This is a genomic window from Variovorax sp. Soil_C_17 (genome assembly GCF_057657265.1).
Map to the genome: position 1 here is coordinate 223581 of NZ_JBDGIT010000005.1, position 193731 is coordinate 417311.

Here is a 193731-nt window from a genome sequence, read left to right on the forward strand (position 1 = left end):
GATGCGCCCGTGCAGGTCGATGGTCTGGCGGCTGCCGGCGGCGTCGTGCAGGCCGTCGACGTTCTGCGTGAGCAGCAGTCCCACGCGGCCCGAAGCCTCGAGCCGGGCCAGCGCGCGGTGCGAGGCCCCAGGCCGGGCCGTCGCCATGGTCGGCCAGCCGACGAGGCTGCGTGCCCAGTAGCGGCGTCGCGTGAGCTCGTCGCCGGTGAAGGCTTGGAGGGTGACCGGCGCCGGCCGCTTCCAGTCGCCGTTGACGTCGCGGTAGTCGGGGATGCCCGAGTCGGTGCTGCAGCCGGCGCCGGTCAGCACGAAGAGGCGGGGATGGCGCGCGGCGAAGTCGGCCAGCGGGATGGAGGCGTCCATGGCCACCGAGCATACGGCGGCCGGCGCCGCCCCGCAGGCGGCGGGGCTCTCCGCGACGTTCAGCGGAACTGCTTGCGCAGCAAGGCCTTGTGCCTGGCGACGTGCGCGAGCTGAGCCTCGGCAAGGAGGCCGCCCAGATCCACGCCGTCGCCGTTCAGCACCTCGTTGGCGTGCACCAGCGCACGGGCCACCACCTCGTCCTCGCTCACGCCGAGCTGCGCAGCGAGGTCGAGCGCCACGCGCTTCATCGCGCGCTGCGACAGCATCCACATGGCGCCGAAGGCATCCCACGCAGCGGCCGATTCCTTGAAGCATTCGCGGTCCGCCAGAATCTCGTTGAGCGGCTTGGCCAGCAACTCGTTGACCGCTTCGAGTTGCTCGGACAGCGCCGCGTGCTGCGCCTGCGCGTCGCGCAGCGCGTCGGCCGCGCTATCCGCCGGCGGCGGCACCGGCGCGGCAAAGCTGCCGTCCGCATTCGCCGTGGGGATCTGGAGCTTGTCGGTCAGGGACATGGCGTTGCCTTTCGTCGGTGGCGTGTTGGGGTTCAAGCGCCAGTGGCGCGCGGCGGGCGTTGTGTGCTTTGACGGCGCTGGGGAGCGGGTACCGACCAGAACCGTCATTCGGCGACCGTGCTCAATTTGCCCGACCTCTTCCGGCGCGGCAAGCACGACTCCAGCAGATCGACGAAAGCGTGCGCTGCGGGACCGAGCACGCGCGAGCTCTGCCACACGAGATGGATTGGCCGGTCCAGATCCGGTGTGACCACCGGCACGAGGGCCACTTTCGTCGCATCGAAGAACGGCACCGCGATGCTCGGCACCACGCTGACCCCGAGCCCTGCCGTGACCAGCCCGGCCACCGTCGGCAAGTGCTCCACCTCCATCGCTTCCTCGACAGCAATGCCGCGCATCAGGTACTCCAGGTGCTGGCCGATGCTGCCGGAGCGGGCGTAGCGGATCAAGTGCGCCCCTTCGAGGTCGCGCAGTTCGACCTTCTTGCGGGAGGCGAGCCGGTGGCCGGCGGGGCACGCGAGCACAAACGACTCCTGCAGCAGCGCGCGGTATTGCAGGCCGGCCAGCGGCCCCGGCGCACTGAGGATCGCGAAATCCGCCTGCCGCTCCCGGACCAGTTCCAGGCACCGTGGCGGCAGGTGGTCGAACAGTTCGACGCGGATGCCCGGGTACCTGGCGCGGAACTGCGCGATCAACGGCGGCAGCCAGTGCGCTGCGAAGGGAGGTGACGTTGCGACCGCGACGCGCCCCTTGCTCATGCTCGCGCGGTCGCGCAGGTCGGCCCCGATCTCGTCGAGCTCGGCAATCATCCGCCGCGCAGAGGCCACCAGGCGTTCGCCGTCGCCCGTCAGGCTGACCCGGCGCCGGTCCCGATCCACCAGGCGCAGGCCGACCTCGGCTTCCAGCTTCGCGATCATCTGGCTGAAGGCCGACTGCGTCACGTTGCAGCGTTCCGCCGCCAGCGAGAAGTGCCGAAGCTCGTCCAGCGCAATCAGCGCGCGAAGCACGCGGGTCGAAACATTGATCACGTTTGCTACTCACAGGGAGCAAAGAATTAATTTTACTGAAGTGCGTGCGCTCCCTAGGATTCGCTCCACAACAGCGGCAAGGAGCTGAAACATGAGACAACCGACACGACGCCATTTCTCGTCCGCGCTGGCCGCAGCCGCCGTCTGGGCCACTGCGGGATTGCTTTCTCCCGGCGCCCTCGCGCAGGCCTATCCCAACAAGCCGATCCGGCTGATCGTGCCCTGGCCCGCGGGCGGAAGCACCGACGTCCTGGGCCGGGCGCTGGGCGTGGAACTGGGCAAGCAGTTCGGGCAGCCCGTCGTCGTCGACAACCGGGCCGGGGCGGCCGGGAAGATCGGTACCACCGCTGCGGCGAAGGCGCCCGCGGACGGCTACACCATCTACCTCGGCACCATCGCCAACTTCAGCGTGGCGGCGGCGTGGGAACCTTCCCTCCAGTACGACCCCGTCAAGGACTTCGCACCCGTGGCCTACGTGGCCGACTCTCCGGCGATGCTCGCCGTCAGCAGTTCCCTGCCGATCCACAGCATCAAGGAGCTGCGCGAGTACGCCCGGACGGCGGGACGGCAGTTGTCCTATGCCAGCGCGGGCGAAGGCAGCGGCTACCACCTGATGGCCGAGCTCTTCAAGCTGCAGACACAGCTCGACCTGCTTCACGTGCCCTTCCAGGGAACACCCCCGGCAGCAACAGCGGTGGCCGCCGGTCAGGTCGACATGACCTTCGACGCAGCCGGGCTCAAGCCCTTTGTCGAATCCGGCAAGTTGCGGCCGATCGCGGTCACAGGCAACGAGCGATGGACCTTCGTGCCGGAAGCCGCCACCTTCGCGTCGCAAGGCGTGAACAACCTGGAGGGCAACAGCTGGTTCGCCATCTTCGCGCCGTCCGGCACGCCCCCGGACGCCATCGCGAAGTTGAATGCCGCCATCAACAAGTCGCTCTCGTCGCCGGAGCTGCTGGCCGTGCTGAAGGCCAACGGCTATATCCCGGTGGGCGGAACGCCGGCCGCGCTGGGCAGCATGGTCGCCAAGGACATGGCGAAGTGGAAGGACGTCGTGCAGAAGGGAAACCTGCGCGCCGCCAAGTAGTCCTTCGCGAGATCGAACGCACGTGAACCCGCAGCGCATCCTGTTCAAAGGCGCCACCATCCTCACGATGGACGGCAAGTCGGCCGACCTGCCGGTGGGCGATCTCCTCGTCGAAGGCGATCGCATCGCCGCGATCGCGCCGGCACTGGCGGTGGACGACGCCGAACTCGTCGACGCCCAGGGCACGGTGATGTGTCCGGGCTTCGTCGACACCCACCGGCACACGTGGCAGACGCCCCTGCACGGCGTGAGGACCGACTGGAACCTGCTCGACTACATGACGTACATCCGCGGCATGTACTGCGTCAGCTTCGCGCCCGAGGATGCCGAGCTGGCGAACTGGGTCGGCGCGCTGGAAGCGCTGGATTCCGGCATCACGACCCTGGTCGACCACTCGCACCTGCAGCTGTCGGAGGCGCACTCGGACGCCCTGGTCGCCGGCTTCGTGCGGTCCGGCATTCGCGGCATCCATTGCTACGGCACCTACCGCAACCTGGCGTACCGGCCGGGACAGCCGGCACAGGACCTCCCTGCGCTGCTTCGAGACGTGAATGGCCCGCTCGACGCCTGGCACAAGCGCAATGCCGCGCGCATCCGCGAGAAGTACTTCGCCGATGACTCGGCGCGGGTTCGCTTCGGCATCGCCTCGCGCGAGTTCGAAACGCTGCCCGAAGCGGCCTCCATGCTGGAGGAACTGCGCTGGGCCCGGACCTTGCGCCCGGCCCGCATCAGCATCCACGTCGGCATGAGCGCGCGCGAGCCGCTCAACGTCGTGCGGGCGCTGCACCAGGCCGCAGAGATCGGCCCGGACCTGCTGTTCATCCATGGCAATCATCTCGCGGACGAAGAGCTCCGGATGATCATCGACGGCGGCGCATCGATCAGCTCCGCGATCGAGATCGAGATGACCTACGGCGCCTATCCGGTCGTGGACCGCTTCACGGCGATGGGCGGCCAGTCGAGCCTCGGCATCGATGCGACCATCGACTTCGGCGGCGACATGTTCGGCCAGATGCGGGCCCTGCTGAACGTGTGGCGCCTGGAGCGGTCGTTGAAGAACCCGCTCAGGATGACCCGCAAGGTCCACCAGAAGAAGGTGCTGGAAATCGCCACCGTGCGAGCGGCCGAGGCGATCGGGCTCGGCGGCATCACGGGCAGCCTCGCAGTGGGCAAGAAGGCGGACCTGCTGCTGCTGCGCACCGACGCCCTGGGCCTCGCCCCCATGTGGGACCCTTACGCGGCCATCGTGAGCTACGGGCACGCCAGCCTCGTCGACACGGTGATGGTCGACGGCCGCGTCGTCAAGCGCCATGGACGGTTGGTCGGCGTCGACTGGCCCACCGTCCGCGCCGCGCTGGAGCGCTCGAGGGACGACATCCGACAGCGGTTCTCGCTTGTCCCGGAACAGCCCGTCCGCGCCCGTTGGGCACAGGGCTTCCGGATCGAGATCACGGACTAGCGGGGCCGGCGCAGCATGCTCAAGATGGTTCCCCCGGCGCTCACGCCCGAGCTGCTCTGGCTCCTCGCGGCGATGGGGCACGGTGATCGACTGGCGCTGGTCAATGCCAACTACCCCGCCTATGCGCGGCACGCGCGTGTGGCCGCGTTGCCCGGCGTGTCGCTGGTGGCGGCGGCCGAGGCCATCCTGCAGCTCATGCCGGTCGACGATCTGGATGACGCCCCCGCGTACCGCATGGTCCCGGACGGCAAGCCCGACGAAGTGCTGGCGGTGCATCGCGACCTCCAGCGGGTGCTGGATGCGTCCGAGCGCAGGCCGGTGGGCATGAAGGCCCTCGAACGCGCGGCGTTCTTCGACCTGGCTGCCACCTCATTCGCCGCGGTGCTGACCACCGACAACCGCCCCTACGGCTGCTTCGTCATCGCCAAGGGCGTGGTGCGTGCGGCCTGATCATTTTTCTTTGGAGTCAAGAATGTCCCAGGACGATATTGCGGCGCTCAAGGCCCGCGTGCAGGCACTGGAGGATCGCAACGCGATCCTCGACACGCTGATGCAGTATGGCCATGCCCTCGACTACGGCGACGTCGAGCGGCTGATGGACTGCTTCACGGAGGATGCGGTCCGCGAGACCCGCCGCCCGGATGGCACCGTCCACCGCTGGCAGGGCGTCGCCGGCACCCGCGAGTTCGCGACCACGCACAGCCATGCGCCCGACAAGTACCACAAGCACCTGGTGCTCAACAGCACCGTCCACGTGCACGGGGACCGGGCCGATGTCGTGAGCTACATGTTCCGCTTCGATGCAGGCGATCGCGACAAGTCGTTCGTCTGGGGAATGGGCCGGTACGTGGACACGATGCGCCGCGACCTCGACGGCCGCTGGCGCATTCTGCTTCGGGTGACCTTCATCGAGGACGACTGGCCGGGGCGCTCGCGGCCCGCGACGGGTCTGGTCGCGGCAGAGGCGGTCACATCGCAAGGTTGAAAGGGCCGCCGCACGCACACCGGCCGCGGCGCCATCTCGTTGCCACCACTGGAGACCCCATGAACATCCGATCCCGGGCGACTGCGAAGCTCGCTTCCTGCCTCCTTGCGTGGATGGCGCTGAGCTTCCCCTTGGCCCACGCGCAGCAAGCGCCGTTCCCCGACAAGCCGATCCGGCTGGTCATCCCGTTTCCGGCGGGTGGGCCGACGGACGTGCTGGGCCGCCGGATCGCGCAGTCGCTCAGCGAGTCGATCGGGCAGCCGGTCGTCGTCGACAACAAGCCCGGCGCCAGCGGCACCATCGGCAGCGCGGAAGTCGCTCGAGCGCCCGCGGACGGCCACACGCTGCTCTTCGCCAACTCGGACGTCTTCATCAACGTCACGGGCGTCGTCAAGAAAATGCCTTACGACCCGCTGCGTGACTTCGCGCCGGTGTCCCTGCTCGCGCGCTACGGGGTGGCGATGATGGTGCGGCCCGGCATCCGGTCCGCGGGCCTGCCGGACCTGCTGAAGACCATCGGAGACAACCCCGGCAAGATCAGCTACGGTTCGTGGGGGCCGGCCACCTATCCGCACCTGATCGGCGAAGCACTCGGCCTCCGCGCCGCCGCACCGCTGGTGCACGTGCCCTACCGCGGAGCCGCGCCTGCGCTGCAGGACCTGCTGGGCGGCAACATCGATATCGCCTTCCTCGGCACGGCCGTGGCCGCCAGCTATGCGCAGAATGGGCAGGTGAAGCTGGTCGCCGTGACGGGCGAACGGCGGGACCCGCTCGCGCCCGACGTGCCCACCTTCGCCGAGCAGGGCATGGCCGACCCGCTGGTCCGCATGTCGCCCTGGATCGGCATCGCCGCGCCGTCGCGGACGCCCGACGCGGTCGTGCGGAAGTTGCAGCAGGCCCTGGCCGGCGCCTTGTCGACCCCGGAAGTGCGCCGCACCCTCCGTGAACTGAGCATGGAAGCGGTCGGCTCCACGCCGCAGGAGTTCGCCGTGCAGCTGCGCAAGGACTACCCGCTGATGACCGCCCTGATCCGCGCCGCAGGCGTCGTTCCCGAATAGTGGCTCCCCTCGCAGCAGCGCCTGCCCCAAGCATGCAGAACGACTTCCTCATCGTGGGCGGGGGCACCGCCGGCGCCGTGATCGCGGCCCGGTTGTCGGAAGATCCCCGGTGCCGTGTCCTGCTGGTGGAGGCCGGCGACGACATCGTGCCGGGCGGCGAGCCGGGGGACATCCGCGATCCGTTTCCGGCGGCCACGCTCAACCCGGACTACTTCTGGAGCGGCCTGACGGCCACCGCGACGGACGGCGGCGCGCCGCTGCCGTATCCGCAGGCACGCGTGATGGGCGGGGGGTCGAGCATCAACGGCCTGTTCGCGCTGCGCGGCGTGCCCTCCGACTATGCGCAATGGGCCGACGCGGGCGCCGGCGACTTCTCCTGGGACACGGTCCTGACCCGCTTCCGGCGGATCGAGAACGACCGTGATCGCCAGGGGCCGGCCGGCGGATCGCATGCCATCTCGCGTACGCCGAAGACGCAATGGCCGGCGTTCGTGCGGGCGATGGAGCAGGCGGCCGCGCGTGACGGGCTGCCCTTCGTGCCGGACATCAACGAGCACCCCGGCGACGGCTTCTTTTCCATGCCGAATGCCATCGACGCGGAGGCCCGCGTGACCACCGCCGGCTGCTATCTGACGCCGGAGGCCCGGGCACGCGCGAACCTCGAAATCCTGCCGAACACCCGCGTGACCCGGCTGTGCGCGCGCGCCGGCGCTGTGATCGGCGTGGAGGCGGTGGGGAACGGCACGATCCGCCACCTGAGCGCCGGCCGGGTGGTCGTCTGCGCCGGCGCCATCCATACGCCGACGCTGTTGCTGCGCTCCGGCATGGGGCCGGCCGACGAGCTGTCGGCGCTGGGCATCCCGCCCGTCCTCGACCGTCCCGGCATCGGGCGCAACCTGCAGAACCACCCCTACATGTTCTTCGCGCTCACGCTGCCCCGTGGCAAGCGTGTCGCCCCGGATCTGCGGCGCTTTGCCCTGGCCGGCATCCGGTCGTCGTCGCGCATGCCCGGGTGCCCGCCCAGCGACCTGTTCAACTTCGTCATCGGACGGGTGAGCGGCGCGTCGTACGGGCCCGACTTCGCATTGGTGGGGAGCGCGCTGTACGCGCCCAGGTCCCGCGGGTCGGTCCGGCTCAAGAGCGCCCATTCGTCGGAGGGTCCCGACATCCGCTTCCGCTTCATGTCGGACCCTGCAGATGGTCCGCGCATGGTCGCGGCCGCCCGCCAGGCCGAGCGGCTGCTTCGTGATCCGGGTGTCGCCGCCCAGTACCACGAGGCGTTCCTGCTCCCCGGCGCACTTGCGGTCAAGCAGTTCAACCGGCCCGGGCTGGCCGGGAAAGTGCTGGCGATGGCGGCGGAGGCCGCTGCCAACTCGCCGGCCCTGCTGCGCCGCCAGATCTTCGGCCGCGCATTCAAGAGCGGCGCGCCTGCCGCACACCGCGGGGGTGGGCGCGAGATCTCGGATGCGCAGATCCTGTCCTCGATCAGTCCGATGGGGCATCCGGTCGGCACCTGTGCCATGGGCCGGGCGGACGATGCGATGTCCGTCGTCGACGAGGCGTTCCGGGTGCACGGGATCGAGAACCTGTTCATCGCCGATGCCTCGGTCATGCCTGTCATCCCCAGCGCGAACACCAACCTCCCCACGATCATGCTTGCCGAACTGGCGGCCGAGCGCATCAAGGCGTCGGAACTTCGGTGACGCCCAAGGCTGCGCGGACATGCACGAGCTCCTGACGCCATGGCTTCCACTTTTCATCGCGTGCTGATCGCCGGCGCAACGGTCGTCTCGATGGACGACGCCCTCGGCGTGATCGAGGATGCCCAATTGCTCATCGAAGGTGACCGCATCGTCTCGCTTGCGAGCGCACCGAGCGCCGGGCCTGCCCCTGCCACCGATGAAACCATCGATGCGCGGGGCTTCATCGTGATGCCGGGCTTCATCAACGCGCACATGCACACCTGGCAGACTGCCTTGCGCGGCATCGCCGGCAACTGGACGCTTCTCGAATACTTCCGCTGGATGCACGCCGGCCTGGCGACCCGGTTCACTCCGGACGATGTCTACATCGGCACTCTCGCGGGCGCCCTGAACCAGCTCAACTGCGGAACCACGACGCTCGTCGACTGGTGCCACAACAACCCGACGCCGGCGCACACGGACGCGGCCGTCGATGCGCTGGAGCGCAGCGGCATCCGTGCGGCGTTCTTCCACGGCAGCCCGAAGCCCGATCCCGGGCCCGGCCGGGCGCCCTTCTGGGAAGTCCGCCATCCGCGCAAGGAAGTCGAGCGGCTCCTGACGCAGCCACGGTTCGGAAGCGAGAAGCGGCTGAGCGTGGGGATGGCGGTGCTCGGCCCCCATTACTCGACGCTCGAGGTGGCGCTCGCCGATTTCAGGCTCGCGCGCGAGCTGAACCTCATTGCCTCGATGCATCAGGGAGGAGGCCCGGCCCGCGCGCCGGACGGCTGGGCGGTCCTCGAGCGCGAAGGGCTGCTGGGGCCCCACATCAACATCGTGCACGGCAACGATCTCACGGACGCGCAGATCGATCGATTCGTCGCCGCCGGCGTCAGCTTCTCGATCACGCCCGAAAACGAAATGACGCAGGGCCACGGCCATCCGATCGTCGGGCGCCTGCGCGACCGGGGAGTTGCAGCATCGATCGGAGTCGACCTCGAGTCCGGCCTCTCCGGGGAGATGTTCACGGCGGCGCGGATGGCGCTGGTCCATCAACGCTCGCTCGACAACGAAGCGTTCCGCCGAGCGGCAACCGCGCCCGATGCCGTCATTCCGCCCACTGCCACGATCAAGACGGTCGATGCCTTGCGCTGGGCAACCGTCGAAGGCGCGCGCATGCTGCGCCAGCTGGACCGCATCGGAACCCTTGCACCCGGCAAGCAAGCCGACCTTGTGCTCGTCGACGCAAGGCTGCCGAACATGCAGCCCCTGCACGACCCCGTCCATGCGGCGCTCATGCAGACGAGCCTTGCCAACATCGACTCGGTGATGGTGGCCGGAAGGTGGCGCAAGCGCGACGGTCGCCTGGTCGATGAGCGGCAGGCCGTGCTCGATCCCGAAACGTGGCTGGCGCCGCTGCGCGAGTCGGGGCGACGCCTGGCGGCAGCCGTGGGGTGGCGTCCGCCACACGCGAGCACCCTGCAGTCCCGCTGACCGCCCCCCATCGACCGGATTTCAGGAATCAATTGGAGATCGTGGGAGCCGTGTGCTCGGCGGCATGTGCGCGCTATGGTTGTGCAATCTTGGGCCCGCGCGGGCCAAGCAAGTCGCCTAGTGTTCGGATCGCGTCCCGAACGGCAGGCTCGCGACAATTGCCGGCGCGTTCGGCGCCCGCATACATCCGCGCGATGTCTGTCAGCAGGGCCGCGCCGTCCGCACTTTGTGCAGTGCCGAATCCAGGGTCCCAGGCCCACTCGGCCAGCGCCGCGAAGGCGGCGAACTCCGCACTGAGTTCCGCCGCCTTGATCTTGAGTCGTGTGTCTTCGACGGCAGCCGCGGGGAGGCCGTCAAAGCCCGTCTTCAGCGAGGCTCGAAGCGACCGCAGCGGGGCCGTGACCGTCGTACGCCATGCTCGCACTCGTGCTTCCGCGACCGCGAGCGCCTGAGAATCGAGCGCGATGCCCTTTTCGCTGAAGAGGTACATGGCATGCAGCATCACCACCACGTCCACACCTACTCGCTCCTGAAGCAGCAGACAGGCTTCGGCGACACGCGGCCTCGCGTACACGCGAAGCGCGTAGTCCCACTCGCGGGAGAGAGCATCCTTCGGGGAGTCGTTCATGTCGGTGAGTGTGGTCGATGAGCGCCTGCTTCGAGCATTGCGGGCATCCCCCTGGTCGAGACTGAGCCGGTCTGCAAGGGAATCCAGAAAGGCCCGATGTTGCTTGGCATCCCCTTGCGGCCCGACACAAGCGCCGTTGCGTGCATCGACGGACTGTCCCAGTTTTGTAGCGCACGCTGCTGCTGTCTGGTGCGCAGGTCGTTGGCGCACATGCGTTGCTGAGCCAAGCTAACCCCGCAGCATCGCGACCGTCAGCTTCGGCGACAACGCTTCCGGGCTCACCTGCAGCTCGATCAAGGCCGGCTTGCCGGCCGATCGGGCGCGCTCGAGCGCCGCGGGGAAGTCATCGGTGCGCGTCACGGTCTCGCCGTGCGCGCGGTACGAGCGCGCCAACGCGGCGAAATCGGGGTTGCCCAATGCGGTGCCCCACACGTGGCCCGGATAGTGGCGCTCCTGGTGCATGCGGATGCTGCCGTACATGCCGTTGTTGACGACGATGACGATCACGTTCAACGCGTACTGCACGGCCGTCGCGAGTTCCTGGCCATTCATCAGGAAACAACCGTCGCCCGCGAAGCAGAGGGCAGTGCGCTCAGGGTGCACCAGCTTTGCGGCGATGGCCGCGGGCAGGCCGTAGCCCATGGTGCCGCTGGTCGGCGCGAGCTGGGTGCGCATGCCGCGGTAGCGCCAGAAGCGTTGCACCCACAGGGTGTAGTTGCCTGCGCCGTTGCTGACGATGGTGTCGGCTGGCAGCGTCTCGCGAAGGTGGACCATGACGCGCCCCAGGTCGACGTCGCCCGGCATGCTCGCGGGAGGCTGGATGTGGTCGAGCTGATCGGCGCGCGCGTCGCGCGTCCAGTCTCTCCAGCGCGCGGGGCCCGCCGGCTTCAGCGCCCGCGCGGCGCGCGCGAAGGCCGGCATCGAGGCGTTCACCGGCAGGTCGGCGTGGTAGACGTGACCGAGTTCGCCGGGATCGGCGTGCACGTGCACGAGCCGCTGCTTCGGGTGGGGCACGTCGAGCAGCGCATAGCCCTGTGTCGTGGTCTCGCCCAGCCGCGCGCCGACGGCAATGATCAGGTCGGCATCGCGCACACGCTGCGCGATACGCGGGTCCATGCCCAGGCCGGCCTCGCCGATGTAGTGGTCGTCGAGGTTGTCGATCAGGTCCTGCCGGCGAAACGCACAGGCCACCGGCAGCTCGAAGTGGGCCGCGAAGGCGGTGATGTCGGCGCTGGCCTCGCGCGTCCAGCCCCCGCCGCCGAGCACCACCAGCGGCCGCTCGGCGCGCTGCAGTTCGGCCGCCAGGCCGTCCATGGCTTCCTGCGTCGGCGCTGCGCCGCTGCGGCGATAGCGCGGTGCATCCGGCACCTCGACGAGGTCGGTCAGCATGTCCTCGGGCAGCGCCAGCACCACCGGGCCGGGCCGGCCCGAGGTCGCAACGTGGAAGGCGCGGCTGATGTACTCGGGCAGCCGCCGTGCGTCGTCCACTTGGTCGACCCACTTGGCGATGTGGCCGAACATGTGGCGGTATTCGATCTCCTGCCAGGCTTCGCGCCCGATCGCGTCGCGACCGACCTGGCCGATGAAGACGATCAGCGGCGTCGAGTCCTGCCGTGCGGTGTGGATGGCGATGCTGGCGTTGGTGGAGCCTGGCCCGCGCGTCACGAAGCAGATGCCCGGCTCGCCGGTGAGCTTGCCGTGCGCCTCGGCCATGTGCGCAGCACCACCTTCCTGGCGGCAGACGATGAGCCGGATGGCATCGCGCGCGTGGTACAGCGCGTCGATCACGGCCAGGAAGCTCTCGCCGGGCACGCAGTAGGCGGTGTCGGTGCCGTGGATGCGCAAAGCGTCGACCAGGATCTGGCCGCCGGTGCGTGCGGGAAGTGCGGGAGTTGTCATGATGCCTTCAGCAATGGGGCAGGGTGGATGAAGGCCGCGCGCTCGCCATCCTGCAGCGGCAGCCGGTCGTCGCGCACCAGCCAGTCGGGGCCGAGCTGCCGCACGTCTGCGCAGCCGAGCAAGGCCTGGTCGGTGTCGATCTCGCGCCGCAGCAGCGCCAGCGCATGTGCCGCGCCGGCCTCGCCACCGGCCGCCAGACCGTACATCGCTGGGCGTCCGATGAAGACGGCATGCGCGCCCAGCGCGAGCGCCTTGAGCACGTCAGTGCCGCGGCGCACGCCGCCGTCGAGCAAGACCGTCAGCTGCGGCGCGGCGGTGACCATGGCCGGCAGCACGTCGAGCGGGGCAACCGCGCCGTCGAGCTGGCGGCCCCCGTGATTCGACACGAAGATGCCGTCGGCGCCGATTCGCTGCGCAGCGCTCGCGTCTTCGGGCCGAAGCAGGCCCTTGACCAGCAGCCGGCCCGGCCAGCGCTCGCGGATGCGCGAGAGCTCGTCCCAGGTCATGGCGGCCCGGCCCGCGCGGTGGTCGCCCTTGGCGGCGGTGATGATGCGGCCGCCCCGCGCCGCGGTGAAGTTCTCGAAGCGCGGGATGCCCTGCTTCCACAGCGTGCGCGCGAAAGTCTCGACCATCCAGCGCGGACGCATCAGCCCGCCGGTCATCAGCCTCGGCGTGAAGCGCAACGGAATGCTGAAACCGTTGCGCAGCTCGTTCTCGCGCACGGAGGCGATCTGCACGTCGACGGTGATGACGAGCGTTGCCACGCCGGCGGCCTTCAGCCGGGCGAGCAGCGGGTCGATCACCGCATGCTGCGCCGGCAGGTAGGCTTGGTACCAGGTGCCGGGCGCCTCGCGCATCACGCGCTCCAGCGGCACGGTCGACGCGGCGCTGAGCACCGAGGGCACGCCGGCCTTCGCCGCGGCGCGCGCGAGCGCCACGTCGCCGTCGAAGCAGCACAGCCCCGACACGCCCATCGGTGCGATACCGACCGGCGATGCATGCGTGGTGCCGAAGAGATCGACCGATTGCGAGCGCTTCGACACGTCGACCAGCGGCCGCGTGAGAAAGCGCCAGCGACGGAAGGCGGCGCGGTTCGCGTCGAGCGACGCATGGTCTTCCGATCCACCACTGACATAGCCATGGATGCTCGGCGGCAGCCGACGGCGCGCGGCGTCGGCGAGGTCGTCGATGGAAAGGGCGCGTTCAGCCCGCATTGGCCGCTCAGCTGCCTTTGAAGCTCGGCTTGCGCTTGCCGTGGAAGGCTTCCACACCCTCGCGGAAGTCGTCGGAGCTGCGCAGGCGGCTGTAGCTGTGGCCTTCGAGTTCGATCGACACGCTGAGCGTCGCATCCTCGGTGTCGTTCAGCAGTTTCTTCGCCGTGCGCTGCGCCAGCGGCGAGAAGGTGCGCAGTTCGTCGACCAGACGGTCGGTCGCGGCTTCCAGCTCCGCGTCGGGCACGCACTCGGTGGCCACGCCCCATTCGTAGGCCTGCTTGCCCGGGATGCGGCGCGAGCGCATCACGATGTCCTTGGTGCGGGTGATACCGACCATCTTCTGCAGGCGCGCGGAGCCGCCAGAGCCGGGGATCTGGCCGAGCTTCTGCTCGGGCAGGGCGTAGAGGGAGGTCTCGGTCACGATGCGGAAGTCGCAGGCGAGCGAGATCTCGAAGCCGACGCCGAAGCAGTAGCCGCGGTTGGCGGCGATCACCGGCTTGCTGCAGCGCGCCGGTGCGGCGATGTTCCAGGCCAGCTTCGACACGTGCTCGGGGGAAGCCTCGAGGAAGCCCTTGATGTCGCCACCACTGGAGAAGTGCTCGCCCTCGGCGCGCAGCACGATCACGCGCACCGCCGGGTTCTCGTCGAGCGACTCGATCACCAGGCGCAGCTGGTCGCGTTGCGGCATCGAGATGATGTTGTAGGGCGGGCGCTGCAGCACGATGTCGGCGCGTTCACGCGCGGCGTCGATCTCGACGCGGAAGCCGTCGAGCTTCTCGAGCAGGGTATGGGCAGGGTGGGCGAGCTGGGTCATGTCGGTTCCTCGGGGACGAAGGTGGATGAAAGAGGGGTGGCCTCAGGTGCCGAAGGTCGGGCGCTGCAGCCCTTCCCAGCGGCGCACGAGGTCGTGGTGCTCGATGTCGAACAGGTCGAGCACGCGGCCGACCGTGTGGTCGACCATGGCTTCGATGGAGTCAGGCCGCGCGTAGAAGGCGGGCACCGGGGGAAACACGATGCCGCCCATCTCGGTGACGGCCGTCATGTTGCGCAGGTGCGCAAGGTTGAAGGGCGTCTCGCGCGCCATCAGCACGAGGCGGCGGCGCTCCTTCAGGATCACGTCGGCGGCGCGGCTGATCAGGTTGTCGGCCAGCCCGTGCGCCACGCTGGCCAGCGTCTTCATGGAGCAGGGCGCGATCACCATGCCGGCGGTGCGGAAGGAGCCGCTGGAGACGGCCGCGCCGATGTCCTTCACGTTGTGCACCACGTCGGCCAAGGCCTCGATGTCGGCGCGCTTCATGTCGATTTCCTGCGAGGCGGTCAGCGCGCCCGACGAAGACATGATCAGGTGCGTCTCCCAATCGGGCATGGCGCGCAGCAGCTGCAGCAGGCGCACGCCGTAGATGGTGCCGCTCGCGCCGGTGATGGCGACGATGAGGCGCATTTTCTGGCTCATCGCACGGCTCCGGCGGCGAAGTCCACGTGCGCGGCCGTGTCGATCACCGCCGCGAGGTCAACCTCGTCCTCGCCCGGCACGCGCACCTTGGTGAAGACATGCTCGTGGTAGACCACCGGCCTGGTGGCGTCCAGGCCCATCTTGGCGCTCAGGCCCTGCAGGTGCGGCGGCGGTGCGACGCCGTCGCCGAAGTCCTGGCCGATGGTGGTCGAGGGGTCGAGCACCGAACCCTGCGCACCGTGGATCACGACCAGGTCGCGGTCGGCCTGGAAGCGCGTGGCGACGGCCCACTCGACCTGCTGCGGCTCGTGCACCTGCACGTCATCGTCGACCACGATCACCTGCTTGATGTCGTAGTGCGCGCCGAAGGCGGCGCAGATCACGTTCTTCGGCTGGCCCTCGTGCGTCTTGCGGATCTTCACGTAGAGGTGGTAGCGGCCGACGCCGCCGATGGCCAGGTGCACGTCGAGCACGTTCGGGAAGCTGCGCTGCAGGTGCGCCAGCAGCGTGGCCTCGCGCGGGATCGATCCGAGCAGCAGGTGCTCCATCTCGGCCGGCACGATGGTGTGGTAGATGGGGTCGCTCCGGTGCGTGATGGCATCGACCTGGATCACCTCGCGGTGTTCGCGCGCGCTGTAGTACTTGGGGAATTCGCCGAAGGGGCCTTCGGCCTCCTTCACGCCCGGCAGGATGCGGCCCTCGATCACGATCTCGCTGTCGGCCGGCACACGCACATCGTTCGTTAGGCACTTCGTCACGCGCAGCGGCGTGCCGTGCAGCGCACCCGCGATCTCCAGTTCGTCGCAATCGATCGGCGCGATGGCCTGCGAAGCCAGCAGCGTGAGCGGGTCGATGCCGATCACGACCGCGACTTCCAGCGCCTCATTGCGCGCCTCGGCCGCCTTGTAGAAGGTCCACAGGTGGCGCGGCAGCATCAGGATCGCCATGCGCTCCCTGGAGTGGACCTGAATACGGTTGATCGACACGTTCTGCACCCCGGTCGCCGGGTTGCGGGCGATCACCAGGCCGGCCGTGATGTAGGGGCCGTTGTCGTGCTCGCTGTGCGTGGGCACCGGCAGCACCTCGCGCACGTCGCGGTCGCGATGCACCACCTGCTGGCAGGGCGCCTCGCCCTTGGCCACTTCCTGCCAGCGCAGCGGACGCTCCGCCGCATCGCGGAAGCGCTGCAGCAGTTCGGACTCCGGCACGCCCATCGCCTCGGCGATCCAGGCCCGACGCGACATGAAGCCGGACACCACCGGTACCGGGTGGCCGCCCGGCTTGGGAAAGTAGGCGGCCTGCCGGCCGTCGAGGCGCTTGGCAATGGCGGCCAGCGTGTGCTGCAGCGGCGTGTCTTCGCGCATGACCGCGACGCGGCCGCTGTCGCTCAGGTGGGCGAGCCAGCGGCGCAGATCGGTGAAGGGCGCGCCCTGGGATGTGGACGTCGTGGAGTTGGTCATGGCGGTTCTCCGGCCTGGGGAAAGGTGTGGCGAGGCGGCGGCGCTCAGGCCGCCGGGGTATCGGGATGGCTGCCGAGCGCTTCGTATTCGCCGGCGACGAGCTTGCGCCGCAGGATCTTTCCGACCGGCGACTTGGGGATCTCCGCGACGAAAACGTATTCGCGCGGACGCTTGAAGTTGGGCAGGTCGGAACTGCGGCAGTGCGCGTCGAGCGTCTGGGCGTCGAGCCCGGCCTCTTCGCTGCTGCGTGTGACGAAGGCCACCACGCGCTGGCCCCAGCGCTCGTCCGAGAGGCCGGCCACCGCGACTTCGCCGACGCCGGGGCACAGCGAGATGACCGACTCGATGTCGACGGGCGAGATGTTCTCGCCACCGCTGATGATCATGTCGTCGACGCGGCCGGTGACATAGAGGTCGCCGTCGTCGTCGAAGTAGCCGATGTCGCCGGTGTGATACCAGCCGTTGCGCAGCGCGCGGGCGTTGGCGTCGGGCCGGTTCCAGTAGCCCTCGAAGGCCTCGTCGCCGCGCAGGTCCGCGATGATCTCGCCTTCCTCGTTGGGGCCGACGCGGTCGTCCGCGCCGGCCGCGTCGAGCCGCACGATGCGCAGCCGCGTGTTGAGCCCGGCGCGGCCCGCGCTGCCGGGTTTCTTCACCGCATCCTGGTCGATCGAGACGGTGTAGATCTCCGACGAGCCGTAGTGGTTCACGAAGAGCTCGGGCCGGAAGGCGCGCGTCAGGCGCTGCAGCAGCGCGTCGTGCATCGGCGCACCGGCGAAGCCCAGCTTGGTGACCGACGCGATGTCCTCGCCCGGGCCGTCGCCGCCGCCGGCGCGCTGCCGTTGCGTCAGCATGTCGTGATAGAGCGTCGGCACCAGGTAGAGGCAGGTGATGCGCTCGCGCGCGATCAGCGCCAGCGCGGCCCGCGTGTCGAAGCGCGGCAGGCAGACGAAGGTGCCGTCCACCAGCGCCATGGCGAGCAGCGAGCGCACGCCCATCGTGTGGTAGAGCGGCATCACGCCGAGCGTGCGTTCGCCGCGGCGATAGAGGTTCTGCGCCACGTGCGCCAGTGCGGCCGCGCGCTCCTGGCGATGGCGCCTCGGCACGCCCTTGGGCTTGCCGGTGGTGCCGGAGGTGTAGAGCATCAAGGACACGTCGTCCGCCTCGGCCGCCGATTCGAGCTGGGCGGCCTCGACCTCCAGCAGGTCGCTCCAGGTCAGCGTCGCGTCGTCGTTTTCCAACGCGCCCACGCCGATGCGCGGCACGGCGCGCGCGCCGGTGCTGTACTGCGTGGCCGCTTCGCTCGCGGCTTCGAAGACGAGGGCCTTGGCGCCCGCGTCGGCCAGGCAGTAGTCGATCTCCTCCGGCTTGGCGCGCCAGTTGAGCGGCACGATCACCACGCCGACGAACTGGCAGGCCCAGTGGAGCGTCGCCGCCTCGTGGCGGTTCTGCAGCACCGAAAGCAGCCGGTCGCCGCGCGCCAGGCCGAGCTTGCGCAGGCCGGCGGCGGCGCGCGCCACCTGGTTTCGCCACTGTGCATAGGTCAGGCGCACGCCGTCGTCCACCAGCGCAAGCGCGTGGGGACTGCGCTCCACGCTTTGAAGGAATGTGGTTGCGAGGTCGAGCATGTCAGTTCTTCAGAGGGAGAGGTTGGAAGCCGGCGGCGGTGCGGCGCAGGGCGGCCGTCTCGAGCACCGCCTGGACGATGGGCGTGTAGCCGGTGCAGCGGCAGAGGTGGCCGGAGAGCATGTCGCGCACCTCGGCCTCGCTGGGGTCGGGGCGGCGGCGCAGGTAGTCGTCGCAGGACATCAGGATGCCGGCGGTGCAGAAGCCGCACTGCAGCGCATGGTGGCGCTTGAAGGCCTCCTGCAGGTCCGAGAGCGGGCCGTCGGCATCGCACAAGCCTTCGACCGTGGCGACGTGGCGGCCTTCGGCCTGCACCGCGAGCGTCATGCACGATCGGCCGGCGATGCCGTCGATCTGCACCGTGCAGGCGCCGCACACGCCGTGCTCGCAGCCCACATGCGTGCCGGTGGCGCCCAGGCCCTCGCGCAGGAAGTCCGACAGCAGCATGCGCGGCGTGCAGGGCGCGCTGCGCGCGGTGCCGTTGAGTTGCAGCTGCACCGTGTGCAGGCTGTCGCGGCCGATCTGTTTCATGAGCGGTTCTCCATGACCCGGGCGAGCACCTGCGCGCCGAGCCTGCGCACCAGGTGACGACGGAAGGTGGCGCTGGCGTGCACGTCGTCCTGCGCCTCCAGTTCCCAGGCGAAGTCGTTGAGGGCGCCGTCGAGGTCGGCGCCGCGCAGGCCGGCGGGCCATTGCGCGAGGCGCGGCCGGTCGGCCACGCCGCCCACGGCCAGGCGCAGCCCGCGCGCATCGGCCGTGGCCGCGGCCGACACGATGGCGAAATCGCCGTGCCGCGCCGAGAACTCGGTGAATGCGCTGCGCTGGCCCGCGGCGGCCAGCGGGAAGCGCACCTCGGCCAGCAGCTCGTCCGGTGCGCGCGCCGTCATTAGCATGCCCTGGAAGAAATCTGCGGCCGGCAGCGTGCGGCGCTTCGAGGCGCTGCGCAGCACGACTTCGCCGCCGAGCGCCAGCAGCACCAGCGGAATTTCCGCGCTCGGGTCGGCATGCGCGACCGAGCCGCAGACCGTGCCGCGGTTGCGGATCTGGAAGTGCGAGATGAAGGGGAAGGCCTGCGCCAGCAGCGGGACCTCCTGCGCGAGCGACTTGCGCCACTCGACGCTGCCCTGCGTGGCCGCCGCGCCGACCGCGAGCATGCCGCCGTCGGCGCGCACGTAGTCGAGGTCGGCGGTGCGCGAGATGTCGATCAGCGCGCTGGGCTGGGCCAGGCGCATGTTGAGCACGGCCATCAGCGACTGGCCGCCGGCGAGGATGCGCGCATCGGCACCCAGCTCACGCAGCTGCTGCACGGCCTCGTCTGCCGATTCGGCGCGCACGTAGCCGAAGGCTGCGGGCTTCACTTTGCGCCTCCGAACATGCGCAGCAGGCGACGCCACCATGGATCGGCCACCGCCGCCGTCCCCTGGCCGCCGGCCTGCCTGCCGAGCTGCTCGAACAGCTGCTTGAGCACGATCTTGGCCGCGCCCTCGAGCATGCGCCCGCCGACCGCAGCGACCTTGCCCGAGACCTCGGCCTCGTAGTCGTAGCGCAGCAGCGTGCCGCCGTCCTTGGGTGCCAGCGACACCAGGCCGCTGCCCTTGGCCGCGCCCACGCTCGACAGGCCCGAGCCCGCGAGCCGCAGGCGCTGCGGCGCCTCGATTTCGCTGAGCGCGATCTCTGCCGCGTAGCGTGCCTTGATCATGCCCACACCTACCGTCACGTCGGCGCGATAGCGGTTCGGCCCGACCGACTCCAGCGCGTTGCAGCCGGGGATGACGCGGGCCAGCGCGACCGGGTCGAGCAGCACCGCGAACACCGCCTCGGGCGTGGCGGGCAGCAGGATCTCGCCCCGCGCCGAAAGCGCCTTGCCCTTGCCCCCTTTCAGGTTCGCAGGGGGTTCCGACGTCGGCATGGCTGCGGCCACGCTGCCTGCGGAGGGCGCTGGGTCGTCCATGCCCAGCAGATGCATCACGCGCGAGGGCGTGAGCGGCAGCACGATGTCGGCGCGCCCCAGCGCGTCGGCCACCGCGTTGGCGATGCAGGGCGGCGTGCTCATGTTGTTGCCTTCGCCGAGGCCCTTGGCGCCCAGCGGCGTGAAGGGGCTGGGCGTTTCCAGGTGCAGGATCACGGGGTCGGGCACCTCGCAGGTGGTCGGCACCAGGTAGTCGGCGAAGGTGCCCGACTGGAAGCTGCCGTCGGCGCCGTAGCGCAACTCCTCCATCAGCGCCGCGCCCAGCCCCTGCGCGAAGGCGCCGCGGATCTGGCCATCGGCCAGCGCCGGGTTGAGCAGGGTACCGGCGTCGTGGGTGGTGACGTAGCGGTCGATGTGCACGCGGCCGGTGTCGCGGTCGACTTCCACTGCACAGATGTCGAACGCGAAGCCGTAGGCGGCCGAGGTGTTGACGCGGTCCTCGTCGTCGGGCGCCGTGAGTTGCGGCGGCGTCCAGAACGCCGTCTCGCGCAAGCCGGGGTCAGTGCCCGCTGGCAGCAAGCCTGGCGCCCAGTGCGGACTGGCGGCGAAACGCGAGAAGGCCAAGCCGCGCTCCGGCGCGCCCCTCGGGAAGACCTTGCCGCCGGCGAACACCACATCGTCCGGCTCGCAGTCGAGCAGTGCGGCCGCGATGCTCGCCAGCTTGTCGCGCAGACGCGTGCACGCGAGGTGCAAGGTGCCGGCCACGGCGCCGGCGAAGCGGCTCGAGTAGTTGCCGGCTGCCACCGACCAGGCATCCTTCTGCGTGTCGAACTCGACGTTGACCGACACATCGGCCGGCTCGACGCCGAACACATCGGCCACCACCTGCGCGCACACCGTGCGATGGCCTTGGCCGGCGGGCGACGAGGCGATCACCGCGGTGAGGCCGCCCAGCGGATCGATGCCCACGGTGGCGGCAGCGATGGCGCCGTTCTTCGGGCCCGCCTTGGCGCGCTGCTCGCGCGGCATCACGGTCGTGATGTAGCCCATGTTCGACACCGACGGTTCGACGATGGCCGCGAAGCCGATGCCGTAGAGCCTGCCTTCTGCGCGTGCCGCTTCCTGCCGCCGGCGCAGCTCGGCCAGGCCGCCGTCGCGCACGGCCATATCGAGGGCAGTCTGGTAGTCGCCGGAGTCGATGAGCGCGCCGGCGGCTGCGCGGTAGGGGAAGGCATCGCGCGCGATGAAGTTGCGCCGGTACACGTCGAGCGGGTCGAGGCCCAGCTCGACCGCGATGCGCTGCACCAGGCGTTCGAGCGCGAAGTACACCTGCGGTCCGCCGAAGCCGCGCACCAGGCCGCTCGGCGTCTTGTTGGTCAGCACCACCCGGTTGCGCACGCGCAGGTGCTCGATGGCGTAGGCGCCGGTCAGGCAGCCGTGCATGCGATAGAAGGTCGCCGGCTCGGGCGCGCGCAGGTAGCCGCCGCAGTCGTCGAACTGGTCGAGCGACAGCGCGGTGATGCGCCCGTCCGCCTCCACCGCGGCCTCGGCATGGCACAGCCGGCCCGTGGCGGAGGTGGCCGCGGTCAGGTGCTCGAGCCGGTCCTCGACCCACTTCACCGGCGCGCCGGCCTTGCGTGCGGCCAGGCACATCAGCACGGCCGGTGCCATCACCGCCTGCTTGACGCCGAAGCTGCCGCCCGAGTCGGCGAAGGTGCGATGCCGCAACCGGTTGCCGGACACCTTGAGGGCCATCGCCATCACCGTGTGCAGCGAGAAGGGGCCCATGAAGTTGGACTGGATGTCGTAGCCGTCCTGCTCCGACACGAACTCGGCGATGACCACCGCGGTTTCGATCGGCGTGCAGGAGTTGCGCGGGTAGTGCACGCTGAGCGCCACGCGGTGAGGCGCGGCGGCGAAGGCCGCCTCCGGGTCGCCGTAGCAGAAAGAACGGTCGCTCACCACGTTGCTGCCCACGCGCTCGTGCAGCACGGGTGCGCCGTCGGCGGCGGCCGACTCGATGTCGACGACGGCGGGGAGCTGTTCGTAGTCGGCCTCCAGCAACTCCAGCGCGTCCTCGGCGAGGTAGCGGCTCTCGGCCACCACCACCGCGACCGGCTCTCCGGCATAGCGCACCTTGTCCACGGCCAGCGCCCACAGTTCCATCGGCTGCTTGACGCCGACGATGAAGGGCTTGGACCAGCGCTGCACGTCGGCGCCCGTGAGCACCGCGCGCACGCCGGGCATGGCTTCGGCCCGCGCGGTGCGCACCGCCAGCAGCCGGGCATGCGCATGCGGCGAGCGCAGCACCGCGGCATGCAGCGTGTCGCTGCGCACGGGCGCATCGTCGCCGTAGCGGCCCCGGCCGGTGAGCAGGGCGCGGTCTTCGACACGCTGGGCTGGTCGGCCGACATGGGGACGCGCGGGCACGTCGGTGACGGGAGGCACGCTCATCAGCATTGGATCACTCGGCCTTGATGCCGGCCTTCTGGATCACGGGCGCCCACTTGGCATCCTGCGCCGTGAAGAACTTGTTGAAGTCCGCCACCGAGCCGCCCAGCACCTCGACGCCCTGCGCCGCGAAGATGGCCTTCACGTCGTCCGACTCGAGGGCCTTCTGCAGCTCGGCATTGAGCTTGTCCAGGATCGGCTTGGGCGTGCCCTTGGGCGCAGCCAGGCCGTACCACACCGCGACCTCGAAACCGGGATAGCCCTGCTCGGCCACCGTGGGGACATCGGGCACCGCCGCCAGGCGCTTGGGAGTCGTCACGGCCAGCGCGCGCATCTTGCCGGCCTTCACGTGGGGCAGGGCATTGGGCAGGTTGTCGAACATGACGTCGACCTGGCCCCCGAGCAGGTCGGTCACCATCGGTGCGCTGCCCTTGTAGGGAATCTGGTTCATGTCGGTGCCGGTCACGCTCTTGAAGTACTCCATCGCGAGGTGCAGCGAGGTGCCGTTGCCGGCCGAGGCGTAGTTCAGCTTGCCGGGATTCGCCTTGGCGTTGGCAATCAGGTCGGCCATCGACTTGATGGGCGAGTCGGCGCGCACCAGCAACAAGTTGGGCGTTTGGCCTCCAAGGATGATCGGCGCGAAGTCCTTCTTGGTGTCGTAGGGGAGCTTGGGGTAGATGTATTGATTCACCACCAGCGGGAAGCCGACCACCACCAGGGTGTTGCCGTCGGGCGCGGCCTTGGCGCCGGCATCGGTGCCGAGCACGGTGCCGGCTCCCGGCCTGTTGTCGACCACGGTGGGTTGGCCCCATGCGTCCTGCAGCTTGCGCGCGAACACGCGCGCCATCGTGTCGTTGAAGCCGCCGGGGGTGTACGGCACGATGATGCGGATGGGCTTGTCGGGGTAGCTGCCGGGCTGGGCCTGCACCGCAGGCAGCGCGAGCGCCAGTGCGGCGGCGGCGAGGCAGTGGAGGAAGGTCTTCTTGTGCATGGTGTCTCCGTTCTTGATGTCGATGCGGGCGTGGGCGGCGTGGGTATCGCGGCGACTCAGACCGAGCCGACCTGTTGATAGATGTGCTTGATCTCCTGGAAGTCGATCAGCGCGTCGTAGCCGTGCAAGCGGCCCAGGCCGCTGCGGCGGTAGCCCCCGGTTTCGGCCTCGGCGAAGAGCTTGTTGTGGTCGTTGATCCAGACCGTACCGTTGCGTAGCGCGCGGGCCACGCGCAGGGCGCGCGCGCCGTCGCGCGTCCACACGCTGGCCGACAGGCCGAACTCCGAATGGTTGGCGCGCGCCACGGCCTCGGCTTCGTCCTCGAAGCGCTCGATGACCAGCAGCGGCCCGAAGATCTCCTCCTGCACGAAGAAGGCGCTGGTGTCGCGGTGCGCGACCAGTGTGGGCGTGAGGAAGGCGCCGCCCGCGAGCGTGCCGGTGCCTCGGCCGCCGCGCAGCAGCACCTCGTCGGCCGCAGCCACGGCCTCGTCGATGCGTTGGCCGACGCTGCGCGCGGAAGTCTCGTCGATCATCGGGCCGATGTGCGCGCCCTCGGCCATGCCAGGGGCGACCTTGAGCGACTGCAGCGCGGCCGCGAGCGCCAGCTTCATCGCGTCGTAGTGCTTCGCGTGCACCAGCACCCGGCGCGCGGCGGTGCACTGCTGGCCGCTGATGATGGTGGCCGCCGCCGCGAGCGCCGGCGCCACCGCCTGCACGTCGGTGTCATCGAAGACGAGGCAGGCGGACTTGCCGCCGAGCTCGAGCGACAGCTTCTTCATCGTCGGCGCCGCCGCGGCCATGATGCGTTGGCCCGTCGCGTTGGAGCCGGTGAAGCTGATGACGTCAACCTCGGCCGATTCGACCAGGCGCGCGGCGACCTCGTGGCCGTCTTCGCTCACGAGGTTCACCACCCCAGGCGGCAGGCCCGGGGCGGCGTGCAGCTCGGCGATGAGCGCGGCGGTGATGAGCGCTGTCTGCGGCGCCGGCTTGACGACCGTCGCGCAGCCGGCCGCGAGCGCGGGCGTGAGCGATCGGATCAGCAGCACCGCCGGCGCGTTCCACGGCACGATGATGCCGACCACCCCGGCGGGCTCTTTCAGCAGCGTGGAGAAGGCGCCCGGCTCCACCTCGAAAACATGACCCGGCATATAGCGCGCCAGGCCTGCGTAGTAGCGGATCTCGGAAACGGCTGCACCGATTTCGCCGCGCGACTGCGCAATGACCTTGCCGTTCTCCAGCGTGAGCAGGCGTGCCAATTCTTCCGCGCGGGCTTCAATCCGGTCGGCCCAGCGCAGCATGACCATCTGCCGCAGGCGCGGATTCTGTGCCCAGCCTGGCTGATCGAAGGCGCGGCGCGCGGCAGCGATGGCGGCGTCCGCATCCGCGCGGCCGGATGCCGCGTAGCGGCCCAGCGCGGCGCCGTCTGCCGGGTTGCGGCGAGTGCCCCAGCTGCCGGATTGCGCCGGCTGCCACTCGCCGTGGATGAGGTTGAGGGCTTGGAGGTCGTTCATGGGTGCGGGCAAGGTGGGCGCGTCATTCGGCGGTGATGCGGCCGTCTTGCACGACCTTCTTCCACAGCGTCATTTGCGAGTCGATGAAGCGTTGGAACTGCGCGGGCGTGCCGCCGTCAGGCACCACGCCCTGCTGCGCGAACACCTTCTTGACGTCATCCATTGCGAGGATCGTGTTCAGCTCGCGGTTGAGCTTGTCGATCACCGGCTGCGGCGTGCCGGCCGGCACCACGAAGCCGTGCCAGGAGGTCACTTCGTAGCCTGGCACGCCTGCTTCGGCTGCCGTTGGCAACTCTGGCATCAGTGGCGAGCGCTCGGTGCTCGCGATGGCCAGCGCACGCACCTTGCCGGATTGGATGAAGGGAAGGGCGTGCGGCAGGAGGTCGACAGCCAGGTCGACCTGCCCACCGGCCAGATCGGTCAGCAACGGCGTACTGCCCTTGTAGGGAACCTGCGTCATGCGTGTGCCGGAAACGCTCTCGAACAATGCCATCGCCAGATGGTTGGAAGAGCCGGCGCCGGACGAGCCGTAGTTGAGCGCGCCCGGTTTCGCCTTGGCCGCGGCAAGCACGTCGCCGAGCGTTCGCAGCGGGCCAGCTGCATGCGACACGATGAGCATCGGCGAGCGACCCGCCAGCACCACCGGCGCGAAAGCCTTGGCGCTGTCGTAGGGCAGCGACTTGTAGAGCCATGGGTTGGCCGCGAACGGGAACTGCACCACCAGCAGCGTGTAGCCGTCGGCCGGTGCGGTGGCGGCGGCCTGCGTTCCGATCACCGTGCCGCCGCCGGGCTTGTTGTCGACGATCACGGGCTGCTTCCATGCGACCGACAGCTTGGTCGCGACGAGCCGGCCGAGCGTGTCGTTGAAGCCGCCTGCGGGGTAAGGCACGACGATGCGGATCGGCTTGATGGGGTAGCTGTCCTGCGCCCGTGCCGCACCGGCAACGAAGGCGAGCGCGAGGGCGGTGCCGACGGCGGTCGCCAGGAGCGCTCGGCGGCGCTGGAATGTCTGCATGAGTCTTGTCTCCGGAAGTTGTTGTGTGGCGAAGCGAATGCGGGCGTCAGGCGTAGGCCGGGCCTTCGATGGCGGGGTGCGCGTCGAGGAAGGCTTCGTCGACCTCCACGCCGATGCCGGGCGCGTCGGAAGGACGCACGCAGCCGTCGGCGCCGATCGCGAAGGGCGTGGCGACCAGCTCGTCACGGAACAGGTTGCCGCGCGATACGTCGGCCTCGAAGTAGCCGTTGCCCTCGATGGCAGCGAGCACGTGCAGCGTCGCGGCCATGTTGATGCCCGTCATCGACGAGTGCGGATGGATCGGCAGCTTGTGCGCCGAGGCGAGCGCCGCGATGCGCATCGTCTCGCTGATGCCGCCGGTCTTCGACAGGTCGGGCTGCAGGATCGACACCACGCGGTCGTCGACCAGGCGGTTGAACTCGAAGCGCGTGTAGTGGTTCTCTCCGGCGGCGAAGGGCACGCGGCCAAATGCGCGCGCCAGCTCGTAGCTGCGGTAGTCGTGTGCGGGGAAGGGTTCTTCGAGCCAGCCCACGTTCAGCGCGTCCAGCTGCGGCATGGCGCGCCGCGCATCGGCCAGGGTGTAGGCGGCGTTCACGTCCGTCAGGATCTCGATGTCTTCGCCGAAGGCCTTGCGCACCGCGGCCACGCGCGCCACGTCGCGTTCCACCGTCTCGCCCAGCCGCAGCTTCACCGCCTTGTAGCCGGCCTGCACGTGGGCCGAAGCTTCGTCGACCAGTGCCGACGGGTCTTGCCAGCCCAGCGCCACGCCGCCCGCATAGGCGGGGATCGGCTTCGAAGCGCCGCCCAGCAGCTTGTAGAGCGGCCAGCCGGTGGCCTTGCCGCGGATGTCCCACAGCGCCATGTCGATGCCGCTCATGGCGATGGCGCAGCCGGCGCCGATGCCGTGGCTCGCCAGCTGGCGCGAATAGATGCGCTGCCAGACCCCGTGGACGTCGGTCGCGTCCATACCCCGCACCATCGGCCTGAGCGCATGGGTGACGAAGTGCGCGACGCTCGAATGCGCTCGGCCGTGGTGCGACTCGCCCCAGCCCACCAGCCCATCCTCGGTCGTTACCTTGACGACCACCGCGTCGCGCTTGAGCGTGCGGCCCACACCCAGGCGCACGCTGTGCCCGGCCGGAACTGGAAATGAAGTGGCCCAGGCCTGGATGTCGGCGATGGCGGAGCCGGTCGCGGCAGGCGTTGCGGTCGACACGGACGATGAGGGCATAGGACTGTCTCCGGGAAGCGGCGCAGTGGTGGCCGTCTTGGGGGAAGTCTAGAAATCGCCCGGCATCAGGTCAATTAATATTAAATGATGTACTCAATCAGTTATGCTGATGAAGCCGCCGCGGGGTATCCATGGAATTTCGCCAGATCCAGTATTTCGTCTGCCTCTACGAAGAAGGCTCGGTGACGCGCGCGGCGCGGCGGCTCAACATCGTCCAACCGGCGCTCAGCATGCAGATCGCCAAGCTCGAGGAAGAGATCGGGCAGCAGCTGTTCGTGCGAACGCCGCAGGGCATGCAGCCAACCAGTGACGGGCGGCGCATGTACCGCCTGTTCCTGCCCGTGCTGGGTGATTTTTCGCGCGCGCGCGAACAGGTCATGCAGACCAGCGCTGAGTTGAGCGGCCAAGTGCGCGTGGGCATGATCGTGACCATCGCGCAGGGTGTGCTGGTCGATGCCCTGCTCGAGTTCTCGGCACTGCATCCGAAAGTGGAGCTTTCACTGACCGACGGCTTCAGCGGCACGCTGACCGATGCGGTGTCGGTCGGTCAACTCGACGCGGCGATCATCAACAAGCCGCGGCGATCGCTGGCGCTCAACTCCGAGCTGATCGCCGAAGAAGATCTGCTGCTCGTCACCGGGCCGCTGCACGCGGCCTTGCCCGACACCGTCGTCTTCAGTCAACTGGCACATCTCAAACTCGTATTGCCTACCCGTCAGCATGGCCTGCGCGGCATCATCGAGAGCTTTGGTCAAGCCGAAAATGTGGTGTTGGCCCCAAGCGTCGAGATCGACTCGATCAGCGCCATCCTCAACCTGGTGCATCAGAGCGATTTCTGCACGGTGCTCCCGCGCGTGGCCGTTCGGAGGCCACTTGAGCATGCGTCATTGCGTGGCCATGCTTTGACTGCTCCGCAGCTCGCGCGCCAGATCGTCTGTGTGACGCATCCAAGGCGCCCGCTGGGTCCAGCGGCATCGGCTTTTGTTGCAGTCCTCGTCAAGCACGTCCGAGGGTTGGGACACGAGCGCGCCGATCAGTGAGCTACGAGACCGACTGCGGAATCGTGAACACCATGTTTGCCGCGCCGCGGAATTCGCCCTTCGTGACAAGGAACCACAGCGTCGCGTGGTCGCCGAACAGCTCGCCAACGTTGCCGCTCGCGGCGGCGCGGCGCGCGACCATCATGCCGTAGGAGCTGGCGCGCGTTTCGCCGGCGGTGAAGTGGTTGCCGGTGACGCTCATGAAGGTGCCGGCGCAAACCACCATGTCGGCCGTAAAGGTGTTGCCCGTCAGCACCACGGTCTGGAACAAGCCCCGTGCCTGTCTGACGGTCAGCAGCTTGACGGTTTCCGCGCCTAGCGCCAGTCGCGTAACCAGGTTGTGCGCGAAGACCAGTTGGCCGGTGCCGGGTTGGACCTCGAAATCGCCGGGCTGCAGCGCGCGCAGCAACGCTTCGCGCGGCACTTCGGGGTCGGGGATGCCGTAGAACGCCACGTCGCCCGCGAACTGGCAGTGCGTGATTTCGCAGACGCTGGTGATCTCCTGGAACACAGCCACTGCTCGTGTCGCCGCCGGCAGCGTGCAACCGCGCATGCGCAGCATGCGCGCGTTGCCCACGGCCAGCCAGGGCAGCTGGCTGTCGTTCCTGCCGGCCACGTGCACGCCGTCGAGTTCGACCTGGGCGTTGTTTTTCAGCGCGATGAGCGCTCGGCCGCTCAGCGTCAGCTGCAGGTCGCGCAGTTCCAGCGCGGCCAGGCCGGCCAGGGCGATCGGGCCGGCAGCCGCGATCACCGCCGTAGGCCCGCAGCCGTGCAGCGACAGGCGCCGCGCAGGTCGCGTGCTGGCCGCATCCAGCTGCAGGCCGGCCTCCAGGCGGTGCTGGCCCGGCAGGAAGCAGATGCACAGCGAGGGGCGCGCAGCCAGCAGCTTCTCCAGCAGTTCGCTATTCAATTCAGGAAAGTTGCCCCCCTCGCCGATCGTGATCTCGCAGCCGCCACCCCCATCGCCGGTGGTCGGTGTCGTGGCCGTGGCCGCGAACACCAGCACCTGCTCGGACACGGGGCTGCCGCCGCTGGTCAGCAGATGCGCGCGCACGCGCTGGTGCTGCGGCGTGCCCAGCTGCCATGGGCATTCGGCCAGCCCCTGGGCGCTGCAGCTCGCGTCGAAGGTGTTGGCCGGTGGGCTGCCCACGCTGCCGGCGCCGACCTCCACGGTGAAGCGCACGCGCGCGCCGGGCACCGGCAGTGCGCCGCGCATCACGCGCACGCGCAGCGGCTCGGGCAACGCGCCGCCGGGCGTGGTGTCCTGGCCGTCGCCACCCACATAGAGCAGTTGCGTCATGCTGGTGAGCGGCGGGAAGAGGTCGCGGCAGTCGGAGATGGCCGTGACCAGGCCGTTGGCATCCACCGTCACCAAACCCAGGCGGGCCCAGCCGTCGCGCACCCCGGCCGGAGGCTCGGCAACGGGTTCGCCGTCGCCGTCGCGCGGCCATTCCACGTCGGCCGTGACGGTGCGCGCCGGGATCTGCCAGTAGTCGCCCGGGCGGTAGCTGCCGCCGGGCGCAAAGCGGATCTGCACGCCGTCCTCCAGCGTGGTCCAGTCGCCTTCCTCCACCGCCAGCGCGTTCTCGCCGACCGCGGCCGGCGTGTGGTCCCAGCGCCGCAGCACCGGATGGCGCGCCGGGTCCTGGCCCAGCGTGCCGGCGGGCACGCCGGCCAGCACCAGTTCCAGCGCATCGTTGCCATCGTGCAGGTACTCGAAGAGCTGGCCGGCGCGGCCCTGCAGCTCGGCCTCGTCGTCGACCAGTTCCACGCGGTCGTGCAGGGCCAGGTCCAGGTTGGCGTCGCGGCCGCGCGCGGCCAGACGCACCGTGGTGCGGTTGGCGGCGGTGTCGATGCTGACTTCCTGCACCGCGTAGGCGACCGAACCGTTCTCGCGCGACCACTTGAACCTGGCTGCGCCGCTCGGGTCCACGGCGTGGATTTCCACGCGGTAGAGCTGATTCTCCAGCCGGCGGTAGCCTGCGCTGGCGGCGATCTCGCAGACGCCGGTCGCGGCGAGCTCGGGTTCGGCGCGGGCCGCCAGGCGGGCGGCCGGCGGCGCGGTCAGAGCGGTCCAGGCGGCCACGTCGGCGCCGCAGTGCCAGGCGGCATTGCCAGGCGCGGCCGGAAGCGCCAGCGTGCGCACCTGGGCCACCTGCTGTGCGCGCGTGGCCGTGTCGGGCCCGCCCAGCGCCACCTCGCGGATGCCGGGGGCCTCCAGCGCGCTCACATGGCGTTGCCAGGCGCGCAGGTAGATGAGGTGCGTGCCAGCCGCGAGCCGAAGAGGCACGCCGCCGTCGGGCTGGTTGGCCAGCGATGCGGCCTGCTCCCATTCGCACAGCTGGCCCTGCGCGTAATACCGGCCCGCGCCGATGCGCAGGCTGGCCGCCGGCAGCGCCGCGGGCGCGCCGGCGCCGGTGGCGGCCACGCGCCAGGCCTGGCCGCCACCGACCAGCCAGGGCGCCTCGGTGCCGGCCACCGACAGCCCGGCCAGCGCCGGGCTTCCGGCCACGGGCTGCGTGCTCCAGGTGTTGCCGCCGTTGGTCGTGGCCAGCAGCGTGCCGTCGTCACCGGCGATCCAGCCGTTGTTGGCGTCGCGAAAACGCACCGCGCGCAGCCTGGCGGTGCTGCCGCTGGTGGTGGCCGTCCAGGTGGCGCCGCCGTCGTTGCTGCGCAGCACGGTGCCGCCATCGCCTACCGCCCAGGCCTGGCCGCCGGTCAGCGACACCGCGCGCAGCGTGGCGGTGCTGCCGCTGTCCACGCGGCTCCAGGCCGCGCCGCCGTCGGTCGTACGCACGATGGCGCCGCCCGGCCCCACGGCCAGGCCGTCCTGCGCGCTGGCGAAGGCCACGGCGTACAGCCGGCCCACGCCGCCGGCGTGACGCGTCCAATTGGCGCCGCCGTCCACGGTGCGCAGCACCAGGCCGCCGTCGCCCACGGCCCAGGCGTGCTGTGCATCGAACACCGCCGCGCCGCGCAGCGCCTGCAGGCTGCCGGCGTTCTGCGCGGTCCAACTGCTGCCCGCGTTGTTGGTGCGCAGCACGGTGCCCCCGTCGCCCACGGCCCAGCCGGTGTTGGCGGCGCGTGCGATGGCGCGCAGGTGCCGCGTACTGCCGGTGCTGGCGAGGGTCCAGGCCGCACCGCCGTTGGTGCTGACCAGCAGCGCGCCATCCTCGCCGGCGATCCAGACGCTGTTGGCATCAGCCGCGTGCACCGCCAGCGCGCCCATGCCGGCCGACAGCGCGAAGCCGGCGTTCCCGGCCGGCGCGCCGCTGACACCGATCGCATCCTCGGCCAGCCGCTCGGCGCGGTGGCGCGTGATGTCGCCCTGCTCGTTGAAATCCGCATCCGTGATCACGCGGCCTTGCTGCATGCGCACGGCGGTGTAGTGCGCGTCGGGCTCGAAGGTCTCGCGCGAGAGATCGGCTTTCATGTTGTCCCCCTCAATTGGCGAAATGCACGCTGGCGGCCAGGCCCAGGCGCAGGTATTCGGCGAGCGCGTCGCGCAGGTTGGCCTCGCGCTGCGGTTGCTGCAGGTGTTCGTAGGCGCCCATCTCGGCGCCGCTGGCCGCACCGGCGCGGATCTGCATGGCGCAGCGCTGCTCCAGCTGGGCCAGTGCCGGGTCGCCATAGCGGCGCGAGACAAACAGCGGCCGCACCGTGGCCTCGACCTCGGCGCGCACGGCGTCCTTGTCGGCCGCCGTGGCGGTGGCGGGCAGGGCGGCGAGGCGGACTTCGGTCTCGAGTTGCGGCTGGCAGCGGTAGCGCCGCGGCACCTGCGAGGCCGGCGGCACATAGCAAAAGCGCACGCAGCCGATTTGGCGCCGCTCGGCCAGCACCGGCGCGTCGAAGATGCAGTCGCTGGCATCGAGCGACAGCGCGTTGACGGCGCCGAAGAAGCTGGCGCGTTGCAGGTCCAGCGCGGCCTCGGGCGCGTCCAGCGCGGCCGTTGCCGCGCCGTCGGCGAGGCCGAGGCCGACGATGCTGTCGGTCACCTCCACGCCGCGCACCGGGCCGGCCACGGCGACCGGCGCGCAAAGGCTTTGCAGCAGCCGCAATTGCAGGCGCGGGCTGTCGGCGCCGACCGTCAGGTGTTGCGCGCCCAGCACCGTCTCCGGCAGCAGCGTGCAATGCGCCAGTTCCATTTGCCCCAGGTGGCCGGAGGCCTGCAGCGGCCCCTGCAGCAGCAGGCCGTGGAGGAACAGCGAGCCGGGGTTCGCTGCGTCGGTATCGGCCGTGCCGCGCACCTGCAGCCGGCCTTCCCAATGCGCGCGCACCTGCCGGGCCTCGAAGCGGCCGGGCACGCGCTCCACGCTGCCGGGCGGTGCGCCGGGGATGGGCTGCAGCGGCCACCGGCCGGCCACCACCAGCAGTTGCGAGGCCTCGGGGATCTCGATCTCCAGCGCGGCCGCGGTGTCGATCTCCGACAGGCTGTCCATCACCACGATGACGCCGGTGCGCCCGGCCGGCTGCGTGTTCCAGGCGTCGACGGCCTCGCGCAGCGTGGGGAACAAGATGCCGCTTCCATCGTCGGGCAGCAGGTGCGACACGCCCACCTGCCAGACCTCGGAGTCGAAGAAGCCGCCAACGTCCTGGTCGGCCGTGCTGCCATCGGCCGCGCGGTTCGCCGCGCGCAGGGCCGCGCTGCGCTCGTAGGGGCCACCGCCGATGTCGGCGACGCTGCCGTGGGCCGCGTGCAGCCAGACGCGCTCCACCTCGAGCGCGGCCGGAAAGCCGATGCGGCCGCGCCGCAGGTCCAGTGCCAGCGCGCGGGGCGTGGGAATCGCCAGTTCAACGGTGTCGGGGATCTCGCAGATGCAGATGTCCTCTCGCGGCACCTCCACGGGCAGGGTCTCGCCGGCCAGTTGCACGAAGCAGCGCAGCACCGGATCGCGCTCGGTCATGAAGCGCGCCGCCGGTTCGGCCTGTCCTGCGCGCAACCGTTCCAGTTCGGCATGCAGTGCCAGTTCGCGCAGCGGCGCGCTGGCGTGTTCCTCGCGCGCGGCCTGGGTGATGGCACTGCCGCCGGTCTCGGTGCGCGGGCGGTTGAAGAGCGGCGCGTCCACGCCGGCCGGATGCATGTGCCAAAAGCCCTCGGCGTGCAGGCGCGCGCTGATGAAGTCGGCGCTGGTCATGTCGGCAGCGGCGCCGGGCGCGCCGAGGCCCAGGTGCTGCGAGCGCAGGCGCCACAGGTACAGGCCGACGTTGGGGATGTTGAAGCGCCCGCCGCGCGTGTCTGCGTTGCGCACCTCCAGCGTGTGGGCGAAGGGATCGAAGGCGCCGGCCGAGGCCTGGGCCAGCTCGGCGGTCTCGGCGTCGCGCACGCAGGCCGTGGCGGTGGGCCGCATGCGCACATGGTTCATGTGCTGGGTGGTGCCCAGGCGCTGGAAGAATTCCACGGCCGCAGCGGGCCAGCCGGTGACGTCGCGCGCCAGTTGCTCCAGCACCAGCGCCGTGCCCTTGCGCCGGCGGTAGGCGATGGTGTTGGCGACCCAGGCGCGGGTGCTGACGCCCGCCGAGGGCACCGGCCGGATCGGCCGCGCGCCCAGCAGGTCGCCGATGTAGGGCACGGTCCATTCGTCGCAGGTCTCGATGAACCAGTTGTCGTACAGGCGCGCGGTGTCGGCCTCCACCGCCTCGAGCTCGCTTTCGATCACGGCCAGCAGCGCGCGCAGCGGCGCGCCCTGCTCGCCATCGCGCAGGCGGTGGATGACCGGCAGCAGCTGGTAGAGCCGTTCGGGGGTGAGCAGACTCATGGCGTGGCCTCCACCAGTTCGAGTGCCGCGGGGTTCAGCAGCATGAGCTCGGCTGGTTTCATCGCCTTGGCCGCGCCATCCCAGCGCCCGCCAAACGCCGGCACGACCTGCATGTTGCCGGCGGCCGCGGGTTCGCCATACGGTTGCAGCACGTCAAGATCCACCGCCACCACGCCCGGCACCTGGTGCAGCAGTGCGAGCAGTTCGGCCGCCGTGACCGACTGCGCGAGGTCGCGCGCATCGAAGCCGAAGGCCCGTTGCAGCTTCGTCCTGCAAGCTGCGAGCACGGTGTCGGCTTCGTGGCGCGGATCGATCGCAACACGCGCCGTGCAACGGAAGTAGCGCAGCACCGAGGCGCCCAGCACGAAGGGCTGCGACGGATCGGACAGGTCGGCGATGGCCTGGCGCAGGTTGTCCATGACCTCGGCGCCGGCCGCGCCGCCGGTGGCGCCGGCCACCGACAGCAGCACGCGCGAGCTGCCGTCGACCCAGGCCAGGTCGGCGCGCGCCTTGCCGATGCCGGGAAAGGCGCGTGCGAAGTCCTGGTAGTCCGACAGCGAGACCACGCGCTCGAAGGCCAGCAAGGTCAGCGGCGCGTTGCGGCGCGCATCATGAAGTTGCTCGGGCCCCTGGGCGCCGCTGGCCGGCAGCGGGTTGCTCACGCCGCGCAGGCCCAGCGGCATGGCGCGCAGCATGGTCAGCGTACGCGCCGCGACTTCGCCGTCGGGGCCGATGCCGCTGCGGTAGCGCGCCTGCACGTTCATCTGGCCGCTGGGCAGGCGCGCGCCGCTGCGGCCGTCGCCGAACAGGACCTCCATGCGCGCCTCGTTGTCGATGCGCGTGGCGTAGACATGCTCGTCCGGCGCGGCGCCGTGGAGGGAAGGCCGCTCGGTCCACAGCAGGCCGTTGACGCGCAGCTCCAGCGTGCTCTTCACGCCGCTGGCCGAGGCCGCCGTCAAGTGCGTGGTCGGCGGCTTGCGAAGCATGAAGCGCTGGAACGGTTCTTTCGCGTCGCCGTTGCCCAGCACCTCCTGCACGCTCTCGCCATGCGTGGCACGAACCACGTTGGCGTGGATCTGCAGGTCCTCGCGCCGGTAGCTGTACGTCAGCGGCTGCTGCAGCACCAGCATGCTGCGGCCGCCGCCATGTTCCACCTCGTCGAGCAAGGCGATTTCGGCCGCTTCCACGCCGGGCAGGTCGTGCCGCGGGCCGACGAAGGCGAGCGGCTGGCCGTGCGCCAGCCCCAGCACCATGGTCGACAGCTCGATGCGCTTGCTGCCCGCTTCCACCGGCGACTCGATCGGCAGCTCGGCCATCGGTTGGCGCCGGCTGGCGACATGGGCCGTGGTGTCGCGGAACAGGAAGGCCTCCGAAGGCGCAGTGCTTCGGGGCTGGCCGCTGCCATCGGCCAGGCGAAGCGCCGTCGCGCGCGCCGACAGGCCATAGTCGGCGCGCGAGACTTCGCGGGCATCGAACAGGGCATAGGCGGTGGCCTTCTCGCTGGGCGCGTCGAAGACCATCCAGCTGCCGGGCGCGAGCTTGGGTACCGGGCGCTCCAGCAGCGCATGGCAGGGCGGTAGCACCGTGCTGGCCAGGTTGCTGTTGCCCTGCGAGTCGGTCCAGATGTTGCGGCTTGCGCCCAGCGAGCCGCCGCCGGAGAGCGGGTCGCCGTCATCCCAGCCGCTCGGGTAGACCGGCTCCTTGGTGTTGGTGGCGGGCAGCGAGCCCCACTTGGGCGCGTTGTGGCCGAAGAAGCCCAGCCGCTGCGAGAAGCTGAAGGTGCCGGCCTCGGGCGCCACCGGCCTGGACGGGGGCTTCACGCTGGCCGTGATGGCCTGCACCAGCTGCAGGCTGCTCCAGCCCTGGATCGCGATCATGGCCTGCAGCTCGTTCTCCTTCCAGCTCTGGCTGGCGATGGTGCTGCCGAGCGCGCTGCTGGTGAAAGGCACGCTCTCGATCTGTGCCTGCGCGTAGCCGCCGAAGGAGAATGACAGGATCGGCACCGCCCAGTGCAGCAGCGGCGGCGCTGCCGGCGTCACCGGGTCGGGCAAGGGCTCCAGTTCGATGCGCACGCGGCGCAGCGCGGGCTCGTCCTCCACCTCCAGCGCGCGCAGCACCAGGTGGCGCAACTGGCTGCCGTTCTTGCCGACGAAGAGCAGCAGCTCGCCGGACTGGATGCCGCTGGCCTGGTCGGAGAGGTAGATGCGCGCGACGTCGAGTGCATCGACCGTGGGCTCCACGGCCAGCCCCGGGTCCAGCCGGTACAGGCTGCCGCTGCTCAGGGCCGGGTGCAGGCCGACGGTCTCGCCGGCCAGGCTGCCTTCGGGATGGAGCATGACCAGTCGTCGCGTGCCGGCCACGTCGAGCAGGGCCAGGTCCGCCGGGCGCGTCTGGCGCGGACGCAGCGCATTCCATTCGGCGCGCGCGACGATGGGCTCGCCGGTCTCGAAGACCTGCGGCAGCTTGCCCTGCGGCGGCACGCTTTGCACCGGCGCGCCGGCGGCGATGGTGCACAGGCCCGGGGCGCCGGCGGCGTCCTCGACGGTGAAGACCAGGTGCACGCTGGCGGCCACGCCAGGCCGCAGTTCGTAGCCGACGGCGCGCGCCAGCTCCAGCACGGAGCGGCGTTCGGTGGCAGTGCGCAGGAAGCCCTCGTTGGCGATGCGTTCCTGGTAGAAGGTCAGCACATCGGCCACGCAGGCGGACGCGTCCACCAGCGCGACGGCCGCGTCATCGGGCTCGCGGGTGCGCAGGGCGGCGAGCGGCCGCGGCGCACTTCCAGGCACGCCGGGCACATGCCACAGCGGCAGCCGAGCCAGCATGCGCTGGTAGAAACCGGGATGGGTGTCGATGCGCCAAGACAGCGCGGACAGGCCGGACGCGTTGTGGATCACGCCGGGCTCGGCCTGGCCCTCGCAGCAGTGGCAGCCGTCCAGTGGGGTGTCGTCGCTGCTCATTTCATTTCCTCCGCCGCATGCACCTCGAACTGGATGCGACCGTGCTCCGGCGCGTTGGGGTCGTTGTCCAGCCGCGCGATCTCCAGCCGCGCCATCGCAATGCGGCCAGCGTCGATCTCGCCACCAGCTTGCCGGCCCAGGCGCTGGAAGCGCAGCGGATTCACATGCGAGACCCCTTGCACCGCCATCGCGGCGGCGACCACGGCGCTCAGGTAGACCGGCTCGCCGAAGCTGAAGCGGTCCGGGTGGAAGAAGCCGCCCGGAGTGGTGGCGAACACGCGCAGCAACCGGCGCTGCACGTCGGCCGCGAAATAGCCCGGCCGGGTGCACACGTGCAGCGCGATGTCCAGCGCCACGTAGGCCGGCGCGTCGATCTCCACGTCGTGCCCGGCCAGCCGGTAGCGGTCGATGAAGGCCGTCAGACTCTCCTCGAAGGCCGGGTCCATGCCCTCGGCGCCGCGCCGGTCCACCGTGATGAACATGGTGTGCCAGCTGCCGGTCCAGCGCCGCGTGGCCACCGCGCGCTGCACGCGACCGTCGCGCATCGCGATCTCGGCATAGTCCTGCACCGTCACCGCGCGCTCCTGGCGCCGGAAGGCCTGCGGCGCGTCCATGCGCGCGCGCGCCAGCGTGACCGGGTCCACGCCGCCGGCGGCCGGCAGCGGGTTGCGCACCCGCGTGATGCCGTCGAAGTTGCACAGCACATGGGAGATCGCGTCGGCACCCACGTTGCCGGCGCTGCCGTTGCCCACGCGCAGGCGCGCCGACAAGGCCTCGCCCGCGCCGGGGCGCAGCCCGTTCACGCCGTCGCCGAAGCGCAGCAGCACCTGGCCGTCGGCCTCGGTCTCGGCCACGAACTCGGCGGCAGCGGCGCCGCTTTGCAGCAGGTCGCGCCGGGCACTCCAGCGGCGGCGATCGCCATCGCTGGTCACCAGCACCGCTTCGCGCGTGTCGGCCAGGTCGCGCCGCAGCGCAGATGTGGCGCTGGCGGCCGGATCCACCAGCAGCGGCTGGCCGGCCGCATCGCGCACCAGGGCCTGGCGCGTCCACGGCAGCAGCGTGGGCTGGGCCAGGCGAAAGCGCGGCACGCGGCCGCCGGGCACCGGCACCAGGAACTCGAAGCGCGGCGCGCTGAAGCCGTGATCGGCCAGCGCGATGTTGGCGCAGGCGCCGGCCATGTCCTGCACCAGCACGCCGGCGATGACCTTGGACAGGCACAGGTCGAAGGGCAGCGCGTCCTCGGCCCGCCATTGCACTTCGACCAGCGGCTGCTCGGTGACCGGGTCGTGCCGCAGCACGGGCGAAGGCGTGCGTCCGAGGCTGGCCTCGGGGTCCACGTGCGTGAGGCGGACCACGTGGCGCTGCTGGGCGTCGGCATCCTGCGCGAGGCCGTTGGTGGTGCCGGCGCGCGCCTCCAGCAGCAGCAGGTCACCCACGCGCAAGCGCAGGCGGTTCGCCTCGTCGTCGCGCAGGAAGGCGCGCGTGGCGCCGCGCGGCAGGCAGCAGGCCTCGTCGCTCCAGGTGTAGAAGCGCAGGTCGTTGTGCGCGCTGTAGAGCTGCAGGGACGTCAGCAGTTCGAAGGGCTGGGCGCCGGCCGCGACCAGGGCCTGCGCGCTGTCGGGCGAGCCGAGCCGCGTGGGCGAGCCGTGTGCGCGCGTCAGCAGCAGCGTGCCGTCCAGCCCGGTCGCGCCGTCGCAGGCGGCGAGCATCTGGCCGTCGGCCGCGGCAGCGATCTCGAAGGCCACCCAGGTGCGCGCGTTGCAGCCCTCGTGCACCGCATAGTCCAAAAGACGCGCATGCCGGCGCACCGACACGCGCTGGCGCGCCGTGCCCAGGTAGGCCTCGGTCGCGACTGCGTCCTGGAAGTAGGCGATCTCGTCGGCGCGGAAGGCCAGTGCCTCGGACAGCGTGACCATCAGGTCGGCCGGGCTGCGTTCCTTCCAGTTCGGCATCAGCACCGACAGCCGGTCCAGCACCAATCGGCGGAAGCTCTGGTAGTCGCGCGCCAGGTAGTCGATGTCGGGTGCGCGTTGCGGCAGCGGCGCGCAGTCGTCCTCCACGCGGCAGTCGAAGTCGCTGGGGCAGTCGACCTTGAAGCCGAAGGCGATCTGCGCCAGCGCCGGGTCGATGCCGTCGGGCGGCGCGTCGGAGCCGGCCGAGGCCACCAGCCGCAGCTGGTAGCGCGAGAAGTCGCCGATGCCATCGAGCTCCACCGTCAGCACGTCGCCGCTGGCCGCCACGCCGATGGCCTGCGGGTCGCGCACGCGCACACCGCCGCGGATCTCGACGTTGGCAGCGGTCAGCGGCGCGGGCGGCGCGAGGGACAGCGCGTGCACGAAATGCAGCAGCAGCCGCGGCTGGCCATGCACCACCTCCAGGTATTCGATGCCGTTGAAAGCCCGCGGCGGATCGGCCTGCGCGGCTTGCCGCACGGCGCCGATGCGTCCCGGGTTGCTGCAGAGGTATTGGCTGTTCATGTGATCTCCCGCCTGAACTGCGCCTGGCCGGTCTGCTGCGTTTCCAGCACCGTGTAGCGCACCGTCACCGACAGGGCCGCGTCCTCGCTCTCGGCGCTCACCTCGTCGATGCGCATCAGGTGCCCCAGCCACTGCTGCAGCGAGCCATGCACCAGCGCCTGCACCGTGGCCGCCAGCTCGGGGCTGTTGGGCGCGAAGACGAGCTGCATCAGGCCGCAGCCGAAGTCGGGCCGGTTCACCCGTTCGCCCGGCACGGTGAACAGCAGCTGCTCGATCAGGTCGCGCAGGTGCGCCTCGCGCGACACCGTCGCGCTGCGGCCGCGCCCGTCGATGCGGAAGGGGAATCCGATGTCGGTGTCCATGGTGTTCACATCCCTATGACGCGGGTCTGCGCCGCCACCGCCACCAGCGGCGTGCCGGTGGGCGCGCAGATGGCCTGGCTGCTCATCAGCAGCACCGGCTGTCCGGCGGCGAACACGCGCGTGGCCGCCACGATCCATTGCGCCGTCACGCAGGGCCCGTTGCCCTGCGGCGGCGAGAAGGCGCAACCGGCCACCAGGTAGGGCGCCGCCTGCGTCGCGACCGGCTGGCCCGAGACCAGCACGCGCGGCACGGGCGCGCTGGGCGTCGCCTGGCCGCCGTGCGCGCACAAGACGGTGGCGCCGAGGTGGAGGAGGGGGCCCGACATGCTGCTGCGCCTAGACGATGGTGAGGGCGCCGGCGTTGATGGTGACCGTGGGACCGGTCATCACGATGGACGCGCCCTTGCCGTTCTGGATGTAGATGCCGGTGTCGTTGACGATCAAGGTGGCGCCGGTCGCGCTCTTGAGCATGATCCCGCCGCTGGGCCCGGGCAGGTCACTGATGGTCAGGCCGTTCTGCAGCGGTGTCTGCATGGTGATGGCCTGCACGGCCGGCGGCGTCAGCCGCGCCAGCGCCGGCACCTCGGCCGCGCTGCCCCAGAAGCAGCCGACCCAGATCGGGTGGTCGATGTCGCCCTGCTCGTACTCGATCCACACGCCCGAGCCGATCATCGGCAGGGCGAACATGCCGTTCTGGATGCCGGCCACCGGCACGCAGGGCAGGGCCCAGGTCGAGGGCATCACGCCGCCGACGTCGGGCACCTGCACCATCAGCCGGCCCATCTGCATCGGGTCGATGTTGTTGAGCACCATGCCGCGGTACTTGCCATAGAACTTCTCGGGCACTGGATGGGCTCCTTCAGACGGGGACCTTGGGCGTGATCGATACCAGCCCGTTGCGCGTGAGTTCGAAGCTCTGCTTGAACTCGCCGCGCCTGAGGTTGCTGGTCACGCTGCTGACGTAGTACAGCCCGTCGTAGGCAATGCCCACGCCGCGCACGCCGACCAGTCCGCGCGCCTTGAGCGGCCGGCCGTAGCGCAGCACGTCCAGCGTGCCGCTGCCGCTCACCGCGTCCTGCGATTTGGCCGCTTCCGCGAGGCCGGCCGAGATCGCCCGCATCGGGCTCATCTTGGCGGTGTCCTTCATGAACTTGATGTTGGCCAGCGGCGTGGGCAGCGCGCCCAGCGGCGGCTGCAGCGGGTTCAGGTTGGGGATCGGGATCGGGATCGGGACGCGCGTGAGCTGGTTCTGGATGAACACGACGGGCAGCACGCCCTTCTCGGGATCGAAAGTGAAGCTCAGCGACTCGACATTGGTCAGCGCGTCCATGTCCACGTTCAGTGCCGGCTGCGGCACGCCGATCTTGAGTTCGGGCCCGAAGTAGGCGATGTTGGTGCCCGGCGTCGGCCCCGGCTCGACGTAGAACACATAGCCCACCTGGCGCGCCAGCTCCCGGATGTAGGCCAGGTCGGTGCCCTGCTGCGCCGGGATCTTGTCGATCGGGATCTGCACATCGGGGAAGAGCACCGGGATGATCATGGGGATGAGGCCGAAGGGCGCGTACTTGGCACACAGCAGCGCCACGCGCCCCTCCACCGGCACGGCCGGGAAGGGCAGGCCGCTCCAGTCCTGCTTGTCCATGGCCTTGGTCACGTCCTCGCCGGTCACGACCAGGCTGCCCGGTTGACCCTGGCTGCCGGGCTGAACCTGCACGTTGGTCATCACGCCGTCGAACAGCGGCTGCGCCTGGCCGTTGAGCGTCACCACCAGCAGCACGCGCAGCGCCGGCGTGAACGGCGTCGAGTTGAGGCCGGCCAACAGGAAGATGGTGTTGAGTTCCGAGCGCGCGGTGATCGAGAACTTGAGCTGGAAGCCGCTCGCGCTGCCGGTGGCGGTGCGCACCTCGACGCTCTCGAGTGCGTCCGTTACCACCCGCGGCACCGGAATCGGCACGATGGGGCCGATCATCAGGCTGAGCTGGATGCCCTTAGCGAACATCTCCGGCTCCGGGTGCGGGCACGCCCTCTGGCAGCGTGATGGCCAGTTGGCGGCCGACTTCGGCCACCAGCGCCTCGGGCAGCATCGCGCCGTTGGGGTCGGCCAGGCGCCAGTTCTGCTCGGCTGCGCCCAGGTGCTGCGCGGAGAGGTTGTCGAGCCGGTCGCCGGCCACGACGGTGGCGGTGGCCATCCGCGCGAAGTTCTCCGGCGGCGGCAGGAAGCGCCGCGTGACGAACACCACCTGCCGGCCGTCCGGCAAGGTGGCCTGCGCGGTCGGCAGGCCGTGGTGGCGGCTGTCCGGGGCGAAGGCCGGCTGCACCAGGCCGTTGGCCTGCATGAAGGCCTGGATCGGATCGAGCATCACGAAATCCCCCCGATGCCGAGCGTGGAGAAGCTGACGGGCTGCACCTTGGCGGCCAGCCTCTCCTTGCCCTGCAGATAGGTCATGAACAAGGCCCCACCCTTGGACGAGAAGCCCAGGTCGTCCACCGACAGCACGCGCAGGCTGAACGAGACCTTGGCGCGGATCGGATTGAGCGCCGGGTCGAAGGCCTCCTCGGTGATCGAGAAGTCCGCCAGCTTCACCGGCACGATGCGGCTCTTGCCCCAGACGAAAAGGATCAGCGGCGCCAGCATGGGTGCGATTTCCAGGGTGCCGGAGCTGGCCTGGCTGTCCACCCGCTGCAGCTGCGTCGCGCTGGGATGCAGCAGCGACTCCAGCAGCGCGAGCTGCGGCGCGATGCCGTGCTCGATCGTGCTGGCGTTCTGGTCCGGAAACTCGAGCTGGTCGGTGGCGTCGATGTCGGCCTCGAAGCTGATGGTCTCCACCGCCGGCCCCTTGAAGCGCGTCGGCTCGGTGCGGTCGGTGCCTTCGCCGCCGACGGACTGGGCCTGCAGCTTGCGGGTGAGCGAGTCGGCGTTGTATTGCAGCGAGATCACGCGCCGCACCTGGGCCGACTCGGGATCGACCAGCACCAGGCCGCCTTTGACGAGCTTGGGGGAATTGGGAGTCGTGCTCATGGGGCGGGCTTCTCGGGGGGTGGCGCGAAGCTCGACTTCGCGTGGAAGGCCGGGTCGTTCTCGGGCCGCGTGAAGTGGTCGTGCGGCGACGCGTCCAGGCTGGCGTGGTGCAGGTAGGCGACCACGCGCCTGGCGGTGACCCGCAGCTTGGTGTTGCCGGCCGCGTCGTGCTGGCGGTCCTGTTTCCACTCGTACTTGTCCGGGTTGTTGAGCGTGGCGCGGGCCTTCGCGGCCAACTGGTCGAGGGTCAGCAGGACCCGCGTCGTGAAGTCGAAGCTCTGGGTGCCGCCGTCGGGCATGCTGCCTTTGACCTCGTACTTGCGGTGGGGCACACCCTTGATTTCGACGGCGGTCGAGGTGAGCTCGCCGGGAACGAAGCCTTGCGGCACGCCGCGCTGCGAGGCCATGAATTCGCTCGCATTGGCCGGCTCGAAGCCTTGCTCCGTGAAGTCGTGGCGGTACACGCGCTGGCCCTGCTGCTCGAAGGTGGTGTTGGCCCTGGCCACGGCCTCGGGCCGCGGGTCGTCCTTCACCAGCCGGTCGGCCAGCGACTGGCGCTGCGCATCGGACAGGTGGGGATACAGGGCCAGCAGCTTCGGCTTGAGCTCGTCGACGCCGAACTTCGCCTCGCCGGGACGCTGGAACAGCGGCCCCGAGAAGCCTTCGAAGTGCAGCCCCCTGGCTGTGGCGGCGCGGCGTTGCGCCTCGTGCTGCTTCTGCGCGCCCGCGATGTCGGCCTTGCGCTTGGCCAGGGCCAGGGCCCGGGCCTTCCGGGCCGCCGCCAGCGCTTTGCCCTTGAGGTTCTTGTCGACGGCGGGCGGCTCGGGAAACTGGGCGTCCAGCTTCTTCTTGAAGGCGGCATCGCCGCGCGCGAACTCGGCGGCGGCCTGGTCGCCGAGCTGCGGATCGGTGCCGTAGGTCTGCTCGTGCGTGGGCGCGATCACCGTGCCGTGGCCGCCGAAGGCCTCGTCCAGAAGCTCCAGCATGGCGCCGTTGCGCCCGAGGTCGCAGCCCTTGATGCGCACCACGGTGTACTGGTCGACCTGGGGCGGGCCGACCTGCGCCAGCGCGGAGCTGCCGTTCGTGGGGTGCAGGGCCGCGCGCAGTTCGGTGGCGTTCAGCTTGCTGTCCGGGTCGCGGGGCTTGAGCCCGAACATCAGCGTGCCGTCCTCGTTGGCATGCGAGACCAGGTACAGGTTGCCGATGGGCGCCTTGATCTTGTCGGCGACGTGAAGCAGCACGTCGGCCAGGCTGCGCTTGTCGATCACGATGATCGCCTTCGGCCGGTGGGCCTTGAAGAAGCCGAGCGCATTGCGGTAGAAGGTGTCGCCCTGCGTGTCGCCCATGATGAACACGTAGTCCTGGCGCGGCGGGCCGGGGGCCTGCTGTGGTTCGAACGCCGGCGGCGCCTTCACCTCCGGCTCGTCGGCCTTGGCCCGGCGAAGGCTGCGCTGGCCGGCCAGCGCCAACTTGCGACCGCCGACGAACTTCTGGTCGAAGAAGTCGCGCAGCGTGTCCTCTTCGTCGCCGTGGAAGTCGCCGTCGAGTTCGTTCGGGTTGATCGCCGCGAAGATCGCCGTGAGGTCGGCCGGCGGCGCGTCCAGCAGCAGCGCCAGGATGGCGCGCTCGTCGTCGTTGCCGGTGTAGCCGGACTGCATCTCCTGGATGAGCAGGATCCGCTGCTGCGCGCTGAGCTGCGTGAAGGGCGCCTGTTTGTTCTTCCACAGCCGCACGATGCGGCGGGCCTTGTCGTCGCTGTCGTTGTCGTCCTCGATCTTGCCCGGCCCGTGCGTCGCGAGGTAGCTCGCCAGCGCAGGCACGGCGAAGTCGTCGGTGTCGAAATCGTCGAGATCCTTCGCGCCGAGGAGCTCGCGCTGCATGAGTTCGTTGCCGTCGCCCTGCTGCACGACGTGGGCCAGCTCGTGCGCCAGCAGGTGGCGGCCGGAGGGCGTGGCCGGCTCGTACTGGCCGCGATTGAACACCAGGTCCTCGCCCACGGTGTAGGCGCGCGCCCCCACGGATTGCGCCGAGGCGGCGGCTTGCGCGCCGGCGTGGATGCGCACGCTGCCGAAGTCGTGGCCGAAGCGCGACTCCATGAATTGCCGCGTCGCCGGCTCCAGCGGCGCGCCGCCCTGGGCCAGCGTGGACTGCACCGCGGCGGTCGCGGCCGGGCCGCTCTCGCGCGCGCCGGGCGCCTGCGCCGGTTGCTGCGCTTGGCGCGCCACGGCATCGGGCGCTTCCTTCTTGCGCTCCTCGTCCTCGCGCTGCACCGTCGGCGCGCGCAGCGGCGTCAGCGCGGGCCGGCCGCCGCCCTGCATCACGAGGTCGGCGGCCTGGTCGGCCTCCTGCTCGTAGCGGTCGCCCGGTGCGCCGATGGAGAGCTTGGGTTGCAGCCAGGCAGAGGTCGGCGCGGTCGTCGACGCGACAGGTGCGGGAGCGCGTGATCGGCTCACTGGAGTACCTTCGCCTTCGGCTGCGGTGCTATGAGCCTTCGGAGCGGCCGTGCGGCTCATGGGCAGGCCCTGCTCAGCACGTCGAGCATCCAGAAGGCGGTGGTGATGTCCAGCAGGGCGCGGTCGGGGAAGTCGGCGATCAGCAGTGCCGCGTCGCCCGGGTTGCCCTCGGCCTGCAGCTCTTCCACCACGTAGGTCACGGTCACCGCGCCGAGCCGGCCATCCTGCGCCACACCGTGCGAGCCCTGCCAGCGCGCCACGCCCAGCGCGAGGTCGCGGTCCGACACCGCCGGGAAGCGCGACACGCCGATCACGTCGCGGATCACCGCCGGCGCGTACGGATCGCCGAACCGGCGCCGGTTGAAGCGGATCGCGTCCTCGATGTCGCGCTCGCTCCTGCGCTGCAGCCAGCGTTGCGCGCCGCCGCCTTGCGTTCGTTCGGCGCCGGATGTGCGTGCGGCGAGGGCGGCGGTCATGGCGCACCTGCCTTGCTGCCAGCCGGGCTCGCGGGGCCGTCCGCGATGCGCATGGCCACGCCGCGGCCCAGGGCCGCGGCGCCGGCGTCGTGAGGCAGCCGGACCTTCCCGGCCTGCAGCGCATGGGCGTTGCCTTGCGTGACCAGCGGGCTGCCGCCGAGGGCCAGCAGCGCGCGCAGCTCGGCCTGCAGCGCGTCGGAGACGGCCGCGGCATCGGCGCGCTCCACCCCGCGCAGCACCAGCCGGTCGATATGGAGGACGATGCGTGGCATGGCGTGCTCGCTGATTCCGTCAAGCGTTGCGGGTCCTCAGACCCACCCCCGCGTTTCTGCGTCCGAACAGGGCTTGTCGCGCTTGGCCGCGTCCAGCTGCGCAGCCTGCAGCAGCGTGGCCATGCCGATGGGCGTGCCGGCCTCGGCGGCCAGGAAAGCGGCGGCCAGCGCGATGTTGCGGATGGTGCCGCCGGCGACGTTCAGCCGCGCCAGCTTTGGATGGTCGATGTCTGCATGGAGCGGCGCGCCGGCCGGAAACACCGCGCGCCAGATGCCTTCGCGCTGCGCCTGGTCCGGGAACGGGAAGTGCATGACGAAGCGCAGGCGGCGCTGGAACGCGGCGTCCAGCGCGGCCTTGTGGTTGGTCGTCAGGATCGCCAGGCCGCCGTAGGCCTCCATGCGCTGCAACAGGTAGCTGACTTCGATGTTGGCATAGCGGTCGTGGCTGTCCTTGACCTCGCTGCGCTTGCCGAACAGCGCGTCGGCCTCGTCGAACAGCAGGATGGCGCCGGCTTCCTCGGCCGCGTCGAAGACCTTGCGCAGGTTCTTCTCGGTCTCGCCGATGTACTTGCTGACCACGGCCGACAGGTCGATGCGGTAGAGCGCGAGGCCGAGTTCCGAGGCGATGACTTCGGCGGCCAGGGTCTTGCCGGTGCCGCTGTCCCCCCAGAACAGCGTCGCGATGCCCAGCCCGCGCGCGCCCTGGGCGGCGAAGCCCCATTGGTGGTGCACCGTGAGCCGGTGGCGCGCGTGGGCCGCGATCTGGCGCAGCACGGCCTGCTGGGCCTCGGGCAGCACCAGGTCGGACCAGCGCGCGCGGGTGTCGATGCGCCGGGCAAGGCCGGGCATGCCATGGGCCGGGCCGCGGCTGGCCTCGTGCAGCGCTGCGGCGTTGGCGGCTGCGTCGTCGCCGCGTGCCTGGGCGGCGATCTGCGCGATGCGGCGCGCGCCCAGGCGGTACTGCGTGGCCAGCGTGTCGACCACCGGCCCCAGCGCCGCGGCCTTGTCGGCCAGCGCGGCCTGCCACAGCTGCAGCCGTTCGGGCGCCTCGGGTCGCGCGATGTTCTGGCGCAGTTGCGGCGTGTCGCCCAGCGCCAATTCGTGGCCGCTGACGAAGACGAGGCCGCTCAGGCGCTCCAGCAGGCGCGCCACGGTTGCTTGCGCCTCGCGCTCCTCGCAGTGGATCAACAGCCCGCAGCCCAGCAGCGCAGCCTCGCGCAACCACAGCGCTGCGAAAGCGGCCTGCTCGGCGGCGGCCGTCGGTACGTCGGTCGCACGCAATCGGTACAGGCCGGCGCCCAGTCCGCCCGCGACGGCCGCGGCCACGTCGTGCTGGCCGGGGGCATCGTCACCGTCGAGCACGATGGCGGGCAGGCGGCTGGTGGCGCCGCGCAGTCGGGCGAGCAATTGCGCGACCGCGGCTTGCTGGTCCCGGCCCATGGCGCCGGCCGGCGGCTGCGGCTGCAGCAGCGGCTGCAGGCGGTGGTCCAGCGCATTCAGCCCGGCGATGAAGTGCAGCACGCGCTCTTCCAGGCGCAGCCGGGCGCCGGCGATGCCGGTGCCCTCGTCGACCTCCAGCAGGCGCCAGCGGCGCAGCGGCTCATTCGGCGCGATGGCGCTCCAGTGTGGCTGCGGCAGTACCGCCAGCGCGAGGCCGAAACTGGCCCACGGCCGATGCGGCTGGCTGCCGCCCTGGGCGCACAGAGCGGCGATGCGCGCATCCATCTCGACGCCGGCCACCAAGAGCAGGAGGTCGCGCTCGAAGGCGCTGAGCGCGAACAGCGCCGCCAGCGTGTCGATGGCCGCCGGTGCCGGCATGGCGGCGCGCAGCGCGGCGGCCTCGGTTTGCGCCGCGGCTGCGTCGCGCACACCGTCTCCCAAAAGCGCCGCCAGCCGCGCGAACTCCGCCACCAGCAGGCGCTGGTTGGCGCCGCTCCAGGCGAGCAGGCGGTCGGGCGCGTTCACGTGATCTCCACCGTCAGTTCCAGGAAGCGCGGCAGTTCCGGCGGCTCGAAGTCCATGTCGATGATCGGGCTGTCGATGTCGTCGATGCGCAGGCGCGCCAGATGCACGCCGACCGGCGCGTCGGGGATCACGAAGACCAGCGAACTCGGCGTGGCGCCTGCCGTCTGCGGCAGCACCTGCGCCGCGCCCAGCACCAGCACCGCGCGCTGGCCTTCGTGCAGATCGGGCGTGAACTGGATCGAGACGCTCGCCGAGCCGTTGCCCGCGCGCGCCACCGTCTGCGGCAGGTTGGTGATGCGCGGCGCCAGCGTCAGCAGCAGCGCGTTGGTCTCGTGCAGCCGGTCCTCGCCCTGCGCATCGGGCCGCGTCAGGCGCAGGCTCACGCGGTACACGCCGGCCGGTAGCGCGGCCTGCTGGCCGGCCAGCGAGAAGGCGGCCACGGTGGCGGCAGGGCGGTCCGGCGCGGGGGCGAGCACCGGCAGCACCTGCGTGACGTCGAAGCGGTCGTTGCGCAGCCAGGCTTCGCGGTCATCGCCGTCGAGCAGGCTGCCCTGCAGGGCCACGGTGTCGCCGATGGCTGCCACCGGCTGGCGCAGCGGCGGCACGGCGCGCACCAGCACCGGCACGCCGGGCAGCAGGCTGGGCTGCACGGCGATGCCGGTCTCGCGCCCCGTGTCTTCATCGATGCGGCCGCGCGTGAGCACCGGCAGCGGCGTGCGGGCAGGGCGCCGGGCCTGGATCAGCACCACCGAGGCGCTGTAGGCCATGCTGGGGCGCAAGTGGCTTTGCGTGGCGGTCCAGAGCTTGGACATCTCCTCGTTGTTCAGGTGCTGTGGCGTGATCTTGATCAGCTCCACCTGCTCGCCCAGGCCCGCTTCGGACAGCGCGCGCAGTGCCGGCGGCAAGGTGGCGCCGGTGGCGGGCGAGGGGTCGAGCGCCGTGCGGATGGCCTCGCGCGTGAGCACCGGCGTCTCGTGCAGCAACTGCATGGCGTAGCCCAGCAGGATTTCGGCATGCAGGTCTCCGGCGCTGTAGGCCGACAGCAGGTAGTGCAGGTCGAGCGCCAGCGGCGGGTTCGTGAGCCGCGCGCGGCCGGCACCGTCGCGCGAGGGCAGGGCCTCGTTGCGCCAGCCGGCATTGGGCGTCACACCGTAGAGGAACAGGTTGAGCTGCGAGGCCTCGGTGCCGCCGGTGGGCACCACGCGGTCGGGCGCCAGCAGGCTGACCGTGACGCTCGAGCCCAGCACGCCGCTGACGTTGCCGTTGACCAGCCCGTCGTTGAGCAGGTCGCGCAGCACGGCGCTGACGCCGGCGATGGCCAGGGCCGTGCTCATGTCTTGCTCCTCGCGGCAAGGAAGGCGTCCAGCGACACGGGTTGCGCGCGCTCGCGCGGGCGGGCCTTGGGACGGGGCGCTTCGTGCAAGGCCGTCACATCGATGCGGCCGATGTGGATGTGGACCTCGGTTTCCTGGCTGGCAGCAGCCTGCGGTGCCGGCCGGAAGGCGAACGCTGCCGGGCCCCGCACCGTCTGCGCCAGTGGCGCGGCCCGGCCTGCGGTGCTGGGCTGCGGCGGGAGCAGCGGCGCAGGTTCCTCGCGGCGGGGCGCGGGCGTGGACTGCGGCCGGGCGAGTGTGTGCAGGGACGCCATGGTGGGCATGGCAGCGGCCGGAACAGCGGCCGTGCCGGGGGCGCCATGGGGCTGGGCGGGCGTCGTCGCGGCCACCGGCCCGCGCGTCGCCGCAGCCTCGGCCTCCACGGGGGACACGCGCCCGGCCCGAGCGGCGACGGCGGACGATTGCACGAAGGGTGGCATGGCTTGCTCTGGCGCGGTTGTGACGAGCGAAGCTGGCTCGGGCGGCCGGGGCCGCGCGGGCGCGTGGGGCTCGGGCACAGCCGCTTCCATCAGCGGCGGCGCCGTGTCGTTCGGCGGCCGTTCGAGGCTATCCGCACCGAACGGCAAGCGCACGTCCGAGCGCACTGTCCAAGCGTTGCCGGTGGCGCGCTGGGCCAGGCGGTGCAGCAGGCCCGTCATGCCGCCCCCACCATGGCCAGGTAGCTGGCCCGCCGCGCCGGTGTCAGCGCCAGGATCTGCGCCTCGTTCCAGCCGTAGGCGCTGGCCAGCTGGTGCACCTCGCGCAGCAGTGCCAGCGCGCGTGCCTCGATCTCTTCCCACAGCAGCTGGCCAGCGTCCAACTGCACCAGGTCGGCATGACCGCAGGCCACGCACTGCAGGGCCAGCGCCAGGTCGGCCTGCGGGTCCAGCGCGTCCAGCCGTTCTTCGACGGCCCGCAGCGCCGCATCATCCAATCGCGTGGCATCGCCGGTCAGGATGCAGCGTGCGAGTAGCTGGCGCGCGGCGTGTTCGGCATCGGCGTCGGCCGCCACGGCCGCCAGGTCGCGCAGGCTGGGCGCGCGCACGCGCAGGCCGGCGACCTCGGCCTCGCGCGGGGTCGGGTCGTCGTCATGGGCAGGGGCGAGCAAGTCCCGCGCGTCCAGCGCGAAGGCCAGGCGCTGGCCGCATCGCGGGCAGTCGGCATGGCCGCCGATGCGCGGGCCGAAGCAGGCCGCGCGCAGTTGCAGCAGGCTGGCGTTGACCGCACCCAGCGGCAGGTCGGCGATGGCCTCGGCCGGCCAGTCGGGGCGGGCCGCGGCGGCCAGCAGCGCGCTGCGGTCGAGCGCGTGGCGGCCGGCGCCACGCTCCCACAGCGACAGCAGTTCAGAGCCGGCCAGCGCGCGCATCGCCACCCTCCGCATCGGGTCGTCGTTCAGGCGGGTTCGTTGAAGGTAGGCTCGGCCGGTTCGACCACGTCGTAGTCGCGCTCCCAGCCCTCGTTCTCGAGCTTCAGGGTCTGGATCGCGACGGCGTTGGCGTTGGCGTCCAGGTCCGGCAGCGCCTGGTACTCCGACACCCAGCAGCGGAACACCTTGTAGGCGATGGCGAGCTGGCCGGCCTCGTTGTAGACCTCGATGATCAGGTCCTTGCGAAAGTTCGCCAGCGACACCTCGGCGCCCAGCCCGGAGCCGAAGTTCCAGACCTTGTTGGCCCAGCGCTCGAACTCCACGTCGTGCGTGACGCCGCGCTCCAGCGTGATGGCCTCGAACTTGGTGCGGCCCGGGGACTTGCGCGTGGACGACGGATCGCCCCCCTCGCGGTGCTCCACCGGTTCGGTGCTGCGCTTGAGCGCGCCGACCTTGGAGATGCCGGCCACGTAGCGGCCGTCCCATTTGACGCGGAATTTGAAGTTCTTGTAGGGGTCGAAGCGGGTGGCGTTGACGCTGAACTGTGCCATGTCGTTCTTTCCTCGATCAGGTTGGGATCTGGCCGGCCATCTGCTGGATCTTGATGACCACGAACTCGGCCGGTTTCAGCGGCGCAAAGCCAACGACCACATTCAGCACGCCCAGGTTGATGTCGGCCTGCGTGGTGGTCTGGCTATCGCACTTGACGAAGTAGGCGTCGCGCGCCGAGGCGCCCTGGAACGCACCCTGGCGGAACAGCCCCTGCATGAAGGCGCCGAGGTTCAGGCGCACCTGCGCCCACAGCGGCTCGTCGTTGGGCTCGAACACCACCCATTGCGTGCCGCGGTACAGGCTTTCTTCGAGGAACAGCGCGAGTCGGCGCACCGGCACGTACTTGTATTCGTCGGCGCTGGCATCGGCGCCGCGCAGGGTGCGCGCGCCCCAGATCACGCGGCCGTTCACACCCATCGAGCGCAAGCAGTTGATGCCCAGCGGATTGAGTTGGCCGTTCTGCAGATCGTTCAGGTTGATCTGCAGGTCCTGCACGCCGTTGAGCGCCGCGTCGAGCCCGGCCGGCGCCTTCCAGACGCCGCGCGCCACGTCGGTGCGCGCCATGATGCCGGCCACCGCGCCGCCGGGCATGAAGGTGTCGACACGGCTGTCGCGCAGCGGGTCGACCATGCGCAGGCACGGGAAGTACAGCGCGGCATTGCGCGCACCGGGGCCGCTGAGGTTGAGCCCGGTGCGACCGGTCTGCGCATTGGCGACGGCGCTGGCCGCCGGCACGGCCCAGCCGGGATCGGGGTCGACGACCAGCATGGCGCGGCGCTCCACGCACAGCGCCAGCGCGGCCTGCCAGACGTTGGCCGGCACCGGGGCGTAGGTAGACGGCAGGGTGGTGGTGTTGCGCGCCAGCGGCGGGATCACCAGCAGGTTGAACAGGTCGGCATGGGCCAGTGCATGGATGCCGGTGCGGCCGGCGGCATTGCCCAGCAGGTCCTCGGCGCGCAGCGGGGGGCCGTCGTCGCCGCCGGCGGCGTCGATCCATGTGATGGTGGTCGGCGTGACGGTGGAGGCGGGCCGCGCCGCCGGCACCGCGCCCAGCGCCCGCACCAGCGTGGATTCGCGCTCCAGCACCAGCGGCAGGTAGCGCGGGTCGCCGGCGGTGGTGGACACCGCGCCGATGGTCTCGAACACGAAGTCGTCTCGGCCCGGCCGCACGCGGTAGCGCAGGCGCAGGTTGAAGCGCGTGGTGTCGGCGGCCGGCAAGCCGCTGTCGGTGCCATGGTCCACTGCGGCCGACAGCCGGCCACCCCAGGCGCCCAGGCTGGCCGCCGTCAGCACGAGATTGTCGCCGCCGGCCGGCAGCGTGAGCGTGGCGGCCGAGGCCGCAGCCGGCGCGTCGGCCGCATCCGGATCGGCCGCCGTGCCGACCAGCCGCACGACCAGCGCCAGCGCGCCGCCGTTCAGGTAGAAGTCGCGCACTGCATAGGACATGGGGCAGTCCACGGCCAGGCCACCAAACCGGCGCTCGTAGTCTGCGAAGCTGGTCAGCATCAACGGGTCGTTGGTAGCACCGGAGGCAGCCCGGCCGACGAAGGCCGTGATCGAGGTGGCCACACCGGTCAACGTGCGCACGCCACTGGGCACTTCTTCCACGTAGACGCCTGGGTAACTCAGGGCACTGGGCATACATTCCCCTCCATCCATTGATGATCAAGAGCCTGGCGGCTCCGCCTGCGATCCCTCATGGCCTGCGGACTTGGCGGCGCGGTACACCGTCTGGCCGTCCGGACCGAATGCGCACTCCATTTCGCCGCTGGCCACGAGCGCGGCCAGCGCCTTGCCGACAACGTCTGGCGAACTCCTCGCCGTCCGCGGCAGCCACCAGGCGGCGATGCCCGCGAGCGTGTCGCAGGCCTGCGGATTCGCACGCACGTAGCGGCCCAGGGCCGCCACCACTTCCGTCACCGCCGTCAGGTCGTCGCGCCGGGCATTCAAGTCCACCCCACGAAGTCACGAACGCATCAGCCTGCAGCAAGCGTGCCACCTGCTTGTCAATGGCAAGTGATTGATTCGATTGAGGTTTTTTAAAGATCCCTGGGCTTGGTGTGCGGCCGGATACACAGGCCCCGCATGGTCGTCCGCAGCCGCTGCGTTGGCGGTTTCCGAAGAGCCGCTGTTGCGAATCGGGTGCGTGCCGAGGCGGACACGGGTGTGCTTGCGTCGACATGGGGCCGCGCGAGCGGCGCAAGCTCCCATCCACCAAACAGTGGAGAAGTGCGGGGGAGGGGAAACGGAGGCGGCGCTAAGCGCTACCGAGCGCGCGCGCCTTGACGCCGTATTTCTTGACAAGTCGACTCAGCGAGGCCCGTTCGATGCCGGTCAGCCGTGCGGCCTCGCTGATGTTGCCGGCCGTCCGCGACAGCCAGTCCTCGATGAAGCGGCGCTCGGCTTGGTCGGCGGCTGCGCGCTTGGCCGCGCGCAGCGAATGCGGAGGCGTGGCGGCTGGCACAGCGCAGACGCCAACCTGGGCCAGCTCGGGCGCGCATCGGCGCAGATCGTCGGCGCCGACCTCGGATCCCTGGCAGACCACATGGGCCTTGAGCAGCACGTGCTCCAGCTGGCGCACGTTGCCGGGCCAGTCGTAGGCACGAAGCAGCGCCAGGCCGGGCTCGCCGATGCGGCGCGCCGAGCCGTCGGTCTGTTGCGCCGCCTTGGCCAGCAGGTGCGGCACCAGCAGGGTCAGGTCGTCAAGACGCTCGCGCAGCGGCGGCAGGCTGACGCGGAAGGCATCCAGCCGGTACAGCAGGTCGTCACGGAACGTGCGCGCCGCCGCCTTCTCGTGCAGGTCGACGTTGGAGGCCGCGACGATGCGCACGTCCGCATGATGCAACTGGTTGCCGCCTAGCGCTCGGTAGCTGGAGTCCTGCAGAAAGCGCAGCAGCACGCCCTGGCCACGCGGCGACAGCGCTTCCACTTCATCGAGGAACAGCGTCCCGCCCTCGGCCAGGCGCACCAGGCCCTGGCGCGCCTGGCTGGCGTCGGTGAAGGCGCCGCGGGTGTGGCCGAACAACTCGCTCTCGACCAGTGTGTCGGGCAGCGTCGCACAGTTGACCGGGATGAAGGGGCAATGCCGGCGCTGGCTCTGGTAGTGCACCGCGCGCGCGACCAACTCCTTGCCGGTGCCGGTTTCACCGGCGATCAGCAGCGGCGCGGACCACGCGGCGTAGAGCTTCACGAGCTCCATGGCTTCGCGAAAGGGTGCGCTGCGGCCGACAAGATTCTGCGTCAGCGCCGTACCGGGATGGCCGTCACTATCGGCCTCTGGACAGCCTGCGTTCTGCGTGTATGAAGAGCTGTTTGTGCGCATTCTTCGTCCGTCCTCAACCCGCCGATCGCATGACCTTGGAGAGCACACGCCCTTGCTCTTTGCCATGGCGACATCCCACGTCGCGCGAGATTGCGCTCCCGCACGGCGACCCACCTCCCCGAGCGCTTCTAATCCAGTCGAGCCAGCTGCGAACGCGCCTGAGGCCCGGTGACCGAACCACAGCTTGGATCACCCGGCACTGAGTGGCATGCGCAGCAATGTGTTCGCTCCGATCGAAATGCGGCGCTGCTCCGGTGGACAAGAAAGTGCGCCGCATGCGGCTCAAGACTACCGACACGACTCCCCTCGAAACCAACGAAGGGCGCCCATCATCCGTCTACAGGGCAGAGCGCGCATCTGCCAAACGAACTAGAGACGTGAGTCAGAAGTTTGGCGTCTCCTGCCGAACCCGGGGTTTCAATACTCCAGGAGTGCCACCGAGCCGTGCAACCCGGACCACCGCCGTCCCGCCGAAAGCGTCGATGCCCCGTGAGGGGCATCACCACTCACGGGGCATCGATCTCCCTGACTTCTCAACCAACTTTTCGTCCGGCATCGGGCGATGTGCCCCCGGATTGCATGGTCAGTTGCTTCGCATCTGCCATGCTCAGGTGGGGAGCGCCATCCCGCGACAAGCTCGACCGGCCGCCCTCAGGAAATGGCCGCAGCAGGTGGCGGCCACTTCTCCGATCAATTGACCGGAGCGGCTAAAGTCGTTCAGCACGTAGGTTTCAGGCATGGTGCTCTCCTTCTCAATGGGTTGCAAAATCGCTCGGAGGGGTTGTCGTTTTGTCCCGGCGATGGGTGAATTTTGGACGAGCATTGCCTGGCTGACTACCCGATCAAGGGCCCGCCGAGGCAGGGTGCCATCACCCGTCCTGGATCCCCTTCATTCGTCGGCGGCGAACCCTACCTTCGTCGCGTTGGCCACCGCCCTTGGGAGGGCTGCAGTGGCGGACTGCGCCCGCTAGCATGGAGCCCAATCCTCCTCTCTATGCCCATGACCCGTTACAAGACAATTCTTCTGATCGATGACCATGGCATGGTTCGCGAGGGTGCCGCGCTGTACCTGCGCCTCGTCAATCCCGACCTCGAAATCCTTCACGCCAGATCGCCGACGGAGGGCCTGCAGCAGGTCCGTGACCATCACCCCGATCTCGTATTCCTCGATCTTCGCTTCGAGGACGACCCCGAAGCAGGCAAAGAGCTGCTCAAAACCCTGAAAGCAGGCGACGAGTTCGACGACATTCCTGTCGTGGTCATGACGGGGGAAAGGCTCGATCGCAAAGGGGTCGAGGAGCTCATCGGCATGGGTGCGGCTGGCTATCTGGCCAAGGGGACCGCCGACAGCGCGGAAATATTCAAGCTCGCCTTGATGAACATGGAGGCGGGTGGGGTTTTCATCCACGGCGCCAGAGCAGGTGCCGCAGGCGCGGGCGCAGCGCGCACGCCGACGGTCCGCAGCGGAGCGCAGCTGGGACTGCGGCCCTCCCACTACAGGGTGCTCGCCCGGCACGTTCGAGGCATGCCTTACAAGCGCATTGCTCACGAGCTGGACATCACCGAAGCCACTGTGAAGGAGTACGTGTCCGACATGTGCCGTGATTTCAAGGTCGAGAACGCCAAGGAGTTGATCTACGAGGTGGCGCGGGCCGGCATGGCATTCGAGGACGACGCGATCGTCAAGTCTTCCAAAGGCGACGGCCGAGGTCGATAGTGCGTCGCCAGGCGTGCGATCAGCACCGGTGCGTCAACCGGCTTTCTCAGCACCACCACGCCCGGCTTGTCCCGAAGGGCTTCCGCCGCCGCATCGCCATCCGCGGTAAGCACCAACGCGGGAATCTGCCTTCCGAAGCAGGCGGCCCGCACCATGTCGATGGCGTCGGCGCCGGTTTTCCCACCAGGTAGGCAATAGTCGGTCAGGAGAATGTCAGGCAACCTGTCGGCCTCGGACAGCCGGGTCGCCATGTCCTTTAGGCTGCCCTCGTCCACGACGTAGGCACCTGCGCTCCTGATCAGAGTCGTCAATCCCCGCCGCAGGGATGCGTCGTCCTCGACGACGGCCACCAGAGCGCCGTCCAGGCTCTTGGCTCCGAGGGCATCCGGATCCATGTCTCGGCCTTCGGAGAGCACCGGCGCTGGTGCCGCCAGGAACAACAGCGGAACGTCCACCATGAAGTGCGTCCCTCGGCCAACGATGGAGTGCACACGAACGGTGTGATCGGTCAGGGCGCGCGCGACGATGCTGCGGACGGTGGCCAAGCCCAGTCCGAATCCCTCGTTGCGCTCCCGCTGATGATTGTCCAGTTGCACTCCGGCGTCGAAGATTGCATCCAGCTTGTCGTCGGGGATGCCCGGACCTCTGTCAGCCACATACACCGTCGACATCAGGCCCTGCTGTCGGGATCGCACGAAGATGTCATGGCGCCCCTTGGCCGACCTGGTCGAAAGATGCGCCGGCGTGCACTTGATGGCGTTCGACAGCAGGTTCGACAGCACCCTCGTCAGCAGGCCTGGGTCGGTTTCCACCACGCAGCCCTCGGACGGATACACGAAGCTCAGATCCAGATTTCGCCTGTGCGCCAGTGGCGCGAAGCGCCTGTCCAATTCGCCGAAAATATCGCAAAGCCGGCAAGGCTGCGGGTGCGCAGTGACCCGCCCGGTCTCAAGGTAAGAGTAATCGAGGATTGCATCAAAGGCTCTCGCCAGCGCTCCGATCTCCGCGCGCAGAACATCCAGGTGACCGAGTGCTGCCCCATGTCCTGCATGCAGCGCTTTCATCTCCATGATTGCCAGATCCGCATAGATGACCGCGGATGTCAACGGATGCCGCAGATCGTGAGCCGCCGCGGCCAGGAAGTTGGCCCGCCCATCTTCGCGCAGCGTCAGGCGACGCTGCATGGCGCCCAGCGCCGCCACGGCAGCCTGGGACTGCTCTTCGTAGCGGCGGCGCTCCTCCCGCGCCGTGTCGAGTGCCGCTTCTGTCTTGCGGCGCATCTGCGATTCGTGTCGCAGCGACACGTACACCTGGTGGCCCAGATATAGAACTGTTAGCAGCGCTGCGCCGAAGATGACCAGCTCGTTGTCAGTGCGGCTGCCGCGATGTTCGACATGGGGCAAGTAGGCCGTCAGCACCGCAAGTCCCGCGAGCATCGTCACCACAAGTTTGAAGCGCAGTGGAATGCGGCCTGAAGCCAGCACGGGAATGGCCAGCAGCAGCACTACCGACCACACCTGGGTGATCGCATCGCGCCAAGCGCGCGAGTACTCCGCTTGCGTGAGCACAGTCCCGTTCGGCCGGAACTCCTTCACGTGCGGCAGCAGGAAAGGAAGATGCGCGGGTAGGCTCAGCATCACAAACGCGCCGGCGAGCACAACAAGGAAGCGCGCGCCCCGGGTGGTCTGTTCTTCTTTGCTGGACACCAGCAGCGCCGCTGCCGCGACCAGCAGCGCCGCTGCCAGTGTCGCGAGCTCGCCCGCCAGGAACACGAGCAGCCGATGTTCGTCGCGCACTGGCTGTCCCGCGGCGAGGGCCTGCAGCAGCTCCAGTGTTTGTGAGGTCGTGCGATTGCGCCCGCCCGAACTCAGCAACGCATGCCACTCGAGCGGAAGCGTGACGACCCCGTAGCAGATCAGCAGGAGCGCACCCGTCAGCAGCGCCCGCCGGAAGGGGCGTTTCTCCTCGAGTAAGGCCCGGATTCGCATGGCTAGTTGATCTGCAGCACGTTGCGATAGGCCGGATGTACTTCCCAGCTCATCCCGTCGTCCAGGTTGGTGGCGACCTCGAGCAGGTCCCGGCGCAGATCGTAGGTGATGAACTCGGGCGCCTCCAGGCGCGCCTTCGAGGAATTGTTGCCGTTGATGAAGCCGCACCGGTAGAGAAACTTCGCGATCTGCAGGGGCCGCACATACGGATTGCCGTCCACCGCCGGGACCTTGTCCGCGCCGTGCCTCGCCACGTAGTTCGACTCGATCTGCTTGAGCAGTTCATCCGTGGAGTAGCGCCTGGCGCCGCCGGCGAAGGACTCGATCAAAGCTTGCAGCTCATGCGCACTTCCAAACTGAAAATGATGTTCCTTGTACAGGTCGGACAGCCTGCGCCTGCCAAACTCTCCCATCGCCTGGGTGATGTGCTGAACGGCGATGCGATCCTTGCCCTCGCGCACCGCATTGAGACCCGCCATTCGGCACAACTGAGCAATCCAGCGTGGTCGGCCCCCGCCCAGTATCCTGACCACGTGATCGGGTGGCACCATGGACCTTCCCCACTTCATCTTGTCCGCGAAGGCCAGCCCGATCAGCTCGTCCGCATGGTTCCTCGCCGTCAGCGCACTGGCTGCGGGGTCCTCGGGGTACTTGCGGCAAACATAGGCCAGCACACGCTGCGCAAGCAGGATCTTCTGCTGGCTGCCGCTCCACACGATCTCGATGCGGTATTGTTCGGCCTTGTCCATCTCCTCGCAGTCGGCGAGGCTGGTCCACACGTCGCTGCGTACGGTCGCGCGCACCCTCACGCCTTGCGTCTCATTGGCCAGATATCGCGCAGCCGAAAAGAACGCGGAGATGAAAGCCCGTTGTGCCGGCGAATTGGTATACCTGGCGTCCAGGTCGTCCAGCAGAAACCAGACGGGTCGGCGAAGTCCCTGCTCCCGGTCCAGCCGGCGCAGCAGCTGCTGATGGTTGGGGCTGGGGCGCGGCGTGTTGGTGAGCTCGACGCCGCCTACGTTCACCTTCCCCACCAGTCGGGACACCAAGGAACTGAGCAGGTCCCGCCCCTTGAATCCGGCGATTTCCGCCGACTCCACCAGCGCCATCTGGTTGTCGGACCAAGCGAAGCCGATGTCATGCGCCAGTTCCATGTTGATGGCCCCGCACATGACCTGCTTCCAATAGTTCACGAGGATGTTGTGGTCATCCGAGGCGGGCGGGTCCTTGAGGGCCACGAGTTCGGAGGGAACCAGATGGAGCACCACTGGGCGCTCAGGCCCCGGCTTGCTGCGCAGCTCGTGTGCAAGACGCAGCAGGAGCGCGGATTTCCCAGTGCCCTTGCGCCCGTTGACGATCGACAGATCCCTGTCGCTCAGGAAGGGCCCGAAGGCAGGCTGCTCGACGAAGTACGAGAGCAGCACCGACTCCTCCTCGTCCTCGCCGGCATCGTTGCCAAACAATGACGGATCGCCAAGGTCGATTTTCATTGGTCACCCCGTGGTGCAAGGTGCATGAATTGTCTCGCGTCGGCCCCCGTTCAGAAACCCTCAGTTGGAGGATTCGCTCAATGCTGCACCTGCCTGGCGTACGCCTGCTGCTTGGCCAGATCGTCGTAGACCACCCGACCACCGACGATCGTCTGCGTCGCGACGATTTCCTTGATCTGCTCTTCGGGCACGCTCAGGTAGTCGGCCGACAGCACCACCATGTCCGCGAAGCGCCCGGGTGTGATCGCGCCCTTCGCACTCTCTTCGAAGGTCAAGTACGGTCCGGCATTGGTGTAGAGCCGCAGCGCCTCCTCGCGCGACACTTTCTGGTCGGCGCCGTACACCTTGCCGCGCGGGTCCTTGCGCGTCACCATCAGGTACATGCCGACGAAGGGGTTCAGCAGGTTGACCTCGTTGTCCGTGCCCGCGGCCGTGCCGCCGATGCCGAGCGCGTCGACCAGCTGGCGGGTCGGTACGGCGCGGTTGGCCAGCAGCGGCCCCATGTAGCGCTCCACGGTCGCCGCCTTGTCCCACAAGAAGGCGTTCTGTGCGTCGACCCGCACGTCCAGCTTCTTGGCCTGTGCGATCTGGTCCGGCGCGATGAGGCTGCCGTGCACCACGCTGAAGCGGCGGCCGCGGATTGAAAGGTCCTGATCGGCTGCCGCGTAGGCCTTGAGCGTCAGGTCGACGGCCGCATCGCCCACCGCGTGGGTGTGCACGCGCCAGCCGTGGCGATTCGCCAGCTGCACGTTGCGCAGGTAGGTGGAGGGGTCGACCGCGACCATGCCGTGGTTCTGGGGCTCGTTGGCATAGTTGCTGCGGATGAAGGCCGACTTGAGTGTCATCCCGCCGTCCGATACCAGCTTGATGCCGGCCAACCGCGCCCATGCGTTGCCCTGGTTCTCCTTGTACTTCGCTGCCTTCAAGGTCTTCTCGAACTCCTCTGCGCTGCCCGCGGGAATTCGCCAGAACATGCCGGCGCGGACTGTGGATTGACCGCGCTCGGCGACCGTGAAATAAGCGCGGATCTGCTCCTCGTTGAGTCCAGCGACCACTGTGCTGGTGATGCCCGAGCGGTTGTACACGCGCTGCGCCGCGATGTTCTGCGCCACGCCCTGCTCGAAGGTCGGCGGGGGAACGATTTTCTCGACGATCTGGATAGCGGTCGATTCGAGCACGCCCGTGGGCTCGCCCGTGGCATCGCGGTGAATCTTTCCTCCGACCGGGTCGGGCGTGTGGCGCGTGATGCCGGCGGCTGCCAGGGCTTTGCTGTTGGCCATGGCGAAGTGGCCGACGGTTTGCACGAAGACGGGATGATCGGGAGCGACCGCGTCGATCTCCTGGCGGTTCAGATAGCGCTGCTCCTTCAGCTGCGACGGCGGATGCCAGCGGCTGGTCTGCACCCACTGGCCCGCGGGCACCTTCTTGTCACGAATGAAGTTGCCGATGATGGCCTGGGCCTCGGCCACCGTAGTGGCCTTGATCACCTGGGCGCTGGTCTCCACGGTGCCGGCTCCGTCCATGTGGGTGTGACTGTCCATCAGACCCGGGACCACCGCGCGGCCCCCGAGGTCAACCACGCGCGTGGTCGGGGACGCGAGCTGGCGCATCGCCTCGCTGCTGCCGACGGCGACGAAGCGGCCATCCTTGATGGCGACGCCCTGAGCGATGGAGAAGTCCTGGTCCGCGGTGATGATCTTCCCGTTGACGTAGATCACGTCGGGGTTGGATGACCCTACGTGTGCGCAGCCCGCGAGGGCAAGGCCCGCGGCGAGTGCCGCAGCCGTCCACGCGCGGCGTGTGATTGCGGCGGCGACGGCCCGCATGCGAGATGGGTTCGAGATTCGAGTCACTTCAGCTCCTTCCAGTTGAGTTCAGGAAACCAGGTCCTGGATGCGACGCACAGAGGCGGCGGCCTCCTGCACCACTCTTCGTCCGGCGATGTCCATCGTTCTCATCCTTCTTGTCGTTGAATTGCGCGGAAACGAGGGGGGCTGAGAAAGACTCATCGCGGCAGGCCCTCCGCCCAGCGGGAATACAGGCGATGCAGGACGGACTTCATGCCGTTCGTTCTTGCAGGCAGATCGGCCAGGGTCTGCTCGCGCGACGTCACTGCGGGATGACCGGCGCGAAGCGCCCGGTCCAGCTGCGGTCCGTTGCGCTCCACGGAGAGCGCCACCAGCTGCGGCGTCATCTCCAGGTGACACTGCATGGCCAAGTGGCGCTCATCCATCACGAAGGCCTGGTTCTCGCAGTGCGTGCCGGTGGCGATGCGCTCGGCGCCGGGCGGCAGTTCGAAGGTGTCGGCATGCCACTGGAACACCCGCACGGGCGCACCGGAGGCTTGTCCGAACCATTCCTGCGCCGTCGGCGTGTCGTCCACGGTGATGCAGTTCCATCCGATCTCGGGCTGGGCATTGCGCCGCACGCTGCCGCCCAGCGCCGCTGCCACGATCTGGCTTCCCAGACAGTGGCCGCAGACCGGTAAGCCGGCGGACGCTGCCTCGCGGATCAACGCGATCTCCCGCGCGATCCAGGGAAGCGGATCGTTGGCGCTCATGAAGCCGCCCATGAACACCAGGCCCGAGAACGCGCCGGCATCGGCGGGCACGGGGTCGCCGGCGACGATCCGTATCAGGCGCCAGGGCAACTGCAGCGCGTCCAGGATCGCGGGGACGCTGCCAGGCGCGCCGATCTCGGTGTGCTGGAAGATCGCGACGGGCTTCATGCCGCCGCCACCTGCAGCCGCTCCTGCTGCTGCGCCTGCGGCCCCTCCTCGATGCCGACGCCGAGCAGGCGGTGCAGCAATGCCGCGTCGCGCGCCAGGCCGACGCTGTCGCCCGCGTGCACCAGGGTGCCGCGTTCCAGCACGATGGCCTGCTGCGTCATCGAGAGCGCAAGCACCGGGTGCTGTTCCACCACGATGCAGGCCAGGCCCTCGCGCTCGCCCAGGGCACGGATGGCGCGGGCCAGCTCCTCCACGATAAGAGGCGCCAGTCCTTCCATGGGCTCGTCGAGCAGCAGCAGGCGCGGATTGGTCATGAGCGCACGGCCGATCGCGAGCATCTGCTGTTCGCCGCCCGATAGCTGATTGCCGTAGTTGCCGCGCCGCTCCTTCAGCCGCGGAAAGAGCTCGTAGACGCGCCGCAAGTGCCACGGCCCGCGCCGCGCCACGACGAGAAGGTTCTCTTCCACCGTGAGCGACGGGAACACTTCGCGCTCCTGGGGCACCCAGCCGAGTCCGGCGCGTGCGCGCTGGTGCGGCGCGAGCCGGACGATGTCCTGTCCCAGCCAGCGGATGGCGCCGCCCATCACGCGGGTGTTGCCCATCAGCGTTTCGAGCAGGGTGGTCTTGCCCACCCCGTTGCGTCCCAGGACGGCGAGGCTTCGGCCTTCGTCGAGGGAGAACGAAAGCCGGTCCAGCACCACGGCGTTGCCGTAGCCCGCGGTGAGCGTGTCGAAGGCCAGCAGCTCAGGCATGCACCGCTCCCGAGGACCCGAGGTAGACCTCGCGCACGCGCGCGTCGGCCGCGATGTCGCGCGGCGTGCCTTCGGTCAGCACGCTGCCGGCCACCAGGACCGAGATGCGCCGGGAGAAGCGGAAGACGAGGTCCATGTCGTGCTCGATGAAGAGGATGCTGATGTCATGCGGCAGCTCGGAGATCACTTCGAACAGCTCGCCGCTCTCGTCCTCCGGCACGCCGGCGGCCGGCTCGTCCAGCAGCAGGATGCGGGGCCTGGCCGCCATGGCCAGCGCGATCTCCAGCAGGCGCTGCTTGCCGTAGGCGAGGGCGGCCACCGGCGTATCGGCCAGCGCATCGAGCTTGAGCCGTCCCAGCAGCGCATGGGCTTCGTCGTACACCCGGGTGAGCCGACGCAATGGCCGCCACCAGGTGGAGGCCAGCCCGTCGCGTTCGCAGATCGCCAGCACGATCGAGCTCAGCGGCGTCAGGCTCGGGAACAGCGTGTTGATCTGGAAGGTGCGCGCCAGTCCGATACGGGCCCGGCGGTCGCAGGACAGCGGCGTGATGTCGCGATCACCGAAGTGGATCGTTCCGCTGGTGGGCCGGAGCACGCCGGTCAGCAGGTTGATCAGCGTGGTCTTGCCGGCGCCATTGGGACCGATGAGCGCCTGGCGGGCGCCGGGCTCCAGCGTGAGGTTGACGTCGGTGACGGCGGCGAACGCGCCGAAGCGAACGCCCAGGCCCTGCGTGCGCAGCGACGGGGTGGCCGCGCGTGTCATTGCGGCCCCTTCGTCACGACCAGGCGCGACAACATGCCCATGATGCCGCCACGGCCGAGCATGACCGCGGCGATCAGGAAGATGCCGAGCCAGAACATCCAGAACTGCGGGTTCATGTCGGCGAAGACGTCGTGAACCAGCATGTAGACGATCGCACCGACGATGCCGCCGTACAGCCGGCCGGCTCCGCCCAGCACCAGGATGATGAGGATCTCGGCCGAGCGATTGAAGCCGATCGACTCGATGCCCACGAACTGGGTGGTCTGCGCCAGCAGCGCGCCCGCAACGCCGGCCATCGCCGCCGAGAAGCAGTAGGCCAGGCGCAGCCGCGCTTCCACCGGCGAGCCGATCGCCAGCATGCGTTTGCGGCTGTCGTGGATGCCGCGCAGCGCGAGGCCAAAGGGCGAATGCAGGACGCGCCGCACCAGCTGGAACATGGCAAGCACCACGCCGAAGCTGTAGAAGAAGGCGGTGCGGCCCCACAGGTCGAAGTCGAAGCGGCCGAACACCGGCCACATCTCGATGCCCTGCAGGCCGTCGGTGCCGCCGGTGATGCCGCTGAGGCGGTTGGCCAGCTCGGCCAGCAGCACGCAGACGCCGATGGTGATCATCAGGCGCGTGAGGTCCGCGCCGCGGACCACGAGGTAGCTCAGCAGATAGCCGAGGAGGGCGCAGACGAACAGCGCCAGCAGCAGCCCCGAGAAGGGCTCGGCCCAGCCGTGCTTTGCGAGCAAGCCGGCCGCGTAGGCGCCCATGCCGAAGAAGGCGGCGTGGCCCACGGTGAGGATGCCGGCATAGCCCAGCGCCATGTCCAGCGACACCGCGAACAGGCCGAAGATCAGGATCTGGCTGAGCAGCGTGAGCTTGTCGGGCATCAGCAGCGAGCTGCAAGCCAGCGCCAGCCAGAACAGCGCCTCGAACCAGGGCAGGCGCGCGCGGGGAATGGTCAGCGTTTTCATGCCAGGCCTTTCCGGGGGACGAGGCCGTTGGGGCGCACCAGCAGCATCGCGACCATCACCGCGTAGACCAGGAAGGCGCCGGCGCCGGGCAGGTAGTACTTGCCCGCCACGTCCACGATGCCGACCAGCAGTGCGGCGAGGAAGGGTCCGCTGATGGTGCCCGCGCCGCCGACGCACACGACGATGAGAAAGTAGATGAGGTACTTCAAGGCGAAGGAGGGTTCGAGCCCGAGCAGGCCGAGGCTCAGCGCGCCGCCCAGGCCCGCCAGGCCGCAGCCGAAGGAGAAGGTGAGAAAGAAGAGCCGCTGAACGTGGATGCCGGTTCCGGCGGCCACGCGCTGGTTGTCGACGGCCGCGCGCACCATCGCGCCATAGCGCGTCTTGTTCAGCACGAGCAGCAGGGCCGCCAGCACGGCCAGGCCGCTGGCGACCAGGAAGAGGCGGTAGCGCCCCACCTCCAGCCCGAGCAGGTTCACGCGCCCCTCCAGCGAAGGCGGCAGCGTGAAGGCCCGCATCGACGGCCCGAAGAAGTAGGTGGCGACCGAGATGGCGACGAACACCACGCCGATGGACAGCAGCACCTGGTCGAGCGGATGCGAGCGGTACAGGTGCCGGAAGAAGGCGAACTCCAGCACCGCGCCGATGGCGGCCGCCGCGACGAAGGCCACGGCCAGCGCAGCGAAGAAGCCCAGGCCCGCATGCTGCATCGCCAGGCTGGCGGCATAGCCGCCCACCATCGCGAAGGCGCCGTGGGCGAGGTTGACGAAGTTCATCAGGCCCATCGTGATCGACAGGCCCACGCCGATGAGGAAGAGGAGCATGCCATAGGCCACTCCGTCGAAGAGCACGATCGCCATGGAGGGTGTGTCTCGAAGGTGTTTCGCTGCGGCGCCTCAGCTGCCTTCCTTGGCCGGGTCCTTGACGCGATCGAACTTGTCGAACTCCGCATTGACCAGCTTGCCGCCGGCCTTCTGCGTCTTGCGGATGTAGACCGTCTGGACGATGTCGCGCGTGGCGGAGTCGATCTCGACCGGGCCGCGCGGGCTCTCGAAGGCCAGGCCCTTGAGCGCTGCCATGAGCTTGTCGCCGGTGGCGTCGCCCCGGGTCTTGCCCAGGGCCAGATCGATCGCGGCCATGGCGTCGTAGGCAGTCACGGCGAAGTAGTTGGGACGCATGGTGGTGCCGAACTGGGCCTCGAAGTCCTTCACGAACTTCTGGTTCTTTGCGCTCGGATGCGCATAGGAGTAGTGGTGGCTCGTGACCAGGCCCAGCGCGACGTCGCCGGTCGCTTCGAGGAAGCTGTCGTCGGTGGCTTCGCCGGTGGCGTACAGCTTGATGCCGGCCTCTTCCATGCCGCGCTCCTTCCACACCTTGAGGAAGGCCGGCGGCATGACGCCCGACGGAAAGAAGAAGAACACCGCCTGCGGCTTGCTGTCCTTGATGCGCTGCACGTAGGCCGAGAAGTCGGGGTTGTTCATCGGCGTGCGGACCTCGCCGACCACCTTGCCGCCGCCGGCGGTGAATGCCTTCTTGAAAGCGGTCTCGGCATCCTGGCCCGAGGCGTAGTCGGCCACCACGGTGTAGGCCTCCTTCACGCCCTGCTTGAGCATGTACCGCGCCATCGGGTCGGTGACCTGCTGGACCGTGAACGACAGGCGCGCGATGTAGGGCGAGCTGGTGGTGATGGCCGAGGATGCCGCGTTCATCACGATCGTGGGCACCTTGGCCTGGGTGGCGATGGCGCCGACGGCGTAGGCGTTGGGGCTGAAGTCGAGGCCGGTCAGCACGTTCACCTTGTCGCGCACTACCAGCTCCTGCGCGATGCGCTTGGCGGCATCGGGCGCGGGGCCGGCGGTGTCCTTCTTCACGATCTCGACCGGGCGCCCGGCGATCTTGCCGCCGTGCTCCTTCAGGTAAAGCGCGATGCCGGCATCGAACTGGCGGCCGTAGTCGGCGTAGGGGCCGGAGTAGGTGGCGATCAGGCCGATGCGCAGGGCGTCCTGCGCGTGGGCCGGGGCGATGGCACCGGCGCAGGCCAGCACGGTGGCGCTCAGAAAAACTCTCGTGGACGTCTTCATGGGGAACTCCTGGGTTGGCCGGCGAACCGGCATGGGGGCCTGGGCAGCAAGCGGGGCCGACTTCAGTCGGCTCGGACTTCTGTCTCTTGCTGGATGGACTTGAGATCGACGGACGGGTCCTGCAGCAGCCGTGGCTCGATGCGCGCACGCGCCGCGATCAGCTTGCGGCTGTGCATGTGCTCGGCGGGCCGGTTCACCGAATGCGCGGCGACCAGCGCGCCGCCGCGCAGGTAGAACAGGCTGAAGCGGGCTGACTGCATGTCGCCGCGCAGCACGGCCTCGTCGCCAGGCTGCGGCAGCCCGGCCATCTGCAGCTTCAGATCGTGCTGGTCGCTCCAGAACCACGGCACACCGTCGAAGGGCTGGGGCTTGCCGGCCAGCGCGCTGGCGGCGGCGCGGGCCCCGTCGTTGGCGGCCTGGATGGATTCGAGCCGCATGCGCGCGGGGCCGCCGGGCACGGCCGGCAGCACCGTGTTGGCCACGTCGCCGATGGCGATGACGTCGCCCTCGCTGGTGCGGCCCAGCGCATCGGTGAGGATGCCGTTGTCGCAGGCGATGCGCGCCTGCTGCGCCAGTTCGGTGTTGGGTGTCACGCCGATGCCCAGCACGACCATGTCGCAGCCGATGCGGCTGCCGTCGTCCAGCTCGACGTGCTGCACGCGGCCCGCTTCGCCGATGAGCGCACGCACGCCGCGGCCGAGCATCAGCGCCACGCCGCGCTGGCGGTGCGCATCGGCGAGGTAGTCGGACATCGGCGGAGGAAAACTGCGCGCGAGCAGGCGCGGCTGGCTTTCGACAACCGTCACGGCGGCACCACGGGCGGCCAGTGCCGACGCGACCTCCAGCCCGATGAAGCCGCCGCCGATCACGCAGGCCCGCGTGGCGCGGCCGAGCGCGTCGGAAATGGCGAGCGCGTCGTCGAGGGTGCGCAGGTTGTGGACGCCCGCCAGGTCGGCTCCAGGCACCGGCAGAGCCCGGCAGCGCGCGCCGGTGGCCAGTGCCAGCCAGCCGTAGCGCAGCGTGGCGCCGTCATCCAGCGTCAGCGTGCGTGCAGCGGTGTCCACTGCCGTGGCGCGCCGGCCCGTCTGGAGATCGATGGCGTTGTCGGCAAAGAAACCCGGGCCCCGCAGCGCCAGCGCGTCGACCGAGGTCTTGCCCGTCAGCAGGCCCTTGGAGAGCGGCGGACGCTGGTAGGGCGCGTGGCGCTCCTCGCCCAGCAGCACGATCGGCGCGTCGAAGCCCAGCTCGCGCGCGCTGGCCGCGAGCTGCGTGCCGGCATAGGACGCGCCGACAATGACCAGGGGCGCGGCGGTGCTCATCAGACCTGGCTTTCGGGGATGCGAACCGTCAGGCCGTCGAGCTCGGGCGCGACCGCGATCTGGCAGCTCAGGCGGCTGCCGGGCAGGCGCTCCGAGGCGACGCCGTCGAGCAGTTCGTTCTCCATCTCGTCGGGCGGCGGCAGGCGGCTCATGTCGGCGTCCGCGACGTAGACGTGGCAGGTGGCGCAGGAGCAGCTGCCCCCGCATTCGGCATCGATGCCCCGCACGTTGTGGTGGATGGCGGTCTCCATCACGCTGGCGCCGGCCTTGGCGTCGATGCTGCGCGTGCTGCCGTCCTGCAGGATGTAGTGGATGATGGGCATGCGGCGCCTCAGAACATGTCGAAGTACTCGCGGTGTTCCCACTCGCTGACTTCGAGGTTGAAGCGGGCGATCTCCGCTTCCTTGATGTGGCAGTAGTAGTCGACGAAGCGCGGGCCGAGCTGCTCGGCCAGCACGGTGTCGGCACGCAGGGCCGCCAGCGCGTCGTTCAGCGTGCGCGGAAGCGGGTCGGCCTCGGTCTCGTAGGGCGCGTCGGCCGAGGGGCCGGGGTCGAGCTGCCGGCGCAGGCCGTCCAGGCCGGAGAAGATCTGCGAGGCCAGGTACAGGTAGGGATTGGCCGTCGGCTCGCCCACGCGGTTCTCGATGCGGGTCGCGCTCTGACCGGGGCCGCCGAGCACGCGCAGCATGGCACCGCGGTTGTCGCGCGCCCACGAGGCGCGGTCGGGTGCGAGCGAGAAGGGGCGGTAGCGGCGGTAGCCGTTGATGGTGGGGCTCGCCAGCGCGGCAGCGCCACGGGCATGCGCCTTGAGGCCCGCCAGGTAATGCAGGCCGATGTCGCTCAGGGCCTGGCCTTCCCGCTCGGGCATGAAGGCGTTGCGCCCGTCGGATCGGCGCCGCAGCGACTGGTGAAGGTGCCAGCCGCTGGACATCACGTTCGGAATGCGCGGCCGGCACATGAAGGTGGCGTGGTAGCCGTGGCGCTGGCAGATCTGCTTGATGGCGCTGCGCAGCAGGACCATCGTGTCGGCCGGCACCAGGCCCACGGTGGGGCCGAACACCAGCTCGAACTGGCTGGGGCCGAACTCGATCTCCAGCGAGTGCAGGGGCAGGCCCAGCGCCGCCAGGTTCGCGCGCAGCAGCTCCATGAGCGATTCCACGCGGTCGTAGCGCAGCTCGGTCAAGTACTGGTGGCCCTGGGTGAGCAGCGACACGCGCGGCGGCTCGCCGGGCTGGCCGGCATGGGCGAGGTCGAGGCTGGGATCGTCGAGCTTGAAGACGTGGAACTCGACCTCGAGGCCGGCCACGAATTCAAGGCCCAGCGCATCGAGCCCGGCGAGGGCACGCTGCAGGATCTGGCGCGTGCCGAAGGGGCAGGGGCTGCCGTCTGCGGTGTAGGCGTCGCAGAGGATCCAGCCCGTGCGCGGCGCCCACGGCAGCACGCGGAAGGTCGCCGGGTCGGCGACGACCGTGAAGTCTGCGCCGCCCTGCATGCCGGGGCTGTCGAAGCCGCCGCCGGCCGAGAACACGGGGAACACCGTGCGGTGCGAGGTGTCCTTGGCCAGGAGGGTGGAGGTCAAGTTCACGCCCTCGCGCAGCGCGCCCTTCGCGGCGGAGGCCACCAGGGTCTTGCCGCGCAGCAGGCCGTGCTGATCGGGCCAGGCGAAGCGGACCACGTCGACCTCGCCGGCCTGCAGACGGGCCGTGACCTCGTCGGCCTGCGCGCGCTGTTCGGCCGACCATAGGCCGAAACGTTCGACAAAGCTTTCCATGGCGGCGTGCTCAGGCGGCCAGGCGTGCGCAGGCCCAGTCGGAGCCGCGCCGCCGGGCGAGGTCCGCGTTGTGGCAGTAATCGTCGACCTGGGCATTCGCGGTCACCCCGTCGATGGAGGGCGGGCCGGTCAGTGCACTGGCCTGCGCGGCATCGGGCAGCATGGGCGCCGCCTCGCCGGCCAGCGTGCTGTCGATCGCCTCCAGCAGCATGCGGCGGTAGGCGACGATGCCCTTGTCGGTGGTGCCAAGGTGCTCGCGCGTGCGGTTCTGGATCGGGCCCATCGACTCGCAGGCCCACTGGTCGTGCACGTTGATGTCCATGCCCATGCCGGTGTAGGTCTGGGTCTGCTGTTCTTCCGCGTTGTAGCCGTAGTTGTTGCCCTTGTTCTTGCGCGAGGTGTATGCGGGCAGCTCGATGGTGCCGAGACGCTGGTCGCGCATCTGCTGCTTGTCGACCGGGCCAGTGAAGCTGGTGAAGATTGCGTACCAGTAGCAGTGCGTGTCGTCCACTGGCACATGCCATTGGGAAATCGTCATCTCGCTGCTCATCGGGATGACGAAGGCCTGCGGGAAGACGACGTTGGTCACGCGCACGTGGGTTTGCTCTTCCGACAGCTTGCGCAGCGTGGTGAGCTGCATGCCGTAGGGCGCCTGTGCGATGCGGATCTCGGGACAGTCGTACTCGCGCAGCACCTGGGTGATGGCCATCCGCGAATCCGCCGATGCGCCGCGGAACTGCTTGCCGTAGCTCTCGGAGGTGTCCTCGTCCTCGAAGAAGCGATGCAGGAAGGAGGCGTGCGCGGGGTCGATGCCCACTTCCAGTGCCTGCAACCAGTTGCATTCCCACAGGCCCTTGAAGGCGAAAGTGTGGCTGTCCGGTGCAACGAAGCAGTCGAAGTCGGGGAAGGCCGGCGGCTCGCCCTCGCCGATGTACGCGAACACCACGCCGCTCTTCTCGACGACCGGATACGCCGACTGCTGGATGCGTGTGCACAGCTTGCTGCCGGCCGGCTCGGCCGGGGTTTCCAGGCACTTGCCGCTGGCGTCGAACAGCCAGCCGTGGAAGGCGCAGCGCAGTCCGCCGCTTTCCAACCGGCCGAAGGCGAGGTCGGCGCCGCGGTGAGGGCAGTCGCGATCCAGCATGCCGAGGTTCCCCTGCGGATCGCGGAACAGCACGAAGTCCTGGTCCATGAGCTTCACGGGCTTCAACGGGCGCGGGCCACTCAGCTCTTCCGCCAGGGCCACGGGCTGCCAGTAGCGCCGCAGCAGCTTGCCGGCCGGCTTGTCCAGCCCGACGCGGGTCATGTGGTCATTCTTCTCGACACTGATCATGGGGAAGTCCTCAGGTGACTGTATGGTGTTGCATGCAATGGGATGCATTATTGGATTGAACCGCCTGCCGAGGCAATATGTTGTCGACAAAAAATGCCAAAAATAAAGGGTTTACACCTACATCTTGCCGGGCTGACGCCGTCGGTTGGCTGAAGATGTGAGACCGTATGTATGCAGAGAGCCGCTTGATGCATTCATGAGGTGCAGCAATGCACCATCTCCGTACAATTGAGCGGAATCAATTGCATGCAACACCCATGGACTCCCAACAATCCCGCGTACTGGTTCAGCTGCGAGACATGATCCTCAAAGGCGAATTCGTCCCTGGGGAGCGTCTGGCGGAGATCCCGCTGGCGGACAAGTTGAACGCCTCCCGTACGCCCGTCCGCCTGGCGCTCGGCAGTCTGGAGCACGAAGGTCTGATCGAGCCTTCGCCGGCCGGCGGCTACCAGATGCGGCGCTTCACCTCGCAGGAAATCGCCGATGCAATCCGTGTGCGCGGCGTGATCGAAGGCTTCGCGGCCCGGTTGCTGGCGGAGGAGGGCGCGCAGCGCCAATTGCTGCGCGACCTGCACGAATGTCTCGACGACGGTGACAAAGCCGTCAACAAGCCGCAGATGGAGTTGGACGACTACGCGGCCTATGTCGAGATGAACGACAACTTCCACCGCCTGATCATCGAAGGGTGCGGCAATTCGACGCTCAGGCGGATCATGGAAACACTCGTCGGACAGCCCTTCGCCTCGCCCAGCGCGATGCTGCCGATGCAGTCGTCGATGAAGGAGGGCCAGCAATGGATGCAGCAGGCGCACCGCCAACACCATGCGCTGGTGCAGGCGATCGAGCGTGGCCAGGGTTCGCGCGCCCAGGCGCTGGGCGAGGAGCACGTGGAGATTGCTCGCATGAATTTGGAGTACGCCTTAGAGCGGCCGGAGCTGGCTGCCGAAGTAATGCCGGGCATGCGGCTGGTGGCGGTTAACCGCCGCGGGTAGGCCGCACAGGCGGCGCCAGCACCGCCGCTCAAGCGCAGATGAAGAAGGGACTGCTCCAGGCGAGCTGACCGTTGAGCTGCTGCGCTTTTGGGGACTCGCTTGGCCCTATTGGCGACGACCGACCACCTTCACTGGGCGAAGTTCGCATCCAAGAAATCGATCAGATCGAGAGTGACATTGGCCTTCTGCGTCAGATTGGTATAGCCAAAGGCTCCTCGCACAACGCATGACCTTCTCATCTGCGCGACCAATGCCGAGAACTCCGCCTTGGCGAAGCTCTTGCCTTCAAAGGTCGAGCGCCCGTCGGGCTCGACGACAACTTTGCAGGTCTGGAGATTTTCTACCCGAGGATCACGCACCATGCGAGTGATGATTGGCTCTCCGTCGAAGCCGCTTGCAGTGCCTGGATAGACCTTGCTGGCCACCTTGCCGCCGGCGGCGGCAAACTCGGCGACTATCTCCTGGCAAGCCTGCACGCCGTTGAGGCTGTCCTTTTCGGCAAGTCCAACGAACACGACAGCCAGCGGCTTGGGTGCGCGTGGACGCAGCAGACAGGATGGCGTTACTGCCATGGCGAGCGCGAAGCTTCTGTCGCCCTCCGGGGGGCCGAAGGCGCGGTCTGCAGCCATGAGTGCAATTGCGCCACCTCTCCCGGCACCCATGATGGCAATTCGGTCCGGCCTGTATCCCGCTTCGATCAGAGCTCTTCTTGCCGCGTAGGCATCGCCCAATTGATCGAACATCGAAACCGCCGAGGTGTCGGTCCCCGTGTTCGTCACGCCGCGTGGGGCATAGGTGTCGATGACCAGCACCGCGAAGCCGGCTGAGCTCATGGAGCGGGCATAGTGGCCCTCGCGGTTATTGCTCCAGCCATAGCTCCCGTTGACGATCACGACAGCGCCTCTAGTTGCACCTGCAGGCTTGTAAAGGACGCTCGGAATCAGCAGGTTGCCACCACCTTCCACGTTCGACTTGAACGTCATCGGTGTGCCCCCCTGCGGCAAGGCGAGGGCGGTCGCTGCGGGACCCCACGGATTCGCATGGGAGTGCGAAGGCGCACCCTGGTTGTTGAGTGCCTGAGCCCAGCCCTCCGTTGCATGAAAGAGAGGACAAAGCAAGGAAATGGCAAACGCCCGAAGTGCCAGGCGTGTGCAATACGAGCGTGTTGTATTCATCGCTTGCCCTCTGGAAGCCCCGCCTTGCGCAGGCCGTCGATCAATCGTGCGCGCTGCGCCAGGAAGCCGGGATCGCTCGACGGGTAGTTCAACTCGACATAGGCCATGTTGCTGAGCGGCAGCATCTGCCGATGACGCGCCATGTTCGCCTTGGCGGAGGCCGCGCGTCCATGGAGCGCGTCGATCGCTGCCAGCATCAGGTAGGGCCTGCCATTGTTCGGTGATTCCGCAGTCCAGTTGCGCAATATCTCGTAAGCCTCGGCATCGCGCTGCTGCGCGAAGGCGAGATCGGCCCGGGTTTGATTGAGCCATTGGTGCTGCCTTGCGAGAATGGGGCGAAGCTCGAAAACCTGCTCGAGGTGCTGGCCGGCCTCGGCGTACCGGCCCTGCCGAACCAGCGCGCTGGCAAATCGCAAATGGGCCGTCTGGTCATCTGGATTGGTCTCAAGCGCTCGCTTCCACATCCAGAACGATTCTTCCGGCTTTTGGCGCAGCATGAGCATTTCCGCCCAGGCCGCAAGTATCTGCGGATGGTCCGGACCCAAGTCGAGTCCGCGCTTGAGCACCTGCTCGGCCATGTCCAACTTTTCTAGCGGCGCGGCGCTGTAGAAATAGTAGAACTCCATGAGATGGATTGCCCCGAGGCCGCTCAGTGCATCAAGCGAGTTCGGATCGCTGCGTGCGGCAAACTCAAAGCGACTGAGCGCGCTGCGGAGATCGTCCGCACCGCCCCGATCCACATCGCGCCAGGCGAGCACGATGGCGTCCACCGGGTCCTTTTCGCGGCCCGGAAGCCTGGCTCGCGTTGTTTCGATCTCAACATAGCGCGCTTTGAGAAAAGACGTCACCTGCTGTGCATAGCGTCCACGCGCCGATTCGTCCTCTGCCTTGAAATCTGCTTGGAACAGGCGATAGACAGCGCCGGTCGCGATCTCGGTCAAGTTGGTGGCTACGCGCGCGGCATCGCCAGCCTGGGTGATTCGGCCATTGAGCACGAACTTTACGTGCTGCTCGGCGCCGATGCGCTCGAACTCCGGGGCGGCCGGATTCTGCTGCCCCACAGCGCTGCGATGGATGACACGCATGCCATTGCGATGCAACTGGCTTCCGATTGCATCGGCGAGGTCGTCACCGAGCGAGGCCACATTCCCATTCACGCGCCTGTCACCAAATGCCAGCACGGCCACCGCACGCCGAGCGACAACTTCCTCGTCGATGTTCACTGACGGAACATCCGGCTGCCACCATAAAGCGGCCGCGCCTGCCGCCAGGGCAACGGCGACGAACGCGCTGCCTACCAGCGAAAGGCGCCATCGTGCTCGAGAGGGGGGCTCGGATGGCGCGCTCTCGAGTTCGGACCGAGCCTTGTCCGAAGAAAGCGCCGCAGAAGTCGCGGCCCTCTGCGGGTTCGCTGCCAAAGATGCTGGCTGGCTCGCCTCGCGGACCAGGACGCGAAACGCCCTGATAGGTTTGACGATGTTCTTGACCGCGTGCTCGCCAAGATCCTCGAATTCTGCATGCGTCCGATACGCCGCAGTCTCTTCGATGGCGTGCGATACCAGCACACCACCGGGCTCGGACAGCGCCTGTAGGCGCGCAGCGATGTTGACGCCATCACCATAGACCGTGCCATCCATCTTTTCAACGATGTCTCCAAGATGGATGCCAATCCGGAAAAGAAGGCGCCTGTCATGAGGAAGCTGTTCGGCCCGGCTCACCAGTTCCGATTGAATCCGGATCGCCGCCCGCACAGCGCCTGCGGAAGTGTCGAAAACGGCCAGGACCGAATCACCTGACGTATCGACAATGCGCCCGTCCTCGGCCTCGACATGACAGCGAAACGACCCGCGGGCAGATTCCAAGGCCTGCAACGTTCCGACGTCGTCTTCCGCCATCAGCCGAGAGTAACTCGCCGCGTCCGCTGCCAAGATGGCAAGGAGCCGGTGTCGGACGAGCTTTGTCATTTCCGCCTGCCGCGGGCGACCCTCTCATGGAAGAATGGCCCCATTCTCAGCGCTAACCGCTCGTTTGAACAGCGCATTCCCCCCTTAGAGACTGAACACACTCCACAGCGCCAGCGATCGCCTTCCATGGGGAAGGCTGGTAGGCTTGGAGTTGGTGTCCCCACAAGAGCTTCTGATGGGGTTTGTAAGGAGTAGGCGTAGCGTGCCAGTTTCGGACTTGGCCGCAAATAGCTGTGAACTGGCGCGCCTGCTTCCAATGACCTGGCGGATTCGGCCCTGGTTCGTCTTCATCGGCGGAGAAGTAGCCAAACAAGACGGCGTTCAGTTCATCAATCTGTCGCAGCACTGGTTTGCCAGCTTGAGCCACCTGCGCAGCGTCACCGACAACTGGCGCGAGGACTACAACCATCGCCGGCCGCACGCGGATCCGATTGATGATTGCTGTGCGCTGCTCGACGAATCCCTGGCGAACGCGATGCACGCTCAGTTGCGATTGCTGCTCAAGACTCTTGATCGGCACGAAGCGCATGTTCGGACGTTGGACCGCTGCAGTTCGCCGCAGCGTCGGCGCCGTCATTCTTGCCACGCTTGCCAGACGACGATAGGGACATGACGAACTCGGGTGCAGAGCCGGCTGCGCTCGTTTGAACATACCGCGGTCTGAGATAAGTGGATTGGCTCAGGTTTGATTTTTCTATCTCAAGGCCCCTGCCAGGCCGCCGCAGGTGCCCCGGTTGAGTCATTCAACCCCTCATCAAGCCTCGGCAATCACGCGAGGCGCGAACGGCGGGTCGCATCCAGGCCTGAGTGCCGCGTCGCCGGCCCCGGCCGGCGGCTTCTGCCGCTGTCCTTCGTGGCGCACTTCGCGCGCCGAGCGTGATCACCCGCGCCAAGGCGCGGCAACTCTCTCGACCTGAAGCCATCTTGCCTTTGCGGTGCAAAGCCCTGCGCCGTGGGCTGCCGCCCTCGATGGCGCGCTGCCGGTCGTTTGCGAGAAGCGTGGGCCGTGCAGGCGGCGCATGCCGCGGTGGATCCGCATTTGGTGCCGCCTCTTGTCCGACGCCTAGCTCGCCCGGTCCGCTGTCCAGGGCCAGGGCTTCGCCACCGTCCTCACCCGGTCCTCTCTGCGTTCGGCTGCGGCCTGCGGGCGGTCCCCGGACATCGGCCCCCTTGCGCTCGCTCTTCATGCGTCGAGGCGGCTCCGAAAGCAGATCTTCAACCACCGCGGCACACGCCGCAGAAAGGCCCAGCCATGCCTGCCATTTCATTCACCGGTCAGCGCGATGCGGACACCCCGACAACCGCGGGCGTTCCCCCCGCACCCCCCGAGGACTCACCCAAAGCAGGTGCCGATGAAGACAGGAACCCGACGGGGCGCAGCGGCGCACGCAGGGACGTACGCCAGGTCGTCACCGACCGTATCGTGGCCATGCTCGAGAAGGGCGGGAACGTGTTCCGGGCGCGCTGGACGCAGGCGGCCTCGCGCGGCATGCCGCGCAACGGCAAGACCGGCGAGCCCTACCACGGCGCCAATGTGCTGCTGCTGTGGGATGCGGCCTTCGAGCACGGCTATGCGTCCAACGTCTGGCTGACCTACAAGCAGGCGGCGAGCATGGGCGCGCAGGTGCGCAAGGGCGAACGTGCGGTGATGTGCGTGCACTTCCAGCGCAAGGCCCGCGGGGGTGAAGATGCCGGTCGTGCGCCGGACGTCCCGCAGGCCGAGGAGGAGGGCAGGGCGGACGAGGTGACGCGCGACGGTGTCCTGCTGTGCAGGCCGTTCTGGGTCTTCAACGTCGCGCAGATCGACGGCTTGCCGTGCGAGGTCGTCGAGCTGTGCGTCGAGCCGGTCAAGCCGGCGGGCGGCCCGGTGGAAGGCGCCTTGCGCCTGCTGGGCGGCTGCAATGCGCTGATCCGGCATGGCTTCGAACGCGCGATGTACCTGCCCGAGCTCGACGAGATCCGCTTGCCCTGGCCCCGGCGCTTCACCAGCGCGCAAGCCTATTGCGCGACGGCACTTCACGAGGCCGTTCACTGGACGGGCCATGCGAGCCGCTTGAACCGGCAATTCGGCCGACGCTTCGCAGATGCCGCGTATGCGTTCGAGGAACTGGTGGCCGAACTCGGCTCGGCATTCGTGATGGGGCACTGTGGCCTGGTCGATGCCACCATCGAGGGCCACGCGGCGTACCTCGACAGCTGGCTGCAGGTGCTCAAGAACGATCGCACGGCGATCTTCACCGCCGCACGGCATGCGGGCGCAGCCTTCGAATTCATCCTGGCCAGAGAGATGCCGTCGCTCGATTCGGTGCCGCTCCTCCCATCGGAAGAATGAAGGAATGAATTTGGGACCGTTGCCCCACGTTCGGTTAGATGCAATTCATCGCGGCCCAGACCCATTGCTCTGCGCAAAACTAATTAGACTCCAGCCTTTTCCATTTTCAAGTTGTCCATGACCAAGACCTACGCCCAACTGGCACGCGAGATTGCCGCCCTCCAGGCCTCCGCCCAAAAGCAACTCGCCGTCGAAGCCAAAGGCGCCATCGCGAAGATCAATGCCATGATCTCGACGTACGGCCTCACGGCCGGCGACCTCAAATTCGCCTCGACCGCCGCCGCTGCTTCGCGGCCGGAGTCGAAGGCGAAGAAGGTGACGAAGGGGGCGACGAAGGGCAAGCGCCGCGCTGCATCCCAGGGCGCGAAGTTCAGCGACGGACAGGGCCACCAGTGGAGCGGGCGCGGGCCCAGGCCCGCGTGGCTGCGCGAGGCCCTGGCGGCCGGTCGGACGCTGGAGAGTTTTATGGCCGGTGCTGCAGCACCGGCAGCACCTGTCGCCGCGTCGCCGGCGACGAACGTGCCGGCGAAGTCGACCGTCTCCAAGCGGATCAAGTCGAGCGCCGGGTCGGCGAAGGTCAAGTCAACGAAGACCTCGACAGCCGTGAAGTCCTCGCCAGTCGCCGACGTGGCGGCGCCCTCGGACGCGGCAACGCCTGCGGTGAAGGCCCCGCGCAAGAAGTCGGCGGCGAAGGCGCGTGCCGGATCGACTGTCGCTGCGGAATCCACACCAGCGATCAAGCCGCCGGTGACCCAGTCGCCGGCCACGAAGGCTCGTGCGACCAAGACAGGGCGGGCCTCGAAGGCAGCTGAGAAAACCACCAGCCCGAAGACGCCGGTGGCAGGGTCGGAGCCCGCCGTGACCGCCAAGAAGGCGGCGGCGCGCAAGGCCGTGCCCAGCCGCAAGAAGGCGAACCCGAAACCTGCTGCGCGCAAGACGGCCGTGACGCAGAGCCAGGCGCCTTCGGCGCCTGAAGCGCTCACCGCGACGGCGGCTGCGTAGTTCTCGCGGCAGCACAGCCGTCACGGGTGGCGGCATGCCTGGCGGCCCTGGCGGTCGGTTCTCCTGCGGGCGAGGCAGGTGTCCGCAGTTGCTGCGACTGCCTACTTGAATGCACAAGCCGGAGATGGTGCGATCTCTCCGCCATGATGCGGCGAATATTCCACGATCCAGGACCCGAATCCTCAGGCCATCCAAGCGGATCTGGTGCTTGCCCTCGCGTTTGCGGCTCAACCCAATCGGGGGTAAATGGTCCGCACGACTTCCTGAAGCTGGCGCGCGGAGGGCAGCTTTCCCTTCATCTCGGCCGGCAGCTTGCCCTGGAGGTGGTACTCGGCCACACCAATCGGGTTTGACTTGCTCTTCAGTGCGAACTCCACTTCCAGGTTGTCCTTCTCGGCGCACAGGATGATCCCGATGGATGGCGCATCGTCCGGCGCGCGCTCCTTCTCGTTGAGGAGGTTGAGATAGAAGTCCATCTTGCCGGCGAACTCCGGCTCGAAGGGCCCGATCTTCAGTTCGATCGCCACCAGCGCCTTGAGAAAGCGGTGATAGAAGAGCAGGTCGATGAAGTACTCCTTGCGCCCGAGCGTGAGCCGGTACTGGCGCCCGACGAAGCAGAAGCCATAGCCCAGCTCGAGAATAAAGTCGCGCAGCTTGTCGATCAGGTGATCCTCCAGCTCGCGCTCCTTGATCTCGCGCCGGATGCCAAGGAATCCCAGGTTGTAGCTGTTCTTGAGCGCCTCCTCGGCCTGCTCGGCAAAATGCTCGGGCAGTGCCAGCGCGAAGTTGTGCACCTTGCCTTCGGCCAACGACCGCTCGTAGGCCCGCGCCTTGAGCTGGTTGAGCAGCACGTTGCGGCTCCAGCCGAAGCGCGCGGTGGCCTTGAGGTAGAAGAGCCGCTGCCCAGCATCGTCGAGCTTGGACAGCAGGTTGACATGGTGGCCCCAGGGCACCGCCTCCACCATTTCTCGCACAGCCTGTGCGAGTTGACGATGGTCGACGACTGTCAGCGCCTGGGGACCTCGGGTGCGCTTGACATCGCGCTCCCTTTCTCGCACAAGCTGTGCGAGAAACTCCGGCGCGGCGTAGGTCTCGTGAAACTGACGCATGCGCCAGCGGCTCGCCGCTGAAAAGCCAGTGGTGCCGGGAAAGGACGCCTTGAGATCGCGCGCCAGCCGATCGACCACCGCGTCACCCCATCCCCGGCGCGCCTGCTGTTCACGGATGGCTTGCCCGATGTCCCAGTACAGCGCCACCAGCTCGCGGTTGACAGCGCGCGCGGCCGACAGCCGTGCACCGTCGATGCGGCGTTTCAGATCCTCGACGAAGCGAGCGGAGTCGAACAGGATGGGGGCGGTGGTAGACACCCGGGAAATGTGGTGCCTCGTGGTCTGCGGTGCGCCGATCCGGTGCCGAGTGCAACGGCTTCTATCAGGCCGCCACTTGCTCCAGCGAGGTTCCGGCCGCGACAGCTTCCTTGAGCCCACCGGTTGCGGGCCCATGCCGCTCCACGTGTTGCCGGCCTGGTCACGGTAGCGAATCTGGGTCTCGCACTCGGCCTTTCCCTTCGACCTGGTCGTGGCCCCGCTCCGGGTCGGCGCGGGCGCTGCGCCCGAGGCGAAATCTTGCAGGGACTTGCCATTGGCCAGCGCCTCGCGCAACCAGGCGGGTCGCGGACCGCGCCCGCTCCAGGTGCGACCCTGTCCGTCCGCGTAGCTGGCGGCGCCGGAGGTCGAACCCAGCTTCATCGCCGAGGCGCCCTTTCTCTTTCCTGCAGCCGCGGTGCCGAAGCCCCATTGGGTGGCGGTCCATCCGCAGTGCGCAATTGCGACCTTGATGCGAGAGACCACACCATCGACTTCCCTTGTCCGCAGCTTGTCGGCCTGTTTCTGCAGGATGTCGATCTGCTTTGCCAGGGAGCAGGAGCCGAGGCTCGACCCTGCGTTGAACGTGCGGTTCATCCGCAATGCCAGCGAGATCCGGCGTGCTGCCTTGGCGTATGACGAGACGCGGGCCGCGCAAGTGCGCGCGCAGGCGCAGGGGGTGTCCGACAGGTTGCCGGGTGATCCGGAACGTCTCTTCGACGTCGCCTCGGGCGCCCACCGGCTTCGCCGGTGCCGGGCTGCTCCAGGTTCGCGCCTTCGCGCTCATCCCCTGCCGGGACGGCCTGCAGCCGCCTTGCGCATCCCTGGCGCAGGGGCTGCGCCCCTTGGACCTCCCTTGAACAGGCCTGCCTGCGGCAGGTAGAGGCGCTCGCCGCGCGGCGATTGCGGTTCGCGTGGACCTCCTGTGCCGCCGTGGTCCTGAGTCCTTCGCCTTGTATCCGGTGACTCTGCGCCGCTGCCGGGGGACCGGCTCTCGCCTGCAAGGGGGTGTTCATAACGCTTGCGCGTTACGAATGCTTCCCCCTTGCTCCCCCGCCATCGCGGTCGCTGTCGTTCACCGGGCGAAGAACTCAGGAAAACGGCGGCCAGCTCCGGGTAGGAGGCCGATGCGAACCGGAACCCTCCCACAAAGGGCTCTGAATCTAGGAACCCGGCATGTCTTCAACTTCAACTGCAAAGGAAACTGAAATGACGGTCATTGCCAAGTCAAGGAAGGTTGCCTCATCGCGTGCCCACCAGACAGGGAACACGTCTGCGGCCGGGACGAGCGAGACGCCCGTGCTCGTCGAACCGGGAGGGCGCGACGTATTGGTGCCGCTGGACCGGCTCTTCATCAGCGAAGCAAACGTGCGCAAGGTGCATCACGAGGAAGGACTCGTCGAACTTGCCGCGTTGATCGACGCGCAGGGACTGCTGCAGCGCCTGTGCGTGGTGGCGCAACCCGATGAGCGATTCGCGGTCGTGGCGGGCGGGCGACGCCTGCGCGCCATGCAGGTGCTGGCGCAAAGCGGGCGCTGGTCGGCTTCGCACCCGGTGGAGTGCAAGCTGTACGCGCAAAGCCAGGCACTGCAGGTCTCGCTCGCCGAAAACTCGGGCCGTGAAGGCATGCATCCCGCCGATCAGATGGAGGCGTTCAAGCGCTTGATCGACCACGAAAACCTGACCGTGGCGCAGGTGGCAAGCCGCTTCGGCGTCTCGCCCTTGACGGTCGAGCGGCGTCTCAAGCTCGCGCGCCTGTCGCCCCGCTTCCTCGACATGTACCGCGCGGATGAGATCGAGCCTGACCAGTTGCAGGCGCTGGCGCTGATCGAGAGCCACGCGACGCAAGAGGCGGTGTGGGACGGCCTGGGCCCGTTCGATCGCAGCGCCTGGCGCATCCGCCATGCAATGACTTCCGAGGCTTGCAGCGCCGACAGCCGGCTGGCGCGTTTCGTCGGACTCGCCGCCTATGAAGCCGCAGGCGGCACCGTACGGCGTGACCTGTTCACCTCGATGGACGACCTCAGCGGCATCTACCTGGACAGTGCGGACCTGCTGCAGACGCTGGCGATGGACAAGCTGCGCAGCCACGCGGCGATGGTCAGGGAAGAAGGTTGGGCCTGGGTGGAGTGCTCGCTCGATTCCGAGACATCCGCATGGCGCGGCCACGGGCGCGAACGAGAGGGCGAGCACGAGCCGACGCCGGAAGAAGCCGAGGCGATCGAGCGACTCGAAGCCGAGCAGCGCACGCGTGCCGATGCGTACGACCAGCACCAGGAGGAGGGCGACCCCGACGCGGACGATTTCGAGCTGATCGAACAGCAGCTTTGTGAGGCGCTGGACACCGCGGAGGAAAGGCTCGCCGCTGCGCGCGCGAACCTGCTGCAGTGGCGGCCGGAGCAGCTGGCCCGCGCCGGCGCCCTGGTGCGTCTCGACAGTCGCGGCGAGGTCGTGGTCGAGCAGGGTCTGGTGCGCGCCCGCGATCACAAGGCGGGCACGGACGCCAACGCAGTCGACGAGGAATCGGCGTCGCGCGACCAGAGGAGGGCAGCGCGTCCGGAGTTCAGCGAGAAGCTCATGCGCGACCTGACTTCGCACCGGACGGCGGCGATCCAGGCCGCCCTGGTGCAGAACCCGCACATCGCGCTGGTGACGCTGGTGCACCGCATGGCCGAGACCGTGTTCGGCCTCTACGGTCCAGGCGACGACATCGTGAAGGTGGCGGTTCGGGTGACGGGTGACAGCGCATTGGCGCAGGAGGCGAGCGAGTACTCGCAGAGCCCGGCAGCGACCGTGCTCGGCGGCGCAGAGACCGTGTGGGGGGACCGTCTGCCGGGCAGCCCCGACGCCTTGTTCCGGTGGTTGCTGGCGCAGCCGCAAGACACCTTGCTCGAACTGCTCGCCTACTGCACGGCGCGAAGCGTCAATGCCGTCACTGCCCGGCCGCGCTCCTACAACCACAGCGATGCCCTGGTCGAAGCCTTGGGCGTCGACATGGCCGACTGGTGGTCGCCGAGCGCCGCGAACTACCTGCGCCACGTGAGCAAGGCCAAGGCAGTGGACGCCGTCAAGGAAGCCACCGGTATCGATGCCACGCAGGCCATGGCCGGGATGAAGAAGGCCGATGCCGTGGCGCACTGCGCCAGCAAGCTGGAAGGCTCACGCTGGTTGCCCGTTGCCCTGCGGTCCCTGGGCGCGCAGCCGCTCACACCCGACGACGCCGCATAGCAGGCACGGCGCGCCGCCGACGCCTGATGTGACGCACGGGGCGCGCCAACCCTCCTTCCCGTCAGCCCCTCTCTTCGACCATCTCGATCCCATGGAGGCACACATGAACGCACACATGAGCCCGCGAGTCGCCATCCTGGTCGTCACCTGCAGTGTGGCAGCGTTGACCGTCCTCGGCGTCGCCGTCTGGGCCACAGCGCCCGAGCGCGCCACGGTACCGAGCCACGGCGCCTTTGCGGCCCGGTTCCAGCCCGCGCTCGACGGCATCGGCAGCACGCGCGACCTCACGCCGGTGCCGTTGGGCGAAGCCGAGCAGGCCGCGTCCACGTCATCCGGCCGCCATCCCACCCGGGGCCGATCGCCATGAACCGCACAGCCGACGGCGCTGACGTGCCACCCACCGATCGGCCCGAGCCGCTGTCCCGGTTCGAGGGCCGATGCCTGTACCGCCGCACCTGCGAGTGCGAGGAGGCACTGCAATTGGCCGTGCTGGGCGTGGAGCACACGCAGGAGCGTCATGGCGATGATCCGAAGCTCGGCCTGATCGCCGAATTCCTGCGCGATGCGGAGCACGCCGTGCAGCAGGCGCGGCGGCTGGCGCAGCAATGGCAGGACTGAAAGTGTCGGCATGCCGACACCCTGTCCATGCCGGGCAGGCAGTGCAATCACCCAGGCCCCGTCATCGGTGATGGCGGGCCTCCTTCCTTGGCCCAGGCGCGCTGGATCCCGCGATGAAGAGCAGTGCGTCGTTCCCTGACTGGTGTCGTTCGGATCGAGTGCAGATTGAGGGTGTCGGCATGCCGACACCCTGTCCGCCGAAGGTAGTGCAGGTTTTTCACGGCAGACAGCGGGTCGTTCGAGGCTCGTCCTCGGAGATGGTGGGCGCTGTCGCGAGCCAAGAGGGACTGAAGACGTCTGCCTGGCTTGCTTGGTGATCGATCCCGCGGTGCGAAGGGCAGTGCGTGCAAAGCTTGATCACTGGTCGCGTTCGGATCGAGTGCAGACTGAGGGCGTCGGCATGCCGACGCCCAAGGCCTTGTGCGGTGTTGAGGGCAGGATAGACTGCCGTCAGACATTGTTTACAGCCTTGGTGCTTGAGATGCCCAACGCCCCTCGATCCGCTGTGATCTCGCTACGGCTGCCGTCGGAAGCGAAGGCGCGGTTTGCCGCCTTGGCCGCGCGCCATGAGCTCAGCGAGTCGGGTCTGCTCGCCAAACTGGTCGACGAAGTGCTGCAAGCCAACAGCCCGATCGCGTGCGAATCGGGCGAGCAACGGGTCGAGCATGATTCGACTGTTGACGGTGTTGCAGAGGATCGCATCACGCTGCGGCTTCGCAACGGCGATCGAGCGCTGGCGGCAGAGCGGGCCGGTGCCCGTGGAATGAAGACCGGCAGCTACCTGTCCATGCTGATCCACAATCATGTTCGTGGCTCGGCGGTACTGCCGCCGCACGAACTGAATCTGGTCAAGGCGACTGGCGCGCAGCTGGCTGCGCTCGGGCGGCAGCTTCGAATGCTTGGCATGCCGAACACCTTGTCGGAGCCTTTGGCATCAGACCTGCGCGATGTGATCGCGCTGGCCCGGCAGGAGATCGAGGCGGCACGCGAGGCCACCGCCGGCGTCGTGCGCCGGAACCTGATGAGCTGGGAGGCCAGCAGCGAGACGGGCCATGCCTAAGCAGATGGTGCGGCTTGGGCGAAGCCGTCGAGGGCCGGCTGGCGGCGCGCGCGACATGGCGCTGGACATCGTGAGCTACGGCCGGCGAGGGCCGAATGGCACGCTGCGCTTTGGCGCCGAGCAGATCGCGCAGATCCAGCGCACGGTGAGCCGCACGCCGGAGGTGATGGTGAAGGTCTCAGGCGGCGGGCGGGACGTTGGCGGAGTCGATGCGCACCTGCGCTACATCGGCCGGCATGGCAAGCTGCCGATGGAGACCGACGAGGGGCTGACGCTGCAGGGCCGGGGTGCCGCCAAGGAGATCGCGGCCGACTGGCAGCTGGACCTCTGCAGAAGCCAGTACAAGCCCAGGCTGGCCGAGGGTCAGAAGGACGCCCGTGCGAAGCTCGTCCACAACATTGTCCTGTCGATGCCGGCGGGCACGCCACCGGAGAAGGTGCTGGCTGCGGGACGCATGTTCGCGCGCGAGAACTTTGCGCTTCATTACCGTTACGCCATGGTGCTGCACACCGACCAGCCGCACCCGCACGTGCACCTGGTGGTCAAGTGCGAGCACGAGTTCGAGCCTGGCAAGCGACTGTATATTCGCAAGGACACGCTGCGGCAATGGCGCGAGCAGTTCGCCGCGCTGATGCGCGAACAGGGCGTGGCCGCCAATGCGACGCCTCGGCAGGTACGTGGCCAAATCCGGCGTCCGCACCGCGATGCGATCCATCATCGGCTCCGCGCGCTACGGACATTCGGGCAACTGCCCCCCAGCGAGCGGGCCAAGCGTCAGCCGCCGAAGACCTCCACCTTCATCCGCGCCAAGCTGGATAGTGTCCTCCAGGTGCTCCGGTCGGGCCGGGGTGCCTTGGATGCGGGTAAGGAGACGATGCAGAGCACCCGGCAGGATGTAGAGACGGACTGGCGGGCGGCGGCAGAGGCGCTTCGAAGACAGGGTGAAAGGTTTCTGGCCGCCCAGGTCGATCGCTTCGTCGCGCGCATGCCTGCCGTGCAGACCGATGCGCAGCGAATGGCTGAGCGCTGGAGAGAGCAGGGCAGGAACCAAGCGCTGGAGCGCCCCGGAGCCAGCCAGGATCCGTCACTGACCAGAGCTCGGTGAAGTTCTTTTTAAGACCGGTTTTCGGCCGGCCCGGGTGCCCGGAAATGACGGAACGCGAACCCTGAGGTGTTGCTGGACATCGGTGGCGTCGGCATCGTCGCCTCGACACACCCTAGACGCGAGGCTCAACAGTTCATCAGCATCCCAGTGGTCGTCCGCATGAAGGCCGTACTTGGCCGCCACGACATGACCCCGCGAGTCGACAAGGAAATCTGCAGGTAGGCCGAGAATTCCATTCTCGGCCTTGTTGTAGAAGCGGCCGGTAGTCAGAATCCAACGCACACCGCTCCAGAAGACGCGTGGGTGTAGCACCGCAAGTCCCGAGGTTTGCACGCCGAACCGGCGGTAGTGTTGCTTGGTTGGATCGGCGACGCAGTCAAAGGGGAGCTGCGCCTGATACTTGAGCATCTCTCTTTGCGACGAATGGAAGAGGATGACTTCGCGAATACCTGCCGCCTCGATGTCCTTGCGCCTTCTTGCGAGACTCAAAAGATGAAAGTTGCATACGGGACAGCCTGCGAAACGACGGAACTGCAGATGAACAAACCGCGCAGAGGCATCCGGCACAGTCAGATGCTCCCCGCGTATGGTTTGCAGGGTCGTTGCGGGTGCCATATCGCCTATTGATAGCCTCATGAATCTTCCTTGAACGAGTTGCAAATCCGAGCCTCAGCTGAGGTCAGTCCTAACCGAACAGTTTGAGTACAATGTACGTTAAAATAAATGTACCCTCCTATTCAGAACGGAGTCAAGCGTGGGACGCCCTGCGAAATTCACCCGTGAGCAGCTTCAGCGAGCGGCACTCGCGCTTGTCGATGCGCACGGACTCGCGGGCCTGACCATGCGCGCCCTGGCCAGCGAGCTAGGAACCGGGGCAATGACCCTCTACAACTACGTCTCGCAGCGAGAGGAGTTGGAGGTCCTGGTAGTCGAGGCGGTCATCGGCGAGGCTCGATGGGCGCCCGACGGCGACCTCGCCTGGCACGAGGAGCTGGAGGCCATCGCGGTGATGCTGTGGCGCTCCATCCGGACCCACCCGCATGTCATACCGCTCATCCTGACCAGGCGCAGCCGTTCGCCGGAAGTGCTCGGAGTGACCGAGGCACTACTGCGCCCGTTGGCGCGGAGCGGACGCACAGGAGACCGCCTTCTCGTTGCTTTCAGAGCAGTGTCTGCGCTCATCATGGGCGCCGCGCAAGCCGAGCTCGCTGGACCGCTTACGCTACGTGCCGGCGAGTCAGTCAGCGAGACAATTGCTCGATTTCAAGCGCTCCCTCCGGACCGCTTTCCGCATCTGATTGAAATCGCCACGGCTGCTTCGGCCAGTGATGCTGAAACCGAGTTTCGCGCGGGGCTGGCTATCCTCGTTGACGGGTTGCGCAATGAAATTGCTTCAGGCCGCTGAGCGGGTGTCGGGCCAGCTCTCTTACAGTGGCGAAAGTGATTCCGAGCCCCAAGAAGGCATGTGCGGAGCGCGACTTCAGCGGATGTCTGCTTCCAATCCAGCTGCCTCCGGTCACGGCAAGATGCCGCGGCACATCTGCTGAACCGTGAGGCCGGACTCGGCAGAACCAGACGTTCGGTCTTGTCGCCAGATTGCAAAGTTCCGCCTTGTAGCATGATCAGAGATCAGCCTGCGAAGTCGCGTTCACTGGTCAGTGCTAAGCGTGCCCGGCTTCGTCCTCGGCTGTGGGTTCCGTCAAGCTTCCCCAAGCGTTGACCAAATGTTGGATGATCTCGGCGACCACCCTGCACGCCGGCGAAAGCTTCCCCTGTTTCGGGAATGCCAACGTCACGTGGCGAAAGAGATCAGGCTTGACGAGCTTGCTGGCTTGAAGACGGCCCCGTTGGAGCTCCTCGGCAATCGAATACGGCCCCATCATCGAATAGAGGCCCGTCGTATTTGCCACTAGTTCTTTCTGCATCGTCAACGAATCAACTTCGGCAACAGGCATCAGAGTAAATCCCAAGCTCCGAGCAGCTTCGTCAAGCGCATTGCGCCAGTGACTGGGGCGGCGAGGCAGCACGAGGCGCAGCCCAGACAGGCGTGAGAAATTGACCGTGGGTTCTCTTGTGAGCTCGTCGCCTGGTGCAGCGATCAGATAGGTATGCGCAACGCTCAGCAGTTTTTCCTCGTGGCCGCTTGGGCGATTGAATCGAAAGAGGATCGCCATGTCGACGGCGCCGCTATCGAGCATCGTGTTGAGTTCGGTGCCTTGAGCCTCGGCGATGTTGAGGCGGATACCCGGATGCTCGTCTTGCAGGCGTTGAAAAAGCCGAGTCATCAGTGGATGCGCTGCGGACGGGATGACGCCTAGGCGGACCTCGCCAAGCAGCTTGCCTGACTCTTCGCGCAGCTCCTGTGCCAGACGGTCTGTCTCTGACACCCAAGAACGTAGCCGCACTGCAGCGCGCTCGCCCAACTCGGTCGGCGCGACACCCCTGCCCGTGCGCCGGAAAAGCGGTCCGCCAAAGGTCGCCTCGAAGTCACTGATCTGGCGGCTGATGTGCGACTGCACCGTCTGGCGGCGCGCCGCAACCTTGCTGAGGCTGCCAGCCTCCAGCACCTCCAAGAAGAGCTTGACGGTCGCAACGTTCATAGGGATTACCCGCGTATGGCCATGCCAAATCTGGCAATGCTGGTTCCTCTGAATTCTATCTAGGCGAAGAGCTCCTGGATTTCTACAGTCCCTGTACCCGCTGCGAACTGATCTTTTCGCGCAACCAACGCAGCGATGAATTCAAGGAGATCCATTGAAACTCGCTAGCTTCATACACGCTGGGCAGGCCACCTACGGAGTGGTCCAGGAAGAGCGCTACCAACTGCCGCCGGCCGACTTCCTCAACCGCTACCCGGATCTGGTGGCAGTGCTGCAGGCCGCCGCCTTGTGCGAGCTCGAGCAGGCGGCGGCGGCAAGCGGGAACTCCGTGCAGGCGAGCGCGGTGCGCGCGCTCCCAGTGATTCCCAATCCGCCCAAGCTGATCTGCGTGGGTCTGAACTACAAGACTCACGTCGCCGAGACCAAGCGCGGGGACAGCGAATACCCGTCACTGTTCCTTCGCTTCAACGACACGCTGGCTGCGCATGAAGACACCGTTCTGCGCCCGGCCTTCTCGGAGCGCTTCGACTGGGAAGGCGAACTGGCCTTCGTGATCGGCAAGGGCGGCCGCCACATCCCGAAGGCGCAGGCCTTCGAGCACATCGCCGGCTATGCCTGCCTGAACGACATCAGCGTTCGCGACTGGCAGCGGCACACGCACCAGTTCACGCCGGGTAAGAACTTCCCCGGTACCGCGCCTTTCGGACCTTATCTGGTGACCCGCGATGAGGTGCCGGACGTTACCAGGCTGACGCTGGAGACGCGCGTCAACGGCAACGTGATGCAGCACGCGAGCATCGACGACCTGATCTTCAACATTCCCGTGCTGGTCGAGTACATCTCCCGCTTCACGCCGTTGTCGCCCGGCGACGTGATCGCCACCGGAACGCCCGGTGGGGTCGGCGACCGTCGCGAGCCTCCGCTGTACATGAAGGAAGGCGACGTGGTCGAGGTGGAGATCACCGGCCTGGGCATCCTGCGCAACCGCATCGGAACGGCAGCCTGAGGCGCGCCGAGACACACATGGCAACCCAATCCAAACCCAATCTGCGCATCGCGGTCGACATCGGCGGCACCTTCACCGACATGGCCGCATTCGACGAGACCACCGGCAAGCTGCTGTTCGGCAAGGCGCTTTCGACGCACGGCCAGCTGGTCAACGGCATCCAGGCCACGCTGGACAGCGCCGACATCGATGTGCGCAACGGCCAGTTGTTCCTGCACGGCTCCACCATCGCCATCAATACGCTGCTGGAGCGCAACGGCGCCAACACCGCGCTGCTGATCACGGAAGGCTTTCGCGACATCTACGAGATCGGCCGCGTGAACCGTCCGGATGCCTACAACCTGTTCTTCAACAAGCACCAGCCGCTGGTCAAGCGCTCGCTGCGCTTCGAAGTGGCCGAGCGCCTTCGCGCCGACGGCAGCTTGCACAAGCCGCTGGACGAGGGCGCGGTGCGCGAGCTGGCTCGCGAGCTGAAGGGCAAGAACATCGAGGCAGTGGCGGTGCTGCTGCTCCACTCGTACCGCAATCCGGCGCACGAGCAGCGCGTTAAGCAGATCCTGCAGGAAGAGCTTCCGAACGCCTTCGTGTCCGCTTCGCACGAGCTGTCGCAGGAATACCGCGAGTTCGAGCGCGTTTCCACCGTCGTGGCCAATGCCTACGTCGGGCCTCGCGTTTCCCAATACCTCGGTCAGCTCGAAACACACCTTTCCGACAAGGGCTTCGGCGGCGACTTCTATGTCGTGCAGTCGACCGGCGGCCTGTTCCCGATCGAGCATGCTCGCGTCGGCTGCGTTCGGATGCTGGAGTCGGGCCCCGCTGCCGGTGTGATCGGTGCACAGGCCATCTGTGCGCAACTCGGCATGGGCGATGCGATCGCCTTCGACATGGGCGGCACGACGGCCAAGGCAGGCGTGATCAGCAAGGGCCGGCCGCTCACGACGGGCTCGGCGCTGATTGGCGGCTATGAGCGCGCGCTGCCGATCCAGATCCCGATGATGGACATCCACGAGGTCGGCACCGGCGGTGGCTCGATCGCCCGCGTGGAGACCGGCAACGCGCTGCGTGTGGGACCGCAAAGCGCCGGCTCCATCCCGGGGCCGGTGGCCTATGGCCGCGGCGGCAAGGAACCGACCGTGACCGACGCCAACCTGGTGCTGGGCCGACTCGACGCCGACAACTTCCTGGGCGGCGAACTCAAGCTCGACATGGAAGGTTGCAAGCGGCAGATGGACGAGCGTGTGGCCGGTCCGCTGGGCCTGGATCCGACCGAGGCGGCCGACGGCATCCTGCGTATCGCGGTGACGCAGATGTCACACGCAGTGAAGGCGGTGACCACCGAACGCGGCCTGGACGCCGGCAGCTTCACCATGGTGGTGTACGGCGGCGCCGGCCCGCTGCATGCCTCGGCGATCGCACGCGAGATCGGCATCCGCAAAGTGCTGATCCCGTACGCGCCGGGCTACTTCTCCGCCTACGGGATGCTGTTCTCCGACCTGCGCTATGACTACGTGCGCTCGGTGTTCCGCAAGCTCACCGACGTCTCCTTCGAGGAAATTGAATCGGCCTACAAGACGATGGAAGACGAGGGCCGCGCCGCGCTGGCGCAGTCCGGCGTGAAGGCGGACGGCGTGGTGATCGAGCGTGCGGCCGACATGCGCTACGTGGGCCAGGAGCACGCGGTGACGGTGGACCTCCCGATGGCTTTCTTTGAGGGCAAGGACCGCTCGGCCATCAAGCAGCAGTTCGACGAGCTGCACAAGGTGCGCTACGGCACTTCGGCACCCAAGGAGCCGGCTGACCTGGTGAGCCTGCGCGTCACCGTGCTCGGCATCATGAAGAAGCCGCCCAAGCACCGCGTGGATGAGGGTTCGTCCAAGCCGGAGAAGGCAGCGCTGCGCACCGTCAAGCCGGTGTACTTCCGCTCCGGCGGCTGGGCCGACACGCCCGTCTACAAGCGCGACCTTCTGCGCTCCGGCAACGTCGTCAGCGGCCCGGCGCTGATCGAGGAGCACGCCTCCACCACCGTGATGCAACCAGGCGATGAGATGCGCGTAGACGAACTCGGCAACCTTCAAATTTCCATCGGGAGCGACCGCTCATGAGCAACCAGCACACTTCCTCGGCCGTGGTTGACCCGGTCACCGTCGAGATCATTCGCAACGGCCTGTACGCCGTGACAGAGGAGATGAAAACCAATCTCACGCGCACCGCCTACAACCTGATCATCTACGAGGCGCTGGACTTTACCGTGGGGCTTTTCACCAGGGAGGGCGACACGGTCTCGATCGGCCTGGGCCTGCCGATGTTCATCCGGGGCATGTCCGAGACGGTCAAGGCCAAGATCAGGCACTTCGGCTACGAGAACATCCTGCCGGGCGACATCCTGGTCACAAACGATGCCTATACCACCGGCAGCCATCTGAACCACTTCACGTTCACGATGCCGGTGTTCCACGAGGGCAAGCTGGAAGGGTTCACCTGCTGCATGGCGCACTGGCTTGACGTGGGCGGCACGCTAGGCAACGTCACCACCGACATCTTCAGCGAAGGGATCCAGATTCCCATCATGAAGTACCAACGCGAAAACGTGGTGAACCAGGACCTGGTCGACATCATCGCGATGAACGTGCGACTGGCTGATCGGGCATTGGGCGACCTACGCGCGCAGATCACCGCCATCACTACAGGCGAGCGCCGCTACGTGGAGCTCCTGGAGCGCTATGGAGTGGATGCAGTGAACGGCTCAATCCGCCAGATCATGGACTCGTCAGAGGCGGTGGCGCGCAAGAACACCCTTTCGATTCCCGATGGCGTGTATGAGGCGGAGTCCTTCATGGACGACGACGGACTGGAGATCGGCAAGCGCATCCCGATTCGCGTCAAGGTGACCGTCACGGGTGAAGAGATGACGGTGGACTTGTCCGACGTCAGCAAGCAGGTACGAGGCTTCTACAACTCAGGCTTCACGACCGGCATCGCCTGCGCACAGGTGGCCTACAAGTGCCTGACCACGCCGACCGACTACCCGGTCAACGACGGAAGTTTCCGCGCGCTGAAGGTGATCATGCCGATGGGCACGGTGATCAGTGCCGAGCGGCCGTACCCGATGCGGGTGTGGATGACCTTCCCGATGACGGTGATCGACACCATCTTCAAGGCGCTGGCTCCAGCCATCCCGGACCGCTCGATCGCAGGTCACCACGCCGACCTGGTGTTTCCCAACATCCACGGCATCTCCCCGGAGGATGGGCGACTCTTCATTGTCGGCATCGGACCGCTGGGTGGAGGATGGGGCGCCAAGTCGACGGAAGACGGCGTCTCGGTCACGGTGTGCATCAACGATGGCGACACCCACAACAGTCCGACCGAGCAGCTCGAAGCTAAGTACCCGGTGCTGGTCGAGAAGTACCAGATTCGCCAGGACAGTGCCGGCGCCGGTCGGTACCGCGGTGGTCTGGGCGCCGAAATGGTGGTGCAGGCGCTGTCTCCTTTCACCGTCACCACCCGCATCGATCGCGTCCACTGCAAGCCATGGGGCCTGGAAGGCGGCGGGGACGCCATGGGCAACGGCCTCGCCGTGCGTCACAAGGGTGAGTGGAAGACCGACCACCTGAACGCAAAGATCTTCAACGTGCGGCTGGAGCGCGGAGACGCCTACAAGATGCTGTCGGGTGGCGGTGGCGGCTTCGGCGATCCGCTTGCCCGCGACATGGACCTTGTCGCAGAGGACGTGCGCGAGGGCTACGTCAGCAGCGAGGTGGCACGTGAGGTCTATTGCGTCGCCCTGGACTCAAAGGGGCAGGTCGACCAAGAGGCGACGCGCATGCTTCGCAAGGCACCAAAAGCCTCGCGCAATGGTGTGTCCCTTGACGTCGCCTGGGACGGACAGTGAGCCTCGCCATGGCCGATGACGTGTCGCAGCGCGCCTCCAGGCTCTCACGCCTGTGGAGCGAACTTGCGATGCGTCACGTTGCACTCGGCTCCAGTTGCGGCTGCGGCGCCGGCGGCGTGAGCCTCCAGCTGGTCGACTTCGAGCTGGACATCGTGGACTACCTGGAGGACCAGGGCCTCCGCTCCGGTGTTGCCGATGTGGAGGCCTTCTTCCGGGCCCGCCCGACGTCTGAAGCAACCGGTCTGCCACTTCAGACTCTGCTGGAAGATCTTGAGCGCGACGAGTTTACCGCCGAGGCGAGCGAGTGGTTGCTGGCACGACTGGAGCGAACTTTGAACTCTTTCGCTGAGCTTCACGGCGGGCGACAGCAGGGTGAGTCATGACCGGCCACTTCTCCTCGTTGCTGGGAGCTGACCAGCCCGGGCAGGTGCGCGTCCCTGTGACGGTCCTGACCGGATTCCTTGGCAGCGGAAAGACGACGCTCCTCAACGAACTGCTGCGCGAACCTGATCTGGTCGGCACCGCGGTCATTGTCAATGAGTTCGGTGAAATCGGTATCGACCACGACCTGATCGCCAACACAACGGAGGACACCATCCTGCTGGCCAACGGCTGCATGTGTTGTGCGGTGCGCGGCGATATCATCGGTGCGCTGGTGGGTCTCGCGGAACGCGGCGCATCGGGCGGCCCAGCATTGCGCCATGTATTGATCGAGACGAGCGGCCTCGCCGACCCTGCGCCGATCCTTCGGACCGTGATGGGAGAACCCGCCGTCAAGGATCGCTTCACATTGGCCGGCGTGTGCTGCACCGTCGACGCTGTTCTGGCGCGGGGCACGCTCGATCGTTATTTCGAAGCCGCCCGACAAGTCGCCATGGCCGATCACCTTTTTCTCACGAAGGCCGATCTGCTGGGCGAGCCAATCCCCCAGGAGTTGCTTGACCGCTTGAGGAGCTTGAACCCGACAGCTGCAGTGCATCTGGAGCGCGGAGAGTACGTGGCAGTGCTGCGTCAGACGATGCAGACGCCCGTCAGCGACGCGCGGTCTTTCTCAGCGGAGAGTGGATCCTTCTACAGACCGGTGACAACCGCCGGCGAAGCGGGTGATGCACCGGCGCACTCGGGCGGAATCGCTTCATTCGTGATCGCTCGCGACGATCCGTTGCCGCGAGATGGCTTCCTTTCCTGGCTCGACATGGTGATCGCGATGCGGGGCGAAGACCTGCTGCGCGTGAAAGGAATCGTCAACCTGCAGGAGCAGCCGGAACAGCCGCTCGTGTTCCACGGCGTACAGCACCTGTACCAGCCGCCCGAGTCATTGCCGGCCTGGCCGAGCGCGGACAGACGCACCCGGATCGTGTTCATCACCCGCGGCGTCGACGCAGAGTCGATGGACGAGTCGCTGCGCGTCTTCGAGCGGCGACGCCCGAGACCGCCTGCGGCCTCGTCGCCGGTCCCCTCATCTAAATCAACGGAGACTCCATGAAATCACTGAAAGTAGTTGTCGCGTGCGCGATCCTCGCGGTCGCACCCGCATGGGCGCAGACTGGCAAATTCCCTGACCGCTTGATCCGCATCGTCGTTCCTTTTGCCGCGGGAGGCGGTGTAGACAACATCGCGCGCCTGCTGGCCAACCAGCTACACACACAGCTCGGGGTGTCGGTGATTGTGGAAAACCGTGCCGGCGCGAACGGCACGCTGGGTGGCAAGGCAGTCCAGACCGCTACCGCCGACGGCTATACGCTGCTGTTCTCCGCGGCCACGCACGTGCTGGCCAAGGAGGTCGTCGCCACGCCGCCTTACGACCCGCAAACAGAATTCTCTCCGATTGCGCGGGTTGCAGAGGCGCCGCTGATGCTCGTCATCGCGCCCCAACTGGAGCCTCGCAAGCTCACCGACGTGCTGGCTGCGGCAAAGAAGGAGCCGGATAAGTGGACAGCGGCCATTCCGGCTGCAGGTGCACCAAGTCACCTGGCCACGCTGCTCCTGGCCAAACAGGGCAACGTCAAGTTCACCTATGTTCCTTACAAGGGCACCCAACCTGCGTTGGTGGACGTAGGGGGCGGACACGTGCAGCTCCTGATGGACTCGATGATCTCTGTGCTGCCGCTGGCCAAAGCGGGCCGCGTCCGGCCCATCGCAATCACTTCAGCCAAGCGCAGCCCTCTCGCGCCCGACGTTCCGACAGTGCAGGAGAGCGGGCTGCCGGGCTTCACATACGGGTCGTGGTACGGCGTGTGGGCGCCCAAGGGCACCCCCGCCGATCGGGTCCAGTTGCTCAACAATGCCATCAACAAATCGATGTCTGAGTTGGGCAGATCGGGCGCGCTCGCAAGCCTTGGCGTAGAGCCTGTGACTCAGGACGTCGACCAGTTCAAAAGCTATGTCGCTGGTTTCGTCTCCCAAAGCGCTGAACTCCTCAAGAGTGCAGGATTCAAGCCTGAGTGACGACGACGCCAGACAACGCTTCATCCATCGAGATCACAACCATGAACAGAACCATCATCGCGGCAGCGAGCATGCTGTCTTGCGTCACCGCGGCCACCGCCCAATCGTCCGTCACGCTCTTCGGCGTCGTCGATGTCGGCGTTAGCTACTACAGCGCCAAGAGCGAGTTCTACAACAACACTGCTGCACTGGTGCTTCCGCTGCCGAGCGTCACCCGAAGCCAGACGGTTTTGTCCAACAGCGGGCAATCGAACAGCCGTTTGGGCTTTCGCGGCACAGAGGACCTTGGCGGTGGACTTTCCGCCGGCTTCTGGCTCGAAGCCGGCACGACGCCGGACAGCGGCGCCACCGGGGTCGCAAGTTTTAATCGGCGGTCGACCGTCAGTTTGTCCGGCCCCTTCGGCGAGATTCGGCTGGGCCGCGACTTCACGCCGACCTTCTGGAACGACTCGGTCTTCAGCCCATTCAGCACGATCGGAGTCGGCGCCAATGTCGTTTCGACTGTCGGGACGAATCTGCAGACCGTAAGAGGTCCTGGATCGCCCGTGGCCGCTTCCGACAACTACCTTCGCACCAGCAACAGCATCGGCTACTTTCTTCCGCCCAATCTGGGCGGAGTCTATGGACAGCTGCAGTTCGCGCTGCACGAGAACGTCTCGCAGAGCAATATGCCGGGAAGTCCAAGCCACAGGGGCCGCTTCTTTGGCGGCCGGTTGGGCTACGCTGCCGGGCCGCTCGACGTTGCCTTGGCCTATGGGGAAAGCACGGCAGCGGACACCATTGGCATGAACGCCGCTGGATTTCCGACCGGAGTCAATCTGGATGAGAAGATCAAAACAATCAATCTCGGTGCCTCGTACGATTTTGGTTTCATGAAGCTCTTCGGTGAAGTCTCCCAAGTCACGGATCGCGCGCTGTCAACGGCACCGTCGCCGGTGCTAGGTTCTGTGACGCTTCGTGATTCAGACAAGTACAAGGGTGGCCTTCTGGGCGCCACCGTGCCCGTCGGTCCAGGTCTGATCAAGGCGTCGTACTCACGCGTCAGATTCGACAACGACCTGGGCCCATTGGCGACCCCATTTGCGCCGCGACGAGACGCATCGGTGAACAAGCTCGCCGTCGGGTACGACTACAACCTCTCAAAGCGCACGGCGCTGTACGCCACGGTTGCCCGCATTCGGGTCAAAGACGGTCAGAACAATCCGGCGATCATGGGGGCGGTGACGGGGGGAGGAGCGTATCTGTCTACAGGTGCAGGAGCATCAGGATTGGCACCGCGCAGTTCCACCGGATATGACTTTGGCATCCGGCATGCGTTCTGATGTGACCTCGCACGGCGGCGATGAACGTGCTCGTCGCTATCGCCGAGTTCACGCTCGAGGTTGAGGGCGACTGTCTGCTATCGGCAAAGGCTGAAAGCCCGCAATGGGCCCGCGCGTGACATGGCGCAAAGTGTTTGGTCCCCAAACTGTACAGGAGATCGACATGGACGCATCCCCCCATCTCAGCGCCGCGCCTTGCCTGGAACAAGGACAAACTCGTCGGGCAGAAGTGGCCGTTTAAGCTCAAGGAGATCTGGGCGATCCGGACTCGGCTCCAGCTGTCATGCCGAACCCGCGACCTTGCGCTCTTCAACCTCGGTATCGACAGCAAGCTTCGGGCCTGCGACCTGGTCAAGCTGCGGGTGCGCGACGTGGCCAATGGTGACAGGCCGGCAGCTCGCGCGAACGTGATCCAGCAGAAGACGGGACGACCGGTCCAGTTCGAACTCACCGAGCCAACCCGCGTTGCCGTGTCCGATTGGATCCATTCGGCGCATCTACGTCCCGAAGACTTCCTCTTCCCGAGCCGGGTTCATGCTTCGCCACACCTCGGGACGCGGCAGTACGCGCGCATCGTCGACGCATGGGTGGAGGAGATCGGCCTGGACTCGGCGGACTACGGCACCCATTCGATGCACCGGACCAAGGCTTCCTTGGTCTACCGCCGCACCAGGAACCTGCGCGCGGTGCAACTTTTGCTCGGGCACACCAAGCTGGACTATGTCCGTTGCCGGCCTATGTCCCGTGACGCGCCTTCCCGCCTCGGCGCGAGTGGTCGCACTACAGAACATAGGCCTGCGACTACAGCGCCTTCAAGAACGCCAGCAGCTTGTCGTCGGGCCGATACCGCCCCGGGGCGACCGGCGGGCGGCGTGATCCGATCGAGCGCCTGCTGCTTCAACTCCAGGTCAGCGTCCAGGTACATCTGTGTCGTCTCGATCGACTCGTGGCCAAGCCACAGCGCGATGACGGATCGATCGATGCCTGCTTGCAGTAGATCCATCGCTGTCGTATGCCGCAGCACATGTGGGCTCACGCGCTTGTGCTTCAGCGACGGCCAAGTCACAGTCGCCGTGGCCACATGCTTGGCCAACAGATAGTGCACGCCGTGTGCGCTCAGGCGGCCACCTTGAGAATTGGGGAACAAGGGCTGCCCGGCGACCTTCGTTGGCTCGTGCAACCACGCGGCGAGGACTGCCCTCGTGTTCTTGCTCAAGGGTGTGCACCGCTCCTTGCGGCCCTTGCCGAGCACGCGCACATGAGCACCAGCGCCCAGCTGGAGGTCGTCCGGCACGAGGCTCGTCAGCTCCGACAGCCGAAGCCCTGTCTGCACTGCCAGCAGGATCAGCGCATGGTCGCGCCGCCCCGACCACGTGCGTCGATCCGGCGCCGCGAGCAAGGCGTCGACCTCCGCACGGCTGAGGAATGGCACCATCGCGCGGATGAAGCGCTTGGCCGGGATGGCCAGAACTCGCTGGGTCTGCGCGGCGTGAGTGGGAACCTCGAAGGCCACGTAGCGGAAGAATGAGTGGATTGCCGTCAGGCGCAAGTTGCGCGTCCTGGCCGTGCTTCCGCGCGTGGCCTCCAGATCGTCGAGGAAGGCAGCCACCAGGGGCGCGTCGATGTTGTCGAGCGCCAGCGCTGACGGCGCCTTGCGCAGCCTCTTGTACGCGAACTGCAGCAGCATCCGGAAGGTGTCGCGGTAGGAGGCGATCGTGTGCGCACTGGCGCGGCGTTGCTGCATCAACCGCTGTGTGAAGAAGCCTTCAAGCAGCGTGGCGAAGTCCGGCCGGCCGGTCACCCTGTCTCTCCCCAGCGGCGCTCCAGCCGCGCCATCGCCTGCGCCATCAGCTCTGGCTGGCCGCTCAGGTACCAGTAGGTGCCCTGCACGTAGACGTGGCCGAGGTAGGTTGCCAGCACTGGCAGCTGCCGCTCGGGATCGACACCCGACTGGTACCAGCGGGTGAGAACAGTGACTGCGAAGCGGTGCCGGAAGTCGTGCAGCCTGGGACCACGGCTTGCACCCGGCGCGCGCAGCCCCGTCTTGTGCGACAGGGCGTAGAACGCCCGGTGCACGCGGCCACCGTCAAGTCGCGTGCCGCGGTTGGAGACGAAGAGGTACGGCGAGCTGTTCGGCCCGAGGAACTGCTCGCGGCGACGTAGGTACTCGGCCAGCACGGCGCATGTGGTCGGGTGGATGGGCACCAACCGCGATCGGCCCAGCTTGGCCGCGTGGATCGTCAGCACCGCATGCACCAGGTCGACGTCATCCAGCTTCAGGTCCAGCGCCTCGGAGATGCGAAGGCCCGTGACGCTGAGCAATCCCAGAAGGCCATGGAACACCCAGGGGCGTAGCGGCGTGGACGGCCAGGTCGTCGGCAGTTCCAGCGCCGCGTCCAGAAGTCGTTGCACTTCTTGCTCGGTGTACAGGTAGGGCTTCGCCCGGGTGGAACGGTGGGGCAGGAGCTGCGCCGGTGGAACCTCGGTGACAGGATCGGCGGCGCTGCGGTAGCGGGCGAAGCCGCGCACGAAGCCCAGGCGCCGAGCCCACTCCGCCGGTTGAACATTGGCCGCCTGCGCCCAGTGCAGGGCAGATCGCACAGTGATGTGCGGTTCCTGATGCTCTTCCAGGAAGCTCACGAATCGCGGCAACCGGCCCGCGTCGTGCATCTTGAAGCCCAGGCTTCGGCGCAGTGCCAAGTAGTGCCGCAGCTCGTCGCGAAGCGGGTTCATCGTGCACCTCCCGGCCAGGGCAGCGCCAAGGGGCGCAGCGCGTCGAGGTCAACGCGGGCATAGATCGACGTGGACTGCGGGCTGCGGTGCCGCAGCACCTCGCCGATCTCCGCCAGAGACGCGCCGCCTCGCAACATCTGAACAGCCAAGGCATGGCGGAACTGGTGTGAGCCGCGGTGAGGTGCATTGACCCCGGCGCGCGCCAACGCGTACCTCACGACCGAGTCGATGGCGTCCGAGTTGTGAGCGAAGCCACGGATCGGTGCCGTCGAGCGCAGGAACAGGTGGCGATCGTCACACGCGGGTCGGCCACGCTCAAGGTAGGCGGCGATGGCTCGACCCACGTCGTTGGGCATCGGCAGCAGGCTCTCGCGCCCACCCTTGCCCCGCGTGCGCAGGTGCCCGCGCTCCCAGTCGCAGTCTTCCAGCTGCAGGGTCACGACTTCGTTGGCTCGCAATCCTAGGCGCGCCAGGATCAGCAGGATCGCGCGATCGCGCAGGCCGACCGCCGTGTCGACGTCGCAGCTGTCGATGGCGCGCTGAGCATTCTCGGCCGAGATGGCACGCGGCAGCGACGGGGTAGTCGTCCAGGTGGCCACCGCCGGCACCGCGGCGACGAGCCCGCCGGCAACGTCGCCGCAGTATTGGCCGTAGCGCAGGAACGATCGCATGGCGGTGACGACGCATTTGAGGCCAGGCGGCCGCAGATGGACCGCTTGGCCGCGAATGAATTCGATGATGTCATTGGCGACGACCATGCGCATGTCGGCCGCGCCGCCGCTGAAGCGGTGCACGAGGGACTGCCGCGCAACGTTCGTGTAACGCTCGATCGTCGGGGGCGCCAGCCCTTGCTGGCTGCGCAAGTGATGAGCGAAGGCGGCCACGAGATCCTCGGACGGGATCGATCTAGCGATGGCTTGAGCGCACACGCCTCGGGATCGCAGGAAGCCCAGGACATGCTGGGTGTCGTACTCCTCGCGTCGTCGGGTCTCCGGGCGGATCGGTCCCCGATGACGCCGGCGTCGGTGCAAGAATCGCTGGATGTGGGCCTCGCTGAGCTCGGCGGGATCAACATCATGCTTGGCAAGCCAGCGGTCGAACGCCACAGCGTGCAGTGCCTTGACGTACGCGACGGCGGCGACGAACTGCTGACACAGCAACAGCTCAACGAAGGAACCAAGATGCTCTGAGATTGGGCCGACGGCGCTGCCCACGAGCGCGGTTGCGCTCTCGTATGTACGTTCCAAAATGCTCTCCTTGCGGGCTGTGTTGCCCGGCAGAGAGCATTCCTATGTGTTGTTCGAATCGCGGCGCGCAGCGGCCACAGCCGCCGACGCGCCTGGACGGGACATAGTCCAGCGCGGGAGATAGTCCAGCCTATGGACTTCAGTACATAGGCTGGAAAGCACCGTCCGCTACCTGGGGATCAAAGTTGAAGACGCGCTGGAAATAGCCGAACAGACGGAAGCCTGACCTGCCCTGGCGCCCCGAACCGGCGGGCGCCAGAGAAGGGCAAGATGCGGCCCAAAACCTGCCGCTCGCCCTGCTGCCGGGAAGAGCCGAGCCTGCACGGCACGTTCGGCGTCGAACACGAAGACTCATGCGCCAATGTGCGGCGACCGATCTCACGGCTGCGTGGTCGTGCTTTTGGCCCACGGTGCAGGCCGAGAACGTTTCGGACGGTCAGGCCCGCCCCGCTTGACATCTTGCGGTCAGAGAGTAGCATGTATATCCACGTATGGATATACATCATGAACCTGCAAGTGGCAAAGTGGGGCAACAGCCTAGCCCTTCGGATTCCGTCCGAGGTCGTGCGCCGGCTCGGCCTGCACGAAGGCGCAACCGTCGACGCGCAGATCACCGTGGATGGCGCCCTGTCGATCCGGCCAGCGCAGTGGGATCGCAAGGCGTTCGCTCTCGAGTTGACCGAGGCGCGCAAAGCCATGCCGATGAGCGCCCCCGTGATGGAAGAAGTACGCCGCGATGCCAGGTACTGACATGGTCTACGTCGACACCAGCGTGCTCGTGCCTCTGTTTGTGAATGAGGCCCACAGCGCGGCCGCCTCCGCTTGGTACTCGAGCGAGCAGGCGGAACTCGTCGCCGCCGCCTGGTGCATTCCGGAGTTCGCCAGCGCGCTTGGCATCAAGCAGCGCACCGGCGCGATCGACGCGCAGCACGCTCAAGGCGCCTGGTCGCGCTTTGAACGCATGGTGGCTGCAGACCTGCGGCTGTTGCCGGTTGAGCCGGCGCACTTTCATCGAGCGGCCGAGCTGGTACTGGATGCCGCGAGTGCTCTGCGTGCCGGCGACGCGCTCCACCTAGCGTGTGCCGAAGCCGCAGGCGCGAAGCGCATGGCGACGCTCGACGACGTTCTTGGCCGTAACGCCCAACGGCTGAAGATCAAGCCCGTCGCGCTGCGCGGTTTGACCTGATGGATGTCGGCGCTTCAGCGTGCAGCGAAGTCCTCCGCCGCGGCCCTGCGATCGGGGTGCGCCCGTGGCAAGCATTGGCCGGCCGCCCTCGGCCCACAACCGGCCGCTCGCATAACTGGCTTCAATGTCCGGTGACTGCCACACACCGGTCATCGGGAAGGGAAATCCCCTTCCGCCGCTACGTGCCCTCAGCTGACCTTTCGGCTTTCTAGAAAGCTGCCGCACGATGGATCCACCGCTTTTAGCGGTGGCCATGCTCGTATCAGCCGTTCGCGGCCGCTAAGGATCGGCCAGGAAGGTGAGTTCGCGGTGCGAGATCGAACGTAGGCAGCGTGAGATCACCAGTCGCTCGCCGCGCTGCCCTCGGGGGCAGTGCACCACCTGGAGCCAAGCCGACATCCGCTGGCCACGATCTCGCCGCTCTGAAGCTGCCGGTAGGACACCCTCGCAGTCACCCGTACGAGGCCCCATCTTCGATCCCGCGGCCGCCGACGCCGTCGTCATTCCGATCAGGAGCGCTTCCGCTTCTCGCGCGACAACCTGCCTGGTGCGGCCTTGCGACGCCCACTTGTGGCCGTTGCCGGCTGGCGCTGCGTCGCGGCCAATCCGGCCTCGAGCACGAGCGTCGCAGTGGCCAGCACCTTGCCGCGCGTTGCCTCGTCTAGCTTGAAGGCGTCGTTGCGCACGGCCAGCGTCAGCATGCCATTGAACATGCCCCACAACGCGGTCGCCATGGCGGCGGCATCGATGTCGCCGCGGATCTCGCCGCTCGCGATGCCGTCGCGCAATGCCCGCTCCAGCTTGCCGTTCATCTCGGCCACCAGCGCTGTCAGTGACTTGGCGGCTTCCGGGTCGTCGGGCGGCGAGGCGAGCAGGAGGAACTGCGCCGGCTGCTCGAGCGCGAACCGCCGGTAGGCGTCGCCGGCGCGCAGGATGCGCTCGATGGGCGAGCCGGGTGCGGCATACGCCGCCTCCATGTGCCGACGGTTCTCGAGCAGCGCCGACTCGGTCGCGGCCGCGAGCAAGGCGGCTTTGCCGCCGACCCGGTTGTAGACCGTCTGCGGGGCAACGTCGGCGCGACGCGCCACCTCTTCGGCACTCAGCGCAGCCGCGCCGCCTTCGGCCAGGATCGCCGAGGCGATCTCCACGATCGTCCGGCGCATCTCCTCGGTGCGTCGCTGCGTGCGCGTCAGGTTCTGCTCAAGCATGGGGTTGACTATAGCAAACTCCATATGTAGAGTTGACTCCAACATTAGAGGAGACTAACTTGCTGCAGCATTCCGAGGTTCACTTCAGTTCCGAAGGCCAGCGCTGCGCCGCGTGGCTCTATCTGCCAGAGAGCAGCCGGCCCGCACCGGTCATCGTGATGGCGCATGGCCTCGGCGGCGTGCGCCAGATGCGGCTCGATGCGTTCGCCGAGCGTTTCCGGGCGGCCGGCTACGCCTGCCTGGTCTTCGACTACCGGCATTTCGGCGGCAGCGAGGGCGAGCCTCGGCAGTTGCTGGACGTGCGCAAGCAGCAGGCCGACTGGCGATCCGCCGTGGCGTTCGCGCGCGGGCTGCCACGGGTCGACGGGCGGCGCGTGGTCGTCTGGGGCACTTCGTTTGGTGGCGGTCACGCCATTCACACCAGCGCCACCATGCAAGGCGTCAGCGCGATGATCGCGCAGTGCCCGTTCACCGACGGCCCGGCCTCCGGGCTGGCCATGAATCCGATCACGGCGCTGCGCGTGACCTCGCTGGCGATCGCTGATCAGCTGCGCGCCTGGCTCGGCGCGCCGCCGCTGATGGTGGCCACCAGCGGCTCCCCGCGATCCGCCGCCCTGATGACGGCGCATGACTGTCTCAGCGGTTACCTGAATCTGGTGCCGCACGGTGGTGTGCCGTTCGAGAACCGCGTCGCCGCGCGCGTGGCGCTGCAGATCATGGCCTACCGCCCGGGCCGGCTCGCTCGGCGCCTGCAGTGCCCTGCGCTGTTCTGTGTCTGCGAAAACGACACTGTCGCCCCGGCGGCCGCCACCTTACGCCATGTGCGCAAAGCGCCGCGCGGCGAAGTGAAGCTCTACGCGGAAGAGCATTTCGATGTCTACGTCGGCGATGGCTTCGAACGGGTGGTGACGGATCAGCTCGATTTTCTCAAGCGCCACATCGCCCTGAAAGGATGAACCATGTCGAAATATCATTTGACTAATCGAGTCGTGGCCATCACCGGCTCCACTGGCGGCTTGGGATCAGCGCTCGCAGCGGCGCTGCGCGCCAAGGGCGCCCACCTGGCATTGTTCGACCTGGACTTGGCCAAGGTCGAGGCGCAGGCAAAGACTTTGGGCGGCCTCTCCCTAGCCCGCGGCTGGACCGCCAACGTGCGCAGCATGGAGAGCCTGGAGGTGGCCATGGCGGAAGCCGCGGCGCATTTCGGCCATATCGACGTGGTGATCGCCAACGCAGGCATCGACACCATGGCGCCCATGGCTACGCTCAACCCGGAGGCATTCGAGCGCGTCATCGACATCAACCTCAACGGCGTATGGCGCACCTTCCGCGCCGGCCTTCCCTACGTGCAGAAGCGGCAGGGCTACCTCATGGGCATTTCGTCGATGGCGGCCTTCGTCCATTCGCCGCTCCAGGCGTCTTACACCGCCAGCAAGGCAGGAGTTTGGGCACTGTGCGACAGCGTCCGCCTGGAATTGCAGCATCTGGGAGTCGGTGTCGGCAGCGTGCATCCAACCTTTTTCCACACACCGATGATGGACGACGTAGTGGCCGATCCCGCAGGCCGTGCCTTGTGGGGCGGAAATGACGAAGGCCTTTGGAAAATGATTTCGCGCGAAGCGGTCGTGCGCGACATGGTGGCCGGCATCGAGCGGCGCGCGGACATGGTGGTCGTGCCCAAGCGAAATACCATCATCGCAAAGGCGCCCGGACTCTTCCGGCGCTTTATCGAGCGCGCCGGGTTCCGTGGCAAGAACATCCAGCAAGCCATCAAGCTGGCATCGCCCACCGGATGGAACTTGCCCGCAAAAGCTCACGGGGGTCATTCCGGGCTTGAGCGAGAGAGCAAGGCCAGGGAAGACCGCAATCGCAGAGCGTCAGGACATGGCGCGTGTTGAAAGGCTCGCTCGGCTTCCTTCGGCGCACTGTGCTGGCCATTCCTTCTGCAACAGAAAGTACTTGATGACTTACGACTTGAACGACAAGGTGGTGCTGATCACCGGCGCGGCGGGCGGCATCGGCGCCGCGACCGCACGCGAACTTTATGCCCTCGGTGCGAGTTTGGTGCTGACCGATATGCAGCAAACCGCTGTGGATAAACTTGCAAAAGAGTTCTCCCGATCTCGGGTGCTGCCTGTGGCGCTTGACGTCACCGACGCCGCAGCAACGAAGGCTGTCATCCAGAAGACGATCCAACGCTTCGGACGCCTAGATGTGGTTTTTGCCAACGCTGGCATTTCGTGGCGTAGTGGCGCCTCAACGATTGCCAGTTGCGATGAGGCCGAGTTCGAGAAAATCGTAGAAGTGGATTTGCTTGGCGTCTGGCGCACGATTCGCGCGGCGCTGCCCGAGATTATTCGCAACAAGGGCCAAGTCCTTGTCACGTCTTCCGCATACGCTTTTGTCAATGGCATGGCGAATGCACCTTATGCCGCATCGAAGGCAGGGGTAGAAATGCTCACACGCTGCTTGAGAACAGAGTTCGCATATACCGGCGCAACGGCCAGCGTCGTCTACCCCGGCTGGACGGCTACGGCCATCGCGAAGGTTGCCTTCGGCGGAAACGCAACCGTGACAAAAATGAATGAGGTTGGATTTCCAGGGTGGCTGCGTCGGACCATTCCCCCCGAGCAGGTAGCACGTGCGATCGCGAAAGGTGTGCAGTACCGCAGGCCTCGCATCTACGCGCCATGGCGGTGGGTTCCGTTCTCACTCTTCCGCGGTATCTTCGGTGTACTGACCGATGTCATGCTGAGTCGACACAGAGAAATGCAAGCCCTGATCCAGCAACTCGAGGCTGAATCACAGCGCTGAGAAAAAACAGGTCCTAGGTGGGCTGATGCACAAATCGGATGGCGTCGGCTCGACCATGCGATACGCGCTGAAGCGCATGGTTCCAGCTTCGACAAGGCACCGAATCGCCATTCATGCGTCAATGGCCCAGCGCAGTCGGGCGCAAACAGCCGGAGAGTGCCCATTGCGGCCCACGACGTTCAACGCTGCCGAGCACGCGCTTCAGGCGTGTTCGAAATGAGCTGCTCGTCAACGGTCAAATTTGAATCGCGCTGCGCCGCGATCGCATCGGTGCTGTGTCTGCGCCAGTGCGGCTTCGGCGGCTATCCGCCGGATGCTCTCACGATGCGATCACGCAGAGAGGTCAGGTGCTCCTTCATGGCCTGCCACGCGGCCTCTGAATTCTGATCGGCCACGGCCTGGAGCACCGCTTCGTGCTCCCGTTGGGTGACTTCCAACCCGTCCGCCGGCATGATTCGTAGATGCCATATCAGGTCCGAGCGCTCATGGAGCGGGCGTAGCATGTCTGAAAGGACCTTGTTGTTCGCAGCCTCGGCAACGACCCCGTGGAAGGCGCGATCAAGCACGCTGAATGCCTTGCGTTGGCTTTGGTCGATCAGTGACGCTGATTCCTTGAGCAGCCTGCGAAGTTCCGCGGCTTTCTCCGGCGTGATGCGTTGTGCGGCGAGCGCGACGATGTTCGGCTCGATTGCAAGACGCGCCTCCAGCAGGGTCAGAATGTCCTGCAGCGAATCCGAACCAATCACGAGTCCCTTGCGCGGGATGACTTCCACCAAACCGTCAGCCTGGAGACGGTGAATGGCCTGGTGCACGGGCATGCGCCCCAAGCCTGTGAGTTCGCACAGGTCCGCCTCGTTCAAGAAGAGCCCGGGCCTCACTTCCAGAGACAGGATGCTGCTTTTGATGCGTTCGTACGACCATCGTTCACTACCTCGGCGTGATGCCAGCCATCCTGCTGCAGCTCGCGCCAGGGGAGGCCGAGCGGAACCACTCGCTGTGCTTCGGTTTCGGGGCGGGCGTGCACCCGTCGCACCATCAGGCGTTTGAAGATCGCTTTTCCTTCCCCTTGGTTGAGTCGTGGTCCATGACGGAGGTCGGCGGCGCCGCGGCGGTGGTCGCCTCCGAGGAGCCGCGGCACGTCGGCAGCCGCTGCTTCGGGCGTCCACACGACAGCATGGAGTTCAAGCTGGTGGACGATGAAGGCCACTCGGTGCCACGCGGCCAGACCGGCGAGTTGCTCGTGCGCGCCGGCCATCCAAACCCGCGCGCCGGCTTCTTCTCTGGCTATGCCAATCAGCCGGAACTCACGGAGGCCGCATGGGCAGACGGCTGGTTTCACACTGGCGACATGGTGCGCGAAGGCGAGGACGGTTCGCTTCACTTCGTGGACCGGAGCAAGAGCATTGTCCGCCGCAGCGGCGAGAACATCGCCTCGCTCGAGGTGGAGAGCGTGCTGAACCAGATCCCTGCTGTGCGCGCAGTGGGCGTGGGCCCGTGGACGACGAACTGCGCGGCGAGGAGGTGATGGCGTGCATCGAGCTCGCCGACGGCGAGGCGGCGACGCTGGAGGCAGCGCAACGAATCTTCGAGGCGGCAGGCGAAAGCCTGACGTACTTCAAGCTACCGGGCTGTATCGCTTTCGTGCCGGCGTTGCCGCTGATCACATCCCAGAAGCTGCAGCGCGGCGAGCTGAAGGTACTGTCGCGGAAGCTCGTCGAGCAAGGCGTCGCCTTCGACCTGCGGCATCTGAAAAAAGCGCACTTTGACGCACTGAAGAGTGGCCGTGAAAGGTCTCCCAGGTCTGCACGAAGATGCGGTTGAGGCTTGCGTCCTTACCGTCTTGTGTTCAACGACTGATTTCTTTCGAGTCGCATGCTTGTAAAGGGACTCCGCCGCGCGTCATTTATCAGCCAACTACCGCTGTGCAGCGAGTGCCGTCAGCAATGGCTCATGAGCCGAACGACCGCTTGTCTCTGAAGCGGCCATTGGCGTTTCGCAGCCCAACGGCCGTAACGGGCCCATGAGAGACGTTGGGGTCGGCAGCTCGAACTTCTGCTTCGCTTCACTTAGCGGGCATCGAAGCTGACGCATTCGTCGGGCCGCGACCCTCCGTCGCCGACCCGAGTGACCGAACCAAGTGATTGAGCGGTAGTCGCTGCCCGCGGGAATGCGAGTCGCAATTCATAAGCTGCGCCTATAGAACGAGCTTCAACGAGTGCGGTTCTTCAGGTTGACGCGGCCCCGGGGCATCTGTGCCGCCCCGGCACAAATGGTGTGCCGTGCTTCTTCTTGTTGATGAGAGGGCGTCCGACGATGCTTGCATCACGGATCGACCCAATGACTGACCCGGTCCTCAAACCCCTTTTTCTTGGAGACAGGCATGCAACGCTACGCCACCTATGAGCATATCCGCGTCGAGGTCGCCGACAAGGTCGCCGTCGTCACCCTCAACCGCCCCGAAGCCCGTAACGCGATCAACCAGCGGTTCATTCATGAACTCAGGACCATCTGGGACGACCTTGCCGACGACAAGGCGGTCAATGCAGTGCTACTCACCGGAGCCGGCAAGTATTTCAGCGTCGGCGGCGACGTTAAGGCCATGGCCGTTCGTCCGGGAGGCGACGTGCTGGAAGAAGGCGAGGTCCACGATCCGATGATCAGCCGCCGACTCGTCAAACGGTTGCTCGAGCTCGACAAGCCTATCGTCTGCGCCATCAATGGCGATGCCATCGGATTGGCCGCTACGATCGCGCTTCTGTGCGACGTCACAGTCGCAGCCGAGGATGCACGCATCGGCGACACGCACGTGAGCCGCGTCGGCCTGGTGGCGGGCGATGGCGGGACGGTGATCTGGCCCTTGCTGGTTGGCGTCTCAAAGGCCAAGGAATTTCTGATGCGTGGCACCCTGCTCACCGGAGCGGAGGGTGAACGGATCGGCCTCGTCAATCATGCAGTGCCGCGCAGCGAAGTAGTCGCGAAGGCACGTGCTATCGCCCAGGAGCTCGCAAACGGTCCGACATGGGCCATCCGCTGGACCAAGCTGTCGATCAACACCATCGTCAAGGAGCGGGTCAACCTGCTGCTTGAGGCCTCGATGTCGCTGGAGCAGGTCACCTTTGGAACGGCAGACCACCGCGAGGCAACGCGCGCGTTCGCCGAAAAGCGCAAGCCATCGTTCACCGGCGGTTGATCATGGTCGCGACCACCGACGCAGTTTGCGTCCAGCGAAAACCTGTGCACCAGCCGGGTCTTGGATCGTCCGCATCGCCGCGCGACGCGCTGGCCGGCGTTCGCGTGCTCGATTTCACCATTGTGATGTCGGGCCCCATGTGCACCCGCGCGCTGGCGGACGTCGGTGCCGACGTGATCAAGATCGAGCCACCATCTGGCGACGTGGTTCGCCACCGACCGCCGCATCGCTCTGGCTTCAGCACCTACTATGCGTCGATGAACTGCGGCAAGCGCAGTGTGGTACTCGATCTACAGACGGCAGAAGGCAAGCGCATCGCCCGCGAGCTGGCGGAGGAAGCAGACATCGTGGTCGAGAACTTCCGTCCCGGCGTCATGCAAAGGCTCGGCCTCGATTATGAAACGCTATCGGTCACCAATCCGCGCCTGATCTACTGCTCCATTTCGGGGTTCGGCCAGAAGGGCCCGATGGCATCTGCGCCGGCCTACGCACCGGTGATCCATGCCGCCTCGGGCTACGAGCTTGCATACTCCGAGTACCAGCGCGGCGGCAAGCGGCCGGCCAACAACGGCATCTTCATTGCGGACGTCCTGGGTGCGGCGCACGCGGTTGGCGCGATCCAGCTCGCGTTGTACGACCGGGAACGCACCGGTCTCGGTCAGAACATCGATGTGGCTCTCATGGATTCGGTCATCGGGATGCTGGTCTACGAAATGCAGGCGGCTCAATTCCCGCCAGACCGTCCGCGCCAGGTTTATGAGCCTGTGCGCTCGCAGGATGGCTATGTGATGGTGGCCGCAGTGACGCCGAAGAACCTCGAGGTGCTGTTCGACGTGATCGGCTATCCGCAAGGCAAGACCGACCCGCGGTTCGCAACGGTGCGTTCAAAGGAAGAGAACTGGCCTGCGTTGCTGGAGATCATCGAAGCATGGACCTCGAAGCGCTCAGGTTTGGAGTGTGAGCAAGTGCTGATGCGCGCCGGGGTTCCGTGCTCGCGCTATCGCAGCGTGGCGGAGGCGATGGCAGACCCGCAGGTTGAGGCGCGCGGGCTCCTCTCAGAACTGGGGGAGGCCGACCAGCGCTTCAAGGTTGCCAATCTGCCCTACAGCTTGTCGAGAAGCTGTTCCACTGCGCGTCCACTGCTCGCGGGACTCGGAGAGCACACTGAAGAAGTCTTGCGTGAAGTGCTCGGCATCACAGCCGACGAGTGTGCTTCTTTGCGAGCCGAGCATGTTTTCGGCTCCGCAGGCTAGTCACGTCATCAACATATCGGAGACAAACCATGGATCGTCGCAACGCATTGCGCATGGCGTCAGCGGGCTTGCTAGGCAGCCTTGCGCTGCAGGCCTGGGCGCAGCCTCAGAAACCAGTGGTCAGAATCATCGTTCCTTATGCCGCTGGTGGCATCACCGACATGATGGCGCGCTCGCTCGCGCAATCGATGGCCAAGACACTGGACCGGACCGTCATTGTCGAAAATCATCCGGGCGCCGCTGGTCTGATTGGAACCCGGGCCGCGTTGGCGGCCCCCCCGAACGGCGACACGCTTATCTTTACGAATCCGGGGTACATCACGCTTCCGCTCACCAACAAGGACGCGAAGTACGACCCCGTCAAGGACTTCACGCCCATCGCCATGGTGGGACGCAGCCCGCTGTTCCTGATGGTCCACGAGAGTGTTCCTGCAAAGAATGCGGCCGAACTGATCGCCTACGCGAAGACGAAGCCAGAGGGCCTGGAGACGGCTAACGCCGGCACCGGCTCCAGCGGGCACATCACTGCTGCGATGTTCGCCAAGGCCGCCGGAATCAAGCTCGTGCATGTTCCCTACAAAGGCACGGCAGAAACGGCCAACGCGTTGATCGCGGGGCAAGTGAAGTTGCAGATCAATGCCACGACCGAAGCGCTGAATTCTCAGGCTCGTACCGGCCACATCAGGTTGCTGGCCGTCATGTCGGAAAAGCGCAGCCCGCTCGCACCGGATGTCCCGGCCATCAGCGAGACGATTCCCGGTTTTGCCATTGACACCTGGTTCGGCTTTCTGGCACCCGCGGGCACACCCGCAACCGCCGTGCAGAAGCTCAATCAGGCCTTGGCAGTGGCCCTGCGGGACCTCGACGTTCGCGAGCGCTTCAAGTCAGGCTTCATTGAGGTCCAGCATTCATCGCCAGACGAACTGGCCACGGCCATCGCACGATCGACTCAGTTCTGGCGCAAAGCCTTCGCTGAGATCGACGTCGGCACGCTGCGTTGATGTGGAGATCTACATGGACGCATCGACACTACCGAGCAACGAAGAACGGCAGATGCTGCGCGAGTCGCTGCGCGGCTTTCTGCAGGAACATTGGCCGGTGGCACTCGCGGTGGAGCGATCGGGCCAGCCGCAGCACGTTGCTGAGGTCTGGGGCAAGCTCGTGCAGCAGGGGCTCGCATCGCTTGGCTCTGACTTCGCGGAGGGCGGATTGCGCGAGATCGCCATCGTCATGGAGGAGCTGGGGCGAGCGGCCTGCCCAGCGCCGATGCTGGGCGCGGCGATCGCGAACCTCGGGCTGACGCGATTGGCGGGCAGCTCTTCGGCGGTCGCTGCTCTGCTTGCTGGTCTGCAGGCCGGCAAGGTGCGCTTGAGCATCAGTTTCGGGTCATTCGATCCCGATGGCGAGTCCGGCTCCGCCTCCTTGGACAGAGGCCGCGTGACCGGTACGCTGCGCTTTGTCGAAGGGGCGGACGGCGCAACGCACCTGCTGGTCGCCACGAACAATGGCCCTGGCTTCGCCATCATCGATTGCGCGGAGCCCGGCGTTGAAATTGTCGCCACACGAGCCATGGGGGCCACAGGTCTTTGCGAGATCCGTCTTCGGGCGGTCGCTGCAAACGCCCTCGAGCTGACGCACGAGCAGCTCGAAGACATGATGCTGGCCGCACGCATCGCTCTGCATTCCCGCGCCTATGGTGCGGCGCGACGGGCGTTTGAACTTGTCGTGGACTATGTGAAGGAACGCCAGCAGTTCGGCCAGCCGATCGGCCGCTTCCAGGCAATCCAGCACAAACTCGCCAACTGCCTGGTGAGTCTGGAAGGCGTGCGGCTGACACTCGGAAACGCTGCCGCGTACCATGATCGCGGCGACCTGCATTGGCGCTACTTCGGCAGCGCGGCCCTCGTGTTTGCCGGGACTGCGCTGCGTCAGGTGTCTCTAGAAACGCATCATGCATTCGGTGCGATCGGGTATGCGGAGGAACACGAAGCGCCCCGGCATTTCAAGCGGGTCCATCTGGACACCGTCGCGCTCGGAGGTGCTCCGCACGCGCAGCGAGAACTGGCTTCGCAGCTGCTGGACACCTTCGGCGGATCGTTGCCGCAATACGACCTCGGGGAGGCGGGCAACGCGTTTCGCGCCGAAGTGCGGGATTGGCTGCGAACCCATTGGTCGGGTGAACGCAAGGCGGCGTTTGATCGCCTGCCCCATGAAAGGCGCGAGTTCGACGCTTCGTTCGCCAAGGACCTCGGCGCAACGGGTTGGCTAGGTCTGAGCTGGCCGCGCGAGCACGGCGGGCAGGCCCGAAAGCCGCTGGAGCAACTCGCCTTTGTCGAGGAAATGGAGCGTGCAGAGGCACCGCGGGCGGGAGCCGCGATCCAGGCCAACGCCATCATGCTTTTCGGCACCCCCGAACAGCAGAAGAAGTACCTGCCGGAAATGCTGCGCGGCGAAGTCATGCATGGCATGGGCTACAGCGAGCCGAACGCGGGCTCCGACCTGGCGGCCTTGCGCACCAGCGCGACGCGCGACGGCGACACCTGGGTCATCAACGGCCAGAAGATCTGGACGACGACCTGGTGGGGCAAGTACATGTTTCTTGCCGCGCGAACCGATCGGGATGCCAAGCCCAGCCATGCCGGCATCAGCATGTTCATCGTGCCCATGGATACGCCCGGTATCTCGATCAAGCCGGCCAAGACCATGTACGACGGCAGCTTCGCCAACATCTTCTACGACAACGTGCGGCTCCCCGCCGATGCACTGGTCGGCGAGGTGAACGGCGGCTGGAAAGTGCTGACGAGCGCCTTGGCGACCGAGCGCGGGCTCATCGGTGGCGGGATCGTGATGAAGGTCGCGCACGGGTTCGAGATGCTCTGCGGGTACATCCGTGAAACAGATCTGGCCGGCAAGCCGCGAGCCCAGGATCCCGTGGTGCGCAACCGCCTCGCGACCCTTGCCGCAGAGATCGAAGTCGGACGCCAATTGATGTTCCACTGCGCCGAACTGGCGGTCGACGGCATCACGCCACCGGAGTACGGAGCGATCAGCAAGGTGTTCTCGGGTGAATTGATGGAACGCTTCGGCGAGGTCGCGCTGGACATTGTGGGCTTGCGCGCCGCGCTGTCGGAAGGCATGCCGGGAGCACTGGAGAACGGAAAGTTCGAGCAGGGCCTGCGTCACTCGCTGATGTGGGTGATCAGCATCGGCACCAATGAGATCCAGCGCAGCCTGGTCGCGCAGCGAGGTCTCGGTTTGCCACGCTGAGGTCGTTCGGGTGCGATCATTGGCCTGCGTCTACGACGGAGAGGGCCAGCCCATGAATGATCGTATTCGAGAACTTGACGTGTTCCTGAGGGTGACTGAGGAGAGCAGTTTTTCCGCGGCTGCTCGCAGTCTGGACTGCGATCCCTCGACCGTGAGCAAGGTGATCCAGCGGCTGGAGAACCGGCTTCGCGTGCGGCTCTTCCACCGGACTTCACGGGTTCTGAAGCTCACGCGCGAAGGAGAACGTTTCCTGGACGGGGCGCATCGTGTTGTCGATGCATTGGAAGAAGCGGAGAACGCGGTCGGACAGTCGCGTTCGGAAGCCACGGGCGTTTTGCGGATCAACTGTCCATTGCTACTTGCCCAATACCAACTCTCCCCGTTGATCCCCGATTTTCTTGCCAGGTATTGCAGCATGCGTGTGGAGTTCGTCCTCACCACGGCGCCACTGGACATGTTCGAGAATCAGATCGACCTCTCGTTCCAGAGTGGCGCAATTCCGGATTCGTCGCTGGTGGCCAAGCGAATCGCGACGACGCGCTGGATAGTGTGTGCTTCACCGGCCTACCTCGCGGCTGCTGGCACTCCTGAATCGCCGGAGGAACTTGCCAATCACAACTGCCTGAACTTTCTAGGAGGATCCGCCTTCCGTAGCACATGGCCCTTGAAGTATGGTGCTCAGACGCGCGCCATAGATGTGAAAGGCAATCTTGGTAGCAACTCAGCGGAGCTGCTTCGCTCCTTCGCTATCGCGGGCTTGGGCGTCGTCCGGCTCTCGGAAATGCACGTCGGCCCCGACATCAAGGAGGGTCGACTGGTTGCGCTGCTGAGGCCGTTCGACGCGGATGCCGAAGAACCGCTGTTCGTTGTCTATCCGAGCAAACGCAACCTCAGCTTACGGGTTCGAATCTTTCTGGAGTTCCTGGATGAAAGGGCGACGAGCATTTGGGGCGCTGGCAACTAAAAGCGGGGCGCAGAAGGTTGAGGACCAACTAATAGCCGGTCCAGAGGCGGACGTTCGCGTCGGAAGCTGCGGTGATCCTCGGCGGACGGCCGGTTTGATCGCAAGCAGTCGTTCACGGGCGAGCCTGGGATGTCGGCTCGTGGCCGCATGCGGCTGGCCGCAGCCTAGCTCCAGGCCGGATTCAAAAGATCGATGCCTGCGCCTTTGCACTTTATCCAGGGGCCGTCTGGGTGACCTTCACCATCCCATAGGAGCAGCGCGGCGCGGGCGACCGCATCGTGCTCGTAGCAATACCGGCGCTGGTAGCCGGAGGCATCAAGGCCAACGACCACAGCTGTGGTGAAGTTGAATCGCTTGATGCCGCAGACTTCGCGGCCAAGGGTTCGCAGGTCGGAATAGCCGGCTGCGAGCAGCATCGAGGTCAGGTCCGGACTGGTTCTGCTCAGGGTCGCACGGGCATGCATCTTCCAAGAATACACGGCTCTCGAACCTGATCGGAGAGTCGATCGCGACGTCCTCTTGTGGCCCGACTGCCGAAATTCAGCATTCTGCCGGCGACTCCGCTCACGCTGCAAAGATGTCGAGGATGCGTCATTGGAGTCGAAGACGCCGCAAAGAGGGAAGATGCGGTCCTGTAACCACTGAGCCGTGTCGGCTGCATCGCCTCGCACGGCCATCTCCTTCCCATGCATGAGCGCAGGTAGCTAATATTGGCGCTGGCCATTTTCCGAACTTTCGCCGCCCCGGATGACCGCGCGAGCTTGCTCCAGAACGGGAAGCACAGGGCAGGGCGCCTGTGCCGAGTGGAGGAACATGTCGACACCGTTGATCTCCGTCATTACAGCACACGCGGGCAACCCGTTGCTCAAGCGCTGCGTAGAGTCGGTGCGCGACCAGACTTACACGAACATTCAGCACTTGGTCGTATCTGATGGTCCAGCCACGTGGGGCCATGCCCGCGCAGTGCTGGATGCAGTCGGGAACCACCATGTCAGCTTGATTCCGCTGCCGTATTCCATCGGCAAGGATCGCTGGAACGGGCATCGAATCTACGGTGCCTGCACCTACATCGCCGATGGCGACTACCTGGTTTTCCTAGATGACGACAACTTCATAGAGCCCGAGCATGTGCAGCAATGCCTCAAGATCTGCACCGAAGGCAATGTCTGGTCCTACGCGTTGCGCAATATCGTCGACAGCGAGCATCGCTTCCTGTGCCGCGACGATTGTGAGAGCCTCGGCAAATGGCCTAGCGTGCTGCATCCCGAGGACTTTTTTGTCGACGTCAATTGCTACTTCCTGCCCAAGCTGCTAGCGGTGCAGATCTCTCCGCTCTGGTATCGCAAGGCCCGTGAACCAGGGCAGCCCGAGGTCGACCGGGCGATCGCGCATGCGCTGCGGCAGCTCGCGCCGAACCACGACTGTACCTACGCCTACTCGGTGAACTACTTGGCCGGCAACACACCGTTATCAGTTCAGCCGGAGTTCTTCACGCGGGGGAAACGCGGAGATGCTGCGGCGCTTCGACGGCCGACTTCCCTGGGCACGCTGAGCAGATCAGAACTCAAAGGAGGGTCGAGCTCTCGGCAAGAGCGAGCCAAGTCCGCAATGGCGAATCGCGGCAATCAAATCCGAACGCGCAAGCCAGAACGGAATGCAGCAAGGCGGAGGCTGACCCGGCGACCAGGTCGTTCTTAGGCAGGTCCGGATCCTACTGGCCCGATTGTCCGCGGGCATCACTACGCACACTTGGGCGCGCAGACAAGATGGTTCTTACCCAGAACGCGCCGTGATGTCATCGTCGTGCGAAAAGCGAACCTGCCGCACTTGAAGCACGACATCATGGATTCGGCGCGGGGCGTGGTGATGATCGAGCCTGGCGCCTTCTTCACATAGCGCAGCCCTCTTGAGTGAGTTGGGTGGTGGTGCGTTGGAGACACTGTATTTTACCCGGACGCAATTTCACGCAGACCAGGCTGAAGTCGGGCCGAGGACAATGCAAGCATGAGTTTCAGGACAACCTTGTTTCAGGCACTCCAGGCCGCTGACAGCATCTTGTGCAACGGTCAACGGGTCACATCCAAAATGCTGGACTCCGGCCCGGACGTGCTGCTCAAGCCCTATGTCGATCTGGCCGACGGCGCGACCCTGTACATCCAGGACGAAGAGATCCTCGTCGACGAGGCCGGCCGGGCCTACACCAGGACGATGGAGGGCAGGGACGAGCCGCAAGTCTGGAGCTTCCTGGTGGTACGCCCAATGAGCGAGGCCGATGTCCGAACGGTCGAAGCTCCACCCCTGAAGGTTCATGAGGTGGTCGACCGTCTCATGAAAATCGAGCGCCAGCGACGGCGCAGAGCGGCCTGACTTCAAGGCATCCAGTTGCCAATGCGTAGCAAGCGCCAAGCGGCGGCATCGTTTCTGAAACGCAACTGCGAGAGCCCTTCCCATCCGGGGAAGTCACGTTCCGAGCCGCCGATCGGAGTGACCAGTTCTGCGCTGCCGGTCTGGTCCTGGTCTGGTCCCATTTCGTTCCCTGAGTCCCTGAGTCTGATTCGTCTACGGCTGAGCCGGACCTGAGGACCTGATCAGGCTCGGCGATGAGCATGCCAGCCTCAGCTCGGATCGAGTCGGTAAGGGGCTGCGTACGGACAAGTCGGCGAAGGCGGCCACGCGGGAGAAGCCTGCCGCAGGCAGATAGGCTGGGCCGCCCAGCATGTCCATAACTCCGCTTCAGGATCGAGATGGGCCGCCTGCGGCACGTCGAGCGCCATAGGGTATCGCGATCTGCCCGAACACGAACTGCAACTTAGCGCCAGCGCGGCAAGCTCGGAGCCTCACAGTGGAGCGCTCCTGCGAACGGGGATCAATGAGCTGCCGCAAGATTGCCGGACCCCCTGCGTCGGAACACCAAATCCAGGGTGCCGAGATACGCGCGTTGAGACGCCCAGTAGCTCGAGCCGATACCGCACAACTCTGATGATGGCAGGCTAGCACGACCCTCATACATTGGACTGCATGACCTCTCCCACCTCCTCCGCTACCACAGCACAGGCCTTTCGGCGCTCCGGCGGTGTTGCCGAAAAAGTCCGTCATCATCGCGGCACACGACGCCTTTCTGACTCCCTCGAGCTACTGCTGGTGGTCGGGTTCCGCTTGCTCGCTGCAGCGGCGCTGCATGGCGGCAGCGGGCGGGGTGCGGTGAGCAAAGCGGCGGCGCTGGACGATCTGGACGAAGTCGACTTGGCCCCTGCACTCATAGTGAAGGCGGCGCAACCGGCACCCGGGGACTGGCTCTTCCCAAGCTTCTTCCTGTGCATGGCGGTGGCCGTATTGCCGCTGCTGGGCCTTCGCTGGACCACTCCGGAGGGATTGACGACATGGCGCGTCTTTGTAGACGCCCTGGTGTTCTCGCTTCCCGTCATCTTCCCGCTGCCCTTCCTCTTCGCGGGATGCATCTTCACCCTAGCCGCCCGCCCCGCATCCCGCACGTCCGAGGCCCTTGGTTTCCTGGTTATGGCCCTGGTCATGGCCTTCGCCGGACTGCACTCGGTGTGCGCGTAGGCCGCGGCGCGAAGGTGGCGAATCAGCTGGGACAGGACCTTCTCATGCACCTGCCGAGGTATTCGCAGGCGCAGCGATCTGCATTCGGCGCTGACAGCGCATCAGGAAACTATGAGGTCCGCGGAGCGCCAGCTTGCAGTCGTCCGTGCTCCCAACTTGGGAGAGCGCCTACTGCATAGCTGAGGTAATCGCTCACGCTTGCCGCCAGGCGATCGCCTGTCGAGCTGCGTTGTAGCGTTGCGAATCCTGCCTTCGACGTTCGAAATTGACTCCAGGTGAATTCATGATCGGCTGATGGTCAATGCGCGATCGGGAGCGTACCCAATCACTTGGTTGCCCGCTTCGAGAACAGTCCATCGCTGGAGTGGCGGCGGATCTCATCGTCCGAACGGTATCCCTGACAACGAACCTCCGCGCTCAACTCATACGCCATCGAACCTGAGCCTTTCCTTGAGATAGGAAATGAATGCCTGCACCTTCGGGGACGGCATCCGCTCTCGTGAAGAAAGCGCATTGAGCTCCTGCGGCGGTCCGATCCACTCTGGCAGAACGCGTACCAAGCGACGCGCCTTGACGTCCATCGCCATGCTCTGTTCCATGGCCAGCGAAATTCCTTCCCCTTGGCGCAAGGCGTCATAGAGCAGAGCCGGATCGCTCGCCACAACGACCGGGTCGATCAAGTAGCCGCGAGGCTTCCCGCTACCCCTGCGCAGCGGCCACACGTAGCCGACATCGCGGCGCGCCTGGTGCAGCGCCAGTGTCGGATGGTCGCGCAGGGCTTCGGGCGTTTCGGGTGCTCCCGCGTGCCGAAGGTATGCAGGACTTGCAAACATGCCGGAAGGGAAGCTCGCGAGTCGCCGTGCCACGAGGCTGGAGTCCGGCAACTCGCCGAGACGCAATGCAATGTCGATCTCGGCGTCGACGAGGTCGAGTGTCGCGTGCGAGGCCACGATCTCCAGCCTCACGTCGGGGTAGATTGCCCGGAAACCGGGGAGCAACGGGGCGAACCAGCTCACGCCGAACGAGTAAGGCATGGTCACGCGCAGCCACCCGCGCGGGCCGTCGCGCAGTTGCTGCACGGCGCCCTCGGCGGCTTCGAGCGTGCTGGCGATGGATCGACATTGCTCGAAATAGATCGCCCCCGCTTCAGTCAGGCTCAGCTTGCGCGTCGTGCGCCGGAGCAACTGCGCGCCCATGTACTTCTCCAGCTCGTAGACGCGTCGACTGACCGTGGTCTTGGGAATCTGCAGGGCGCGGGCCGCGGCGGTGAAGCTGCCTTCCTGTACGACGCGGACAAACACGAGTGTGTCGTTCATATCCCTTGCCATGATCAACGTCCCTTCGACGGTTGCGCGACCGGCATTGTCCCATCCATGGTCTAGCTCTTGCCGCTGCAATGGGCTAATCAAGGCGGCCTAGTTTCCCTATCTTTGGTGTTCCACCTTCTGGAGAAACACATGAACCTGAGCGAATACACGACCTACGACGCCGTCGGCCTGGGACAGCTCGTCGCCGCCGGCGAGATCCGCCCGGCAGAACTTGCTGCGCTCGCAAGGGCCGCGGCGGATGCCGTGAACCCCCGAATCAATGCCGTGGTCGAGCACTGGGCGCCTGAAGAATCGGACTTGGCTACGCCGGCGACCGGCAGCCCGCTCGCGGGCGTGCCGTTCCTGATCAAGGATCTCGCCATCCAGATGGCCGGCAGGAAGAACGAGCTCGGCAGCCGGCTGGCCAAGGGCGTGGTCGCATCGGGCGACTCGAGTCTGATGCGCCATTTCAAGACGGCCGGCCTGGTCACCATCGGCCGCACGACCACCCCCGAAATGGCCTTCAGCACGGAAACGGAGTCCGCATTGCAAGGGGCGACTGGCAACCCCTGGGACACCCGCCTCAGCGCGGGCGGCTCCAGCGGTGGCTCCGGCGCAGCCGTCGCGGCGGGCGTGGTACCGATGGCGCATGCAACGGATGCAGCAGGCTCGATCCGCGTGCCCGCTGCCTACAACGGCTTGTTCGGTCTCAAGCCCACCAGGGGTCGCACGTCCAACGGCCCGGCCCTCGACGAAGTGTTCGCGGGCCTCGGCGTGCAGCTCGGCGTCAGTCGCACGGTTCGCGACAGCGCCGTCTTGTTGGACGCAGTGCAGGGCTATTCGGCCGGCGACCCCTACTACACCGCGCCGCCCAGGGCCAGCTTCCTGTCCGAGGTGGGGCGCGACCCAGGCAAGCTGCGCATCGGGCTGATGGTCCACGCGTGGAACGGCGAGCCGACATCGGAGCCCATCGCGCAGGCCACGCGCGACGCGGCGCGGCACCTCCAGTCGCTCGGCCATCACGTCGAAGAGTGCACGCCGGAACTTGGCGTGTCGTGGGAGGCCTTCGTCCATGCCAACGCGCAGATCTGGTGCGCCACGCTGGTTCGCTGGATCGACGGACTCGCGGCCGCAACGGGGCGCCCCATCGATGCGACGACCCTCGAGCCCTCCACGCTCGCGAACTATCGCTATGGCCGAAGCGCGAGCGCCGTCGACTTCGCCGCTGCGCTCGAAGTGCGCAACAGCGTCGCGCGCGCCGTCGGTGAATGGTTCGCAAAGATGGATATGTTGATGACGCCCACGCTCCCGCAGCTGCCGGGGCTGCTTGCGACCTACAGCGAGGGCGCCGATCGCATGAGCGGGCTGGAGTGGACGGCACGCGTGTTCCGGCATGCCTCGTTCACGCCGCCGGCCAATGTGGCGGGAACACCGGCGATGTCGGTGCCGCTCGCGGTGGCACCGGGCGAAGGCTTGCCCATCGGCATCCAGTTCGCCGCCGGCTTCGCGCGCGAAGACCTGCTGCTGCGCGTGGCCGGGCAGCTCGAGCAGTCGATGCCCTGGGCTGGCCGGCGGCCGGCGGTTTGGGCTGGCCGGCCTCAGGCCGAAGGGTCGCTGGAGCTCAAGGCCAAGTCTCCACGGAAATGAACCGAGGGGGCGCTTCAGAGCGCCGTGCGAACAACGATGCGGCCTCTGATCTTGCCCGCCATCAGTGCATGGGCGCTATCGATGGCCTCCGGCAGCGTGATCTCGCGCGTGATGGTCTCGAGCAGCGACGCGTCGAGATCCCGCGCGAGCCGTGTCCACGCTTCGTTGCGCAGTGCGAGCGGCGCCATCACGCTGTCCACGCCAAGCAGTGCGACACCGCGCAGGATGAATGGCATCACTGTGGCGGGCAGGTCCGCCCCCTGCGCAAGGCCACAGGCCGCGACGGCGCCGCCGTAGCGCGTCTGCGCGCAGGCGTTGGCCAGCGTATGGCTACCCACCGCATCGACGACCGCGCGCCAGCGCTCCTTCTGCAAAGGCTTGCCCGGGGCCGAGAGTTCGGCGCGGTCCATCACCACCGTCGCCCCCAGCGCCTTCAGGTACGGCGCCTCTGCGCTCTTTCCCGTCGTTGCAACGACTCGGTGGCCGAGCTTCGACAACAAGGCGACCGCCACCGAGCCGACGCCGCCGGTCGCGCCGGTCACCAGCACCTCGCCCTGTTCCGGCTCGAGTCCGTGGCGCTCGAGCGCCATCACGCAGAGCATCGCTGTATAGCCCGCTGTCCCGATTGCCATGGCCTGCCGGGTCGTGAAGGTCTCCGGCAGGCGTACCAGCCAATCTCCGCTGAGGCGCGCGCGCTGCGCCAGACAGCCCTTGTACTTCTCGCCGACGCCGAAACCGTTGAGCACCACGCGGTCGCCCGGCCGCCAGGCCGGGTGGCTGCTTTCCCGCACGGTGCCTGCGCCGTCGACTCCGGCCACCATGGGCCACTCCCGGACCACGGGCGACCGGTTGGTGATGGCCAGAGCGTCCTTGTAGTTGAGGGTGGAGTAGTCGACATCGATCGTGACGTCGCCGGGAGGAAGAAATCCATCGTCGACCTCGCGAATTGCCGCGGCGAACTCGGGTGACTTGTCCAGCACCAGTGCCTTGAACATGCTTGCTCCTCAGATGTGAATCAATTGGTCGAAGTCCTCGACGACGAGCACCAGTGGTGCGGCAGAGCGCGCAAGGCGAGCGCGCAGAACGGCGCCTTCCCAGGCGGCCCAGAAACTTCGCGACAGCCGGTCCGCGTCGAAATTGGCGCGCACCTCGCCTTCGGCCTGCGCCATGCGGATCGAAGCAGCCAGCTGAGTCTCCCATTCCCGAATGGAAGCATCCAGTCGCCTGCGGAAACCGTCATGGAGGCCGGCGACCTCTTGTCCCAGCGTGCCGACCAGACAGCCACGGCGCCATCGGAATCGACGCATACCGACCGTGGATTCCGAGAGAAACGCCGCGAGCTTGTGAGTGAAGCTCGGATTGACACCATTGGGCCGAGCGCCGAAGCATCTCTCCAGGCGCCTGAGAAAGTAGGCCTGATACGTCTCGAGCAGTGCGAAGCCGAAGTCGTCCTTGCTGCCGAAGTAGTGATAAAACGACCCTTTGGGAACCCCGACGGTGGTCAGCACCTTGTCGACGCTGGTGCCTGCCCATCCGCTCTCCAGCACCGACTCCAGCCCGGCCCGGATCAGGCGCTCCCGGGTGTTCGCGCGTACACCACGTCTTTGCACATGTGAACGGGGCGTGTCAGTACTTTCCATGACGAGTGGACATATTGTCATTCAACGATGACGAAACACCGGCGCGCGTTTGCTCAGGAATGCGTGCATCCCCTCCTTCTGGCCGTCCGTGGCGAACGCTGCCTGGAACAGGCGCCGCTCGTGGAGCAGGCCCTCGGCCAGAGACACTTCGTGCGCACGGTTCACGGCTTCCTTGGCCATGCGTACTGCGGGCGCGTTGTAGCCCGCGATGGTGTGCGCGGCCTCGAGTGCGGTCTGCAGGAGTTCCGCGGCGGGCACCACGCGCGCGACGAGACCCGACGCTTTCGCCTCCGCGGCGTTGATGCTCCTGCCGGTCAGGATCAGATCCATCGCCAGCGCCTTGCCGACGGACCGCGTCAGGCGCTGCGTGCCACCGATGCCCGGAAGGATACCCAGCTTGATCTCGGGTTGGCCGAAGTGCGCATCGTCGGCCGCAATGATGAAGTCGCACATCATCGCGAGTTCGCAGCCGCCTCCCAGGGCATAGCCGCTGACGGCGGCGATGATCGGCTTGGTGATGGCCTGCACGCCCTGCCATGCGGCGAAGACGTCGTTCGTCTGCAGCTCGGCCAAGGTCTTGTCGGCCATCTCGGCAATGTCCGCGCCGGCCGCAAAGGCGCGCGGGCTTCCGGCGATCACGACGGCGCCGACGTGGGCGTCCGCATCGAATGCGCGAAGTGCCGCAACCACCTCACGCGAAAGCGCTGTGTTCAGCGCGTTCAGGCTGCGCGGACGGTTGAGCGTGATCAGGCCAACGCGCTCGCGGCGCTCGACGAGGATCGTTTCGTACAGCGCCGGTATCGGTCCGTGGGAGGATGCATTCCCTGCGGCGGGTTCAGCGCCTGTCTTGGCGATGGACGGCTGGGCGGGCGAAGCGGGCGACGCGGGCGACGCCTTGGTTGCTGTGGCGGACATGTCTACTCCTTGTTTGGTGAGAGGTGGCTCAAGCTGTTTCGGTCAGAGTGGCATGCAAAGCGTATGACGCGACGTCTGCAGAACACTTGGCCGGCGCGTACTCGCCTGTTCCCGCCATCAATTCGGCGAGGATGCGCTCGCGGTGTTCGTCCAATCCTGGCGCCCGGATCGGGGTGTTCACGTCGATGTCCTCGAATCCGCTGAGCTTGATGGGATTGCCGGCCGTGTGGACGCAGCGTTCCGACGTACCCTGGACCTGGACGATCATCTTGCGCGCCAACAGTTGCGGATGCCCGAACAGCCTGTCGATGGTGTTGATGGGCGCGCATGGAACGCCAGCCTCGTTCAGACGGTCGATCCAGTGCTCGATGGCCTGCGTGCCGGTGATGGCCTCGATGGCGGAAACCATCGCTGGCCGGTCGCGGCAGCGCAGGTCGTTGCTGAGAAAGCGCGCGTCGAGCGCAAGCTCCGGGCTGCCAAGCGCATCGGCCATGAGCATGAAGAGCTGATCGTTCCCCGCAGCGATGACGAAGCGGCCGTCCTTCGCGGCGAAGGTTTCAAAAGGCGCCAGGGATGGATGGCTGTCGCCCGTCCTGGTCGGCACCTTGCCCTCGATATCGAAGCGTGCCAGGGCCGTCTCCATCAGCGCGGCCTGGCAGTCGAGCATGCCGATGTCGACCCGCATGCCTTGTGCATCCTGTGTGCGCTTGTAGAGGGATGACACGATGCCCACTGCCGCAAACAGGGCGGCGCTCAGGTCGCCGAAGCTCGTTCCGACGCGGGCGGGCGCCGCGTCGGGCCAACCGGTCAGGCTCATGACGCCGCCCATGGCCTGCACAACCATGTCGTACCCCGGCAGGTCGCTGTAGGGGCCAGTGTGTCCGAAGCCGGAGATCGATGCGTAGACGATGTGTGGGTAGGTGCGGGCGAGTCGTTCGGCGCCGTAGCCGAGACGGTCCATCACCCCCGGTCGAAAGTTCTCGACGAGCACGTCGGCCTGCGAGAGCATCCGCTCGAGAAGGTCCCGATCGCGCGGGCTCTTGAGGTCGAGCGCGATGCTTTCCTTGCCCCGGTTGAAGCACATGAAGTAGGCCGACTCCTTCTCCACAAAGGGGCCGAAGGCGCGGGTGTCGTCGCCGGTGCCGAGCTTCTCGATCTTGATGACCCGTGCCCCGAGATCGGCCAGGATCATCGTGCAGTAGGGGCCGGCCAGGACGCGTGAAAAGTCAAGCACGGTGATGCCGTTGAGCGGCCCCTTGCGGCCGGTGTCGGTGGAAGATCCTTCCATTTCGTCGTCTCCTGTTGAGGTCTATTGCCCGCCCGCGATCCAGCGCGAGGCCTTCTCGGCGATCATCAGGGTGGGGCTGTTGGTGTTGCCGCTGGTGATGGTCGGCATCACGCTGGCATCAACCACGCGCAGGCCCCGGAAACCGCGCACGCGCAGGTGGCTGTCGACGACCGCCATTTCATCCGAGGCGTTGCCCATCTTTGCGGTGCCAACGGGGTGAAAGATCGTCGTGCCGATATCGCCTGCCAGGCGCGCGAGCTGTTCGTCGGTCTCGTACTGAGGCCCGGGTTTGAACTCTTGCGGCTTGTAGCGTGCCATGGCGGGTTGCGCTGCGATGCGCCGGGTGACGCGCAGCGAGTCGGCGGCAACCCGGCGGTCTTCCGCGGTGCTCAGATAGTCGGGCGCGATACGCGGCGCATCTGCGAAGTCGGCGCTTCGGATGCTGACGCTGCCTCTGCTCGTCGGATTGAGGTTGCACACACTGGCCGTGATCGCAGGGAAGGCGTGCAGAGGCTGCCCGAAGGCATCCAGGCTCAGCGGCTGCACGTGGTACTGGATGTTCGCGTGTTCGCGCGAGGCGTCGCTCTGCGTGAAGATGCCCAGCTGCGAAGGCGCCATGCTCATCGGGCCGCTGCGTGTCAACGCGTACTCGAGCGCGATCCTCGCCTTGCCCAGGAGGTGGGTCGCCTGGGTGTTGAGGGTCGCTGCGCCCTGCACCTTGTAGACCGACCGTATCTGGAGGTGGTCCTGCAGGTTGCGCCCGACCCCCGGGACATGCGCGACCACAGGCACGCCATGCGACTGGAGCAGGTCGGCATCGCCGATTCCGGAGAGTTGCAGGATCTGCGGCGTGCCGACCGCGCCGGCACTGAGGATGACCTCCCGGGTCGCCCTCACGGTTCGCCGCTCTTCGCCCTGCACGAGCTCTACGCCGCGGCAGACGCGAACGCCGTCGGCGTCCTGCTCGAACAGCAGACGGCAAACCTGCGCTCCGGTCCAGACCGTCAGGTTTCGGCGCTGCTTGCGAATGGGGCGAAGGAACGCCTTCGAGGCATTCCAGCGCCATCCGCTACGTTGATTCACTTCGAAGTAGCTGACGCCGCGGTTGTCCCCGCCATTGAAATCTTCGGTGGCCGGAATGCCGGCCTGCTGCGCGGCGAGGGCGAACGCATCGAGCACATCCCAACGCAGCCGCTGCTTCTCAATGCGCCATTCGCCGCCCGTGCCATGCAGTGCCCTGAACGCCGCCAAGTCATCCGACAGGGCGGCCTTCGATGCATCGAGGCGGTAGTGGTCCTCGTGCGCGCGGAAGTCGGGCAGGCAGTTGTCCCAGGTCCACGCAGCGTCGCCAGTGGCCTGGGCCCATTGCGCATAGTCGCGGGCTTGGCCGCGCATGTAGATCATTCCGTTGATACTCGAGCATCCGCCCAGGGTCTTCCCCCGTGGATACAGCAGCGACCGACCATTGAGTCCCGGTGCGGCCTCGGTGCGGAAGCGCCAGTCGGTGCGCGGGTTGTCGATGCAATACAGATAGCCGACAGGGATGTGGATCCACGGGTAGCTGTCCGGACCGCCTGCCTCGAGCAGCAGGACGTCGCGATGGCTGTCCGCGCTCAGGCGGTTCGCCAACAGGCAGCCCGCGGTGCCCGCGCCGATGACCACGTAGTCGAAGGCCTGCACGCTCATGGCATGCCTCCGCGCTTCCTGCGTTCAAGGACTGTTGTCGTCATTTAATTAGACCGATCGTCTTTTGAAAGTCAAAAAAAAGGGCGGTCAGGCCCCGATGCTTTGGCGAAAAATCCTGGCGAACATCTGAAGCGGTGCAGCCTTGCGTTCGAGCTTGGCGCGAAGCACCGCACCTTCCCAACCGGTCCACAGGAATGCGGCCCATTCCGTGCAGTCCGTTGATTCGCCGATCTCTCCGCTGCGCTTGGCCTGTTCGAGCACCGTCGCGGTACGGCGCTGCCAGCCGAGAAGCACGTCGGTGAGCTGCGCGCGAAAGGCTTCGGGCAGCGTGCCCATCTCCTGGCCGAGGTTGCCGACCAGGCAGCCACGGCGGAACCCGAAGCGCTTCATGCCACGCTCGGCATCGGCGAAGAAGGCATCAATGCGGTTCAGCGGAGACCTGGCTTCATCCAGGAAGAAGCGGTCGAGCTTTCGGACGAAGTATTCGTCATAGCGTGCGATGAGCGCTGCGCCGAACGCTTCCTTGCTGGCGAAGAAATGATAGAAGGAGCCCTTCGGAACACCCACGGACTTGAGGATCTCGTCGATGCCGGTCGCCGAGAAGCCCTTCTCTGTCAGCACGGCCACGCCGGCATTGAGAAGCGCCTCGCGCGTGGCGCGATAGTCGCCTTCATCCTTGGCGGGGCGGCCACGTTTGCGTGGCAGGACGGGAGTGGAGCTCATGGCGTGATTATTAGACCGCATGTCTCAAAAAATCAAGCGGGTTCGCGCAACCTCGGGCCTGCGCGAGATGCATCGGCATGCATTCCTCCAATGAAAGGAATGGTCGGGCACATGGACCGCTCCTCGGCGGGCTCCTCTTGAGCCTGCCGAACTAGACCGGTCGTCTTGGGTTTGTTATCGCAAACCCCTATTCGCAGCGGCAGGCTGCGTGCTAAATTTCTTCGCAGACGAGAACTTCGTCGCTCATCATTTCGCACCGACTGCCAGTGTTGCCAGTCAGGTGCAAGGCAACAAGGCCTGAACCGGTTAATCCCCGGGTCAGGCCTTTTTGCTTTTTCGGCTTCTGGAGCGCCTTTATCGAAATGGACGCAGCTGCGCCCAGGGATGAACTCGGCCTCAAGAATTCGAGCGAGATGCCAGCGGTGGAGCCGTCAGACCCAAACACCTCAACCCTTGAAGGAGAGATCTGATGAGCCCAATCAATCGCCGCGACCTGGTCAAGACAGGCGGCACCATGTTTGTTCTTGGCGCTGCCTCGGGCACCGCGCTGTTCTCCGCCGCCGCCCATGCGCAGGAGAGCGTGAAGCTCGGCCTGCTGCACTCGCTCTCGGGCACCATCGCCATCGCCGAAGCCTCGCTGGTCGATGCGGAAAAGATGGCCATCGACGAGATCAACGCCGCTGGAGGTGTGATGGGCCGCAAGATCGAGGTGGTGGTCGAAGACGGTGCGAGCGAGAACTCGGTGTTCGCCGAGAAGGCCCGCAAGCTGCTCGAGCGCGACAAGGTCGCGGCGATCGTCGGCTGCTACACATCGGCCTCGCGCAAGGCGGTGCTGCCGGCGCTCAGCCGAGCCAAGGGACTGCTCTTCTACCCGACCTACTACGAGGGCCAGGAGCAGGACAAGCATGTGGTGTACACGTCGCAGGAGGCCACGCAATCCGTGGTTGCCGCCGTCGAGTGGCTGGCGCGCGAAAAGGGCAAGACCTTCTTCCTCGTCGGCTCCGACTACATCTATCCGCGCACCTGCAACAAGATCGCCAAACCCACCATCGCCAAGCTGGGCGGCAAGGTGCTGGGCGAGGAGTACGCGCCGCTGGGCCATACCGAGTTCTCCTCCATCATCAACAAGATCAAGGCCGCCAAGCCGGACTGCATCTACAGCACCGTCGTCGGCGGCTCCAACGTCGCGTTCTACAAGCAGCTGCGCGCGGCAGGGCTCGACGGCACGAAGCAGACACTCCTGTCCACCGTCGTCTCGGAGAACGAGATCGAGGGAATCGGCAAGGACAACGCCGTCGGCTACTACGCCTGCATGGGCTACTTCCAGAGCGTGAAGAATCCCGCGAACGAGAAGTTCGTCAAGGCCTTCAAGGCGAAGTACGGACAGGATCGCGTCATCGGCGATCCGATGGAGGTCGCCTACAACTCGGTCTACCTGTGGAAGCTCGCGGTCGAGAAGGCCAAGTCCTTCGATCCCGACAAGGTGCTGGCCGCAAGCGCGGGCGTCGAGCTCGATGCGCCCGAAGGCAAGGTGCGTGTGCACGCGACGAACCAGCACGTCTGGAAGAAGGTGCGCGTCGGCAAGGCGCTGGCGAACGGGCAGTTCGACATTGTCTGGGAGTCGCCGAGCCCGATCGAGCCGAACCCCTTCCCCACCCTGTAACCGCCCGCGCGGGACACCCCTCCAGCCACCGGAGTCTTCCATGAACATCGACATTGCAGTGATGCAGGTCTTCAACGGCGTGAGCCTGTTCACGATCCTGCTCCTCATGGCCATCGGGCTGGCCATCGTCTTCGGCCTGATGGGCGTGATCAACATGGCGCACGGCGAGCTGATGGCGCTCGGCTCGTACGTGACGTACCTGACGGCGACGGCGTTCTCGAAGTTCGCGCCACAGTGGATGGGGGTCTACCTGTTCGCCGCGATCGCGCTCGCCTTCGCCGTCACCTACGCCTTCGGGTACCTGCTGGAGCGCGGCTTCGTCAGGTTCTTCTACAACCGTCCGCTCGACACGCTGCTGGCCACCTGGGGACTGAGCCTGATCCTGCAACAGGCCTATCGCTCCATCTTCGGCGCCCAGGAGGTGAGCGTGCCGCTGCCGCAATGGCTCAGTGGCGCGTGGGAGCCGGTGGCTGGTATCCAGCTGCCGATCAGCCGGATCTTCATCATCGGACTGACCATCGCGGTCGCTGTCGGCGTCTATCTCCTCCTGAACCGTACGCGCTGGGGTCTCAAGGTCCGGGCGGTGACGCAGAACCGCGCCATGAGCGCGGCGGTTGGCATCGACACGCAGCGGCTGGATGCGCTGACGTTCGCGCTCGGCGCCGGGCTGGCCGGCATCGCGGGTTGCGTGTTCACGATGATCGGCTCGACCAATCCTGGCACCGGCCAGCTCTACATCGTGGACTCGTTCATCGTCGTCGTCTTCGGCGGCGTGCAAAGCCTGATCGGAACGGCCCTGTCGGGCTTCGCCATCGCGCAGTCGCAGACCACGCTGGAGTACCTCATGAGCGGGTCGATGGCGCGCGTCACGATCCTCCTGCTCGTGATCGTGGTGCTCTACTTCCGGCCCCAGGGCCTGTTCGCAACCAAGTCGAGGAGCTGAGCGATGAGAGCCCTTCTACGCGCCGCAGACACCCGCGCCACGTTGCTCGTTATCGCGCTGCTGATGGCCATGGTCGCGGTGCTCGATCCGTTCCGCCTGAACCTCATGGGCAAGTACATGGCCTTTGCGTTCGTCGCGCTCGGGATCGTGCTGCTCTGGGGCTACGGGGGCGTGCTGAGCCTGGGGCAGGGGCTTTTCTTCGGCGCCGGCGGTTACATGATGGCCATGTTCCTGAAGCTCGAAGCCTCGGCGCCGGAGCTTCCGGACTTCATGGTGTGGAGCAGCATCGAACACCTGCCGCTGTGGTGGCAGCCATTCCGCAGCCTGCCGCTGACGCTGCTGCTGATCCTCAGCGTCGCTCCGGTCGTGGCCTATCTGTTCGCCTATGCCATCTTCAAGAAGCGCGTGGGCGGCGTCTACTTCGCGATCGTGACACTTTCGCTGGCGCTTACCGGCACGGTCCTCATCGTCGGACAGCAGGGCGACACGGGCGGCGCCAATGGCATCACCGATTTCCGCACGCTGCTGGGCATGGACATCGTCAGCGACGACGCCAAGCAGACTCTCTACATCATCGAGGCGGCAGCCCTCGGCGTTGCGATGCTGTGCTGCGTGGCGCTCATGCGAAGCCGCTTCGGCAAGGTGCTGATTGCCATTCGGGACAAGGAGGACCGCGTGCGCTTCAGCGGCTACAACACCGCCCACATGAAGGCGTTCGTGTTCGCGATCTCGGCCCTCCTGTCGTGCATCGGCGGCGCCTTCTACAGCCTCCAGGTCGGCTTGATCTCACCGACCGCGGTGGGCGTGGTGGCCTCGATCGAGATGGTGATCTTCGCGGCCGTCGGCGGCCGCCTGTCCATCCCGGGTGCGGTGGTGGGCGCCTTGCTGGTGGGCTTCCTGAAGTCGTACCTGTCCGAGGCGTTCCCGGAGATCTGGCTCTATTTTCTTGGCGCGCTCTTCATCGCGGTCGTGGCATTCATGCCGCTGGGCATGGCTGGCATCGTCCAGCGCCTCGTGCCGGGACGCGTCGCGGCAAAGGTGACGCCATGAGTGCCGTGCTGCCGCTGTCCACCTCCAACTCGGGGAATCCCACCGTGTCTTGCGTTTCATCTGCCATGGAGCAGATCCTGCAGGTCGAGGACCTCACGGTCTCCTTCGACGGCTTCAAGGCGGTCGACGCGCTGAGCCTGTCCATCCAACGCGACGAACTGCGCGTGATCATCGGCCCGAACGGAGCGGGCAAGACCACGCTGCTGGACATGATCTGCGGCAAGACGCGTCCCTCCTCCGGCAGCGTGCGCTTCAACGGCCGCGAACTCGTCGGCCTGTCGGAGCACGAGATCGTGCGCGCCGGCGTCGGGCGCAAGTTCCAGACGCCCTCGGTCTACGAGGACCTCACGGTGATGGAGAACTTCGAGATCTCGATCCCCGGCGGACAGGATGTGCTGGGCTCGATCTTCTTCCGCCGCAAGGCGCACGTGCTCGAGCGCATCCACGCAGTGGCGCAGGAGGTGTTCCTGCAGTCGATGCTGCAGCACAGGGCCGGCCGGTTGAGTCATGGCCAGAAGCAGTGGCTCGAGATCGGCATGCTCCTGATCCAGGCGCCCGAGCTGCTGCTGCTTGACGAGCCGGTTGCGGGCATGAGCCCGCGCGAACGCGAGCAGACCGGCGAGCTGCTGTGCCGCATCTCGCGCGGCAAGTCCGTGATCGTGATCGAGCACGACATGGATTTCGTCCGGCGCATCGCAAGCAAGGTCACCGTGCTGCATCAGGGGCGACTCCTCAGCGAAGGCAGCCCAGCGCAGGTGCAGTCGGACCCTCGCGTCATCGATGTCTACCTCGGTCACTGAAGGAGCGGACATGCTGGAAGTCAGCCATCTCAACGTCTTCTATGGGGAATCGCAGGCGATCCGCGATGTCTCCTTTCGCGTGGGCAACTGCGAATCGGTGGCCATCATGGGCCGCAACGGAATGGGCAAGACCACCCTGCTCAAGTCGCTGATCGGCATGCTCCCATCGCGCTCGGGCAGCATCCGTGTCGAGTCGCAGGAGCTGGCAGGCAGCCCCAGTCACGAGCGAGTCGCCAAGGGCTTGGCCTTTGTGCCGCAGGGCCGAATGATCTTTTCGCAACTCACCGTCGAAGAGAACATTCTCGTCGCGCTCAGGAACGCCGCGCAGCGCACGGTGCCGGAGTACGTCTATCGCTTCTTCCCGGTGCTGGCCGAGATGAAGGCGCGCCGCGGCGGCAACCTGTCGGGCGGCCAGCAGCAGATGCTGGCCATTGCCCGTGCACTCGTCACCGACCCCAAGGTGCTGATCCTCGACGAACCCACCGAGGGCATCCAGCCATCGATCATCAAGGACATCGCGCGCATCCTGAACCTGCTGCGCGTCGAGCGGCAGATCGCGATCGTGGTGTCCGAGCAGGTGCTGAGCTTCGCGCTCGACCTGGCCGACCGTTTCCTGGTCATCGACGGCGGACGCATCGTCCACGACGAAGCGCGCGCGCGGCTGGACCAGGAAAAGGTCAAGTCGTTCCTGACCATCTGACCTCGTCCTTTCTCACCCACCTTTTTTCCCCCTCAACCACCAGGAGTCTGTTATGCGACACGGAGATATTGGAAGCAGCAACGATTGTGTCGGCGTGGCCGTCGTCAACTACAAGATGCCCCGCCTTCACACGAAGGGCGAGGTGCTCGCCAACGCGCGCAAGATCGGCGAGATGGTCGTCGGCATGAAGCAGGGCCTGCCGGGCATGGACCTGGTGATCTTTCCGGAGTATTCGACGCACGGGATCATGTACGACCCGAAGGAAATGTACGAAACGGCGTCGACCGTTCCGGGCGACGAGACCGAGATCTTCGCGGACGCCTGCCGCCGCGCGAACGTGTGGGGCGTGTTCTCGCTGACCGGCGAGCGCCACGAAGAACACCCGAACAAGGCGCCCTACAACACGCTGATCCTGATGAACAACAAGGGCGTCATCGTCCAGAAATACCGCAAGATCATGCCGTGGACGCCGATCGAAGGCTGGTACCCGGGCGACTGCACCTACGTGTCCGACGGCCCCAAGGGCATGAAGGTCAGCCTGATCATCTGCGACGATGGGAACTTCCCCGAGATCTGGCGCGACTGCGCGATGCGCGGCGCCGAACTCGTCGTGCGCTGCCAGGGCTACATGTATCCCGCCAAGGAACAGCAGATCATGGTTGCGCGCACGATGGCGTGGATGAACAACGTCTACGTGGCCGTGGCCAACGCGACCGGCTTCGACGGCGTGTACTCGTACTTCGGGCATTCGGCGCTGGTCGGCTTCGACGGTCGCAGCCTGGGCGATTGCGGTACCGAGGAAATGGGCATCCAGTACGCAGAGATGTCGGTGAGCGCCATTCGCGATGCCCGCAAGAACCAGCAGTCGAACAACTTCCTCTACAAGCTGGTCCATCGCGGCTACACCGGCAAGATCAATTCCGGCGAGAGCGCGGCCGGCGTGGCGGCGTGCCCGTACGAGTTCTACGGCAAGTGGATCAACGATCCCGAAGGGACTCGCAAGATGGTCGAGGGGCTCACCCGGTCGACACCCGGGACACCCGAGTGCCCGATCGAGGGCATCCCGAACGAGGTGGCGCAACACCGCTGAACTCACCGGCTCCACGGGGCGCTGGCGACCGACCTGCGCCCCTGCCAATCCAAGGAAACCGTGCCAACCTCCATCGACAGCTACAGGCTGCGCGCCAAGCCCTTCTACATGCCGGTGGGCGACGAGATCGCGCTCTACGAGCAAGCCTACGCCCATCGCATGCCCATGCTCCTGAAGGGCCCGACCGGTTGCGGCAAGACCCGCTTCATCGAGTACATGGCCTGGAAACTCGACAGGCCGCTCGTCACGCTGGCGTGCAACGAGGACATGACGGCATCCGACCTGGTCGGCCGCTACCTGCTGGACGCCGACGGCACGGCCTGGCACGACGGCCCGCTGACGCTGGCGGTTCGCCACGGCGGCATCTGCTACCTCGACGAGGTGGTCGAGGCGCGGCAGGACACGACCGTCGTGGTCCACCCGCTAACCGATGCGCGGCGCATGCTCGCGCTCGACAAGAAGGGCGAGGTGGTGCAGGCGCACCCCGATTTTCAGCTGGTCGTGTCGTACAACCCCGGCTACCAGAGCCGCAGCAAGGACATGAAGCATTCGACCCGGCAGCGTTTCGCCGCGCTGGAGTTCGACTACCCGGACGCCGAGATCGAGAGCGCCATCGTTGCGCAGGAGGCCGCGGTTCCGCTGGAGACGGCGCGCATGCTCGTGAGCATTGCGCATCGGTCGCGCGCGTTGAAGCACCGCGGGCTCGACGAAGGCATCTCGACGCGCATGCTGATCTATGCGGCGCGGTTGATCGGCTCGGGCGTCAGCCCCCGCCAGAGTTGTGAGATGACGATGACGCACGCCCTGACCGATGATCCCGACATGGCGAAAGCGCTGCAGGGCTTCGTCGAAGCACACTTCGATTGAATGGAAGGAGGCGCAATGATCTCCACCGGCGTCCTTGACTTGACCGCGGTGGTGGACCGTGCGCTGGTGTCCTCGCGCCAGTCGCCGAGCGAGGGGCTGCGAAAGCAGCTGCTCGGCTGGCTTCACGCCTTGCACGACGACGATCCGGCCTGCGCGGTCGCGTTGGCGAGCAAGCTCGCATTGCTCCTCGCACGCGCCTCGGTCGAGGCACTGGGCCGGTGGATCGTCACCGGGCTGCGCATGCATGTCGGTGACCGCTCGCGTCTGCGCGCCTACCTCGCGCTGAGCGACGCCCATGCGCTCAAGTCGCTGGACAGGGAAGCCGCCGAAGGCGGCGCGCAGGGTGTCGCAGCCTCACTGACATGGCTGCTGGAGGGACTCACCGAGCGCCCGATGACGATCCAGGCCCGCGAGCGCGACGATCTCTACGCGGCGCCGCTTCGTCCCACGCTGACGCCGACCCGCTTGCTGCTGCCCAACGACTACACCGCGCTGGACGGGGCGGATCGCTACCAGCTCTACCGTGCGGCCGCCGCACACGCGGCGGCCCACCTGCTTCATTCGACGCCAGGCCGCCCCGCGGGGAAGCTCAAGCCGATGAGCCTGACGGTCATCTCGGCAATCGAGGACGCGCGCGTGGAGCGCCTGCTGCTGCGCGACTATCCGGGCATCCGCAGGTGGTTCGCGGATGCGCTGGCCCATGCGTTGCAACCGGGTGTGCTGAGTTTTTCGGCACTCATTTCACGAATGAGCCTCGCGCTCGTCGATCCGAACTACCAGGACGACAACTACTGGGTCAGCAAGGCGCGGACGCTCTTCGATTCGCAGGCATCGCTTGGACTGGACGACTACGCCGCGTTCAGGCACATCGGCTCCCTGCTCGCGAACGACCTGGGCCAGATGCGCGTGCCCTTCAGGGCCGAGCTGTACCGTGTGCCGGCCGCCTACCGCGACGACAACACCTTCCTGTGGACCTTCGAGAGCGAAACCGCACAGTCCCTGGAAATCGAACTCCAGGACCCGCCGGCGGCACCGCGCGGACAGCGTCCAAAGGGTGACGATGCCGACCCGCCCCCCGATGCACCAGGAGCCCACGAGGTCGAGTTGGCTCGATATGCCTACCCCGAGTGGGACCATCGCCCAGCGGTCATGCGCAGCGACTGGTGCACGGTCATCGACAAGCTGCCATCGTGGAAGACCGTGGACGGCGGCGCCGGGAGCCCGGCCATTGCGGGCGCCCGCCAGGCACTGCGCCTGGTGCGCGCCCACCGGTTCAGCCGCGCCCATCGTCTGCGCCGGCAGTGGGAAGGCGACGATCTCGATCTCAACGCGGCCATCGAGGTGATGGTGGCGCAGCGGGCGCGCATGGCCACCGACCCGCGGCTGTTCATCCGGTGCGTCAACCAGGAGCGCACCAGCAGCGTGCTGGTGCTGCTGGACCTCTCGGAGTCCACCAACGACAGGCTCGATGGCACGGGCCTCAGCCTCCTCGACATCGAAAAGCAGGCGGGTTTGCTGCTCGCGCGGGCGGTCGCCCCAGGGCCGGACCGGATCGCGATCCACGGCTTCTCGACGAACACGCGTACCGAGGTCAGCAACTACCGGTTGCTCGAGTTCGGCTCGCCGCTGGACGATACGGCCGAAGCCATGATTGCCTGCGCACCGGCCCGCCATTCGACGCGAATGGGCGCCGCGCTTCGCCACGCAGTTCGCTCCATCGCCGGCGAGCCTTCGGACAACCGCATCGTGCTGCTCGTCACGGATGGTGCGCCATCGGACGTCGACGTCCACGAGCCCGGCTACCTCGTCGAGGATGCACGCGTGGCGGTACACGAGGCGCACGAGCAAGGCGTTCACGTGCACGGCCTGGCAGTCGATCCGCACGGGCTCGCCTATGTGCGCAGGATCTTCGGCTGGGGCCATTTCGACATCGTCGACGATCCCCGTGCGCTTCCGGCGAGGCTGTGCCGGTTGTATGCTCGGCTGAGTGCCGCATGAATCGTTGAAAGAATCCGCAATCGAACCTGAGGACTAGTCCGTGGCCAACAAAGATCCCGTTCGCGTCGGCGTGCTCTACTCGGAGACAGGCGTGACCTCGACCATCGGAAAGTCCCAGCTGCAGGGCACCCTGCTGGCCATCGACGAGATCAACGAGGCCGGCGGCCTCGACGGCCGGGAGCTGGTGCCGGTCTTCTACGACGCGCAGTCGACCCCGGCGGTGTATGCCAGGCTGGCCGAGCGCCTGATCCTCGAGGACAAGGTCAACGTGATTCTGGGCTGCTACATGTCGAGCAGCCGCAAGGCGGTCCTGCCGCTGGTCGAGAAGTGGAACAAGCTGCTGTTCTATCCGACCCTCTATGAAGGGTTCGAGTTCTCCAACAACATCATCTATACCGGCGCCGCGCCCAATCAGAACAGCGTTCAGCTCGCAGAGTTCATGACCGCCAATTTCGGGTCGCGGGTGTACCTGATCGGATCGGACTACATCTATCCGTACGAGTCGAACCGCATCATGAGCGAACTGGTACTCCAGCGCCAGAACAGCGAAAAGGTGGCGGAGCGCTACGTGGCGCTGGACGCCACCGAGCAGGATTTCAACCCGATCATCGAGGAGATCCGGGAGTTGCAGCCGGACTTCATCTTCTCCACTGTCGTCGGAGACTCCGCGGCCTGCCTGTACCGGGCCTATGCAGATGCCGGCCTCGACCCCAAGACCATGCCCATCGGGAGCCTGACCACTTCGGAGGCCGAGGTATCGCAGATGGGCGGAGCCGGCATCGGGCATTTCACGTCGGCGCCCTATTTCCAATCCATCAACTCCAAGACCAACCTGAATTGTCTCGAACGGTTTCGGCAACGATTCGGCGCGCATTGCGTGCCGAACCAGTGCTGGGAAGCGGCTTATTTTCAGACGCACGTCTTCGCGAATGCCTTCGTGCGCGCGGGAACCGACGATCCGGCGCAACTCGTGCCCCAGATCCTCGGCAGCGAGCTCGACGCGCCGCAGGGCAGGATCCGCATCGATCCGACGAACCATCACACCTGTCTCTATCCGCGCATCGGCGTGGTCAACTCGAAAGAGCAGTTCACCATCGTGCGCGAAGCGACGCGCGCGGTTCACCCGGATCCGTACATGGTGACCCATTCGTTGGGTGACTGGGCCGCCGAGCTGAGCACGTTGGAGCTTTGACGTGGAGACCGATTCCGTCCGTCAGAAGGCAGGGCCGACACCGAGCCAACTGAAGAATCTCCGGATGCTGCGGGTCGCAGTCTGTCATCCCGACGACGCAGACGGCCAGCAAATGACGCAGCAGCTTCGCCGCATCGGCTGCCATGTCCAGGCGTTCTGGCCGCCGCTGCCCGTGTTGCCCGAACTCACCGACGTGGTATTTCTGGCGGTTCGTCCGGACAGCATCGATATGAACTTTGAATGGTTCAACGCGGACGAGGGACCCACCATCATTGCCGTGGTGAACTACGAGAACCCGACGATTGTCGAGATCGTTCTTCGCATCGGAGCCAAGGCGACACTGCCGTCGCCGGTACGCTCCTTCGGCCTGCTGTCTGCGCTGGTGGTGGCGCGGCAGGTGCATGGCGATCTCAAGGCCCAGAAGCGTCAGCTTCGAAAGCTCAGCGGCAAGGTGCTTGGCGTGCGGCGAATCGAGGAGGCGAAGAACGTCCTGATGCGATCGAGAAGTATCAGCGAAGCCAAGGCTTACGATCTGCTCCGCGAACAGGCCATGAGCAAGCGGGTCAGCATCGAGGAGATCGCCCAGACGATCGTGAACGCCAACGAGATACTTTCGTTGGGCAAAACCTAGACCGCACTCGCGGCGGGTCGGAGGGTCATACGGCGAGATGCAGGGAACGCCAAGAACACACGAAGCTGCCGCGACCGGCGCGCCGGGCAGCGCCGGCTGGGCGTCCTGAGTGGGTCTTGAGCCTGTTCGAGGCAGGCCAGGGTCAAACCTCTCCCCGTCCTCCTCGAACCTCAACGGGTGGGGGGTGCCTTCGGTGGCAGCTCCTTGGCCTTCTGCTCCTGGGCCTTCTCGCGCGCCGCGATCCGCGCCATGTCGCCGCGCTCGATGCGCTGCGCGATGTTCTCGCGCGCATGAAAGAGCAGCCGCCTGCCTTCCTCGCCGCCGTACTTTTCCGCCTCGTCGACGGCCAAGCCCAGCGAGCTCACGGCACGGGCATGGTGCGGAAATTCCTTCTCGAATTCGAAGCGGTTCATCACCCTGAAGGCGCCTGCCTCGCGCGCCCACTGCAGCATCTGGGCAGCGGCCGGATCGCGCTCGCAGCGGGCCACGGCCTCGTTGCGCCAGGTCAAGGTCTGGCTGGCTACATCGCGCGGCACAGCCGGGTCGTTGGCCAGGCGCTGGACCAGCGTCTCCCAGCGCATCGCGAACTGGACCAGTTCCCTGGGGGATCGCAGCTTGTCCAGCAGCACGTCCAGCGTCTCCTGCGCACGGGGGGGTCGGTTGATGTCACCGTCAATAACCCGGCTCTCGTAGATCTGCGTGCCATCGTGGCCGATCACGCGCAGGCCGTCCACCGCACGGCGGTGCTCCATCGCGCCCACCAAGGCGCTGACATTCAAGAACGCCTGTTCATGGTTCTGCACGGACGGCTGTTCGACGGCCAAGCCAGCCCTCCGGCGCATCTCGTACCTTGCCATCATCGCCAGGCGGCTCTCTTCCCGGGAAGTCGCCACGAAAACGGCCTGGACGACATACCCGTTGCGCCGGAGTTCGGAAGCCAGTTTCGGCACGGCCCTGGCGTTCACCGTCTCGACCTCAGCGACCAGGTTCAGGCGCTTGTGCTGGACCTCCTCCACCAGGCGGCTGGACCAAGTCGTGCAGTCGCTCGCGATGCGAGCAGCGGCCGATGGCGCGATGTCGCCACCGGCCGCCCAGATCGGATGGTAGGTGCGCAGACGTTCCATGGAGACATGAACGGCCGTTCCCGCGGTATGGATCAGTTGCTTTCGAAGCGGGACCGCGGCATAGGTGACGCCGGCGCCGGGCTGGCCGGCGACGATCATGGCGACAGGTTGCTCGGCAGCCTCGACGCCGGCAAGCAGATCGGGCGCGACGCATCGGTCGTACAGCCGGCGAAGCTCGCGCTCGGAGATGGCGGAGGACATCGCAGAGGGCACGAACGCCGGCGCAGGGGAGGGTGCGCGCGTCATGCCTGACCCTCCGGCGGCTCAGCCTCGCGCGGGCCACCGAAGCGGGCCAGGATGTCCCGGATCGCATTCGCATCGCTGGGATCCAGGGTTGCGAGGACCTTGCGCGCATCCTCACGTTCCTGCTGCAGGCGCGCGATCTCCCCGGCGTCGGGATCAGCGGCTGCGCTCAGTTCCTCGATGAGCAACGCGTGGGAGGCGATGTACTGGTCCAGCAGGGCCAGCGCCAGTTCGGCGTCCAGCACCGTCTTCATCGAATCCCATTGCCGCTCGTCGTAAGCGAAGTAGGGGCGGGTGGATTCAGCCGCCAGGTGGACGTGTGGCTGCTCCTCGTCGATGGAGAAGTCGTCGATGCGCACCGCCTTGGCAAGCATCATGCGGATCACGTCGGGCAGCTCCATGCCACGCTTGTGGGCCATCTTGATGGCTTTTTCCGCGATGGCGCGGTCGATGCGAATGCGAAGGTTCAGGCTGTCCATCTGGACCGCGAGTTATAGCAGCCCCGCATCCCGGGGGCTGCGAAAACGATCGCGTCCAAGCGAGGGCCGCTGGGGAGGGACCAGACGGCGCACGGGCCACCCGCGGCCATCCGGGCCGCTCAGCTCAGCGGTTGCGCCAGGGCGATCAGCGAGAGGTGCGCCGGATAGAAGGCGTAGAAGACCCAGCGGAGGCGAGGAATCGGCAGGTCGACCCGGCTTGCGCTCCAGATCAAGGGCAGGGCGGCCAGGGCAGCGAAATTGCCGTTGATGAGGGCAAGTGAAGCCGTCGCCAACGCCCACAGCAGCAGCCGAAATTTGCTGGGCCCTCGGAGGAAGGCCCAGGCGCCCAGGCAGCACAGCAGCGCCGGCCACCAGAACTCCACCAGGGCTCCGCCGATGAGAAAGGCGATCAGCGCCGCGCAGCGCTGTGCCCTGCCACCCCGTTCGAGCAGCCAGACGACGAGCGTTGCCAGGAAGAGCGTGGTCAGGATGTTCAAGGGCCACCCGCCGACCAGATGGACGAAGGCGGGCGTCGCCAGCAGCGCAAAGATCGCCAGGCGCTGCATGACGCGCAGATGCACGCCGCCCTCCAGCGCCCCGGGCCGTGCCAAGTGAGCCATGAGCACGAAGCCGAAGAGCGGCATCACCATGCGGCCCAGCGCGTAGAGGGCCGGGCTCGCCTCATCCAACAGGTACTTGTTGACGTGGTCGCCCGCCATGAGCACCAGGCCGACCCATTTGAGCGCTTCGAGCGAACCATCCGAGATCGACCAGGCCTTCATCGATGCGTGGGGTTTCACTCGGGCGGGCGCCTGGAGCGTTCGGGACATCGCGGCGGAATGGGGAGGGCGCTTCATGCATCAGTACGCAGGCGGCAGTTCGGTGCCTTCGTCCCACAGCCGTCGCCACTCGGCGCCGTACTGCGCAGCGAGCGCCGGCGCGTTGCGCACGACCAGCACGTTCTCGGCGTTGCGCTCCGCGGCCGAGGACGTGTAGTTGAAACTGCCGGTCTGCACGGCCGTGCCGTCCGCCACGATGAACTTGTTGTGCTGCAGCGCATGGCGCGCGTTCGCGCGGACCGGCACCCGCTCGTTGGCCAGGAAGCGGGCGGCGGAGTACGCCTTGGCCGCTTCGCCGGCATCGACCACGACGTACACCTTGACGCCGCGGCGCTGGGCATTTCGCAGGGCCGTGGCCACCGGCCGGCTGGTGAAGGAGTAGGCCGCGACCAGGAGGGTGGTGCGGGCGCTCCGGATGGTGTCCAGCACCAGGGACAGGGCCTGTCCGGGCGTGAACGCGGCCGAGTACGTCACCTGCGTGGGAGTGGAGGGGAGGGTGGACGGCGTGCGCAAGGCCGGCGCGAGGCGCCGCCAGCGCGAACGCGAGACCTGCGGCCAGGACCGCGAATTGCAGGCCCGGTCCCCAAGAATGCCTAGAAGCGCTCATGGCTCAACGCCTCCCGACCTCGGGCCGTGCGCTGGCGTACCTGCATGGGCGTGGGCCGCATGCGGCGATCCGGAAGATGGATCGAGCGGCCCTGCTCCAGCGCATTGGCCATCCGTTCCCGAATCAGCTGCAGCAGCCCCTGCTGGGAAGCCGGGTCGGTGGTCACACGCCGCGCGTACTGCTCGGCCAGCTTGAGGCCCGCCGCGGCCGTGGCCAGGTCCGGATGTTGGCCCTGCGCCGCGTCGAAAAGGATTTCTCCCGTGCGCACGAACCCGGCATGGCGCTCCATCGCGCGCAGGTGGTCCGGTGTCTCGATGCTCCACCGCGCCCGCTGCGCGACGATCTTCTTCTCGCCGACCAGGTCACCTTCCGCATTACGCGCGGGCACGCGAACATTGACCGGGCGGGTGCCGTGCTGCGTGAGCACCACGGAATCGCCGATGCGCGGCTGCGAAGTCGATTCGGCGAGGGCGCGCTCGAGGTCCGTACCCCAGACGGTGCGATCGCCGACTTCCGTGCGAACCATCACGTAGAAGGACATGCGCTGCGCCGGATCGAACTGGTACGGTGCTGCGGCCGCCGCCACGAGCCTGCCCCTGACAGGCGGTCTCGGACCATCGCGCAGCGATCGACTGCCTGGCTGGGCTTCGGGCGGATGACTTCCGCGATGGTGGCCAGACTCGGCAGATGCGGACCCCTCGTGCGGGGTCGCTGCGTTGCGGTGCGGCGATGCCGCTTGCTGCCTCGGGTCCTGTCCCGTCTCGTGCGAGGGCTGCCACTTCTTCAGCGCACGCTGCACCTGAAGGATCTCAACCTGGTCCGGCTCATAGCCTCGGGCCTCGATGCCGCGCAAGGCCGCTTCGCGCCACATGCCCTGGCGGAACGACTCGGTGCCCTTGAGCTCGATCACCCGCCAGCCGCGCGCCTCCGCGATCGCCACGACGCTGTGCAGGACCTCGCGGTTTTCGGTTCGCACGCGGATGCGGCCACCATCGTCGATGAATGCGAGCGTGCGGTCCGGAAAGAAGTAGCGATCGTCGATGCGCAGGTAGCGGCGCTCGACGGCGTCGGGCACGCGGGGACGGCCGTTGCCCGTCGGGGCGGCATCTCCCCGGACGGAGCCAGCGAAATCCCTTGGTTCGGTGCTTGCGGTGCCGGCTGAAAAACTTTCGGGGGGATGGTCGGTCGACATCACGGCTCCTTTCGGGTGCGTGTTGGGCATGCTCGGCGTTTCGTGCTGTCCGACTCGGCTCGATGCGGTTTCAGTCCAGCAGCCGTGCCATGAACTCGTCGGCCCGGCGCTTCATGTCCTCGTCGCTGAGCCTCTCGGTAGGGATCTCCACGTCGTCGAAGTCGAACGAGAAGTCGTCCAGCTTCAGGTCGTCGTTCAGTACCTCGCTCGCCATGGTGCGACTCTCCTTCGTCAGTGCAGAGCCGCCGCCTTGCGGCGTGGCATCGGTGGTGGATCCGGGATTCATGGTCGCGGCGGCTTCTTCGTCAGCGGGCGTCGCCGAAGCGGCCGTGAGGGCGCGACTGGACTTGTCCACATCCAGCTTCGGCACCGGCGGCGGCGGCAGCTCCCGCTTGGCGAAGAACCTGTCGCGGAAGTAAATGACCCGGTGCGCGAGCACGGGACGCAGGCCTTCGTAGAACAGGATCATCCGGGTCGATCCCAGCTCCTTCACCTCCTGCGGCAGCAAGAGGCGGCGGGGCTGTTCGCTGATGCTCACGGTCGGCGCCTTGCCCGCACTGCCCGCGCCGCCCCACATGGGGCGACTCACGGTCTTCTGCTGGACGGTGTAGGTCCCCAGCTCGCGCGAGATCGCCTCCGCATCGTCGTACTCCTTGGGCGGAAACACGATGCGCGCTGCCAGCATCTTGCGGATCGACTTGGCGCCCTCGATGCCGTACTTCTCGATCAGCTGCGAGTTGGACTGGACGATCAGGACGGTGCGCACGTTGTAGCCGGGCAGGAAGGCGGTGGACTCGGCGATGACCGGGATGCGCCCGAGCGCCGGGAACTCGTCGAGCATCAGCAGGACTTGGTGGCGAAGCTGCGGGTTGTTTTCCGGGAGCTCGCGTGTCTGCAGGCCGATCGCCTGCTGAAAGAAGAGATTGAGCAGCGGCTGCAAGCGGGCGATGTTGTCCGGGTTGATCTGGACATAGATGGAGATCGGGCGCTTGCGCAGCTCGCGCAGGTCGAAGTCGTTGGCCGAGGTCGCCGCATCGATCATCGGGTTGAGCCAGAGGTCCAGGCGACTGGTGAAGGTCTTGCGGATGCTGGAGGCCGTGGTCGGCGCCAGGTCGATCACGTCGTAAAGGCTTTGCACCGCCTCCTGCGACAGGGGATAGCCGGCGCGCTCGCAGGCGTCGATCACGCGCTTCCAGTGCTTCTGGAAGCCCTCGGCATCGCTGGCCATGCCCTGGCGCAGCACCTCGCCCAGGGTGCGCGTGGCGCCCTCGGTCTGGAAGAGGTACAGGGCAATGCCCAGGAACAGCGACCGGGCCGATGAAGTCCAGAACGGATCGCCGACCTGCGGATCGGGAAACAGCATCGTGCCGATGCGCTGCAGGTCGTCGATGCAGCGGTAGGGCAGTTCGGACACATAGCCCAGCGGATTCCAGCGCGCCGAGCACTCGCACTCGGACAGGGGATCGAACAGGTGGACTTCCTGTCCATGCACCTGCCGGAAGCCCGCCGTGCGCAGGAAGTTCTCGCCCTTGACGTCGCTGACGATTGTGGAGCCGGGCCAGTTCAGCAAATTGGGAATGACGACGCCGACGCCCTTGCCGCTGCGCGGCGGCGCCTCCAGCTCCACCCCCTGCTGGCCCGGCAGCACCAGGTAGCGGCGGCCCAGGCGCCCGAGGATGATGCCATTCTCGTTCAGGAGACCCGCCCGCTCAACCTCGCCCCGGGTGGCGAATCGTGCATCGCCGTGCAGGGGCCGGCGCCGCGGCAGCATGGCGAAGCCGACCAGGCCCATCATCAGGCCTTGGGAGCCGACCAAGGTGGCTATGAGAGTGTTACGTACGTCCGGGCGCTCGCCGTAGGCCTCCCAGTACTGATGAATGGTGAGCAGCGTTGCGTTCTGCGGCGGCATTTTCATTGCCATCAGGAAGGCATAGCCGGCGACGTACAGGCCGACTACCGCCGCCACCAGCAGCGCGACCGCAATCCTGAAGGGGCTAGGCCAGCTCTCGGCGCCTGGTGGCTGGGTCATACCAGATCTCCCGCACGATGCGACACTGCCGGCCATCCTGCCGGTCTCTCGCGCACTGCACGATGATGTCCACGCTCATCTGGGCCAGCTCCACCCCCTCGCGGGTGCTCATGCCCTGGCCGGCCTGGCTGCGCTTCATGAGCTGCGCCAGTGCGACGAAGGCCATCTCCGCGCTGTCCGCGTGCACGCTGGTGATCGAGCCGGGGTGGCCGGTGTTGACAGACACCAGGTAGTCGTAGACCTCCTCGCCGGTGCGCAGCTCGGACACGAATACCCGGTCGGGGCGCTGCCGCTTGGCGCTGGCCAGCAGCTGGCCGGGCGTGACCTCGGCCTGTCCCTGGGAGCCCTGCGAGTAGAAGAGCCGCACGTGATTGGGCTGGTTGCGCAGCGACAGCTCCTGGACGTCCTCGATGGTGATGAGACGGTCCTCGGCAGGCACCTCGAGGATCAGCGCCTTGCTGACGGTGGTCTTGCCGGAGCCGGTGGCACCGGACAGGAGGATGTTCTTGCGCAGCTGGACGGCGCGGCGCAGAAAGGACACGAACTGTCTGCGTTCGAGCAGGCCCGTCAGCTCCTTGTCTTCTGGCGACAGCTGCTTCAGCTCGTGCTGCCGCATCTGCGTCGCGGGCACGCTGCGGGTCGGCTCGAAGATGCCCAACTTCTCCAGCTCTTCCAGAGTCCAGAGCGCATTGGAGGGACGCCGGATCGTGATCGAGATAGTCCGGTCCAGCGTGGCCGGCGGCAGCACGATCTGGATCCGTTCGCCGCCGGGCAGGGTGGCGGACAGGAGGGGCTCGTTGGCCGAGATGCGCTGGCGCGTGAAGTTGGCCACCAGCTTGGCGATGGACATGCACCAGTCGAAGCTGGCGAACGGCAGTTCCTCGCGCGTCCAGCCGGACTGCCGTTCCACGAAGGCAGCGCAGGGTTCGTTGATGCAGATCTCGGTGACCTCGGGATCGTCCAGCAGGCTGCTGAGCGGACCGAGGAAGAGGGCAAGGGACGAGGGCGGCGCTTCAGACGCCGCAACCGGCGCAGGCCCACTCGTCGGCTGCGAGCTGCCGGTTGCGGCGCCAAGCTCGCGGTCAAGGGGTGGACGGCTCGGCTCGAAGCGCATAGACGCTCCTGAAATCCACATCACGCGCCACCAGGATCTGGATGCGCTCGCCCTGGTTCTTGATGACGGTGGGTGGGATGGCGACGGTGCTGCGCAGCACCTCCGTGATGACGTCGCGGCTGCCTTGCGGGCCGAGCACCACGCCGCCGCCGCTGCCGACATTGGTGCCGCTTTGCTGGTGGGCAGCGATGGCCTGCATCGTGCCGTCGATGATCGAGATCAGGATCGCGGCACCGAAGCGGTCCCAGAAGTGGGTGTCGACGAAGCCCGGCAGGCCGTTGCGTCCCAGTTCGTCAGTGCCGGGGGAGGCCAGTTGCACCACGATGCCGGTGGGCGTGCGGGCTTCGTTCCACACGACGAAGACCCGGCCCTGCCCCTGGCGCGGCGTTCCGCGCTGCTCGCCGACGTACTTGGTGCCGCGCTCCAGCAACACCACCTTGCCATCGGCCCCATAGATGTCGCTGGCGCCGATGCAGGTGGTCATGCCCTCGTAGGTGGAATCGATGGCGGTTTCCAGGGTGCAGTCGATGAAGGCGCCCTTGGGCAGCAGCATGCGCCGCGTGGGCAGGGTCTGGGCGGCGACCGCCGGGGTGGGCGTGGGCCGCAGGCTGGCGGCGAGGCTGCCGCCGCTGGAAGCTGCAGAACTGGCATTGGATGGCTGCAGCGCCCCCAGCAGTTGGGCCATGCCCGGGACGCCCAGGGGCACGGCCGTCTGTTCCGCGGACGCGTAAGGGGGTGTGGCACCTGCCGCCTGGGCCGTCTGCGCGCGGCGAAGAACGGGGACGCCGAGCTGGCGTTCCAGTGCGATCTGCTCGGGCGTCTTCTGCGGCGGGCCCGCGTTGGCGTTGTTCGCCGGCGCCGGGGGCGGTGGCGGGGCCGGGTGGGTGGAGACCGGTGTCGGGTCCAGCGGGGCCCTCGGTGGGTCGATGCGACCCAGCGGTGGCACTTTCATCTCGCCGCCGGCGCGTGCGACGGCGGCTTTTCTTGCGGCCTCCTCGGCCTCTCGGGTCTTGGCGTACTGCGTGTTGTAGTACCAGAACAGGAAGCCGGCGCCCAACAGGATGATCGTGGCCAGCGCCAGGGCGCCGCTGATTCGCGACTGGATGGAGCGCTCGCGATTGACCGAGGGGATAGCGCGTTCGCCCCGGATCGTGGTGCTCTCTGCGGCTGTTCGGGATGCCTCGCTTGCTGAGTCCGCGTCTTGCCGTGCGGACAGGACCTCTCCCGTGTCCGGATCGATCTCGGGCGTGTCGTCGTGCTCCGGCCGATTGGCTCGGGAGGCACGACGGGTGCGATCCAGCCAAGTCATGGCCCGTCTCCCGTGGTGATGCGCTGAACCCCTGGCGCGTTGGTGTGGGTCGGGGTGCGTGCGCCGCCGCCGGCGAAGGACTGGTTGACGACGCAGCCGACCAGCGTGCCCCGGCGCAGCACGAAGCGGCGCGCCACGCGGTGGATGACGACTTCGTCTTCGTCGACGTTGAAGTTCAGCAGCGATTCGGAGCCGTCGTCGTTCTGGACGAACATGGCGGGGAACTCGGAGCGCGCCTGAAAACGCAGTCGGGTTTGCACCCCGTCGTCGTAGGCGCTCATGGGCTTGAGCGACTCGCTGCCGCAGAACCAGTAGTCGGTGTTGCTCGGCCGTTCTGCCGCCGCCCGGCTCATGCGGGCCTCGGTCTGGCGGCGCTCCCGATCGGCTGCCGCGGCGCGGGCCACGTCCTCGGGATAGGTGAAGCGCACCGAATACACCATGCGCCTGGCGGCGGCGCCCGAGGGTGCGGTTGCAGAGACGACGTAATCGAAGTGGTAGGCCCGCCGGTTGGTGAGCACCGTGAGGTTGGTCGAGGCGCGCGCCTCCCTGGGTTTGATGAAGAAGTGATTGCGCTCGGCGCCGACATCAAAGGCACCGTTGTCGCCGGAGCCGAGGTTCACGAACTCCTCGCCCTCGGCGAACTGCAGATGGATCTGGTAGCCGACGTAGCCCTGCAGCGTGACGACGTCGTCGGGGTTGTAGGCGACCACACGGACCCGGGCGTCGACCTTGCCGGCCGGGGGCACGGTGGCGCTGTGGGCGCGCGGGGCGATGAGCGCCAGCCCGGCCGCCAATGCGATCGCGAACGGAAACGTGCGGTGTGCGCCTTGGGGCCTCATCGCGCATCCTGCCTGCCAAGTGTAACGCCCGCGGCGGCGACCTCGGGCTCACGGCGGTACTCCACGACGCGAAAACCCAGCGGATTGAGCGAGCGCGTCTTGTCGTCCTTCGAGGGCGGGACGTAGGCGAACTCCATCGTGGAGACCCAGTGGCTCGCTTGTTCTTCGCCCGTGCCGCCAGGACGGGTGTAGCGGCTGAAGCGGACCTGCGCCAGCTTGTCCTTGCCGCTTTCCAGCTTGAGGAAGGTGACCGAGCGCACCTGCGTGCGGATGGACGTACCGTCCTTGTAGACGTTCAAGGGCGAGGTAGGGTTGTTGGTGGCCCACAGGGCCGCCCACTCCTGGTTGAGGGAGGGCGAGTTCTGCGAAGCGACCAGTTCGTAGTCCGCCTCCGCGGTGCCATAGAAGTAACGCTCGCGCGCGATCACGTAGTTCTGCAGCAGGTTGCGCGTCACCACCTGCTCGATGTCGCTCGTGCCCTCATAGGCGGGGACGATGTCGACGATCCCGCTGCTGCTGTCGACCCGGATGACGACCGGAACGGGTTGCTTCAGCGGGGTAAGTCCGGTGACTGCGGCCACCGAGAGAACGGCGATGGCCGCCGCCACTGCGGCGACGATCCAGGCGACCTTGGCCGATCGCTCCGCCCGGCGTGCGCGGTCGAGCTCCCAGCTCTGGGCCTCGCGCAGGTAGTTCTCAAGAGCGGCGTCCCGGTGCATTGACCGCTCCTAATTCCCAGCACTGGTAGAGGCGTTGATCGGCGTGAGTGGCCCTTCGCACTCCGGTGGCAAGGGCGGGCGAGTGCCGCAGGCAGAGACCAGAGCGAAGGCGAAGAGGGCGACCATGAGCTTCATCGGGCGCTTCCACGGGTCATCCACGCCGAGAGTGATTTGGCATGACTTGCTCGCGCGGGATCAACGTGCCGCCACGGCGCGGCGTGCCAACACGACTGATCGAGGTCACGCCGGCGCCGACGCGGTTCCCCGCCAGGCGGCGGAACGAGTCCCAGCGGCTGCCTGGTTCTCCCCGCAGGCCGTCGAGGACCCCTCGGCTGAATTCGTAGCTAGTGCGCTTTGCACCGCCCAGCCCCCAGCGGAGCATTCCGCTAACGACACCATAGGTGCTCAGCGCCACACCGCTCGCAAGTCCTGCGGCGATCGACATAACTTGGCGCATTACTAGGAAAACAAGGGCCGAGGCAACGCAGACTCGTGCACTTGCGGCGATGGTTATCCCAGGGCCCGCCGCCGCCGCACTGGCCGCGTACGCCTTGACAATGTTCAGCAGTAGCGCAGCGGAAAACATGGTGAGTACTCCGACGAGTGCATAGTTGGCTAGCTGTGCAGTCCATGACTCAAAGAATCGTCTTGTTGCATCAAAGAAGAGCAAGACGATGAAGATCGGGCCCAAGGCCAGCAAGATTGCAATAGCCACCTTCGACAGCCCAAGCAGGAATGCCGTCACCACAACGGTCAGGCCAACGAGTAGATAGACCAGAAACCCTGCCGCATAAAACGCAAAGTCGCTGTCCAATACGCTCCCCTTCTTTAGCAACTGTTCAGCAACGGCCGTTCCGTCAAACCAGACTTGATCAATCACGCTCACGACGGTCGGTGCCCCAACGACTGATGCCGCCAGCTGCTCGGGTGCTCGATAGAAGGTATCCGTGATGACTTGGTTGTAGGTCCAAAGCCGAAGTCCTACGCCAAGGATGATCGCGATCGTGAAAATTCGCTTGATTCCTTCCCAGATCGGCTCTTGAACTCGTCCGGTGAGGCTGAGATAGCCCCAGATCATCACGTAGATTGTTGCGAACGTCACCGCAGCGGGTTCAATTGAGGACGCAACCTGCGCCGTGTGCGTGCCAACATAGTTAGCGAGCTGGCCATCGAGCCAGGAGAAGAACTGTGCGAAGAAGCCCATGACGGGAAGTCCTATCGGGCGTTGCCCTGCGGAATGGGAACCGGCTTCAGGTCTCGTGTGCTGCCGATGCCCTCAAGCTTCTGCTTGGTCAAGTCGTCATCAGGCTTCCTCGGTGCTGGAGGCGAAGGAGCGGGTGATTGCTGCACTACAGGAGGCGTCTGTTGCACTGTCTCGTGCTGGATGACGTAGTACGCCCCACCCCCTGCCGCTGCCGCGACGATGACTGCGAGCAGGGTCCACGCTGTTTTTTGCATATAGGGTCCTGCTTGCTAGTAGTCGACGGTGGGAAGCGATCGCATGGAGCCGATGTCCGATGCGGATTGCTCTCGGATGCGCTGCTTGCGCATGAGCTCTTCAGATTGAGCGACTTGATAGAGACTCTGCAGCTTTGTCTGCTCATTGGTGAGCATGTTCTGCTCGGCCTGGATCCGCGCCTGCAGGTCCTGGATGGCCTTGGGATCGTGGGCGGTGGCGATGCGATTGATCAATTGTTGCAGCGCCGAGAAGCGCTGGCTGGTGTTCTGGTAGGCGCTATGGGTCATGCCGTTGAGCATGGCAGCCGACTGGCGACCCTGCTCGACGATCTGGCGCATCTCCGGACTCAGGGCATCCATCTGTCCGCCTGAGAGCACGCTGTTGGCCCTCATGATCGACTGCACGTGATTGGCCAGGCCGGCGTAGCTCGGCGATGAGCCGTTGAGCGTGTTCATCAGCTCACCGTAGCTCGCCGGCAGGTAATTGCGCGCCAGGTCCGAAGTCGGCAGCAAATGTTCCATGCCTCGGGACCCTGTCATGGCGCCGTAGGTCAGGGCCAGCTGGTCCTTCGAGGCCTTCAGCTGCTCGTACTGCCTCTGCATCGCGGAGATCTGCTGCTGCCAGTACATGACCTGCTGCATCAGGTTGGCGACCGCCGTGACATCAATGACCGGAATGCCGGCCTTCGCGTGCAGCGGTGCCAGGAGAGCCGCCGCTGAGAGGAAGAAGGCGAGAAGGTGTCTACGCATGGGAGACCTCCAGGGGCGAGTTTGGACGGGGAGAGCGAACGGCCAGGGCCGCTCGGAAAGGGGCCAGCCATCGATCGGGCTGCGGGCCGTGCCGGTCGATGAGTTCGCGCATGAGGCGCACATTGCTCGTGCGTCCCGAGATGACGTGCAAAGCGTCCTCGAAGCCATGGAGATCGAGCTGCGCAACCACGCTCACATGGTTTTGCTTGATCAGGAAGTGACGCGAGCCCGGCTCGAGCTCGTGTTTGATGAGCGCGAACTCCCGGTCCGTCAAATTGAAGCCCTGGGTGTATTCGTCGTAGTCCGCTTCGGGGTTGGGGAACAGGATCTTCGTCGGCGTCTGCTCGACGATCGCCCGCGCGATGCTGGAATCGAGCACATGGCTGGTGCTCTGGGTGAAGGTGGCGATGTTCGCGTTCTTCTTGCGCCAGGTCTCCAACCCGTTCTTGGCGAACTTCGCGAAGCTCGGGTCGCTCAGGAGCTTGGCGAACTCGTCCATCCAGCACACGAGGGGCCGTCCGTCCACCATCCGGTTGACCAGATGAAAGAGGTACATCGTCAGCGGCGCCCGGACCACCTCGTTGTCCAGGAAGTCGGTCACGTCGAAGCCGACCAGTGCGTGGTCGGCCAGCAGGGGCGCCACGTCGTCATGGTCGTTGTCGAAGACCCAAGCGTAGTCGCCGTGCTCCGAGGCGCACCATTTGCGAAGGCGCGCGTACATCCCCTCCGGGTCCGTGATGTCGAGAAAGGCGATGAGCCGGGACAAGCGCCTGAACGGCGGATCGAGCTTCAGGGTACCGCGCAGCGCCTGGTCAAGGTCATCTTCCTGACGAACCGTCAGGGGGTCGTTCGGCGTGCGCATGACGAGGCGCCTGAGCCAATGCCGCATGAACTCGACGTTGTCGGCGATCGAGTCGTCGAGCTGCAGGGGATTGCAGCCGGTCGGGGTCCCGTTCTTGAGAGGCAGGTACTGGCCGCCCAGTGCCCGTACCAGGATGTGCAGGCCCTCGTCCTTGTCGAAGATGACCTGCGTCGCATCCAGCCGGTTGCAGATCGCCACCATGCAAAAGCCCAGCAAGGTGGTCTTGCCGGTACCGACCGGCCCTACGCCCGTGATGTGTCCCACGTCGCGCCGGCTGCCGCCGTCCGGGCTGCGCGGGTCGCTCGCGTGCAGCGAGAAGTAATAGGGCGAGCCGGCGCGCGTCATGAACATGGTCAGCGCATCGCCCCAGAAGTTGCCCGTCGCGCGGCCGGTCGGGAAATTGTGGAAGGGCGACATGGCCGCGAAGTTGCGGCTGGTGATGGGGGCCTTGCGGCTGCGGTAGGCGAAATTCCCCGGCAGCTGTGCCCAGAAGGCCGCCTCCAAGGCGAGGTCTTCGCGCGCCACCACCATGCCGGTGTCGCCGAGCAGGTAGCGGGCGCGCGCCACGTTGTCGTTGAGCTGTTTCAGGCGAGGCCGGCCCTCGGCCTCGCGCACGCCATCGTAGGTGTCGGCCAGCACGTGGAGGCTGAAATGATGGTCACCCACGACGAAGCGGTTGCTCATCAGGTCGTCCAGCGCGTCCTTGAGCTCCTCGGCCTGCGAGACCGCCAGGTCACCGGCGGCCGCCATCCGGTGATGCTGGCGACTCATCATGTCGGTGGCAGTGCCCTTGGCCAGGAAGGTAAAGCTCTGGGTGAGCACGAAGGCAAAAGGCGCTGTCAGCAGGGCGCCGAACATGCCGGGCGCCGTGGGCGTCGGATACACCTTGATCCCCAGGAAGGCGCCGATGCGGGTCTGGGTACCCGTGCGGTACTCCATGGCCTCGTTGCCAAAGAAGGGCCGTGTGGTGGCCAGGACCTCGTTCAGGGGCGAGCGCGGCAGCGGCATGCGCTGCCACTCCCCGTTGACCAGCAGGCCGTGGAACTCCACCAGGGAGGAGAAGAGCACGTTTTTTCCTGGCAGCCGGTAGATGCCCAGCGCCTCTGGGTCGTAGCGCTCCAGGGCCGCAAGCAGCTCCTGGCGCAGCTTGGTGCAGGCGTCCAGGGAATCGCGCAGTTCCGTCTGCGCGCCCTCCGGATCCGTGCGCTTGAGCAGCCGCAGCGCGGCGTTGCCGATCCGCGTGGGTTGCGGCCTAAAGACCACCGACAGGTACAGCTCGTTGACCATCAGCCGCTCGCCGGCCATCTTGCGGCGGTAGCGCTGTTCGACCTCGTCGGCGAAGCCAGGGATCGTCCGACCAGCCGGATAGCCGGTTTCCCGCCGCCGGATCACGTGCGTCCACAGGGCCAGGTTGGGCGAGGCGATGTTGCGCAGCAGGATATTCAGGCGTTCGTGCCAGCTGTTGATGTCCTCGTCGTCCGCGCTTTCGAAGCTCGCGCCGGCCAGGCGCAGGGTCTGGACGTAGTCGCCCGCTCGCGTGCGGGCCACATGCTCGTCCACATGCGCCGCGAGCGGGATCATGGACGCGGCGCCGACCTCGCGGCGCAGCGTCTTCTCGGAGCGGGAGACCAGTTGCATGGCACATCCCGTGTCAGCTCACCGCCGCCGGCGCCGTGCGCATGCGGCGGCGTCCCCGAACATCGGGCATCTCCAGCGCCAGCGGGCTGTAGGAGTTGGCGCGCCAGTACCGCAGGTTGCCGCCAAGCATGGCCGGGAGACGCGTGCGCCCCCACAGCTGCAGCAGGTCGAAGAACCGCGGCTCGTACAGGCACACCAGGTAGAGCACGCCGTGGACCGGCACGAAGGCCAGCAGCCAGGCGAGGTTCTTCGTCACAATGAACGACTCGGTCGTGATGACGATGTTGAACATCATGGCCGAGTAGGTGACGCCCCAGACCATCGACGGACGGGTCATGCCGACGAAGAGCGGGTCGGCGACGATGCCCTGGTTGTGGCTCATTTGCCGTGCCCTTCAGACGCCGAACAGGCCCCGGATCCAGGAGACGATCTGCGGGCCACCGAAGACCAGCACGGTCCCGATCACGACCGCCACCATCCACCACCAGCTCAGGCGCCCGAACCAGGCCATCGCGCCGGAGACCATGACAGCGACCGCCGCCAGCGGCGTGAGGATGGCGACGAGTTGCTGCTGAGTGGCATTGGCGCCGGTGGCGAAGGGGCTGCCGGCCAGCACCAGCTCCGGCAGCAGGATGCACAGCCCGGCGATAAGGGCAGCCCACAGCCGGACGGCCCAGCCGCCAGATGCAGGGACCGGCGAGGCCGGCGAGCGCGAGGTATTGGCTAGCCGAGCAGTTCGAGCCGCACCACGGTGCGCCCGGTCCCGAGCGTCTTCAGGTGCGTGGCCAGGGTGTCCAGGCTGCGAAAGGTTCGCGGCTGGCCGGCCGAGCCCAGCAACACGCTGCGCCCAATCCGCCAGGCGATGATGGGATGCACCTGGTATCGGGCCGGCTCGACTTCCACGATCACCAGCTCGTTCACCGCACGCTTGTGCAGCAACTCGATCAGCTCGAGCTGCGTGAGCGGGTTGGCGGGTGGGTCCTGGTTCTGCTGGGATTTGTGCCGAGCCGTGGTGGCCATGGGGGTGCCTGAATTCCGTGGAACAGGGAATGGTGACTGGCTCGGAATTGTGAACGAAAGTGCTCGCGGTCATGGCGCTACTCCGGTCGACGGGCGGAATCACTGCGCGGACCCGCCTCGGCGGGGGCGATGGACACGGCAGAAGAAGCGGCAGCGGGGGTCTCCATGAGCCGGACCTTGCCGTAAACGTCCCACCACGGCGCGGCAGGCGGTGTCTTCGCCGGGCGAGATGGAAGCGCGATGGGCGCGGGCTTCGGCGTGACCGCAACCTCAGCGTTGCCCTGCGGGGCTGCGGCGGCCCGTGTGGCCGCCGCCAGTTCGCGCTTGAGGCCCGCGATGTCGCTGAGCGTGCGGCCGCGCTGCTCTTCCGCTTCGCTGGCGCTCTCCACATCCGCGGCGGGCCTTGGCTGGATCTTGCGGCGCTCCAGCGCCTCCAGCAGCGCTTCGGATTTCTTCAATTCCTGCCGAAGGATCTCCACCCGCTCACTGTCGCGCGCTGCCTGCTCCGCAGCGCGGACATGACGAGGTGCCGATGATGTTTGTGCCGTGGCGCCGCAAGTGCAGATCAGGAGGCCCAACACGGCGACGAGTTGAAACGACACGCTGTGCCGTCCCTCCTCAATCCATCCGCAGTGATCAAGGTGCCTTGCTCGCATGAGGCGCAATGTCCGCCCGCGAGCGCGCGCCTGTCAATGAAACACCTTTGTTTTACTTTCTATAGCTGTGCTATAGAACAACTGGACAAACGGAAATTGCGAGACTACGCTAAATGCGCGACCTGCCTGAAAACGGGCTTGTCCATGTGTTGCTGGCCGCAGTTCGCCGGTCGAGCGCATTCCGAGAAGTTCTTTACGTATTGTTGCGAGTCCTTCGCCGCGTCCTTGGACCGATGCGGGGTCGCACGATTGATCCGCGAGGTGCTTTCATGAGCAACGTGGTGGTGTTCGGCAATCAGAAAGGCGGTGTCGGCAAGTCGACCCTGGCGGTGCTCTACGCGCACTGGCTGGCGGATGTGCAGGGCCAGTGCGCGTGCGTCGTCGACCTGGACACGCAGGCCAACAGCTCGAAGACGCTGCGGCAATTCAATTCCGGTGTCGGTGCTGTTGAACTCTTCAGGGAAGGGCTCGGCAGCGGGATTTCAGGTGGATCCAAACCGGGTATAGCACTCGTGGCAGGCGGCAAGACCATGGCGGACATCGAACTGGCGCGTCCGGAAGCTGTGATTCCGGCGTTTCGCAAGAACGTGGCAAGCGTGGCGCAGCGTTTCGACACGGTCGTGATCGACACGCCGCCTGCTCTGGGATTGCGCATGAGTGCCGCCTTGATCGCGGCCACGGCAGTGGTCTGTCCGATCGAGTTGGAGGAGTACAGCATCGATGGCGTGACCGACATGCTCAAGACGATCTTCGGCGTGCGTCAGCGCTACAACCCCAGGTTGCAGCTGGCAGGCATCGTGCTCAATCGCTTCAACCCGCATTCAGTTCGTCAGAAGGCCGCGATGCAGCAACTGGTCGATCACTATCGGGAGTTCGTCATCCCGGCGCGGATCTCGACACGTTCGGCCATTCCAGAGGCGCTGGCCGCCGGTCTTCCCGTGTGGGATCTGCCCAAGAGCTCGGCACGCGAGGCCAGCATCGAGCTCAAGGCCTTGTTCGGCCTCCTTCAGCAACGCATGGATTCGGCTGACGCCGAAACCGAGACGACAGGAGTGTCGGCATGAGTGCACCCGAGCTGGACCTCAGCGGTCTGTCGCAGTTTCGCGCGTCTGACTTGTTATCGGCTGCAGAGGGTCGTTCTGATCGCGGCGCGCCCACCCCGGTTGCAGTGGAACTCATCGATTTCGATCCTTCGCAACCTCGGCGCACTTTCAAGGAAGACAGCATCGAGGAGTTGGGGGTGTCGATCCGCACGCACGGGGTCCTCGAGCCGGTGTCGTTGCGCACGCACCCGCAGCTGCCCGGGCGGTACGTCGTGAACCGGGGAGAGCGCCGCGTGCGCGCGGCGCGCAAGGCGGGCCTGCTCCATGTGCCCGCCTTCATTGACGAGCGCGTCGATCCCTTCGCGCAGGCCGCGGAGAACCTGCATCGGGAGGACATGTCGCCGTTCGACCTGGCCGCCTTCGTGTGCGCCCGCGAGAAAGAAGGATTGTCGAAGTCCGAGATCGCCAGGCGTCTGGCCAAGCCGCGCACCTACATCAGCGAGGCTGCCGCACTGATCGACGCGCCTGCGCCGGTCCGACGTGCGGTCGAATCAGGTCGCCTGGGCTCCGACGTGCGGACCCTCCACCGACTCGTCGCTGCAGCACGCGGCTTTCCGGGCCGGGTCGAAGACCTGCTGGCAGGAGACACGCCGATCAATCGGGCCAGCATCGATGCGCTGCTCGGCGAGGCGCCCCGCACGCCCTCGCCCGGCACCTCGTCCGGGACATCGCCGGCACCCGGCCTGGGCCAGTCGACGAAAGCCGTCAGCGGGGGCCGAACCGTGCTGGTGGTGGAGCATGGTGGCCGACGCGGATCGCTGCGCCTGAAAGCACAGGACAGCGACGTGGGAGAGGTGAGGTTCGGCGATGGCACGCGAAGCTTGCTTCCGCTGCGGGACCTGCGCCCCGTTTGCTGGGCCACGGAGGAGCAGTCATGAACCATCTGCGAATCGGAACGGATCTGCCGCATCAGCGCGGTGTGACGGCGCTTCATTGGACACTGGCCGCGGCCTGGTGGTGCCTTTGTGCGGGCTTGCAGCTGGCGCGATGGGTGATCTGCGCGCTGCTGGTGCTGGGCGAACCGATCGTGCGTGCGGTGCTGGTGCCGGTCGCATTCCTTTCCTTTCTGGTGACCCTGATCTTCGGCTTCCTGATCGGCGACGCTCGTTTCCCTCGCTGGGGCATGCTGGCCTTTTCCGTGGGTGCCTTGATGCTTTACTGGCTCTACCTCGGGCTGATGAGCCTGTTCATGACGCTGCCATCGCATGATCAAGATCGTTGACGAAGGGCAGTTGGCACGCATCGCCAAGCAGCGCAAGTTCGATGCCCGCACACTGGAGATCGCCCGGCGCCTCTTCATTCACAAGGAAAAGCCCCAGCTGCTGGCCGCCGAGTACGGGGTGATCCTGCAGCGGGTCTATGCGATCCGCAAGGCCGTGCAGGATTCAGCATTGCCGGTCGGCATTGACGAGCTGAAGCTCAGGGGACCCGCGGAAGCGGTGGCGGCCGCGCGGCTGGCCTACGAAAGGCATTTGGCCAAGATGAAGAAGCGGGGAGCAGAGGTGCCCGAGTGAACGGCATCCCCAGACGAGCTGCGCCGGCAGCGGCAGCAAACGGTCGTCGCGTTTCCTCTCTCCATGCGCCATCGTTGGGCCCACGCGGCGTCTGCCTCAGCGAGGCGACCGGCGAGATCGATGTGCAGCAGAGTCGAGGGCCAGGCAGCCGGGCACCGCTGTGGGTGCGGCCGTTGCCCGGCTGCCTGCGGTCTCGACGCCGGTTCTATTTGGCCAGGTCTTCCAATGACTTCCCGGCGTCCAGTGCGGCCTTCAGCCATCGGGGCCTGGGCCCGAAACCGCTCCAGGAATTGCCTGCGTCATCCTTGTAGCGCATCTTCGCAATGCGCTTGCCCTTCTTGCGAGCGGGGCGGGCCGCCGGTGCAGCAGTCTCGTCAGACTGCGACTTCGCGGAGGAGCTCGATTTCGTGCGCGATCCCGCTCTGAATTCTTCGATGGACCGACCCGCTGCCAGCGCGTTGCGAAGCCAATGAGGGCGCGGCCCACGACCAGACCAGGCGTTGCCGTTGCCATCACTGAAGGTCGCGCCGGACTGGCTCGCGGATTTCCCGATCTTCTTCGGACGCGCGACCGATTGGCCTGTGCCGAGTCCCAGCTGCTCAGCGGTCAGGCCGTAGTGCGCAATCGCCACTTTGATTCGGTCGACGACACCCTGGACCTCTCTGTGACGGAGAACTTCTGCCTGTCGCTGAAGCTGTTCGATCTGTTTTTTGATCTGCGTGTACGTTTGCGCCATGGATACTTCCATTGAATGAACAGAGGTCAGACTTTACTCTCTCGCCAATTGAAAGCGGATTTACTCCATTTGCAGTACGCCCATGTGACTGACTTGTTGACGCTCTCGACATGGGGTCTCAGCGGCAAGACAATCACCTCGGGATTGCTCACGACGCTGCGGTATTTGTCCATGGCGTCTGGCTCGACCCCCAGCCGGCGTGCCACCTGATCGTGGACTGTGCCGTGGCGCAGCTGTCGCAACGCGAAGGTATGCCGTAGTCGACACGACCCGCAACCGCTGGAATCCAGCCCCGCTTCCTCCAAGACCTGCTTGGCAGCTTCGTATTGCGATTCATTGCCCAAAAGATTGCGCTGCTTTCTCAGTGTGAGCGCCAATGCACTGCGGACGGTAACTGGGCCTGACGAGCCTGTTCATGAACCTGCCGCGTCGCCACGACCGTCATCGTTGATAAAGACAACTGGTGCGCTCTGCCAAGAAGCGCGATTTAAACCCCAGGGCCCTGGAGATGGCACGGAGGCTCCATCGATAGCGAGAAGCCCCAAGCGCCGGCTTCTGCTATGTCCTGTTCCAGGAAGATTGATCGACAGGAAGATCGCCACCGGGATCATTGACCTTCAGTGTGTCGCTCGGCGCCACGCTGGCGCTGTAGATCACGAGATTGATCCCGCCCGGGTGCGCTACGGAGGGAAACAGGACGCCTTTTGCGCCCGCATCCAGCACGAGGTCGGAGAGCACCCAGCTCGGCGGTTCAACGCAGTCCGCGATCGCTAGCTTACGCCAGTCGCAGAAGAAGTCCTCCCACAACGGATCCCACTGGCCGGGCACATAGCCCCCGGTGAAGTCCACCAACGGTTGCAGGGCCACGTCGTAGCTCACGATCGTGCCCGGTGGCAGCAGGGATGAAACCTGCTGGTACTCGGCCAGCGCGGTCTGTGCGTCCGCAGCCAGGTACAGCGCGTGCGTGCCGGGACGATTCAGACGTCCCCCTTGCCTGGCAGCTCCAGCGCCGCTGAGTGGTTGGAATGCCCAGCTCGGTTTGTGAACCCTGAAGTAGGTGCCGTTTGCCTGGCCGACCCTCATCCAGCGGCACCTGCGTCATAGGACTCCAGCAACCGGATCACGTCGTCTGCGCGGCCATCGGCCACCAAGGTCTCCGCCGTCTTGTACTCAAACTCCCGCAGCGGCTCGTTCCTGAACCAGAAGATGGCGCGCTTGATATCCCCGGCAGCCACGTCGCTGGCGGCGCGCAGCACCCTCAGGTTGTCGCGGATGTGCCCTTGAACGCCCGGTGATGTCGGCGCTCAAGCCACCGTGTTGCGATGGACCTTCGCATTCCGCGCGAAGGTGCCGAGTCAAGATGCATCACCTCGATGAATTTCGTCGGCGACAGGTGGTTGTCCTCGCGGAGCTCGTCCAGGAGCGCGAACGTGCCCCACCTGAGGCCTGTCCTTCAGGTCAGGGCGGTCCAGGGTCGTCGGTCGCCGTGGCGCTCCCCGGAGGGCCGAGCGGAGGTTGACGGCCGATGATCAGCACTCAGGCGCCGACGGACGCGGACATGTTCTCGACGTGGATCGACGCGCACATCGTTGCACGCGTCAGATCACCTCCACCGATGCCGCCACGAGCCGCTCATAACGTTTCATCTTCTCGGGCTCGATGCCGAGCCAGCGCGCCACCTGCTCCGGCGACGTGCCGCGGCGCAGCTGTCGCAAGGCAAAGGTGTGGCGCAGACGGAACGAGCCGCCCTCGCGCGAATCGACACCGGCTTCTTCGAGCACCCGCCTGGCGCACTGGTATTGCGAGTCCTTGAGCCACGGCTTGCCGGTGCGGGTGGAGGGAAACAGGAACTGGCCTGCGATGCCGGCTTGCCTCCTCACGGTCAGCCAGTGCTGCAGCAGCTCTGCCGCCCAGGGTGCCACGGGGGTCTCTCGCGCCTGCGAGGTGCCGTCGCCCGGGACGTGAAGCTTCCAGGGTCGCTCGCGTACCCGTGCGCCCTGGGAAATCGGCGAATGCAGCGTCAGCGCCCGCACGTCCCCCGGCGTGAGCCCGGCGCCGAGCTGCAGCGCCACCGAGGCCCGGTTGCGCACCTCCTGCCAAGTCAGTGCGGCCTGCGCATCCCGCCGGGCAGCACCGGGTCGCGGGCGTGCCGCCGAAAGGAAGGCAATCAGCTGCCTGGCCTCGGCCACCAAAAGGTACTCGGGCAGGGGATCCGAGTGCGCGGCGTCGGCAAAGCGCACCTCGGGATTGACCGAGACCCAGTCGGCCGCAGCGGTGTTGGGCACGCTGTCCGTTTGCGCGGCATGGTGGCGCAGCACCCGATCGATCAGACGCATCAGGCGCAGGGCATAGCGGGGTGTGAGCGACAGATCGGAGGTCTTGCGCCCGAAGCGCGCGGCCTGGAACGCCTGCAGATCCTCCAGGCCGAGGGAATCCAGGGTCACCGCTGGCGACTGCCCCACGCACCAGGCCGCGAAGGCCTCCCACATGTCCCGGTAGACGGAGATCGAGCCGGCCTGCCGCAGCGATCCCGTGCCGCGCTGATCGGCCAGCCAGGCTTCGAAGGCCTGCTGGAAGGCAGCCGCGTATCCACCAGGGGTCGAGTCTTCGAAGAGGAGTAGGGAGGAGTGGGTAGCCATCCTCGAAGCATAAAACACGCTAACGGCGAACGCGAGTTGTTGGAGGGCTTTTTGGGCGTGGCGCTGGGGCGCTAGGGGTTGGCTGGTTGTGGTGTTCAAACTGTTGGCCGTTAGCTTATTTATTGCTCGGCGGCTGTCTTCCTTCCACCGGATGTCGTAGTGGTGGAAGCCCTGCATTGACCACAGAACGACAAGAAGGCCCCCTGCGAGTGGCGAAGACGCCGTTGGCGATCTGCACATCCGTACTGCGCTCAATGGGGCGGATTCGCGCTTGCGTCGATGGCATTGCGGCGGCAGGCCGTCTCGAGGCGAGTCCTGTTGGCATGGGCTGCGACAGCTGCGGCTGCTTGCGTGGCGGACCCAGGCCCAACGCGCCGCAGCGGGTCGGACAGAAGTTGCGCAGTACCATCCAGGATTCACCTCCTTCGCACCCGCTGCTGATGCGGCTGGCCAATGGGTGAGCAACAGCTTCAAAGGACTCAACGTGCCGGCAACCCCCGAAGAGATGCAAACGCTCGTGGGCGCGTACGAAGCGACGTACCCGCGCATGGCGCGAGCGTTGGCCGATCTGCTGCTGCGCGGCAACGTCATCCTGGAGGAACATCGGCTGCTGGACGACCCCGTCGGAGACGCCTTCGAGGCATTCGTCTTCAAGATGCTCGATGAGCAAGGCATCGGCAAGGAGCAGTTCGCGGCCACCCTGATGGCATTCGAGCGGCTCCGCAACACGATCGACCAGCTCGATCAGCTCCCGCCCTGACCGGCCAGGACACAGGACTATCCTGGGGGTCTTTCGGCCGTGCAAGTGGACCACGGCGACTGACCAAGAACTGGCCGTGGCCAACCCGCTTGCCGACTGCTGGGGGGCGGCCAGGCATTTCCGATCGACTGGTGATTAACCGCCGGTGCGTAACGTCCAGGGAGAGATGAAGACACGCGAGCCGTGGAACAAGGGCCGGCGAAGCAGGGAGGATGGGTCGCCAGACAAGTCGCGGTTCATGATTGGGGAATCGGCGTCAGGGCCGCTCCGGTTCGATGGTGGGTCGGCACAGCCAGATCTGGCGATGCTCCCAGACCTTGTCGCCCTGGGACTGGAGCTCAATGCCTGCAATGAGCAGGCCGTCGCCGAGCGTCGGGAGCAGCACCGGGTCAGTCATGGACGCCAGGTTGCGCATGCGGCTGGTCTCGAAGGCCGCCCAGAGCTCGACCTTCAGCAGGTTGCGTTTGCTGTTGTTGGTGGCGCGGTCCATCTCGGTGATGCGCAGGGTGCCGCGCAAGGGCGGCTCCAGATCGGAGCGCTTGAGGCGAAGGCCGCGTCGGCGAAGGAACGTTACGTCATAGAACACTGGATAAATATACAGCCTTCTACTATGCTTGGGGCATGGACGACACGCCTCCTGAGCTCTGGATCGCCGCCTGCGCGCACCGGTTGCAGCAGCAGTGGCGCACCGTGGATCCGCTGCAACTCGAGGAAGTGGCGGCCGAACTCTGGCGCGACGAGCGGTTGCGCTCCATGCCGCCGGACGCTGCGGCCGTGGTCTGGCTCGGGCCGGTTCGCCCACTGCCTTTCTGAGCCGCTACATTCCGGCCATGTGCAATCGCTACGAGAGTCCGCAGATCAAGGAGATCGAGCGCTTCTGGCACGTCGGCGCGCGCCACGCACCGTCGTGGGTGCGCGATATCTTCCCTGGAACACCCGGGCCCTTCCTCCGACGCCGGCGCGACACCACGGGCTACGAACGCGAACTCGTGGTGGGGCAGTGGGGGCTGATCCCCTGGTTCGCCAAGGAGCCGAAGCTCACGTACCCGACCAACAACGCCCGCAGCGAGGAGTTGCTCGACAAGGCGAGCTACAAGGAGCCGTGGCAGCGGGGGCAGCGCTGCATCATCCCGGCGGTGAGCTTCGATGAGCCGTACTGGGGGCCCTACGAACAGCCGTTCCCGAGGTGCGAGTGGTGGCGCTTCCGCCGCGCCGACGGGCAACCCTGGGGACTGGCTGGCCTGTGGAGTGTCTGGACCGACAAGGCCACGGGCGAGGCGCACGAGAGCTATACCATGCTCACGATCAACGCGGATGCGCACCCGCTCATGGGCCGCATGCACAAGCCCGAGGTCGATCCGAAGACGAAGCAGAAGCTGCCGCTCGAGCTCCAGGACAAGCGCTCGGTCATCCCCATCGAGGCCGCCGATTTCGATCAGTGGCTCGAGGGAACCTTCGAGCAGGCGCAACTGCTGCTCAAGCTGGCCCCGGCCGAGCTCTTCGACGCCGGCCCGGCGCCGCCCGATCCGCCAAGGCCGCCCAAGCCACGGCCAGAGCGGGCTCAACCCAAGACGCCGCCAGAGGCAGAACAGCCTTCGCTTTTTTGACGCCTTCAGGCGTGAAGAGGTGTGAAGAGGGAAGCCCCTGCGCCAACTTTCGTTCGTGCAGAGGGACCGTCGCAGTCTCGGAGTGCCCCAGAGGGGCGGCCGAATCCGTGGGCCAATTTGGGGGCGACAGTCCTGGCACCCAACTGGCAGGGCACCAAAGTCCGCTGCAGCCCTTCAACTACTGCCGCCAGAACTTGACGCGCTCAGGATCAACGCAGGCGAACACGGCCGCCAACTCGAAAATCGCCTGCGGGTGCATGAGCAATGGGCCGCGGCACCCCCGCGGTCGCAGCCTCCTTCGGTCGTCACCTCCGACAGGCCGGTCAGTGTGGTTCTCGCACCCCCCCCCCGCGACCCACCGCATAGCACGCAGTCCATGGCCGGTGGCCACCACGTCTTGCCCAGGTGCTCGCGCACCTTGTCGGCACGGTCGCGGACGTCGGCGACCGCCTTGCGCAGTTTCGTCCTGCGTGACGCCAAGAGACTTGCACCAGTCCCGGACCTCGCAGCCTTCATGGACGTTGATGCGGGTGCGATTCTGCCCGCCCACTTGGGGCTTGTCGTCGCCCTTCATGTCTCCAGTGTTGTGGTCGACATGGCGGCCACTCTGCAGCCGCGGGCGCGCCGGCGCTGTCGGCTTCTTCTGCTCCAGATCGGTTGTCACGTGAGCCCGACACCCCATCGGTGCGCCCAAATGCAAACTTGGGCGGCGATTTCGGGAGAACCACATGAAGCGCAGACGCGTTGACCTGCCCGCCGGTCGCGGCTTCCGGCGCATGGCGCTTTTCTTGGCGGTCCTGATCATCAGCGGTGTTGCCGCGGTCTTCTGGGCGAGCGAGGCGCCGGACGCCGCCGTGAAAAACGGCGGAGCCAGGGCGGCAGGCGCGGCCTCTCCCGGTCTTTCGACGAGGTCATCGGTGCAGGCCGGCGCCCTCCGCCGGACAGTTGCCAGGCCCGGGGCGCGCAACAGGAAGGCGCTCGCAATGCGCGCGCCGTCCGTGCAGGGCGAGATGCCCGGCGTGCGGCTCACCCGCCGCGCCGTTCCTTGCGCCATTCCCACGGCGCTACAGGCTCGGCATCCGCCCAGAGCCCGCGCCGCTGCCAGCGCGCGCCGTACTGCATCTTGAACAACGCCCCGTCGTCTCGGCTGGCATACCGATCGTAGACCCAAGCCCAGCCACCGGCGATCTGATGGCGCCCGACATCCTCTCCGCGGCACTTCACGTCGGCGACGGTCCTGCCATATCGGTCGGTGTCGCGCGGCGAAATCCGCGCCTGCTCCATGTAGCAGAGCCGGCTGAGCTCCTGCTTGCTGCGCTGCCCGTAGGGCTGGCGTGACTCCGGAGCGTCGATTGCCGCAACGCGGACCTTCACCTGCTCATGGTTGCCCGGCGAGCCGCAGCGCGCGGTGAGGGTATCGCCATCACTGATGCCGACGATGAGGCAGGTTCGGGACTGGGCTTGCGCGCAGAAGGGGAAGGCGAGAAGAAGACAGGAAAGGGCGCGCAGCACTGGGAATTCGGCCCATGTTCTGGGCGAAAAATCGAAAGAGCGAAATGATAGACGTGGCTCCAGGCGAAGCCGATGTTCAAAAGACCTTCAGCAGGCGCGGGGCACCGGCCGGCTTCGTGACTCAAGGGGCGGACGGTCTCTTGAGAATGTGAATGTCAGCTGCCGCAATCGCTCTCAGTTTCCCAGCAATCGAAAGGACGCCCGGTCCCGGCAGCACCCGCGGAGATAAAAAGCCTCATCGATGCCATCAACGCTGCACATGCGCCGTTTGCGCGAGCGATGGCGAACCTGCTGCTGCGCGGCAACGTGACTCGCGAAGAGCGACTGAGAGCGCCCCATTGGGTGGCGCCTTCGAAGCGTTCGTCTTGCGGAAATGCTGGAGGCCCTTCACCGTCTTCGTGAATCCATTGATCAACTCGAACGGCTGCCACCGCAGTTCATCTGCAGAACGACTGAAGTCCCTGCGCGCCCAGCCCGGGCAAAAAGGGTGCAATGAAATGCGCATGCTCCCTTCCGGTTTTCGTCCACGTCACGATGCCCGAGGGACGGTGCGATTCGTTACTGCGCGCCGCGAACGCAGGCTGCATCCAAATTGCCGTTCAACGAATGCCGTCTCGCGTTCTCGATGCGTCGACCAGGCCATGCCAGCGAATTCAACGCGCCCTTGTATTTTTTCCGCCCCAGGCACTCCATGGCAGGCAACACCCATGACCTGACAACTTTCGGCCTCATGTCGCCAGATTTCCCTCCAAGGCCGGCAAGCAGGCCACGGCCACTTCGTCAGATATGCACGTTTTGCCAGCAGGACCGGCGCCGGATCGCGGACGCATCGCCAATCGCCACCGTACGATGCGGCCGAGGTGGACGAGGAACGAGGAATGAGGAATGAGGAACTTGAGCATGAGCAATCGCAGGGATGAGATCGAGACGCAGCCCCATCAATTGGATGAGGGCCCCTTGGGGACCAGGACCCCAGCGGGTGCAAGGACGTTTGCAGGCACCGTGGCCGACTTCTTGCGCAAGAGCAGCGGCACGAACGCACAAGAGTCGATGGTCGGCAAAGCCCGTCAAATCAGGCAGGCCTCGGTGGCCGCCCAGGGCGAGCAGACGGCCGCGAAGTCGAGGCTCTACAAGCACTGGGACGCGATCAGAGCCGATGGCGTCACGGCATCAGAGTTCATTGCATTCCTGCAGCCTCTCGCCGACCTCGACGGCATCACGGTTTCCTACATCTACAGCGACGAAGATGGGACCGAGCATGTCTACAACCACAGGCGCGGTGAATTCGGCATTGAGAATCCGCTTTCCCGAGCAATTCAGGAAAAGAAACTCTCCAAAGAAAAAGCGCTGACCTTCGCGTTGAACGAGGAGGGCCGGGTCTGGATCGAGAGCAACTTCATGGAACTGAGCGACCTGAAATAGTCGCTTGAGATTCAGGCGCCAGTTTCGAGGAACCCTGCAGAGTTGCAGACGTGAGAAGGCTCACTCCGGCCATGCTCCTGCTGCCATTGACCTTCCCATGCGCCTCAGAGTCCAGCCTGGGGCCTCGCAGCGCCACTTCGCGAATCTGGTTCACGGTGCAAGCGTGCCGCCGGCGTTCAAAGTCCTGCAACTGACGCGTCGCCGGCGGCCATGAGAACCGCGATGGCGAACGTGAAGTCCATTGTGCTCAACGGCAGAGGCGATCGATCCGCCCGAGTCGGTGGGGCGGCCCTGTTCGCCCCTCGGAGAAAGAGGTCTTCATTGTTCACGGGCGCTCAACGCCGCTTGAGCGACGCCAGCCCTGACGCAGAGCAGCAGTTCAACGCGAACCGCCGTGGGAGGCTTGGCCCCGCATTCGCCGCGCTCTCTGGCGAAAGACGAGCACGATCGCTCTCTTGTCTTGCTGATTTCCTCTGCGCAGGCGGCGCCGGATCTGGTGGGCACTCTCAGCACAATCGCCATTTCACGCACTACAGCAGCCAGAAGTCGCCTGAAGAAAACTGTCCGCCCAGGCACCGGTGAAAGTCTCTATAGCGCGCTCGTTGCTGCGAGTGCCGGCCTCGCCATGCCTATCCCACGCGCCCAACCAGACCCGGCGGACCACGCCACGACGCGCCAACTGATGCTGGGGCGAGATCGCGAAACCGGCCTCGTGACCACGCGCGCGTCTCCGTCGAGCCTGGCGACACCGCTTTTGCTCGGACACAGTCGGCCGGCGGCGCGGTGCATTTCGCAGTCGTCCGGCAAGGCCGGGAGGCGCCCCATTTGCCGTTCGCGCTTCGGCAGCATGCGCGGCGACCTGAGCGCTGGGGGCTGTGCCCCTGTGCTTGAAAGCATCGAGGAGGCCGAAGCAGCGCCCCACGGACAGAACCCGTCCATTCGTCCACATCTACGAAGTGGCCAGGCTCAAGCCGATCTGATGAGCAACAAGCTGGCCACGCCATTCCGAAGAACGCGACACCCGACTCAAGTTTTCGGGCCGACGACCTCGCATCGGCCGGCGATCGTCGGCCGGAACCAACTTGTGACTGGGTCGTGGAGGCCAGCCGATGGGCCCCTGCACTTGCTGCGCGCATCGGTTAGCGGCTTCGCCACCCCGGAACGGGGCGCCGCTCTTAATGGCATGCCGTCATGCCTTCTTGACACGTCGGCATGACATGACTATGCTGGTCGTGTCATGAGCACGACCCCATACGCGAGCCCGCTTCGCGCAGAACAGATGGAGCAAACGCGCCTTCGGATCCTGGAGGCGACTGCAGATGTGCTGGCTGATGAGGAAGTCAACGAGGTCACGGTTCCGGTTGTCGCCATGCGCGCCCGCGTCTCGGTGCGAACCGTCTACCGGCACTTCCCGACCAAGGAGGCGCTCTTCGACGAGTTCGGTGAGTGGGCGGAGGAGCATCTCCGGGTCGTCCTCCTTTCCTACCCGGACACGCTCGAGGGCGTGCGCGAGATGGCGCCTGCGCTCTATCGCATGTACGACGAGCGAGCTCCGCTGATCCGCGCTCTCCTGTCGAAGCGCGGACAGGAGATCCGGACCCGCACGCGACGCCGAAGACTGGCGACGTTCGAGAAGGCGATGGGGGAGGTCACCGGCGGGCTCGGCCCGGCCGAGCGCCGCCGCGCCCTTGCGGTGGTCTACCTGCTCGTGAGCGCGCCCGCTTGGCAGGCGATGCGCGACCAGTGGAACCTCGAGGGCCAGGAGGCCGGCAAGGCCGCCGCTTGGGCCGTACGCGTGCTGACGGACGAACTTCGCCGCAATCCGGCAAGCATGAAGGAGGTTGGTAACGATGACACCCGCCGCTGAGCAGACCTTCGCCCCACCCGGTCCGGGATCGTGGTTCCTCGACCCGACTCACTGGACGCGGCCGGTGACCCGCTTCCACGCGGAAATCTTTCCCGACGCGTTCCGGCGCGGCTTCGGCGAGAGCCTCCGCCGCTACGGATCGTTGCTCGAATACCTGGAGGCGGACTTCGTCAACGGGTTCCCGTACTACTGCGCACGTCCCGTCGGCGCGCCGAAGGAGGCGGTCGGTCACCCTCCGAAAGAGGTGTGGGACGAGCTCGCGCGCAGTCACCCGATGATTCGGCGGCGCCTCGAGACGAGCGCGACCGTGTTCGAGCGCAAGCTCTGGCGTGAGGACCTCGAGCGCTGGGACCGGGAGGTGAAGCCCGCGGCGATCCGAGCTCACCTCGCGCTGCTCGCGGTTGAGCCGGCGACGCTCGACACGCCTGCGCTCCTCGCATATATCGATCGCTGCCGCGAGAACCAGATCCATGGCGCGTACATCCATCACCTCTTCAACGTGCCGGCGCTCCTGCCTGTGGGCGACTTCCTCGTGCACGCGCAAGAGTGGACAGGCCGCTCGCCGGCCGAACTGCTCGGCCTCCTGCGGGGCGCGAACCCCGACCCACTCGGTGCAGACGAGGAGCTCATGCGGCTGGTCGGCGCTCTACGACTGGATACGACGGCGACGGCCTTGCTCACGTCGGCCGGAGAGCCGGGCGAGGTGGTCGCCGCGCTTCGCTCGCTGCCCGGCGACACGGGGCGGCTCGCTTCGGCATACGTCGATCGTGTCGCCTACCGGCCGGTCAACGGCGAGGATGTGGGCGACCCGTCGGTGCACGAGCTTCCGGAGCTGATCGTCGCAGCGATCCGTACAGCATTCGATCGGCTCGAGACTCCACCGGCGAACGACCTGGTCCTCAAGACCTCTGAGTTGCGCAACGCAGTGCCTGCTCGGCATCGCGATGCCTTCGACGCGCTGCTCGAGGAGGCTCGCGCGACCTACCGGCTGCGCGACGAGCGGGGCATCTACGCCGACCTCTGGGCGATCGGGCTTGTTCGGCGCGCGATCCTGGCGGCCGGCCGCCGGCTCACGGCGGCGGGGCGGCTCGCCGATCCGGGCCATCTGGTCGAGGCTGGCTACGCGGAGCTGCGCAGCCTCGTCGAGTCGGGCCGCGGCCCATCGAGCGAGCAGCTGGCCGAGCGTGCGCGCTACCGGCTCAAGGCGCGCTACGCGGATGCGCCGGCGTTTCTCGGCGGCGAGCCGGGCGATCCGCTGCCGCCCGAATGGCTGCCGCCCTCCGCGGCAAGGCTGGAGCGGGCGATCGGTGCAGCCGTGCAGGCGATCTTCGCCGCGCCGAAGCCACGCACCGAGGGGCGAAAGGTGCGCGGTCTTGGCGTCAGCTTGGGCGTGTACGAGGGCACCGCACGGGTGATCCGCGGCACCGAGGAGTTTGGTCGCATTGAGCGGGGCGATGTCCTCGTCACGAACTCCACGACGACGGCATTCAACATCGTGCTGCCTCTCCTCGGGGCGATCGTGACCGACCGGGGCGGGCTGCTCTCGCACGCTGCGATCGTCGCGCGCGAGTACGGGCTGCCAGCAGTCGTCGGATGCACGGATGCGACCTCCGTGCTCCAGGACGGTGCGCGGGTCATCGTCGATGGCACCGCGGGCGAGGTCGAGCTCGTCGCATGACGGAAGCAGGCGACGATGAAACCGGCAGCACTTACCGAGGAGCTCGAGGAAAGCCTGTTTGGCGGCAAGGCCGCGCAGCTAGCCGCGGCCACCCGTGCAGGCCTGCCCGTTCCCGCGGGTGTCACACTTCCATACGGGTTCGTGGATGCAGTCGTTGCTGGCGAAGGCGACGCGAGACAGCGGTTGGCTGCAATCTTTCGCACGCTCGGCGCCCCGCTCGTGGCGCGTTCGTCCGCAGTGGGTGAGGACTCCGAGCAGGCGAGCTTCGCGGGACAGCATCTGACGCAGCTGAACCTGCGCTCCGAGCCCGAACTCGTTGAGGCCGTGTCTGCCATCTGGCGCTCGGCGCGCTCGCCTTCAGCGCTCGCTTACCGAGAGCGTCTCCGGCTGCCCCGCGAGCCGAGAATGGCCGTCGTCGTACAGGAGCTCGTCGAAGCGGACTCCGCCGGCGTGCTCTTCAGCCGCAACCCCGTCAACGGGTCGGACGAGCTCGTGGTCGAGGCCGCCTGGGGGCTCGGGGAGTCGGTCGTTGCCGGTCTTGTCATCCCAGATCTGTTCCGCTTGAGGCGCGACGGTGCCGTCGTCGCACGAGTAGCGGGACTGAAGGACGTCGCCATACGCACCGCCCCGGGAGGCGGCACACGCCGCGCGCAGGTTCCCCAGGGGCTCGCCCGCGTACTCTGCCTCGACGATGCACAGCTCGCTGCGCTTCATGCGCTCGCGCTCCGTTGCGACGAGGTGTTCGGCGGGAGCCACGATCTCGAGTGGGCTTTCGCCGGCGGCCGGCTCCACCTCCTGCAGCGGCGAGCGCTCACAGCGGTCCCAGGTTCGGCTGCAGGCAACCACACGGACGAGCACGTGCGCCTGCCGAACTAGCAGCCCCGCGCAGCAACCGGCACGCCGCACGCGCCCCCGTGATCCGGCTGTGCACAGCTAGGCGACCGACCCTGCCTTGATGCCATCCAGCGACATGAAAAACGAGTCTGAAAATCTCGCCAAAGTCCATCTGGACCTGCCAAACCATTGGTGGCGGAAGGGCGAGTCGCTCTGGGCGAAACCTCTCGGCGACGAACTTTACGAAATCGAGAATGTCCCGTTCTGCGCCTACGGCTTGAACTATGGCGACGTTGTGCGTGCAGTCGCGGCCTCGCCGGAGCTGAAGCCTGAGGTCCAATCGGTCGTGAATCGCGGAGGGAATCAGACACTTCGCGTATTCTTTAAGGTTCCAAGGGAAGAACAGGGTCCCTTCATCGCGGCAATTGAAGCGATGCGTGCGGAGATCGAGAGAGCGGATTCGAGCTTCATCTGCATCAACATTCCTCCCGACGCCAGCTATGCAGCCATTCGCGAATACCTCGGCGAGCAGGAAGCGTCAGGCACGCTTGCATACGAAACATGCGAAGCGCGAGTACCCGGGTCCTTTGATGATGCCCCTGACAAGGGCGGCTCCAACGAGGACTAGCCACATGTTGCGAAGCGGCGCCCAGGGCGCGCCAACTTTGGTCGCACGGCGCCATCTTTCAAACTGGCCGGCAGAGGTGCTGGTGCGCCCATCGAGCGGCAGTAGCCGGCCAGGATCCGTCATTTCCGAGTGTCTGCCCCACGCCGATTGGACAGGTAGAGAATCGGAGGGGCGGCAGGCAGCGCCACCGCCGACCTCGAGCGCGCAGCAACAGTACAAGTACGGATACTCGCCACGCCTAATGCAGCGCAGCATGTGCGCACGTTTACGCAGCGGCTGAGTAGCCTAACTGAGTAGCCTAACGGCGCTACAGCGGGCTTCGCCCGCTGCACTCGGGGTGAGCTCAACCGTTGTTTGGCGACTTACCTCTCGCACACTGACGCCGTGAAGAAGACGACGACCAAGAAGAGAACTACAGCCAAGGAAAAAGCTCCAGGCGCGAGCCAACTGGTGAGCAAGGTGCTCAAGGTGTGCGGCACGATCGCGGACATCGCGGGTGCCGCCCAAGGGGTCAGTTGGGTATACCAGCACGCTTGGCCCCTTGTTGAGTCTATTTGGCAGGAGGGCCTGTTTTGCCCGGAAAGTTTCTGGTGGGATAGCCTTGCCCTGCCAATGCGAACGGGAGAGTCCCCGGCTCAGATTCAGTCGCACCTTGCGGAGGCGCTAGCAAGACTTCGCGCGGATCGAGAACGTATCGAGGAACGGTTGACCCACTACTCTGAGAGCGACAGGCAGCGGATTTCCGACGCATACGACAAGGTCTCAGCGACGGTTCATACCCAGTATCCTCTCGCGGCTCAGCTTGAACGTTGAACGGCCGCTTCCGGCTAGCCACCTAGGTTGATCGACTGGCTGCTCAGGGCTCGCCTGCGCCGTCGCGCGGATCTGGCAGGATGCGGCTCCAGGAGCCGACCTTCGCGACAGACGGCTGCAGGCGAAGAGGCCGGCCGTCAAAGCGCCCCGCAGCCTCTCAACGTACGACCTCGTCGGCGCGCAACAAGAAGCTACTGGGCACCGCGACACCGACCGCAAGGGCAGTCTTCAGGTTAATCAGCAGTTCGAACTTTTGCGGCTGCTGGACTGGGAGGTCGGCGGGCTTGGCGCCCTTGAAGATCCGGTCGACGTAGCCGGCGGCGCGGCGCGCTAGCGCGGCGATGTCCGCCCCGTACGTCAGCAAGGCGCCACCGGCATGGTGGTAGCGCTCCACGCCGATGGTCGGCAGGCGTGCCTGCGTCGCTACGGTCACCAGCTCGGCGCTCGAGTAGACATGCCAGGGCGCTGGGAGGATGAACAACGCGTCAGTACGCGTGCGCCCTAGTGGGGGGATGACAGCCGCGATGTCCTCGACACGGTTCAGCTCGACCCGCCGGATGCGGATGCCGAGCCGAGGCGCCAGCGCCTCGATCTGCGTCAGCTCGTTGCGGTTGACCACCCAGTCGGGCATCCACAGCACCGCGACCTCGCGGGCCTGCGGCAGCAACTCGCGCAGTAACTCGAACCGCTTGCCGTGGAGCTGGTCGTCGACGGCCGACATGCCGGTGAGGTTGCCCCCGGGGCGCGCCAACGACGGGACCAGGCCGCTCATGACCGGATCGCTCACCCCTGAAAACACGATCGGGATCGCGCTCGTCGCACGCTTCGCGGCCATCGCCGCGCCGGTGGTAAGACAGAAGAAGAGGTCGACGCCGTCCGCCACCATTGCGGCGGCATGCGCGTCGAAACCCTCCGGCTTGCCCCCGGTGTCCCGCCAATCCATCACATAGTCGCGGCCCTCCTCGTAGCCCTGCTCGCGCATGCCGGCGAAAAAGGCATCGAAGACCGGCACGGCGCCGGTGCTTGGCCGCGGAAAAAACGAGATGTAGCCGATGCGCCGCGGGCGGTCGGCTGGCCAGACGCCAAGCGCGATGCCGGCTGCCGCACCGAGGACGATGAGCCGGCGTGCAAAGCCGTCCGGACGCGGATTCATGCGCCGAGACTACCTCCCAACCGCCCTCGCCGCAAAGCGGGTGCGGGGCGACGGAGCGCTCAGCTGGTTGGTGTGGTCTTCGCAGATCCAGCCGCGGCCTAGGCACAAGGGGCAGCTCGAACGCTAGGAGGTCGTCTCGGAGATGGGTGCTGGCTATGGTGTCGGCTTGCGGGCTGCCGGCAGTTAGCCCATTAACCAGGCCCTTTCGGCAGGTTGCGCATCTCAAGCGAGCTGACTGTCAGGCTCCGCGCCAAAGAAGCGCTGCTGCGCCTTCTCGCGTGACAGGCGCGTTATGGAATGGGAGCATAGGGCGCATGAAGGTCAAGGAATGCCCGCAACCTTCGCCAATGACGCGGCCCTGAGCTGCTAACTAATGCTTCGTTGGCCTGTGTCCGCTTTGCGGAGTCGAACTAAGGTCGGCGTACGTCTGCTCCGGGCCCGCCAGCGCTGTCGAGGATGTGCAGGATGCGGGCAAGGAGCAGTCCTTCGACCTTGCTCGCGACTTGGCTTGCGTCCAAAAGGCCGGATTCGTGAAATAGTGCCAACATGCGAACCTTCAGCCGACTTGTGATTGACGTTAATCGGAATACCGTGGCGGCTTGGTTTCTCCCTGGGTAGGCATCAAGGACCAACCCCTTAAGGCCCGTTTCGTGCGGGCCTTCTTTTGGCCAATCGACAATCGCTTTGACGCAAGCGCACCGCCATGACGGCTGGCGGCCAGAGGGAGCCGTCGCGGCAAACTTGAACCGAGGAGCAACATTGGAAGTCACCTTGAGATTCATCATCTTTTCGGCGCTTGTCTTGATATGCCAAGTCTCCACGGCGGAAACCGTTCAAGTCAAGTATCACGGCGGCGTCTCCCTCGACGCCTTCGCGTGTAGAGACGTTAAGGAGAGCAGTGACATTTCGCGGATTTGCTACGACAAAGCAGAGCGATACATGGTCATTCAGCTCAAGACGACCTACTACCACTACTGCGAAATCGACGCCGCGACAGTGCAAGGTCTCCAAAAGGCCAGTTCGAAACGGCAGTACTTCGAAACCCGCATTCGCGGTAGCGGTGCGGACGGACCATTCGACTGCCGAACGCACCCTATCCCGAAGAAGTATCGGCAGTAAATTTGTCGTCGGTTATCGGGGCCAACAGATGCTATGTACGACTACCCGAGTCATCCCCGTTTAGCTAGAACGGGATTTCCAACCTCTAGGCAAGAAGACGGAAATGACGATGACCCAGAAGTCCTACCAGGCAAGGATACGGCGACGGCCGTCAAGTCCCACCGGTGTTGCGTGCTGAAGTCGAGCGCGAGAGTGCACGGCTGTCGGTGGTCAAGCAGCAGGTGAAGGCGCTGGAGGCTGAACGGCGCCTGGAGGTGGAAGCCGGCAAGCAGCCGCTGGTGGCACACCTGACTCAGCTGCGGGCAATCGGTCTCAGGACAGCCTGGGTGCTGGACAAGGAGCTCTTCGGCTGGCGGCGCTTTGCCAACCGGCGCGAACTCGCCGGCAGTCTGGGTCTGGTACCCACGCCGTACGACAGTAGCGGCAGCTAGATGGAGCAAGGCATCAGCAAGGCCGGCAACAGGCGAGCGCGGGCGTTGCTGGTGGAACTGGCATGGGACTGGCTGCGCCTGCAGCCCGACAGCGCGTTGGCGCAGTGGTTCAACCAGCGCTTCGCCGGCAGCGGAAAGCGCATGCGACGCGTGGGCATCGTGGCGCTGGCCCGGCGCCTGGCCATCGCGCTATGGCGCCACCTCGAGCACGGTGAAATACCGGCCGGTGCGCTGCTGAAGCCGACCGCCGCCTGAGGCGACCCGAGCAACTCGAATCTGCCGGATGGATGGCGAGGAGCACATTCATGGTCAACGGTCGACGCGCCCGGAATGTCCGCGGGTCACCACACAGTGGCCGTCCAAACAGATGGGGCGCGTCCGCAACTGGGGTTTGCCCGTGCGCTTTGCGCGCATGCTGCATGAGGTGCAGGGGGTTTACACCCGCACGGATAGAAGTTCGTCAGAGCGCTGGCTCGAACGCTCGTCACGCCCCGACCTGGACCAAGATGCATCTCTCGAGCCGAACCTCAGCCGTCAACTCAATGCCGCGCAGAGACCCCCGTGAAATACCATCCACCAAGACGTGGACCGACAACGCTTGACAAACAAGTCCTCATAGAAGCGGACCCTCAGTTTTCAGTGGGAAGTAAGCCAATGGTCAAGGAAACACTCGGCAGCTACTACGAGGCGCTCAAGCGTGCGCTCAATCCGGCTTTCTACGAGACGGAGTGGACAAGCTTCCAATTGATGCCCGAGCGACCCGGAGCCCCGTTCGAGCGGGTCCGCGCCTGCCGTTTCGCCTGAGAAATTAAAGATGGTTGAAAAGCTCGTCCTAAAATTCAAACTACGCTGATCAGAGAGTTCAACGTAGCCTGGTCGAACTTTCCGAAGGCGTTGATTCGCAACGCCTTCTGCATCAACGTTGGGCGTAATCGACAACATCGGAAAGCTGATCGACAACCCCCAGGTGATGCGCTACCTGCGCAAGTACCACGAGGAGGTACTAGGGGTAAGGCACGGCTGCTGCCCGTCCTGCACGAAGCCGGCAGGACGCGGTCGCACAGCTTTGAAGATCAACTTGGCTGGAGGAGACGAGCGGACACGATCCCGTTTGGGCCCGCGTTGTTGAATTCGAGTCAACATCAACTCATAAGCTGCACTTGGCCAAGGCGGATCACCAAGAATCAGCGCGACAACGCCAGGCGAAAGTCAAAAAAAAAAAACCGGCTCATGAGAGCCGGCTTTCAGAAGAAGTCACTGGCCTCAGTAACGACCACCGCCGTAGCCACCGTTGCCATAGCCTATGTCCGAGCGTTTGCTCGCACTGTAGCCAGCCGCGCTGTAGCCACCTGAGCCGCTGGCCGCTTCGCGGGGACGGGCCAGGTTCACGACAATCGAGCGCCCGTCGACAGTCATCCCGTTCAGACCGTTGATGGCGGCTTGGGCGACTTCGGCAGAAGCCATTTCCACAAAGCCGAAGCCCTTGGAGCGGCCGGTTTCCCGGTCCATCATGACCTTGGCCGAAGCGACGCGGCCAAACTCGGCAAAGTTGCTCTCCAAGCTGGAATCGGTCACGGAATAGGGCAAGTTGCCCACGTAGATCTTGCTGCTCATGGAAAGAGCCTTTCTGAATGAAGGGGCGCAATGAACGTCGCGCCGTTGAAACACGGGTGTTCGGATCGGGAGTCCGCAGCAACCGGCAAGGGTGGATGGGATCTGCGGCAGCAGATCATCAGCCCGTAGGGGGATGCGGCATGCACGCTTGCAGCCAGCCCTGGGTGACTGCAAAGAGCCGGGCGGCTTCGCGTGAGGCAAAGGATTTGTCGAACCGGAATATTCGGCAGTAGCTGCCGTTCCCCTGCGAACGATGGACCGAGAAGGAGGCGCGAAAGCGGCCACAGTCGGTCTGGTGTGTCGTGGGCGAAACGACGTACTTGCCCATGGAGATGACGTTTTTTTGAATCTAATTCATTCAGGATCGCAGGCTTGAAATGAACCTGCGTGAGCCTTTCAGGAACGCGTTGGCTGCGGCTCGACAGACCAACGGGCGACAAGGTCGCAATGCGGCATGCACTGGGGCGGATTGCCGCCTGTGAGCAGGTTTGCGAGTGACGGCACGATCGAGCGCCGTGACTTGCAACAGGCGCATTATATCAGCAACTGCATCTACTGGTTAGGCAATATTCTGTTTTGTTCTGAAGAGTGCCAGGTGAATGTCCCACAGTCCTGGTCGGGAAGATCGCCTGGGCGCCTTCAGGGCACATCGTTCGGATGCGACATCTTCAACCACCGGGACTGAGCTTCCTGAACATCCTGTCCTAGGCTGGACGGTCGCGGTAAAGGCGAGGACTCGCTGCTGCCGATGCCATCGCGCTGCACGGAAGCGGCGATCCACGTCCGCCCGGTCTCACAGTTCTCAACGGTGTTCCACGCCGCAGCTGCACAGCGGAAGGGGGAGTGAAGTCTTCTGCGCCACACCTGGTAGTGGTAGTTCGTGTCGCGATGATCCATTGCCAACGCGCTGATGAAGCGGCCCGGGACTGGCGTTCAGGAGGCACTGCGAAGGCAGGGCGCGCGACGTGGGTCCACATCGCGCCTGCTTTCGGTCCGGAACCGCGAGCAGAAATCCCGAACTGCGACCTGCTCCTTCTACGTTCCTGACGGCGCAGGCCTGACGGGACTCTCCGGGGTCGCCGGGGTCTTGGACGGCCCGTCCGTCATCGGCGCAGCCCCAGTCGCCATGACTGCGGGAGACTGGGTCCGCACTGCCGCTGCGGCGGCTCCGTCCAGGTCTCGACCCCCGATGCCCGCCGCATGGCGTCAGACCTCTTGGCGGCGCTCGAGTAGCTTCCATCCTCGCACAGCGCCGTGCTGCCGGCAGGCGCCTTCGCAGCGCCGTGCTCGGGCGACAAGGCAAAGAAGTCATGAGCAGATGAGAAGAACCGGCTGATAGCGCATGACCGAACTCCTTGGCGCGTCCTGGGGATTCCTTCTTGCTCTGCGCAGAAGGCCGCGGCACCAGTCTTGATTGCGCTTCTGCGCAGGCCATCCTGTCCGCTGTCTGGCTTGGCGCAGTCATCTTGCCTGAAATGCTTGTCGAGCTACCGGCCTAGGCCGAAAGTGCAGCGGACAAACGCCGGCGCGCCGAAGATACTTTGCACCGAGTCCACTGTTTCGGCCGCGAATGGAAAACGGAAAGCTCCTCGTGATCGTGCAGGTCGCACAGGCCAGGCGCTTTGCCTGTCAGGCGCCCGGCTGTGGTCGAAGCACATATCGGCAGCTGTACCTGGTGCTTCTCAATGGAGAGATCGTCGTTCTCGGCGCAGGCTGCTTTCAGAAGATGCGGGGCAGCGAAGCTCCAGTTCGGCCCGTGTACGGGACGCCTCTCGTGCGTCGTCTCACCGACAGGCAGTGCCGTTTGCTCGCGCAAGATCCGGCCCAGCTGATCACCGAGATCGAAGCGGAGCACGTGCTCCCCTCTCGCGCGTCCCTGGCAGGTTCCCAGCCGGGCGAGCTGGCGCCGCGCGCCCGGATTCCTCGCTTGCCAGCCTGGACGAAAAGCCAATTCGGCGCGCAGGCAGAAAGAGAAGTGGAGGCCAAATATGGGCCGCGATCAGACCTCAAGGGCTGGCGCTCGCTGGTTGACCTTCGCATCAGGGAACTCGCCTACGGCGCCAACGATTCGAGCGCGTAGTCCCCACTCAGGTGCTCGGGCGCGGATGCAACGCCGGGGTGATCGCGCTCGCTGGTCATTCGGATGCTGGACCGGGCTGCCGGCGACCGGACCTGCAGGTTTGCGCACCTGGACCGCCCGGCCCACCGTGCGCGTGCGCCGGAACGCGACAGCGCAAGCTCGGTTCCGCAGCGGGCGCCGCTCGGCCGCACACCGGAGAATGGTGACGACGCAGCTGCCAAAGGCGCACCCTGCATTTATCAGGAAAGGCATGAAGGGTCGCGACATTCAACGTCAACGGCATCCAGGGGCGGATGCCACACCTTCTCGACTGGCTGCGGCAGCGCCGTGCGCCACAGCATGCCAACGCTGGTGGTCATCGTCCTCACAGCGCACCCGCACCCCTTGCTCGGCGTTGCATCGAGAGCCTCATGCGGCATCGGACCCCCTCCCTGGAGGATGGCCAGCCGCGGAGGAAGCCTGTAAGCTCATGATGGGCGCGATCGCGTTGACACCCGATGCTTGTTTCAGAAGGTGACCTATGCAAAGGCTGCTTTGCGGTCTGGTCTTAGCTGCGTTGCTTGCAATGTCCGGGGTTGCTCAGGCCGGCTGGCTCACGGAGCTGGGAAAGGCCGCGAGAGCCACGGGTCACGCGGCACCTTCACCGTCGCGCTTGTCCAAGACGCAGGTGTTGGCTGCCTCTGCAGGACTCGGGGCGGGAGTCGTCTATGTCGATGTGCAAGGCGCCAAGCTGTTCATGGAACTCGGCGACGCGGCGGGGCACGCGCTTGCGAGTAACACCGAGGACATCGCAGATCTCGCGGCGCGAGTTCACCCGAAAGGTGCTGCGGCGCCGAAGCGATTCGTCCTCACGCGCGAGAGCGCGATCGAACTCGGGCCGAACATGAAGCATTTGCTTGGAACGGGGGAGGTCTTTGTCGTTGAGCCGACGACCGGCCCACTGCAGGTCCTGAGCAAGGTCGTTACAGGTCGACCGAACTACTTCAAGCAGATCTACCCAGGCCTTCTGACCCCAATCGAATCGCACCTCTCGGCCGATCTGGCTCAAGCCCTGGCCGAGTCCATGAAGGGCGAGCGTGTGCGAGTCGCCGCGATGTTCTCGCCGAGCGAGGTCGATTCGCTCAGGCTCATGGCGATCGCCGCCGGGGACCGTCTGCTCGGCGCAGAGGCTCTCGCCGAGCGTGCTCTTGCTCCTACCCTCGAACGAATGCGCGGCGGCGTCCTGGTCGTTGTCGGCCACGTCGAAGACCAGGCATTCGTCTTGCGCGACGCGGCAGGTGCAACCATACGAACGCTTCGCTTCTCCGAGCTGGAGGGCCTGGCGGCCGCATCGGACGTGAGGATCATCAGCGCCGGCTGCGCTTCCCATTGCGGTGGCGCCACAGCCGGTTTTGCCAGACAGGTGACGGACGCTCAGATGGCCGAAGCGATCAAGGCCGCCTTCGATACGGACACGACTGGCGCCATGCTGGGCGCGTTTGGCAAGCACGAAGCGCTCATCGCCAATCAAGCCGCATTGGATGGCTTTGCCAGTTCGCGTCAGCTCCAACTCGCCCAGCTGCACTCGGGTAGCACCGCGGCCAGCAGCGCATCGCTCGCGGTCCGGCTCTTTGCGGCGGCGCGCAGGCCCGGGCTTGTTCTTTCCATCTGGCAGGCCCTGGGACCTGCCTATCTTCTGGGTGCAGCGGCAAGCGTGGTCATGTTCCGCACCAGTCGGGCCGCTTTCCTGCGCTCGTTTCCGCAACTGCCAAGCCCGGAGTTGCCTCAGAACCATGTTCGATATGTCGCCGCACTGGTGGGACGAACGCTGCTGTACATCGCGCTCTCGCCCCTCTTCGCTCTTGCCGCGAGCGCATTTATCGTCCTGGGGGGATGGGCAGGGCGCGAGGGTTTGCAAGCCTGGCTCTGGCGTTGCATTCGCGATCCGGCGACGGGCCTCACGGAAGGTTTGGCGTTTGCTGCCCGGATGGGGTCGTGGATACTTCTTTACGCTGGCGCGTTCGTGTTGCTTTCAGTGCCAGGCGTTTTCATGACCGCTTGGATGGTCGACCAAAAGGAAGCCGCGCTGTTCTGGCCACTTCTCGTGGCTAGCATCTTCTACTGGATACTTGCGATTGTCGCCGGCGTGAAGGCGCACAAGGCAATGTCGGTATGGCTGGATCGCCGCCTGGCGCGCCAGGCCGCCAAGAGATTGATGTCGACGTGAACGGCTCTTCCGATCCGGTTCCCACGCGCGGCCTGGCCTCGCTCGTTGCCGCGCTTCAGCCGGCGGCGATGAATCGATTGAGGGCGCAGTTTCCTGAAGAGCAGGAGCTTTTCGAGACCCGCTTCGTCCTGGGGCCCAAAGCGACAGAGACTGCAGCAGCCTCTCTGCGTCGCGCGAAGGCGTTGCAAGCGCTCGTCGAAGAAGCGCTAGCCGCCTCAAAGCTGGCCGTGCCCTACATCGTTCAGGCGATCGGAACGCGTATGCAGCGAGCGCGCCGCTCGCGCATGGGTGGGGGCATCGCAAGCATCCTGGGTGCGGGAATGATGGCCGCCCAAACGGCCGGAGCACTTCCCATCAACCTGCAACTGCTCTGGTCGACAGTATCGATGTTGGGCGCGCTGCTGGTTTTCTGGGGAGAGCATCTTGAAAAGCCACTGGTGGGTCAGCAGCGCAGTCTCGGTGAACTGCTCGCCGACGTGTTGGTCGCCGAGGACGGCATGTCCGAAGTGCGCCTGCGCATGCTCGCGGACGATGCGGCAGACACCTCCTCGCTCATGGACATCGCCCGGCGCGCCAATGAAGCTGCCGCGCGCATTCGAAAGGCGATGGTCTTCGGTGGATTCAAACCACCAGAACAAGGGCATTTGGTGCCGGTACGAGCAGGGCAGCTCGACTGATGCGTTCGACGCGGGCGCTGACCTTGCACCGGCCTCATCCCTGTGCGACTGGGCAGCGCGGCCATCGCGGCCGCAGGCGGAGCGCGTGGCTTGACCGGGGCGACCGAGCGACGCTCGAGAAAACGGAACTGCGGAAATCGCGAAAGAGTCGATCCCGGTCGGACTGCAGAAACTGCTGACCGTGGACCCGGACATCACGGCGGGTAGATCAAAACCCGCTCGGACTGGCGGCTACCAGGCGATCGGCGCCGCTTTGAAGGACAGGAGCTTGGTGTTGACGGCTTCGAACGGGTTCGGCCCGTCAATGAAACCCGGCGCCACGGGATGCGGCAGCGCGACCTCGCCAGCGCGTGTGTCCCAGGTTCCCGCCTGGGTGGCGGCCAGCTTCACGCCTTCGTTGAGGAGCAGCTTCTGGGCCAGTGCGCCGAGACAGAGGAAGACCACCTGTCCGCGCCGTCGCACCGCGATCGACCGCAGCACCTGTCCGACCACCGGTCGCCAGAAGGGAATGTGGCCGCGCAACTGTTCTGGTGCGCCACCCGACTTGTAGCGCGTGAGGGTGAGCCCGGCATTGAGAAAGAGCACGCCCTCTGCCTGCTGCAGCCTGTCGAAAAGGTCGCGCGGCGCTTCGAGCGCCACACCGGGTGTACCGATGTGGTGGGCGAAGGCGGCCCAGCTCATCTTCAGCACCGTCGGGTCCTGGGTGCGCGCCGCCACCAGCATGCGCAGCAGCACGCGCAAGCTGTTCGCGATCGACGCTGCCGGCAGATTCCAGGTGTCCGTGTCGCCCTGCTCGAAGGAGCGGCCGGTCGCGCGGCGCAGTGCCGGGTAGGGATCCTGGCCGATCAGCACGCAACGCACTTTGGAGGGTGCGAGGCCGTCGAAGGCGCGAAAGACGTGGGCATCGGCCCGCGCTTCGGGCAAGGGTTTGCGCCGCCTCGAGGGGTAGATGGGCTGCGCGTCGTCGTAGGTGAGGGCGCCGCCGACGGCGCTCGGATCGGGATCGGCGCCGGCGAGCGCCGTGCGCCAGGCCGGCGTAAGGTCGCCTCGCCAGTCGACGGCGAACTCGTTCAATGCGTCGCGCAGGAGGGCCATGCTGTGCCGGCATTCACGACCAGAGGTCGCGCAGGCCCTCCTTGATGGCATCGGGCACGTTCTTCTGCTGGTCCAGCGCGTCGAGGTAGCCCGCATCGTCGACCACGCTCAGCGCATCGATGGCCAGGGGCATGACGGCCGCCGAGAGTTTCCTTGTTTCCGCGAACACCGGCCGCATCGCCGCTGCCCGCAGGGTGCGCCCGCCGGGCAAACGCTGCGGGAGGTTGGCGCGCAGGTCGACGCCGGTGTCGAGGATCTCGTCGAGCGCCAGCCGCCAGGTGTTGGCACCCCCGCGCGCCAGGGCCAAAGGCGAGATCGGCCGCGGGCGCTCGGCCCTGCGCGCGAGCGCGGGCAGGCCGCGCAGCGCGCGCGTCAGGCGATCGCCTGCGGCGGCGAGCGTGAGCTTCTGCACCAGCGGATCTTCCGCCGGGTGCGCGAGAAACAGCATGCGGCCGGCACCGCCGACCTTGAGCGCCTCGCCGGCAAACCCCAGCCTGCGCATCAGCGCCGCGTCGCCAAAGCGGCCGACGCCGTTGATCATCACGAGCAGAAGATCCGACTCCTTGGCGCGGATGAGCTGCTGGTACGGGTCGCCCGAACTGCCCTCAACCACGATGAGGTCGGCGCGCTTGCCCGCCTCGAGCGTGCCGGCCAACCGCTCCCAGCCGAGCAGCCCGGCCGGCTCGCGCGTGACCATGGCGACCAGCTCACGCGCCGTGAAGATGCCCCCGCTGGCCTCGCTGAAGAGCTGTGCGACCTTGAGCTCGTTGAGCAGGTTGCGGCTGCCGGAGGGCGCCCAGTCGCAGCCGAGCGAGATCGGCACGCCGGCCACCTTGGCGGCGCCGATGTCGGCCGTGCCGCCGTACAGCAGCATGTTGCTGAAGGGCGACCACACCATGCTGCCACCGTTCGCCGCCAGCACCTGGAAGTCCGGCGCCTGCAGCGCCGCGGCGTGGATGCCGCACAGCGAAGGCGTGATCGCCCAGTTCGCGCCGCCGATCTGCAGCGCCTGGAAGGCGCGCCGCGCGGTCGCGTCGGTGCCTTCGCTCAGGTGCAGCAGGTAGCAAGTCTTCTCCTTCTTCAGGCGTGCGAGGAAGCTCTGTGCGTCCTTGGCGGCGACGTCCGGCACGCGGGTCGAGGCTGCGGGCAGCGAGGCTTCGTCGTCGGTGGCCTCGACGTTGCGCACCACCCCGCGAAAGTAGCGCCGGATGCCCGACTGGTTCGCCAGCGTGATGCCCTGGCCGGTCGTGGTGCCGCCGATCAACGCCTTGGCCTCGACGTAGCGACAGATGGACGCCAGCAGCTCGGGCGTGGCAGCCAACGTCTGCATCGGCGCGGAGATCTTGCTGTGGTATTCCGCGTGGCGGCCCCACTGGCCGCGGTTGCTGAACTTCCTGGGCACCTGCCACAGCGGCAGCACGTTGTAGGGCAGGTGGTTGTGCAGGTCCATCAGCCCGGGAAAGAGGGTGCCGCCGGTGTCCGTCACGGCGGTGCTGCCGAAGCCAGGAGGCGCGGGCGCCGCCGCCTCCTGCACGGCGACGATGTTGCCGTTGTGCGTGTAGACGCGGCCGTCGGCGATCACCTTGAAGGCGCCGTTCATCGTGACGACGCGGCCCTGGAGCACGAGCTTCGGGCTGTCTGCAGGATCGATGGGCTTCTTGGTCGCCATGGCTCACTCGTCCCGCCCGACGGGACGGATGTTGATGCCGCGCGAGCCGTCGAGCCGCCTCGGGCCTGCACCGATGGCCCCGGCGCGTCCCTGCGGGCCGGAGGAGGGGCCCTCGGTCTGTGCCCAGTTGGCAATGCCGTTCTGCAACTGCAGCGAGTAGTCCAGCGCCAGCGCGTTCGCATCGAAGGGCGCCCCTGCCTTGATGTTGCGGAAGTACAGGCGCAGCGTCTGCGCCGATGCATTGGCCGGCGGGATCGCGGCGCGCGTCGGGCGCGAGAGGTCGGTCTGGACCTGCGCCGTCGAATGGCAGGACAGGCACGAAGAGCGCGGGTTGTCGACCGGTCCGTTGAGACGCTTCTCGAAGCCCAGGTGCTGAGGAATCTGCAGGCCGGCGTTGATCCTGGTCTGCTGCAGCGCCTGCCCAGTGCCCACCCGCGTCGGATCGTTGCCCCACATGAGGCCCACCGGCACCAGCTTGTCCCAGGGCGTGGCGCCCGGTGCGTTGCCGTCGTAGACGAAAGTGCCGAAGACCCAGCCGGTGGTGGAGGCCGCGCGGCTGTCGCGCACCGCCACGTCGACCTGCAACAGGCGCAGCGTGGGCCGCGGGCTGGTGTTGCGGCTGCGGTTGATGTCGGCCTGCCATTCGACCGAGCCCGCGAGGTAGGGCACCTGGCTCACCGGCGCCTCGGTGAAGATCAGCTTCACGCTGACGGCCCCCACCGGGAACTTCGCCAGGCTCGGGTTGGGGGCGTCCGGGTCCTTCCACACACGCCCGAGGGTGTAGCCGCCGCGCGGGTTGTAGACGCTCACGGCCCAGTTCTCGAAGGTGCCGGTCTGGGTGGGGGCCAGTTCGCCCGGGCGCGATGCGCGCTCGCGCGTGAGGCCGCGCACGAATTCGCGGCCGGCCGCACCGACGTGCATCCATGGCGCGTGGTACCAGCCGCGCGTCGTGTTGTTCTGCACCACGAAGTCGACCTCCTTGTTGCCCTGGAGCGCGTAGTCCAGCACCGCCTTGATGTACTCGTTGGGCTGGGTGCGGAAGTCCAAGCTCATCCATGGGCGCGCGCCGACCGAGGGCAGTGTCTGCGGGTAGTCCTGCTTGAGCTTGAACACCGGGCCGCTCCAGCCCGCAGGCGGCGTGTCGCGGGCGTCGGGAAACTGCGCCGAAGCCGTTGCACAGCAAAAGGAGGAGACCGCAAGGAGTGCGGCCCACGCGGTGCGAGAAGTCATGGATGCTCCTGATCGTTGGCCTGGGTCCTGTCAAGGACGTGCGTCCACGCGGCGCTTCTGCAGCAGTTGCTCGTTGCCGAAGCCGAACAGCTCGATCACCTGGGTGCCCGCCGGGTACGGCACGACCACCGGCGTGCGCGCGCGCAGGCGCAGGCTGCTGCCCGGATGGCCGTCGAAGAGCACGTCCAGTCGGTCCAGGCCCGCGTGCCGCACCGTGATCTCGCGCGCTGTCTCGTTCGCAACGGCGGCCAGGCTGCTGCGCTGCTGCTGTCGCAGCAGGTCCACGCAATGGGCCAGCAGGTCGGGGTTGCCGGCCAGCAGGTCGTCGCGGGTCATTGCATAGGGCGTGCCGCCGATGCCAACGTCCTCGATCGGCAGGCCTTCGGAGGGGCCTGCACGGGTCGCGCGACGAAAAGAGAAAGACATGCCGATGCCGTCGGGCAGCACCGGCAGCTCGAAGTCCGTACCCGTCATGAGCGCTCGCAGGTCCTCGTAGTCCCAGACGTTTGCACCGCCGGCACCGGTGGCCGAGCCGACGCAGACGAAGGGGCCGATGCCGTTGTCGACGAAGCCGGCGCTGAAGAGATCGCCCGAGGAGTAGGTCGTCGAGTCGGCCACCAGGACGACGGGGCCACCATACTGCTGGCCGATCGAGTTGCATTCCGCAAAGGTCGTGATGGGCAGCGGCTGCGAATAGAGCTCTCCGTTGCGCACCGCTGCTTCGAGCGATTCCTTCCACGGTCCGAGCTCTGCCTCCATGCCGGGCAGCGCAGCAAGTGCGCGGGTGAATGCCGTGCACAGAAGAGAAAAGCGCGTCGGATGGATCGTCTTGGGCGTGAAGAGCTGCAGCGCGGATTCCGCGGCAAGGATGTAGCCGCCGGGATTGCCCCGCACGTCGATGACAAGGCCGTTGTCGGGCAGCAGGGCAATGAGCCGCTGCAGCTCGGGGATGAAGTCCTCCGGCGCAGCGTCGAAGCCATAGATGCGCAGATAGCCGATGGGTCCGCCGGGAATGGCCAGCGACTCGGCCTTGAGGGTGCCCGTGAGTTCGGTCTCGATCACCTTGGCGGTCGGCAGCTTGCGACCGGAAGGCGATCTGCGCGCCGGCGCAGGCTTGGCTTGTTCGCCGGTCAGCGCGCCGGGCGCGAAGAGCAGCATCTTGGCGCGGCGCGTGATCGCGGCCGCCGGATCCACCGCGCGCGTGTGCCGCAGGCGCGTGGCCGCGCTACCCGAAGGACCGCTCGACTGCATCTTGTCGATCTCGCCCGGATCGACCACGCGCCAGGGAATCTTGATCTCCCGGGGTGCACCGGTCGGCGTGCCATTGGCGGCCGTGCTGCGGTAGCCGATCACCACCCAGTACTCGTCTGGCGGGGGACCGTACTGCAATGAGCGCAGCGTGAGACTCAGGACCGACCAGGCGCGCTGGTTGTCTGGCCGTCCACCGACTTCCTCGTCGGCATGTCGGCGCACGGCCTTGTCAATGGGAGCGCCATTCCAGAACTCCAGCACCACACCCGGCTTGAAGGCCGGGTCCAGGCCCGCGCCCACACGGGTCACGACGTAGGTCGGCGCCTCGGGGGGGCCGAACACCTCGACCAGGAAAGGCAGGGCCGCCACCTTGGTCGACAGGCTGGTCGGGCCGGCGTAGCGGGTGTGCGCGTCGCGTAGCCGCGTTACCGTGTCGGCCAGCTCGAGATGAAATTCATAGCTCGACAACTGATCGACTTGCGTGCGCAGGATGCGCAACCTCTGCACAGGGTCCGCGCCATAGCGCGCCCGCTTGAGCGGCAGGTGCGCGAACACGCCTTCCATGACGCGCTCGACGCCGTCGACGAGCTTGAGCCGCTCGGCCTTCGTCAAGGAGGAGGGTGAGAGGAATGGGCCGGTGAATGCGCTTGGCGTACCCTTCGACCGCGCTCGCCTGGCGCCAGCTGCCGCCGGCCCCCCGGCACGCCCCACAGGTCCTGTAACGCGCGCAGCCCGCTTTGCGCTGGCGCTTGCGACGGGTGCAGTCTCGATGACCTCGGAAAGTGCAACACCGCGCTGCACGGCAGCCAGCCGGTCCTGAACCATGGTCGCTCCTCACGTTGGTCGGTTGGTGTCATTCCCCAAAGGGGGCGGCTATCCCACGTCCAAACTCCCCGACGCGCATCGTGACTTGGCGGCGGGCTCGGCGCATCAGACAAAGGGGATATGCCCGAAGCCCAATCGCTCGCCTGGGCAGCTGCAAATTGCGTGGACCATGTCCAACGACACGCGCGCAGAGATCCAAAACCGCGAGCGGCTTAGGAAAACATGCCCCGGTTCAGCGCTGGGGACTCGGTTTCCACGCCCTGATCCACGTCCTTCACGCCCTATGCGGATTTTTTTGAAGAGCTTGGCCACGGCGGCGACCTGGCGGTCGAGAACCGCTCGGGCTGCTGCGCGTGGGTGGCATGCCTAGAGTGCGCGATGGGCGCTGCGTCCACCTTCTTCACGGTGCTCTGGGTCATCATCACCAGCGCGGCGCCGTCGTTGATCGAGGAGCTGGAGGCGGCGGTGATGGTGCCGCCTTCCTTCCTGAAAGCCGGCTTGAGGCTGAAAATCTTGTCGAGCTTGACCTTGCCCGGGCCCTCGTCGGCCTTGACCAGGGTGTCGCCGCCGCGGCCCTTGAGCAGGACCTGCGAGGGGAAGGCGTCAAGCAATGGTGACCGCGCGATTTGCCAAAGACCACGATCTCGCCTACACGCTCCAACCGTTCTGGCAATTTTCACATAGAGAGGTATCAAGCGTCGAATCAGACTGCCTCCAACCAGCACACTGCGCATTCATCGTGTCCATGCATTTGTCGATTTCGAGTTTTCGCACCTTCGTTGCCTTTGAGCAGCGCGGTCGAACTATGTTGGGTACTTAGCCCGCTCACATCGTCAGGCGTCCCCTCAAAGGCAACGAGTTCAGCTCGTTGCCTTTTTGCTTTATTGGACCTGAATCATGTTCAATCTCAATCCCTTTCAGTGGTGGTCCGAGCCAGTGCAGGTGAACTCGGGCCAGGGTCACAATCTCTCGCTGTGCCTTGTGGTGGTGGTTCTGGCCTGCTGCGCTGGCGTCGTCGGCTACGACCTCACGCCAAGTGTCCTCTTCGTAGCGGATGGGAGCCCGGTTCGGCTATTGCAATTGACCGATGCTCAGGGCGAGTGCCCCGCACCCCGTCGTGTGAGCTTCCTGGCTACTTGGGATGGACAGGCGGTGCGTGGCTGCTGGATGCGCGAAGAGGCCAACGTGCGCGTCACCCTTCCAGGCGAAGAATGGATCGTGCCGGTGGGTAGTTCTCGGCCTACCGCGTACGCTGAGTATCGGCATGTCACGTTGGACTAGCGGCGCCGTCGTGGGCTTCACCGCCCTGACTGCTTCCACCGATCCATGACACTGTTCGGCGTTCCGATCGCTTGCCGCCACGATGCCACTTGCGCCGTTGCGGCGACGCTCGACCTGCACTCTGCCATCGACGAGTTTGCACTGACCCGGCGGATCTTCTGGGGTGCCCCTTTAAGCTGCACAGCGGCTTCGACACGGGCCGGATCGTAGATCGTCAAGTGATGCCCGCAACTGCATCCTTGCCATGACCATCGATAGCATCAACATGGCCGGGCACTTGCGGAGTACCGCTTGCGCTGGCGAGATTTTCGTGAACCGTGCGATCTGGCAACAGGTCGCAGAAGACTTCGAATGCACCGGCGCTGACGTTGCGATCTCCAACAGCCGACTCGTCTCGATGGACGCGCGCGGCGTCACCTTCCGCTGAAAGAATATCGAACCTCGGGGGCGCGTCTTTTGGGACGTCGCAGCTGTGAAAGCGGGGCGACGAAACCAATGCTGGATGAAGCGAAATGGCACCCGGCGGTCGACTGCCTCGCCTTGCGAGTTTCCGCATAGCAGCGTTGCCGCCACCCTCGAGGCCGGCGCGGCGTCGCTGCCTATGATGGCCGCATCGTCGACCCTTCCGGTCGTGTCCTCTGGAACATGCCATGCCACGGATCTCACTCCCTTCCCCAGACACCATGGACGCTGCCCAGCGGGCGGTGTACGACAAGATCGTTACCGGCCCGCGCGGAAAGATCCAGGGACCGTTGCGCGCGGTCCTGCACAACGCCGAACTCGCAGACCGGTGGCAGGCGCTCGGCGCGCTGCTGCGCTATGGCACCTCGCTGCCTCCGCGGCTGTCGGAGATCGCCATCCTGGTGACGGGGCGCGCCTGCCGCTCGCCCTTAGAGTGGTACGCGCATCGCGTCGAGGGCGAGAAGGCCGGCATCCAGCCGCCCATCATCGATGCCTTGCTGGCGCAGACCGAGCCGCCGGGGATGTCGAATGACGATGCGCTCGTGTGGCGCTATGCGGTGGAGCTGAACCGCGACAAATCGGTTTCGAACGCGACCTATGCCGCGGTGCTGCAGCGCTTCGGCGAGCGCACGGTGGTCGAACTCACGGCGCTGATCGGCTACTACACGATGGTCGCCATGACGCTCAACTGCCACGAGATTCCGCTTCCCGAAGGCGTGCAGCCTGCCTTTCCGCTGCCGCAGCACGAAGCGCTCCGATGAACAGCGCCGACGCGCCGGGCAGTTGGGACTGCCACGCCCACCTCTTCGGCCCCTATGAACGCTTCCCCCTGGCGGCGGAGCGCAGCTACACGCCGCCGGAGGCGATCGAGCCGCAGTACATCGCGTTGCTGCGACGCCTCGGCCTCAGCAACGGCGTGCTGGTCCATCCCAGCGCATATGGCGATGACCACTCGCTGCTGCTGCATGCACTGGCGGTTCAGCCCGTGCTGCGCGGCGTAGTCGTGGTGCGGCCCAACAGTCCGCTGGACCTGGCGAGCCTGCGGGCGCAAGGCGTGCGTGGTGCCCGCTTCAGTCATCGCAGCGGCGCCGGTGCCAACTTTGCGGGCAGCGCATCGCTGGCCGACCTGCACGCGCTCGCGCCCCGGCTCGCCGATGCCGGGCTGCACGCGGAGCTCTGGACCGACTGCCGTGCACTCGGACAGATCGCAGCGCAGCTGCGGGCGCTGCCAGTCGCGGTCGTCATCGACCACATGGGCGGCTTCGATCCGAAGGCCGGCGTCGACGACCCCGGCTTCCGGACCTTGCTCGGCCTCCTGGAAACGGGAAGAGTGTGGGTGAAGCTGTGCGCCTACCGCAACCTGTTGAACGAAAGCGATTGGGAGGTCGGGCGCGAGTTCCAGCAGAAGATGGTCGCCGCCAATCCCGAGCGGCTGGTGTGGGGCAGCGACTGGCCCCACCTGCGTGTAACGCCGACTCCGGATCCAGTCCAACTGCTGGACATGTTCATGGAATGGGCGGGCAGCGATGCCGTTGTGCGCCAGGTTCTGAGCACGAACGCGGAACACCTGTACCGCTAGTTTCCTCAGCCCTCGACCGGTCGGGTCACCTGGAAAGAGTGCCGTTCGCACAGCGCGTCGAACCAGTGCGCCAGACGCGGTGCCTGCGCCCGCCAGCCGAACGCGTCGAAGCGGTAGTCGAGATAGCCGACCGCACAGCCCACCGTGACTTGGCCGATCGAGAAGGGCTCTGCCGCGAGGGTCGCCGCTTCCGCATCGAGCATACGCAGCGAGGCGCTCGTCTTCAGCTCGAAGGCCTCCAGCAGCCGCTGCAGCGGCACCTCGCGCTCGCGCTCGTTGCGCCACAGGATCAGGGCATCGAGCAGGCCGTCGCCGAAGGCATGCCAGCGCAGCGCCTGCCAGCGCCGCTCGCCTTGCGCGGGGAACAGCGTTCCGCAAGCCAGTGCATTGAGGTACTCGCAGATCACGGCCGAATCGAAGAGCGCGGAGCCGTCCTCGCGCACCAGCGTCGGGATCTTGGACAGCGGGTTGACCGCCATGATCGCGGGGTTCGGCTGGAGCATCGCGGCCACCGAACGCACCAGTTTCAGCTGCGGCGCGAGGCCCAGTTCATGCGCGCACACCATCACCTTGCGCACGTAGGGTGATTTGGGTGACCAGTGCAGGGTCAGAGAGGCAGCCATCAGATCACCTCCGCCTTACGCAGCGCTTCGATGTCGGCGCCGCCGTAGCCCAGTTCGCCGAGGATCGCCTCGCTGTGCTGGCCGAGCACGGGCGGCGCGCTGCCGGCCGGCAGGGCCTCCCCGCCGAAGCGCATCGGGCTGGCGACCTGCGGGGTGTCCACGCCGCTCGGGTGCGGCGCGTGGCGCAACAGCCCGCGCGCCTTGACCTGCGGATCCTTGAACACGTCGGCGACGGTGTTGATGGGCCCGCAAGGCACGCCGGCGCCGTCAAGCGCGGCCACCAGCTTCTCGCGTTCCCATTCGGCGAACTGGTCGCGCAAGAGCGCCGACAGCTCGCCGATGTTGCGCACCCGCTGGGCGTTATTGGCAAAGCGCGGGTCGCTCGCCCACTCGGGCTGGCCGAACACCTGGCACAGCCTGGCGAACTGGCCGTCGTTGCCCACCACCAGGATCACGTCGCCATCGGCGCAGGCGTACACGTCCTGCGGCTGGATGTTGGGATGGGCATTGCCGTTGCGGCGCGGCACCTTGCCAGAGACCAGGTAGTTCATGGCCTGGTTGGCGAGCGTTGCGACCTGCACGTCGAGCATGGCGATGTCGATGGTGTCGCCGACGCCGGTCCGGTCGCGCCGCGCCAGTGCCGCCAGGACGGACACGGCGGCGTACATGCCGGTCATGATGTCGACGATGGGCACGCCCACCTTCTGCGGTCCGCCGCCAGGCCTGCCGTCCTTCTCACCCGTCACGCTCATCAGCCCGCCCATGGCCTGGATCAGGAAGTCGTACGCCGGCTGGTCGCGGCGCGGGCCGGTCTGGCCGAAACCGGTGACCGAGCAGTAGATCAGGCGCGGGTTGATCTCGCGCAGCGAGGCCTCGTCGAGCCCGTAGCGCGCCAGCGTACCGGCCTTGTAGTTCTCCAGCACGATGTCGGCGCGGGACGCCAGCTCCTTCACGATCTTCTGGCCTTCCGGCTTCTCGAGACTGACCGTGATCGAACGCTTGCCGCGGTTGACCGCAAGGTAGTAGCCGGCTTCCCGAGTGTCATGGCCCTCGGCGTCTTTCAGGAAGGGCGGCCCCCAGGTGCGGGTGTCGTCGCCGGTGCCGGGCCGTTCGACCTTGATGACTTCGGCGCCCAGGTCGGCCAGGATCTGGCCTGCCCAGGGGGCGGCGAGGATGCGGCTGAGGTCGAGAACCCTGACGTGGGACAGCGGGCCGGTGGCAGTGCTCATTGGGCGAATCTCCTTGATGCCCTTGCATTCTCGAAGTCGCCGTGCCGCCCGACTAGCGCCCGGGCGTCAACCCTGTGATGCGCCCGCGCGCAACTCGTCCTTCACGCCCTTCAAGCGGCCCTTCGCGAGCTCCAGCTTGGCGATCGCGTTGCGGTGCACTTCGTCCGGTCCGTCCACCAGCCGCACGGTGCGCTGGTGCGCGTA

General features: G+C 66.7%; 178 protein-coding genes and 7 pseudogenes (1 of these 185 cut by a window edge). 77 read left to right on the top strand and 108 right to left on the bottom strand.

Features of this window, described 5'->3' with window-relative positions; genetic code table 11:
- The 3 genes from AC3A6Y_RS23855 to AC3A6Y_RS23865 form a co-directional block, all read right to left on the bottom strand.
- Window positions 1-369 carry the start of an NAD-dependent protein deacetylase gene (locus AC3A6Y_RS23855; RefSeq protein WP_487870721.1) on the bottom strand. It extends 462 nt beyond the left edge of the window, so 369 of the gene's 831 nt are visible here — the first part of the coding sequence; the start codon lies at window positions 367-369; its stop codon lies beyond the left edge, outside the window.
- Window positions 370-422: 53 nt separating this feature from the next.
- Window positions 423-875 (bottom strand): hypothetical protein, encoded by a 453-nt coding sequence (locus AC3A6Y_RS23860; protein ID WP_487870722.1) that lies wholly within the window; start codon window positions 873-875, stop codon window positions 423-425.
- Between the two features lie 104 nt (window positions 876-979).
- Complete coding sequence (locus AC3A6Y_RS23865) at window positions 980-1903, bottom strand: LysR family transcriptional regulator (protein WP_487870723.1); 924 nt, start codon at window positions 1901-1903, stop codon at window positions 980-982.
- Window positions 1904-1994: 91 nt separating this feature from the next.
- Here AC3A6Y_RS23865 and AC3A6Y_RS23870 point away from each other — a divergent pair, with 91 nt between their 5' ends.
- From AC3A6Y_RS23870 to AC3A6Y_RS23900, 7 genes are read left to right on the top strand one after another with little or no spacing between them, the layout of a single operon-like run.
- Window positions 1995-2990, top strand: a complete 996-nt coding sequence (locus tag AC3A6Y_RS23870; RefSeq protein WP_487870724.1) for a Bug family tripartite tricarboxylate transporter substrate binding protein — start codon at window positions 1995-1997, stop codon at window positions 2988-2990.
- Between the two features lie 22 nt (window positions 2991-3012).
- Window positions 3013-4449, top strand: a complete 1437-nt coding sequence (locus AC3A6Y_RS23875) for an amidohydrolase family protein (RefSeq protein ID WP_487870725.1) — start codon at window positions 3013-3015, stop codon at window positions 4447-4449.
- A gap of 15 nt (window positions 4450-4464) precedes the next feature.
- On the top strand, window positions 4465-4899 hold the full coding sequence (locus AC3A6Y_RS23880; protein WP_487870726.1) for an RbsD/FucU family protein: 435 nt from the start codon (window positions 4465-4467) through the stop codon (window positions 4897-4899).
- A gap of 22 nt (window positions 4900-4921) precedes the next feature.
- On the top strand, window positions 4922-5434 hold the full coding sequence (locus tag AC3A6Y_RS23885) for a nuclear transport factor 2 family protein (RefSeq protein ID WP_487870727.1): 513 nt from the start codon (window positions 4922-4924) through the stop codon (window positions 5432-5434).
- Between the two features lie 59 nt (window positions 5435-5493).
- Window positions 5494-6492, top strand: coding sequence for a Bug family tripartite tricarboxylate transporter substrate binding protein (locus tag AC3A6Y_RS23890; protein ID WP_487870728.1), 999 nt, complete (start codon window positions 5494-5496; stop codon window positions 6490-6492).
- Between the two features lie 32 nt (window positions 6493-6524).
- Window positions 6525-8195, top strand: a complete 1671-nt coding sequence (locus tag AC3A6Y_RS23895; protein ID WP_487870729.1) for a GMC family oxidoreductase — start codon at window positions 6525-6527, stop codon at window positions 8193-8195.
- A 39-nt stretch (window positions 8196-8234) separates the two neighbouring features.
- Complete coding sequence (locus tag AC3A6Y_RS23900; RefSeq protein WP_487870730.1) at window positions 8235-9665, top strand: amidohydrolase family protein; 1431 nt, start codon at window positions 8235-8237, stop codon at window positions 9663-9665.
- Window positions 9666-9738: 73 nt separating this feature from the next.
- Here the strand turns inward: AC3A6Y_RS23900 and AC3A6Y_RS23905 are convergent, their stop codons facing one another.
- The 14 genes from AC3A6Y_RS23905 to AC3A6Y_RS23970 form a co-directional block, all read right to left on the bottom strand.
- Window positions 9739-10293, bottom strand: a complete 555-nt coding sequence (locus AC3A6Y_RS23905; protein WP_487870731.1) for a TIGR02444 family protein — start codon at window positions 10291-10293, stop codon at window positions 9739-9741.
- Between the two features lie 228 nt (window positions 10294-10521).
- Window positions 10522-12192, bottom strand: coding sequence for a thiamine pyrophosphate-binding protein (locus AC3A6Y_RS23910; protein WP_487870732.1), 1671 nt, complete (start codon window positions 12190-12192; stop codon window positions 10522-10524).
- Window positions 12189-13406: an alpha-hydroxy acid oxidase gene (locus tag AC3A6Y_RS23915; protein ID WP_487870733.1), complete on the bottom strand. Its 1218-nt coding sequence runs from the start codon at window positions 13404-13406 to the stop codon at window positions 12189-12191. Before AC3A6Y_RS23915 ends, AC3A6Y_RS23910 begins: the two co-directional genes overlap by 4 nt.
- A gap of 7 nt (window positions 13407-13413) precedes the next feature.
- A complete protein-coding gene (locus AC3A6Y_RS23920) occupies window positions 13414-14220 on the bottom strand; it encodes an enoyl-CoA hydratase/isomerase family protein (protein WP_487870734.1) in 807 nt (268 codons plus the stop codon).
- Window positions 14221-14262: 42 nt separating this feature from the next.
- Window positions 14263-14859, bottom strand: coding sequence for a UbiX family flavin prenyltransferase (locus AC3A6Y_RS23925; protein WP_487870735.1), 597 nt, complete (start codon window positions 14857-14859; stop codon window positions 14263-14265).
- Window positions 14856-16319, bottom strand: coding sequence for a UbiD family decarboxylase (locus tag AC3A6Y_RS23930; RefSeq protein ID WP_487870736.1), 1464 nt, complete (start codon window positions 16317-16319; stop codon window positions 14856-14858). Before AC3A6Y_RS23930 ends, AC3A6Y_RS23925 begins: the two co-directional genes overlap by 4 nt.
- A gap of 44 nt (window positions 16320-16363) precedes the next feature.
- The gene (locus tag AC3A6Y_RS23935) at window positions 16364-17944 is read right to left on the bottom strand and encodes an AMP-binding protein (protein ID WP_487870737.1); all 1581 of its coding nucleotides are present in this window, start codon (window positions 17942-17944) and stop codon (window positions 16364-16366) included.
- A 1-nt stretch (window position 17945) separates the two neighbouring features.
- Complete coding sequence (locus AC3A6Y_RS23940) at window positions 17946-18473, bottom strand: (2Fe-2S)-binding protein (protein ID WP_487870738.1); 528 nt, start codon at window positions 18471-18473, stop codon at window positions 17946-17948.
- Window positions 18470-19300: an FAD binding domain-containing protein gene (locus AC3A6Y_RS23945; RefSeq protein ID WP_487870739.1), complete on the bottom strand. Its 831-nt coding sequence runs from the start codon at window positions 19298-19300 to the stop codon at window positions 18470-18472. Before AC3A6Y_RS23945 ends, AC3A6Y_RS23940 begins: the two co-directional genes overlap by 4 nt.
- The gene (locus tag AC3A6Y_RS23950) at window positions 19297-22305 is read right to left on the bottom strand and encodes a xanthine dehydrogenase family protein molybdopterin-binding subunit (protein WP_487870740.1); all 3009 of its coding nucleotides are present in this window, start codon (window positions 22303-22305) and stop codon (window positions 19297-19299) included. Before AC3A6Y_RS23950 ends, AC3A6Y_RS23945 begins: the two co-directional genes overlap by 4 nt.
- 10 nt (window positions 22306-22315) lie before the next feature.
- A complete protein-coding gene (locus AC3A6Y_RS23955; protein ID WP_487870741.1) occupies window positions 22316-23293 on the bottom strand; it encodes a Bug family tripartite tricarboxylate transporter substrate binding protein in 978 nt (325 codons plus the stop codon).
- A gap of 56 nt (window positions 23294-23349) precedes the next feature.
- Window positions 23350-24804 (bottom strand): aldehyde dehydrogenase family protein, encoded by a 1455-nt coding sequence (locus AC3A6Y_RS23960; protein ID WP_487870742.1) that lies wholly within the window; start codon window positions 24802-24804, stop codon window positions 23350-23352.
- A 22-nt stretch (window positions 24805-24826) separates the two neighbouring features.
- Window positions 24827-25819 carry a Bug family tripartite tricarboxylate transporter substrate binding protein gene (locus AC3A6Y_RS23965; RefSeq protein ID WP_487870743.1) on the bottom strand — a complete coding sequence of 331 codons (993 nt, stop codon included), beginning with the start codon at window positions 25817-25819 and terminating at the stop codon, window positions 24827-24829.
- A gap of 46 nt (window positions 25820-25865) precedes the next feature.
- Complete coding sequence (locus tag AC3A6Y_RS23970; protein WP_487870744.1) at window positions 25866-27050, bottom strand: mandelate racemase/muconate lactonizing enzyme family protein; 1185 nt, start codon at window positions 27048-27050, stop codon at window positions 25866-25868.
- A 131-nt stretch (window positions 27051-27181) separates the two neighbouring features.
- Here AC3A6Y_RS23970 and AC3A6Y_RS23975 point away from each other — a divergent pair, with 131 nt between their 5' ends.
- Window positions 27182-28090 carry a LysR family transcriptional regulator gene (locus AC3A6Y_RS23975; RefSeq protein ID WP_487870745.1) on the top strand — a complete coding sequence of 303 codons (909 nt, stop codon included), beginning with the start codon at window positions 27182-27184 and terminating at the stop codon, window positions 28088-28090.
- A 1-nt stretch (window position 28091) separates the two neighbouring features.
- Here AC3A6Y_RS23975 and AC3A6Y_RS23980 read toward each other — a convergent pair whose 3' ends face one another.
- The 22 genes from AC3A6Y_RS23980 to AC3A6Y_RS24085 all read right to left on the bottom strand — a co-directional run bounded on the left by AC3A6Y_RS23980 (window position 28092) and on the right by AC3A6Y_RS24085 (window position 55179).
- On the bottom strand, window positions 28092-31523 hold the full coding sequence (locus AC3A6Y_RS23980; RefSeq protein ID WP_487870746.1) for a DUF6519 domain-containing protein: 3432 nt from the start codon (window positions 31521-31523) through the stop codon (window positions 28092-28094).
- Between the two features lie 10 nt (window positions 31524-31533).
- The gene (locus AC3A6Y_RS23985; RefSeq protein WP_487870747.1) at window positions 31534-33846 is read right to left on the bottom strand and encodes a hypothetical protein; all 2313 of its coding nucleotides are present in this window, start codon (window positions 33844-33846) and stop codon (window positions 31534-31536) included.
- The gene (locus tag AC3A6Y_RS23990) at window positions 33843-36803 is read right to left on the bottom strand and encodes a putative baseplate assembly protein (RefSeq protein ID WP_487870748.1); all 2961 of its coding nucleotides are present in this window, start codon (window positions 36801-36803) and stop codon (window positions 33843-33845) included. Before AC3A6Y_RS23990 ends, AC3A6Y_RS23985 begins: the two co-directional genes overlap by 4 nt.
- On the bottom strand, window positions 36800-39280 hold the full coding sequence (locus AC3A6Y_RS23995; RefSeq protein WP_487870749.1) for a putative baseplate assembly protein: 2481 nt from the start codon (window positions 39278-39280) through the stop codon (window positions 36800-36802). Before AC3A6Y_RS23995 ends, AC3A6Y_RS23990 begins: the two co-directional genes overlap by 4 nt.
- Window positions 39277-39642 (bottom strand): GPW/gp25 family protein, encoded by a 366-nt coding sequence (locus tag AC3A6Y_RS24000; RefSeq protein ID WP_487870750.1) that lies wholly within the window; start codon window positions 39640-39642, stop codon window positions 39277-39279. The genes AC3A6Y_RS23995 and AC3A6Y_RS24000 overlap by 4 nt, the downstream gene beginning before the upstream one ends.
- 5 nt (window positions 39643-39647) lie before the next feature.
- Entirely contained in the window at window positions 39648-39968 is a 321-nt protein-coding gene (locus AC3A6Y_RS24005; protein WP_093103621.1) for a hypothetical protein, read from the bottom strand.
- Between the two features lie 10 nt (window positions 39969-39978).
- Window positions 39979-40488 (bottom strand): phage baseplate assembly protein V, encoded by a 510-nt coding sequence (locus AC3A6Y_RS24010; protein ID WP_487870751.1) that lies wholly within the window; start codon window positions 40486-40488, stop codon window positions 39979-39981.
- A gap of 13 nt (window positions 40489-40501) precedes the next feature.
- A complete protein-coding gene (locus AC3A6Y_RS24015) occupies window positions 40502-41641 on the bottom strand; it encodes a hypothetical protein (protein ID WP_487870752.1) in 1140 nt (379 codons plus the stop codon).
- Entirely contained in the window at window positions 41631-42002 is a 372-nt protein-coding gene (locus AC3A6Y_RS24020) for a LysM domain-containing protein (RefSeq protein ID WP_487870753.1), read from the bottom strand. Before AC3A6Y_RS24020 ends, AC3A6Y_RS24015 begins: the two co-directional genes overlap by 11 nt.
- Complete coding sequence (locus AC3A6Y_RS24025; protein WP_487870754.1) at window positions 42002-42661, bottom strand: CIS tube protein; 660 nt, start codon at window positions 42659-42661, stop codon at window positions 42002-42004. Before AC3A6Y_RS24025 ends, AC3A6Y_RS24020 begins: the two co-directional genes overlap by 1 nt.
- Window positions 42658-45114 carry an eCIS core domain-containing protein gene (locus AC3A6Y_RS24030; RefSeq protein ID WP_487870755.1) on the bottom strand — a complete coding sequence of 819 codons (2457 nt, stop codon included), beginning with the start codon at window positions 45112-45114 and terminating at the stop codon, window positions 42658-42660. The genes AC3A6Y_RS24025 and AC3A6Y_RS24030 overlap by 4 nt, the downstream gene beginning before the upstream one ends.
- 56 nt (window positions 45115-45170) lie before the next feature.
- The gene (locus tag AC3A6Y_RS24035) at window positions 45171-45590 is read right to left on the bottom strand and encodes a hypothetical protein (RefSeq protein WP_487870756.1); all 420 of its coding nucleotides are present in this window, start codon (window positions 45588-45590) and stop codon (window positions 45171-45173) included.
- The gene (locus AC3A6Y_RS24040) at window positions 45587-45862 is read right to left on the bottom strand and encodes a hypothetical protein (protein ID WP_487870757.1); all 276 of its coding nucleotides are present in this window, start codon (window positions 45860-45862) and stop codon (window positions 45587-45589) included. The genes AC3A6Y_RS24035 and AC3A6Y_RS24040 overlap by 4 nt, the downstream gene beginning before the upstream one ends.
- 36 nt (window positions 45863-45898) lie before the next feature.
- Window positions 45899-47827, bottom strand: coding sequence for an ATP-binding protein (locus AC3A6Y_RS24045; protein WP_487870758.1), 1929 nt, complete (start codon window positions 47825-47827; stop codon window positions 45899-45901).
- The gene (locus AC3A6Y_RS24050; RefSeq protein WP_487870759.1) at window positions 47824-49161 is read right to left on the bottom strand and encodes a Pvc16 family protein; all 1338 of its coding nucleotides are present in this window, start codon (window positions 49159-49161) and stop codon (window positions 47824-47826) included. Before AC3A6Y_RS24050 ends, AC3A6Y_RS24045 begins: the two co-directional genes overlap by 4 nt.
- Window positions 49158-49640 carry a hypothetical protein gene (locus AC3A6Y_RS24055; RefSeq protein WP_487870760.1) on the bottom strand — a complete coding sequence of 161 codons (483 nt, stop codon included), beginning with the start codon at window positions 49638-49640 and terminating at the stop codon, window positions 49158-49160. Before AC3A6Y_RS24055 ends, AC3A6Y_RS24050 begins: the two co-directional genes overlap by 4 nt.
- A gap of 215 nt (window positions 49641-49855) precedes the next feature.
- A complete protein-coding gene (locus AC3A6Y_RS24060) occupies window positions 49856-50566 on the bottom strand; it encodes a hypothetical protein (protein ID WP_487870761.1) in 711 nt (236 codons plus the stop codon).
- A gap of 26 nt (window positions 50567-50592) precedes the next feature.
- Window positions 50593-51117: a phage tail protein gene (locus tag AC3A6Y_RS24065; RefSeq protein ID WP_093103603.1), complete on the bottom strand. Its 525-nt coding sequence runs from the start codon at window positions 51115-51117 to the stop codon at window positions 50593-50595.
- Window positions 51118-51133: 16 nt separating this feature from the next.
- Window positions 51134-52759, bottom strand: coding sequence for a phage tail sheath family protein (locus tag AC3A6Y_RS24070; protein WP_487870762.1), 1626 nt, complete (start codon window positions 52757-52759; stop codon window positions 51134-51136).
- A 24-nt stretch (window positions 52760-52783) separates the two neighbouring features.
- Complete coding sequence (locus AC3A6Y_RS24075; protein WP_487870763.1) at window positions 52784-53074, bottom strand: hypothetical protein; 291 nt, start codon at window positions 53072-53074, stop codon at window positions 52784-52786.
- A 301-nt stretch (window positions 53075-53375) separates the two neighbouring features.
- Entirely contained in the window at window positions 53376-54440 is a 1065-nt protein-coding gene (locus AC3A6Y_RS24080) for a sigma 54-interacting transcriptional regulator (protein ID WP_487870764.1), read from the bottom strand.
- A gap of 607 nt (window positions 54441-55047) precedes the next feature.
- A complete protein-coding gene (locus AC3A6Y_RS24085) occupies window positions 55048-55179 on the bottom strand; it encodes a hypothetical protein (protein ID WP_487870765.1) in 132 nt (43 codons plus the stop codon).
- 261 nt (window positions 55180-55440) lie between these two features.
- On the opposite strand from AC3A6Y_RS24085, the gene AC3A6Y_RS24090 reads away from it, so the two are divergent.
- Window positions 55441-56157, top strand: coding sequence for a response regulator (locus tag AC3A6Y_RS24090; RefSeq protein ID WP_487870766.1), 717 nt, complete (start codon window positions 55441-55443; stop codon window positions 56155-56157).
- On the opposite strand, the gene AC3A6Y_RS24095 is transcribed toward AC3A6Y_RS24090, so the two are convergent.
- The 13 genes from AC3A6Y_RS24095 to AC3A6Y_RS24155 all read right to left on the bottom strand — a co-directional run bounded on the left by AC3A6Y_RS24095 (window position 56076) and on the right by AC3A6Y_RS24155 (window position 71338).
- A complete protein-coding gene (locus AC3A6Y_RS24095) occupies window positions 56076-58145 on the bottom strand; it encodes a sensor histidine kinase (RefSeq protein WP_487870767.1) in 2070 nt (689 codons plus the stop codon). The genes AC3A6Y_RS24090 and AC3A6Y_RS24095 overlap by 82 nt on opposite strands.
- 2 nt (window positions 58146-58147) lie before the next feature.
- Window positions 58148-59635 (bottom strand): P-loop ATPase, Sll1717 family, encoded by a 1488-nt coding sequence (locus AC3A6Y_RS24100; RefSeq protein ID WP_487870768.1) that lies wholly within the window; start codon window positions 59633-59635, stop codon window positions 58148-58150.
- Window positions 59636-59712: 77 nt separating this feature from the next.
- Window positions 59713-61353, bottom strand: a complete 1641-nt coding sequence (locus AC3A6Y_RS24105) for an amidohydrolase (RefSeq protein WP_487870769.1) — start codon at window positions 61351-61353, stop codon at window positions 59713-59715.
- Window positions 61354-61640: 287 nt separating this feature from the next.
- Window positions 61641-62363 (bottom strand): type 1 glutamine amidotransferase, encoded by a 723-nt coding sequence (locus AC3A6Y_RS24110; RefSeq protein WP_487870770.1) that lies wholly within the window; start codon window positions 62361-62363, stop codon window positions 61641-61643.
- Complete coding sequence (locus tag AC3A6Y_RS24115) at window positions 62360-63115, bottom strand: ABC transporter ATP-binding protein (RefSeq protein WP_487870771.1); 756 nt, start codon at window positions 63113-63115, stop codon at window positions 62360-62362. Before AC3A6Y_RS24115 ends, AC3A6Y_RS24110 begins: the two co-directional genes overlap by 4 nt.
- Window positions 63108-63878: an ABC transporter ATP-binding protein gene (locus AC3A6Y_RS24120; protein ID WP_487870772.1), complete on the bottom strand. Its 771-nt coding sequence runs from the start codon at window positions 63876-63878 to the stop codon at window positions 63108-63110. The genes AC3A6Y_RS24115 and AC3A6Y_RS24120 overlap by 8 nt, the downstream gene beginning before the upstream one ends.
- Entirely contained in the window at window positions 63875-64837 is a 963-nt protein-coding gene (locus tag AC3A6Y_RS24125) for a branched-chain amino acid ABC transporter permease (RefSeq protein WP_487870773.1), read from the bottom strand. Before AC3A6Y_RS24125 ends, AC3A6Y_RS24120 begins: the two co-directional genes overlap by 4 nt.
- Window positions 64834-65694, bottom strand: a complete 861-nt coding sequence (locus AC3A6Y_RS24130) for a branched-chain amino acid ABC transporter permease (RefSeq protein ID WP_487870774.1) — start codon at window positions 65692-65694, stop codon at window positions 64834-64836. The genes AC3A6Y_RS24125 and AC3A6Y_RS24130 overlap by 4 nt, the downstream gene beginning before the upstream one ends.
- Window positions 65695-65730: 36 nt before the next feature.
- Window positions 65731-66915, bottom strand: coding sequence for an ABC transporter substrate-binding protein (locus AC3A6Y_RS24135; protein ID WP_487870775.1), 1185 nt, complete (start codon window positions 66913-66915; stop codon window positions 65731-65733).
- A gap of 62 nt (window positions 66916-66977) precedes the next feature.
- A complete protein-coding gene (locus AC3A6Y_RS24140; RefSeq protein ID WP_487870776.1) occupies window positions 66978-68234 on the bottom strand; it encodes an NAD(P)/FAD-dependent oxidoreductase in 1257 nt (418 codons plus the stop codon).
- A complete protein-coding gene (locus AC3A6Y_RS24145) occupies window positions 68234-68557 on the bottom strand; it encodes a 2Fe-2S iron-sulfur cluster-binding protein (protein ID WP_487870777.1) in 324 nt (107 codons plus the stop codon). Before AC3A6Y_RS24145 ends, AC3A6Y_RS24140 begins: the two co-directional genes overlap by 1 nt.
- Window positions 68558-68565: 8 nt before the next feature.
- A complete protein-coding gene (locus tag AC3A6Y_RS24150) occupies window positions 68566-70005 on the bottom strand; it encodes a glutamine synthetase family protein (protein WP_487870778.1) in 1440 nt (479 codons plus the stop codon).
- Between the two features lie 10 nt (window positions 70006-70015).
- Window positions 70016-71338, bottom strand: a complete 1323-nt coding sequence (locus AC3A6Y_RS24155) for a Rieske 2Fe-2S domain-containing protein (protein ID WP_487870779.1) — start codon at window positions 71336-71338, stop codon at window positions 70016-70018.
- 257 nt (window positions 71339-71595) lie between these two features.
- Between AC3A6Y_RS24155 and AC3A6Y_RS24160 the strand changes: the two genes are divergently transcribed.
- On the top strand, window positions 71596-72330 hold the full coding sequence (locus AC3A6Y_RS24160; protein WP_487870780.1) for a GntR family transcriptional regulator: 735 nt from the start codon (window positions 71596-71598) through the stop codon (window positions 72328-72330).
- A gap of 128 nt (window positions 72331-72458) precedes the next feature.
- On the opposite strand, the gene AC3A6Y_RS24165 is transcribed toward AC3A6Y_RS24160, so the two are convergent.
- Together AC3A6Y_RS24165 and AC3A6Y_RS24170 are read right to left on the bottom strand one after the other, a co-directional pair.
- Window positions 72459-73313, bottom strand: a complete 855-nt coding sequence (locus tag AC3A6Y_RS24165; protein ID WP_487870781.1) for a dienelactone hydrolase family protein — start codon at window positions 73311-73313, stop codon at window positions 72459-72461.
- A gap of 188 nt (window positions 73314-73501) precedes the next feature.
- On the bottom strand, window positions 73502-75469 hold the full coding sequence (locus tag AC3A6Y_RS24170) for a tetratricopeptide repeat protein (protein WP_487870782.1): 1968 nt from the start codon (window positions 75467-75469) through the stop codon (window positions 73502-73504).
- Between the two features lie 256 nt (window positions 75470-75725).
- On the opposite strand from AC3A6Y_RS24170, the pseudogene AC3A6Y_RS24175 reads away from it, so the two are divergent.
- Window positions 75726-75851, top strand: a pseudogene (locus AC3A6Y_RS24175) (hypothetical protein); the annotation flags it as partial.
- A 35-nt stretch (window positions 75852-75886) separates the two neighbouring features.
- Here the strand turns inward: AC3A6Y_RS24175 and AC3A6Y_RS24180 are convergent.
- A pseudogene (locus tag AC3A6Y_RS24180) lies at window positions 75887-76068 on the bottom strand (IS110 family transposase); the annotation flags it as partial.
- A gap of 653 nt (window positions 76069-76721) precedes the next feature.
- Between AC3A6Y_RS24180 and AC3A6Y_RS24185 the strand changes: the two are divergent.
- The gene (locus AC3A6Y_RS24185; protein WP_487870783.1) at window positions 76722-77801 is read left to right on the top strand and encodes an ArdC family protein; all 1080 of its coding nucleotides are present in this window, start codon (window positions 76722-76724) and stop codon (window positions 77799-77801) included.
- Window positions 77802-77918: 117 nt separating this feature from the next.
- Window positions 77919-78803, top strand: a complete 885-nt coding sequence (locus tag AC3A6Y_RS24190; protein WP_487870784.1) for an H-NS histone family protein — start codon at window positions 77919-77921, stop codon at window positions 78801-78803.
- A 227-nt stretch (window positions 78804-79030) separates the two neighbouring features.
- On the opposite strand, the gene AC3A6Y_RS24195 is transcribed toward AC3A6Y_RS24190, so the two are convergent.
- Window positions 79031-80764 (bottom strand): PDDEXK nuclease domain-containing protein, encoded by a 1734-nt coding sequence (locus tag AC3A6Y_RS24195; protein WP_487870785.1) that lies wholly within the window; start codon window positions 80762-80764, stop codon window positions 79031-79033.
- 612 nt (window positions 80765-81376) lie between these two features.
- Here AC3A6Y_RS24195 and AC3A6Y_RS24200 point away from each other — a divergent pair.
- From AC3A6Y_RS24200 to AC3A6Y_RS24220, 5 genes are all read left to right on the top strand, one after another.
- Window positions 81377-83395 (top strand): ParB/RepB/Spo0J family partition protein, encoded by a 2019-nt coding sequence (locus AC3A6Y_RS24200; RefSeq protein ID WP_487870786.1) that lies wholly within the window; start codon window positions 81377-81379, stop codon window positions 83393-83395.
- 103 nt (window positions 83396-83498) lie between these two features.
- Entirely contained in the window at window positions 83499-83762 is a 264-nt protein-coding gene (locus tag AC3A6Y_RS24205) for a hypothetical protein (protein WP_487870787.1), read from the top strand.
- Window positions 83759-84013, top strand: a complete 255-nt coding sequence (locus AC3A6Y_RS24210; protein ID WP_487870788.1) for a hypothetical protein — start codon at window positions 83759-83761, stop codon at window positions 84011-84013. Before AC3A6Y_RS24205 ends, AC3A6Y_RS24210 begins: the two co-directional genes overlap by 4 nt.
- Before the next feature lie 400 nt (window positions 84014-84413).
- Window positions 84414-85073, top strand: a complete 660-nt coding sequence (locus AC3A6Y_RS24215; RefSeq protein WP_487870789.1) for a hypothetical protein — start codon at window positions 84414-84416, stop codon at window positions 85071-85073.
- 55 nt (window positions 85074-85128) lie between these two features.
- The gene (locus AC3A6Y_RS24220) at window positions 85129-86178 is read left to right on the top strand and encodes a relaxase/mobilization nuclease domain-containing protein (RefSeq protein WP_487870790.1); all 1050 of its coding nucleotides are present in this window, start codon (window positions 85129-85131) and stop codon (window positions 86176-86178) included.
- Here AC3A6Y_RS24220 and AC3A6Y_RS24225 read toward each other — a convergent pair.
- Window positions 86158-86793 (bottom strand): peroxiredoxin-like family protein, encoded by a 636-nt coding sequence (locus tag AC3A6Y_RS24225; RefSeq protein ID WP_487870791.1) that lies wholly within the window; start codon window positions 86791-86793, stop codon window positions 86158-86160. The genes AC3A6Y_RS24220 and AC3A6Y_RS24225 overlap by 21 nt on opposite strands.
- A 139-nt stretch (window positions 86794-86932) precedes the next feature.
- Here AC3A6Y_RS24225 and AC3A6Y_RS24230 point away from each other — a divergent pair, with 139 nt between their 5' ends.
- Window positions 86933-87583, top strand: a complete 651-nt coding sequence (locus AC3A6Y_RS24230) for a TetR/AcrR family transcriptional regulator (protein WP_487870792.1) — start codon at window positions 86933-86935, stop codon at window positions 87581-87583.
- 256 nt (window positions 87584-87839) lie between these two features.
- On the opposite strand, the gene AC3A6Y_RS24235 is transcribed toward AC3A6Y_RS24230, so the two are convergent.
- Window positions 87840-88778, bottom strand: a complete 939-nt coding sequence (locus AC3A6Y_RS24235; RefSeq protein ID WP_487870793.1) for a LysR family transcriptional regulator — start codon at window positions 88776-88778, stop codon at window positions 87840-87842.
- A gap of 154 nt (window positions 88779-88932) precedes the next feature.
- Here AC3A6Y_RS24235 and AC3A6Y_RS24240 point away from each other — a divergent pair, with 154 nt between their 5' ends.
- From AC3A6Y_RS24240 to AC3A6Y_RS24275, 8 genes and pseudogenes are all read left to right on the top strand, one after another.
- On the top strand, window positions 88933-89784 hold the full coding sequence (locus AC3A6Y_RS24240; protein WP_487870794.1) for a fumarylacetoacetate hydrolase family protein: 852 nt from the start codon (window positions 88933-88935) through the stop codon (window positions 89782-89784).
- 17 nt (window positions 89785-89801) lie between these two features.
- Entirely contained in the window at window positions 89802-91886 is a 2085-nt protein-coding gene (locus AC3A6Y_RS24245; RefSeq protein WP_487870795.1) for a hydantoinase/oxoprolinase family protein, read from the top strand.
- Window positions 91883-93676, top strand: coding sequence for a hydantoinase B/oxoprolinase family protein (locus AC3A6Y_RS24250; protein WP_487870796.1), 1794 nt, complete (start codon window positions 91883-91885; stop codon window positions 93674-93676). The genes AC3A6Y_RS24245 and AC3A6Y_RS24250 overlap by 4 nt, the downstream gene beginning before the upstream one ends.
- A gap of 8 nt (window positions 93677-93684) precedes the next feature.
- Window positions 93685-94059, top strand: a complete 375-nt coding sequence (locus tag AC3A6Y_RS24255) for a hypothetical protein (protein WP_487870797.1) — start codon at window positions 93685-93687, stop codon at window positions 94057-94059.
- Window positions 94056-95162: a CobW family GTP-binding protein gene (locus AC3A6Y_RS24260; protein WP_487870798.1), complete on the top strand. Its 1107-nt coding sequence runs from the start codon at window positions 94056-94058 to the stop codon at window positions 95160-95162. Before AC3A6Y_RS24255 ends, AC3A6Y_RS24260 begins: the two co-directional genes overlap by 4 nt.
- Complete coding sequence (locus tag AC3A6Y_RS24265) at window positions 95159-96124, top strand: Bug family tripartite tricarboxylate transporter substrate binding protein (protein WP_487870799.1); 966 nt, start codon at window positions 95159-95161, stop codon at window positions 96122-96124. Before AC3A6Y_RS24260 ends, AC3A6Y_RS24265 begins: the two co-directional genes overlap by 4 nt.
- Before the next feature lie 41 nt (window positions 96125-96165).
- Window positions 96166-97446, top strand: a complete 1281-nt coding sequence (locus tag AC3A6Y_RS24270) for a porin (protein ID WP_487870800.1) — start codon at window positions 96166-96168, stop codon at window positions 97444-97446.
- A gap of 179 nt (window positions 97447-97625) precedes the next feature.
- Window positions 97626-98165, top strand: a pseudogene (locus AC3A6Y_RS24275) (tyrosine-type recombinase/integrase); the annotation flags it as partial.
- On the opposite strand, the gene AC3A6Y_RS24280 reads toward AC3A6Y_RS24275, so the two are convergent.
- The 3 genes from AC3A6Y_RS24280 to AC3A6Y_RS24290 are packed head-to-tail and all read right to left on the bottom strand — an operon-like array spanning window position 98165 to window position 101426.
- Entirely contained in the window at window positions 98165-99247 is a 1083-nt protein-coding gene (locus tag AC3A6Y_RS24280) for a site-specific integrase (protein WP_487870801.1), read from the bottom strand. The pseudogene AC3A6Y_RS24275 and the gene AC3A6Y_RS24280 sit on opposite strands and share 1 nt — an antisense overlap.
- Window positions 99244-100179: a tyrosine-type recombinase/integrase gene (locus AC3A6Y_RS24285; protein ID WP_487870802.1), complete on the bottom strand. Its 936-nt coding sequence runs from the start codon at window positions 100177-100179 to the stop codon at window positions 99244-99246. Before AC3A6Y_RS24285 ends, AC3A6Y_RS24280 begins: the two co-directional genes overlap by 4 nt.
- Window positions 100176-101426, bottom strand: a complete 1251-nt coding sequence (locus AC3A6Y_RS24290) for a site-specific integrase (RefSeq protein WP_487870803.1) — start codon at window positions 101424-101426, stop codon at window positions 100176-100178. Before AC3A6Y_RS24290 ends, AC3A6Y_RS24285 begins: the two co-directional genes overlap by 4 nt.
- Before the next feature lie 148 nt (window positions 101427-101574).
- Between AC3A6Y_RS24290 and AC3A6Y_RS24295 the strand changes: the two are divergent.
- The 3 genes and pseudogenes from AC3A6Y_RS24295 to AC3A6Y_RS24305 form a co-directional block, all read left to right on the top strand.
- A pseudogene (locus tag AC3A6Y_RS24295) lies at window positions 101575-101652 on the top strand (integrase); the annotation flags it as partial.
- A 278-nt stretch (window positions 101653-101930) separates the two neighbouring features.
- Window positions 101931-102176 (top strand): AbrB/MazE/SpoVT family DNA-binding domain-containing protein, encoded by a 246-nt coding sequence (locus AC3A6Y_RS24300; protein WP_487870804.1) that lies wholly within the window; start codon window positions 101931-101933, stop codon window positions 102174-102176.
- 1 nt (window position 102177) lies between these two features.
- Window positions 102178-102612, top strand: coding sequence for a type II toxin-antitoxin system VapC family toxin (locus AC3A6Y_RS24305; protein WP_487870805.1), 435 nt, complete (start codon window positions 102178-102180; stop codon window positions 102610-102612).
- A gap of 509 nt (window positions 102613-103121) precedes the next feature.
- Here the strand turns inward: AC3A6Y_RS24305 and AC3A6Y_RS24310 are convergent.
- Window positions 103122-103820 carry a TetR/AcrR family transcriptional regulator gene (locus AC3A6Y_RS24310; protein ID WP_487870806.1) on the bottom strand — a complete coding sequence of 233 codons (699 nt, stop codon included), beginning with the start codon at window positions 103818-103820 and terminating at the stop codon, window positions 103122-103124.
- 59 nt (window positions 103821-103879) lie between these two features.
- On the opposite strand from AC3A6Y_RS24310, the gene AC3A6Y_RS24315 reads away from it, so the two are divergent.
- From AC3A6Y_RS24315 to AC3A6Y_RS24325, 3 genes are all read left to right on the top strand, one after another.
- Window positions 103880-104776, top strand: a complete 897-nt coding sequence (locus AC3A6Y_RS24315; RefSeq protein WP_487870807.1) for an alpha/beta hydrolase — start codon at window positions 103880-103882, stop codon at window positions 104774-104776.
- A 3-nt stretch (window positions 104777-104779) separates the two neighbouring features.
- Window positions 104780-105718 carry an SDR family NAD(P)-dependent oxidoreductase gene (locus tag AC3A6Y_RS24320; RefSeq protein WP_487870808.1) on the top strand — a complete coding sequence of 313 codons (939 nt, stop codon included), beginning with the start codon at window positions 104780-104782 and terminating at the stop codon, window positions 105716-105718.
- A 64-nt stretch (window positions 105719-105782) separates the two neighbouring features.
- Window positions 105783-106634: an SDR family NAD(P)-dependent oxidoreductase gene (locus tag AC3A6Y_RS24325; protein ID WP_487870809.1), complete on the top strand. Its 852-nt coding sequence runs from the start codon at window positions 105783-105785 to the stop codon at window positions 106632-106634.
- A 302-nt stretch (window positions 106635-106936) separates the two neighbouring features.
- Here the strand turns inward: AC3A6Y_RS24325 and AC3A6Y_RS24330 are convergent, their stop codons facing one another.
- Window positions 106937-107605: a GntR family transcriptional regulator gene (locus tag AC3A6Y_RS24330; protein WP_487870895.1), complete on the bottom strand. Its 669-nt coding sequence runs from the start codon at window positions 107603-107605 to the stop codon at window positions 106937-106939.
- On the opposite strand from AC3A6Y_RS24330, the gene AC3A6Y_RS24335 reads away from it, so the two are divergent.
- The 7 genes from AC3A6Y_RS24335 to AC3A6Y_RS24365 all read left to right on the top strand — a co-directional run bounded on the left by AC3A6Y_RS24335 (window position 107572) and on the right by AC3A6Y_RS24365 (window position 115308).
- The gene (locus tag AC3A6Y_RS24335; RefSeq protein ID WP_487870810.1) at window positions 107572-108159 is read left to right on the top strand and encodes an AMP-binding protein; all 588 of its coding nucleotides are present in this window, start codon (window positions 107572-107574) and stop codon (window positions 108157-108159) included. The two genes, AC3A6Y_RS24330 and AC3A6Y_RS24335, sit on opposite strands and share 34 nt — an antisense overlap.
- On the top strand, window positions 108129-108455 hold the full coding sequence (locus AC3A6Y_RS24340; RefSeq protein ID WP_487870811.1) for a hypothetical protein: 327 nt from the start codon (window positions 108129-108131) through the stop codon (window positions 108453-108455). The genes AC3A6Y_RS24335 and AC3A6Y_RS24340 overlap by 31 nt, the downstream gene beginning before the upstream one ends.
- Window positions 108456-109014: 559 nt before the next feature.
- Complete coding sequence (locus AC3A6Y_RS24345) at window positions 109015-109824, top strand: enoyl-CoA hydratase/isomerase family protein (protein WP_487870812.1); 810 nt, start codon at window positions 109015-109017, stop codon at window positions 109822-109824.
- Between the two features lie 2 nt (window positions 109825-109826).
- Entirely contained in the window at window positions 109827-111077 is a 1251-nt protein-coding gene (locus tag AC3A6Y_RS24350) for a CaiB/BaiF CoA transferase family protein (protein WP_487870813.1), read from the top strand.
- Between the two features lie 29 nt (window positions 111078-111106).
- Complete coding sequence (locus tag AC3A6Y_RS24355; RefSeq protein WP_487870814.1) at window positions 111107-112078, top strand: Bug family tripartite tricarboxylate transporter substrate binding protein; 972 nt, start codon at window positions 111107-111109, stop codon at window positions 112076-112078.
- Between the two features lie 13 nt (window positions 112079-112091).
- Window positions 112092-114344, top strand: a complete 2253-nt coding sequence (locus AC3A6Y_RS24360; protein WP_487870815.1) for an acyl-CoA dehydrogenase family protein — start codon at window positions 112092-112094, stop codon at window positions 114342-114344.
- 52 nt (window positions 114345-114396) lie between these two features.
- Window positions 114397-115308, top strand: coding sequence for a LysR family transcriptional regulator (locus AC3A6Y_RS24365; protein ID WP_487870816.1), 912 nt, complete (start codon window positions 114397-114399; stop codon window positions 115306-115308).
- Between the two features lie 164 nt (window positions 115309-115472).
- Here the strand turns inward: AC3A6Y_RS24365 and AC3A6Y_RS24370 are convergent, their stop codons facing one another.
- Window positions 115473-115724 carry a hypothetical protein gene (locus AC3A6Y_RS24370; protein WP_487870817.1) on the bottom strand — a complete coding sequence of 84 codons (252 nt, stop codon included), beginning with the start codon at window positions 115722-115724 and terminating at the stop codon, window positions 115473-115475.
- Window positions 115725-116121: 397 nt separating this feature from the next.
- Between AC3A6Y_RS24370 and AC3A6Y_RS24375 the strand changes: the two genes are divergently transcribed.
- The 3 genes from AC3A6Y_RS24375 (at window position 116122) to AC3A6Y_RS24385 (ending at window position 118872) form a co-directional block, all read left to right on the top strand.
- Window positions 116122-117006: a glycosyltransferase family A protein gene (locus AC3A6Y_RS24375; protein WP_487870818.1), complete on the top strand. Its 885-nt coding sequence runs from the start codon at window positions 116122-116124 to the stop codon at window positions 117004-117006.
- Window positions 117007-117312: 306 nt separating this feature from the next.
- Window positions 117313-117675 (top strand): hypothetical protein, encoded by a 363-nt coding sequence (locus tag AC3A6Y_RS24380; RefSeq protein WP_487870819.1) that lies wholly within the window; start codon window positions 117313-117315, stop codon window positions 117673-117675.
- Between the two features lie 651 nt (window positions 117676-118326).
- Entirely contained in the window at window positions 118327-118872 is a 546-nt protein-coding gene (locus AC3A6Y_RS24385; protein ID WP_487870820.1) for a hypothetical protein, read from the top strand.
- A gap of 422 nt (window positions 118873-119294) precedes the next feature.
- Here AC3A6Y_RS24385 and AC3A6Y_RS24390 read toward each other — a convergent pair whose 3' ends face one another.
- Window positions 119295-120188, bottom strand: coding sequence for a LysR family transcriptional regulator (locus AC3A6Y_RS24390; protein ID WP_487870821.1), 894 nt, complete (start codon window positions 120186-120188; stop codon window positions 119295-119297).
- A 141-nt stretch (window positions 120189-120329) separates the two neighbouring features.
- Between AC3A6Y_RS24390 and AC3A6Y_RS24395 the strand changes: the two genes are divergently transcribed.
- Window positions 120330-121826, top strand: coding sequence for an amidase (locus AC3A6Y_RS24395; protein WP_487870822.1), 1497 nt, complete (start codon window positions 120330-120332; stop codon window positions 121824-121826).
- 14 nt (window positions 121827-121840) lie between these two features.
- On the opposite strand, the gene acuI is transcribed toward AC3A6Y_RS24395, so the two are convergent.
- The 6 genes from acuI to acuR form a co-directional block, all read right to left on the bottom strand.
- Complete coding sequence (gene acuI / locus AC3A6Y_RS24400) at window positions 121841-122821, bottom strand: acrylyl-CoA reductase (NADPH) (protein ID WP_487870823.1); 981 nt, start codon at window positions 122819-122821, stop codon at window positions 121841-121843.
- Window positions 122822-122830: 9 nt separating this feature from the next.
- Window positions 122831-123466, bottom strand: a complete 636-nt coding sequence (locus AC3A6Y_RS24405) for a TetR/AcrR family transcriptional regulator (protein WP_487870824.1) — start codon at window positions 123464-123466, stop codon at window positions 122831-122833.
- A 21-nt stretch (window positions 123467-123487) separates the two neighbouring features.
- A complete protein-coding gene (locus AC3A6Y_RS24410; RefSeq protein WP_487870825.1) occupies window positions 123488-124381 on the bottom strand; it encodes an enoyl-CoA hydratase in 894 nt (297 codons plus the stop codon).
- Between the two features lie 28 nt (window positions 124382-124409).
- Window positions 124410-125669, bottom strand: coding sequence for a CaiB/BaiF CoA transferase family protein (locus tag AC3A6Y_RS24415; protein ID WP_487870826.1), 1260 nt, complete (start codon window positions 125667-125669; stop codon window positions 124410-124412).
- 21 nt (window positions 125670-125690) lie between these two features.
- Window positions 125691-127355, bottom strand: coding sequence for a GMC family oxidoreductase (locus AC3A6Y_RS24420; protein ID WP_487870827.1), 1665 nt, complete (start codon window positions 127353-127355; stop codon window positions 125691-125693).
- A gap of 87 nt (window positions 127356-127442) precedes the next feature.
- Window positions 127443-128078, bottom strand: a complete 636-nt coding sequence (acuR, locus tag AC3A6Y_RS24425) for an acrylate utilization transcriptional regulator AcuR (RefSeq protein WP_487870828.1) — start codon at window positions 128076-128078, stop codon at window positions 127443-127445.
- Between the two features lie 469 nt (window positions 128079-128547).
- Between acuR and urtA the strand changes: the two genes are divergently transcribed.
- From urtA to AC3A6Y_RS24475, 10 genes are all read left to right on the top strand, one after another.
- Window positions 128548-129741: an urea ABC transporter substrate-binding protein gene (gene urtA / locus AC3A6Y_RS24430; protein WP_487870829.1), complete on the top strand. Its 1194-nt coding sequence runs from the start codon at window positions 128548-128550 to the stop codon at window positions 129739-129741.
- Between the two features lie 40 nt (window positions 129742-129781).
- Window positions 129782-130684 carry an urea ABC transporter permease subunit UrtB gene (urtB, locus tag AC3A6Y_RS24435; RefSeq protein ID WP_487870830.1) on the top strand — a complete coding sequence of 301 codons (903 nt, stop codon included), beginning with the start codon at window positions 129782-129784 and terminating at the stop codon, window positions 130682-130684.
- 3 nt (window positions 130685-130687) lie between these two features.
- A complete protein-coding gene (gene urtC / locus AC3A6Y_RS24440) occupies window positions 130688-131734 on the top strand; it encodes an urea ABC transporter permease subunit UrtC (RefSeq protein ID WP_487870831.1) in 1047 nt (348 codons plus the stop codon).
- A gap of 65 nt (window positions 131735-131799) precedes the next feature.
- The gene (urtD, locus tag AC3A6Y_RS24445) at window positions 131800-132534 is read left to right on the top strand and encodes an urea ABC transporter ATP-binding protein UrtD (protein ID WP_487870896.1); all 735 of its coding nucleotides are present in this window, start codon (window positions 131800-131802) and stop codon (window positions 132532-132534) included.
- Window positions 132535-132544: 10 nt separating this feature from the next.
- Window positions 132545-133234, top strand: a complete 690-nt coding sequence (gene urtE / locus AC3A6Y_RS24450) for an urea ABC transporter ATP-binding subunit UrtE (protein ID WP_487870832.1) — start codon at window positions 132545-132547, stop codon at window positions 133232-133234.
- Between the two features lie 52 nt (window positions 133235-133286).
- Window positions 133287-134324, top strand: a complete 1038-nt coding sequence (locus AC3A6Y_RS24455; RefSeq protein ID WP_487870833.1) for an aliphatic amidase — start codon at window positions 133287-133289, stop codon at window positions 134322-134324.
- A gap of 108 nt (window positions 134325-134432) precedes the next feature.
- Window positions 134433-135191 carry an AAA family ATPase gene (locus AC3A6Y_RS24460; RefSeq protein WP_487870897.1) on the top strand — a complete coding sequence of 253 codons (759 nt, stop codon included), beginning with the start codon at window positions 134433-134435 and terminating at the stop codon, window positions 135189-135191.
- A 15-nt stretch (window positions 135192-135206) separates the two neighbouring features.
- Window positions 135207-137189, top strand: a complete 1983-nt coding sequence (locus AC3A6Y_RS24465) for a nitric oxide reductase activation protein NorD (protein ID WP_487870834.1) — start codon at window positions 135207-135209, stop codon at window positions 137187-137189.
- Window positions 137190-137229: 40 nt separating this feature from the next.
- Complete coding sequence (locus AC3A6Y_RS24470; protein ID WP_487870835.1) at window positions 137230-138381, top strand: transporter substrate-binding domain-containing protein; 1152 nt, start codon at window positions 137230-137232, stop codon at window positions 138379-138381.
- Window position 138382: 1 nt separating this feature from the next.
- A complete protein-coding gene (locus AC3A6Y_RS24475; RefSeq protein WP_487870836.1) occupies window positions 138383-139012 on the top strand; it encodes an ANTAR domain-containing response regulator in 630 nt (209 codons plus the stop codon).
- A 170-nt stretch (window positions 139013-139182) separates the two neighbouring features.
- Here AC3A6Y_RS24475 and AC3A6Y_RS24480 read toward each other — a convergent pair whose 3' ends face one another.
- The 17 genes from AC3A6Y_RS24480 to AC3A6Y_RS24560 all read right to left on the bottom strand — a co-directional run bounded on the left by AC3A6Y_RS24480 (window position 139183) and on the right by AC3A6Y_RS24560 (window position 155836).
- Window positions 139183-140382 (bottom strand): zeta toxin family protein, encoded by a 1200-nt coding sequence (locus tag AC3A6Y_RS24480; protein WP_487870837.1) that lies wholly within the window; start codon window positions 140380-140382, stop codon window positions 139183-139185.
- Window positions 140379-140858 carry a hypothetical protein gene (locus AC3A6Y_RS24485; RefSeq protein WP_487870838.1) on the bottom strand — a complete coding sequence of 160 codons (480 nt, stop codon included), beginning with the start codon at window positions 140856-140858 and terminating at the stop codon, window positions 140379-140381. The genes AC3A6Y_RS24480 and AC3A6Y_RS24485 overlap by 4 nt, the downstream gene beginning before the upstream one ends.
- A gap of 119 nt (window positions 140859-140977) precedes the next feature.
- Window positions 140978-141658 carry a TraX family protein gene (locus AC3A6Y_RS24490; protein WP_487870839.1) on the bottom strand — a complete coding sequence of 227 codons (681 nt, stop codon included), beginning with the start codon at window positions 141656-141658 and terminating at the stop codon, window positions 140978-140980.
- A gap of 60 nt (window positions 141659-141718) precedes the next feature.
- A complete protein-coding gene (locus tag AC3A6Y_RS24495; RefSeq protein ID WP_487870840.1) occupies window positions 141719-142171 on the bottom strand; it encodes a phospholipase D family nuclease in 453 nt (150 codons plus the stop codon).
- A 119-nt stretch (window positions 142172-142290) separates the two neighbouring features.
- Entirely contained in the window at window positions 142291-143379 is a 1089-nt protein-coding gene (locus tag AC3A6Y_RS24500; RefSeq protein WP_487870841.1) for an LPD7 domain-containing protein, read from the bottom strand.
- Window positions 143380-143566: 187 nt separating this feature from the next.
- On the bottom strand, window positions 143567-145525 hold the full coding sequence (locus AC3A6Y_RS24505) for a type IV secretory system conjugative DNA transfer family protein (RefSeq protein ID WP_487870842.1): 1959 nt from the start codon (window positions 145523-145525) through the stop codon (window positions 143567-143569).
- Window positions 145491-146639 (bottom strand): P-type DNA transfer ATPase VirB11, encoded by a 1149-nt coding sequence (gene virB11, locus AC3A6Y_RS24510; RefSeq protein WP_487870843.1) that lies wholly within the window; start codon window positions 146637-146639, stop codon window positions 145491-145493. The genes AC3A6Y_RS24505 and virB11 overlap by 35 nt, the downstream gene beginning before the upstream one ends.
- Window positions 146608-147948 (bottom strand): type IV secretion system protein VirB10, encoded by a 1341-nt coding sequence (gene virB10, locus AC3A6Y_RS24515; protein WP_487870844.1) that lies wholly within the window; start codon window positions 147946-147948, stop codon window positions 146608-146610. Before virB10 ends, virB11 begins: the two co-directional genes overlap by 32 nt.
- The gene (gene virB9 / locus AC3A6Y_RS24520) at window positions 147945-148787 is read right to left on the bottom strand and encodes a P-type conjugative transfer protein VirB9 (protein WP_487870845.1); all 843 of its coding nucleotides are present in this window, start codon (window positions 148785-148787) and stop codon (window positions 147945-147947) included. The genes virB10 and virB9 overlap by 4 nt, the downstream gene beginning before the upstream one ends.
- Window positions 148784-149506 carry a VirB8 family type IV secretion system protein gene (locus tag AC3A6Y_RS24525; protein WP_487870846.1) on the bottom strand — a complete coding sequence of 241 codons (723 nt, stop codon included), beginning with the start codon at window positions 149504-149506 and terminating at the stop codon, window positions 148784-148786. The genes virB9 and AC3A6Y_RS24525 overlap by 4 nt, the downstream gene beginning before the upstream one ends.
- Window positions 149507-149657: 151 nt before the next feature.
- Complete coding sequence (locus AC3A6Y_RS24530; protein WP_487870847.1) at window positions 149658-150710, bottom strand: TrbL/VirB6 family protein; 1053 nt, start codon at window positions 150708-150710, stop codon at window positions 149658-149660.
- 269 nt (window positions 150711-150979) lie between these two features.
- The gene (locus tag AC3A6Y_RS24535; protein WP_487870848.1) at window positions 150980-151714 is read right to left on the bottom strand and encodes a TrbJ/VirB5 family protein; all 735 of its coding nucleotides are present in this window, start codon (window positions 151712-151714) and stop codon (window positions 150980-150982) included.
- Complete coding sequence (locus tag AC3A6Y_RS24540) at window positions 151707-154214, bottom strand: VirB4 family type IV secretion/conjugal transfer ATPase (RefSeq protein WP_487870849.1); 2508 nt, start codon at window positions 154212-154214, stop codon at window positions 151707-151709. The genes AC3A6Y_RS24535 and AC3A6Y_RS24540 overlap by 8 nt, the downstream gene beginning before the upstream one ends.
- A 13-nt stretch (window positions 154215-154227) precedes the next feature.
- A complete protein-coding gene (locus tag AC3A6Y_RS24545; RefSeq protein ID WP_487870850.1) occupies window positions 154228-154596 on the bottom strand; it encodes a VirB3 family type IV secretion system protein in 369 nt (122 codons plus the stop codon).
- Window positions 154597-154608: 12 nt separating this feature from the next.
- Window positions 154609-154878: a TrbC/VirB2 family protein gene (locus tag AC3A6Y_RS24550; RefSeq protein ID WP_487870898.1), complete on the bottom strand. Its 270-nt coding sequence runs from the start codon at window positions 154876-154878 to the stop codon at window positions 154609-154611.
- A gap of 59 nt (window positions 154879-154937) precedes the next feature.
- Window positions 154938-155234 (bottom strand): hypothetical protein, encoded by a 297-nt coding sequence (locus AC3A6Y_RS24555; RefSeq protein WP_487870900.1) that lies wholly within the window; start codon window positions 155232-155234, stop codon window positions 154938-154940.
- A 77-nt stretch (window positions 155235-155311) separates the two neighbouring features.
- Entirely contained in the window at window positions 155312-155836 is a 525-nt protein-coding gene (locus AC3A6Y_RS24560) for a hypothetical protein (protein WP_487870851.1), read from the bottom strand.
- A gap of 323 nt (window positions 155837-156159) precedes the next feature.
- Between AC3A6Y_RS24560 and AC3A6Y_RS24565 the strand changes: the two genes are divergently transcribed.
- From AC3A6Y_RS24565 to AC3A6Y_RS24580, 4 genes are read left to right on the top strand one after another with little or no spacing between them, the layout of a single operon-like run.
- On the top strand, window positions 156160-156954 hold the full coding sequence (locus AC3A6Y_RS24565) for a ParA family protein (protein WP_487870852.1): 795 nt from the start codon (window positions 156160-156162) through the stop codon (window positions 156952-156954).
- Window positions 156951-157871, top strand: coding sequence for a ParB/RepB/Spo0J family partition protein (locus tag AC3A6Y_RS24570; RefSeq protein WP_487870853.1), 921 nt, complete (start codon window positions 156951-156953; stop codon window positions 157869-157871). The genes AC3A6Y_RS24565 and AC3A6Y_RS24570 overlap by 4 nt, the downstream gene beginning before the upstream one ends.
- Window positions 157868-158215 (top strand): hypothetical protein, encoded by a 348-nt coding sequence (locus tag AC3A6Y_RS24575; RefSeq protein WP_487870854.1) that lies wholly within the window; start codon window positions 157868-157870, stop codon window positions 158213-158215. Before AC3A6Y_RS24570 ends, AC3A6Y_RS24575 begins: the two co-directional genes overlap by 4 nt.
- Window positions 158199-158507: a hypothetical protein gene (locus AC3A6Y_RS24580; RefSeq protein ID WP_487870855.1), complete on the top strand. Its 309-nt coding sequence runs from the start codon at window positions 158199-158201 to the stop codon at window positions 158505-158507. Before AC3A6Y_RS24575 ends, AC3A6Y_RS24580 begins: the two co-directional genes overlap by 17 nt.
- A 205-nt stretch (window positions 158508-158712) precedes the next feature.
- Here the strand turns inward: AC3A6Y_RS24580 and AC3A6Y_RS24585 are convergent, their stop codons facing one another.
- From AC3A6Y_RS24585 to AC3A6Y_RS24605, 5 genes are all read right to left on the bottom strand, one after another.
- Window positions 158713-159243, bottom strand: coding sequence for an H-NS family nucleoid-associated regulatory protein (locus tag AC3A6Y_RS24585; RefSeq protein WP_487870856.1), 531 nt, complete (start codon window positions 159241-159243; stop codon window positions 158713-158715).
- 26 nt (window positions 159244-159269) lie between these two features.
- Window positions 159270-159620, bottom strand: a complete 351-nt coding sequence (locus AC3A6Y_RS24590; RefSeq protein ID WP_487870857.1) for a hypothetical protein — start codon at window positions 159618-159620, stop codon at window positions 159270-159272.
- Between the two features lie 181 nt (window positions 159621-159801).
- A complete protein-coding gene (locus AC3A6Y_RS24595; protein ID WP_487870858.1) occupies window positions 159802-160326 on the bottom strand; it encodes an RES family NAD+ phosphorylase in 525 nt (174 codons plus the stop codon).
- Window positions 160323-160499 (bottom strand): hypothetical protein, encoded by a 177-nt coding sequence (locus AC3A6Y_RS24600; RefSeq protein WP_487870859.1) that lies wholly within the window; start codon window positions 160497-160499, stop codon window positions 160323-160325. The genes AC3A6Y_RS24595 and AC3A6Y_RS24600 overlap by 4 nt, the downstream gene beginning before the upstream one ends.
- A gap of 342 nt (window positions 160500-160841) precedes the next feature.
- Entirely contained in the window at window positions 160842-161882 is a 1041-nt protein-coding gene (locus tag AC3A6Y_RS24605) for a tyrosine-type recombinase/integrase (protein WP_487870860.1), read from the bottom strand.
- 457 nt (window positions 161883-162339) lie between these two features.
- On the opposite strand from AC3A6Y_RS24605, the gene AC3A6Y_RS24610 reads away from it, so the two are divergent.
- On the top strand, window positions 162340-162642 hold the full coding sequence (locus tag AC3A6Y_RS24610) for a hypothetical protein (protein WP_487870861.1): 303 nt from the start codon (window positions 162340-162342) through the stop codon (window positions 162640-162642).
- 256 nt (window positions 162643-162898) lie between these two features.
- Here AC3A6Y_RS24610 and AC3A6Y_RS24615 read toward each other — a convergent pair whose 3' ends face one another.
- Complete coding sequence (locus AC3A6Y_RS24615) at window positions 162899-163159, bottom strand: hypothetical protein (RefSeq protein WP_487870862.1); 261 nt, start codon at window positions 163157-163159, stop codon at window positions 162899-162901.
- A 104-nt stretch (window positions 163160-163263) separates the two neighbouring features.
- On the opposite strand from AC3A6Y_RS24615, the gene AC3A6Y_RS24620 reads away from it, so the two are divergent.
- Together AC3A6Y_RS24620 and AC3A6Y_RS24625 are read left to right on the top strand one after the other, a co-directional pair.
- The gene (locus AC3A6Y_RS24620; RefSeq protein WP_487870863.1) at window positions 163264-163455 is read left to right on the top strand and encodes a hypothetical protein; all 192 of its coding nucleotides are present in this window, start codon (window positions 163264-163266) and stop codon (window positions 163453-163455) included.
- A 17-nt stretch (window positions 163456-163472) separates the two neighbouring features.
- Window positions 163473-164249: an SOS response-associated peptidase gene (locus AC3A6Y_RS24625; RefSeq protein WP_487870864.1), complete on the top strand. Its 777-nt coding sequence runs from the start codon at window positions 163473-163475 to the stop codon at window positions 164247-164249.
- 178 nt (window positions 164250-164427) lie between these two features.
- On the opposite strand, the gene AC3A6Y_RS24630 is transcribed toward AC3A6Y_RS24625, so the two are convergent.
- Together AC3A6Y_RS24630 and AC3A6Y_RS24635 are read right to left on the bottom strand one after the other, a co-directional pair.
- On the bottom strand, window positions 164428-165303 hold the full coding sequence (locus AC3A6Y_RS24630; RefSeq protein ID WP_487870865.1) for a DUF3606 domain-containing protein: 876 nt from the start codon (window positions 165301-165303) through the stop codon (window positions 164428-164430).
- Complete coding sequence (locus AC3A6Y_RS24635) at window positions 165276-165761, bottom strand: thermonuclease family protein (RefSeq protein WP_487870866.1); 486 nt, start codon at window positions 165759-165761, stop codon at window positions 165276-165278. Before AC3A6Y_RS24635 ends, AC3A6Y_RS24630 begins: the two co-directional genes overlap by 28 nt.
- 900 nt (window positions 165762-166661) lie before the next feature.
- Here AC3A6Y_RS24635 and AC3A6Y_RS24640 point away from each other — a divergent pair.
- From AC3A6Y_RS24640 to AC3A6Y_RS24665, 6 genes are all read left to right on the top strand, one after another.
- Entirely contained in the window at window positions 166662-167183 is a 522-nt protein-coding gene (locus AC3A6Y_RS24640) for a hypothetical protein (protein WP_487870867.1), read from the top strand.
- 1237 nt (window positions 167184-168420) lie between these two features.
- Window positions 168421-169050, top strand: a complete 630-nt coding sequence (locus AC3A6Y_RS24645; protein WP_487870868.1) for a TetR/AcrR family transcriptional regulator — start codon at window positions 168421-168423, stop codon at window positions 169048-169050.
- Complete coding sequence (locus AC3A6Y_RS24650; protein WP_487870869.1) at window positions 169034-170728, top strand: PEP-utilizing enzyme; 1695 nt, start codon at window positions 169034-169036, stop codon at window positions 170726-170728. The genes AC3A6Y_RS24645 and AC3A6Y_RS24650 overlap by 17 nt, the downstream gene beginning before the upstream one ends.
- 15 nt (window positions 170729-170743) lie before the next feature.
- Window positions 170744-171604: a PEP/pyruvate-binding domain-containing protein gene (locus AC3A6Y_RS24655; RefSeq protein WP_487870870.1), complete on the top strand. Its 861-nt coding sequence runs from the start codon at window positions 170744-170746 to the stop codon at window positions 171602-171604.
- Between the two features lie 79 nt (window positions 171605-171683).
- Window positions 171684-172190: a DUF4265 domain-containing protein gene (locus AC3A6Y_RS24660; RefSeq protein WP_487870871.1), complete on the top strand. Its 507-nt coding sequence runs from the start codon at window positions 171684-171686 to the stop codon at window positions 172188-172190.
- A gap of 384 nt (window positions 172191-172574) precedes the next feature.
- Window positions 172575-173003, top strand: coding sequence for a hypothetical protein (locus tag AC3A6Y_RS24665; protein WP_487870872.1), 429 nt, complete (start codon window positions 172575-172577; stop codon window positions 173001-173003).
- 157 nt (window positions 173004-173160) lie between these two features.
- Here the strand turns inward: AC3A6Y_RS24665 and AC3A6Y_RS24670 are convergent, their stop codons facing one another.
- Window positions 173161-174156, bottom strand: a complete 996-nt coding sequence (locus AC3A6Y_RS24670) for an ABC transporter substrate-binding protein (RefSeq protein ID WP_487870873.1) — start codon at window positions 174154-174156, stop codon at window positions 173161-173163.
- A gap of 771 nt (window positions 174157-174927) precedes the next feature.
- On the opposite strand from AC3A6Y_RS24670, the gene AC3A6Y_RS24675 reads away from it, so the two are divergent.
- The 3 genes and pseudogenes from AC3A6Y_RS24675 to AC3A6Y_RS24685 all read left to right on the top strand — a co-directional run bounded on the left by AC3A6Y_RS24675 (window position 174928) and on the right by AC3A6Y_RS24685 (window position 176510).
- Window positions 174928-175275 (top strand): KTSC domain-containing protein, encoded by a 348-nt coding sequence (locus AC3A6Y_RS24675; RefSeq protein WP_487870874.1) that lies wholly within the window; start codon window positions 174928-174930, stop codon window positions 175273-175275.
- Between the two features lie 152 nt (window positions 175276-175427).
- Window positions 175428-175961: pseudogene (locus tag AC3A6Y_RS24680) on the top strand (transposase); the annotation flags it as partial.
- Window positions 175962-176360: 399 nt separating this feature from the next.
- Window positions 176361-176510 carry a hypothetical protein gene (locus AC3A6Y_RS24685; protein WP_487870875.1) on the top strand — a complete coding sequence of 50 codons (150 nt, stop codon included), beginning with the start codon at window positions 176361-176363 and terminating at the stop codon, window positions 176508-176510.
- Window positions 176511-176969: 459 nt separating this feature from the next.
- On the opposite strand, the gene rbp is transcribed toward AC3A6Y_RS24685, so the two are convergent.
- From rbp to AC3A6Y_RS24700, 3 genes are all read right to left on the bottom strand, one after another.
- Complete coding sequence (gene rbp / locus AC3A6Y_RS24690) at window positions 176970-177320, bottom strand: RNA-binding regulator (RefSeq protein WP_487870876.1); 351 nt, start codon at window positions 177318-177320, stop codon at window positions 176970-176972.
- A 118-nt stretch (window positions 177321-177438) separates the two neighbouring features.
- Window positions 177439-177648 carry a hypothetical protein gene (locus AC3A6Y_RS24695; protein ID WP_487870877.1) on the bottom strand — a complete coding sequence of 70 codons (210 nt, stop codon included), beginning with the start codon at window positions 177646-177648 and terminating at the stop codon, window positions 177439-177441.
- Between the two features lie 775 nt (window positions 177649-178423).
- The gene (locus AC3A6Y_RS24700; protein ID WP_487870878.1) at window positions 178424-178618 is read right to left on the bottom strand and encodes a DUF3761 domain-containing protein; all 195 of its coding nucleotides are present in this window, start codon (window positions 178616-178618) and stop codon (window positions 178424-178426) included.
- Window positions 178619-178911: 293 nt separating this feature from the next.
- Here AC3A6Y_RS24700 and AC3A6Y_RS24705 point away from each other — a divergent pair, with 293 nt between their 5' ends.
- The 3 genes from AC3A6Y_RS24705 (at window position 178912) to AC3A6Y_RS24715 (ending at window position 182283) form a co-directional block, all read left to right on the top strand.
- A complete protein-coding gene (locus tag AC3A6Y_RS24705) occupies window positions 178912-179400 on the top strand; it encodes a hypothetical protein (protein ID WP_487870879.1) in 489 nt (162 codons plus the stop codon).
- A gap of 652 nt (window positions 179401-180052) precedes the next feature.
- Complete coding sequence (locus AC3A6Y_RS24710) at window positions 180053-181606, top strand: hypothetical protein (protein ID WP_487870880.1); 1554 nt, start codon at window positions 180053-180055, stop codon at window positions 181604-181606.
- Window positions 181603-182283, top strand: a complete 681-nt coding sequence (locus AC3A6Y_RS24715) for a hypothetical protein (protein ID WP_487870881.1) — start codon at window positions 181603-181605, stop codon at window positions 182281-182283. The genes AC3A6Y_RS24710 and AC3A6Y_RS24715 overlap by 4 nt, the downstream gene beginning before the upstream one ends.
- Before the next feature lie 231 nt (window positions 182284-182514).
- Here AC3A6Y_RS24715 and AC3A6Y_RS24720 read toward each other — a convergent pair whose 3' ends face one another.
- The 5 genes and pseudogenes from AC3A6Y_RS24720 to AC3A6Y_RS24740 all read right to left on the bottom strand — a co-directional run.
- Window positions 182515-183378 carry a uracil-DNA glycosylase family protein gene (locus tag AC3A6Y_RS24720; protein WP_487870882.1) on the bottom strand — a complete coding sequence of 288 codons (864 nt, stop codon included), beginning with the start codon at window positions 183376-183378 and terminating at the stop codon, window positions 182515-182517.
- Between the two features lie 13 nt (window positions 183379-183391).
- Window positions 183392-185047: an amidohydrolase family protein gene (locus tag AC3A6Y_RS24725; protein WP_487870883.1), complete on the bottom strand. Its 1656-nt coding sequence runs from the start codon at window positions 185045-185047 to the stop codon at window positions 183392-183394.
- A 3-nt stretch (window positions 185048-185050) separates the two neighbouring features.
- Window positions 185051-186277, bottom strand: a complete 1227-nt coding sequence (locus AC3A6Y_RS24730; protein ID WP_487870884.1) for a hypothetical protein — start codon at window positions 186275-186277, stop codon at window positions 185051-185053.
- 30 nt (window positions 186278-186307) lie between these two features.
- Window positions 186308-188140 (bottom strand): S41 family peptidase, encoded by a 1833-nt coding sequence (locus AC3A6Y_RS24735; protein WP_487870885.1) that lies wholly within the window; start codon window positions 188138-188140, stop codon window positions 186308-186310.
- 504 nt (window positions 188141-188644) lie between these two features.
- A pseudogene (locus AC3A6Y_RS24740) lies at window positions 188645-188940 on the bottom strand (thiolase family protein); the annotation flags it as partial.
- A gap of 310 nt (window positions 188941-189250) precedes the next feature.
- Between AC3A6Y_RS24740 and AC3A6Y_RS24745 the strand changes: the two are divergent.
- The 4 genes from AC3A6Y_RS24745 (at window position 189251) to AC3A6Y_RS24760 (ending at window position 191675) form a co-directional block, all read left to right on the top strand.
- Window positions 189251-189634 (top strand): hypothetical protein, encoded by a 384-nt coding sequence (locus AC3A6Y_RS24745; protein WP_487870886.1) that lies wholly within the window; start codon window positions 189251-189253, stop codon window positions 189632-189634.
- 244 nt (window positions 189635-189878) lie between these two features.
- On the top strand, window positions 189879-190061 hold the full coding sequence (locus tag AC3A6Y_RS24750; protein ID WP_487870887.1) for a hypothetical protein: 183 nt from the start codon (window positions 189879-189881) through the stop codon (window positions 190059-190061).
- Window positions 190062-190317: 256 nt separating this feature from the next.
- Window positions 190318-190857, top strand: a complete 540-nt coding sequence (locus AC3A6Y_RS24755; protein ID WP_487870888.1) for a carboxymuconolactone decarboxylase family protein — start codon at window positions 190318-190320, stop codon at window positions 190855-190857.
- Window positions 190854-191675 carry an amidohydrolase family protein gene (locus AC3A6Y_RS24760; protein ID WP_487870889.1) on the top strand — a complete coding sequence of 274 codons (822 nt, stop codon included), beginning with the start codon at window positions 190854-190856 and terminating at the stop codon, window positions 191673-191675. The genes AC3A6Y_RS24755 and AC3A6Y_RS24760 overlap by 4 nt, the downstream gene beginning before the upstream one ends.
- A gap of 5 nt (window positions 191676-191680) precedes the next feature.
- On the opposite strand, the gene AC3A6Y_RS24765 is transcribed toward AC3A6Y_RS24760, so the two are convergent.
- From AC3A6Y_RS24765 to AC3A6Y_RS24775, 3 genes and pseudogenes are all read right to left on the bottom strand, one after another.
- Complete coding sequence (locus tag AC3A6Y_RS24765; RefSeq protein ID WP_487870890.1) at window positions 191681-192298, bottom strand: glutathione S-transferase family protein; 618 nt, start codon at window positions 192296-192298, stop codon at window positions 191681-191683.
- Window positions 192298-193527 (bottom strand): CaiB/BaiF CoA transferase family protein, encoded by a 1230-nt coding sequence (locus AC3A6Y_RS24770; RefSeq protein ID WP_487870891.1) that lies wholly within the window; start codon window positions 193525-193527, stop codon window positions 192298-192300. Before AC3A6Y_RS24770 ends, AC3A6Y_RS24765 begins: the two co-directional genes overlap by 1 nt.
- Before the next feature lie 66 nt (window positions 193528-193593).
- A pseudogene (locus AC3A6Y_RS24775) lies at window positions 193594-193731 on the bottom strand (acyl-CoA dehydrogenase); the annotation flags it as partial.

Bases quoted from the DNA above. Each gene is read 5' to 3' on its own strand.
- AC3A6Y_RS23860 (WP_487870722.1), bottom strand. From the start codon at position 875: ATGTCCCTGACCGACAAGCTCCAGATCCCCACGGCGAATGCGGACGGC.
- AC3A6Y_RS23870 (WP_487870724.1), top strand. From the start codon at position 1,995: ATGAGACAACCGACACGACGCCATTTCTCGTCCGCGCTGGCCGCAGCC.
- AC3A6Y_RS23880 (WP_487870726.1), top strand. From the start codon at position 4,465: ATGCTCAAGATGGTTCCCCCGGCGCTCACGCCCGAGCTGCTCTGGCTC.
- AC3A6Y_RS23885 (WP_487870727.1), top strand. From the start codon at position 4,922: ATGTCCCAGGACGATATTGCGGCGCTCAAGGCCCGCGTGCAGGCACTG.
- AC3A6Y_RS23890 (WP_487870728.1), top strand. From the start codon at position 5,494: ATGAACATCCGATCCCGGGCGACTGCGAAGCTCGCTTCCTGCCTCCTT.
- AC3A6Y_RS23895 (WP_487870729.1), top strand. From the start codon at position 6,525: ATGCAGAACGACTTCCTCATCGTGGGCGGGGGCACCGCCGGCGCCGTG.
- AC3A6Y_RS23900 (WP_487870730.1), top strand. From the start codon at position 8,235: ATGGCTTCCACTTTTCATCGCGTGCTGATCGCCGGCGCAACGGTCGTC.
- AC3A6Y_RS23905 (WP_487870731.1), bottom strand. From the start codon at position 10,293: ATGAACGACTCCCCGAAGGATGCTCTCTCCCGCGAGTGGGACTACGCG.
- AC3A6Y_RS23910 (WP_487870732.1), bottom strand. From the start codon at position 12,192: ATGACAACTCCCGCACTTCCCGCACGCACCGGCGGCCAGATCCTGGTC.
- AC3A6Y_RS23915 (WP_487870733.1), bottom strand. From the start codon at position 13,406: ATGCGGGCTGAACGCGCCCTTTCCATCGACGACCTCGCCGACGCCGCG.
- AC3A6Y_RS23920 (WP_487870734.1), bottom strand. From the start codon at position 14,220: ATGACCCAGCTCGCCCACCCTGCCCATACCCTGCTCGAGAAGCTCGAC.
- AC3A6Y_RS23925 (WP_487870735.1), bottom strand. From the start codon at position 14,859: ATGAGCCAGAAAATGCGCCTCATCGTCGCCATCACCGGCGCGAGCGGC.
- AC3A6Y_RS23930 (WP_487870736.1), bottom strand. From the start codon at position 16,319: ATGACCAACTCCACGACGTCCACATCCCAGGGCGCGCCCTTCACCGAT.
- AC3A6Y_RS23935 (WP_487870737.1), bottom strand. From the start codon at position 17,944: ATGCTCGACCTCGCAACCACATTCCTTCAAAGCGTGGAGCGCAGTCCC.
- AC3A6Y_RS23940 (WP_487870738.1), bottom strand. From the start codon at position 18,473: ATGAAACAGATCGGCCGCGACAGCCTGCACACGGTGCAGCTGCAACTC.
- AC3A6Y_RS23950 (WP_487870740.1), bottom strand. From the start codon at position 22,305: ATGAGCGTGCCTCCCGTCACCGACGTGCCCGCGCGTCCCCATGTCGGC.
- AC3A6Y_RS23955 (WP_487870741.1), bottom strand. From the start codon at position 23,293: ATGCACAAGAAGACCTTCCTCCACTGCCTCGCCGCCGCCGCACTGGCG.
- AC3A6Y_RS23960 (WP_487870742.1), bottom strand. From the start codon at position 24,804: ATGAACGACCTCCAAGCCCTCAACCTCATCCACGGCGAGTGGCAGCCG.
- AC3A6Y_RS23965 (WP_487870743.1), bottom strand. From the start codon at position 25,819: ATGCAGACATTCCAGCGCCGCCGAGCGCTCCTGGCGACCGCCGTCGGC.
- AC3A6Y_RS23970 (WP_487870744.1), bottom strand. From the start codon at position 27,050: ATGCCCTCATCGTCCGTGTCGACCGCAACGCCTGCCGCGACCGGCTCC.
- AC3A6Y_RS23975 (WP_487870745.1), top strand. From the start codon at position 27,182: ATGGAATTTCGCCAGATCCAGTATTTCGTCTGCCTCTACGAAGAAGGC.
- AC3A6Y_RS23980 (WP_487870746.1), bottom strand. From the start codon at position 31,523: ATGAAAGCCGATCTCTCGCGCGAGACCTTCGAGCCCGACGCGCACTAC.
- AC3A6Y_RS23985 (WP_487870747.1), bottom strand. From the start codon at position 33,846: ATGAGTCTGCTCACCCCCGAACGGCTCTACCAGCTGCTGCCGGTCATC.
- AC3A6Y_RS23990 (WP_487870748.1), bottom strand. From the start codon at position 36,803: ATGAGCAGCGACGACACCCCACTGGACGGCTGCCACTGCTGCGAGGGC.
- AC3A6Y_RS23995 (WP_487870749.1), bottom strand. From the start codon at position 39,280: ATGAACAGCCAATACCTCTGCAGCAACCCGGGACGCATCGGCGCCGTG.
- AC3A6Y_RS24000 (WP_487870750.1), bottom strand. From the start codon at position 39,642: ATGGACACCGACATCGGATTCCCCTTCCGCATCGACGGGCGCGGCCGC.
- AC3A6Y_RS24005 (WP_093103621.1), bottom strand. From the start codon at position 39,968: ATGTCGGGCCCCCTCCTCCACCTCGGCGCCACCGTCTTGTGCGCGCAC.
- AC3A6Y_RS24015 (WP_487870752.1), bottom strand. From the start codon at position 41,641: ATGTTCGCTAAGGGCATCCAGCTCAGCCTGATGATCGGCCCCATCGTG.
- AC3A6Y_RS24020 (WP_487870753.1), bottom strand. From the start codon at position 42,002: ATGCTCGATCCGATCCAGGCCTTCATGCAGGCCAACGGCCTGGTGCAG.
- AC3A6Y_RS24025 (WP_487870754.1), bottom strand. From the start codon at position 42,661: ATGAGCACGACTCCCAATTCCCCCAAGCTCGTCAAAGGCGGCCTGGTG.
- AC3A6Y_RS24035 (WP_487870756.1), bottom strand. From the start codon at position 45,590: ATGACCGCCGCCCTCGCCGCACGCACATCCGGCGCCGAACGAACGCAA.
- AC3A6Y_RS24040 (WP_487870757.1), bottom strand. From the start codon at position 45,862: ATGCCACGCATCGTCCTCCATATCGACCGGCTGGTGCTGCGCGGGGTG.
- AC3A6Y_RS24050 (WP_487870759.1), bottom strand. From the start codon at position 49,161: ATGAGCACGGCCCTGGCCATCGCCGGCGTCAGCGCCGTGCTGCGCGAC.
- AC3A6Y_RS24055 (WP_487870760.1), bottom strand. From the start codon at position 49,640: ATGCCACCCTTCGTGCAATCGTCCGCCGTCGCCGCTCGGGCCGGGCGC.
- AC3A6Y_RS24060 (WP_487870761.1), bottom strand. From the start codon at position 50,566: ATGCGCGCGCTGGCCGGCTCTGAACTGCTGTCGCTGTGGGAGCGTGGC.
- AC3A6Y_RS24065 (WP_093103603.1), bottom strand. From the start codon at position 51,117: ATGGCACAGTTCAGCGTCAACGCCACCCGCTTCGACCCCTACAAGAAC.
- AC3A6Y_RS24070 (WP_487870762.1), bottom strand. From the start codon at position 52,759: ATGCCCAGTGCCCTGAGTTACCCAGGCGTCTACGTGGAAGAAGTGCCC.
- AC3A6Y_RS24080 (WP_487870764.1), bottom strand. From the start codon at position 54,440: ATGCGCACAAACAGCTCTTCATACACGCAGAACGCAGGCTGTCCAGAG.
- AC3A6Y_RS24085 (WP_487870765.1), bottom strand. From the start codon at position 55,179: ATGCCTGAAACCTACGTGCTGAACGACTTTAGCCGCTCCGGTCAATTG.
- AC3A6Y_RS24090 (WP_487870766.1), top strand. From the start codon at position 55,441: ATGACCCGTTACAAGACAATTCTTCTGATCGATGACCATGGCATGGTT.
- AC3A6Y_RS24095 (WP_487870767.1), bottom strand. From the start codon at position 58,145: ATGCGAATCCGGGCCTTACTCGAGGAGAAACGCCCCTTCCGGCGGGCG.
- AC3A6Y_RS24100 (WP_487870768.1), bottom strand. From the start codon at position 59,635: ATGAAAATCGACCTTGGCGATCCGTCATTGTTTGGCAACGATGCCGGC.
- AC3A6Y_RS24110 (WP_487870770.1), bottom strand. From the start codon at position 62,363: ATGAAGCCCGTCGCGATCTTCCAGCACACCGAGATCGGCGCGCCTGGC.
- AC3A6Y_RS24115 (WP_487870771.1), bottom strand. From the start codon at position 63,115: ATGCCTGAGCTGCTGGCCTTCGACACGCTCACCGCGGGCTACGGCAAC.
- AC3A6Y_RS24120 (WP_487870772.1), bottom strand. From the start codon at position 63,878: ATGACACGCGCGGCCACCCCGTCGCTGCGCACGCAGGGCCTGGGCGTT.
- AC3A6Y_RS24125 (WP_487870773.1), bottom strand. From the start codon at position 64,837: ATGAAAACGCTGACCATTCCCCGCGCGCGCCTGCCCTGGTTCGAGGCG.
- AC3A6Y_RS24130 (WP_487870774.1), bottom strand. From the start codon at position 65,694: ATGGCGATCGTGCTCTTCGACGGAGTGGCCTATGGCATGCTCCTCTTC.
- AC3A6Y_RS24135 (WP_487870775.1), bottom strand. From the start codon at position 66,915: ATGAAGACGTCCACGAGAGTTTTTCTGAGCGCCACCGTGCTGGCCTGC.
- AC3A6Y_RS24140 (WP_487870776.1), bottom strand. From the start codon at position 68,234: ATGAGCACCGCCGCGCCCCTGGTCATTGTCGGCGCGTCCTATGCCGGC.
- AC3A6Y_RS24145 (WP_487870777.1), bottom strand. From the start codon at position 68,557: ATGCCCATCATCCACTACATCCTGCAGGACGGCAGCACGCGCAGCATC.
- AC3A6Y_RS24150 (WP_487870778.1), bottom strand. From the start codon at position 70,005: ATGGAAAGCTTTGTCGAACGTTTCGGCCTATGGTCGGCCGAACAGCGC.
- AC3A6Y_RS24155 (WP_487870779.1), bottom strand. From the start codon at position 71,338: ATGATCAGTGTCGAGAAGAATGACCACATGACCCGCGTCGGGCTGGAC.
- AC3A6Y_RS24160 (WP_487870780.1), top strand. From the start codon at position 71,596: ATGGACTCCCAACAATCCCGCGTACTGGTTCAGCTGCGAGACATGATC.
- AC3A6Y_RS24165 (WP_487870781.1), bottom strand. From the start codon at position 73,313: ATGACGTTCAAGTCGAACGTGGAAGGTGGTGGCAACCTGCTGATTCCG.
- AC3A6Y_RS24170 (WP_487870782.1), bottom strand. From the start codon at position 75,469: ATGACAAAGCTCGTCCGACACCGGCTCCTTGCCATCTTGGCAGCGGAC.
- AC3A6Y_RS24185 (WP_487870783.1), top strand. From the start codon at position 76,722: ATGCCTGCCATTTCATTCACCGGTCAGCGCGATGCGGACACCCCGACA.
- AC3A6Y_RS24190 (WP_487870784.1), top strand. From the start codon at position 77,919: ATGACCAAGACCTACGCCCAACTGGCACGCGAGATTGCCGCCCTCCAG.
- AC3A6Y_RS24195 (WP_487870785.1), bottom strand. From the start codon at position 80,764: ATGAACCGCACGTTCAACGCAGGGTCGAGCCTCGGCTCCTGCTCCCTG.
- AC3A6Y_RS24200 (WP_487870786.1), top strand. From the start codon at position 81,377: ATGACGGTCATTGCCAAGTCAAGGAAGGTTGCCTCATCGCGTGCCCAC.
- AC3A6Y_RS24205 (WP_487870787.1), top strand. From the start codon at position 83,499: ATGAACGCACACATGAGCCCGCGAGTCGCCATCCTGGTCGTCACCTGC.
- AC3A6Y_RS24210 (WP_487870788.1), top strand. From the start codon at position 83,759: ATGAACCGCACAGCCGACGGCGCTGACGTGCCACCCACCGATCGGCCC.
- AC3A6Y_RS24215 (WP_487870789.1), top strand. From the start codon at position 84,414: ATGCCGACGCCCAAGGCCTTGTGCGGTGTTGAGGGCAGGATAGACTGC.
- AC3A6Y_RS24220 (WP_487870790.1), top strand. From the start codon at position 85,129: ATGGCGCTGGACATCGTGAGCTACGGCCGGCGAGGGCCGAATGGCACG.
- AC3A6Y_RS24225 (WP_487870791.1), bottom strand. From the start codon at position 86,793: ATGGCACCCGCAACGACCCTGCAAACCATACGCGGGGAGCATCTGACT.
- AC3A6Y_RS24235 (WP_487870793.1), bottom strand. From the start codon at position 88,778: ATGAACGTTGCGACCGTCAAGCTCTTCTTGGAGGTGCTGGAGGCTGGC.
- AC3A6Y_RS24245 (WP_487870795.1), top strand. From the start codon at position 89,802: ATGGCAACCCAATCCAAACCCAATCTGCGCATCGCGGTCGACATCGGC.
- AC3A6Y_RS24250 (WP_487870796.1), top strand. From the start codon at position 91,883: ATGAGCAACCAGCACACTTCCTCGGCCGTGGTTGACCCGGTCACCGTC.
- AC3A6Y_RS24255 (WP_487870797.1), top strand. From the start codon at position 93,685: ATGGCCGATGACGTGTCGCAGCGCGCCTCCAGGCTCTCACGCCTGTGG.
- AC3A6Y_RS24260 (WP_487870798.1), top strand. From the start codon at position 94,056: ATGACCGGCCACTTCTCCTCGTTGCTGGGAGCTGACCAGCCCGGGCAG.
- AC3A6Y_RS24265 (WP_487870799.1), top strand. From the start codon at position 95,159: ATGAAATCACTGAAAGTAGTTGTCGCGTGCGCGATCCTCGCGGTCGCA.
- AC3A6Y_RS24270 (WP_487870800.1), top strand. From the start codon at position 96,166: ATGAACAGAACCATCATCGCGGCAGCGAGCATGCTGTCTTGCGTCACC.
- AC3A6Y_RS24285 (WP_487870802.1), bottom strand. From the start codon at position 100,179: ATGAACCCGCTTCGCGACGAGCTGCGGCACTACTTGGCACTGCGCCGA.
- AC3A6Y_RS24300 (WP_487870804.1), top strand. From the start codon at position 101,931: ATGAACCTGCAAGTGGCAAAGTGGGGCAACAGCCTAGCCCTTCGGATT.
- AC3A6Y_RS24305 (WP_487870805.1), top strand. From the start codon at position 102,178: ATGGTCTACGTCGACACCAGCGTGCTCGTGCCTCTGTTTGTGAATGAG.
- AC3A6Y_RS24310 (WP_487870806.1), bottom strand. From the start codon at position 103,820: ATGCTTGAGCAGAACCTGACGCGCACGCAGCGACGCACCGAGGAGATG.
- AC3A6Y_RS24320 (WP_487870808.1), top strand. From the start codon at position 104,780: ATGTCGAAATATCATTTGACTAATCGAGTCGTGGCCATCACCGGCTCC.
- AC3A6Y_RS24325 (WP_487870809.1), top strand. From the start codon at position 105,783: ATGACTTACGACTTGAACGACAAGGTGGTGCTGATCACCGGCGCGGCG.
- AC3A6Y_RS24345 (WP_487870812.1), top strand. From the start codon at position 109,015: ATGCAACGCTACGCCACCTATGAGCATATCCGCGTCGAGGTCGCCGAC.
- AC3A6Y_RS24350 (WP_487870813.1), top strand. From the start codon at position 109,827: ATGGTCGCGACCACCGACGCAGTTTGCGTCCAGCGAAAACCTGTGCAC.
- AC3A6Y_RS24355 (WP_487870814.1), top strand. From the start codon at position 111,107: ATGGATCGTCGCAACGCATTGCGCATGGCGTCAGCGGGCTTGCTAGGC.
- AC3A6Y_RS24360 (WP_487870815.1), top strand. From the start codon at position 112,092: ATGGACGCATCGACACTACCGAGCAACGAAGAACGGCAGATGCTGCGC.
- AC3A6Y_RS24365 (WP_487870816.1), top strand. From the start codon at position 114,397: ATGAATGATCGTATTCGAGAACTTGACGTGTTCCTGAGGGTGACTGAG.
- AC3A6Y_RS24370 (WP_487870817.1), bottom strand. From the start codon at position 115,724: ATGCTGCTCGCAGCCGGCTATTCCGACCTGCGAACCCTTGGCCGCGAA.
- AC3A6Y_RS24375 (WP_487870818.1), top strand. From the start codon at position 116,122: ATGTCGACACCGTTGATCTCCGTCATTACAGCACACGCGGGCAACCCG.
- AC3A6Y_RS24380 (WP_487870819.1), top strand. From the start codon at position 117,313: ATGAGTTTCAGGACAACCTTGTTTCAGGCACTCCAGGCCGCTGACAGC.
- AC3A6Y_RS24385 (WP_487870820.1), top strand. From the start codon at position 118,327: ATGACCTCTCCCACCTCCTCCGCTACCACAGCACAGGCCTTTCGGCGC.
- AC3A6Y_RS24390 (WP_487870821.1), bottom strand. From the start codon at position 120,188: ATGAACGACACACTCGTGTTTGTCCGCGTCGTACAGGAAGGCAGCTTC.
- AC3A6Y_RS24395 (WP_487870822.1), top strand. From the start codon at position 120,330: ATGAACCTGAGCGAATACACGACCTACGACGCCGTCGGCCTGGGACAG.
- acuI (WP_487870823.1), bottom strand. From the start codon at position 122,821: ATGTTCAAGGCACTGGTGCTGGACAAGTCACCCGAGTTCGCCGCGGCA.
- AC3A6Y_RS24405 (WP_487870824.1), bottom strand. From the start codon at position 123,466: ATGGAAAGTACTGACACGCCCCGTTCACATGTGCAAAGACGTGGTGTA.
- AC3A6Y_RS24410 (WP_487870825.1), bottom strand. From the start codon at position 124,381: ATGTCCGCCACAGCAACCAAGGCGTCGCCCGCGTCGCCCGCTTCGCCC.
- AC3A6Y_RS24415 (WP_487870826.1), bottom strand. From the start codon at position 125,669: ATGGAAGGATCTTCCACCGACACCGGCCGCAAGGGGCCGCTCAACGGC.
- AC3A6Y_RS24420 (WP_487870827.1), bottom strand. From the start codon at position 127,355: ATGAGCGTGCAGGCCTTCGACTACGTGGTCATCGGCGCGGGCACCGCG.
- acuR (WP_487870828.1), bottom strand. From the start codon at position 128,078: ATGAGCTCCACTCCCGTCCTGCCACGCAAACGTGGCCGCCCCGCCAAG.
- urtA (WP_487870829.1), top strand. From the start codon at position 128,548: ATGAGCCCAATCAATCGCCGCGACCTGGTCAAGACAGGCGGCACCATG.
- urtB (WP_487870830.1), top strand. From the start codon at position 129,782: ATGAACATCGACATTGCAGTGATGCAGGTCTTCAACGGCGTGAGCCTG.
- urtC (WP_487870831.1), top strand. From the start codon at position 130,688: ATGAGAGCCCTTCTACGCGCCGCAGACACCCGCGCCACGTTGCTCGTT.
- urtD (WP_487870896.1), top strand. From the start codon at position 131,800: ATGGAGCAGATCCTGCAGGTCGAGGACCTCACGGTCTCCTTCGACGGC.
- urtE (WP_487870832.1), top strand. From the start codon at position 132,545: ATGCTGGAAGTCAGCCATCTCAACGTCTTCTATGGGGAATCGCAGGCG.
- AC3A6Y_RS24455 (WP_487870833.1), top strand. From the start codon at position 133,287: ATGCGACACGGAGATATTGGAAGCAGCAACGATTGTGTCGGCGTGGCC.
- AC3A6Y_RS24460 (WP_487870897.1), top strand. From the start codon at position 134,433: ATGCCGGTGGGCGACGAGATCGCGCTCTACGAGCAAGCCTACGCCCAT.
- AC3A6Y_RS24465 (WP_487870834.1), top strand. From the start codon at position 135,207: ATGATCTCCACCGGCGTCCTTGACTTGACCGCGGTGGTGGACCGTGCG.
- AC3A6Y_RS24480 (WP_487870837.1), bottom strand. From the start codon at position 140,382: ATGACGCGCGCACCCTCCCCTGCGCCGGCGTTCGTGCCCTCTGCGATG.
- AC3A6Y_RS24485 (WP_487870838.1), bottom strand. From the start codon at position 140,858: ATGGACAGCCTGAACCTTCGCATTCGCATCGACCGCGCCATCGCGGAA.
- AC3A6Y_RS24505 (WP_487870842.1), bottom strand. From the start codon at position 145,525: ATGACCCAGCCACCAGGCGCCGAGAGCTGGCCTAGCCCCTTCAGGATT.
- virB11 (WP_487870843.1), bottom strand. From the start codon at position 146,639: ATGCGCTTCGAGCCGAGCCGTCCACCCCTTGACCGCGAGCTTGGCGCC.
- virB10 (WP_487870844.1), bottom strand. From the start codon at position 147,948: ATGACTTGGCTGGATCGCACCCGTCGTGCCTCCCGAGCCAATCGGCCG.
- virB9 (WP_487870845.1), bottom strand. From the start codon at position 148,787: ATGAGGCCCCAAGGCGCACACCGCACGTTTCCGTTCGCGATCGCATTG.
- AC3A6Y_RS24525 (WP_487870846.1), bottom strand. From the start codon at position 149,506: ATGCACCGGGACGCCGCTCTTGAGAACTACCTGCGCGAGGCCCAGAGC.
- AC3A6Y_RS24530 (WP_487870847.1), bottom strand. From the start codon at position 150,710: ATGGGCTTCTTCGCACAGTTCTTCTCCTGGCTCGATGGCCAGCTCGCT.
- AC3A6Y_RS24535 (WP_487870848.1), bottom strand. From the start codon at position 151,714: ATGCGTAGACACCTTCTCGCCTTCTTCCTCTCAGCGGCGGCTCTCCTG.
- AC3A6Y_RS24540 (WP_487870849.1), bottom strand. From the start codon at position 154,214: ATGCAACTGGTCTCCCGCTCCGAGAAGACGCTGCGCCGCGAGGTCGGC.
- AC3A6Y_RS24545 (WP_487870850.1), bottom strand. From the start codon at position 154,596: ATGAGCCACAACCAGGGCATCGTCGCCGACCCGCTCTTCGTCGGCATG.
- AC3A6Y_RS24555 (WP_487870900.1), bottom strand. From the start codon at position 155,234: ATGGCCACCACGGCTCGGCACAAATCCCAGCAGAACCAGGACCCACCC.
- AC3A6Y_RS24565 (WP_487870852.1), top strand. From the start codon at position 156,160: ATGAGCAACGTGGTGGTGTTCGGCAATCAGAAAGGCGGTGTCGGCAAG.
- AC3A6Y_RS24570 (WP_487870853.1), top strand. From the start codon at position 156,951: ATGAGTGCACCCGAGCTGGACCTCAGCGGTCTGTCGCAGTTTCGCGCG.
- AC3A6Y_RS24575 (WP_487870854.1), top strand. From the start codon at position 157,868: ATGAACCATCTGCGAATCGGAACGGATCTGCCGCATCAGCGCGGTGTG.
- AC3A6Y_RS24580 (WP_487870855.1), top strand. From the start codon at position 158,199: ATGATCAAGATCGTTGACGAAGGGCAGTTGGCACGCATCGCCAAGCAG.
- AC3A6Y_RS24585 (WP_487870856.1), bottom strand. From the start codon at position 159,243: ATGGCGCAAACGTACACGCAGATCAAAAAACAGATCGAACAGCTTCAG.
- AC3A6Y_RS24595 (WP_487870858.1), bottom strand. From the start codon at position 160,326: ATGAGGGTCGGCCAGGCAAACGGCACCTACTTCAGGGTTCACAAACCG.
- AC3A6Y_RS24605 (WP_487870860.1), bottom strand. From the start codon at position 161,882: ATGGCTACCCACTCCTCCCTACTCCTCTTCGAAGACTCGACCCCTGGT.
- AC3A6Y_RS24620 (WP_487870863.1), top strand. From the start codon at position 163,264: ATGGACGACACGCCTCCTGAGCTCTGGATCGCCGCCTGCGCGCACCGG.
- AC3A6Y_RS24625 (WP_487870864.1), top strand. From the start codon at position 163,473: ATGTGCAATCGCTACGAGAGTCCGCAGATCAAGGAGATCGAGCGCTTC.
- AC3A6Y_RS24630 (WP_487870865.1), bottom strand. From the start codon at position 165,303: ATGGCGCAAGGAACGGCGCGGCGGGTGAGCCGCACGCCGGGCATCTCG.
- AC3A6Y_RS24640 (WP_487870867.1), top strand. From the start codon at position 166,662: ATGAGCAATCGCAGGGATGAGATCGAGACGCAGCCCCATCAATTGGAT.
- AC3A6Y_RS24645 (WP_487870868.1), top strand. From the start codon at position 168,421: ATGAGCACGACCCCATACGCGAGCCCGCTTCGCGCAGAACAGATGGAG.
- AC3A6Y_RS24650 (WP_487870869.1), top strand. From the start codon at position 169,034: ATGACACCCGCCGCTGAGCAGACCTTCGCCCCACCCGGTCCGGGATCG.
- AC3A6Y_RS24655 (WP_487870870.1), top strand. From the start codon at position 170,744: ATGAAACCGGCAGCACTTACCGAGGAGCTCGAGGAAAGCCTGTTTGGC.
- AC3A6Y_RS24660 (WP_487870871.1), top strand. From the start codon at position 171,684: ATGCCATCCAGCGACATGAAAAACGAGTCTGAAAATCTCGCCAAAGTC.
- AC3A6Y_RS24670 (WP_487870873.1), bottom strand. From the start codon at position 174,156: ATGAATCCGCGTCCGGACGGCTTTGCACGCCGGCTCATCGTCCTCGGT.
- AC3A6Y_RS24685 (WP_487870875.1), top strand. From the start codon at position 176,361: ATGGTCAAGGAAACACTCGGCAGCTACTACGAGGCGCTCAAGCGTGCG.
- rbp (WP_487870876.1), bottom strand. From the start codon at position 177,320: ATGAGCAGCAAGATCTACGTGGGCAACTTGCCCTATTCCGTGACCGAT.
- AC3A6Y_RS24695 (WP_487870877.1), bottom strand. From the start codon at position 177,648: ATGGGCAAGTACGTCGTTTCGCCCACGACACACCAGACCGACTGTGGC.
- AC3A6Y_RS24720 (WP_487870882.1), bottom strand. From the start codon at position 183,378: ATGGCCCTCCTGCGCGACGCATTGAACGAGTTCGCCGTCGACTGGCGA.
- AC3A6Y_RS24725 (WP_487870883.1), bottom strand. From the start codon at position 185,047: ATGGCGACCAAGAAGCCCATCGATCCTGCAGACAGCCCGAAGCTCGTG.
- AC3A6Y_RS24730 (WP_487870884.1), bottom strand. From the start codon at position 186,277: ATGACTTCTCGCACCGCGTGGGCCGCACTCCTTGCGGTCTCCTCCTTT.
- AC3A6Y_RS24745 (WP_487870886.1), top strand. From the start codon at position 189,251: ATGTTCAATCTCAATCCCTTTCAGTGGTGGTCCGAGCCAGTGCAGGTG.
- AC3A6Y_RS24750 (WP_487870887.1), top strand. From the start codon at position 189,879: ATGACCATCGATAGCATCAACATGGCCGGGCACTTGCGGAGTACCGCT.
- AC3A6Y_RS24755 (WP_487870888.1), top strand. From the start codon at position 190,318: ATGGACGCTGCCCAGCGGGCGGTGTACGACAAGATCGTTACCGGCCCG.
- AC3A6Y_RS24760 (WP_487870889.1), top strand. From the start codon at position 190,854: ATGAACAGCGCCGACGCGCCGGGCAGTTGGGACTGCCACGCCCACCTC.
- AC3A6Y_RS24765 (WP_487870890.1), bottom strand. From the start codon at position 192,298: ATGGCTGCCTCTCTGACCCTGCACTGGTCACCCAAATCACCCTACGTG.
- AC3A6Y_RS24770 (WP_487870891.1), bottom strand. From the start codon at position 193,527: ATGAGCACTGCCACCGGCCCGCTGTCCCACGTCAGGGTTCTCGACCTC.